The following is a 230,686-nucleotide window of genomic DNA, read 5'->3' on the forward strand; positions in this document are numbered from 1 at the left end:
GGTTCAGGAACAGGAACAAGAATTTAGTATTTGGGAGTCGGGAGATTATTACTTATCTTTTAAGATGTCTTCTAAGAGTGGAAAATTGTTAATTGAAGAATATGAACTTTATTGGTTAATTAGTTAATAATAGCGGAAACAGGGAACAAGCAATAGGCAATAATGTCTAAACTGTCTGTTTGTCTGGCTTTTACCCTCAGTTTATGTCCTAAACTATGGTTCTATTACTATATTCAGTATCGAGTTAGTCTAACACAACTGAATATGAGTGCGATCGCTTTGCTAAAAAAGTAAATCTTGTATTGCTTATTGAGCCGAAAAAGATTATTTTATAATCAAATTACTGGAATTAGCAATTAGCGATCGCTCTTCAATCGGATAATTTTGGATTTCAGATTTGGGATTGATTAGATGTGCTTTTTCTGGTTGTTCCAATTAAAGCTTTCGTTAAGAGTTTTTCTAGTTTAACTACTTTGAGTAGATATTCCCAATCTTCAGTCAGCTGTGAATTATCTAAATTTGCCAAACGGAGTTCGGCTATAGTTGTCAAAGCATCGTACCAAATGCCATTTTTTGCGTAAAGTGCTGCTTGCTGACGTGGCGAAGATTTCTTAATTTGTTCCTGTAATGATGCATCTAAATTTACGCGTTGCACCCAGCCTTCCACATAAGATGTTGCTGGTTGAGAATCACAAGCAACTTTAACATTAAAAAACCAATGATAAGGTTTGTTAGCTTCCAGAAGACTCTTTTGATTTTGTAATTGCACTCGTACAATTCCAGGTACTGGAGGTGCTGTGATATTTTGGCGATAAATTATTGTATCATTATCAGTTTTTAAAACAAACTCAATGGTTTGAATAGAAGATTTTTCATAAGGAATATAGAACCAAAAGCTAGGCTGTTCTCTACTAGTTAATCCCCACACTTCCGTGACGGTAAGTGTTTGATTTGCGCCTTGTTGCAATTGCTGTTCGTAGCTAGGTACAAGAGCAGTTAAAGGTACGCTAGATTGGGTGCACTGTCCCCGCGAAGCTCCTTCGCCTCGATTTCCAGGTGCGCCGCGATCGGCTGGTGGGGGAGGTGGATTAAAATTAATCGGGTTGGATTTTTCTGCTAATACTAAGGAAGTATTCAGGTAACTCATCAAAATGATGAATGTACTAATTGAAGTTAGCCGACGAAGAAATTGTTTCATCTGTTATTTTCCTAAGGTTTATTCATCTCTATTTTTAGTAATCACAACAACGCGTGCAGATTTCGACAAATTTAGATAATTCTTCATAAAATAAGTAGTAACAATAATAGCGATCGTGAAGCTAATAATCGGAGGAATCAGTGGTATCCAAATACTCCATTTAATTAAGAATATTAGGCTTATTCCGTAGAGGCTGGCAATTGCAATTCCAGTTACAATACTTAAATAAAATAGCCGTTCGATGTAGTAAACTAGTAAGCTGGCTATTAATGACCATGCTAAAATCCAGATAATTTCTTGCCAAATATACCAAGTTGACAAAAGCGATCGCTCATCAAGAACCGCACTCAACAATTGACTAATCATTTGTGCTTGCAACAAAACACCGGGTATTTTTTCAATAGCACCTTCCCTTGTGATGTAAGGTGTGGATGAATAATCTTGAAAGCTTTGGGCTGTTGTACCAATCAAAACAATTCTGTTTTGGATTGTGCCAGCGTTAACTTTTCCTGTTAGTACTTCTGTTAACGTTACCTGCGGTACAAATGTTTTTAGCGAACGGTGAGAACGGTAATTTAATAAAATTTGATGTCCCGAAGCATCAATTCCTTGGTAACCTCCTGTGTGTGCTGTTAGTGTTTTAAAAGTAGTTTCCCCCAGTTTCCAAGCACCATCTTTCGTAAATTGAAGAGAGATATTATCAGCAGCCAAGTAATGCAATGCTAATTGAACGCTGAAACTATACGTGGCTTTGCAAGGTGAAGAAGGGGGTGGGGTTAATGCTAGTAAATGGCGGCGGACAATGATATCAGGATCGAATACCAAATCGCTAAAACCCAAGCGTTCTTGCGATATTTCTGGAGGAGGTTTAATTCCGGGATGCTCGGATAGAGGATCGCTAACTCGGCAGACTGAAATTAAATGTTTGCTATTATACAAATATTTTTGGAGTTCTGGTAAGTCTGATTTAACAGGGCGATCGCGGTAAATATCTAATCCAATTGCTCGCGGTTGATAGGCTTCTAATTTTTTCAATAACTTCAATAAAGATTGATCCGAAAGAGAACCTTGAGGTTTTTCTTGAGACTGTGATTGCACATCTTCTTCAGTAATTGTCACAACTAACAACCGAGACTCAGGCTCTTCATCTGGGCGTAGTTCCTGCAATCGATCGAATGCTTGTAACTCCAATTTTTGCAGCATTCCCAGATATCGCCCGCTCACAACTAAACCACCAATTATTAAACTCATAAAGATGAGCCAAAGAAGATGAAATTTTGAGCGTTTGGCTTTGTTAGTTGAATTTTCAACAAAACTAGGAACTGAGGGAGATGGGGAGATGGGGAGATGGGGAGATGGGGAGACAAATCTTTCCCCTTGTCCTCTTCCCATCCCCAACTCATCCCAACTAGGCGGTATCTCTGCGAGATTTTGGTAAATCACTGGCAGCCAACTGGCACAGGGAAATTGTCCGTCTAATCCTTGCAGTCGTTCTCTGGCAATACGGACTGCGAGATAAAGAGATTGGCCTTGAGAATATGCTTGTAAGAAATGTTTAAGAAATGTTTGCGCCACCCGATCTGGAACTGGTTCGCGCATCACAATCAACTGGGGAATCTGCAAAGAAGCAAATTCCCTTGCTAATCCTAAGCCATCGCAGGAGTTAAAGATTGCTAACTTTAAACCGCGTTCGACGGCTTGCTTCAAAGCATACTTTAACTGACTAATTGTCAAACTCTCTGTTTGGTTAATATAAATTTGACCTGTTTCTCCTGTAGTGTGACTTGAACTATGTCCTGCAAAAAACAGAATATCCCAATTTTGTTGCCATAAATTATCTGTTAAATCTTCACAAGATGGCTCTACAAGAAAGTGAATGTTTGTATCGGGTAGCTGTTCTAAAAGTTGACGATCTGTAGCTATATCGACTCCATCACTGTCACCTAATAGTGCTAAAATTTTCACTTTTGTAGCCGATTTTGGCAAAAAGCTAACTTTATCATAGCTAGGGGCAGCTAAAGCGATTTCTGCATTTGGATAGCGTTCTATTAATTCCCAAAGATGCCAAGGAAGCTTTTGAAGTTGATAATCTTCAGTTTGTAAAATTACTCGAATTCGATCGGATTTCTGAAGTTTTTCGAGCCACTTCTCGCGAATGTCGCGAAAGGTTTCTGATTGCAGCCATTGATTCAAGCGATCGCGTAATTTTTGTGACGCTTGTAAACACTCTGCATCGGTTGAAATTACTTTCTGAAGTTTTGGTAGTCCTTTGGGACGAGCAGAGAAATCTAGATTCCGATAAATTCCTTGCCAACAATTAAAATTTAGCGGTAATTCTTCGTCTGGCGGCAGTTCTCCGATAACTTCAGTTTCAGCACGGCTATTTTCTTCTCCAATTTGGAGAGTAACTGGAAACCCAATCTCAAAGCTACCTTTACCAAATTTTAAAACTACCAATTTAGTCATTAGTCATTAGTCATTAGTCATTAGTCACTTGTGCTGAGCGGAGCCGTTGGTGCAGCCTCTTGTAGAGAAGTATTAGGCATTAGTCACTTGTGCTGAGCGTACCCCTGCGGGGAAGCAAGCTACGCGTAGCATCTCGTAGAGAAGTCGAAGTATTAGGCAATAGGCATTTGGCATTGGACAAATGACTAATGAAGGTCTTAATCATAAAATATGTAACTTTGGCACACATTAGATATCATCTGCAATTATTATATTTATGCAACAAACATAATTTTTTCTCAAGAATCTGACATAGACATAATGCACTCTACTATAAAGCCACACGGTTCAGCTAAGAAGATAATTAGGTTGGTTTGAGGCAAAATTTCAGGAAAGTGTCGGTAGAAGAAAGTATTTTAAATTTATTAGCTATTTTTATCAAATCAAATATTTTATGTATTCAAGACAACATATCATTGAAATTTTTTCCACATTTGTGCTATTCAAAGGTGATAATTTTGACCGTTGGGTTACTGATAGTAAACTGCGACGAAGTATGCAAAATTGTTTAAAACAATCTTCTTTGCAAGAGTCTGAAACCTTTTGGGCTATTTACTGGCATCGGATTTGGCAAACCCAGGCAAGCCCGATCGCTGTTGCTCACATAACAGCTTATTTGCAGGAAGTCTGTTATTGGGTTGCTAGAAAAATGAAGATGAATGTACTAAGTCAACATTCGATCGCCGACTTTTTTCAAACAGCGATCGCTCGCATTGACAAAGTTCTTAGAGGCTTTAACCCACAATTAAGTTCAAATTTGAAAATTTATGCTGAATTTACTTTTAGTAATTTAATCAAAGATTTGTTACGTCAGCAGCAAGAAGTTGATATTTGTAGCGATTGGGGATTGCTGCACAAAATCAGCCAAAAGCGATTAGTGGAATCTCTCAAACAAGGGGGTTATCCATCGCAAATTATCGCCCGTTATGTTCTGGCTTGGAATTGTTTCTTGCAAGTTTATGCCCCCAATAATGCTGGGACTGCTCACAAACTTACCAAACCAGATAATGCAACATTACAAGCGATCGCCAAGCTTTACAACTCTGAACGCCTGAGTCAGCCTTCTCATCCAGCCTGCACTCCAGAAAATGTGGAATCTTGGTTAATTGCTACTGCTAAAGCCGTGCGTTTCTATGAATATCCCGCCTCTGTTTCCATTGATGTCCCCGTACCCGGACAAGAAACAGGTGAATTGCTCGATCTCCTGACAAATGATTTTCAAGAATCGGTATTAGATGAAGCAATTCTTCAAGAAGAAAGAGACAATTTAACACAGCGAAGTAGCGAAATCAACCGAATTTTAAGCGATGCATTAGAAAAATTAGATACCGCAGCCCAAGCACTTCTGCAAACTTACTACAAGCAAGGATTGACTCAGCAAGATATTGCTTTACAGCTAGGAATTAAACAATATACAGTTTCTCGGCAATTAACTAAAATCAAAAAGACTTTACTAATGGAATTAGCGCAGTGGACCCAAAAAACACTGCATATTTCTGTGACATCTGACGTAATCGACAGTATGAGCAATTCTCTAGAAGAATGGTTGATTGCTCACTATCGCCCTATTATTCTCTCCTCGCCAGTGGAGTCTTGACAATGACTTTTGATGTATGCCCAATTCCAGAACAGCTGACTTTAGAAATTTCCCTATCATCTCAAACCCAGGAACCACCGGCTTTTTCTACATCCGGCGCACGCTGGCGAGCCTCTGTTAACCAAATGTGCTTAGATGCATTTTTACCTTGGTTGAGGGAGGAGCAATTTCCAAGTGCGAGACTTTCGACTAAAATAGCTGCACTGCCTAGCTTTTGGGAATTTGTGAATGGAAGTGCGATCGCTTGTGACGGATTACGATTGGTATTAATTCCCACAACAGCAATTGACACAGTAGAATTGCGCGTACCGCAGGAATGGGCGGACATTCCCAGTTGGGTTGCTGATTATTATATCGGAGTCCAAGTTAATCCTAATGGTGGCTGGGCGAGCGTTTGGGGATACACGACTCATCGGCAATTGAAAACCAAAGGTATTTATGATGGGAGCGATCGCACTTATTGTTTGGATGAGAATGACTTAATCAAAGACATTAATGGTTTGTCGATTACTAGTCAACTTTGTCCGGAGGAAATTTTACGTGCGGCGGTGACACCTTTACCAGAGTTACCTTTAGCGCAGGCAGAAAACTTATTAGAACGCCTGGGTAATTCTGAAATAGTTTTCCCCCGTTTAGCCATTCCCTTTGAACTGTGGGGAGCATTATTAGCACATGGTGGCTGGCGTCAGCAATTGTACGAACGCCGCCAAGGATTATCGCCACAGTGGTCAATTCAACAATGGTTGCAAACAGGAGTATCAAACTTAGCCCAACAACTTGGTTGGGGAATGACTAGGTTGCAATTAGCTCCTCGTGGCGTGCGGAGTCGAGAAAACCCAGAATCAAATGTATTGTCGCGACAGTTGGCGATCGCTGATTATACCTGCGAGTTGCGTGTATTTGCAACAGGTGATTTAACAGAGAATGTATGGCGCTTTGAATTGCAAAATGCCAATCCAGATGAAACCATTCCAGCAGGATTTAAACTTCGACTATTAAGCGAAGATTTGCAACCCTTTATTAATAATGAAGATACAGCAACACAAGCGAGCGATCGGCTTTATGTCGATGTAGAACTAGAGCCAGGAGAGGGGTTAGTATGGGAAATCGAACCAACACCAGAAGGCTACGATCGCGAAATTTTACGGTTTTAAACTTATACCAATTCAAAAAATCTTTGCAACATAATAATCGACTGTAGGGGCGTACAGATGTACGCCCCTACCCATATATGTGTGGTATTCTTATACCAATTCAAATAATGTTTGCGACACATCAATTATCCGTAAGGGCACAACATTGTTATGCCCCTACCCGTCTGTCGCATTCTTTTTTCAAATTGGTATTATTTTAAATTTGTATTAGCACCGAGCAGAACGGGGTATCATAAATTTTTGGTGTTCCGGGGTAAATATACCGCGAACCATGAGGTGAGAGTCTCCATCCAACATATCTGGTAATGCTTGGGCATCTGTGTTCAGATTCTGTGGATTAAAGTAGATAAAACAGGATTTGATATTGTCAGGTATTCTTTGTATCAACTCTTGTAGCGGGAATATTTGCGGTGCTACTAAATCATATAATTTAAGTTCGTTACTTTCGACGGACATACAGGCAATAGTGTCTAAATCTGGAAAGTAATACATAGGGATTGTAGCTTCATTAACTAGAAACAAAGCCTTTTCATTGACAACGCCAATAATATTTGACACAGGTGCGCGTGTTTCTAATAGCCGATGTAAAAGCTTCACGTCATCAATATTATTAATATCAAGCAAACGTAATCCATTAACGCCGCCTGGAGAGTTAATGTTAGTTATAAAACTGTGTTCTTGCACAAAACGAAACCCAAAGGGGTAGTACAATTCTGGTTTAGAAGTAGTTAATATTAAAGTTTTGTAGCGTTTGTCGCAATAATCTAATACTTCATTCATAATTTCGCGATAGTAACCACGTCTACGAAAATCAGGATGAGTACATACTGCGTGAACTCCACCAACTATTACATCTTCCCGCATTAATCGCATGGGAATTCCTAGTACTCCAACGTGGCTTATTAAACTACCGTCTTCATGGAAGCGTGCGAATGGCGTTGATGCATCTTCCCATGAGACGCCTAGTTTCCTAGCTTCTTCTGCATGGGAAGTAATTCCGGCTCCAGGAAATACAATTTCTAGTAAATTGAATAATTTAGAACTAAGGGCAGTGTCTTGTGAGAATGAACGTTGATAGCGATTCTGCATATATTTGATTAAATTCAAAAAATCTAGAATAATTATGCATTGCCGTTAATACTATTAATTTTCCTCATTCAGAAAACACAAACAAATCTATTGGCAATGCGATCGCATTTTGAATTATTCTCAACGAACTGATTTTAAATTTTCAGCTTTATCCACTAAGAAATCAGTGAAGATGCTCATAACTGTACGCTGACGCAATTTAATATTACCATTAATAGACATTCCTGATTGCAATGGGATTTGCCGTTGATTAATCAGTAACTTCTGTCCATTCAGGCGGACTTTTGCAGAAAAACGCCAGAAATTATAAACTTGGTCTGGGGGTAGAGCATCAGAACCAATTTCAATTAACTCACCTTTAATATCACCATACTCTTGAAAAGGAAACGAATCAATTCTCACATCTACTTGTTGTCCTTCTCGAACAAAACCAATGTCACGGTTGGTGATGAAAACTTTAGCAACTAAATTATCGCTAGGAACAATTTTGAGAATTGGCTCGCTGGAATTGACAACAAACCCTGCTGTTTTAGCTTTGAGTTCAAACACCGTCCCATTTACCGGAGCCGCAATTTTTTGATATTTCAGGGTTTGTTTTGCTTGAGTTAACTTGCTGTCAAGTTCTCCAATTTGACTATTAATTTCATAAATTCGTTTTTGATTTTCAATAATGACTTTAGTTATTTGACTGTCAATTTCCGCAATTCTTTTGTCGTTTTCTGTAATTTTAGCTAATAAATCTTCTTGAGATAGTGCCGCAGCATTCCGAAATTTTTCATTTGCTTGCACAACAGCTAATTGTAATCGCTGCTTTTCTTGAGTTAGCCGCATTACTTCTGCTTGTTTGACATTTACCTCTTGCTCTTGTTTGAGGATTTGCATTCTGGGGTATGCACCCGCTTTGTCTAAAGTTTTGAGATTTTGATAAATTTTGCGATTAATCGCCAGGACATCTTGGGCACTGTCTAATTGTGCTTGAGTTTGGAGTAATTGCTGTTGTGTTTGTTGCGTCTCCAACTTAGCCGCCATCAAGCGCGATTCTAATTCTTGCTGGCGATTTTTCAAGCGTAACTGTTGCTCTAAAGTAAGTTTGACTTGAGTATTACTGCCATTTAATTGTGCGCGATACAACTGATTTTCAGCAAAGACGGCAGCGCGATTTTTAGTTAATAAAGCTAGTTCTGGCTGAAGTTGCAAAAGAGCAGTTTGCTGTAGGACTTGCTGTTGTGAAACTTGTCCTTGTAGCTGCCGCCGATAGAAATCATTTTCTAGTTCTAAAGACTGTTTTGATTGTAACTGAGCAACGCGACTTTGTTTTAATGAAGTAAGTTCTGCCTCAGATGTTGTTTGTTCTAGGCTAATAAGTATTTCACCTTTTTTGACTTGCTGACCATCTTTAACTAAAATTTCTTTGACAACGCCGTTAACTGGAGCTTGAATTTCTTTAACTGCACCTTGCGGTTCTAATTTGCCAGTAGCGTGAACTGATTCTTCAATTTTGAATACTGATGCCCAAATTACTGTAAAGGCGCTAACTCCGATAATAGTCCAAGCGATCGCTCTTGACCAAGTAGGCGTTTGTTGTAAAAGAACTGGTCGATCGAATTTGTGTGGAATGTTCATAATTAAATGGGGATGGGGCATGGGGGGATTGGGCATGGGGCATAAGAATTAATAACCAATGCCCAATGACAAATGACAAATGACAAATGACTAATGACTAATGACAAATGACCAATGACTAAATCTGCGTTTCTTGTTGTTGATAAAGGCAGTAATAGTAACCTTTACGTGCCATTAGTTCTTCGTGAGTCCCTTGTTCGACGACGATACCTTTGTCCATCATTAGGATGACATCGGCATTGCGGATTGTGCTGAGGCGATGAGTGATGAAAAAGACTGTTTTTCCTTGGAAGGCTGTGGCTAAGTTGCGGCAAACTTGGGCTTCGGCGTTGTAGTCTAAGGCACTTGTAGCTTCATCCAGGATGAGTAATTGAGGATTTTGGAGGACGGTACGAGCGATCGCAATTCTTTGGCGTTGTCCTCCAGATAGTGCTGAACCCCGTTCTCCGACGAGGGTATTATAACCACTGGGCAAGTCCATAATAAAGTCGTGGGCAAATGCTACTTGAGCCGCAGCAATAATTTCTTCGTCGCTGGCTTCAGGACTTCCCAAGGCAATGTTTTCGCGGATTGTGCCATCAAATAATAAGGTATCTTGTAACACCATGCCAATTTGACGGCGGAGAGAATACAGTTCAACTTTGCTGATATCATAGCCATCAATCGAGATTTTGCCAGACTTGGGTTCGTAAAGTCGAGGTAGCAATTTTAGCAACGTACTTTTACCAGAACCGCTTTGTCCGACAATGCCAATAAAAGAGCCAGTGAGAAAATCTAAGTTAATATTGGATAGTTGCAATGGGCCGCGATCGCGGAAGCCGAAGCAGAGATTTTCATAGCGCACATGACCTTGAATGCTAGGCATGAGGATATTTTGCGCTTCTGTTTCTGTTTCTTGAGGAGTGTCTAAAATATCAGCAAGGCGTTGCAGAGATAAGGCTGTTTCTTGGAAATTTTGCCATAGTTGCATTAAGCGTAACAAGGGACTAGTTACATAACCTGCAAGGATGCGAAAAGCGATGAGTTGTCCGAGGGTGAGTTGTTGGTTGAGGACGAGATAAGCGCCTACCCACAGCACTAACATGCTAGAAAATTTATTGAGGAAACTGCTAACAGAAGTGGCTGTAGTTTGCGTAGAAACTGTTTTAAAACCGGCACTGATGTAACGAGCATAACGTTCTTGCCATTGCCAACGCGATCGCATTTCTAAATTTTGCGCCTTGACTGTCTGCATTCCTCCCATGACTTCTACTAAGTAAGATTGAGTCTGGGCATTGCGTTCGGCTTTTTCTTGTAATTGTCGCCGCATTACGGGCGATACTACAAAATTGAGCAAGCCAAACAATGGTACTGTTACCAATGCTACCAAGGTGAGAATTGGACTATAAAATGCCATCACCACAATGTAGACTACAGAAAACATTGCATCCATCACCACAGTTAAGGCTGTACCAGTCAAGAAAGAGCGGATATTTTCTAATTCATGAATGCGTGTTGCCAATTCCCCCACAGGATGACGCTCAAAATAAGATAATGGCAAACGCAACAGATGACTAATCACCTCTGAACCAAGGGACAGATCGATACGATTAGTTGTATCTGTAAATAAATGAGTGCGGACTGTGGTAAGTATGGCTTCAACTACGCCTACTACTAACAAAAATATCCCAAAAACTTCCAAAGTACCAGGACTATTACCGACCAATACTTTATCAATAATTGCTTGGGTAACTAAAGGATTTACCAAGCCAAAAATCTGAATTACAATCGAAGCCAACAACACTTCAATAAGTACTTTGCGATGGCGTTTGATTGCAGGTACAAACCAATTCAAACTAAACCGTGCCTTGGGAGTATTTTTAGTGGTTTGTAGTAGCAGTACTTCTCCTTCTTGTCCCCAGTTTTCCACAAAATCTCGCAGTTTGTAGCGCAACAATCCCATTTCTGGAACAGCAATCAGTAATTCTTGGTTACTATTTTGATAAACAATTGCAAAACTACCTTGCCAACTAATCATCAGCGGTAATTGCAAGCGACTGACAGCAACAGCAGGAACTTTCACCATCTGCGTTGTCAATCCCATCAATTCAGCGGCGGCTGCACAAAATTGCAGAGATATAGCACCTTTGTTTTCTTGTTGCTTTGTTAAAACTCGGCGCAATACATCTCGGCGCATGGGAATGTTAAAGTATTTGCTCAACATTTCAAAGCAAGCCAAAGAACCATCTAAAGGGCCTCTACCCCGGATATAAGGATATCTTTTCGGTTTAGCTAGAGCAGTTGATTCTTCAGCAATGGTAATTTCAGAAGCGTAGGGAATGTCTGCGGGTAAAATTGTTGTGGGTGTGGGTTCTTCTCCTAATAAAGATTTGGGTAAACCCACTAAACGCATATTTGTATGAAATTTAAATTTGGGATTTAAACTATCTAATTCTAAACGAGTCCCCACAGGAAAATTAGCATCAAAATTACTGCTGACTAACCATAAAAATTCTGCATCTAATTGATTGCGAACTACTTTGCGTGCAGGCAATGTTTGGATAACTGTGGCTTCAGTTGCAGCTTGAGCAAGCTTAACTAAATTTTTGCTGCCATCTGCGCGACGGCTGAGTTCTTTTGTTAGCAGTTCATATACTTCTAAAAGAGTAACATGATTTTGTAAGGCTTTAGTAAAAGCTGGCTCTTGCTTAAGTAATGTGAGAAAATCAGCAATGGGTAGATTGAATGCAATAACTTCAGTAGAAGCGATCGCAGTTTCACAAGCAATCCCCCGCACATGACTTAACCAACCTAATACTTCTCCTGATGACAGCAGTTTCAGTGTTACAGGATTTGGTTTATCAGCATTGTAGCCTAACAGTCTCGCTTGTCCTTGATAGATAATAGTAATTTGGGCAGGCATAGCTTCTTGAGTAACTATTACCTGTCCAATGCGATAGCGTAAAAATTGTACCTGACCTATCCAAGTTTCTAAAACGCTTTTTGGTAAGTGATTAAATGGGAATAAACTTGCAATTAATTCTTGGAGATTTAGTGTTGGGTTTGTCATGATTTTTAATAATAGATTTTGATTAACGAACCGCAAAGGGCGCAAAGAACGCAAAGAAGAAATTAGAGAATAATTTTGTGTAATTTGCAGATTTAGAGCTTATTTAAAAATTATTCTTTCTTGGCGCTCTTCTCTAACGAGACGCTTCGCGAAGGCGTCCTTGGCGGTTCGTTTCATTCTTCTTTATTCACTTAAAAAATTACTATGCAACTTCTTGTACCTGTGCAGATTTACTATTAACACCCATCCAAATTTTTTCTTCTAGCGACAATTGATTTAATTGCTGTTGGAACCAAGCTTCAAAATGTTCTTGCAGCAATCTTTGGCGCATAAAATCATCTAACTGTGCAGAAATTAGCTTTTCTACACGTACAATAACCCATGAATTTCCAAAAGCTACAGGTGGTTGAACTACACCGACTTGACTTGTATAAAGAAGTTGAGCAAAATTCGGAGTAATACTACCAAGTTCCACTGGGCCGATAATGCCATATTTATCAGCTTCCGAACCTTGAGAATATTCTCGTGCTGATTCCGCAAAGGAACATTCACCTTCTGTTATTCGGAAAAATAGCTCGTTAGCAATACTTTTGTTGTCAGTTTGAATTAAAGAATAAATAACTTTATCTAAATATATTTTGCGTTTGAGAAAGTAAGATTCTAGTTGATGTCCCCAAGTTATTTGTTTGAACTTTTCTACTCTCAGCTTTCGGGTTGCCAAAAGTTCTAATTGTTCTCGATTCAAACCACAACGCAAGCACCAATCTTGTATTTTTTCTTCGCTTGTCAAATCCCAATGCTGATAAAATTCATTTAGGGCATGAGATATTTCTACTTGCGTGCAGGTGATTGGTGCAATGGCTAATTCGATTATTTTCTGAGATATCAATTGCGGTATTAGGTTGTAGCCAGCTAAAAAAGGAATGATTTCTCTAGGTATATCGGCATAGCTTAACTCAAGCATTGCACCATTTATTTGTAAAACTTTACTCATATTTGTAGAAATATTTAATCCGTGCAGTTATAAAATTTAGAAATGCAGGCGGCATTAAGGTAAAGTTATCTACCGCTTGCAACGTTTGGATAATATTGAAAGCATTGCCCTACAATGCTTTCAATTAACACCTACTAATGCTAAGCAAAAGTGGTGGTGAAGTGGTCAAAATTCAAGCTATAGCCAGTGGTGCCACTAAATTGCTGGACTTGCAAGAAGTAGTTACCAGATAAGTTGATGTTGGAAATTAAATCAGCCGTAGTACCACCATTAGTAGAACGTGCAATTTCTTCGCCAGCGTCAACAATGCGATTGTTGTTCAAATCCTGAACCAGTCGGATATCAGCATCAGCTAGAAGTCCGCTGAGTCTAATGTTTACACCTTCAAAGAATCCTAGAGAAAAATGGTAAGTATCTGTGGTGTCTGCATCACTTATTGAACTAGAGCGAGTAACATCACGTGATAAATCACCAAGTTCAAATTCTTTAGGTAGAAGATTGCTAAAACCAGCTGTCGAGTTGGGTGTAGTTGCAGACACAGCCAAATCGTAAGTTACAGTGCCGGAACTACCAGGAGCAAAACGACGGACTTGAGCAAAATAAGTACCTGTACTTTCTCGATTATTGAGAGATTCATCTCTATTGCTAGAGTTAGTGGAAAAATCTACCAATTGGTCGCCGGAATCAAAGATACCGTTACCGTTGTCTCGAAAAAGGAATAACTCGGCATCGTCACCAGTGCTGATATCTGTTAGAGACAAATTAATGTTTTTAGTACCGCTAATTTGAAACTTAAAAACATCAGTGGGATCGGATGTAGTTAAACTGAAGTTGTTTCTCACAACAGGAGTAGTGCCGATTGTACCAAGATTAAATGTAGCCATTTTTTCCTTTAGTTAGGTTGTTGTTAGTAATGTGGTTAGTTAATACCAAATATTTAAAATAAAGCAACATATATACAAAATCAGGAACCTATTGCTGCATCATTTTTTTGAATTGAAAATTGGTATTAACATCTGCCACAATTATCAATACGTGTAAAACTAAAGTTTATGCAAGATGCAATATTTTTGATGTCTAAACTTACAGGAATTTTCAGGTATAACAAGAGCAAGAGGTAAAACCATTGCTTTGTAAATGTTTTAAGTTACAGCAGATTGCTACTTTGTGAGGTACAGATAATTGTAAGGGCACAATATATTGTGCCCCTACCCATGTACGCTTATTTGTATCAAGATTCAATCTATGCAGTGATAAAATTTAAAAATGCAAGCGGCATTCAGGTATGTATCTGTACCGCTTGCATGACTTAAATCTTCTTGAAAGCACTGCTGTACAGTGCTTTCAATTCCCTCAATCTAAGCTGTAACAAAGTCGAGGGAAGCAAACACATTAGTATTGTCTTGCACAACCGCAATCAGATCGCCGTTTTTGAAAATTTGCGTGTCTAATGCAGAACCACCAGACAAATTAATGCTCTTGTTTAATGTGTAACCAAAGACACTACCGTTAACTCGAATCTTGTCACCCTGACTGAAATCGAAATCAACAATTGTGGCAAAACTAGAGCCGGTCGAATTGAGGTAGAAGGAACGGGCTTTATCTCCGAGTACAAACGTGTCGGCTCCAGAACCGCCCCTGAGAGTGTCTAACTCATTTCCATTGACTCCATTAAAGCCTATGAGAATATCATTGCCGGTGCCACCACTGAGGGAGTCACTACCAGAGCCACCGAAAACGGTGTCATTGCCGGAGCTACCGAAAAGGGTGTCATTGCCTGCGCCACCACTAAGGTCGTCATTGTCCGCGCCACCGTTAATGAAGTCATTGCCAGCAGCACCGAGAATTATGTCATTGCCACCCCTACCGAAGATGATGTCGTTGCCCGAACCACCGTTAATAAGGTCAATGCCTAGTAGACCATCGATAAAGTCATTAGCTCCATCAGCAACGATGATGTCATTTCCATTGGTTTGTTGTCCTTGTATAATAGCCATAAGTATTTTCCTTGTTGAAGTTAGTTAATCCAGAACTTGAGAGCGATCGCAACAAGCTAAAGTGAAGACTGGTTAGTATGAGTATTTGAGAAACTCATGTTGTCTTCAGCAACTAGTTGCCACACTTATCCATACGTGAGCTACAGAAGTTGATGCACAGTAAATTTTGAATTGGACAAAATTAAATTTATTGATGGATAAAGGGAACTCTTAACAGGTTTCAAACCCAGCAACAGCCATGCGATCGCATTATCAGGCGATACTTGATGCCGGAGCGATCGCGTAAAATAGCTCTACTTGGGCAAAGCCTAAGTAGAGCAAGTGGCGTGGGGTTATATCTTAAATAGATAGATTATTTAATTACGTCTACAATTGCGTTAGCGTAGCCCATTGCGTCACTACGAATTGCAAATTGTTCGGTCAAAAGTTTTCTTACACCAACACAACATCTGTACTGATTGAGAAGCCAGCAGGTTTGTTTTCGACAGTTGCAAACAACTGTCCTTGGTAAGACAAACCACCAGTGATGTTGTTATAGCTGAACTGACTTAGGTTACTAGCACCAAAGCCAATTTTGCTGACTAAGACTTTATCTCCCTGTGCATATTGGAAATCTTTGATAATGTCTATGCCGTTGAGCTTAGACTCAAAATAGAATTTATCTGCGCCTAAACCCCCAGAGAGTACGTCATTCCCTTTACCACCAGCAAGATAGTCATTGCCAGCATCACCGTAGAGGCTGTCATTTCCATTGCCGCCATAAAGTGTGTCATTGCCGTCATTGCCATAGCCAACTAATGGCGTAGATGTGCCGCGACCATCGAGCAAGTCATTACCCGCACCGCCTGTAAACTGTACGCTTGCAATACTAGTGCCAGCCAAGCTGTTAACATCGAAGATGTCATCGCCACCTTGACCGTTGACTTCAAATTTTTCGGCAGTGTCTACAGTTAGGGTGAATGGCACCAAGTTCAAGCGGTCAAAGATGGCTCTACCTTGGGCATCTGCTTGCAAGCGGAAGGTATCACCAGCAGCGGCCGCACCATTGACTTCGATTACATCATAGCCAGCATTGCCACTCATTTTGTCGCTGCCATCGCCATTGTTCCAAATCAGCCTGTCGTTTCCGGCTCCACCAACGAAGATATCATTACCGCGATCGCCAATTATGGTATCGTTGCCATCACCACTTGATAACCAATCAATTCCATCACCACCACGTAACAAGTCGTTACCAGTATCGCCCGAAAGGCTGTCAGTTCCAGCGCCACCCTTGAGGGTGTCATTGCCATCGTTGCCATAACCAACTAACGGTGTAGTTGTATCAGCACCATCGAGCAAGTCATTACCCGCACCGCCTGTAAATTGCACGCTTGCAATGCTAGTGCCAGCCAAGCTGTTAACATCGAAGATGTCATCGCCACCTTGACCGTTGACTTCAAATTTTTCGGCAGTGTCTACAGTTAGGGTGAATGGCACCAAGTTCAAGCGGTCAAAGATGGCTCTACCTTGGGCATCTGCTTGCAAGCGGAAGGTATCCCCCGCAGCGGCTGCACCATTGACTTCGATGACATCGTAGCCAGCATTGCCACTCATTTTGTCGCTGCCATCGCCGTTGTTCCAAATCAACCTGTCGTTTCCGGCTCCACCAACGAAGATATCATTACCGCGATCGCCAATTATGGTATCGTTGCCATCACCACCTGATAGCCAATCAATTCCGTCACCACCACGTAACAAGTCGTTACCACCATCACCCCAAAGGCTGTCATTCCCAGCGGCACCATCTATAATATCGTTGCCTGCCAATCCAGAAATGCGATCGTCGCCATCAGTGCCTGTGAGGGTGGGGTAAAATATACCGTTTTGAATTGTGCCGTTGTCGTTGAAATTAGTACCAAATTTAGTAACCATGTGGATTTTTCCTTACGCTATGGAAACTTACACTTATCCATACGTGGGTTACTAAGGTCTATGCAGGGTAATTCCAATTCAAAATTCAAAATTACCCATCATATAGATTAGACGCTAAAACCCTTGCTTTACCGTTGTAGAGACGTTGCAGTGCAACGTCTCTACAGGGCGCTAATTCTACAAAATTGTGGGTTTACCAGGTTTACCAGACGCGACGCCAGTCGCTACAACGGGGGGAACCCCCGCAACGCGCTGGCTCATAAATCGCCGTCTCTACAAGTGTTTTGGTTGCATTGCATGGCGATGCAATTGAGTTATACCATTTCACTAAAATCCTGATACAAATTCTTTCCCCTCTGCTCCCCTGCTCCTCTGCTCCCCTGCCCCCTGTCTATTTTTAATTGGAAGTCCCTTGCGGGGCGATCGCCTAAAATAAAAACACGAGTGGAGATGAAAGCGATGGTTTCGCATATCGAATCTTCTGCACCTGCGGAGATTTTCTATCCAGAATCCGACGATCGGCCAATGGCAAATAATACAGAACATTTTGAAATTATTGTGCTGATTAAAGGTAATTTAGATCTTCTGTTTGCAGGCGATCCAAATGTTTTTGTCGCTGGCGATTTATTCTGGTATCCCATTGAGGGCAATAATAAGATTAAATTTGCACCCGATGTGATGGTTGCCATTGGTCGTCCAAAAGGTCGTCGCTCTTCTTATAAACAGTGGGAAGAAGGAAATCAACCGCCCCAAGTAGTGTTTGAAATCCTCTCGCCAGTCAACACATCAGTAGAAATGGCTCGGAAGTTGCTGTTCTACAATCAACACGGTGTAGAGGAATACTATATATACAATCCAGAAAATAATGAACTACAAGTTTGGTTACGCGGTGAATATGGTTTAGACTCAGTAGATTTTGGTCAAAAATGGGTTAGTCCACGGCTGCAAATTAATTTTGATGTCTCTGGCGAACACTGGCAACTTTCCTACCCAGATGGTCAACCTTTTATGACATTTGGGGAATTAATGGCAAAGTCTCAAGCTGCACAACAAGAAGCCCAAGCTGCACAACAACGATTGCAACAAGCAGTGCCTAGACTACTGAGTATGGGATTAAACCGAGAACAAGTAGCTGATGCTTTAGGATTGACTGTAGAAGATGTAGAAGCGATCGCGATGAATCTTTAATTTGAAAATAGTGTTTACTATTAACCACTATATGGAATAACATCGTCGAGTTTGAGTTGTAAGTCGGGAAACATTCTCTAAGATATATTTGATACTAGTATTTGTGCGATCGCCAACCAACTCGACACATTAGTTTATAAATCATCTCTAAGATCGTTTCTTAGATGGCTATAGTAGATCGATTGGCGGCATTCACTGGATAAATCAGCATAAATATAGGTATAGCGATCGCATTTTATATAGATAAGACGTTATAAACTTTTTGTAATTCCGGCTCAAAATTTTTTGAATATCCCCTAACACTTCAATTGCAGTGCTTTAAATATCTTCTGTGCCTCAAAATTTTTCTTAAGTGTCTTATCTGTCCTTGCATCTTGGGTTTATTACTGTCATCCTAAAATTATAATTTATAGTAATAATTCAGCACTCAGGAGCCAAAATAGTTGAAAAAGCAATGCTTGTAAGTAACTTGGCACAATAAAACTAAATTATGTTAAGAGAGAAAAATAAAGCTAGAATCCTTATTTATATTGCCTATTGCCTATTGCCTATTGCCTGATTCCAACGATAATTATTTACGCCGACTTGCTGAGAAAAAACTCCAAATCAACTGAGCTAGATAACTTAATTAATTCATGAACTTAACACTTTCAGAACAGTACGACTTTGTACCGCGCTTCTTTCGCCTGGGGATCGCTAATATTGTTTCCAATCTGATGATACCTCTAGCAGGTTTAATCAGCGTCGCTTTTTTGGGTCATTTGAAAGACATCGATGCTTTAGCGGGGGTTTCCATCGCTAATATCTTATTTGGCCTTGTCTATTTGATTCTTGAGTTCTTACGCATGGCAACCACTGGGTTAACGGCTCAAGCTGTTGGAGCAGATGACCAAGAGGCAGCGCTACTAGTAGGACTACGCAATGGCTTAATAGGCTTGGCATTGGGTATCGCTGTATTAATTTTGCAGTATCCTTTGCGAGAAATAGGTTTTTCGCTCTTGAGTGGTGATGCCGCTATCAAAGCTGCTGGTATTGAGTATTATAATGCTCGGATTTGGGGAGCGCCTGCTGTTTTACTCAACTTTGTTCTCGTCGGTTGGCTGCTGGGACGAGAGGAGAATGCTAAGGTTTTGGTAATTTCAATTATTGCTAACGCAGCCAATATAATTTTAGATTACGTGTTTATTATTCAGTGGGGTTGGAATAGTATGGGGGCTGGAGCATCTCAAGCATCTAGCCAATATTTAATGTTGGCGATCGGCATCATCTTAGCTAGTAAAAAACTTCAGTGGCAAGAAGTACGAGCAGTGATGCCACAACTGATGGATTTGTCAGCTTTGAAAAGGACTTTATCTCTCAATACAGATATCATGCTGAGAACTATTACTGAGGTGTCTATATATACATTTTTTAGTAATTTTACTGCCATGATGGGTACGATATTCTTTACCCAAAATGCTTTGTTGGGGCAGATAATACAACTCAATGTTTACTTAACTAATGGAATAGGATTTGCCACAGAAACATTAAGCGGAAACTTTAAAGGCAGTGCGTCAAAAGAGAAGTTTCTGCCTTTACTGAGAGCTTCAATTACAATTAGCTTGTTGATAGGACTCACTATAGCCACAATTTGTGTTTTATTTCCCCAAAAAGTTTTTGGAATATTAACCAACCACACTGAAATTACCGACACTATTGATACCTATGTTTGGGTCTTAATTTTCTTTCTTGCATTCAATTCAGTTTCCTCAATGCTAGAAGGATATTTCTTAGGTTTAGCGGAAGCCAAAATCGTTCGGAATGTCAGCTTTATCTCTGCTATTTTTGGATTTTTTCCATCAGCTCTAGTAGGTTGTTATTTACAAAACAAGCATATTTTGTTGCTCTCGCTCGTCTTATTAATGTTTACCAAAATGGTCGCAATGCTAATCTATTTACCAAAATCTTTGAATTTTGATGCTGATGTTGATTCGGTTTCTCTGACAGCCGTTGAAAATTAAAAGAGAATTCTGAAGGCTTTAATATCCAAGGGAATTAAGATTATTGGTTTTTCTCGTTTTCATAGGGTAGCGTAGCTGTGCTACCCTATTTTTGTAAGTGGGGAGCACTATCAGAAAATAGAAAAATTATAACAAGCTTGAATTGATAATTTTCACTTGATTCAAAGCTGAAAAAATAACGATAGTTTTTATAAATTTATTTGTTGATCGTATACTGATTGAGGTTTATGAAATTTTAGCTGAGATGAAAGAAGCGCCAGGGGCTGACATAATTATTCTCAACAGCCAGCAGCAAGTTTTACTTGTACTTCGAGATAATAAAAGCTCTATTCCTTTTCCCAACACTTGGGCACTACTGGGAGGATATATAGAGGAAAATGAATCAAAAGAAGCAGCTATTCGTAGAGAATTAGTTGAGGAAATGGAATTAGAGTTAGGTGAGATTAAATTCTTTAAGTCTTATTTTTGGCAAGAGTGTGACGAACACATTTTTTGGACTCAGTTGGATTTAGATATTTCCAAAATAACACTGCATGAAGGTCAAAAATTAGCATACTTTAGTCGAGAAGAAATCAAGCAACTGGAATTTGCGTCTCACTACGATGAAATTTTAGTTGAGTTTTTTGATTTCTTAGCAATGAATTTAGAGTTAAGTATGGGTTAAAGGTGATGACAAGCTCAGTTCAAGAAAATTTAAAAAATACACTGCCAACAGATATCGCTCAGGCATTAGAGCGTGCTTTGGATTATTTACCTGGAGGTAAAACAGCAAAAATAGAAAAACCCGAATCTGAAGGATTATTTAACCATATATTATTCATTACAATAGCAGGCGATCGCTACGTTTTTCGTGCTAGGCGAGATGTTACTACTGAAGCTGGTGATGCTTATATGCAGTATATGTATGAAGCTACTGGTTTTATTCAAAATGGCGGCTCATTTAAACTCAGAAATATTGCTGATGAAGTTGATTTTCTAAATCGCGCCTTAGCTGCTGGCTTACCAGTGCCGAAATTAATCCATGCAGCTGAAGATTGGATGCTAATTGAATATGTCACAGGCAAAACTCTATATGAATTTTTAGAAGCTGGAGAAGTAAAATTTTTGCCGAAGATTGTTCAGGAAATGAATTTAGCTCACAGACGCGGAATCATTTATGCCGATCGCTGGGGTGGTAATGAAATGATTGACGCCGAAGGAAACGTGCGGATGATCGATTTTGATATTGAATGGTTTTATCAAGGAGGTAATGATGGCACCCTTGAAGCATTAGAAATGGCATGGACTATTTTTAATGCCATGAGGGTGACAAGCAGGCGAGATGATTTATTAAAAATTGTGGAAACCGAAGTTTTACCATCATTAAAAGTATGGGGCTACGATCTCTGCAAGATGAAAAACTTTATTCAAGGTTTATGCAACTTTTATCTCGATCCCAATAAGCCAAGTAATACTTGGTCTTTCCCAACAAGTTTGTATGTTGCAATGCCTGAACCAGCAAATCGTTTGGTTGCGATGTTTGCTGAATAAGACGCGATAAATCGCCGTCTCTACAAAAATCAATCGGCGATTTGTCGCGTTTTTGAATCTATAATTTTCATCAAAAACCTTAGCGAACCGTATTGCAAACCAACCTAAAAATTGAAATCTGCTGTAATTTAAACCCCGCCCAGAATCATGGCGGGGTTTGACTTTATTTGAAGTTAATCTCTTTCATCACTTTCACGTTATAGTAACGAGAATCTGTGAGAGAATTGGGAATTTGATTAGCTTTAAATGCTGACGTTAAATCCTCGATCGCATCTTGGACTGTATGTGAAGGTACAAATCCCAATTCTTGCTTAATTTTCTCCGAGGAAATATGGTATGAACGCGTATCATTTGTGGGTGTAGTCACAATTTCTACAGAGTCTCCCACCACCTCACGAGTCATCTCTGCAATTTCGCTCACTGTATAATTTTCATATCCAACATTGAAAATTTTGCCATCGATCGCTTCATCCGGCCATTGTAGAGAGTTGAGATAAAACTGAACCATATCTTCAATATGAAGACTGGGGCGTTTATTGTCACCGCCAAAAACTGTAATTTTTTTGTTGTTGATAGCTTGGTTAGTAAAAATGTTGACTATTAAATCTAGTCGCTGGCGAGGAGAGTAACCGCATACTGTTGCAGGACGCACTATTAAAGTCACAAATCCTGGTTCTCGCTTGCTGAGTAATACTTCTTCGCATAAAGCCTTGTAACGAGAATAGTCTGTTAAAGGCATTAATGATAAATCTTCTGTGACATTTTCTGTTTCTTTGATGCCGTAAACGCTGGAGGAAGAAGCGTAGATAAACCGCTTGACTCCTGAATCTTTGGCGACATCTACCAAGTCAAAAAAGGCATCATAATTAATCGAACGCCCTAAATCTGGATCTAATTCAAAACTCGGATCGTTGGAAATACAAGCTAAATGAATCACTGCATCACATCCCGGCATGATTTTTTCCAGGAGTTGGCGATCGCGGATATCACCTTGAATTTCTTCTAAATTAGGATTATCTTTAACAGCAGCTAGTACATCTTTGCCATAAAGATACAAATCTACAACCTTAACTCGATATCCGGCTTGCAAAAGTTTAGGAACTAGGACAGACCCGACATAACCAGCACCGCCGGTGACTAAAACTTGTTTAATTGAACTCATAAATTAGCTCCTTGATAGTATTTTAAGGAAGAATTCTGAATTCTGATTCCTGAATTCTGTTTTCCTAAAACGTACAAATTGTTTTGGCAAATTTGAGTAAGCGTCCTTTCTCTACAGGCTTTTCGTTGCCTAAAATATTTGCCGCGATCGCACCTGCTAAATTTCCTAAAAACGATCCCAACGGCAGGGGTAAATTTAATTTGGCGCTCATACTAGCTAGAGCAAAAAAGGCATCTCCCGCACCTGTGGTATCTTTGACTTGTTGTGTCATCGCTGGGGTAATTTCCATCTCTCCGTTGGCTTGAATTGCCAAAGAACCCGCAGCGCCCAAAGTTAACCAACCTTGTTGCGCTCCTAGATGGTATTGCAAACGTTTTAATAACTCATCTCGATTTCCGTGGCGGTTAGAAAAGGCGAGACGAATTTCTTGCTCGTCTATACAAAAACTATCGGCTCGTTGATATTTACTAATCAAGTTGTAACCGTAATTGGCACTGTTTGTTTGACAATTCAAAGCGAGAAATGGTGCTTGGTTTTGAATTAATTCAATGGCCGATGCATCAATCAGTCCATGACCGTAATCTGCCAAAATTACTAAATCGCAATTTTTGAGTAATTTTTCCCAAGAATCTAAGAGTTTTTGGCGTTCTTGAGGTATTAATCCCTCTTCATTCATCGAGTTAATCGCAAATAGTTGCGTGTAACCCTTTGTTGCTCCCTGTTGTTCGATATAACGACGCTTGGTGACGGTGGAATAATTCTCTGCACACTGCAAATTCAGATGCAGCGAACCATTAACATGATTGGCAATTAAGCGATGGACATCTGGTTCGCTACCGATGGCGCTAGCTAGAGTGACAGACTTGGCAAAACTGGACAGATGGCGAGCGATCGCAAAAACTCCTCCCAAATGCTGTTCCTTTTTCACAAAGCGAGTCGAAGGCGCTCTACCTTTGGAAGTTAATCCTTGAACAGTACAGTGAACAAACTCATCAATAATGATATCGCCAAGAACTAAAACATTGAGATGCTGCATTGCATCGACAGCATCTGTAATCTGCTCAAAACTATACTGCTGACTAAAATCGCTGGCGTAATGTTTTAAGTCTGAAGGAAGAACATCAAGGTAATTATTAATTAACCGCGTTGAGCTAAAAGTAATTTCTTGGGTATAGCGAATGTCACCGCCATAAGCTCTAACTTGGGCAATTTCTTTCTCAATATTGTGGGTTACATCTTTTTCGGTCTGTGCGTATTCATCTCCCTTGCAATAAATATGCGGACGCACTTTTTCAATTACTTCTAAAGCTGTTACCGCCGGGGTTAGAATCACGTAATCAACACAAGCTAAAGCAGCTATGGAACTTACACGCAATTCATCAGAAAATATTGGTCTTCCGGGCCCTCGGTTAATATAGGGAGTTGCAGTTAAAGAAACTACTAACAAATCTCCCATTGCTTTGGCTGCTTGCAAGTGAGCAATGTGTCCGGGGTGCAACAAATCAAATACACCATTGCAGAGAACAATTTTGCGTCCCTGTTCTCGGTAGATAGCAAATACTTCTGCACAGGTTTCAAAGTCAAGACTTTTTTCAGTACCGATCGCTAGTTTCATGGAATCCTAAATTTTGCGGCAATTACATTCAGCTAATTTGTGTCAAAATTACACAAGTTTAAGATGCTTGAATTTCATGAAAACTCAGATAGTTATTTGCATCTCTACTAGGTAAAGCACCTTTAACTAAGCCATCTATTATGCAGTGACAGATACATAAATGCATGATTTCTGCAAAACCATAAGACATAGTTGGAACATAAAAATTTAGATGTCCCATTTGACGCAAAGGATTATTCGGTTGAAAGGCTGAAAGTGTAATTACATGACAATCCATTGCTATTGCTTGGCGAACACCTGCGAGGATGTTTTCTGATTGTCCAGAACTACTAATTGCAAATAAAATATCCCCAGATTGAGCAAATGTAGAGATTGGTTTGCTGAATACTTGTTCGTAACCAAAGTCATTACTAATGCAAGTGACTAAAGCACTATCGTTAAAAGCGATCGCCGGGATGTTTCCATTGCGCCAGAAGTCAATGGCTTGATGACTAGCTACAGTTGCACTCCCTCCATTTCCAATGAAAATAACTTTTCGCTGCTGTTGATGTTGCTGATTTACTAAATCAGCAGCTAGGTTAATCCCGTGAGAATTTGCAAATGATTTCCCTTGGCAATCTGTTACCTGAAATTTTTCTCCAAGATTAGCTAGTTGGCTAAAGTAATCAGTAGAAAAGGAGTATAGTTGCTGTACTGAAGGCATTAGATTTTACCTTGAATTACATTTTTGAGCAATTCTCTTCTATTTTCAGAAAAATAAAAAAGATTTTCTTATACTTAGTTCATTTTTTAATAAAAATTAAACTAATTTTTCACATGCAAATAATAAAATTAAAATTGTACCCATTTTTGAATTTACACAAATATTTAAGATTTTCAATTAATGGCAAATTATTTAAATATTATATTAATAACTACTTAGTTGACTGTGGATTTTTATTTGTTAAATTTTTATTTTTTCAATTAGACAAGTTAAATCTGATAGCCTGACAGAAAGCTTCTTTGACATCCCGAATTTTTCTGGATGAATTTCATTAGCTTTAATTCTATCTCACTTCCAAAAAAGCATTGGACATAACCATTTTTCAAAACTTAATAAGTCACACATATTTTCAATATTCATTACACTCATTAATTTTTCTAATGATACATTCTGAGTTTAGCGGTGTTTCCTGATGTGGTAAAGATTGACTTCCATATAATGTAGAAGTTTGGTTGTGAAGTCTACGGTGCTTGAGTATAAGAGCGTTTAAAAAATTAGTGTTTTAATACTATCTTATTTTTGCATTCAAAATGCAATAGCAAAATCGGACAGTTAAGCGGACAGTTAAGACAGTTAAGCGGACAGTTAAGACAGTTAAGACAGTTAAGGCAGTTAAAAAGAGGCATCGCATTGAAATTACCAAGAAACTTTATGTCATACAAAGTTTTTTTCTAAAATGTAAACAACTTGTAATAGCAATTGCCTTTGACAGATATTTGCAAACAGGTATAATGATGAATCAGAGCATAAAAACAAATTGAAAACTGATTATTTCGCAGCTTTCTGCACTAGTTGTTTAAATTAGATAAAGATTTTTCGCCCCTGTTTGCTGACTAAATTTGAGAATTGTTACTGAATTTAAATATTGATGTAAATAGAATCGGCAACGTCTTCATTCAGGAGTAATAGTGGCAAAATTTCTATTTGTGACCGACTTAGATCACACCTTAGTCGGTGACGATGTAGCTTTAAATAATTTAAATCAATGGCTACACGAGCAACGCCAAAATTACGGTACAGTTATTGCCTATACTACAGGGCGATCGCTACCTCTTTATCAACAATTAATTGCCCAAAAAGAACTCTTAGAACCCGATGTATTAATGCTAGCGGTTGGTACAGAAATATACTATCCAGGTAGCAGTAACCCCGATGATGAATGGCAAACTAAAATCTCCCAAGCTTGGAATCGAGAAATAATAGTAGAGGTAGCAAAACGGTTTCCTTGCCTTGTTCTCCAACCTCCCACAGAACAGACTGACTTCAAAGTTACCTATTACACCTGCCTAGATGGGTTATCTGTTACAGTTCCCCATTTAAAAGCAATTCTCCAGAATCAAGGCATAGCAGTGCAAATGGTAGATTCTTATGATGGCGGATTTTTAGATATATTGCCTGCGTTTGCGAATAAAGCTTCAGCGGCTATTTTTGTGCAACAACGTTTAGGCTTTACCGATGAACAAACTGTGATTTGTGGAGATTCAGGCAACGATTTGTCTATGTTTCAAAATATGCATTGTCCCGCCATTATCGTCGGTAATGCTCGGTTAGAAATATTAAACTGGCATGAAAATTCTCCACCAGGAAAACGCTATCTGGCAAAAGGTAATTTTGCAGCTGGAATTTTAGAAGGATTAGAATACTTCGGATTTTATAGAGGATAATTATGAAAACTATTGTTTATCAATCCTATCACGGGAGTGAAACACCAGCTTGGCTAGAAAAGTGTATGCAAACAGTCAAAGATTGGGCTGAATTGAAGGGCTTTGACTATCAAAGAGAAGACAATTTTTTCGACTATGTTCCAGATTGGTATATAGAGAAAGCCCAAGGAAAAATTAACGTCATTGCAGACCTCGCTAGGCTAGAAATAGCTAGAAAGTTTCTTGAAAAAGGATACGAAAAAACTATTTGGATGGATGCTGATATTGTAGTTTTCGATCCTGAAAAATTAACGATTGACACTACAGAAAATTATTTACTATGCCGTGAAGTCTGGCTAGATACAGCAGATAATATCAACTTACGAGAAGGCCCTTTATTCTGTATCAGCAAAGTCACTAACTCATTGGTCTATTTTGAGCAAAATAATAGTTTCTTGGATTTTTATATATATGCCTGTAAATCAATCATGAAAAATCAAACAGGCAGGTTGTCTAGGCTAGCTGTTAGCACAAAATTTTTAACTAATCTTGATGAAATTATGGAATTACCTGTTTTTCCAAATATCGGGCTTTTTAGTCCTATTCTCATGCATGGACTTATAGAAGAAGAAAAATCAATTATTCAGTTGTATGTAGAATCATTAAAATCACCTGTTTATGCTGCTAATTTATGTTTGTCTTTTAGAAATAAATCCTATAAAGGGATAATGGTGACAGATGAATTCTTTGAGCAAGTAATTGATAAATTGATACGTACTAAGGGACAAACGATTAATCGCTACTTTTCTCCCGCTATCTATAGTTTATAGACGATGGCTGCACTTCTTAACACAGCGAATGATAGCAATATGCTTTTATTTTTATGTTAGTTGAAGAAGAAAAGATGTAAGTAAATAAGTAGTGAATAATCCATTTTTTTTACCAATCATTTATGACACCCACTCGCAAAATAGCCGTAATTGGAAGTAATTCGTTTTCTGGTAGTGATTTTATTGATTTGCTATTGGAAGATGATAAAAATGAAGCGATAGGCATTAGCCGTTCTCCTGAAAAAAGTAAACTTTTCCTTCCTTATCTACAACATAACAACCCTCGATTTGAGTTTCATCAACTGGACTTAAACCGGGATATGGCGAAGATTCTCCAGGTACTAGATGATTTTGCACCTGAATACATTGTCAATTTTGCCGCACAGAGTGAAGTCGGCCCTAGCTGGGTTAATCCTGACCATTGGTATCAAACTAATACAGTGGCGTTGGCTCAATTAATTAATCACTTAAAAGACCAAAAATATCTACGTCGCTACGTTCATATATCTTCTCCAGAAGTATATGGAACTTGCCAAGGTATTGTCACCGAATCTGCTCCTTTAAATCCTTCTACACCTTACGCAGCCTCTAAAGCAGCCGCCGATTTACTGCTTTTCACCTATTATAAAAACTTCCAATTTCCATTAGTTATGGTTCGCTCTACCAATGTCTATGGAGCTTACCAACAACTATTTAAAATCATTCCTCGCTCGGTGATTTATCTGAAATTGGGTAAGACAATTCAACTGCATGGTGGCGGATACGCCAAAAAATCTTACATTCATATCCGCGATATTTCCAGAGGAGAACTCCTCATAATGGAACAAGGAAAAATTGGAGAGATTTATCATCTTTCACCCGACCAAGGTTACGCGGTGCGAGATGTAGTTCAAAACATTTGTGAAGTGATGAATTGCTCTTTTACAGACTCTACTGTGAGCGTAGCAGAACGGTTAGGTCAAGATGCAGCATATATAATTGATTCCACTAAAGCCAGAACTGAATTAGGCTGGTTCCCCCAAGTATATTTAAATGAAGGTATTACTGGAGTTGTCAATTGGGTGAATACTTATTGGGATGAAATTCAGCAACAGCCACTAGAATATATTCATCAACCGTAAAAGAAACTGGGGATTAGGTTTTCAATATAAAAATCAAAGTTTCAGCTTTATTCAAAGTTAGAATGAATGTTTTTCCAGTCCCCAGTACCCAATCCTAAAGCTGGAAATATTTCAACCACAATCATCAAGAAATCTATGCAGATTAATACACCTGATTGGGTCAAACATGCAGTTTTCTACCAAATATTTCCTGACCGCTTTGCTCGGAGTGTTCCAGCACACCAAAGTTGGCTACTGAATGTACCCTTGGAAGATTGGAATGCTCCGCCTACATTTAATGGTTATAAGGGAGGAAATCTTTGGGGAATAATTGAAAAACTAGATTATTTACAAGATTTAGGAATTAATGCAATTTATCTCAACCCCATTTTTACCTCTGCAAGTAATCATCGCTATCATACCCTTAATTACTATCAAGTAGATCCCTTATTAGGTGGCGAGGAAGCATTTACAAATCTCCTCAAAGAAGTTTACCGCCGTAATATTAAACTTGTCTTAGATGGCACTTTTAATCATGCCAGCAGGGGGTTTTATTTTTTCAATGATATTTTAGAAAATGGTCAAAATTCACCTTGGTTTGATTGGTTCAAAATTGAAGGTTGGCCGATCTCACCCTATGATGAATCTCTTCCTGCTAATTATGCTTCGTGGTGTGGTTTTCGTGCTTTACCAGAGTTGAATACCAATAATGCAGGAGTACGCGAATATATTATGCGCGTAGGCGAACATTGGATTCAACGCGGTGCAGATGGTTGGCGTTTAGATTCAGCAGATTACATTAAAACGCCTGGATTTTGGCAAGAGTTTCGCGACCGAGTAAAAGCAGTTAACCCCGAAGCATATATTGTTGGAGAAATTCCAATGGAGGCGACTGAGTGGTTAGATGGAACACAATTTGATGGCGTGTCGAGTCTGCCTTTTCTGAATGCTACCACTGCTTTTATTGTAGGCGATCGCCAAGTCAAAGGACATTTGGAATTCTATGCTCCCCCACCACCTTCTGATGCTGCTGAATATGGGGAAAAAATTAATCAATTGCTACAACTTTATCCTTGGGAAATTCAACTAACTCAACTTAACGGCATCAACAATCACGATACAGCTAGATTAATTGATGTTGCCGGTGGCGATCGCCCCAGTTTATATTTATCAACGTTACTATTATTAACTTTCCCCGGCGCACCTTATATATATTACGGCGATGAAGTTGGTTTGACTGGCGGTTACGATCCTGATTGTCGCAAAGGTTTTCCTAAAAAAGAAGAGTGGGATCGAGATATTCTAGAGTTTCATCGGCAATTAATTAAACTGCGTCTTTCTCATACAGCATTACGAATTGGGGAATATCAAACTTTATATGCCCAAGGACAAGTTTACATTTTTGCGCGGATATTAGAAACAGAAGTTTTAGTAATTGCGGTTAATGCTGGTAATGAAACTGCAAAAGTTAGTATTCAGCCTTCATTGTCATCGCAACCTCAACAAGTCTTATTCATCTATGGTTCTGGTGCAGCAAATTGGAGCGATGAACCAGTACAAGCAACTCTCAACTTTACACTTGCACCCCGCAGTGGATTAATTTTAGGCTAATTTTAATATGAACTCTAATCACTCATTACTATTAGCAACTGACCTAGATGGCACTTTTTTAGGTGGTTCTGAGCAAGAGCGATCGCAATTTTATCAATATATTCACCAACAGCGCGATCGCATTCTTTTAGTATATGTAACCGGTAGAGAACTTGACCGAGTTAGCGAACTATATGAAGACCCAAACATTCCCCAACCCGACTACATTATTGCTGATGTCGGAACCACAATCGTACATGGCGAAACCTTCAAGCCTATTTCTATTTTGCAAGACTGGGTAGCACAAACTTGGGGAAATGCTAACGAAAAAGTCAAAGCTTTATTAGCCAATGAACCCGGATTAAAATTACAGTCTGTTAATCCCGACTATCGTGTATCGTACTACTATGAACCGGAAACCTTGCAACCTCAAACCATTCAAAAAGTAATTGATGCTGGATTTGATACCATCCTTTCCCATGACATGAGATTAGACTACTATTATTTTGATGTCATGCCAAAAGGCGTTTCTAAAGGCCCAACCCTCCTAAGATTTTTGGCAGAAATGAATTTTAATTTTGATGACACAGTTACTTGTGGAGATACACTCAACGATTTCTCATTATTTGAGACAGGATTAAAAGGTATTGCTGTGGGAAATTCCGAACCCAGATTAGTTGAGAAAATTCAAACAATGGAGAACGTTTACTACAGTCCTTATCCTGGGGTGATGGGTATTTGGGATGGTCTCAAAAAGTACGGCAAAAATTAAAAATAGTTAAATAATTTCTGGGATTTTCCGGAATGTTAAAATCATCTCCTAATGTAAAGCAAGTATCTAGTATTATACGTGGCTATATGCCCGTATTAAATGGCTATCGTGGTATAGCTATTTTGTTAGTTTTTCTGCGTCATTGTATTTCCGAACCTGCTGCTGAACGCATTAACTTTGTAGAAAAATTTTACACAAAATTGATGTTTTTAGGTTGGTGTGGAGTTGATGCTTTTTTTGTTCTTTCTGGATTTCTGATTACAGGAATCCTCCTTGATAGCCGCGAAAAACCGAATTATTTCAAAAATTTCTATGCCAGACGAATGCTCAGAATATTTCCTGCTTACTATGTTTTCTTGAGCATTTTTTTAGGAATAATACATCCACTGATTCGGAGTTATGAATCTCTAAATCATATAGATAGTAGCCAAATTTGGTATTGGTTTTATCTACAAAACTGGTACATGATATTTCGAGGAGACTTTCTGATTGGCCCAATCAGCCACCTTTGGAGTTTAGCTATTGAGGAACAATTTTATCTTATCTGTCCGGCGTTGATTTATTTTTTGCCTCGCAGGCTCTTAGACTGGTTTTTTGGAACAGTCATTTTGTCTGCTGTCTTTTTTCGCAGTTGGTTGTTATTAACTCATCCTTTAACTGATAACCTTTTTAGTAGTATCTTTGTTAATCCTGTCTGTCGTGTGGATGCCCTAACGATAGGTTCTTTGATAGCCTTGTGGATGCGTTCAGATAGAATACTTCCTCGGTTATTATCGATTTCTCCAATACTTCTGATTGTGAGTGCTATTAGTTTGGGCATTATGGAAATCACTCAAGGAGGACTCGATATATTAAATCCAGTGCTTGAATCAATCGGCTTTTCTATACTAGCTATCTTCTTTGGTTCGCTGTTAATTTTGTCCGTCACACAATCAGAAAATAGCCTTTTGGTCAAATGTCTAAGTTGGTCGCCGCTACAAGGATTAGGTACTATTAGTTACGGGTTTTACATTTATCATTTTCCTATATTGTGGATGTTTTGTGACAGGATTTATGAATATATGGGTTACTCTTTTATCGTGGGACATTTAGCTACTGTGTTATTTTGTGGAGTGTTGACATTATCTGTCTCACTTGTCAGTTGGTATTGTTTAGAGCAACCTATCCTTCGTCTCAAGACTTATTTTTCATCAAACCCGGAAAATAACTTGAGTTCTAGTGTTAATGCTTGAAAAATGATTGCGACAATCCTAAATCTAAAATCCAAAATAAGATAAACTACAAAAATCAATGACTGTAACAAAACTCCGTTTTCCCATTGACTTAGATGCTTACAAACAGTTGAAATTAGACCCGACTAATTCAACTTTGACGAATGAACAGCGAGAAACGTTGAAGGCTAATATTCAACTTTGTCGAGATACTATTGTTTTCTTTACAGCCATAGCAGCAGCAAAAGGTGTAGGCGGCCATACAGGAGGAGCTTATGATACAGTTCCCGAAGTGATGATTTTAGATGCTTTCTTTCGGGGATCGGCAGAGAAATTTGTGCCGATTTTCTTTGACGAAGCAGGACACAGAGTCGCCACACAATATTTAATGGCTGCTTTACATGGCGATCTTGATGTGGAAGAATTGCTGCATTATCGAGAACCTTATTCTAAACTGCTTGCTCATCCAGAACGGGGACGCACTCCTGGGGTGAAATTTAGCGCCGGTAGATTAGGACATTTGTGGCCTTATGTGAATGGAGTTGCGATCGCCAATCCGCAAAAAGTAGTATTCTGTTTGGGATCGGATGGTTCCCAGCAAGAAGGAAATAACGCCGAAGCCGCACGTTTAGCCGTCGCCAAGAATCTCAATGTCAAATTAATTATTGACGATAACAATTCCACTTGTAGCGGCTATCCTTCAGATTATTTACCAGGCTACGATGTCAGTCAAACCTTAGCCGGACACGGACTAACTGTACTCGCTGGACAAGGCGAAGATTTGGATGATTTGTATAGTCGTCTGTGTCAAGCAGCTACCACAAACGGCCCGGTAGCAGTTGTGAATAAACGTCAGATGTGTCCTGGTATTGCTGGGGTAGAAGGTACGCCATTGGGTCATGATGCATTATCGCCTGATTTGGCGATCGCATATCTCGAAACTCGCGGACACACTCAAGCCGCTAATTATCTCAAAGCAATTGTTCCACTCAAAGCAAGCTACACCTTTACGGGTTCTAGCAGCAAAACTCGCCATATCTTCGATGCTACCGTTGTTTCAATTCTCAGTCGGATGACTCCAGCCGAACGCCAAGAAAAGGTAATGTGCATTGATAGTGATTTAGGAGAATCTTGCGGGATCAACAAAATTAGTCAAGCCTATCCAGAAATTTTCTATCACGGCGGCATCATGGAACGCGGAAACTTCGCGGCAGCGGCGGGGTTTGGCATGGAAAAGGGAAAACAGGGCATTTTCAGCACCTACAGCGCCTTTTTAGAAATGTGCATTTCCGAAATCACAATGGCCCGGCTGAATAAATCTAACGTTCTGTGCCAATTTTCCCACAGTGGCATAGATGAATTAGCAGACAACACCTGCCATTTTGGTCTGAATAACATGTTTGCAGACAACGGCTTAGACGATGGCTACGAAACCCGTCTTTATTACCCAGCCGATGGCGGACAAATGAAAGCTTGTGTCGAAACTATATTCCATCAACCTGGTTTAAGGTTTCTCTTTTCCAGCCGTTCCCCAGTCCCCGATATCCTCGATACTGAGGGCAAACCTTTGTTTGGAGAAAGCTATACCTTTGTTCCTGGCAAAGATGACGTGATACGCGAAGGTACAGCCGGCTACATCGTCAGTTTTGGCGAAGTACTTTATCGCGCCTTGAATGTAGTAGAAAACCTCAAGCAACAAGGCATCGATGTCGGCTTAATTAACAAGCCAACCCTAAATATGGTTGATGAAGAAATCATCGCAAAGATTGGTTCCACACCTTTTGTTTTGGTCGTGGAATCATTAAATCGCCGCACAGGTTTAGGAATTCGTTTTGGTTCCTGGTTACTAGAGAGAGGTTTCTCCCCTAAATATGCATACATGGGTACTCATCAAGAAGGATGTAGTGGAGTATGGGAACAATTACCGAATCAAGGTATTGATGCTATTGGGATTATGAACCAAGTCAAGAAACTTCTTGCTTAGATATTAGACTTCTTGCAAAAGTCTTTCTTTGCGTTCTCTTCTCTGCGCCTCTGCGCCTCTGCGTGAGAGAAAAAAATATTTATGCAAGAGGTCTATTGAGTATAGCAATCCTATTTAATTTGTGAACTTATTACGTTAGGCACGTTGACTGATGACTGTTATCAGTCAACAATTAGTCAAATGATAAAAGTAGCTTTCCTTGACCGCGACGGTGTTATCAATGTTGATTACGGCTATGTTTTTAAACGCGACCAGTTTGAATTTCTCGATGGTCTGTTTACCGTCTGTCGTCTATTGCACGATTTAAGTTATGAATTGATTGTAATTACTAATCAGTCAGGCATTGCTCGTGGTTATTATTCTGAACACGATTTTTTAGACCTAACTGTATGGATGTGCGAACAATTTAAAAAACAAGGTGTACCATTGCTTGATGTATTTTATTGCCCACATCATCCCGAAGCTGCCATATCTAATTACCGTCAAAACTGCCGATGTCGTAAACCATCCCCAGGAATGATTGAGCAAGCTTGTGAAAAATATCCAATAGACCTAGAAAACTCAATCTTGATTGGTGATAAAATATCTGATATGGAAGCTGCTAAAGCGGCGGCGATCGGTAAATTTTATTTACTTAGTCAAGAAATTGTTGAAGAACAATTAATAGTCTCAGCTCGGCTGGATAATTTACTCCAACTCAGGTATTTCATTTAAAAATAATTTATGCACCCACACCTATAAGATAAATATAGTAGGGTGCGTTAGGCTGAGCCGTAACGCACCACTAATTCTTCTACAGAAGGTGCGTTATTGAATTTCATAGAATTTCCATCAATTCCTACTAAAAAATAGCAAGATTACTTCGTTGCTGCAACTTCAACTCAGAAGGCTATAGTCAGATGAATAAAGCTTGGCGCTATTTACAAGAATTTTTGATATTTAAATTAATATATCCTGTTGTATTAAAATATATTAACGAACATCTCATCATCCTAACTGACGAGATGGAGAAAGACCGAAGGGAAAATAACATTCCCAAATTAGAAACAGAATATCAACAATTACCTATTCTTCGGTTGATTTATTCAATTTTATTTAATTATCTTCATCAAAATTTAATTTCCAGGATAGGTTTGCTCGAACAATCTCAAGCTGAGAATAATCTTTATCAATTAAACTATGAAGAAATTATTCAGATTAAACCAGCTATCAGCTATCAAGAAATTCCGGCTGCATTTAGAGAAAAAGAAGGTAAATTTGAATTCACTAATCCTTTTGCTGCGGTTGTCAAAAATATAGAATTATTTGGGATTCATGCTATTGGATTTACTGAAGATAAAAAAATTATCTTAGAAACAGCTTTAGATAGAGTAGATGTTTTAGAACATACGGCCATTTCCACACTCAGACAAGGTTTTAATTCTCAATATCTTACACCAGTAGCAAATTTAGAGCATATAGATTTAGCTTGTTCGCTAGTTAATTATTGGAGTCCTTTATATGCTCATTGGATATATGAGGCTTTAACTCGATTAGAAGTATTTGAATATTATTCTCAAAAAACAGGCAAAAAACCAAAATTAATTATCGATAAAAACCCTCCACCTTGGGAAACTCGTTCTCTCGAATTGATGGGTTATCGTCCAGAAGATTATATCGAATGGAATGGAGCTAGAGCGAAAATTAACGAATTAGTTGTTTGTTCTAAACGACGAGAAGGAGGACGTATTTCCATCAAAGCTTGTCACTGGATAAGAGAACGTATTTTGAGCAATGTCGATACTTATGCAAATCCAAACCTGTTTTTGAGTCCCAAGATTTTTATTTCCCGGAAAAAAGCCAATGCTCGGCGCATTCTGAACGAAGAAGAAGTAATAAATACTTTAGCTAAAATTGGTTTTGTTCCTTATGTGCTTGAAGATTTAGATTTTGCAGATCAAGTGAGATTATTTGCTCAAGCTGAATTTATTATTGCTCCTCATGGGGGTGGAGTCACAAATATTATTTTCTCCAAAAATTTAAGTTTAATTGAGCTTTTTGGTCAGAAAATTAGCCATTTTTATTACACAGTGGCTCAAGGGTTAGGATTTGATTATACTTGTATGTTTTGCGAATCAAAAAATGAAGATATTATTATTAATTGTAAAGATTTAAATAAAATAATTTATAGAATGGCCAAAGTGTAATAATTTTAGTTTTAAACTTGCAGTCAGCAGTGGATTAATCTTAGTTAAACTAATAAAAACAAAGCAAAATAACCTAAAAAATAGTTTATCGCTAAAGCAAATTTATGATTCAAAGCAGTTATTTTAAAAATATATCAGTTTCATTTAAACCATTAGTTATATTTTCTCTAAGCTTAATTTTTATGTTTTTTCTAATTTTATCTACTGGATTATTAAATACAGTTTTTCCCTATTCGGATACACCTCAAAACCATGATGAGACTAGTTTGAAATGGAAATATTTCACTGAGCATAAAGATGATTATGATATTCTTTTCTTAGGGGGAAGTGTTACACATTTTGGAGTTATTCCAAAATTATTTGATGAATTTATGCTAAAAGAAGGTAGCAATATAAAATCTTTTAATTTTGGTATTCAAGGTGCAAACGCATCGCAAGTTGATTTTTACTTACAAAAGATTCTGACTAGAAAGCCAGCAAATTTAAAGTGGATATTCATAGACTGTCCCTTTGATTTGTACATAGTTGAATTTCCTAGATCTCTTACAGATATTTATTGGCATACTCCTCAAAAAACGATAGAAAGTTTTCAATTAACTCTTGAAACTAATGAAAGCTGGAAAACGAAAGCTAAAAAAATATATGTTAATTTTCAAAGCTTTGTTTACCGATGGCTAGGTATTGCTAGGGTTTCTAATTGGTGGAATGAAAAAATATTAAGCTTAAGTTTAACAAAAGCAGACTCACTAGGTTCATTATCAGCAACATCTGAGGATAAACTTATCGAAGAATCTGGATATTATGCAATAGATTGGAGAGAAGATTTTGATAATTGGAAGAAAAGATTTTTTAACATTGAAAAATCTAATAAATATCAGAAAGACTTACAAGAAGAATTGGCAAAAATACAAAATCTCAGCCAAAAAAATATGTTATTGGCAGATCAAAATTCTCATTTTCAGGGAATAAAAATTGTTAAAAATATTCTTTCACGAATTGAACATCAAAATGAACATGGTTCACAAAAAATTGAGCCTATATTTGTTATTCCTCCAACTTTAGAAGCTAATTACAATAATTCTGCTATGATACAAGCATATAATTTAGGATATATTTCTACCTTATTTGCTTTTAATAAACCCAATATTTATACTAATTTATTTCAACTTGATAGAAGAGTCGATGCTGCACATCTAAATCACCAAGGATCTAAGGAATACACGTTGTCTCTAGCAAAAGAATTTTCTCAGCATCTTAAAAACCCGACAAAATTTTAATATTTATATTTATATATGGTATTTACAGAATTTCGTTTTCTCTTTTTCTTCCTTATCGTTTTCTGCATCTACTGGGGTTTACAGCAATCCAATCATCGTAAATTTTGGTTACTAATTTGTAGTTTTCTTTTTTATAGTGCTTGGGATTGGCGTTTTCTTTTCCTGTTATTGTTCTCGACAGTGATTGACTACTTTGTTGGTTTGATGATGTCTAGACCACAGCTTGATTCTTCAATAACAGGACAAGAAATTCAAAAAAGTAAAGCACTACAATACGGAGAAACGAAGAACAGATGGATAAATGTATTTTCTTGGAATGCACTGCTGAGTAAACCGCTAAATCGGCAGCAACGTCTAGGATGGTTGATAGTCAGCCTAGTTGCAAATCTAGGTTTATTAGGATTTTTTAAATATTATAATTTTTTTGCTGATTCTGCCTCACACTTATTAAATTTTTTAGGTTTACCTATTAGTATTAAATCCCTTCAAATCATTTTGCCAGTAGGGATTAGTTTTTACACATTTCAAACTCTAAGCTATTCGATTGATGCATATCTTGGTAAACTCAAACCTATTAGAAGTTTTTGGGATTTTGCTTTATTTGTAACTTTTTTCCCTCAACTGGTTGCAGGCCCTATTGTCCGTGCATCTACTTTTTTGCCTCAATTACTAACCCCAAAAAATCTAAACGATGTTGATGTTCGAGGGTTTTTAACACTATTTTTAGTGGGATATTTTAAAAAAGCTTGTATTTCGGATAATCTTTCTCCTCTAGTAGACCAATATTTTACAAACCCAGAAAATTATACCGCTTTAAGCTGTTGGATTGCTGTTGTCTCTTTCGCAGTACAAATATACTGCGACTTTTCTGGCTATTCAGATATGGCGATCGCTTGTGCAGGTTTACTGGGATACAAGCTACCTCTGAACTTTAATTTTCCCTACTTTTCCAGTAGTGTCACTGATTTGTGGCAACGTTGGCATATTACCCTCTACAGTTGGCTTCGAGATTATGTCTATTTTCCTTTGATGATCGCGCTAAGAAAAAGTCAACGAATAGAACTGGTTGCCTACGGAAATCTTTTCATTACGATGCTCCTATCAGGACTCTGGCATGGAGCAGCTTGGCATTTTGTAGTTTGGGGAGGATTGAATGGAATTGCTTTAGTTGTTCACAAACAATGGTCATTTTGGGTTGCTCCCTACAACTGGTTACTACCTCTAAGAAACATGATAGGTATCCCCCTCACTTTTTACTGGTTTTGTGCCTCTTCAATTTTGTTTCGGAGTAACGATTTAGCGACTGCTATGCAAGTGGGGAAATCCTTTATATTCTTAAATTCTCCTGGTTTTCAAAACTTAAACATCCAAGTTGCATGGATTTTTGTACCTTTAATCATAATGCACTGGGCAGCTTATAAACTTGAGGGAATTGATTGGTGGCGGAAAATTCCCAACTGGAGTTTTGCAGCTTTATTTGGAGTGTTAGTTTCAGTAATACTTCGGTTTGTAGCAATGAGTCCTCAACCCTTTGTCTACTTTCAGTTTTAGTTGAGTTTTCTGTTTGTCTTATTTACTACCACCAGCTGTTTAAAATTATATTTCCCAACTTTTGAAAATGTCGTTTTGTAATTCAGTTAAATTACTATGGAAATTGAGCAAAAGAATAACAACATATACAATCAAGATCCGAGCAGCGTAGATTGTGAAGTCAGTCTCAATGAATATTTGTTGAAAAGAGTTATATCTCCCAAAGCCTACGTTACAACTCCTGCGGAATATTGCACTAATTTTAAGATTAAAAAAGGAGAACTGTTGCTTGAGCTTTTTTATGCTAATAACCCAGGAAATATTCAAACTTGGGTTGAAGTATCTGGAGGAGCTAATGCTGATTTTGATTGGCATGGATTACAGGAAGATTGGTTAATATTATTGCAAGGCTCGCATAGTGTTGAAGTTATTGAGCTACCAAACATTGATTTAAAATCGGTATACGAAGATGTGATATATTTAAAATCAAAAAAAAAGCCTATTACGCTTGCTAGTCTTCAAGTTACTAACTATCGAAGTTACGAAGAACTTAAAGAAGCTGGGCTAACTAGAGTAATCGAATTATCGTCTTCACCAGAATTGAGCGTTAATAATATTCCGATTGTGGTTATTCCTCAGGGAGTTTTTCACTCTGCTATAACATCTAGTCGCTGCTTAATGCTGAACTTAGGAAAAAAATTTGGCATATCTAGTAATTACAGAGAGTATAGTAAGTTAGAATATCAAACGTATGCAAGATAAAGATCCTGAGTATAAATAAGAAATTGCGAGATAGCTTTTGTTAGTAATTAATTATAAACAACGTATACAATAAATACTTTTTATGGAAGCAAACATGGCGTATTTACTACAAGATTTATTAGAAATAAATGCAGTAAATTATTCAGATAAAGAAGCTGTAATTTATAAAAATCAAAGTATAAATTATCAACAGCTAGATAAAGTTTCTAATCAGTTAGCTCGTGTTCTTAATGATGCTGGAATAGGCAAAGGCGATCGCGTTGGTATTTGTCTAAACAAATCCATCGAAGCAGTAATAACTATTTACGGCATACTGAAAGCTGGCGCTGCCTATGTTCCTATAGATCCATTAGCTCCAGTTAAGCGCCTGAGATTCTTAATTGAAGATTGCGAACTAAAGGCTCTGGTGACTACTAGCCTAAAGCTTACCAAACTCTATGAAGATGTAATAGATAGTAATTTTTCTCAATATCTACAATGCGTCATTCTCGAAGATTTAGGTACGCAAGAAAGCGAAAGTGAGCTTTTCCCAACAAATATAGTTACATGGCAAGAGGTATTGCGATCGCCTGACTCTCCCTTATCGCCAACTGCTCTGATTGACCAAGATTTAGCTACTATCATGTACACTTCAGGTTCAACTGGCAAACCAAAAGGGGTAATGATTAGCCATCGAGCTTTACTGACTTCTGTTAACTGCTTTTATCGAGGTTTTGATGTCCAGCCTACCGATCGGATATCCGGTCTGTTTCCTATCTATTTTATCGGCTCAATTTTTGATATTTTTTTGCCGATTAAGGCAGGAGCAACTCTAATTTTAGTTCCCTCAGAACTCTCCGTTCTGCCAATAGAATTGAGCAAGTTTACAGAAAATCAACGAATTACAATCTGGTCTTCAGTATCATCTTTACTAACCCAACTTGTACTCCGGGGAAATTTAGACGAGTATAAATTTCCAGATTTAAGAATAATTATCTTTGGTGGCGAAATATTTCCTCAAAAATATCTTCATAATCTGATGAAGGCGATTCCCCAGGCTAAGTATTATCAGCTCTACGGTTCTACAGAAGCATTCCCTCGTACCTTTTATTTACTTGGAGATATTACTCCAGAAATGAAAAAAATTCCTATTGGGAAAGCATTCCCTAATATTGATTTATTTGTGGTTAATGAAGACAATCAAATTGTTAATCCTGGAGAAAGTGGCGAACTTTGTATGCGAGGGTCATCACTCATGAAAGGATACTGGAAAATGCTTGAAAAAACCAAAGAGGTTTTGGTTCCTTATGTACTTAATCCACACCTGGGTGAAGAAATTGTCTTCCGTACTGGCGATATAGTGAAACAAGATGCAGATGGCAATTATATTTATGTAGATCGTGGTGACTACCAAATTAAAAGTCGGGGATACCGTATTGAATTGGGAGAAATCGAGACTACGCTTTACAGCCATCCAGATATTGAAGAAGCAGTAGTTATTGCCATTCCCGACGAACAAATCAGCAATCGTATCGAGGCTATAGTTGTGGTCAAAGAAGAGAGTAATTTGAAACAACACGATTTGCAATATTTTTGTGCAGAGCGTCTTCCCAAATATATGATTCCTGAGAATATTGACTTTCGCCATACCTCTTTGCCTAAAACAGTTACAGGCAAAATTAACAGGAATTTACTACGCACAGAAGCTATTGAGAAAAATTTAAAACCATAGTGAGCTTTTTTTAGCATTTCATAGAAACCCCGATACGAATCATAAAAAGTGCCGCGTTCTAACTAAAAAATATATATTTGAATAAATTAAAAATACTTGAAAAATATTTCAACAAGGAGCTTAATAATTATGCCGACGAACAAGTACACCGAAGCGGAGATAGAAAAAATAATTAAAGAGCATATCGTTCAAAATTTTATGTACAATAGAACTGATATAAGTTTCTCAAATGAAATGCTTTTAATTGAAGCAGGAATTATTGACTCAATAAGCATTTTTAAGCTAGCTAGCTTTCTGGAAGAAAAGTTTGGTTTTACGTTAAATTCAAAAGAATTATTATTAGATAACTTTGAATCGGTTAATGCTATTAAGCATTTGGTTGTTCAAAAAGTAGTAAATTGATTTGGTTTATAGAATGACAAAAACTAGAAATAACGAACTGCAAAGGACGCATAGACACGAAGTGGCTTCCCGCAGGGTAGGGCACAAAGAAATAAGAGCAAGAGAGAGTTTTTGCGTAAGTCCTAATAAGGTTTTTGGGTATTTTAGCTGATTAACAAAATGTACTTTTTTTAACCTCTCACAGGTGCGCCAGTAGTAGCGTGGCAAGGCTAAAATGTTGCAATAAATTTTATTGTGGGATGGGTGTCCTCACCCGTCCGGGCGGGCAGGATGCCCACCCCACAAGAGTTTACTAATGCACTATTTTAAGCTTGCCACGCCAGTAGGGTGCGTTAGGCTGCGCCGTAACGCACCGCTAATTCTTCTACTTTAAAGGCAAATTGTGAACCATCAATAATAGTAACCTGCAAGACAAAAGGATATTTTAAATGAAGTACGGTGTTAACAGCTTTCTCTGGACAGTAGCATTTGACGAGTCGAACTTGGCGCTCCTGCCTGAATTAAAAGAACATGGCTATGATGGCATCGAAATTGCTCGTTTCCAGTTCGACGATTTCGATGCTGCTAAGATTGGTGCAGAAATCGAACGCAATGGTTTGGGATGCACTGTCTGTTCTGGGCTGATTGGAGAATTAAATTTGGTCAGTGGCGACAGTGCTGTGCGGCAGCAAACTCTCTCGTTTTTAAAGCAGGTTGTAGAGATAACTGCCGAATTAAGAGCAAACACACTCGGAGGGGCATTTTATTCGCCCATCCGCTACCTACCCAAACGCCGCCGCACCGTAGATGAGTGGCAGCGGGCGGTGGAGGAATTGCAGTCACTAGGAGACACCTTGGTAGAGTATGGAGTCACCTTGGCGGTAGAACCGATCAATCGCTTTGAAACTTACTTCCTCAACACGATCGCTGATGGGGTAGCACTGTGCGATGCTGTCAATCATCCCAACGTCGGTCTACTACTTGACATCTTCCACGCCAACATTGAAGAAAAGAACATTGCTACAGCAATCAAAAGCGCCGATCGCCATCTTAAACACCTACAGGTATGCGAGAACGATCGCGGCACCCCAGGCAGCGGTCATATAGCTTGGGACAGCATCTTTGCTGCACTTCGAGATATACAATACAACCACTGGATGGTAATCGAGAGCTTCGACTTCTCAAATCACGAGATTGTTACTGAGGCTCGTATCTGGCGAGATTTGGCATCAACACCGGAAGCGATCGCCTATGAAGGGCTAGCGTTTCTCAAACGAGATTAACACTTAATTGCACAAAAGCAGCATGACTAGCACAACAGAAAATGAAAAATTTATCATCCCAGATGTCTCAGATCGCCCATTACCCGAACTGATTTCTTTAAAGGAAAAGGTGGCTGTCGTCACTGGTGGATCGAAGGGCATTGGTTGGGGAATCTGCAAACGACTGGCAGAAGCGGGTGCCAACGTAGTGGTTGCTGGACATCATCAAGAGAGTTCCAATCAAGCAGCAGCAGAACTAACTAAGACATATAACAATCGAGCGATCGGCATAGCGGTAGATGTTAGCAACTCCGCTACTCTAAGTACCTTGGCTGAACGAACCATTTCTGAGTTTGGGCGACTCGATATCTGGGTGAATAACGCTGCCATCTTTCCCATTAAACCATTGCTAGAATTTTCCGATGAAGCTTGGCAAGAGGTGATTAATGTTGACTTGAATGGAGTGTTTTTTGGATCGCGCGAGGCAGCAAAGCGGATGATTGCGGCTGGTAATGGCGGGGTGATTATCAATCTCTCTTCCGTATTAGGCTACAAAGCTTGGCCAAAAATGAGTGCTTATGTCTGTGCCAAACATGGTATCGGTGGGTTGACTAAAAGTCTAGCTATTGAACTAGGCCAACATGGCATTCGGGTACTAGCGATCGCACCATCTGTGGTTAAAACTGCCTATATTAATTCAGCCGAATTTCAAGATAATTCTGGTGTAGATAGCGATGAAGTTGCAAAAGAGATACCGTTGGGTCGAGTTGGTGTTCCTGATGATATTGCTCGTGTCGCTTTGTTCTGCGCCAGCGACTTAGCAATCTATATGAGCGGTCATACTTTACTAGTTGATGCAGGATTAACCGCGTAGGCACCTGCACTATATCAAGTATTTCGTGAAATAGTATCAGGACGAGAAAAATAGAGAGTTTTTGTAGCTCTTAACATAGCAAAATTCACTTGCTAAACTCCTGTCGTAATCGTAGTTTATTCTTGCTAGGTATACAGAACGCTAAAACTTTAATAATTTTTAAATTCCCACAATCATCCTTACTGTTATCGGTTCATTATTTGAAGCAGATTGATCCTCTTTCAAATCATATGTATCTGGGTCTAAATAAGTACCAAATAACCGATCGAATATAGTTAAAGTATCACCTAAATTTTTCCCTCTCATATCGTAATGATGTATGCTGTGAAATCGGGGAGTAACATAAATCCACTCTACTATTTTCATCCAAGGTTGCCATTTGACATTGAGATGTATCCAATTATCTTGGAATGCCAGATGTGCCATTATTATCAACATGATTTCTGGGGGAATTTTTAATAATGGAAACCAGATAAATGAAATCCTATATAAAATCATACTAGTGAAGCTTACTCTTTGTGCAACTAGCCACCATACTGACGGACTTGAATGATGCCAATGATGGGTTAGCCAGAAAAACATATTTGAATGTTGTAGCCGATGGATTATATAATAAGTCAGTTCTCTTCCCAAATAAGCAGTAAGAAGTCTCACCCACAGAGGTAAAGATAAAAATCCTATAGATTCTATAATATTTGCCGGAAAAACAAATAAATTGAAAATAATTGCCGAAAGAAATAAATCACCAAAAAATCCATAAGGAACTGTTATAGATACTGTGCTAAGTTCCTTAAAAAACTCAGAATTGTATTCGATTTGGCGTAGCGGAGTTCGTCTTTCCCAAAGCCAAAGTATGCCACCAAAACTAAAAATCATTAACCAGTAGAGTAATATCGATTTCATTTCTATTCAATGTGAAAAGTTTTTACTAAATCATCAGAGTAGCACTTTTAATAGGTATTATCAACCAGAAAATTTAAATGTAAATATAAAAAATTACCAAACTAATTAATCTAGTTCGCAAGGCTAATTTATGATGTCGGCAAAAACCTGTGTGATGCCTAAAGAATTGTCCAATTATTCATTTTCTAATCTTAAACCAGTGCCAACTATATCTTTGGCTGGCTACGCCAGTGTTCTCATGATTGCAGAATGCGATCGAAAAATTAAATTTCACGGGAGAATAACAACTATCAAGCAGCAATTATACTCAAATCAGATATAATATTTGCAAAAAACTTTTGGCAAACAAATTACTAATTTTGCATGAACAATCAACTAAATTCTCCTAAACGTTGCTTAGTGACTGGTGCTGCTGGTTTTATTGGCTCTCACTTGTGCGATCGCCTACTCAAATTAGGTCATAGTGTCGTAGGATTGGATAATCTAATTACAGGCAGAACGACCAATTTAAAAGCAGCCGAAACCTATCCTGAATTTACATTTATTGAGCAAGATGTAGCTAACATTTCCTCAGACACTTTAACAAATATTGATTGGGTATTTCATTTAGCAGGATTAGCCGATTTAGTTCCTTCAATCCAAAATCCAGGGCAATATTATCATTCCAATCTGCATAGTACCTTTGTCCTTTTAGAAGCTTGTCGTCATGCTCAAATTGAGAAATTTATTTACACAGCTTCCTCCACCTGCTATGGTATTCCCGACCAATATCCCACACCGGAAACCTATCCCTGTCATCCCAAACATCCCTATGGTTTGACCAAATATTTAGGAGAACAACTAGTCATGCACTGGGCGCAAGTTTATCAACTTCCAGCCCTTTCTTTACGACTGTTTAATGTGTATGGGCCGCGATCGCGTACAACTGGGGCTTATGGTGCGGTGTTTGGCGTATTTCTCGCTCAGAAACTAGCCAGAAAACCCTTTACTGTGGTTGGAGATGGAACGCAAACGAGAGATTTTACCTTTGTCAGCGATGTCGTAGAAGCCTTTGTCAAAGCTGCGGAATCTGAGATCGCAGGCGAAATTATCAATATTGGTTCCGGTAAATCTGAAAGCGTCCTCACACTCGTAAAATTATTAGAAGGCCCAATCATTCATATTCCCAAACGGCCAGGAGAACCCGATTGTACTTGGGCAGACATTACCAAAGCTACTACACTTTTAAAATGGCAACCTCAAGTACCTTTGAGTCAAGGAGTAGCCGAGATGTTAGCCAACATTCAACTTTGGCAAGATGCTCCAGTGTGGACACCAGAAACAATTCAACAAGAGACAAAATCTTGGTTTGAGCATCTAGGGAAGGAAGCAGTATGACAAACTCAGCGATCGGACTTTACCAACAAGCAATCAAAGTACAAACCATTGGTAAATCTCTGTGTCAGATTACACCCCAAGTCCAAGCGATCGTTACAGAATCGGGAATTCAAGCAGGGCTTTGTAACCTTTTTATACGTCATACCTCAGCTAGTTTACTGATTCAGGAAAATGATGCCAAGCCCGATGTCGAAGCCTTTTTTGCCCAACTAGTACCAGAAACAGGTAAATATCTCCTCGCTGGAGAAGGTTTAGACGACATGCCCGCGCATATTCGATCTGCCCTCACCCATACCTCCGAACAAATTCCTGTTGCCCAAGGTCTTTTACAACTCGGTCGTTTACAAGATATCTATATCTGGGAACATCGTCAGTCTGGTTACACCCGTGAAGTCCTTATCAACATTTTGGGATATTAAAGTGCAGCAATTAACGATTAACCAAATTCCCTTCATCAACCTCAAAACTCAACACGCTTCCTTGAAGTCTGAGTTGCTGTCAGCAATTGGTGAAGTCCTCGATGACGGCAACTTTATTTTAGGCGAGCAAGTTGCAGAGTTTGAGCGTCAGTTTGCTCAATTGTGCGGCGTTCGTTATGCAGTGGGCGTTAATTCTGGGACAGATGCCTTAATTTTCGCACTCAAAGCCCTTGGTATTGGCTCTGGCGATGAAGTCATCACTGCGCCGAATTCCTTCGTGGCTTCAGCTAGCTGTATTCGCGTGCTTGGGGCAAAACCTGTATTCGTCGATGTCGGGGATGATTACAACATTGATGTGAGTCAAATTGCAACTGCGATTACTGCCAAAACGAAGGCGATTGTCCCAGTCCATCTTACAGGGCGACCTTGCGACATGGAGCCGATTTTAGCCATTGCCAAAGAAAAAGGAATCGCCGTTGTGGAAGATGCAGCGCAAGCAGTACTCGCACAATATCAAAATCAACCAGTGGGTTCTTTTGGCATAGTAGGCTGTTTTAGTTTACATCCCTTAAAAATTTTAAATGCTTGTGGGGATGGAGGGGTGCTAGTTACAAACGATCCCCAACTGTACGAACAGTTCAAAATTATGCGTAATATTGGCTTGCGTACCCGTGACGACTGTGTTTTATGGTCGCATAATTCCCGTTTAGATACCCTACAAGCAGCAATTCTTTTAGTTAAATTGCGCTACGTCCAAGAATGGACACAGCAGCGTCGGCAAAATGCTCGTTATTACCAAACTCAACTTGCTGGCATTCCTGAGATCGAAATACCCCTAGAGCGAGAGTGGGAAAAAAGCGTATATAGCAACTTTATCATTCAAGCAGAACGCCGCGATGAACTGCGTCAATTTTTAAGCGATCGCGGTATCGGCACTGCAATTCATTATCCAGTGCCAATTCACTTATCTACAGTAGGTAAAGAATTAGGCTATCCAGAAGGAAGTTTCCCTGTTACAGAAATGCAAGCACAGCGAATCCTCAGCTTACCTATTTATCAAGGATTAACCACTGAAGAACTCCATCAAGTCTGTGAAAACATTAAATTATTCTATCGATATTCCTAATACCTACACAGACGTTGCAGGATCGATTAATATTACTTTCTCATTAAAAAATTACCCATCTCCTCTTTTTCTCTGCGTTCTCTGCGCCTCTGCGGTTCGTAAAAAACGGTATTACGTTGCCAAGCAAGTAAACCAAATAAAAAAGCCGTTTCACAACCTAAAATCCAAAATCCAAATATGACCAATAACATTACTCCACCAAATATTGGCTGTGCAGCTTGGGGCTGGAGAGAGGTGGAAATACCAGAATATTTTCGCCAGATAAGCAACCAAGGCATCCGCTCAGTAGAAGTTAACGCTCACCCCCAAGCACCCAAACATCTTTTAAATGATGGTGACGATGAATCAGTCTCTAAAATAGCTACTTGGGCACAAGAAGCAGGTGTAGATATTATCTGTATAGCTGGACGAAATAATTTTACAATTCCAGAAGAAGCTGATTTAGAAAAAGAGATTCAAAGAGTAGAACGTTTCGTTGATATAGCACAACAACTAAGAGCAAAATTTGTCCGATTATTGTCTGGCGATCACAGAAACGATCATATTCTTGCTGATGTTTTCCCTCGGCTCCACTATGCCTTTAACCGCATTGGTGATTATGCCCAAGCAAGAGGTATTAAAATAACTATTGAAAATCATGGCGGCCCGACAGCAACAGGACAAAGAGTTGCCAGAATTATGGAAGGCATCAAAAGTCCTGCGGTTGGTGTAAACTACGATCCCGCTAACTTTTTGAACCAAGGAACCGATCCTTTGATGGCATTACGCTACATCCTTCCTTGGGTAAATTACAGTCATTGGAAAGATGTTAAATGGGCTAATGGTGGGCCTCAATTTTGTGCTTTTGGAGAAGGAGAAATTGTTTGGCAGCCAATTATCCAAGAACTATTAAATGCAGGTTACCAGGGATATTGGGTAGTTGAATATGAAGAACCATCAGATGTCGAACATGGAACCAAAGAAAGCGTAAATAACTTGTGTCAAATGTTAGGAATGTAAGAAATTAGAATTCAGAATTCAGAATTGAGGATTGAAGATTGATAATTATAAATAGTGTAAAACTACAGATGAATTTGATACAACCTCAACTCCTAACTCCCAACTCCTAACTATTTTTCATCAAAGGTTAGCAATTAAATGTCATTTTCTCTAGATGGACATGTTGCTTTAGTCACAGGAAGTTCTGCCGGTTTGGGAAAAGCGATCGCCCTAAAATTGGGACAAGCCGGTGCTAAGGTAGCAATCAACTACAACAACAACGAATCGCGGGCGAAACAAGCTTTGGCTGAACTAGAACAGCAAGGTTGCCAAGGAATTTTAGTGCGTGGGAATGTTACCGACGAAGCAGACGTGGCAGCTATTTATGAAGCGATCGCCACACAACTTGGCGCTGTAGATATTTTGGTATTGAATGCAACCGGAAACCAGCCCCAGATACCCTTTGAGGAGTATAGCTGGCAAGATTTCCAAACAATGCTTGACTTTTTTGTCAAGAGTCCCTATTTACTGACTCGTATTTGCTTACCCGTGATGAAGCAGAAACAATGGGGACGAATTATCAATATCAGTAGTGACGTTTGCTTTCGGGGGGTGAATAACTTTAGTGCTTACGTCACCGCTAAAAGTGGACAACTGGGATTCACACGCAGCATGGCGACGGAACTTGCACCCTTTGGAATCACAGTTAACGCCGTTGCTCCGGGGTGGATTCCTGTAGAACGCCATGAAAGTGTCCCTCAAGACAAAAAAGATGCTTACCAAGTAAGAATTCCTATGCAGCAATGGGGTACTCCACAGGATATTTCTGAAGCAGTGCTTTATTTTGCTAGTCAAGAATCCAAATTTGTCACAGGACAATATTTATGTATCAATGGTGGCTTTACGCTTATGTGAATATCCTTATATTTAATCAGACTACTTCCTTCCACCATAAGATTATCTATACTCTTCCTTTGCGTCCTTGGCGTCCTTCTCTTCTCTACGAGACCTAAGAGCGAACGAGACGCTTCGCGAAGGCGGTTCGTAAAATAAATAAAGTCAAGTTTTACGCAAATACGCCAAGAAAAGACATAACTTATACATATAGCGAAAATACTTAAAAGGAACTGGAAAACTTCATCTGTCGTATGCCTAAAGATACAAGCTTTTAGCAGTAGTTTATGTGATTCTCAATTGGGAAAAGTAATTATTTTTTAATCAGGGATTATGCCGCAATATTTTGGACAGCTGCACACAAGCGAGCCAGCTTGGTCAATTCTGGGAGCAGTAGAAGCAATACAACAAGACGATCGCCATATCTTATTAAAATGCGGCATTCCCTGTCTGAAGATTAGCATTTTAGCACCAAACTTAATTCGGGTACGGATGACGCCGACTGGCGAATTTTTACCCAGGCGATCGTGGGCAGTGGCACAGGCGGATGAAGAATGGTCTAAGGTGCCGTTTGAGGTACGAGAAAAAGCCGAGACTATAGAAATTACAACTGAGCAATTATCTATTGTTGTCTCCCGCGATCCTTGTCGTATCCAGTGCTTCGACTCAGCAGGACAGCCCTTTGCTGAGGATGCAGACATGGGGATGGGGTGGCGGACTGGTGCTATTGCTGGGTGGAAACGGATAGAAACCGACGAACATTTCTATGGTTTTGGCGAACCCACTGGCTTGTTAGATCAGCGATCGAAAGTGAGAACTAATTGGACAACTGATGCGATCGATTTTGGAATCTTGACAGACAGTATGTATCACGCGATTCCGTTTTTTATCGCCTTGCGTCCCGGTTTAGGCTACGGACTTTTTTTCAATACTACTTTTTGGAGCCGATTCGATCTAGGTGCCCAGCAGCCTGGAGTTTGGCGGATGGAAACTCAAGGAAGCGAACTAGATTACTACATCATTTATGGGCCGGAACCCGCAAAAATTATCCAGACTTACACCCAGCTAACTGGACGGATGCCCTTACCACCCCGATGGTCGTTAGGTTACCACCAGTGTCGCTGGAGTTATGAATCACAAGATATAGTACAGAAAGTGGCGCGGGAATTTCGGCAGCGGCAAATTCCCTGTGATGTTATCCATTTAGATATTGATTATATGAACGGCTACCGGGTTTTTACCTGGAGTCCCAAGCGATTTGCAAACCCTAAAGAATTAATCCAAAATCTCAAGGAAAATGGCTTTAAAGTAGCGACAATTGTCGAACCTGGGGTCAAGTACGATCCAGAAGCAGATTACAAAGTTTTCGATGAGGGATTCAAGAACGATTATTTTGTCCGTAAAACCAATGGCCAGCTATTTCACGGCTACGTTTGGCCTGACAAAGCTGTATTTCCTGATTACATACGGAAAGAAGTTCGAGATTGGTGGGGAGGTTTATTAAACAGCCTAACTGATATTGGTATTGCCGGTATCTGGAATGATATGAATGAACCCACCCTAGACGATCGCCCATTCGGTGACCCTGGTCGCAAAATTGACTTTCCCCTCGATGCAGCACAGGGTTCGGGTGATGAGAAAACTAACCACGCTGAAACCCATAATGTGTATGGGTTAATGATGGCACAGGCATCTTATGAGGCGGTTTTAAAATCCCGTCCCACAGAACGCACATTTTTCTTGACACGCTCAGGGTTTGCAGGCATTCAGCGTTGGTCAGCAGTATGGACGGGAGACAATCAATCTCTGTGGGAACACTTAGAAATGTCCATACCAATGCTGTGTAACTTGGGGTTGTCGGGCATTGCCTTTGTGGGTACAGATATTGGAGGGTTTGCGGGGAATGCCACACCGGAACTATTTACTCGTTGGATGCAGTTAGGAGTGCTTTACCCCTTCATGCGGGGACATTCAGCATTGACTACAGTACAGCATGAACCTTGGGCATTTGGCGATCGCGTTGAAAAAATTTGCCGTGAGTATATTGAACTCCGCTACCGACTACTACCGTATATCTACAGTCTTTTCTGGGAAGCTGCAACCACAGGCGCACCAATTCTGCGTCCCCTCCTCTATCATTTTCCCAACGATCCGCAGACTTTCAGCCTCGCAGACCAAGTAATGCTTGGTTCATCATTACTAGCAGCACCAATTTATCGTCCCGGCGTTCAATATCGTGCTGTATATTTGCCTGAAGGTCAGTGGTATGACTGGTGGAGTGGTGAGGCTTTCACAGGGCCAACCCACATCTTGGCACACGCACCACTTGAGCAAATGCCATTGTACGTCCGTGCTGGTTCAATTATTCCCACGATCCCAGTCATGCAATACGTAGATGAACGTCCCATAGACCAGATAAGGCTACGGATTTGGAAGGGTGTAGGTGAGTTTACCCTTTACGAAGATGACGGTCGCACATTTGAGTACAAAACAGGAGCCTTTTGCACAACAACTTATCGCGTTAATTCCCAAGAACAACGAACCATTGTTGAGATTGAAGCTAGAGAAGGTGATTTTTTACCTGCAAAGCGTGAAATCATCGTGGAGTTAGTCGGTGTTGGCGAACAAAGCTTTATTGATGATGGCGCTGCACATCAATTACAGTTTTCTACTTAGCTCAACCAAACAATTATTAATTTTTGGAAAAAGAATGTGACAGTTGGGTAGGGTAGGGGCACAACAATGTTCATACGTGTCAACTTAACGTGAAACCCTGATGAAAACGTGATGAGCGAGTTCTACTCACTTACCATCAAGATCCGCGTTACCCCATCCCGGTTTTGCTGGCGCAAAACCTCCCCTCCCTTTAGCAAGGGGAGGGGTTGGGGGTGGGGTAAAATGCCTGTGGGATAAGCGTTTGAGCTTAAGTTGACACCAATGAACATTGTTGTGCCCTTACTGTGACCCGTGACTTATTTGATGAGTGTTTTTAATACAGATAATATTCCTTTAGTGTACTCATTCTTTTCTATTCGAGAATGTAATTTTTTAGCTTCGCTTGTGGCATTTCCTACCAAATAACCATGTTCAACTGCTTGAAGCATTTCAATATCATTACCACTTTCGCCAAAAGCTATAGAGTTTTTATAGTTAATATTGGTCTGTTTTAAAATAAAATTAACTATATCTTTTTTACCTGTTCCTGAAGGTGTAAAATCCACATCACAGGAATTTTCGGGGTCTCCACATAAGGGATTACATTGGCTAATATTCACTGAAATGCCAGCCTTTTTAGCTAGATTTTTTATCTGCAATATTGCCTGTGAATCAATTTCGTTGTTTTGTTGATGGTAATAATAATTTTTTAAGAAACGAGAATCTTGTATTTGAGGTTGGGGTGTCAAATGAATATCATCTAATTTGAGGTTACTCACTAAATTGTTAACTAATTGTTCTGAAAATCCGGTTTCTTTGAGATTATTTTCCCATATTTTATCTTTTTCACCGTATTGTTTTTGATTGAAATACGTTAATTCAGTACCTAAACTACTGGCAATAAAATTAGGTAAGACTTTTAAATCATATTTATTTATTTTGGAGAATATTGAAGTTAAACTGCTGCCAGTCACCCAACCTAAAATAATTTGTTTTTCATAGCTTTGGTTTAATAAATATTCTTCTAGTTCATTGCGATCGCTTTTATGACATTCTTCGTTTTGGTGAGCTAGATAAGTTTCGTCAAAATCTGTAAAAACAACATATTTGGGTTTTGGAACATAAGGTAATAGCTTGGTATGATGTTCGTGAAATTTCATATTATTTATTCTTAGTGTCGGATGTTTGAATGCCAAGTAGAGCTTCTTTCCCTCATAGAAGAGGATGGAGAAACAATTTATTTTTTGGTTGGACAGTACAATTTTGACCCAAACTTACAAATTGGTGAAGAAGTTTCGATTAATTGTGATGTAGGAGGTGAACTATTTTACCTTAAAACCAAAGTTGTAGAACGCAAAAAAGAAATTTATCCTAAGGGTTCTCATTCACGAAAAGCAGATGAAAGTCTCTTTTTGCTAAGAATTTTCGTTGAAGCAGAAGACAGGGAGAAAATGCTGGCTATTCAAGAATTTTTAGAGCGTGTCTGCGAATTTACAACCAGAGGTGAATAGGTATTTTTTTCTTAGGGAGTGGCGACTGGGGAGTGTGGGGAGTGTGGGGAGAGAGGGGGGATGGGGGAGTGTGGGGAGTGTGGGGAGTGTGGGGAGTGTGGGGAGAGAGGGGGGATGGGGGAGTGTGGGGAGTGTGGGGAGTGTGGGGAGTGTGGGGAGTGTGGGGAGTGTGGGGAGTGTGGGGAGTGTGGGGAGTGTGGGGAGTGTGGGGAGAGAGGGGGGATGGGGGAGTGTGGGGAGAGAGGGGGGAAAGATTTTTTCACCATCCTCCCACACCTCCCACACCCCCCACACCTCTAATGCCCCATGCGCCATGCCCAATTCCTAAGCTATCGTCACATCTGGCGATAAGTAAACATCTTGAATGGCGTGAAATAGTTTGACGCCTTCTTCAAAGGGACGTTGGAATGTCTTGCGGCCAGAAATTAATCCGGAACCACCAGCGCGTTTGTTAATGACAGCGGTGCGAACTGCTTCGGCGAAGTCATTTTTGCCCGTTGCGCCGCCAGAATTAATCAGCCCGGCGCGTCCTGAGTAGCAATTGAGTACTTGGTAGCGAGCCAAGTCAATTGGGTGGTCGGTTGTTAATTCTGTGTAAACTCGTTCGTCGGTTTTGCCATAACTCTTACCAGTAGCTTTGGCAACTGCTCCATAACCGTTGTTGCATTCGGGTAACTTTTGTTTGATGATGTCGGCTTCAATGGTGACACCCAAATGATTTGCTTGTCCGGTGAGGTCGGCTGCAAGGTGATAATCTTTATCTTGTTTAAAAGCGTTGTTCCGCAAATAGCACCAGAGAATAGTTGCCATCCCTAATTCATGGGCGCGTTTAAAAGCTTTGCTGATTTCTTGAATTTGCCTGGTGGACTGGTCTGAGCCGAAGTAAATTGTTGCACCAACGGCCGCCGCGCCTAAATTCCAAGCTTGTTCGACATCAGCAAACAATACCTGGTCAAATTGATTGGGGAAGGTCAGCAATTCGTTGTGATTGATTTTGACAATAAAGGGGATTTTATGGGCATATTTTCGCGATACGATACCCAATACTCCCAAAGTGGTGGCAACAGCGTTACATTCTGCACCGATCGCTAACTTCACAATATTTTCGGGATCGAAGTAAATCGGATTCGGCGCAAAGGACGCAGCAGCGGAATGTTCGATGCCTTGGTCTACCGGCAGAATAGACAGGTAGCCTGTGTTTGCCAAACGACCAGTAGAATAAAGTAACTGAAGATTACGCAATACTTGAGGATTGCGATCGCTATTAATCCAAACTCGATCTATAAAATCCGGCCCCGGCAAATGCAATAAATCCTTAGAAACCTTTGCTTTGTAGGTAAGCAGGTCTTCTGCCTCTTTACCTAGCAATGACTCGATAGAATTAGTCTCTATGAGCGTCGTAGTCATAGCGTTTTCCTCAAAACTTGAGCAAATGACCTTGCCTTTAAGATAGCATTTTAGTCAGAATTCAGAATTCAGAACTCAGAATTCAGAATAGTTAAAGAATCCGAATAATACTTGATAAATAAATATAGCGATTGTACTATAGCAATTTTCTTTAAATTGTGAAAAATATCAGTAATGCATCTTAACCGCCATCAGTCATCAGTAAATAGTTATCAGTCAATAGTTAATTGTGCTAATAATCATAAATACAATCAATCAATGCCATGAGTAAGTTTCAAATCAATATCGATTTCAGCAATATAGATTTAGCTGCCTTGGAAACAGAAGAGGATTTTCAAAGAGAGGCAAAAATATTACTCCCAAAGGTACTAGTAAAACTAGGTGAAAATGTCGGTGAAAAGACGTGGGAAGAATTACAGCAAGGACTCAAAGGATCTGGAGGTAAACTCAAATCTTCTCAAAGCGAAAAACGTCGGTTTATTCAAGAAACAGGAAGAACTTATCAACGAAATGCCAGCAACAGGGAAAGGCAAGAGTTACAAATATATATAGTAGAGCAATTACGCCAGCATAAGCAGCAAACTCATCTTTGATTGGTCAAAGGGGTGGGGCAGGGGGGCAGGGGAAGCAGGGGGGGCAGGGGATGGATTCTTCCTCCGTGAATTTTGAATACTTCTCTACGAGAGGCTGCGCCAACGGCTACGCTCAGTACAAGTTTTGAATACTTCGACAAGCTCAGTACAAGTTTTGAATTGTTTGTCTCCCCTGCTTTCTGATTTCTTTTATCTTTCCAGTAGGTACAGACGCGATCGATCGTGTCTGTACGTACTCCCTAATCCTTAAGATCTTATAACTTTTTACCTTCGGTAGATGTGGCGATCGCCTTTTTCATCGGTTAATAACTTAATAGACCATTATGAATGGTATTCTATAAAATGTGTGGATTTCAATACCAAGTGTTAATACTACATTGGTAGTAAAAATAATGCTCAAGAAATCTATATGTCTAAAGGAACTACGCTTACTCGTTGTCGATGACGACCCTGATACGAGAAAGATACTTGCTACTTTGTTTAAACTAGAGGGATCGGAAGTTATGACAGTTGCTTCAGCCCCGGAGGCTTTGGAAGCAATGTTACATTTCAAGCCGAACATTTTGATCTGTGATATCTGTTTACCAGGTGAAGATGGCTATTCACTGCTGGAGAAAATTAGAATGCTGAACAAAGAACAAACGCAACCAGAAATTCCAGCGATCGCTCTGACAGCATTCGTTCATGAAGAAGACCGCACCTATGCATTGTTAGCAGGTTTTCAGAGCTATCTATATAAACCGGTTGACTTGAAGGAATTAGTTTTTTTAGTTAGTAATTTAATTGAGCCAGGCAGTAATTGTAATTAATCAGTACGACATACAGCGTATTGCAAGTAAATGAGGTACACTCCTCCCCAACCCACCCCTTAGCAAGTTTTCTCAATTTTGCCGTGAATTCAAGATTCTACATTTTAAATAGTAATTTTCATAACAGGGATAGAATCGCTGTTAGTTTAGATGTTGTACAATTCCTACAAATAAAATCTGGAAAGCGACTTGCCTAAATCGATTCACTCTACTCAACCACCACTCAAATTTATTCCCCAAAGCTTTAATCCATCGATACTCTACATTTTTCGATGGTTACTTCCAATAGCGCTACGATTCCGGACTCGACCTTGGTTGCCAGCTGGTATTGTCGGAATTGAAGCTGAGAATGTTGAAGTATTGGCTGAACTTTATCAACAATTCCAGGCTGGAAAGATTCGCTTTTTGTTGGCATTTCGCCATCCAGAGGTAGAAGATCCCCTCTGTATGCTGTATTTGCTTTCCTATATCGTGCCACAGTTCGCGCGTCAGAAAAATATCAAGCTGCAAGACCTCGTTCACAGCTATTTTCTTTACGATCGCGGTATGACGGTTTGGGCTGGAAAGTGGCTCGGTTGGTTGTTTTCACGCTTGGGAGGTGTGCCAGTTCATCGCGGTAGACGACTAGATCGCCAAGCTATTCAAACAGCACGGGACTTATTTGCTAATGGCAAATTCCCGATCGCAGTGGCACCAGAAGGCGGTACTAACGGTCATAGCGGCATTGTTAGTCCACTGGAACCCGGTGTTTCACAAATGGGGTTCTGGTGTGTAGAAGATTTACAAAAGGCCAACCGTTCTGAGACAGTTTTAATTGTGCCGATCGCCATTCAATATTCTTATGACCAGCCACCTTGGTCAAAATTGGATTGGTTATTGAGTAAATTAGAAGCTGATAGTGGTTTACCTGCGATAGAAATTACTCAAGGCGATCGTGAAGAAATTTATTATCAACGCATCTTTCGTCTTGGTGAATATCTAATTACAGAAATGGAGGAATTTTACCGCCGTTTCTATCATCAAGATATCCCTAAAAGCGTTTCAAATGATGAATCTGCAAGTCAAAATCAGGTATTAATTGACAGACTCCATCGCTTATTAGATAAGTCTTTAGCAGTTGCCGAGCAATATTTTGGAGTTCAAGCACAAGGAAATTTCATTGACCGTTGTCGGCGTTTGGAAGAAGCTGGTTGGAATTATATTTACCGCGAAGATTTGCCAGATATTGATAATTTACCACCCTTCAAACGCGGTTTAGCAGACTGGATTGCCCAAGAAGCAGATTTGCGAATGCGGCATATGCGGATAGTAGAAAGTTTTGTTGCAGTTAGCGCTACTTATATTAAAGAAAAACCGACAGCAGAAAAGTTTGCCGAAACAGCTTTGCTAATTTTTGATATGCTTTCTCGAATTAAAGATACCACACTTCCAGGACGACCTCGGTTAGGTTTGCGGCGGGCAAAAATCACCGTGGGAGAACCGATTTCAGTAACTGAACGTTGGGAAAAAAGTAAAGGCGATCGCCACGCCACCAGGCAAGCCGCAAGCCAATTAACTAAAGATTTGCAAACTGCTTTAGAGAAGATGATTTATTAATTAATTAAACAATGTATTTATAAGACGCGATTCATCGCCTCTCTACAACAATCAATTCTGGCGTTGCATAAATGCGGGATGATTTTTCTCACGCAGAGGCGCAGAGACGCAGAGAGGATAAGGAGTTTTAAATTTCAATACGTACAATTTCATCCCTAGATTCAGCAACACCTCAATTCTTTGTAGAGACGGCGATTTATCGCGTCTCTTGTCTTCACCCCACATTCCGCAGGTGAGATCGTAAATGCAGTATTTTGGAAAATGATGTAAATGCTGCATTTTGGAAGCATGACAGCTTCACCATTGGATATTAGAGTACAAGATATCGATCGCTGCGGTATAGTCGCAGGCATATGCGATCCAATGTTTTATGTCGAGGCTGCCAAAGCGATCGCTCTTGGTAAGATCCGATGTTCTTGAATTTGAATTCTGGCGTGCAGTGTTTCTGGGGTATCATCCGGCAACACTGGTACTGCGGCTTGCATTAATATAGGGCCGCTGTCCATTTCTAAACAAGCGATATGTACGGTACAGCCAGTGATTTTTACCCCAGATGCTAAAGCTTGTTCTACAGCATTAATTCCTTTAAAACTAGGCAATAAACTTGGATGTATATTGATAATTTTGTTAGGAAAAGCATCAATAAATACTGATGTCAGCAGTCGCATCCAGCCCGCCAAAATCACCCATTCGACATCATACTGCCGTAATGTCTCCACAATTTTCTCATCAAACTTTTCCCGGCTTTTGTAGTCGCGGTGATTTAACAACACAGCTTCTACTCCTCGATTCGCTGCTTTGACTGCTGCTTTCGCAGTGGGATTATTATAAATCAAAACCTGAATTTTGCCATTTAGTTGTCCATCTTCGATCGCTTGGGCAACTACATCAAAATTACTGCCATTTCCAGAAGCCATAACTCCGAGTTTTAAAGGAGTGTCTTGTCGGCAGACATTGTTAACGCTGGGAGAAACCAAGCTAGGGGTACAATCAGGGCAAAGAGTCATAACAGCAAAAAGGGAAAATTATAAATGCCAAAAACATATAGTAAGTCTTGGTTGGATAATGATACAGCGGCTGCTTGGATTTTTCTCACACCAGCACTGATTTTACTAAGCGTTTTTATCATTTGGCCCATAGCCTATTTGTTTTACCTCAGTTTCACCGCTGGCAGTTTTACTTCAAAGGGTATTTATTGGATAGGTTTAAAAAACTATTGGCGCTTGTTATTGAACTCTGACTTCTGGCAAGTTATTGGTAACACCATTTATTTTACTGTTGCCAGCATCATTCCGAGTTTAATTATCCCCTTGGGATTAGCAGTGTTATTAAATCGCTCCTTGGCTTTGCGGGGAATTTTGCGGAGTGCTTATTTTTTACCATCAATTATTTCTCTTGTGGCTTCTGGCTTGGGATTTCGCTGGCTGTTTCAAACGACGGGGCCAGTGAACGGACTTTTAGATTTTTTTAGTATTCCAACCGTACCTTGGCTAGCAGATACATTTTGGGCAATGCCAGTACTAATTTTAATGAGTATTTGGAAACAAATCGGCTTCAATATGGTGGTATTTTTAGCTGGGTTGCAAGCAATTCCCCCCAGCCGTTACGAAGCAGCAGATTTAGACGGTGCAGATGCTTGGCAACAATTTTGGCATATTACATTACCCGGATTGCGTCCCACCATTATATTTGTCACAATCACCACCGCGATTTTTACATTGCGGAGTTTTGAACAAGTTTATGTAATGACTGGTGGCGGCCCCTTAAATTCCACTAATTTGCTAGTTTATTACATTTATCAAGAAGCCTTTGCTCAATTTGATTTTGGTTATGCCGCCGCCGCCGCAACGGTATTGTTAGCAGTAACTTTAGTACTAGTGTATTTACAATTACAAACTTGGGGAGAGGAATAAGAATGTTGAAGCTACCAGAATTACTCAAAATTCTAGACTGATAGAAATTCTGAATTCTAACGTATGAATATTTCCTGACTTATGTCAGCATATTTTGTTTTAAAAAATACTTTTAGAGCGTATTTTCAGGTTGTTGAGGATTTTTTCGGAATTTCTTCTTGATTACCGATCGCTTTTATCGACCTTTGAGGTGTACTCTCAATATACACTAACTCTCGCGATCGCCTTTTGAGATAAGTTACACCCAGAGGTGAATACCATGAAAAATTATGCTGACAAGCAGGAATCGATCTTAAATCAAATCACAAATAAATGTTTTGGGCGTCACAATTTCAGTGGATATGATTTGAGTGAAATTGACCTGAAAGGACTAGATTTAAGTGGATTTAACTTCATAGGAGCAGATTTGCGTGGTACTAATCTATCTGGTTCTATACTCACTCGTGCTAATTTAAGTGGCGCAAATTTGATGGAAGCTAATTTATACGAAGCGAATTTGTATGAAGCCTCTTTATGCGAAGCTAATTTAATTAATGCCGACTTAAGGCAAGCAAATTTGTGTGGAAGTTTTTTATGGCGAGTGAAATTAATAAATAGTAACCTTTGGGGTACTTCCTTATGTGCTGCGGATTTAAGTGAAGCAGACCTAACTGAAGCCACATTAATTGAAACATCCCTAATTGAAGCTAATTTAGTGAGAGCAAATCTCACTAAAGCAAAGTTATGTGGAGCAATATTGCTAGAAACTAATTTAACTGAAGCTAATTTAACTAGTGCAGACTTGACATGGGCAAACTTAACTAAAACAAACTTGAGTAAAGCAAACCTTTACCAAACAAACCTGATTTATGCAAAATTACGAGATACGATCATGCCTGATGGCACAATTCAAGAACCTCAGATAATAATTAGTTATTAGTCATTAGTCATTAGTTTTTATCCGTGTCCCAGCATCTCCCTCATCTCCTCATGCCCAATGACTAAAACTCACGTCGTGAGAAGATAAAAATAGCGATCGCCAACAACATAGCACTGTAGAGTAAGGCATAACCGACATTGGTAATCAGTGCCGCTGTATCAGGTAGTGCTTGCAAACCATAAACAGCGTCGTTTTTCAAATCCAATCGAGATAAATCTGGCAAAATAAGAAACAAACCTTGAGTTAAACGTTCTATCCCCAGGTTGCGACTAAGCCGGCCAAGTTGTACCAAATCTTGGGTAATATTCCCCATTAAATACACAGCAAATGTCAAAATAGTCGCCACCAGCGAAGCTGTAAAAACACCAAAAGCAATAGCCGTAGCAGTCATTAATGACAACTGCAAAAACAAGAAAATTGCCGCAATTAAAATACTCTCTGTTGGGTGAGCAATATTACCAAATTGTAAAAATAACAGATAAATTGCTGTCATCGTAGCTATCAGCACAGCTAGCACTGCGGATAACCCCAAATACTTTCCGACAATAATTTCACTACGGCTAACAGGTTTGGCAATTAATACTAAGACAGTACGTTTTTCAATTTCTTTATTAACTAGCCCCGTACCAACAAATATCGTGACAATTAACCCGATCGCATTCATCGCCGCCATGCCAAAATCTAAAAATATTTTGTCTTCCGTAGCAGCTGAAAATTCAGGAAGAGTACCAAAAGCGACGGCGAGTATTAACGCATAAAAACCAATAATATATAGGATGCGATCGCGTATCACTTCCTGAAACACATTCTTAGCAAGTACAAAAATTTTGGTTGTCATTAGTTATTAGTCATTCAGTCATTAGTCATTGGTCATTAGTCATTAGTCATTTCTCCCCCCATCTCCCCACCTCCCCACCTCCCCCACTCTTCACTGCTGCGGAGGCGGCGAACCAGCGATAAATTTATTCAAGCGATCGCATTCAATTTCTCCAACTGTGATTTTATCCCCCGATTTAATAGTTGCTGCAACTGGTTCAATTCGGCAAGATTTCTTTAAGTAATATCCCCGTGGATTAGAACTCGGCCCTATCCAGATACTTAGTAAATCTAATATATACCCAGACTTAGTATTAGATACACGTGGTTCAACACGCCATAATTCTTTCTCTTCATATTTTCCCAGGTTTTTTTCAATTACTCCCCTACCCAAGTTTCCTACTCGCACTTTTGCATCTAACAACCATTTTTCCACTTCCGACCAAGGTGTTTGGGCTATTTGTTCTTCTACTATTGGTTGAAGTTTATTTAAAATTAAAATTCCATTTGGTGGCGCCTTAGCCGGTTGTTCATTTCTGACAACAAAGGTACTTGTTTTAAAAGTATCTGCCTGCAAGCTGGGATATTCTTCTAACCAATTATCTACTACAAAATAAAACTGTAGCCAGCAGCTTAATAGCATACTACTGGCTACTAAAATTATGATTCTTTGGCGGTCTTCTGGCTTAGGAATTTGAGCTTTAGCATCTGTATCACTTCCTTCAATAAATTCTGGTATTGCCGTAATTAGTGCTGAAATTGTCGGCCAAAAAACAATCGTTGTTGGTGTAACTACATCCTTTTGACTTCCAAATGCAAAAACACTAACTAAAAATCCAGTGATTACTGCTCCCACTGGCATAAAAGTACCAGGAACCCTCAAAGGATCTTGTGTTGTATACCAAGCTGTACCAGAAATTAAAAACAGCCAACCAAAAAACGCAATTATATCTTTTATATAACCTATAGCAAAATATGAAATTATCCAAGAAAAAACGCTTAGATATATAAATGTTTGCCAAGAATAAGCTTTCGGCGGAACTAATACTTTTCTAATCCCTGCGTAAAGCCCTTCAACAAATTTGAAAACTCCAAATAAATCTTTAAGTAGCGTATTCATATTTCTCCCTACACCTAATAAATCGCTGGCTTTCCTATGAATAGAGCATTTTTTCCTACTTTGAGCGAAGCAGTAAAATAGCAGTTATGACGCTATAGCTCAGAGAATTTGCTATTAATACAGTAGTAACTACGCTGGTATTTTGCAATTTAAGACTGCTAAAACCGCGCCATTTTTGTCTTTGAAATACTTGAACTTCCTCTTCTTTTTTCGCAAATGGTTCCTTGATTAGAGATAACAGTAACAGCCTCAAAAGTAGAAATTTAACTATAAAAGTAGCAAAGAAAATTATAAAAGCAGTTAAAATTAGTAGAGTCTGGGTACCTGGTGATTTAAAATTGTTAAATAACAGATAATTAATTAATTCTGATTTAACCTGTATTGGCAACAATGGTTCGGAAGCAAAAAAGACAGACCAACCAATAACACTAGAAAATAGATTAATAGAAATGGCATAAAAAGTGCTAGTTTTTTTATCAAATTTTAGGCGTTTGTGTAAAACATACGCTTCGATGGGGATGGCAATCAGTACAAATAAAAAGTCAAACAGAATTCCACCAAAGGGAAAAATCCTCGGAAGCATCCAATTTTCAAGCATAAAAAGTCAATGGTAAGGGTTAACTGTAGAGAGTATAACCGGGATAGTGATGGTGATGGGGGAAATTATTTCATTAGTGGAAAGTAGAGAGGCAGGGGGAGGGACAAGGGGGACAAGGGAGACAAGGAGAATAATTCTTAACTCCTCAGTCAACAGTCATGGGTCAACAGTCAAGACGCCAATACTGAGCGATCGCTAAGTTTGCAATACTTAATATTTGAAACACTAATAATTCGTTTATCATGCAATTGTGATTTCCAGTACATCTTTTTTTGTGTGTATTCTGTAAACTGTATCTGCTGAGTCAAATTACTATAAAAATTTATGGTATATCGCGAGCACAGACAGTCGCAGACATCGCCAAGGAGGAGCATCCCTAGTTCTGCTGTGGTATCAACCTAACGTAACAGTTTTGCGATCTCATTCCTTGTAGATCGATTTAGTAATACCAATTTGAAAAACGATTGCCACAGATGGATAGCCAAAAGCGCTTGCTACCAAATGTTTGACAATCTAGAAATCAAAATGGTATGAGCTTCTGCAAGCAATTTTTGGTTGTTGCCAAAGCATTCCATCGTTAGATTCAGTGTCTTTTCATATCTGCTTTAGACATCCCTGACGCAGACATGAAAACTCATTGGGTATATACAAATCAGCGATACCGACCGTAGAGCTAGCGCTAAGGGACTAGTAAAAAAACAGTAAAACATTATGAACAAAACACGTAAGTTTCGTTTAGGTGCATTTATTCAAGCAACCGGACATCATGTTTCAGCTTGGCGGCATCCCGATTCACAAGCAGACGCTGGTTTGAATTTCGAGCATTATAAGGAAATTACTCAGACTGCCCAACGTGGTTTATTCGATGCAGTTTTTTTAGCAGACAGTCCAGGAGTCTGGGGTGGCGCTCCAGAAACCCAGAAACGCAATGGAAAACTTGCCCATTTCGAGCCGATTACTTTGTTCTCGGCTTTATCCTCCGTCACCCAAAACATCGGCTTTATCGCTACTGCCTCGACTACCTATGAAGAACCCTACACCCTAGCACGTAAGTTTGCCTCTTTGGACTATTTGAGTAAAGGTCGGGCAGGCTGGAATGTAGTCACCACAGGCAATGAAAATGCCGCTCTGAATTTCGGCCACGACCAACATCCAGAACACAGCTTGCGTTACGAACGTGCCGAAGAGTTCGTGGAAGTAGTAAAAGGATTGTGGGATAGCTGGGAAGACGACGCCTTCATCCGTGACAAAGAATCTGGTGTCTATTTCGACCCTGACAAACTCCATATACTAAATCACAAAGGCAAACATTTTTCTGTCAAAGGCCCTTTGAACGTCGGTCGTCCGCCCCAAGGCTACCCAGTAATCGTGCAGGCTGGAGCTTCAGAAGCCGGACGTGACTTGGCTGCGCGTACTGCCGAAGTCATCTTTACAGCTAATCAAACCTTAGCTGATGCCCAAGAATTTTATGCTGATGTCAAAGGTCGGTTAGCGAAATACGGACGTTCCCCAGACGATCTGAAAATAATGCCTGGTGCTTTTCCGATTATTGGCCGGACTGAAGCAGAAGCTCAAGAAAAGTATGAATTCCTCCAATCCTTGATTCACCCAGATGTTGCCTGGGGTATTTTGAAAAACTATTACAAAGGTGTTGATTTATCGAAATATTCTCTAGATGATGTTGCTCCCGAACTACCTAGCGACACCAACACCAACAAGAGTCGTCTCAAACTAGTTAAGGATCTAGCTACTCGTGGCACTCTGACACTGCGCCAGTTGTATCTTTCCCTGGCCACCGCCAGAGGTCATCGCACCATCCTTGGTACCCCCGAAACCATTGCCGACCAGCTAGAAGAATGGTTTAACAACGGTGCGGCAGATGGCTTTAATATCATGCCGCCAATACTACCTACAGGATTAGATGATTTCGTTAACCTAGTCATTCCTGTTCTCCAAAAACGCGGATTATTTCGTACTGAATACGAAGGCACTACCTTGCGTGAAAACCTGGGATTGGCTCGGCCGAGCAATCGTTTTGCTGTCAAACAAGCGGATGAAAGATTAGTGCTGGCATAAAGGAATTTTTCACAGATGCTTGAGCCACATCTTTTAAAGCGAAATTTCTGTAGATCCCCACCTTCAGAGGTAGGGAGCAGGCGGGCGGGGGGACAAGGAGACAAGGAGAGGCAGGGGAAAAGGTTAAAGGTTAAAGGGAAAAGGAATAAATTTAATCTTTCCCCTTACCCTTTCCCCATGCCCAATGACCAATGACAAATGACAAATGACCAATTGTAATTTTTGGAAGAAAAAATCATGACTGAATATAGCCGATTAAAGACTTCACAATCTGCTGCAATCAGAGCGACTCTTGATTATCCGATAATCGATACTGACGTTCATACCAATGATTTCACGCCAGCTTTTGAGGATTACATCGCTAATTATGGCGGTGCAAAACTCGTGGATGAGTTACGCAAGGCGGAAGCTTCGCGTCTCAACTCCAAGAGCAATGGTAAAGATTGGTATCAACAAACTCCCGAAGAACGTCAACGCAACCGCACAATTCGATCGCCTTGGTGGGCAAGAGTCACTCGCAACACGCTGGATCTTGCTACTTACACCCTGCCAGCATTGCTCTACGAGCGTCAAGCCGAACAAGGGTCAGACTATTCGGTATTGTTTCCCAACAATGTTTTAGCACCAGCTGGCGCAAGCCCAGAAAACCGTCAAGCACTGCAACGGGCAGTGAATCACTATCATGCTGATATCTACCGGAAATATAGCGATCGCCTGACGGTGGTAGCTGGTATCCCCATGAGTAATCCTCAAGAAGCAATTGAGGAGCTTGAATTTGCAGTAAAAACGCTGGGTTTAAAGGTAGCAAATATTCCTGGTGGCGTGAAACGGCCGATTAAGGCGATCGCTGAAAAATACCCAGCGGATCAATTCCCTGAAATCGCCAAGTATGCTTCCTACATCGACTTTTACGGATTGGATAGCGAATATGACTACGATCCATTCTGGGCTAAGGCGGTCGAACTAGGTGTACCCATTACTACCCACTACGGCAGTCAGGGTTGGACTGGACGCTCCTCCATCAGTAACTACATGAACAACCACATCGGCCACTTCGCCGATGGCTCCCAAGCATTTGCCAAAGCATTGTTCTTCGGTGGCGTCACCAAACGATTCCCACAATTGCGCGTGGGTATGTTAGAAGGTGGTGCAGACTGGGGTGCCCACGTCTACATTCATTTAGTAGATCGCTTCTCCAAGCGCAGTCTCAAAGGACTGGAAAACTACAATCCAGAACTGACAAATGCTGATGAATTGTTCGAGTTGTTTGAACGTTTCGGCGGCGAAATTACTCAAGGCCATTCCCTGAGCAAAGAAGAACTCACCAAGACTGTACTGGGTTCTTCATTCAGCCGTCATAGCCGCCAGCCAGTTGGTAGCGAACTCAACGATTTTGGCGCAGCAGGAATTGAAACAATAGAAGACATCCGCGATCGGTGGGTGAACAGCTTCTTCTTCGGTTCCGAGTCCGACGACCGCACCATCGCCGCCGCATTCAACGACAAAGCCAATCCCTTGAATGTGAAAATCAACGCCATCTATTCCTCCGATGTTGGTCACTGGGATGTACCCGATCTCACCTCCCCCTTGGCTGAAAGCTGGGATTTGGTCAGAGAAGGCGTGATTACCGAAGCTGACTTCAAGTCTTATGTATTCGCTAATCCTTACAAGTTCTATACCCAAGCCAACCCCGACTTCTTCAAGGGGACAGCGATCGAATCTCTTGTATCTCCACAAGTTGATAAGAATCTTGTAATCGCTTAAAGGCTACAAGATCCCCGACTGGAAGAAGTCGGGGATCTGACCACCAAACATAGAAAGGAATTACAACTATGTCTATCGAACACCGCTCTGGTTTATTGCCTTATCTATTTGCGCCCGCCTCTGAGGATACCAATAAACCTGCACCCTTGGTATTGTTTTTGCATGGGGCACGCGATCGCGGGAACGATCTAAATGTGCTGGTGAAATGGGGTTTACCTCGTTTTGTGAATGAATCAAGCTCCTTACCTTACTTCTTTTTAGCGCCCCAACTTCCTGAAGGGCAGACTTGGGTAGAGCGAGAATCAGATGTAATTGCTTTATTAGATAATCTTATCGCCTCACGGTCTATCGATCCGTCCCGTGTCATCATATCTGGGTTCAGCTTAGGTACGGCTGGGGCATGGCACATCGCTGCTTCTCATCCTGGTCGGTTCGCTGGTCTGGTAGCAGTATCCGGTCGCGTTCCCAAAACTTTAGAAGCCAGCCAGCTAGCTGCACTCAAGGAAATTCCTATCCAAATATTCCAAGGTGGCAAGGATGAAAAACTGCCAATTGAGGATACACAGCAGATTGTGGATACCTTGCGCGGTCTAGGCGGAACAGTAGATTTTACTGTACTACCCGAAGGCGATCATTTTATTGCTGATGAAGTGTATGGCAACCCAAAATTGCAAGAGTGGTTGGTTTCGCAAACCCGTCGCGCTTCTGTAGCCGTCTGATTGAGAATTGGTTACTGGGGACTGGGAACTGGGCGAGGGGCAGACAGCCCAATACCCAGTCGCCAGTCGCCAATCCCCAATCCCTTTTACTCAACAACAAACACTATGACCATACCAACTACTAAACTCGGTAAAACTGGATTGACTGTTTCCCGTCTTTGTCTCGGTACAATGACCTTTGGATTGCAGACAGAGGAAGAAATTTCCAGGCAGATCCTTGACACCGCGGCTGATGCTGGAATCAACTTTTTGGATACAGCCGATGTTTATCCGCTTGGGGGTGGTCTTGCTACTGCTGGTACCACCGAAGAAATTGTTGGGCGCTGGTTGAAAGGGAAGCGCGAACATTTTATTCTGGCTACCAAATGTGTGGGTCAGGTAGGCCCTGCGCCTTGGGATCGAGGTGCTTCCCGGAAACACATTTTAGATGCGATCGATGCTTCTCTAAGACGATTGCAAACTGATTATATTGACTTGTATCAATTGCACTCTGACGACGCCTCAACCCCCCTTGATGAAACTTTAGAAGCATTGGATACGGTAGTTCGTGCTGGTAAGGCACGCTATATCGGGGTTTCTAACTTCTTAGCTTATCGGCTCAGCCGTGCTTTGGGTCGTGCTGAGGTGCGTAATTTAACTCGCTTCGTATCGATTCAGCCCCGCTATAACCTATTGTTCCGGGAAATTGAGCGAGAACTATTGCCCTTAGCGAAAGAAGAAGGATTGGGTGTAATTCCGTACAATCCCTTAGCAGGTGGTTTGCTTACAGGCAAACACAGTCTTGCTCAAGGCCCCACCGCAGGTACGCGTTTCACCTTGGGTGCAGCCGCAGAACGTTATCAAGAACGTTACTGGCGCGATCGCGAGTTTAATACTGTAGAAGAATTACGCACAGTGGCCGAGTTTGCAGGATTATCGCTGACTACCTTAGCGGTAGCTTGGGTTTTAGCTAATCCGATTATCACCGCCCCGATTGTTGGTGCTAGCCGCCCAGAACAACTTGCTGACACTCTCAAGGCTGTGGAAGTAAAACTCGATGACAATTTAAAACAAAAATTAGATGACCTCACGGCCGAATATCGCAGGGGAGATTCTCTGCGTTAGCGACGGGAGAGATGGGGAGATGGGGTGATGGGGTGATGAGGAGATGGGGAGTTTGGAGGGAAAGATTTCTTCCCACACCTCCCACACCTCCCACACTTCCTGCTTGCCCCATGCCCAAATTTAAAATTTTAAATGGTATTAGCTTATGATTAAACGTCGTCGTTTTCTCAATGTTGCTACATCAGGCATATCTGGTTTTTCTCTGGCCTATCTGTTAGGAAGTTGCAGCCAACAAACCCAACAAAATATATTAAATAGCGCAGCTGGTAGTTCGAGTTCCCTTGGTATCAAAAGCAAGGTTCTCCGTATGGGGTATCAGAGTGCAGGGGATCTTGTGAGAAATCGGAAAGTATTAGAGAAACGCTTGGAGCCGCTGGGAATTAAAGTCGAATGGGCACAATTTGTCCAAGGCCCCCAACTTATGGAAGGAATGGCTGCGGGAAGAGTTGATGTGGGATCGGTGGGAGAAACGCCGCCAATTTTTGCCCAAGTTGCTGGGTCAGATTTGGTTTATGTTGTGGGTACGCAAAGAAATAAAAGAACAGGGAAAAGTAGTGTTATTGCCGTACCTCCAGATTCTCCGCTGAAAAAATTTGAGGAGATTAAAGGGCAAGAAGTTTATTTTCAAAAAGGCTCGGCATCGCACTATTTTATTCTTAGAGCTTTGCAGTCAATTGGCTTGACCATCAAAGATATTAAAATCAAAAGTATACCGACTATTGAGGCGCGAGCTGCTTTTATCGAAGGTAAAATTCCTGTTTGGATGACAGGAGATCCGCATTATGCGATCGCCGAAAAGATGGGTCGAATTCGCGTTCTCAGAGATTCTGTTGGGCTAGATTCTCCTGGTGGTTATTATATTGCTGACAGGAAGTTTGCCGAACAAAATCCTGGTTTACTAAAAATTCTCATCGAGGAACTTCATGGTCTTGATAAATGGGCAGAGGCAAATCGAGATGAAGTCAAAAAATTGATGATTAGCGAACAAAAATTAGATGAGGACGTAGCCGCAAGGGTGATGTCACGTCGTACTTTTGTCGGACGCAGAGGACTGAGTGAAGCACTGATCGCAGAACAACAACGCGTAGCAGATTTGTTCTTTCAAGAGGGTGTCATACCAAAGAAAATTAACATTCGGGATGCGTTACTTCCACCTGATTTATATGCTGCAATTACACCCGCTGAAATTATGGTTTAGAAACTACAGACTAGTAGTTATTGAGTACTCTATTTAACGCCAGAGGGCGGCTAAAGAAGCCGTCCTATTTTTGTTTGAGAGAACGGTTTGCTAGTACGAGAACAACTTTTATGACAAAAAAGGTCAGAATTTCTAAATCTTTTCAACGTGCTGCCGATGCACCAAATTTACCTAATACTCCATTCAGGTTCATTTGTTATTTCGTTAACCAGTTCCGCTGGTGGTATTTAGCAATGGTAATCCTGGAGGCAACACACGCAACCTGCGGTATTATGCTGCCCTATGCTATTGGCGAGATTATCCGGAGCGTGACGCGAACGACTGGCGACAGCAAGTCTATTTTTGATGCTGTCAGCCAACCACTGATGTTGTTCACTGCTTTGAGTGTGGGTGAAGTGATATTCGGGCGATCGGCTGGACTTTTGCAGACTATTCTCCATCCCATCCACCGACAGCACATAGTCCGCTCCCTATATGCCTATTTGCAACACCATTCCCATCGCTACTTAAGTAGTAGTTTTGCTGGGGCATTGGCACATCGCATCGGCGAAACTTCTCTGGGTGTTACCCAGACGATGCAAATGCTGATTACTGAATTTATGTCTGTAATTATCGTGTATATTGTATCCGCGATTTTACTGTACCGTGCCTATCCTCCCCTTGCTGCATTCGTGGGCGTGTGGGCAGTTCTCTTCATCAGTATTTCGTTCTGGCTGGCAACTCGCTGCCGAATTTACTCCCGGAGAGCCGCAGCTGCAAGAAGCGATACAACTGGGATCATTGTAGATGGGGTGACAAATCTCAGCAGTAGCCGCTTGTTTGCTCGTTTGGATTTTGAACGACGCTATTTGAATGAGCAATTAAAGTACGAAATTAAAGAGGTGAGAAAGTCTAACTGGTACTCGGAGAGAATTCGCTGGTTTCAGTTCATCTCAGCAGCCATTCTGAAAATCGGGACTTTGTATTACTCGCTTTCCCTTTGGAGTCAAGGGTTAATTGCTACTGCTGACTTCGTTGTGGCAACTAGTTTGTCACTGTTGATCATCAGTGAAGCCCGTAATTTGAGCCGACGGTTTTTAGAATTCTTTGAACATATCGGCAATGTCGCCAATGGCGTCTCCGTAATTGTTCAACCCCATGAGTTAATCGATCGCGATAAAGCGATCGCTCATCCCATCACCCAAGGTAAAATCGAATTCCGGCAAATTTATTTCAGTTATTCGGCTGGCAAACAAGTCTTTGAAAACCTTTCCATCACCATCCAACCAGGCGAACGTGTCGGCTTGGTGGGCTTTTCCGGCTCTGGAAAATCTACTTTTGTGAATTTAATTTTGCGCCTTTTTGACCCACAATCAGGGCAAATTCTCATTGATGGAGTCGATATTCGAGATATGACTCAGAATGCCCTACACGCTCAGATCGGCTTAATTCCCCAAGATCCATCTCTGTTCCATCGCACATTAATAGAAAATATTCGTTACGGACGCATAGATGCAACCGACGAGGAAGTGATTGAGGCAGCACGAAAAGCCTATGCTCACGATTTTATCGCCCAAATGAAGGAGGGTTATAATTCTTTGGTGGGCGAACGCGGTGTTAAATTGTCTGGAGGACAGAGACAGCGAATCGCGATCGCACGCGTAATCCTCAAAAACGCGCCGATTCTAATCCTGGATGAAGCCACCTCTAGTCTCGATTCCATCACCGAAAAAGCCATCCAAGATACCCTAGACTCAGCAATGGACGGCAAAACCGTGATTGTGGTAGCTCATCGTCTCTCTACCATTGCCCATCTAGACAGAATTTTGGTCTTCGACCAAGGTCGAATTATCGAAGATGGTAATCACGCCAAACTCCTCGCACGGCGCGGCGCTTACTACAGACTATGGAAAATGCAGGCGGGTGGATTCTTGCCTGTAGAAGTCAGTAAGTAGGGCATGGGGAGCAGGGGAGCAGAGGAGCAGGGGAGAGTTGTTGTACAAGTTCTTTCTCTTTTGCCCCTCTGCCCCTCCGCACCTCTGCCCCTCTGCTTCTTCCCGATGCCCACAGAAGTAAAAACTGCTATATTATAGCTTTTCGAGAAATGACAAGGAACGGCATCGGTATTCGCACGGCGCAAGTGCGTCAGGAACGGCTTGTTGGTCAAATTCATGTCTATGATGGTGCAGGGAAAGGTAAGTCCCAGGCGGCTTTGGGGGTGGTTTTGCGCTCGATTGGGTTGGGAATTAATACACCTACTAATTCCAACCGAGTTTTACTGCTGCGGTTTTTAAAGGGGCCTGAGCGTGATTATGATGAAGATGGGGCGATCGCAGCTTTGCAACGTGGCTTTCCCCATTTAATTGACCAGGTTCGGACTGGCAGAGCCGAATTTTTTGGCCCCGAAGAAATTACTGCTTTTGACAGAGAGGAAGCGGCGCGGGGTTGGGATGTGGCCAAAGGTGCGATCGCCAGCGGTTTATATTCAGTTGTGGTTTTGGATGAAATTAACCCTGTACTGGATTTGGGTTTGCTACCAGTGGATGAAGTGGTAAGGACGCTAAAATCTAAACCCCAAGAGTTGGAAATCATTGCTACCGGACGCGCTGCACCACAAAAGTTGCTCGATATTGCAGATTTGCACTCAGAAATGAAACCCCACCACCACCCAACTGCTAAAGCACTTTTACTTAATGGAATTGAAATTTATACTGGTGCTGGTAAAGGTAAATCTACGAGTGCTTTAGGTAAAGCCTTGCAGGCAATTGGTAGAGGGATCAATCATCCAGGATCTACACGTGTATTAATTATGCAGTGGCTCAAAGGCGGCAGTGGTTATACGGAAGATGCGGCGATCGCCGCTTTGCAGCAGTCATATCCAGAAGTGGTGGATCATCAGCGTTGCGGTCGAGATGCAATTGTTTGGCGCAATTCCCGGCAAGAATTAGACTACGTAGAAGCCGAAAGAGGTTGGGAAATTGCTAAAGTTGCGATCGCTTCTGGGTTGTACAAAACAATTATTCTCGACGAACTCAATCCCACAGTTGACCTGGAACTACTCCCCGTTGAACCCATTGTCCAAGCTTTGCTCCGCAAACCCCGCGACACTGAAATTATTATCACTGGCCGCTGTCAAAATCAACCAACATACTTTGATTTAGCTAGCGTTCATTCAGAGGTTTACTGCCACAAACACTATGCAAATCAAGGCGTAGAACTCAAACGGGGAGTAGATTTTTAAATTAAGTATGGGGCGGAGGGGCAGACGGGAAAGACTGCTGCAATTTCTCCTCTGCTCTCCATTTCCGCGTAACACACCCTGCAATAATTTTATTTTTACTTTATAAATAGCCTCTAACAGCCACAAATATTCCGTATATTCACCCGATTTTGTACGTAAGTAGGGGCTTTTCGGTATATTTATCGCTGGTATCTAGAAACTTTCGGCATAACATCCAAATTAGGATATTAAACCGAAATTTTCTGAATATTATATGGAACAACACCTAAAAACTTAAAGATTATTCATCCAAAGCATAAAAAAGCTATTTTGGCTGGATTGAACGCTATATATTTTTTCATAAGAAGCTCCAGTCAAAGGATATTGTAAGTCATGAAATCAAAGTAGTTTTAACAGATTTGGCAGCTAACAAACAAGTTGCTACATCTATTCAAAATCGACCTTTAAACTCTAAACCAGCAAGATTTAAGGAAAGTTTATAGTCGTTTTATTTGCCCAAAGAATAGCTTTCTAGTTCTTAATTCTTAACTTTTTATTTGCACATGATATACAAACCCCATCAACAAAAGCTGTTGAAATCGATCGCACTATTTTTAATTGCAATATTTCTGCAATTTTTGTTTTACATCCCGACACCAGTCTTATCGCAAAATTCCAATAGCTGTAGCAGTATTACAGTTCCTCTGACACCTGAAGAACAAACCTATGCTCGTGCTGCTTGGCAGTATTTTGTGAAAAATTATCAGCCAGCAACGGGATTTACCAATTCTACTGGGGGTTATCCTTCTGGTACGCTTTGGGATATGGGGAATTACCTGATGGCGTTGAATGCTGCACGCTGGTTGAATCTCACTGACCAAGCAGACTTTGATACTCGCCTGAATAAGTTTTTAACGACTCTTAGCAGCCTAAAGTTATTTGAGGATGCCTTACCCAATAAAGTCTATAACGCAGCCACGGGACAAATGGTTGATTATGGCAACAATCCCATTGAACGGGGTATTGGCTGGTCTGCTTTGGATGTCGGTAGAATTCTGGCTGCGTTTGACGTGATTCGCAGCTGTCATCCCCAATATAATGATTGGCTCAAGGGCATTGTAACAAAATGGCAGGTGGCACGATCGCTCAAAGACGAACAACTTTTTGGTGCTACTGTTCTTGGTGACAACAAAACGTTACTGGTGCAAGAAGGACGACTCGGCTACGAAGAATACGGCGCTAGAGGTTATCAACTTTGGGGTTTCTCTGCACCGAAAGCGATTGCTTTTGAGCCGTTTAAGTTAGTGGAAATTAATGGCGTGCAAATTCCCGTTGATACGCGTGATTTTCAAAGCACTAATGCCAATAATTACGTTGTGAGTGAGTCTTATATTCTTGATGGTATTGAATTTGGCTTGCAAGGTCAGTTAGCTGATTTTGCTGCTAGAGTCTTAGATGTGCAAAAACGACGTTACGATACTACAGGTCAGTTGACTGCGGTTACAGAAGACAATATTGACCAAGCACCTTATTTTCTCTACAACACTGTCTACGCCAACGGTACAAACTGGGCAACAATTACTGACGCTAATCAGCCTTATCCACAATTCCGCAGTATCAGTACCAAAGCTGCTTTTGGTTGGCGCTATCTGTTTCCAGATAATCCCTATGCCCAAAAAGTTTTTGATGCTGTCAAGGATCTCCGCAGTCCTGATGATAGTGGTTATTATGCTGGGATCTATGAAGAATCAAAGCAACCAAATAAAGCTTTGACAGGTAATACTAATGGTCTAATTTTGGAGATTTTATACTACAAAGCTAGGGGAAATCGCCCTTTAATTGCCTCTGCCTCTGGTTCTGCAAGTGTTTCCACTACTAAACCAACTGAAAATGCGACACCCTCAAATCAAACGAATTCTACTGTCACAACTCCTACCGCAAATCAAGCCAATTCTACTGTTACGATTCCTACGCCAAATCAATCAAATTCTACTCTCACAACTCCTACCTCAAGCCCTGCGGATACTTCTAAAATCACAGATGTGGCTGTTGCACCGATTCCACCAGTGGAAAGTCCGCAAGCATCATCCAATCTCAAACTAAAAAGACCGCTAACGCTTATTGAAAAACGCTATGCAGAGGCAGCTTGGCGATATTTTCAAGCAAATTATCATGCTAAGAATGGGCTAATTGACGATCGCAGTGATTTCAAAGGTGCTACTCTCTGGGGGTTAGGCGATTATCTGGCTGCCCTCCATGCGGCGCGATCGCTCGATATAATTGACCCCAAAGAATTTGACGGACGTACCCGACATTTATTGGCAGCCTTGACAAAGTTACCTTTATTTGCTGGCGAGTTACCGAGTCGGGGCTACGATACTAGAACGCTGCAATCGGTAGATTATGGTGGAAATCCCATTGCAGAAGGAAATGGTTGGTCGGCTTTAGATTTAGGCAGGATGCTGGCAGCACTTTATAATTTGAAAACCTGTCATCCAGAATACACGGCTGCGGTAGATAAAATTGTGCTGGATTGGTCATACTTGCGTGTGGTACGAGAAGGTATTCTTTCGAGTGCGAGTGTTAGCAAAGAGGAAGATGGGCGATATCTTACTCGCGTCAACCCTGAAACCCGCTTAGGCTATGAAGAATATGCCGCTCGTGCTTTTCAATTATGGGGGTTTAATGTTGAGGGTTCTGCTGTTGGTGGTGAATATCAAACAGCCTCAGTAGAGGGAGTGAAAGTACCAATCCAACGCCGCCGCACAGATACTAACTCGAAAAACCAATACACAGTTAGCAATCCTTTCTTACTCTATGCTTTGGAATTTGGCCTAGATCCACAAATGCGATCGCTTTTTGAGCCGATTTTCCAAGCGCAAGCCGAACGTTATCGTCGTACCGGCGCTCTGACAGCCTCAGCTACTACCCTAATCGATCGCAAGCCTTACACTGTCCACAGTACAATTACTGGGCAAGGCGATGCTTGGGTAGCTTTAGGAGATGACAGCCAACCCGTACCCAAGGGACGATTGGTAAGTACAGCAGTAGCTTTTGCTTATCATGCGTTGCTTCCAGAAAACAAGTATAGTCAAGAATTACTACAAGCAACGACTGATTTATACAATCCATCGGCTGGATTTTATGAAGGCTTCTATGAAGCCACGGGTAAAACGGCAATTGGTTTCACTAGCAGCACCAACAGTATGATTTTGCAATCCTTGTTGTACAAAGTGATGAATGGACAACCTCTAATTCGTCCGACTACCACCATGAAGTCTCCTTGGTGGGTCGCAGTAACTAAGGGTAATTCTGGGCGAGGTTTACCCAACACCGCAATCCAACGAACCAAGTTAATTTCTGATGGTTCTGGAAGTTACTGGGCTTCAACAACCAAAGATACTTCATTAGTAACTCGTACAAAAGTCACAGAATAAATTGCATATTCTTCCGTAGCGGTAATTCATCAATTACCGCTACTTTCGTTATCTTTTGCGTAAGCCGTGATTGTTAATAACTAGTTGTATTTGGGAATACTTGTACATGAGTGAATGTAGTCATATCACGTCCGCCTAATCACTAGACCTCTTGCATAAATAATTTTTTGTCGGGCTACGCCCCACTTTTCTACGAGACGCTACGCGTAGCTTGCTTCTCCGTAAAAGTACGCTAACACCCAAAGAAGAGGAATTTTGCAATAAGTCTACTTATCAAAAAACTCTTTTTCCGACACATGGATAGCTAAAAGCGATTATTTCTAACTATTTCACAATCCAAAATATTACTAAGATGACATCAGTTTCTATTATTGATAACTCCGCAAACTTTTCTGGTAACAGCCGTTCGTTACTCAAAAAAAGAACGCTGTTATTTCGCTATTTGGCAGAAATCAATTTAATTTTTGGTATCTGGTATTTGCAATGGCGCATCACTCATTCAATTAATTTCGATGCGCTTTGGATTTCTATCCCGTTGCTAGTAGCAGAAATTTATAGCTACTTCGGTGGGGTAATGTTTGTAATTGGGTTGTGGCGGCCTTTAGTTAGACAAATTAAATCTCTTGACCAGATGACCCCATCGATACCTAGATCTGACTGGCCAACAGTGGATGTGTTTATAACGTGCTACAACGAGCCGCCGGAAATTGTAGAAGAAACTGCTAAAGCTGCTTTAGCAATGGATTACCCGCCAACCAAGTTACGTGTTTATGTGCTAGATGATGGTAACTCAGCTGATATGCGAGCAATGACCGAAAGATTGTGTATTGAGGATTTACAGTCATCACAACTACAGCAGGAAGCAGAAAGAATTGATGCAGAACACTGTTGTTTATTGGAACGCTTGAAGCAACTGGAAAATCTCACACCCAACACCCAAGCCGCCGAAGAATGGTTGCAAGCATCAGAGGGAAACGAGTTCGCTAGCGAATTTGTGAAGAGTTTGCGACAGTTTATTCTTTGGTTACCTCCACAGCATCAAAGTATGGCAGAACGCCTGGTTACCGAACGCAAAGCCTTAGAAGAAGCTATTCGCAAAAAAGAACTAGAATTAGTTGAACTGGCTCGTTTTCGCTACATTGCTCGTCCTAAGCCAGCTGGTGTACCCCACCACGCTAAAGCAGGTAACCTCAATTACGCAATTTTTTCTGGCGAAACTTCTGGAGAGTTTATTCTCACCCTAGATGCTGACCATATCCCCAAACCACAATTTATTAAGCGAGTTCTGCCTTATTTCTACACTTATAATCTTTTCACGGGGAAATATGACCATAATCAAATTGCTTTTGTCCAGACCCGTCAGGATTTTTACAACATTCCTTCGGGCGATCCTTTTGGACATCGAGCAAATTTATTTTATGGGCCGCTCCAACAAGGTAAAGATGGCATGAATGCTGCTTTTTATACAGGCACAAATGCACTTTTGAGACGAGAAGCACTCATTAGTGTAGGGCTGCAATATTTCGCTGATGAATTTGCCAAAGATGAAAAACGTTTAAATGAATTTCAATTAATTGGTGGCGTATCCAGCAACAGTATTACAGAAGATATGAATACAGCAATGCGTCTACATGGTGCTGGATGGAAATCTATTTATCATCATGAATTGCTAGCAGAAGGTTTAGCACCAGATGACCTTAGTTCTACTCTTAAACAAAGGCTGCGCTGGGCACAAGGAACTATTCAAGTGCTGCTGAGAGAAAATCCATTAACAAAACCAGGGCTGAGTTTTTGGCAGAGGTTACATTATTTTAAAACCATGTATAGCTATTTTTCTGGTTTTGCAACTCTGGTTTTTATTTCTTGTCCAATTATCTATTTTTTCACGGATATTATTCCAGTTAAAACCTACGGGCCGGACTTTGCCATACACTTTTTCCCAGCTTTTATTATTAACCGCTTGACTTTCCTTGCTGCCACTTGGGGAATTCCGGCTGGAGAAGTTTGGCGTTCCGAACAATATGCGATCGCTCTATTTCCCTTATTAATCCAAGCGGTATGGAGTGTATTCACCGGACAAAAACTCAATTTCCAAGTAACGCCTAAACAACGACAATCTGGCATTTATATCCGGCTAGTTTGGCCGCAGATTGTTGTTTTTATCTTGACTGTTCTAGGAATACTATGGAGCCTTTATCGGTTCGCGATCGGGCATTTGAATTATCCTGAAGTTCACTTACTCAATGGTGCATGGGCTATTTATAACTTGTTACTTTTGTCAGCCATCATCCGCGCATCTGTTTGGCAACCTCCAAAAGAAGCGTAAGGAGACAAGGGAGACAAGGGAGACAAGGGAGACAAGGTAGCAATTTCTCCCTCTTGTCTCCTCGTCTTCCCATAGCCAATGACTAATGACTAATGACAAACTCTAAAATAGCTATGAACAATCATTTAGACTGTAACAACTTTGGGCAACGAACTGTGTTAACAATTTATGCTCATGCTGATGATGAAGTTTTACCTGCTGCCGGTACTCTGAGTCTGATGTCTAAAGCAGGGTGGAATGTTCGTTGCTTAATTTTGACTGATGGTAGTCTTTCTAGTTCATCTGTTAAGGGTACGCGTCATCAAGAAGCAGATGCAGCTGGGAAAATCATCGGCGCAAATTACGAATTTTATGCACTTGAAGAGTGTAATTTTTCAACACAAGCAGTGATTAAAGTTACTGAAGAAGCTATTGGGAATTGGCATCCGGATTTGATTATTACTCACGCACCACAACCTGAAAAATATGGACATAGAGATCATGAAGTGTGTGCGATCGCAGTTTCTAATGTTGCTACCCGCAAAAACATACCTTTGTGGTATTCAGCACCGCCTGTTTTTTTACGTGGTTTTGAACCGAATTTTTTTGTCGATATAACTTCTGTGATTGAGGAAAAAATTGCAGCTATTGGTTGTTATGAATCAGAAGCAAATAAAGCATTTATGCAACTAGATGCCATACTTATTTTGTCTCGATTTTGGGCGCGGGAATTAGGGCAAAAAGATGGATATTTTGAAGCTTTTGAAATTTCTCGGCAATGGGTTGACGCTAGCTTTTTTAGCGCGATCGCCAATATTAATAAACAAGTAATTAAATGAAGTTTTTTAAACTAATCTGTTTAAATATTGCAGTATAATTATTAGCTTGTTGGAGAAATAATTTTTTATAAAAAACATACCTCACGAACAGATTTCAATTTTTATATATTTTAAAAATATTTAATCTAAAAAACATGGAGATTTTAATCTTTCATAACACTTTTGCCTGTTGGCTACTTTCAGATATAAATAAAAAAATCTGACTGCTATATATAAACAAAAATATTTTTGTACCTATTGCAGTTTTGATTAAATCGATGCCAAAATAATAAGATATTTCAAACAAATTATTGGAGAATTAATCCATGAATAAAAGTGTAGCTGTACTAGAATTTTCTGGAATTTTAGATGGTATTAAAGGTAATGAATTGCGTCGTGAAGTTAGTAATCATGTAGATAATGGAACAAATGTTCTATTGTTAGATTTAAAAAATGTAAAGTTTATTGATAGTTCTGGTTTAGGCGCTTTAGTATCAGCAATGCAAATGGTACGAAAAACCGATGGACAACTTTTTGTCTGTTCGATAAACGATCAAGTCAAGATGTTATTTGAACTGACTAAGATGGATAGAATTTTTAAAGTTTTTGCCGATCGAGAGGAATTCAATCGCCAAGTAGTAGCAACGCAAAATTGAATATAGTAATATGCTTTCTTTTGCAATTTATTTGCTTCCATTAATGGCATAGTAAATGTAAAATCAACCTCTTCAAGTTGAGAGCAATTTTTTTACGTAATCCAAAGGGTTTATATATCCAGGTTTGAGGATATTAACCAAAGTTAACTTTTACTACAGATAAATCATCATCAAGATTATCTTGAGCATTGAAGCTGAGAATATTAGCTAATAATTGATTGAGGTTACAGATATCTGTTTGGCTACATTTAGTTAGTAAGTTAATGAAAGCATCAAGACCTAAAATTTTGCCATCTGGCTGATTAATTTCATAAGCTCCATCACTAAAAATATATAAAGTACTGTTTTCTTTGACTTCAAAAACAGCATTTTGAAATTCAACATCAGGTAAAAAGCCAATTGGTAAATCTAAAGAAGTTAGCTGCTGAATTTGGATATTCGCCGTAGAGGTACTAGACAAAAGTAAAGCGGGTGGATGTCCGGCGCTGGCATAAATGAGTTGGCGTTTGAGGCGGTGATAAACTCCATACCAAATTGTGAAGTATTTATCACCGTGTTTCCTCATTTGGAAAGCGTGATTGAGAGCTTTTAGGACTTCACTAGGTTGACAAAAGTTGGTGTTTGGTAGAGATTGCGATCGCAGCACATTCAGCACCGATACAGATAATAGTGCAGAACCTACTCCATGTCCCGATACATCCAACAAATAAATCGCCAAACGCTCGTCATCGAGCCAATTATGGCCAAAGCAATCACCGCCTAGCTGTGCTGAAGGAATAAACAAATTTTCTGTAGTTACTGTTCCTACGAGGGGTAAGGGTAGAAGCGATCGCACATAATCAGCTGCTTGAGCCAATTCTGTTTCTAAAATTTGCTTTTGGGTTCGTAAATCCTGATTGAGTTTTTCCAAAGCTTGCTTTTTACTTTGTAAATCCTGATTCAGCTGATGTAACCTTAATCCTGCTCTCACTCTTGCTTTCAATTCATTCATCTCTATTGGTTTAGAGATAAACTCATCTGCTCCAGCATCAAGTCCCTTTACTCTATCATCTTCCTCTCCTCTAGCTGCTCCCCTAGCAGTCAATAAAATAAAAAACGTAGTCGCCAATTCTGGAGCCGATTTGATTCGCCGACAGACTTCTAGTCCATCTACCTGGGACATCATCCAATCACAAATAATCAAAGCAGGATGCAGCAGTTGTGCTTGTGTAATTCCTTCTTCACCATTACTAGCTACGGTAACATCATAACCCTGCTTTTTGAGCGTGCTTTTGAGTACTGCTCGGACTGTAGGATCGTCATCAATAACTAAAATTTTAAACATAAATTATATTTTGATAATTGCGATGGAAAATAAATAGCTGATTTAATTTAAATTATATGAAATTTTATTTGTAATGTATAGTGAAAATACTCAAATTAAATAAACTAATTAGCGAATAAGATAATTTAAAAATATTTGATTGTCTAAGAATGAATAAAAAAATATATCTGAAAGTAAACACAGATCTGACGGCTTCCTCTGAAGTTTTATCTTGGTTTGAGCAAATGAACGAACCAAGCCTTCCCGATAAACAAATTTGGTGGCAATGTCAAACACTTTTGATGGAGGGGTTTACTAACATTGTGGAACATGCCCACAAAAATTTACCCATTGAAACTCCAATTGAGATGGAAGCTGTGCGTTTAAATGAGTATATAGAAATTCGCATTTGGTCTCAGGGCAAATGCTTTGATTTGGAGAAACAATTGCGGCAAACATCAGAATTTGAAGATAATGACCAAGAGCGGGGACGCGGTTTAAAAATCATGTCTGCTATTGCCGACAAGTTTAGTTATGAGCGGACAATAGATAATCGTTACTGCTTATTTATAAGTAAGTATTATTAATAATATGTTATTTATTGGTCATCCTACAATTTTGGACGATGCGGCGAGACTCTATATTTTACAAACTTTTTCAACAATCTCCCACTTTACTATTCGAGCTATTGAGAAATTATCCAATTAATGCAGATAGTTATCGATTTGATTCGGTGGCTGTTAAAGAACCCAAATTTGAAATAGATGGGGTATTTTTACCGCCAGAAAATGCAGGCGCAGGAGTAGTATATTTCTGCGAGGTGCAGTTTCAAAAGGATGAACAACTGTATGAAAGAGTATTTGCCGAATCATCCTTATATTTTTACCGCAACCGTGCAAGATTTAGTGATTGGCAAACAGTAATCATTTATCCATCGCGCAGTATTGAACAAAGTGATATTCATCCTCATCGTGGATTGCTTAACAGCACTCAAGTACATCGAGTGTATTTAGATGAATTGGGAGACATTCGCCAACTACCTATATGGGTAGCATTGATGGTATTAACCACAGTAGAGTCAGAACAAGCACCAGAAGAAGCCAGGTATTTGTTAAGTAGAACTCGTCAAGAAGTTCCATCTGGGTCAAGTGACGGCATAATAGATATGATAACGACGATAATGGTTTACAAATTTGAACAATTAAGTCGAGTGGAGGTAGAGTCTATGCTAGGGATAACACTCAAAGAAACCAGAGTTTATAGAGAAATCAAAGAAGAAGGACGCGAAGAAGGACGTGAAGAAGGACGCGAACAAGCAACAATTAATGTTATTATTCGACAGTTGACTAAGCGGTTTGGAGAACTCTCCCAAGAAATGCGTTCCTCAATTTTTGGTTTACCGTTGCCTGTTCTTGAAGATTTGAGCGAAGCATTGTTAGATTTTACTAGTGTGGATGATATACAGGCTTGGCTGTCTGCACGATAATTAAAGCTTCTATTTCGTCATTAAAAACTCTTCGATGCGTTTAACAAACTCTTCTAACTCTGAGATTAAATTATTAGTACCTCGACGTTCTTGGTTATGAGCTAGTTGTTCTAATTTTTCTGCTGCTTGATGCATAGTTGTAACTCCTATATTGCCACTAGCGCCTTTAATTTGATGGGCTTCGCGTGCAAGTTGCTGGAAGTCGAAAGCAGCGATCGCCATTTTTATTATCTCTATCCGAGCTTGAATATCTTCCACAAATATTTGCAGTAATTCTATTTCAAATTCTGGGTTATCTTCTGAGAGTTGATGCAAGCGTTCCCAATCAATTGGTAGGTCAATTAAACCCACATCTGTTGCTTTCGCTTTAAAAATTATATCTGCCCAACGTTCTAGCACGGCTGCCAAATCTTCCTTCAAAACTGGCTTGCTTAAATAGTCATCCATGCCTGCATCTATACACATTTGTTTATCTTCTTTCATGGCATTAGCTGTCATTGCAATTACCACAGGACGACGACCGCTTGCAAAGCGGCTTTCTTGCCAACGATGAATTTCTTTTGTAGTTTCTAAACCATCAAGAATTGGCATTTGGCAATCCATCAAAATTAAATCGTAAGGAATTTTTTCTAATACCTCCAACGCTTCTTGACCATTATTAGCAACATCGGCGCTGTAGCCTAAGCTTGCGAGTTGTTTCAAAGCAATTTTTTGATTAACTAGATTATCTTCAGTTAAAAGTATTCTTAATTGAAAAGAATCTGGAACAGAAAAATCTGTGTTGTTTTCGTAATTTTCCATTCCTGGCTCCTGAATTCTGAATTTAGAATTCTCAATGCGAGTTGCTGGACTTGGGGTTTCCCCAATACCTTTCGGGTTTGGCAGTTTCCCTACCGTTGCGGGAAGCCGCTTTGCGTCTACGATGGAAACCGCCAAGATGGAGGCTGCTTCACTGCACTGGCTCCTTTTAACTTGTGACTGTTCTAAAATTACAGAAGCCGTAATTGTAAAGTAAAATACACTGCCTACATTCAACTGACTTTCAACCCAAATTCTGCCACCCATTAATTCACACAGTTGCTTGCAGATGGCAAGGCCTAAACCGGTACCACCATACTCTCTAGTAATGGACGAGTTAACTTGACTGAAGGCTTTAAATAAACGTTCAACGCGATCGTGGGGAATTCCAATGCCTGTATCTTTAATACTAAACTCAATTTCGCAAATATTTCTAGCAGAATAATTATTATTACTTTGATTGCGGATGATAACTGAAATTTCTATGCTTCCAGCGTTGGTAAATTTAATAGCATTACTGAGTAAATTAATCAAAATTTGCCGCAGTCTGGTAATATCTCCGATAATGAGAGTAGGAAATTGATGATTATCTATAAATGTAAGCTGTAAACCTTTTTCTTGAGCTTTATGTGTCAGTAAATCAACAGCTTGGTTAATGCAATCTTGCAAAACAAAAGGTTGCTCCTCTAATTCTAAATTGCCTGATTGGATTTTAGAAAAATCAAGGAAATCGTTAATAATTGTCAGTAATGAATTTCCACTTGTGTAAATAATTTCAACAAACTTTTGTTGTTCAACAGTCAATCCACTATCTAACAACAGGCTTGCCATACCAGTTACCGATGCGATCGGAGTCCGAACTTCATGGCTAATCATTGCTAAGAATTGCTGTTTAGCAAGTTCTACCTGTTTTCGTTCGGTCAGATCTCGCAAAATGTAAACATAACCTTGAAAATGTTCAATTTCTGTTTGAATTCTTGAGTATGAAAAATCTACTGCAATGGTTTTACCACTTTTGGTATGACAAACGGTTTCTACCTCTTTGCCTAAATGATTTCTATCCTGATTTGGGAATATACTAAGATTTTCGATTTTATTCAAAACCTTGGTAATAGGTTGACCGATAAGTTCTGTTTCATCATATTCCAATAAAACTTGTGCCGCTGGATTCGATTTTTTTATATTTCCTGACAGCGTTGTTACCAATAACGCGTCTGGCATTGATATTATAATCTGGTCAATATATTGTTTAGAAGCCTTTAAGTTACGTAGCAAAAGATTTGCTTCATTTGCGCCTTGAAATAGAGATTGCTCAAGCAACATCCTTTCGGTGACATTTTGCACAAGAATGATTAGCGAATTGCTGAAATTCTCTTGTTGTATATTTTTAGTAATACAAATATCAATATATAAAGGAGAAGCGTTATCTGGCGATCGCTTAATTCCTTTTAATTCAAAACTATTTTGCTGTCCCTGGTGAATCGCATCAAAAATATCTTCAAGTCCCTCTAATTCTGGAAACACAATCCGAACATCACTACCTCGCTTTACTTCATCGGGAATATCGGTCAAATGATTTGCCGTCAGTGATATCTCAAGAATTTTACAGCTTTCATCAATTATTAAATATTCAATTCCATATATAGATAATATATTACGCGAAAATGAGTTCATTTGTTTAAATTAAATGAGTGGCTAAAGTTTGAAATATTTCATTAACATTATTGCCAGTTTTAGCAGAAGTTATATAAGTGTCTAATATATGAGCTTGATTACTGAATTGATAAATTTTACGGATGTTCTCTAAATATTCTGGCGCTATCATATCTGATTTGTTCAGTGCAACAACAATATAGCTTTGAGGATTAACAGCTAAAAAAGTCTGAATATGCTCCTGGAGATGATTCAGGGTTTCTGGTTGTGTTACATCACCAACAATTACAGCACCTTTAGAACCTTGGAAATAATTTTGAGCAACTGTCTTAAATTTGTTACTACCTTCAATATCCCAAATTAACAGTTGTAAATTTTGCTCATTTGCTAGGCTTTTATTATAAAAATTCACGAATTTACGAGAAATTTTTACTCCTACAGTTGAAAGATATTCATCACTGAATTTAGATTCAACAAATTGACGAATTAGGCTAGTTTTGCCAACACCAAAATCACCAAATAAGCAGATTTTTCTAGAAATTGTACACATAGTTGATAATCACAGTTAGTTAAAACTTAAATTTGTTTATCGGTTCTATAACGACACAGCGGCTCAACCATAAGGGGTGAGTGACATCAATTCCTGGCGGTAAATTCGTTCTGCCAATAATCTGTAGACGAGATGGTTCGATACCTAATTTAATCAATGCTTGTTGTACAGCTTTTGCTCGCAGAAATGCCAATTTTTGAGATGTGTTTTGACTACTAGGCTCATAACTATAACCAATGATTTTTAAATGCTGATTTGGGTGTTGATTGAGAAAAAGTTTGACTTGTTTAACTTTTTGTTCTAAATCAGCTTTCATTAGACTTGCTGAGTCGGGTTGAAAGTAAAATCGTACTTCAATCTGTAGAGGTTCTATTCGCACTGCGCTAGAAACAGATTTTACACCTGGAATTTGCTCGAATGCACGAGTAATAGTTCGAGCATCTTCAATACGGTTAACGGTACCTTCGACAGATACTTTACCAGCAATATATTGACTAGAAATAGTTATACCTTCTGTTTGATTTAAAACTTCTGTGACTCGTATAACTTCAGCAGCAGCTAATACAGGATCTGCTGGTACTTCAACTAACAAAATTTGATTATCAATCAACCAATTAGGAGAGGTTAGTTTGACGATTTGTTCAGCTTTCTGGCGAAGAAGTTGATTAGGTAATTGTCCAGTTAATTTTAATTTATTGTGTTCTACCTGCACTGTTAACCGATATACGGCTAATTCGGGAGTAGAAGCTAGAGCTAGCAAAGTTTGGTTTTCAATTGAACGTATCACTCCGCTACGGTATTGCCAAAAACCGAAAGTAATAAAAATACTGCTAATAATTGTTAAACTGAAGATTAGTAACGGTGAAAATCGCTTTTTTTGATTTTTATTCTGAATATTGAAATCTTGAAGTTTTTTTATTAATATATGAACTTCACTAGGAATAGTTTCTAAATCTCCATCAAATTTTTCAATTAAATCGCCATATTTTTTAACTATTTTGCTGAATGTCTGTCGCATTTTATTGAGAAAATTTTTGCTTGGTTCTCCTTGAATTACAAGAGCTAAATAACAGTAGCCTGCAACTTCTAAAATTATTTTTGATGTCCCGTATGCAATTGTATCTAATTCAGTTATACTTCCAGATTGATTGATGCAATCATTGGCAAAGCTGCGAATTGCAGTCAGCATACCTGCTACCATTTCAGCTTCAAGCTGTTGGGCATCAGAGCGCTGAATATTTGAGATGATTAAACCAGATGCTTTATGAATTAAGAAAATAGCTTGAATTTCAAATGGCAAAGCTTCTTTAAGAATTAATTCTGCTTCAGAAACTCCCTGTAATTTGGCACGAATTTTACGTTTAATTCCTTCAACACTGAGGGTTTCTTCGACTTGTCGGTTAATGGCACGGATTGTCTCTGCCATATATTTGGCTATGGTACTGCCAATAATTGGGTAGAGTGCATCTACAACAATATTTTGTTCAATTTCAATTTGCTTTTTAATAGCTCGTCCCATTGCTGGAGCGATCGCATCTGAAACTTCCTGCGGTGCAACAATCACCTGCTGCGAAATTGCTAAAGGAACAGCAGGCGCGATCGCCTCACTGATACTAGTTCTATCCTGTTCGGTACGGCTACGAATAGTGCGATCGATAATAGGAGCAATTATCTCTATAATTTCTTCTTTTGAATCTGCAATTTTCAGTTTTAAAAGCTCAGAAATCGATGGCAATAGTAATTTTATTAACTTTTGTGGTTCGTAGATTTGATGTTCTAAATTAATAATTTTTTCTTCTAATATTTTGAGAATTATTTTTAATTCTTCTAATTCATCTCCAATCAATATTTGCTGCAATTTTTGGAATGCATCTTCGGAATTATTTGTAATTTCCTCAAAATCGATATATGTTTCAAGAGATTTTTCTAACTCCTCTTCAATAATTTGCGGTGAAATAGCTACATTGGTAAGAGAATTAAAATTAGACTCTAAATAAGCTTCACATACTTCCAATGGAACTGGAGTAAGTTGTAAAAATTCACCTTCTTCTATACAAAATTCATGAGTATTATTAGTTTCTAATGGTGACAAAGAAAAAGATCGCTCAGGTGATTCGATAATTTTGAGTTCGACGAGTAAATGCACTAAATTGTCAAGCTGTACAGCTTCTTCTTCTTTTAATTCAACAGATTGAGAAATCGAATTTTCCACCTGAGTCATATCAGTAAATCTCATCTTTAAAAGTGCAAAGTGGGTCATTGGGTATGGGGCAAACAGGGCATGGGAAAAGGGTAAGGGGAAAAGGGGAAAGATAAAATTTATTCCTTTTCCCTTTTCCCTTTAACCTTTTCCCCTACTTCCCCATCACCCATCCCCCTCATTTCCTACTGTGATTAAGAATGTAATTCTGCCGTACCGTTGGACTGAGTTAACACTTTTGACAACTTTGTAGTCTCTAAAAGCGGTACAGCAGTATAATCGTTGCTACGTTCATCCGCTGCTTCTCGCAACTGGGGAATGAATTCAGTTTCTTTCAGACGCATTCCTAAGGCAAACAAAGTTTCAGCCATATCGTCTTTAGAAACCTTGGTGTTTGTCAACTGTGAAAAACGGCGATCTATTTCTTCTAAAATTAGATCCCGTAATGCGGTAACATCATCTTGTAATTGGACTTTAGTTTGAAAGATTTCATCCCGAATAGAGGTAGTTTGGCTATCTAAGGCATCATCAAGAGACTGAACGCTGCTAGAGAATTTTTTATTGAATCGATCTACTTGTTGGCGTAAATCAAAAGTTTCTTCTTGAGTTGTAATGTTGACTGACTTCAGCTTTTTTTCCACCGTCTCAAACCCTGCTTTGAGTTCGGCTGAAAAATTGGACTTGAGTTGCTCAATATGCGATCGCGTTTGTTGTTGCAACAAAGAAATATCGGACTCTAGCTTACTAAATCTATTTTCATAGTCTCTTAGCTGTGTACCAAAAATAATATCGCGGATCTGATCGATATTACCTAGCCGTTCTCTTACATCATCTCTACTCATCTGATTCATTAGCAAAACCTCAGAACTTATTTTGAGGACATTAAATTTATTATTCCCATTAGTCATTAGTTATTAGTCATTAGCCTTTTGCTAATGTTCCATACTTCGGTTTCTCTACCAGACCCTAGGCGAAGGCTTAGTACAAGTGCCCAATGATTATTGATTATTGGCTAAAAACTCTTGGATGCGTTTAACAAACTCTTCTAACTCTGAGATTAAGTTATTAGTACCTCGACGTTCTTGGTTATGAGCTAGTTGTTCTAATTTTTCTGCTGCGTGATGCATAGTTGTAATTCCCATATTGGCACTAGCGCCTTTAATTTGATGGGCTTCGCGTGCAAGTTGGTCGAAGTCGAAAGCAGCGATCGCAATTTTTACGATCTCTATCCGAGCTTGAATATCTTCCACAAATATTTGCAGTAATTCTATTTCAAATTCTGGATTATTTTCTGAAAGTTGATGCAAGCGTTCCCAATCAATTGGTAGCTCTACTAAACCAACATTTGTTGTCGCTATCTTCTCTTCGCAGTCAAAAGTTTGTCTTGGCAATATTAGCATTGACCAACGGTCTAAAGCTGCGGCTAATTTTTCCTTTATTACTGGCTTGCTCAAATAGTCATCCATACCTGCATCTATACACATTTGTTGGTCTTCTTTCATGGCATTAGCTGTCATCGCAATCACCACAGGACGATGACCACTTGCAAAGTTATTTTCTTGCCAACGATGAATTTCTTTTGTAGTTTCTAAACCATCAAGAACTGGCATTTGGCAGTCCATCAAAATTAAATCGTAGGGAATTTTTTCTAATAGCTGTAAAACTTCTTGACCATTACCGGCAACATCAGCACTGTAGCCAAGACTTTGTAGTTGTTTTAAAGCTACTTTCTGATTTACTAAATTATCCTCTGCGAGGAGAATTCTTAATTTAGGAAAGTTAGAAGTTGGGAGAGGAGATTCAACTACACGAGGCCAAGGGGACACGGGGAATGTACTAAAAAAATTCTCTGCATCTGGCATTTTTCGCGTCCCGGTGTCTTCTTCTTTTGTTTCTAAAATAGTGACGATCGCATCAAAAAGTCGAGACGGCTTAACAGGTTTAACTAAATAAGCGGCAAATCCGATTTTTAGCGCTCGTTGGATTTCATCGCGTTGATTAGTAGAGGTAAGCATAACCAAAGGTAAATGTGCGATCGCTGGATCTGCTTTAATTTGCTCTCCCAAAGTCATGCCATCTATTTCTGGCATCTGCATATCAATCACAACAATGTCATACAAACTTTTGTGCTTGGCAGCTTCTTGAATAGCTTTGAGGGCAATAGTAGCGGAAGCAGCTCGATCTACTACCATCCCCCAGCGAGTGGCTTGATACTGGATGATTTTACGATTTGTAGGGTTATCATCAACTACTAATAAGCGCCGATTAATTAGAACACTGGGATCGTGTTTTGAAGAAATAGGATGAAGTTGCTTGGGGAAAGTTATTTCAAACCAAAACTTAGAACCTTTGCCTACCGAACTTTCTACGCCAATTTCTCCTCCCATCAAGGTCACTAGTTGTTTGCAGATGGCTAATCCCAAACCCGTACCGCCATACTTGCGGGTGGTGGAAGCGTCTACTTGGGTAAATGGGGTAAACAGTTTGCATTGGTCTTCAGAATTAATGCCAAGACCGGTATCTGTAATGCCAAAATTAATAGTAGCTGTATTGAAAGTTTGCGATCGCACTTCTACTCTTACTATCACCTCTCCACTGCTGGTGAATTTGATGGCGTTGCTAATTAAATTCATCAGAATTTGCCGCAAACGACCAGCATCACCTTGCAGATAGATGGGGACGTTGGGATAAATTAAGGCTGCAATTTCTAATCCTTTTTTATGGGCTGTGGGTGCCAATAATTCCAACACCTCTTCCACACAGGTAGATAAGTCAAAATCTAAAGTTTCCAATACCATTTCCCCAGCCTCAAGTTTGGACAAATCCAAAATTTCGTTAATTAGGCTTAACAACGCATCTCCACTAATACGAATTGTTTCGATAAAATCCCGTTGCTCTGCATTGAGGGGAGTTTCTAACATTAAACCAGTCATCCCCAATACAGCGTTCATGGGGGTACGGATTTCGTGGCTCATGTTGGCTAAAAAAGCGCTTTTGGTTTTAGAAGCTAATTCAGCTTCGTGACGCGCAACTTCGAGTTCTCGTCGCTGCTGAGTTTCTGCATCTAACATATGAGCTTGGGCTAAGGCGATACCTACTTGATCGGCTATTTGGCGCAAAAGATGAGTTTCAAAACTAGACCATTGACGAGAACTACCGCACTGATGAACAATCAGCAAACCGCAGAGTTCTTCTTTGGCAAGAATGGGCACAACTAAATGAGATTTGACTCCAAATTGTTGGAGTAATTCTATGTGATTTTTTTGGACTTCACCCAGATCTAAATCTAGAAGCCCCAAATTTTGTTTTTGACGATACTGTTGTAGATAATACTGTTGTAAATATTCTCCTCGAAAGTAACTTTCTGTGAGCTTTTTCTCTTTGATTGTCAACCAGCCAGAAACTACTGCTTCGACGATGGTACTTCTAGATCCATCCGGCAAAGGCTGATAAATTAAGACTCGATCGCTATGGAGAATTTTTTGTACTTCCGTAACAGCAATTTGGAGAATTTCTTTAATTTGCAAAGACTGGCGAATCTTTAAGGTAATTTCAGTAAATAATTGCGATCGCAAGTTTTGGCGTTGCAGTTCTTCTTCTGCCTGTTTGCGCTCAATAAACTGCCCGACTTGCTCGCCAATGGAATTCATGACTTTTGTCAAATCTGAGTCGGGTTGCTGGATTTCATGGCTAAAGCAAGTAATCACACCAAGGATTTTTTTACTATCACGAATCGGAAAACCGAAAGCTCCGTGCAATTCGGCTTTGGCAGCGATTTTCAAGCGCACAAAATCGCGATCTTTAGCGACATCAGTAATCCAAACAGGTTGACCGCTAGCCCAAACACGACCAGGCAGCCCCATTCCTGGCGCAAACGTAGTCTGCCGACTTACTAGTTCAAATTCCTGCATTTCTAATGATGTTTTATACCAGTTATCGAACAAAGCTAGTATATTCACTTGCCGATCTACCATCCAAATTTCACTCAAAGTCCATCCCAAACTTTCGCAGATACCTTGTAATATTTGCTGCATGGCTTCCTTGATGGTAGTAGACTCTGCTAAGACACGGGTTGTAGCATATTGGGTTTTGAGATGCTGTTCTGCTCGTTTGCGGTCGGTAATATCAATACCCGTGGCAACAATGTATTCAACGCGGCCTTCATAGTCTTGCAAAATAGTGTTAGTCCATGTAATTAACCGCCGACTACCACCTTTGATAATCCAATAACTTTCGTATTGTTTTGAGCCTTCACTAGTCCGCAGTTGTTCAAAAACTGCTTTCACCGGCTCTACTTGTTCTGGAAGTAGAAATAGGTTCCAGAAATGCCTACCTCTGACTTCATCAAATGAGTAACCAGTTGTTTGCTCGCAAGCTTGATTGAAGCGAACAATTTGCCCTTGTGGGTCGAGAACTATTACTAAAGCAGTAGCTGTATCAAGAACTGCTGAAATAAAATTGCGTTCTTTGTTCAGCGTCTCTTCTGTGAATTTACGTTCCCTACCCTCACGATAAATAAAGTAGTAAACTATAGCCAGAATCAGGAAACTTAAGCAAATAGCGATCGCCTGCATCAAAATCGTATTGCTAACACTGGTTTTAGTTAGTTTTAAATCCTGCTGAAGCTGTTGTTGTTCCTCGTTTTCCATTTGAAGAATGATATTGCGAATATCATTCATGAGGTAATTTCCTTCGTCTGTTTTGATAACCTCTAATGCAGCATCTAATCCTTGACGCTGGCGCAAGTCGATAGTTTTTTTGAGTTCATTCACTTTTGCTACTATCAGCGGTTCAAGAATGTCGAGTTGTCTGACTTGTTGAGGATCGCTGGCTGTTAATTTTCTTAATTGCTGAATTTCTGGAGTAACTTTGACAACTGCTGTTTGATATGGTTCTAAATACGCATCGTTGCGAGTAAGTATATATCCGCGTTGTCCCGTTTCAGCATCTTTAATATGAGAAAGAAGTTCTTGCAAACTATTAATTGTCACTTGAGTGTTGAGCAAACTTTTACTCGTATTAATCAACACTTCAGAACTTTGATATGAGAGCGTAGCAATCAGGACTAAAATAGCCAACGCCAACCCAAATCCTTGGGCAATTCTTGTTAAAAATTGTTTGCGTACCTTCTGTGCTTGTTTGCGTTTATCACTCGCCAAAACCAAACTTGCTAAGGTGCGCCGCATTTCTAGTTGCTTGATTACTTGGCGGCCTAGCATTCGTAATGCTTCAATTTGTTCTGGAGAGAGGTTTCTGGGTACGCGGTCAATTACACAAAGCGTTCCTAATGCATATCCTTCGGCATTTGTCAATGGCACACCAGCATAAAACTGCACGTGAGGATCGGAGGTAACTAGGGGGTTTGTGGCGAACCTTTCGTCATTTGTGGCATCAGGAACAACAAAAACCTCAGGTTGGAGAATTGCATGGGCGCAGAAAGCCAGATCTCTGGGAGTTTGTATGGCATCCAAGCCAACTTTTGACTTGAACCACTGGCGATCGCGATCGACTAAACTGATTAAAGCAATAGGAGTTCCACAAATATATGAAGCTAGACGAGTTAGGTCGTCAAAAGCAGCTTCCGAAGGAGTATCGAGGATTCTATATTGTAAAAGAGATTCAATTCGGTGTCTTTCGTTCTCAGGTAATGGTGCTTTCATCATTCAGGAGTCAGAATTCAGAATTCAGAATTCAGTAGTTAGAAGTTGGGAGTTAGGAGTTAAGAGTTAGGAGTTAGGAGTTTGGAGCTAGGAGTTAAAAAACTTTGATAGTCAAATTTTATAATTTGAAGAAGATGAAAAAATCAAAAATCTATAGCACACGTAATTTTATATTTATTCTGAATTCTGACTTCTGAATTCTGAGTTCTGAATTCTGACTTCTGAATTCTGACTTCTCAAAATTTGACACGCAATTGTCCTGTAAAAGAGTTTCCTCCGTAAGCGCTTTCTCCTGTATCTTGATTGCGGACATTACTGAAGCTATAGCCCAAGTCTGCTTCAATATTCGGTGATAGCTTTACTGTACAGCGTGTTTGATAGGTATTGGCATTATCGAATTCACCTTTAAGTCGCTGTCGTCCCAAGTTGGCAGCTAGGCGACAGCGTAAGAATTTAGCAATATCTCCTTCCCAAGCTAATTCAGCGTTGTAAACTAGGAAATCTGGTGGTGAAAAATAGCCACTCGTGCCTTCTAAATCGCGATCGTAACTCCAAGTAAATAAGTTAGCTGCTAAAGAAAATTGCCCTAATTTCCGCTCTAACCTACTAAAAGTTTGTACTTCAGAATTACCATCGTTGTAGTTACCCAAACGTAAAGAAGAAAACAAACTGGTGTTTCGATCTATTTGCCAGAATAAATCCGGCCCAAATCGCCAACTACTAATTTCGTTTTCTAAAGTTCGGGCATTGGATTTATAAGGTCCTTGTTCTAAATTACCTGATAATACTAATAGCGATCGCAGTTGCCCTGATGGCGAAACTCGCGCTGGCAAAATCGGAACTTCCACCTTAGCATTGAGATTTATAGCTGCCGGTAAACGGTCGAACACATCAACTCCGGCTGCTGTTTGTAGCGTGACTTGTCCAATTTTCCCCTGCCATCCAACTTGCAATGGAAAATTGCTAACTGATTCAACACCGCGTTGCTCGAAGAAATTAAAACCTGTCTTAAAAAAAATTTTATTGCCATTTCTCAATCGAAACTGAAGCGTTGGCTCAATGAATAAATTTGTTTGCCCAAAGTTGTCTGTGTTGTAACGATAGTTCGTATCAATACTTTCTAAAACTGCATTTGGCGTTGCTGGTTCGGTGGAAGTTGTTGGAGGGCTTGAATTCTCTGGGGGTTTCGGCTTTGGTGGGGGTGGCGGTAGTCGCAAATCGGGATTGAAGTTTTCAGGTGCCGCAATCAAAAATCGATACGGCAAAGGTTTTGAAAGTTCTAAGTAATACTGATTTGTATTTAATGGGGAAGATAAGAGAGAGTTGGTATTTTCATGTAGTTGGGCTGCTTGTAACTTAACTTCACATAATGCCCAAATACCTACGCTCAATATGACTCCCAATTGAATCTGTAAGTAACCCAAAATATACTTAGTAAAAGTATATTGATAAATAAAGAAATAACGTCTAAAACTATCTGCCATCAGCCGATACTGTAGGTGTATATCAATGAAAAACTAGCTGCCAAAAAATTTTCTGGCTGCTAGTTTGTGTATTCTGCTTGGATTATGATGCCCACAATATATGCTGATTACAGCGATTTTCCCATGAGAGGTTTACGGAACTTTTTCAAAAATCAAACTCAGGTAAGGAATATTATTTTAGGACTTATACATTGCCAGAAAATACCAAATATGGATGTTTGAAAAACCACATTCTTTCGTAGGGCACAGCAGTGCCCCTACACCCAGGGTTTATTTACCATCAAAGAATGATTAATAAAAGCCTGAAACTACCTATGCATATAAATGCACACCATGATTAATTTGTACAGTGCGTAAGTCCTAAATTTATCGGGGACTGGGGGATCTGAGTACGTAAGTTCTAGTTTGAAGAAAGTAGGTACAGACGGGATTAATCGCGTCTGTACGTATTAGTAGTATAAAAAATGTTTTAAGTTTAAAGCTGGGGAAAATACTGATTTTGCTGAGATTATGCCCTAGACGAATGCTTTAAAAGAGACTCACAAATAAGAACTTTAATCTGCTGTCAACAGCTGGAGTGGTTGTTTAAATCCTCAAAATAATTTATATTCAAGCTATTTTATTAGTATATAATGAGGGATTGTGTCGAATTAAAGCTAGACAATGCCTAAACTCAAGACTCGTAAAGCAGCAGCAAAGCGATTCCGTGCCACCGGCAGCGGCAAAATCGTCCGTCGCAAAGCTTTCAAAAACCACCTTTTAGAACACAAAACTTCCAACAAAAAGCGTAACCTGTCCAAGACAACACTTGTACACGAACGCGATGAAGATAACGTGCGCTTGATGCTCCCATATTTGTAAGTCCTTCAGGAATTAAGTTATGACACGGGTAAAACGCGGTAACGTAGCTCGCAAACGCCGCAATAAAATTCTCAAACTAGCTAAAGGTTTTCGCGGTTCCCACTCGACTTTGTTTAGAACTGCCAACCAACAAGTAATGAAGGCGCTACGGAGTGCCTACCGCGATCGCAAAAAGAAAAAGCGCGATTTTCGTCGCCTCTGGATTACGCGCATCAACGCTGCTGCAAGGCTACACGGCTTGAGCTACAGCCAGTTGATCGGAAATTTGAAAAAAGCTGATGTCCAACTAAATCGCAAGATGTTGGCGCAACTCGCAGTACTCGATCCTGCAAGCTTCGGCAAAGTTGCTGAATTAGCCAATCAAGCTAAAAGATAAGGTGGTAACGGATGAATAACCGATGTAACAGATGGCAAGAAATTACTCGGTTACATCTGGTATTATCCGCTACTATTATTCTGATTTGCTGCTTTTGTGTCGGCACAAGATTAATCGCTTCTGCTGCCGAAATCCCAGAAATACAGCGACGGGGTTATATAACTGTTGCAGTTAAAGATAACTTGCGTCCTTTGGCATTCAAAGACGATAGCAGCAATTTGCAAGGCTTAGAAATCGACTTGGCACAGCAATTGGCAATTGACTTGCTAGGTAAAAAAGATGCTGTCAAATTTCAACCCGTAGCGAATCGCGATCGCTTGTCTGTAGTTGTAGACAAGAAAGTTGATTTAGCGATCGCTAGGGTAACGGCAACTGCTTCACGGGCCCGCGTAGTTAATTTAAGCGTTCCCTACTACTTAGATAGCACTGTATTAATTACAAAAGATGCTTCTGTAGAGCAGTTAAAGGATTTGGCAAAACAAAAAATTGCCGTACTCAATAACTCCAGTACAATTGCCAGAGTACGGTACTATTTGCCAAACGCTGAGTTAGTAGGAGTGAATTCTTACCAAGAAGCGCGAGAGCAAATAGAGAACAATTCCGTCGTCGCCTTTGCCGCAGATGCTAGCGTTCTGAGCGGTTGGGTGCAACAATATCCGCAATATCGATTATTAGCAACCAAGCTATCAACTGAACCCTTGTCTGTGGTGATGCCCAAAGGATTGCAGTACGATGAATTAAGACGACGAGTCAATGAAGCGATCGCTCGTTACATAGCAGAAGGTTGGCTCGAACAACGCCTTAAATATTGGGGTTTACCATAAGTTAGTCATTAGTCATTGGTCATTAGTATTTACAAAGGACAAATGACATAGAACAAAGGACAATATAGATACAGAAGCAACTTTTAATATTTGTATTTGCAGGCAATGGATAATAATCTAGCCGTAATTTATCTCTCAATTTTGGTAGGTTTGCTCACATTTACAGTTGTGGGTGTATTTCGCCAAATTTTCAAAACTCGCAAGATTGAAAGCTCTTTTTCTAAGTTACGGAAGAAATTAGAGAAAGAAAAGGGCACGACTCAAGAATATTACGAATTAGGGAGTATTTATTCTGAAAAAAAATTATATTCCCAGGCGATCGCATTATTCCAAAAAGCTCTGAAAACTGCTCAAGAAGAGGGAGAAGAAAATACTGCTCCTATTTACAATGGACTAGGTTATGCTTACTTTATTCAAGAGCAATATGACCTAGCAATTCGTCAGTATAAAGAAGCTCTCAAATTTAAACCAGATTATGTGACAGCGTTGAATAATCTCGGTCACGCCTATGAGAAGAAAAAATTAAATACTCAAGCATTACAAACTTATGAGGAAGCACTCAAATTTGCTCCCAATAACTCTATTGCTAAACGCCGTGCTGAATCCTTACGTCGTTTAGTTTCTGCGTAATTGCTGAGGCGTTAAATAATTTTGGATTTTAGAAGCTTCTAATTGCAGGAGGCAGGAGACAGGGGGCAAGGGGCAGGGACTAAAGTTGCTGGGTATAAAGCCCAGTTTAAAAGATGAATTGTATCGAGACCCGTAGCGCGAGATACAAAGTGTCTACAGCCTAAGTCCCACGTTTTAAAACGTTGGTTCCTCCTGCCTTTTGAAGGTTTAGTACCTCCCAAAAGAATAGGAGAACTAAGAATCACTGCAAAAAGAAGCTAAAAAAGTTTAGAAACAGCACTGCTGAATTGCTCGTAAGGAGAAACTCCTACGATAGTTTTTACTAACTCAGCATCTTTGAAAATTAAAACTGCTGGAATACTGCGAAGACCAAATTTTTTGAACAGCGGTTTGTTGTTATCCACGTCTACTTTCACGACTTTGGCGCGACCTTTGTATTCTTGGGCGAGTTGCTCCATTAACGGGGCGATTAGGCGACAAGGGCCACACCAAGTAGCGGTAAAGTCAACTACAATAACTTTTTCTTCAGTTAAAAGAGTCTGAAATCCACTTTCTTGAATATAAGAAACTAAATCAGTGTTAGTAGACATTTTTGAATTCCTCACCTATTAAACTAAAATTTCAAAAAAATAATTTTCGCGACATTATAGCCAACGAATATTCAAGATTTTACCTACAAAGTGAGCCAAAAAGTTTCATTGATAATAGGCTTCTTCTTTGTGTTGTAAATGAAAAAATGCTTGCTCTTCTCTTGGAGCCAAAATTGTGTAGCAAAAAGGCTCAAGCAAAAGTGCCTGAGCCGCTAATACATCAAGTTAATGAATTAAACTAACTTGTTAGTTCAAATAGCTAAATTAGTGAAGCTTAGTAACGGTTGCGTCCACCGTAATTGCCACGGTTGCCACCACCAAATGAACCTCCTCTATCTTCCTTGGGCTTGGCTTTATTTACTTTTAAGCCTCGTCCCATCCACTCGGCTCCATCAAGAGCTTCAATAGCAGCATTTTCTTCTGCATCTGAACCCATTTCCACAAAACCAAAGCCGCGTACACGACCTGTTTCACGGTCAGTAGGTAACTGAACGCGCTTTACAGAACCATATTCTGCAAACACAGCATTTAGACTATCTTCTGTAACCTCGTAAGAAAGATTGCCTACATAAACTGACATAGATTGTCTCCGAAATTGTAAATGTGTAGAGATTTAGATTTCGGAGAAAAGTTTGTAAATACCAAAAACAAAAAGCCTGTCAATACTAAAAACAAAAGCTGTTAACCGAATTAATTCTCACCTCTTATTATTACATAGAAATCTACTTTTAGGTGAAGATGGGAAAAAATAATATTAGCTGACTAATTCAATTAAAGCGTCCCCCTGAAACCTGATTACGCATGAGACTAAGCAACCGCGGTAATGTTCAGTTGTGAATACTGAAAGTGTGATATTAGTTCGATCTAGATCTAAAATTTGTTTCACCTTACAGATTTGGCGTTTGTTCTTACAGTATGCAAGAATGCGATCGCCAGCTTTGACATCCAACGCTTTAATTTTCAATTTCTACTCACTGCTACAATTATTGAGCTAAACCATTATATTTGTTGGGGTTTTTTCACCTTCTTTTGGTTTCTATGTAACCACAACAAGAATTGAAATACTTAAGCTTAATCTATACACTAAGACACACTTAAGCTACGTCTACGATGGCCTTAGCTCTATTAACTTTTAGGCTATAAGGCATCCATTCATTACCTCTTAATCCATTAATTGCTGCTACTTCTTCGGTATCTGTGTCCATTTCTACAACGGCAAATCCTCTGCGATCGCCTGATTTTTGGTTTGTAGATACTAGTATCCTTTTAACAGACCCATACATTAAAAAGACTTGTCTGATATCCTCATCTTCAATTTCATGGGATAAATTACCAATATAAACTGACATAGAATATCTCCCAATTCGCAGAATGTAGAGATTTAGATTTGGAGAGGCATCTCTATAGTCACTTGACCAAAAATATTTCTCAATAATTTAATAGTAACATGGTTTTAAATTTGTTATTATATACTACAAATGCTAATAATTTTTCTTTATATTTCTTTGTATTTCTTTATATTTTTACTAATATTTGACATCGATTTTGGTTGTCAGACAATCCAGTTCTTCTGAAGTTGAATGATGGTGTTCGCAAGGCCATCGCTTTTCAAGTTTGGTTAGATAGCGATTGCATTTATAACCCAAAAATTGCGATGGGACATGAAAAATCTATAACTAGAAGGCAGAAGCCTGCTATTTACAAGATATTGAAGCCTCAAAAACTTGGCGGTTTATCTTAAAGCCCTTTAAAACCAAGATTTCCCACTGATGTATATCTAATTCAATATTTTTGCTGAAGTCTCCCTAATGTCTCGATGCCATCGTCCATCTTCGCCGAGTCCAGGAATTTCGTTAATTCCTAAGCTTTTTCTCAAAGCTAAATACGATTTTCCTTCTTCCGTAATCTCAAAATACTTTTTTAAATCTCCTTCTCCCTGTTGTTCAACCTTTTCAATACCTTTGCCTACAAAATTATTAATAAATCCCATAGCTCGAAGATGCTTCAGTTCCCTTGCTAAATCCTCGTCAAATTTAAAGTTAAATTCTTCTGGAGAATTAAGTTTAATCAGATGCTTCAGTTCATTACCATCAATCAGATATCTAACTAGAAATTGCAATGTTGCTGATTGTTGCTCCTGAAGTAAGTCAATGCGTTTTTGTTGTGTATTCAGTTCGGCGATTTGCTCATCTTGCAACTTATTGATATCGTCCCAAACTTGTTGCTTGAGTCTCCTTAGTGCAATCCCCGTACCCGAAATTGAGATATCATCAATGCTATCTAGCAAACCTGAGTTAAACAGCAAAATTAAACTAAATATAATAACTTCCGTATTTCCAATTCTACGGTTTTCTTGAGGAGTTGGATTAGGAGTAAGTACGATAAAGAGTAAATACAATAATCCGGCAATAGACGCTATCTTTAGCAACCACCAGTTCATATTTCGCTTAGGCTTTTCTTTGTCTAAACTACTGGTGAGTTCTGGTGGTGACAATCGCTGTTCTAAAGTGCGATCGGATTTGTTCAAAGCTAGCTTTTTGAGCGTTTCTAGCTCTTTGTTACTCATTTCGTTTTGCTGGTGGGATAGAAAGCGAAAAATGCTGTTTTACTCGACTAATAAATCGTTTTTCAGGTAAATGACGTACACGGGTAGGGGCGCACAGCTGTGCGCCCCTACGATAACCTGTACCTCACCAAGCTGCAATCTGCTGTAAATCGTTTTAAGCAACTCATGAACTTCTATTAAACTCAGTTGACAAAGGGCGAATTATGTTTTTGCAATTGCAAATTATTTTGCTCTTTTAACGTTTTGAACTCAATAGCATCATGGCTACAAAACAGACGCACGTCATTATTGTGAGCTAGCGATAACGCACGCAACTTTTGTTGATTATCAAGTCTGGCTCTGCGGTCTACCTCCATCATCCACTGATAGGCACGCAGACCTGGCGTACAATGGCGTTGAGCAGAGCCGATTTCGTGACGATAAAAATAAGCATCCCCCGCATGTAAAAGCCAGCCTGCCGATGTTTGGATGGCGATACCTGCATGACCTTGGGTGTGACCAGCTAGGGGTACGAGCAGAATTTCAGGCGGTAGTCCTTCAAGGTTGCGTACTGCTTTAAAATCGAACCAAGGTTCGCCCCCTGCCTCATAAAACTTCCAGCGTTTTACCTCATCCCACTGAGACTGACGATAGCGTCGGCTTTGAATAAAACCACGGCGGTGTTGCGCCGCTTCCATCTCAGCCTGCATTACATGGACAGTTGCTTCAGGAAAATCTTCCAAACCCCCTGCATGATCGAAATCAAGGTGGGTCAGCACAATATGACGCACGTCGCGTTTAGAATATCCGAGTTGCTCAATTTGAGCAAGCGCAGTGTATTTTCGATCGAACTGGATGCCATTGAAATAAATGAAAAACTGGCTCAATCGTGATGATGGTGCTTGAATATCACGCTCACCAAAGCCAGTATCAATTAATACTAAGCCTTGTTGTGTCTCTATGAGCAGACAATGGCAAACAAGATGGGCTGCTAGACCGCGGCTAAACCCATCAAAGAGTGCCCCACCAATTGGACACATACAGCCGCAATTAAGATGATGAATGTGCATGAATAATTTTTTTTAGCACTAGAGTTTTAGCACTAGAGCAATCCTAACAAGTTCTTTTAGGCTGTTAGTCCTCCATTAGTTGAGAAATTATCCAATTTTAAATATTAGTCTCTAGATTGATGACTATTCAGGCGATCGTAGCGAACTTGCGGTTTAGAACCTCGACAAAATTAAAAATTTGGTCGCTCTCCCAACACGAGGGGTCACCAATCCCCTTCTTAATAAAACATAAAATCCCTCTGCCTTCTGCCTCCTGCCTTCTCAATCATTCAGGTATTAAAGTAGTGCTGAGAGTGACCCAACAATCGCTGCTCAAAGCGTCTCGCATTGCTGTTTCATTACTAAAAGTGCGTTGCAAAAGCCGTCCTTCGTAGACTAACTTGATTTTATTTTGTTTAAATGGCCACGGAGAAATAGTTACTGTTTGATGATATTCTATATCTTCTGTTAGAGTTAGTTTTAATGTAGTTGTGCCATTGCTTGTTGGTACTCGATCGATATGTTGTTCGCCAATTTTACCTATACATAAAATTAGAGAAAGAGCATCCCATGTCGCTACTAATTTTTGATTGCGTTCAATTACCTCTGGAATTACATAAGATGTGTAGTATTCATCTTTTTGCAGAATATCAATAAGTTGTTTTTGAAAAGCATACTCGTTATTTAAAAAATTTTGCACGAGTTGAGTAGATTTGGCTGAGTTTTGCCAACTTGTGAATCTTTCATATAATCCCGTTCCGTGAAGTGAAACAAGTAGCGTTACGTATCTACCTAAAGTAAATGCTAGCTGTTTTGCACCCGACCAAATGTCTATATGTACTTCTGTTGGAAGTTCTGTGAATTTATAAGGATAGCCTGTTTGAGAATTAAGCGTAGGTTTTTGTTCCCATAGCAGCCAACCAATGTCATGCTGTTGTGCGCCAAGACAAACTTGTTCTTTGGGAGTAAATTCACCAAATAGTTCGTTTCCCCAAGCTTGTGCTAATTGCCCCGAAAGCCATGCATGATGCGGTTGAGTAATGCAAATCAGTCCAGACTTGGATAAGCGATGCAGCATGAGTTTAAATTTGAATCTATTCCTTGTCTTTTCAAATTACACAAAATTAAAGCTGATTTGCTATTACCTAAAGGTTAAATTCTTTAGCTTAGCGATTTGTGGCGATCGCTATTTGAAATTAACCGCACAATCAATTAATAAAGCCAGGTAAAGCTTTAAATTTGCGGTTTTTCGTTAAAAATAATCCAGTGGAGATTAAGGGTCATCACAATTTCCACTAATTCATTAAAAACAACTGGTTTAACTATGTAAGCATTTACACCTATATCATAAACATTATTGATGTCGGCATACTCCTTAGAAGAGGTGAGGACTACGACTGGTAAGCGCTTGAGTTTAGGTTGTTCGCGTAACCACATCAAAACCTCAATTCCAGATCTGCGGGGTAGTTTGAGATCGAGCAAGATTAGTACAGGCAAGGGATAACGGGTGCGATCGCCATAAGGTTCCTGTCCAGACAGATACATCACTGCTGCATCGCCATCATTTACAACCTGAACTGGATTTAAAATGTTAGCCTTGCGGAGCGCTCGTTGCAGCAGAAGCACATCTTTGTGATTATCCTCTACAACCAGAATAGTGTCTTGCTCTTTACTCATGAAATTTTTGTTTTTAAAGGCAGTTCCATTAACAATTCAAAATTCAAAATCACGCATTAAAGACACTTAGAGTTGGGGATTTAAACCCCAACTCAACTGATATTACGTGTAATGGTTGGGGTCTTAAACCCTTGATGTTACGATAAAACAATTCTCATCGGCAACCATGAAAATGGTACTAGGACTGAGAGTTGTAAATGACGAGTTAGGAGCTATTATTTTCCCTTATGCTCCCGAACCGTAACTATTTATAGCATTTCTCGATAAGCGTGAAGTACAAGGTAGGGGGCGCAAAGCTTTTATTAGTATCAACTTAAGCTCAAACGCTTATTCCACATCGGTTTTACTCCACCCCCACCCCCTCCCCGATGCCTTGGGGAGGGGCGATTTTGGCTTTAGACAAAATCGGGGTGGGGTAACGATTTAAATCAATTATAGGTTATAGGTAAATCTAACCAAAATCGACTTCCCTGTCCAAGTTGGGATTCTACACCAACTTGCCCGCCCATGCGTTCGACTCCTTTGCGGACAATTGCTAAGCCAATACCGCTACCAGGATAAATTTCATAGCTGTGTAGACGTTCAAAAACATTGAAAATGCGTTTTTGATATCTTTCCTCAATACCAATGCCATTGTCTTGCACCCATAAGCGAACAAATCCATTATGTTTCTGCGTCCATATCCGTAACAGAGGTTGGACTCCTGGTGCAACAAATTTAATTGCATTGGTTAGCAAATTAGTAATTACTTGTATCAAAATAGTAGAGTTTGCTATAACTTCAGCTAAAGGTTCTTCAATTTCTACTCTCGCCTGTCGGTGTGTTAATTCTAGTTCTAGCTGTCTGAGTGTTTGTCTCATCAATAAAGATAAGTTAATAGCTTGTAATGGCATTTCAGTATGGGTGAGGCGACTGTATTCAAGTAGATCTTGAACAAGCCTGTCTGCTTGCTGTGTGCTTGCAATAATGCGTTGCAAGTAGTTTTGTTTGTTCTTTAGATCGGATTGGCTTTCCTGGTTTTCTAGGAGGATTGAACTAAACGCTTGGATAGCACGTAATGGTTCTCGCAGATCGTGGGAAATCGAATAACTAAATGCTTCTAAATCTTGATTAGCCATTGCTAATAGCTGATTTGTCTGTACTAAATCTCGATTTGCTACTTCTAATTCACTAGTGCGCTCCCTGACTCGCTCCTCCAATCTTAAGTTGAGTTGCTGAATTTCGATTTCAGCATGTTTGCGAAATGTAATATCTTCTATTAAGCCATCTAATACTTGTTGTCCCTGAACTGTATTTAGAGCTATGCTTAACTCTACCCAGATTTGCCTTCCATCTGCTCGTTGCAATTGAATCTCTTGTTCTTGATGTTGAGGTGGTGGCAGTTCTTGGAGTATTGAGTAATATTCAGGGATATTCAATAGATTTGCCCCTGAAGCTTGTGATAATGAATCCAGCCCTAACAATTCCAAAAACGCTGGATTACACTCAATAAAATTTCCATCTGGGTAAGTACGAAATATACCTACCTTTAGTTGGTTGAGCAAACCTTGGAGACGAATTTCAAGTAACGTAGCTTTTTGTTTGATTTGCTTTCGTTCTAGTGCAATTCGCACAGTAGTAGGTATGCGAATGTAACGGTTGGGTAATTTGAGAACATAATCATCTAGCCCAGATTTCATTGCCTCTACAGCAATTTCTTCGCTACCTGTGTTAGTAAACATAATTACTGGGCAGTTGGGATATTGCTGCTTAATAGTGTGTAAAACTTCTATCCCAGTACTCCAGCCTAGTTGATAGTCGGTAATCGCTAAATCGAATTCACCTGCTGCGACTGCACCAGCAAAACCAGCAGCTTCGCGAATTTCTTGAGCCTGAATTTGCGGAAATTCTCGCCTCAGTTCTCGTATCACTAAGGCGCGATCGCCTGGATTGTCATCAATTATCAGAATGCGGAGTACTTGCGTCATCACTATCATTGCTATGAAAAACGGCTTTTGGCAAAGCAATCCAAAAGCGACTACCGGCACCTAATTGCGATTCTACCCCAGCTCGACCGTTCATTCGCTCTACTCCTTTACGGACGATGGCTAAACCAATACCAGTACCTGGATAGGTTTCAACGCCATGCAGCCGTTCAAAGACGCGAAAAATGCGCTCTTGATGTTCTGGCGCAATGCCGATGCCGTTGTCCAATACAGATAATTGTATCCAGTTTTGCTGTTCTGCCGCATAGATTTGGATTCTTGGCTGTATTCCAGGCTGCACAAATTTCATTGCATTACCGATCAAATTGATTACTACCTGGACGAGTGTAGAGCGGTGAGCGATCGCTGGCGGCAATGGTTTTGCTACTGTAATTTGGGCTTGCTTTTCCTGTAGTTCTGTGCTTAGTTGTTTTAAAGCGTCTTCGACAACACTAGTTAAATCAACTTTTTGCATTTGAATTTGGGCGCGACTGAGACGGCTGTATGCCAGCAGATCGGCGATGAGGGTGTCCATTTGTACTGCACCCTCTGTAATATATTGAATGTATTCTTGCCCAGCTGAGTCGAGTTTGTCTGTGTAGTCTTCTTGCAATGCTTGAGCAAAGCCTTGCATAGTACGTAATGGTGCGCGTAAGTCGTGGGATATTGTGTAAGTGAAAGCTTCTAGCTCTTGATTTGTTTCTTGCAACTGTGCGGTACGTTCAGCAACACGTTTTTCTAGTTCATTGGCGTAAGTTTGAATTTGTTCGCGTAGGAGAGATTGTTGGATAGCGATCGCCAACTGAGCCGTAACTTCATAAGCAATATTGTGTGCTTCTCGATCGAAAGCATCAACAACAGTTGTAGATAAATTCATTTCGCCAAATAGTTTTTCTTCGACAAACATAGGAATACAAAGGCTAGAACGTATTCCTTGAGAACGTAACTCTACTAAAATCGGCGGACAGAATTGTGCTGTTACCAAATCGGCTATATAGCGAATGCTTTGTAACTCGCTTGCGTTAGCTGCAAAGTCAGTCAATGGCATTTGAGCGCCAATGAGAGATTGTAATTCTTTGTCAGTAATGCTGCCAGCGATAATTCTGCTTGTGCATGTTTCAAAATCAAACACAGCTGCAAATCCTTGCTGGTAAGGTAAAATTTCACGCATTTTACTAAGAGCATTACTAATTAAAGATTCAATGGATTCAGCTCTTAAAATTGCTCTGTCAATATTATGCAAAGCAGCAAGTCGTTGAGCAGCACGTTGAGCCTGTTGTGCCTGCTGTTCTGCGATTGTCAGCGCAGTTTGATAATTTTGAGAAACTTGTAAAACTTGTCGCCAAATAAAGTAAGCTAAAAAACTACCAATTACTATTGCTAAACCAATACTGGTGAAAATAACTTGCTGTGTTGTTACTTGCACCGCTTGAGTACGCTGAGTGCGTAGTTGCTCCTCAGTGCCGATAAAATTAGCGATTTCGTTTCGTATTCTGTCCGTGATGCGTTTGCGAAGCTGAAATCCTGCTAAAGTTTCAGTTTCACCACGTTCTTTACGGGCGATCGCTTGGGAAATTTCACGATTCCAATTTGTCTGTTGGACTCGAATTAGCTTTAAACGTTGAGTCTGTGTAGGATTATCTGAAACTAAATTCGCTAGTTTTTCAAAAACAGTATTAATTTGAGAATTAGATTGTTCGTAAGGCTGAAGAAATTCACGATTTCCTGTAAGTTGATAACCGCGGACTCCGGTTTCCAAATCCACTAACAGTTTTTGAGTCAGATAAGCTTGAGCAATTACTTGGTCAGTATGTTCGACCCAATTCATTACCGAAAGCAGGCGAGTGATTTGCCAAATTGAAATTCCTGACAATGACAACAATAATATAATTGGTAGACCAATCGTACTGAAAATTTTACGTCTAAATACACTTTGAGCAATGTTTAGCATGTTGGCAGTTCAGATAATGTAGTTTTTTTTAATAGATAAACATTTTAATTTTTGAATTTAGTTTATATAGAAAAATTTAGTTTATTTGAATATTTAATAGTTAAATAATTGCGGTAATTCATTAGCTAGTATGCCAAAACTGCGATGTCAATACAAAAACCCTGATTATTGGCAGTATCATGAAGAGGTACAAATCGATCCTAGCCAATTAGGATTAGTAAAAAACATAAAGCAGTTTCTTTTGAGCGATCGCCCTTGAGTATGACTATGTGGGAACAACCGCCGTTAGGGTTCTTCCCCAAATCAAAGCTAGAGTTTTTTGCTAAAGCTGTAAATACAAATATTTGTTTTGAAAAGAATGATACGGGTAACGTTAGTGCAACGATCGTTAACCAAGCAGGTGTCACAAGTTTAAGACAACCAGCCGATGCAAGCATTAGGGGAGAAAAACAAAAAAGGTGATTTTGTCAATGCAACTTTTTGAGCATCGATTTATCTCTTAACCTAACTGGCAATTGTTATATCTTATTCCCTACAAGCAACAGAGGAAATGCGATCGCCCCCTTGCTTAGCTTAAGTTATATTAGACTTTATAACTGAATAGTTAAATAAATATGTAAACAAAAATTTACATAAATAAGAGTAATTACTTTAATTAGTTGTCAATATAGGTTAATAAATATTTCTTTTTTTATATCGAATTGTGTCAGATAGGCGATAAAATGCCCACTGGGCAAGCATTTTCTGATAAAAAACTCATATTGCCCAATAAAAACGAAGTTAACTGTGGTTTCATCAGCTGCTTTTAACTTCTAGTAGAGAACACGCATCAAAGGAGCCGAGGAAGCATGTTCACCCACGTCAAGTCCACCATTAGACATATTGCGCCTGATAACTTACGCGGACGTAATTTAATCAAGGTGGTCTATGTCGTGCTTGAGTCCCAGTACCAGAGTGCATTGTCACAAGCGGTGCGGGCGATTAACGCTAGCAACGAAGAACTGGCGATTGAAATCAGCGGTTACTTAATTGAGGAACTCCGAGATCCAGAGAACTATAAGGAGTTCCAAAGGGATATGGAGAGTGCCAATATATTTATCGCCTCCCTGATTTTTATCGAAGACTTAGCACAGAAAGTAGTAACAGCAGTAGAACCACATCGCGATCGCCTGGATGTTGCCGTTGTCTTTCCCTCGATGCCAGAGGTTATGCGCCTGAGTAAAATGGGCAGCTTTTCCCTGGCGCAGTTGGGTCAGTCAAAAAGTGCGATCGCCCAATTCATGCGGAAACGCAAAGAAAAATCCGGTGCGGGATTCCAAGATGGGATGCTCAAGCTTTTGCGAACGCTACCGCAAGTGCTGAAGTTCCTGCCAATGGACAAAGCACAGGACGCCCGAAATTTCATGCTCAGCTTTCAGTATTGGTTAGGTGGTTCTCCAGAAAACCTGGAAAACTTCTTGCTGATGCTAGCTGATAAATATGTATTTAAAGGTTTAGAGAAACAAAATGTAACACCTCGTACATATCAAGAGCCAGTGGTTTATCCCGATATGGGGATTTGGCACCCCTTGGCTCCCAGTATGTTTGAGGATGTGAGAGAGTACCTCAATTGGTACACAGCCCGTAAGGATATCTCTAAAGATCTCAAAGATCCCCTAGCTCCCTGTATTGGTTTGGTATTGCAACGCACTCACCTAGTTACAGGAGATGACGCTCATTATGTAGCAATGGTGCAGGAGTTGGAAGCACTAGGCGCACGGGTATTACCGGTGTTTGCTGGTGGTTTGGATTTCTCCAAGCCTGTGGATGCCTACTTCTACGAACCGACCACCAATATACAGTTAGTAGATGCGGTGATATCGCTGACTGGTTTCGCCTTAGTGGGTGGCCCGGCTAGACAAGACCATCCCAAGGCGATTGAATCGCTCAAACGCTTAAATCGTCCTTACATGGTGGCGTTGCCCTTAGTGTTCCAAACCACAGAAGAGTGGATGGATAGCGATTTGGGCTTGCACCCGATTCAAGTAGCTTTACAAATTGCCATTCCCGAATTAGATGGGGCAATTGAGCCGATTATCTTATCAGGTAGAGATGGGGCAACAGGAAAAGCGATCGCTCTTCAAGACCGTATGGAAGCCGTAGCCCAACGCGCATTAAAATGGGCTAACCTCCGCCGCAAACCCAAGCTAGATAAAAAAGTCGCCATCACCGTTTTCAGCTTCCCGCCAGATAAAGGCAACGTGGGAACCGCCGCTTACTTAGATGTGTTCGGTTCCATCTACGAAGTGATGAAAGCCCTAAAAAATAACGGCTACGACCTTCCAGAGTTGCCAGAATCAGCCGAAGCACTGATGCAAGAAGTCATCCACGACGCCCAAGCACAGTACGCCAGCCCGGAACTGAACATCGCCTACAAAATGTCAGTGCCAGAATATGAGGCACTCACCCCCTATTCGCAACGCCTCGAAGAAAATTGGGGCCCACCTCCCGGACATCTCAACAGCGACGGGCAAAACCTGTTGATTTATGGTAAGCATTTCGGTAACGTCTTCATCGGCGTGCAACCCACCTTTGGTTACGAAGGCGACCCAATGCGGCTGTTGTTCTCCCGTTCCGCTAGTCCCCATCACGGTTTTGCTGCTTACTACACCTACTTAGAGCAAGTTTGGCAAGCTGACGCCGTGCTGCACTTTGGCACTCACGGTTCCTTAGAATTCATGCCAGGTAAGCAAATGGGCATGTCTGGAGAATGTTATCCAGATAACTTAATTGGTTCCATACCCAACCTGTATTATTACGCAGCCAATAACCCTAGCGAAGCGACAATTGCCAAACGTCGGGGTTATGCCGAAACAATTTCTTACTTGACACCGCCAGCAGAAAATGCTGGTTTGTATAAAGGTTTGAAGGAACTCAGCGAATTAATTGCTTCCTACCAAACCTTAAAAGATACTGGACGCGGTATTCCCATTGTCAACTCCATCATGGACAAATGCCGCATCGTCAACTTGGATAAGGATATTAACCTGCCAGAAACCGATGCCAAAGAGATGAGCGCGGATGAACGGGATAATATTGTTGGTATCGTCTACCGCAAGTTGATGGAAATTGAGTCTCGGTTGTTGCCTTGTGGGTTGCACGTCATTGGTAAACCGCCAAGTGCAGAAGAAGCCGTAGCAACTCTAGTTAACATCGCCAACCTAGATCGTCCCGAAGAAGAAATTGTCAGCTTGCCTAGAATTATCGCTAACAGCATCGGGCGCAATATTGACGATATCTACCAAAATAGCGACAAAGGCATTTTAGAAGATGTCCAGCTATTGCAAGACATCACCTTAGCCACCCGTGAAGCAGTTAGCGCCCTTGTTCAAGAGAAAACCGATGCTGAAGGTCGAGTTTCTCTGGTTTCCAGGTTGAATTTCTTCAACATGGGCAAAAAAGAACCTTGGGTAGAAGCATTGCATAAAGCAGGCTATCCCAAAGTTGACACCGCCACACTAAAACCCCTGTTTGAGTATTTAGAATTCTGCCTCCAGCAAGTTTGTGCAGATAACGAACTGGGAGCATTACTCAAAGGCTTAGAAGGCGAGTACGTCCTACCAGGCCCTGGCGGCGATCCCATCCGCAACCCGGATGTTTTGCCTACGGGTAAAAATATTCACGCCTTAGATCCGCAATCCATCCCAACAACAGCAGCAGTCCAATCAGCCAAAATCGTCGTAGATAGACTTTTGGCGCGTAACAAGTCCGAAAACGGTGGAAAATGGCCAGAAACCATCGCCTGTGTCCTTTGGGGAACCGATAACATTAAAACTTACGGTGAATCCCTAGCACAAATTATGTGGATGGTGGGCGTGCGTCCGGTTCCCGATGCCTTGGGACGGGTGAACAAGTTGGAATTGATACCGCTAGAAGAGTTGGGACGCCCCAGAATCGATGTCGTAATCAACTGTTCTGGTGTATTCCGCGACTTGTTCATCAACCAAATGAACCTGCTAGACCAAGGCGTGAAGATGGCGGCCGAGGCAGATGAACCCTTGGAAATGAACTTTGTTCGCAAACACGCTTTGCAACAAGCCGAAGAAATGGGGGTTAACTTGCGTCAAGCAGCAACCCGCGTTTTCTCCAACGCTTCCGGTTCCTACTCGTCAAATATTAACTTGGCAGTGGAAAATAGCACTTGGGAAAGCGAAGCCGAGTTGCAAGAAATGTATCTCAATCGGAAATCTTTCGCCTTTAATTCCGATAATCCTGGGATAATGGACGAATCGCGGAAGATTTTTGAAAGTACATTGAAAACTGCTGATGCAACTTTCCAAAATCTGGATTCCTCCGAAATCAGCTTGACGGATGTTTCTCACTACTTCGACTCCGATCCCACCAAATTAGTCGCAAGTCTGCGTGGCGATGGTAAAACACCAGCATCTTATATTGCAGACACGACCACAGCCAACGCACAGGTGCGGACATTATCAGAAACCGTGCGCTTGGATGCGCGTACCAAATTATTAAATCCCAAGTGGTACGAGGGGATGTTGTCTCACGGCTACGAAGGTGTGCGCGAACTCTCCAAACGATTGGTAAATACAATGGGTTGGAGTGCGACAGCCGGCGCTGTGGATAATTGGATTTACGAAGATACTAACGAAACCTTCATCAAAGATGAAGAAATGCAGAAACGGTTGATGAACCTTAATCCCCATTCTTTTCGCAAGGTTGTATCAACTTTGTTGGAAGTAAATGGACGCGGTTATTGGGAGACTAGCGAGGAGAATTTAGATCGCCTACGCGAGTTGTACCAAGAAGTTGAAGACCGGATTGAAGGGATTGAGTAGGTTTATACATAACTAATAAGCCAGGAGGCACGGTATTACCGTGCCTTCGGCATTTGTCTGACTTTTCACGACAAAATATAAGTTAGTGTTAGGTTATCTGTAGGACAATACTTCGAGATAATCAGTAATTTTTCAGTACTTAATGTTGTGGGCTATCTTAGTATACATTAGCTACTCTTAGTTGTTAGCTAGGTGTATCAGGTTTGACTATCTGAACTAGATAAAAAAAGCCCAAAGACATGAAACCCAAAGATAAAACTTCGCAACCCAGTACCCCAAGTCGTGAATCAGCATTAGCAGTTATAGCAAATCTGCGAAGACAGTATGGTGATAAAGGTTCTAATCTCTGCGGGGAAAACGAGGCTAAAACTCGTCTTTTAATCATTGATCAGATTCTTGAATCTTTAGGATGGAGTAAAGAAGAATTTAATCCAGAACATCCAGTAAAACACGTTGGATTCACAGACTATTTAATAACGGCAGATGGTATTCCACGATTTATCGTAGAAGCAAAACGCATTGGACAAACGTTCATACGCCCACAAACAGGGCTAAAGAAAACGATTTACCAACTCAGTTATATCCGCACCTCCTTTGGCCCTTCAGTTGGTGAAGTGATTAACCAAGCTGAAGGTTATGCAAAAGAAACTGGAGTGCCATATTCTGTGATTACCAATGGTGCTGAATGGATAGTCATGCAAGCAATTCCAAATCGGAATAAAAGTATCAATGATTTGCAATGTTTTTATTTTGGCAACTTATTATCAAACGTATCGCACTTCGATCTGTTTTGGGATCTCCTTTCTGAACCTTGTGTAGTTAACAATTCCCTCGAAGAGCATTTTTCTGAACTTAATTCTCTTCCTTCAGATTTTTGTGGTATTCCTAACTCAAAACTTCCTGAAATTAAATGGTCGCGATCTAATGATACCGAGAAATATATACGAGAATTCTACGATCACTTCTTTGGGGAGATTGTTGATCCAGGTCGTAGAGTGATGCTCAAACAATGCTTCGTTACAAATCCAAAACTAGACCAGTATCAAGGAGAGTTAAAACGTACCCTTCAAGACACATCCCCAATTTATATTCCAGAGGCTACCGATATTTCACCTGATTATGATAATCCAAATTTTTTACCTACTGAATCAGGTGATAGAAAAGGACGAGTAGTTTTAATTGCAGGTTCTGTTGGATGTGGAAAATCTACCTTTATTAATAAAGTTTTGATTGAAGCACATCAAAAAAGTAAAAATAAATTTAATTATTTAATTATTGACTTAATTAATGAATTCGATGGTACACCGGAGAGCATAAATGAATATCTGTGGCAACAAATCAATAAGAAATGGAAAAAGTTGCGTCCAGAAGCTTACGAACACGAAAGTCTTCGGACAATTTTTGGTAGAGAGTTGCAAAATTTGCGGAGAGGTTCATATGCCAAAGTTTTTGAGCAAGACTCACAGCTTTTAGCTGTTAAAGAAGCTGAACTATTAGAGCAGCTTTCTGACTCACCTAGTGAATTCTTAGAGAAAAGTTGGAGATATTATGCCAGTCAGAATAAAAAAGGTGTAGTAGTTTTTCTAGACAATATTGATCGAACCTCAGATAGATATCAAAGAATAGCCTATACATTTGCTCACAAGCTTGCTAGTCAGACCGGATCAACAGTAATTATTACGATGCGCGAAGGAACTTATTTTCGAGGTAGAGAGTTTGGATTCCTTGATGTGCGCTCAGATGATATTGTCTATCATCTTCAAACACCTGATCTAGTACAAGTACTTTCTAAACGTATTGAATATGTGGAAAATTTAGAAACACCAAAAGAATCAAGCAAGAAAGATCATCGTTTAGCTCGTTGGCGTAATCAACCTAACTGGCAAGAATTGTATAAGTTTTATTTGAAATATACGCAAGTAATTAAATTAACTTTTCTAACATCTAGTACAGCTAATCAATCTCTTAATTTACTTTCAGCAGTTTCATGGCATAATGTTCGCTATTTTCTTGATATTCTTCGCGATCTTCATTTAACACTAGGTAGTGAACCAGAAGCTTGGTCAGTCTCTTATATAATTTCGGCCTTGCTATCAGGTAATAGCATCAGTGGAGGTAAATCTGTTTTACCAAACTTATACTATCCAGTATTTCCAAGTTATCCATGTTATTTCCTAAAGCTTAGATTACTACTTAGGTTACTTTATGGAAGACATAGCTCAGAATCACGGCGTGGAACAACCCTAAAAGAAATTCTAAATTTCACACGAATGTATGCCTACCATGAGAGATGGACACGGCTTGCAATTAGGGAAATGGTACGTGAGCGGCTTTTAGAGTGTATGGAAATACCTTCGGAAGCTGATTTCACAAAAAACTATGAATTGGAAGAATCTCACTCTTTTCGTACCTCTCCACTTACTGTTGTTATGCTCAAGCAAGTTTATCTTGATAATATTTATCTTTCAATGATAGGACGTGAACTACCTTTTCATAAAAGCAAAGCTTTTGATAAATTTATTGATGCAGTTCGAGATGTAATTACTATTGTTTCAGAAGAATCACTCAATAAAACTGGTGTAGATCTTTTATCAGAAACTGAAGCGAATAGTATTGTGGCACGTTATCTAGTTGAATCTTTTGAAGAAGAGAAGCCTATTGGCGATGTTTTAATGCACTTCCCTGAAGTTGCTACAACTGAGGAAAAGCTTAGAGATATGATAACTAAACTGCTCAGGGTTGCAGGCGTAGCTTTACCAAATAGACTCCCTGAAACTGTTAGTGAAATTATTTCTATAAAGGGACAAGAAGCACAAGCATTTCAACTCTCCTTGTTTGAAGATTTTGAAAAACCTAAAATCTTACAAGAGACAAATAGTATACAAGTTCCACATGAGTTAGCTGATATCCAAGCAGCACCACGGAGTTTAGCACCAAAAATTTTTTGGGCACTTGTAGAACTGAGAGCAAGAGGAAAAAAACAAGTTACTGGCTCAGAAATCGCCAATATAATTAACCAGTATCTTGTGGATGATATTAATAAAGTAGAACCCACTAATATTTCAAAAGCTTTGCGAGGCAAGGCTTTACAATCTCAATCCTGGTTGAAAACTGACCAAATTGCACCCCGCAAGAAACTCTATGGACTTTCAGATAACTGGCGTAGCTATTGGGAACAAACTTTCAATGAGCAATCACCTACACTAGACTAATTTATTGGAGTTGGACTGTAATCGCTAAGCTTACAAATTGAGTTGATACCAAAAGTTAGCTGATGTTGAGTATTTTTTACGAGGTTATCTGGTGAGCTAGCAGTGTATTTGCAGGTTCGCAAAATTGAGAATTTAATGTTTACATAGAGCGATCGCACTCACTCTTCCCCAAGAAGCGATCGCCTACAGTGCAATCATAGAATTAGCGATCGCTATTTTAGGCATCAAAGCATAAAATCAAAGCATGACCATTGATAAAACAGATATGCTAAAAACGCTTTGGGCTACTGTTCGACAAGGAAAAATCGAACTGCTGGAGTCAGCCGAATTACCGGAAGGTACAAGAGTGTTAGTGACTCTGCTTCCTGATGATGAAACTGAATTTTGGCTTCAAGCCAGTCAAACATCACTCTCATCAGTTTGGGATAACCCTGAGGATGATGTCTATGCCCAATTACTCTAAAAATGACATCATTTTGGTTAAGTATCCCTTTTCAGATTTGTCCATTTCAAAAGTTAGACCTGCTGTTGTAGTCAGTGCGCCACACGTTTCTCAAGACATCCTAATCACGCCTTTGACGAGCAAAACTGGGGCATTACTAGAAGGTGAGTTTGTCTTGTCTGAGTGGTCAGCAGCAGGACTAAACGTGCCTACAGCAGTGAAGAGAGGTTTATACACAGTACATCAAAACTTGGTTGTAAAAGCGATCGGCAAGTTAGCTGATGCTGATGCTGAACTGCTAGAAAAATCTTTAAGAGGTTGGCTGGGGTTGTAATACAAGTCAGTAGCCGAGTATTTCTGCGATCGCACCCACTCTTTCATAACAAGCGATGTCTAACGAGAAGCTGCTGTCTAAGTCTACATTGCAATTATAAAAATAGCGATCGCTTTTGGGAATGTCTGAAGTCCACAGACCTAGATATCGCTCACTTTTTCAAAATAAGCGATGTCTAAGGCTGCCTACGCCTACGCATTTGCGATTTCGGGCACTACATTTGCGATTTCGGACACTACATTTGCGACTTTGGGCACTACATTTGCGACTTTGGGCACTACATTTGCGACTTTGGGCACTACATTTGCGACTTTGGACACTACATTTGCGACTTCGGACACTAAATTTGCGACTTCGGACACTAAATTTGCGACTTTGGGTACTACATTTGCGATTTTGGCGACAGCATTTGCGATTTTGGCGATCGCGATCGCATCAGAGAGTGTGTTTATACCATAACAACGAGCAGAAATAAAAATATAAATGAGTAAAAATACAGAAAAGCTATCAATTTTAACCCTTAATTAAATCCCCAAAACTACTCTTATCAAGCAGAAAGACATTCCACTATTTTGAAACAGAACTATTAAAAAAATATCTCTTATGTCTCTACAAACTCGCGGTTCTGCTGCTTTGGACAAAGCCCAACGTCGTCTCGCGCTGCTTAAATCCATTAATGAAAATTTAGATTTAGGACATGGATTATCAATTGAAGCTTACAGTCGCTACATTGATGATACGCGTGCTACGCTAGAAGCCCATAATACGCTTTTGTCTAATCTTGATGAATCTCGTAAGACGATGGATCGGAAAGACAAAGGGCTTTCGGAACTATCTGAGAGGATGCTTAGTGCAATCGCAAGTATCTACGGCAGAAATAGTATAGAGTATTTAAAAGCAGGTGGTTCTAGTCGAAAGGTAAGTAAAAGTAAAAAATCTATTACACAAGTTCCTTCAGTTGTAGCGGTTCCCAGTAGTGAACCCATCCAAATAGCAACTAACGGCAAAGGTAGCTTGAGTGATGTTTAACGGCAATTAGTTGTGAGTTTGAATAGCTATTAAATATATTCAACTTACCAGTCTATCCAACACTAACACTGTTAACCCTGGCAAAGATGGCAACCGCGAATCATTTGTCAAAAAAAATGATGCACCTCCATGAACAGCGGTAGCCATTTGAATAGCATCTAAAGAATGCAAGTTATATACAGCCCTTAATTGTGCAGCTACTTCAGCAATATCTGGATAAATTTGTAGAGTTCTCAAACTTTCTTCATCGTCGAATAAAATCTCACGATATTGTTCAGCTAGGGCTATATCTCCGCGTCGCAAAGGATAAACTAGTACTTCTAGCAAAGTCACAACAGAGGTTACAATCCTAAACTCACCGCGAAACATGGCCTCAAAGAAATTGTCAGTTATCTCTAAATAAGTAGGATTTTCCTCAATAAAGTAAATCAGTGGTGCAGTATCTAACCCTACAATTTGTCCTTGCAATTGTTCTATCCATTGCATTTGCCACGTTCCTGATTAACATATTCTTGAGCGTCAATACCTTTCCAAATTTCTTTACCCAATCCACGCAATTCCAAGATGCTACGTTTTGGTTTAGCTGTTACTCGGTGACGAACAGCTGATATTAAATCCTCTATCAGTCGCAGTTGCTCCTCAGGGCTAAGGCTTTGAGCTTGTTGTAGTACTTCTTGATACTTAGACATTAATATTAACCTTATACTTTTTTTATTCTAAGTTAAATATACACAATACAGAGAAAAATTCTATATTTCTCTAAAAAGCGATCGCTATGGCGGGCTGCGGCTACGCCAAAAATTTCGCTTCTATTTTTATGTAGTAATATTTAAATAAGTATAAACTTTATAGTACAAATTATTCAATGGATGCTTTAACAATTAACTTCGCTCCTGTTATTCAAATTACAGATGAGCAATTTTTCCAACTATGTCAAATAAACGAATTAATCAGATTTGAACGCAATGCTGATGGCACAATAGTAATAATGCCTCTTGTTGGAGGCTTAACCAGCATCCGGAATGCTAATTTAACTGCTCAACTTGGTAATTGGAATCGTGATGCGCTGGGTGTGGCTTTTGGTTCTTCCACTGGCTTTACTTTACCAAATGGTGCAGTCCGTTCGCCTGACTTGTCTTGGTTAAAGCGTGACATCTGGGATAATTTGACTCAAGAGCAAAAAGAAAAATTTGCCCCGGTATGTCCTGATTTTGTATTAGAATTGCGTTCTGATTCTGATTGTTTGCAAAGGTTACAAAATAAAATGCGAGAGTATCGAGATAATGGTGCTAAATTAGGTTGGTTAATTGATTTAAAAACTCACAAAGTAGAAATTTATCGCCTCAACCAAAAGGTTGAAGTCCTAGAATCTCCAGCTAGTTTATCAGGAGAAGATGTATTACCTGGATTTATACTTAATCTTGAAGCTATCTGGTAAAATTTCATCAATTATGATTACTACAAAATTAGGCATAAAGTTTATTAACCTATACGGCGCTTGATATTTGCTTAATTTTAGAATATACACTTGTGTATAGGTGAATTTTTCCTAGACATCGTTCTATATTAGACTTCTTGCTTTTATTGGGAAAAAGGGTAAGAGTAAAGGGGAAAGCGGCTCATAAAAACCCTTTTCCCTTTAACCTTTTTCCTTTCCCCCCCTCTTGCAAAAGTAACTTTTGCAAGAGGTCTATTGCCCAAATAGGACTCGTTTTTTCTCGGTGCTAACAAATTTTTCAAAAAATATGAGACTATAGAAATATTCAGATAGTCAGAAAAACGTGAGTCAGCAAGATAAAATCTTAGAAAAAATCCTCTCTGGGACTTCTGATACAGACATCCCTTTTGCCCAATTGTGGCAACTCTTATACAAACTAGGCTTTGATGAACGTATTCGTGGCGATCATCGTATTTTTGTTAAAGATGGTGTTGAGGAAATATTAAATTTACAACACAAAAAAGGAAAAGCCAAAATCTATCAAGTTAAACAAGTTCGTGCAGTAATTCTTAAATATCAGCTAGGAAGTAAAAATGACCTTTCGCTATGAAGTTATTCTCTACTGGAGTAGAGAAAATGACGCTTTTATTGCCGAAGTACCTGAATTACCAGGCTGTGCTGCTGATGGGGAGAGTTATCAAGAAGCTCTGTATAATGTAGAAATCGTGATGCAGGAGTGGATAGAAACAGCTAAGGATTTAGGCCGCCCAATTCCCGATCCTAGACCCCGTTCTATGTACATCTAATAACATCTAATAATATTTTGGATTCTAGTTTTTGCGAAAAGTCATGATATCAAAATTTTTGTAGAGACTAGCAATTGCTAATCTCTACATCTGGGTGCTGTTTATTCAAGAATATTGAAATTAAATAAGTAACTAGACATAATTAAATCTAAAATACAAAAGTTTAAAACCCCGATAAAAACTGGCTTTTCTCTCCTGCCTGGTCACTGAGCGTAGTCGTACCCCTACGGGGAAGCAAGCTAGCAAGAGCGTCTCGTAGAGAAGTGCTGCCTCCTTCCTCCTTCCTTCTACTTCTCACATTGATTAATATGCAGTCCCATAATAACTAAGTCTCGTTCAAGGCCGTCAAGTTCTCCAACTTTAGGCAAATATCCCCACTGTTGAAACCCAAATGCTCTAAATAACTTTAAACTCGGTTGGTTGTGGGCAAAAATGAAGCAGACCAAATTTTTTAAACCCAACCTATAACTTTCCTGAATTGCTTGTGCTAAAAGTTGTTTTCCTAAGCCACGCTGATGAAAGTCAGGTGCTATGTAAATACTAATTTCAGCAGTCGCATTATAAGCAGGACGCCCATAAAAGGATTGGAAACTCAGCCAACCAGCAATTACTCCTTCTACTTCGATTACCCAAAGTGGCCGGTGTGAAGGCGATCGCGCCCTGAACCAAGCAAGCCGACTTTCCACAGATACCGGCTCTAAATCAGCAGTTGCCACGCGGCTGGGAATTGCAGCATTGTAAATTGCCACAATTGTGGCTAAGTCTGTTTCGATCGCATGGCGAATTTTCATTGCTAAGGTCTTGGAGAAAATCTAAGCGAAAATTTTCAAAAATCATACAGCGTTATCGCAGAGAAAAGGCAATAGGCTTGACAATCTTTTTATGTCCAGGTTTTAACGTTCGGTTTATGTCCTAACTTACCTGCTATGACAGTAGCAATTATACGGTTTCTAAGGTAATTCTTACAGATGCTTCATCAAGCAGGGCTTTCCCGATTAATTCAATATTTACTTAAAAGTGATAAAAATTACAATTTATCTAGTTAGTGTTTTACGTATAACAGAGAAACTTTATAATTTCTCACTCGCAAATTCTAAGTTTTTATTTCTCATGACTAATTTAGCATTCATTCTAGAGAGACAGTTGTTTTTCTTATCTTATAAAAAATCGACTTTTTTATCTAAAAATATATATTTCTTGTGATGTAGAGATAATTTTATTTTTGAAATTACTTATCAATTCTAGTATAGCATAGCTATTTATTGCATATATGCATCAAACGATACAATATTGGTTAATTGAATAGCAGAATTTACAAAAGCTTTTGCTAAGCCAGTATACATGTAAACATATAAAGGTTTGTATAAACAATTAAATTCATCAACATGTAATTTGATTGCTTATATACATATACAGATATAGCAATTTTATTTGATTTGCTCTCCATCGATCGGCTCAGATCCCGACTTATTCAAGAGGTCGGGGATCTTTTTGTTCTTAACTCATTTAGGATTGCTATAGATACAACTTGTATCTACAGCTAAAGATAGAGGTTAGTAATATTAAATTTGCTTAACATAGAATTAAGGCAACATTTATAGTCTTTATTGAACGAGTAAATAAAATTTTTAAATAAATTTATTATGCCTATTAATTGTTTTCAAAACGAGCGGAAATCTCATCCAGATAATCTAGAAAATATGAATAGCGATCGTAAAAATACATTTATAGAAGTTGATATCGCTATTTTAATAGATAAAATAAAAAATGGAATTTGGCTATTTGGAATTCCGTCTTGGCTTTTTGGGATAACTGACAGAAGCTTCGCTGCATTTACCGATGGTTATGTATCGACTGTAGAAATTTTTCAACTGTTTACAGCTTCTTTCTTTTTTTTCAGTTGGTTATATCTCAAACCAGAAGAAAGCTTTACTAGTAATGATTTCTCCCCTAATCAATATCAAGAATATCTCTATCGCATCCAAGCGGAAAAGTTAAAAATTAAAAGGCTACACATGATTAGCCAGGAGTATATTTTACCTTTTCCTTACGTTTGCCAAATTTATCACTTGTTGAGCTTAAAGCATTTAGAAACAATTCATAAATTTAGCTTAAATAACCTAAAAATTTTAAGTATCAGCCACTTTGAACCCACAGATATCGGTGGAATCATCAAATTCCAAACAATATTAGATTCGCCAGCTAATCCTTTAAGAATTTGGCGGCAGCCAATTGTAGAAGTAGACTTAATATTGCATACTCCATACACTGTCGAACTGAGTATTCCAGTCTACAATGACAAAAGAATAATTGTTATTTTTCATGCCTTTCCATTAAGTGACTCGGAACATCAGTTGTTCATAGATATTTATAGCGACTTAGAGTGGCCAAAGCCATTATTGCAAATAATATTACATTTTGCTTCTTGTTTGACCCTCTTTGAAGACTTGCCTTATTTACAAGCTCTAGCTGAGAGAAATATAGAGCGTTTACTCCATTCACATCGAATTTCAAATCACGAAACTGGGTTGCTGTTTAAAAGATTTGTTGAGCTATATGGTTCGAGTGGAGAAGGAACGAAATTAATTGCAGGGAGGGAAAATAGTTAGGAGTGAGGAGTGAGGAGTTAAAAGTTAGTAACTCCTAACTCCTAACTCCCAACTCCTAACTCCTAACTCTTAACTCCTAACTTTATTTTCTAAGCGCGTGCTAATAATGGCGCAGCAGCTAGTAAGGTTTTGGTATAGGGGTGTTGAGGATTAGCAAAAATCTTTTTCGTTTCACCGAGTTCAACAATTTTACCGCCGTTCATCACGGCAATGCGATCGCACAAAAATCTGGCTAACCAAAGATCGTGAGTGATGAACAGATAAGTTAACTCAAATTCTTCTTTTAATTGCAACATTAAATCTAGCACTTGTGACTGCACGCTGGCGTCTAACATACTCACCGGTTCATCGCAAATTATCAGTTTCGGGCGAGTAATCAAAGCACGAGCGATCGCGACTCTTTGTTGTTGTCCTCCAGACAAATCTGACGGATAACGTTCATAATACACGTGGGGCGGTGTTAAGCCAACTTTTTCTAACATCCACAAAACTTGTTCTTTTGCTTTTACAGAATCGGCAAGATTGTGAATAAATAAAGGATCGGCTATACTTTGTCCCACCGTCATCGCTGGATTGAGACAAGCATGGGGATCTTGAAACACCATTTGTATTTGTCGCCGTGAAGCACGAATTTCTTGAGGCGAGAGTTTAGTTAAATCCTGTCCTAAAAATTCAACTTTACCAGCCGTGGGACGAATTAGTTGCAAAATTGTCCGTGATAATGTGCTTTTTCCGCAACCTGATTCCCCAACTAAGCCAAGTATTTCTTTGGGATAAAGATCCAGGTTAATACCATCTACTGCTTTAATTGTCTCTGAATGTCTGTTAAACAGTCTTTCAATAAAATTAGGTTCTATAGTGTAATATTGTTTGAGGTCAGTAACACTCAAAATCGGCGATTTTTCTTTTATCTTCCCTAATTCCTTTTCTTCCCCACTCCCTATTCCCGATTCCCCACTCCCTATTTCATCCACTGATTGAATATGTAAAGCTGCTTTGAGGAGCGATTGCGTGTATTCGTGTTGCGGTTGTCTAAATACAGCTTGCGTCGAACCCATTTCCACCATTTTACCGCGGTACATGACGCCAATGCGATCGCAATACTCAGCTACCATTGCTAAATCGTGAGAAATCAGCAGCAATCCCATGTTTTCTTCACTGCACAGCCGAGTTAATTCCTGTAATATCTGCGCGGAAACGGTAACATCTAAACTTGTGGTGGGTTCATCTGCAACAATAAACTTGGGATTGAGAAGTAAAGCTAAAGCGATAGCTACCCGTTGTCGCATTCCGCCGCTAAATTCATGAGGATACTGATTCCAACGGCTTGCGGGAATATTTACCTTTGCCAATGTCGCAAGTGCTTTTTCTTTGGCTTGCGCTGCTGATAATTCTGGTGAGTGCGCTTGTAAAGTTTCCAGACAATGCTTACCAATAGTCATCAGCGGATCGAGGCGCGTCATCGGATCTTGAAAAATTAAAGCGATCGCTTCACCGCGAAATTTCCGTAGCTGGTTAGGCGTTAAATCAAATACTGACTGTCCCTGAAATGTCACCCGTCCCTCAACGCGACTAGAAGCCGGTAGTAAGCGCATAACTGCGCGTCCGATAGTTGACTTACCGCAACCCGACTCTCCCACCAATCCCATTTTTTCACCGCGTTGCAGGGTGAAAGATACATCATCAACCGCCCAGCTTGGTGCTTCTTCACTTCGTTGAGGATAGGCAACTCGTAGATTTTTGATACAGAATAAGGCTTCACTCATACTTATTTATTACCCTGGGCTAGCAGCTGGGATAATTTTAAATTTTAGATAGTTTAACAGATTATTTTTAGACCTTACCTCATGTGAATATCTTTAAGGGACTTTACACAGCAATCTTGCTCAGGCAGATAGAACGCCTTTGGTGATTTACCGGAGTCTTTATTATTAGCACACCCAAAACCCTTACAGAAAGTTTCGTATACTGAATTAAATTTTACTTTGAGATTTGATTTTGCATTACTATTCTCACAGATATATTTAGATAATCATTATTAGTTTAAAGAAAATTTTTGACATAATAATGGATTTTAAGTCCAAAAAAATTACATATTATTCGGTTAGTTAAAACGCTTTATCATATAATTAATTTATATTTTTAAAAAACAAATCAAAATAATGGCTAAAATTATAATTTCTACTTTGTTTGATAGTGAAATTAAAAGATTTTTTCACAATCTGACGGCAGGACAATTAGAAACTATACTCGGAGGCATTTATCCTTATAATTTTCATATAGTTAATACCACTGACACCGTAACAATCAGTTCCCCAGGAGGAGATAATACATATGAAGCGGTTAACCATTCAGTTAGCTACCATGATAATAAAATTAATACCGTAGACTATTCAAGGACTATTTATAATAATTTTGTTTAGTATTGATATAGCGTTTACCTGTTAAGTGAGGTAAAGAAATTTTTGTTTTTAAACGCAAAGGGGAGGCAGCGCGTTGCGGAGCGAGTGTGGTCTTGGGGGTTTCCCCCATGAACAACTCGCGTTGGGGTTCCCCCCGTTGTAGCGACTGCCGTCGCGCAAAGTCAAGCGCAGAGTTACACACAGAGAAGTTGCCAGGAGGGTTTTCCTGCAAGCAAACTTCGGTGGGGTTGTCTAATTTAGAGAGTGAATTATTCAGTACCTCACCAAATTAGAAAACGCTATCAGTGGCTGTAGTGCAAAAGTTTATTTAGCTAATTTTTGAGAACCTCGTATGCCAAATATATAAATTTTATTAGAAAAAGTAATAGGGAATAGACAATTAATCTTTCCCTATTGTCTACATCCTATTTGCCAAGAATCAGTAAATCCATGAATCAAATAGGAGTTATATACTAATTACGCTCGGTTGTGCCTTGGTCAGTTTCCATTAGACGTGAAATCAACACATCTGGTTTTCTACTGATCGTTGACTTAATTTTATCAACTGCAATGACTTCACTGATTTTTACAACCATTTCCCAAAGAGTATCTTCCTCTGTCTCTTTGTTGTAAGTTCTATGTTTAAACCACAACAAATCATCCCAAACTCCGATAATTGTAGCAAAATACCATTTTTCTCGTATCAGTATCCAAATTTCTTGTTCTAAGTGCGTCTGTAGGAGAGATTTCACGATGCTTGAGATTATAAAAAATATTGTGCTACATATTAAGTAAGTATTAATGTCTTTAACAACAGTAAAAATACTGTGATTTTTTTGTATAATCAGTATTAAGAAAAATTAACAATTTATTAAGCAAATGCTCATTGAAACTACGATTTAGCAGATATTTCGGATAATAATTTTCTTACGTTGGTAAATCTTACCAGTATAATATAGAACTTTTACCTTTAGTATCGGATGCTACAGACAATCAGCCTATCAAAAGGCGTCGGCAAAACCTATTACTTCTAGGAATAAGATGAAAGACGCCTTAACTCCGTTGACTGTTGGCTGTTGACGGTTAACAGTCAACAGTCACCTGAGTTGCAAATTCCATTAACGATCGCTAACAGTCACAGCTACCTTGGCATGTTTGTTAACATAGTCCACAAACAGTTGCTTCAATCGAGGACTAACACCAGCGTGTTCAAAGAACCCAAAGCCTACATTTCGAGCTTTTGATAAGATTTGCTCTGGGGTTAATCCTTCTTTAATCGCGATACTCAATAGTGCAATTCCAGTCGATCGCATCCCTGCTGCACAATGCACAACTGCTGGTTTGGGAATTTGTTCGAGTGCTGTCAGTATTTTGGTAATTAATTCTTCATTTAGCGCTTCTAATTTGAGTGGTACATTCGCATAGTGCAGCCCTAATGCTTCCGCCACCCCTTGCTCATCGTGGGAGAATCCCAACTCATCGGGCGATCGCAGATTTAAAATCGACTTAAAACCTTCTTGTCTGGCTTGCTCGAGCTGTTTCGGTATAACTTGTCCTGTGGTTGTCAAGTTTTCGTTAATTTGTATCGCGTTAATCACATTCACTCCTTTTAACTTTTCAATTCAATTTCTTGCAGCTTGATAAATGCTCTAAAAAGCAAGCTTTGAGAAGATATTTAGATAAACACAACAAAATACCGCAAATTTCAGAATTAATGGCTCGATCGTTTCTGAATTCACCTTTTGGGTTGATTATTTTATTGCTGTAACTATAATATACGGTTTGTCGGTAGGTTTAGTGTGGATTAAAATATATTATATATTTTAACGATAAATTTAACGTAGTTTATATTTTGAGCCGACTTGATATTCTCAAAGGCATGTCACCTAAATGCCAGTCTTAAAACGATGAGTGTCAATAAAATATCTCTTCGACCTGCTGAGGAAAAAGATGGATGGGCGCTGAGTGCAATTCATATTGCTGCTATCAAAGCTCTACCAACAACTTTTTATACAAAAAAAGAACTTTTAGCTTGGCGAAATAACCTGAACCAGCCTGATGCTGCAAATATCTTAAAAAATATGAAATTGGAATCTTTGTGGGTTGCGGTGGAGGGAGATATTGTTATAGGTTTTGCCAGTTTCGTTGTTGATGAACTGATTGGGTTATACGTCCATCCTAAATATCAAGGTCAAGGGATTGGGCGTGCTTTAGTTGAACATTTTTGCCATCGAGCAAGCGATCGCGGTATAGATAAGGTAATTACAACTGCGAGCCTTTATGCAGAAGGATTTTATTTAAGACTGGGATTTACTGCCATCCAAAGAACGCCTCATTATTTAAGAAATGGGCTATTTGTTCCAGTTACCAAGATGAGTAAAATATTAACTATAGGTGAGTAAATTTTGGAAAATCAGTTGTTAAAAATGCAAAATCAGATCGACCAATCTATAGGTTTTATTTTATTAACACACACAAAACCTCTACAAATTTACAGACTGATAAATACTTTAAACAGAATGTTCAATTATCCTGTAATTGTGTGTCATCATGATTTTGATAAATGCGAACTATCTGTAGATGCTCTGTCAAAAAATGTTTTACTTGTACGCCCTCACATTAAGACAGAGTGGGCAGGATTTGGTCTCGTAGAGGCTACAATACAGTCACTTCAATTGATGTACAAAACTATAAATCCACCAGATTGGTTTGTATTACTCAGTGGAGCAGATTATCCCATCAAAAGTGCAAAGCAAATATTGGACGAACTAGCCTCAAATCCATACGATGCTTATATTCAGTACGAACAAATCACATACGATATTTATAAACAGGATTTACAACCGAATATGCTATGGTTGAAAAACTCCTATCAACGATATTGTACAAAGTCATTTTCTTTTCATTACTCAAAAAAATACTTTAGTCAACTAAATTTAGAAATCCGCTTAGAACATCCTTTTTTAACAAAACTTTTTCTTCCTTTTTCTAAAAAACTTGCTTGTTTCAGTGGCAGTCAATGGTTTTGTGCAAATCGCAAAGCTGCTGAGTACATTATCAATTTTCACAGTCAGAAAAATCCTGTAACTTTGTACTACGAGAAACTGAAGTATACTGACGAGTCATATTTTCAGACTATACTTGCTAATGCACCTGACCTGAGGCTAAAAAACGATCGCCGACGCTATATTGATTGGTCAACTGGAGGCCCTCATCCAAAAATATTGCTAATGGAAGATTTATCTAATCTGCTTGTATCATCTGCTCATTTTGCTCGAAAATTTGACATTGATATAGATAGCAATATTCTCGATGAACTCGATCGCATTACATCCTAGTAACAATGGCAATCCTATTAAAGTCGTGAAAAATATCATTGGTGGCTGTTAACAGTTGACAGTCAACAGCTAACTGTCAACCGTTAACTGTCAATCGTCAACAGCTTGTATGAAAAATTTCACAAATCCTTATTATCAATGCACTTCAACTCTAGGAAATATATCACAGTCTATCGGCTCACCAGGTTTTTTGGTTTTGAATGAATCAAATTCTGGTAAATCAATTCCTTCCAAAGGTTTGAAAGGCCACGCTTTCGGACGCTGATAATAAGTAACATCATCACCAGTCCAATTCGTCACTACTGCGCGTCGTTGTCTAGAAGATATGTTAGTTACTGAATGATGAATTGTCAGAAAATGATGAATCAAGCAATCTCCAGGTTCCATATTCCAAGAGAGTAATTCGTAGGCTTCTGGCTCTACAAACCAGGAAGGATTCGATCCTTCGCGTAACTCTTTACCCCAACGATGAGATCCTTTAATATACTCTAATCGGCCATTTTTTTCGTTAGCAGGATCTAGAGGCAGCCAAATTTTACAACACTGCCAGCCTTGTATGGGCCAGTAAGGTAAGTCGTTATGCCATCCAACACGGCTATTGACTTTCGGTTTCTTCACAAAAAAACCATCAGCTAAAAAGTTCAATTTTTCCGTTTTTAAAACTTGAGCCGCCAGCCTTGCTAATGGTGATTCAAAAACCAAAGCACGGAAATCAGCATCAACAAGCCATAAGCTACTAGCATGTTCCACACGGCCTTCTGGTCTTGGTGCATTCTTGTCCTCCAAAGGGCCGGGGATTGATATATTCTTGTCAACTGCTGTTCGCATCCGTTCTACCCAGATGTCATCCACAGCATTTTTGACGCAGATAACGCCATCTCGTTCAAAAGCTTCAACTTGTTGAGGACTAATTTTTTGTGTGTCTACCTTCAGCATTTTGTCTTTTTTCAGATTTTGAAATTAAACTATTTTGTTTGGCTCAGAACTGCTAAATGCATATCACCCGATTTCAGTAACAATCTCAAGAATTCACTTTACTAAAATCGAGTTTTTTACTATCTAACAAGAAAGCTTTTTCAGTATAAAGTAGATATTCATTTAGTAATTCTTTCTGGAGATGGACTATTTTTTAACAACCGCAGTTAAATAATTTCACTCTTACTACCGAGATCCTTTTTAATAATTAGTGGTATCAGTGACGCTAGCCGTAAAATCCCAGACACAATGAAGACTTCGGCTATGCCGAAAGAGCCAGCAAATTGAGCGATAAAGCCGCCGAGAGTTGCTCCTAAAGCACCACTGACTCCAGCAATAGCAGCTGCGATCGCAAAATAGATAGACTGATTTTTTAGCGGTGCAATTTCTATCTGGAGATTGTTGTTACACAAATCAACTCCTCCCCAATTGGCGCCAATAAAAATGTGTAATAAAGGCAACCACAACCACAAATCCAAAGGGCTAGAACCAATCCGCAGCCATAACCAAGGTATAACTGCAATCAGAGTTCCTGTAGAAATTAGAATCCAACGATTACCAATTTTATCTGATAATTTTCCCCAAACAATTAACATCAGCATGTGTGCGCCAGCTCGTAAGCTGTTGTAGAAAGTTACCCAGCTGACATCCAAATTCAGGGTATCTAGTAAATAGAGGTTAAAAAATGGGGCACTGAGGTTAACAGCAAATGTCCAACAGCCGAAATAAAGCAGAAACACCAAATAATTAGAGTTTTTTTGAATGCTGCTAATTAAATCGTTGTCTGTTGTCAGTATTTGTGGGAAAGAAATTGCGCCAGATGTCTCGCTAAGTTGGTTTGGTGACGAGTCTGCCTGAATCTTGCTAGTTTGAGATGAGCTAGCATAATAAGTATTTTGTAATTGGGGATTCATATCTACCTGGAAATACTGACACCCCAAACTCACAATTCCAAAGAAAATGCCTACTAACAAAATCACTCCATAACCTTGGATGCTTCCCCCATACCAATGTGATATGGCTAAACCTGCTAAGGGTAAGCCAACTAACTCTGTGAGGTTGGCAAGACTATTGCGTAGTCCGAAATATCTACCTCGCAACTGTCGTGGGACTAACATTGCTATCCAACTCAAGCATGATGCAATTGCTAATCCTCCTAAAAAATGAGTGCATAGGAGAATCGAGAGCGACAAGATCGCCAATTGATTGGAATCCAACCATCCCCAGCTAAAGCTAGCAATGCCAATTACTAAAATTAGCCACAATAATCGCGCAACTCCGTGTGTCCGCAGTGAATACTGAAAGCGGCTGGTGCTACGTTCGGACAAGTAAGCACCTACGGGCTGAAACAGATGCGCCAACATGGGGATAGAAGATACCAGCCCAAAAACCACCGGACTGGCATCCAACTCCACTAAAAAATTACCTAACAAAACTGCGCCAGTGGCAATGGAGAAAAGTGCTGCAAAAATCGCATCGCCAGTGGAAGCCCTCAAACTAGTGCGAATCGCATCTTTAGAAATACGGTTTGGTGTTGAGGTCGGAACAAGTGTTGTTGATGGCGCAGCAATTTCAGCAATTTCTACAGTAATAGGTGTGCCTATTTCAGCCGGAACAAAATCCATAAATGTATTACTTCAAAAAATGATAGGGAAACACCCCAATTAGAGAGTATCTATAAAATCCATAAAAAGGGAAGGGAAAGGCGATCGCTTAAAAGCAAGAATTTCTCATCAATCAGACTAAAGTTATACGTATAAATACTCACTATAAAAATTCTTTCTTTTCAAACAAGAAACCACTTGCTTTAAACCTTTATTGGGTACGTGCGATACCTGAAGCGGATAAGGACAAAGAATCAAACCAGTAAACAGCTATGTAAGGATATCTTAGTACAAAAAGGTTTGAAATTTGATTGTTCGTAGGTCGAACTGAGTAATTTTACCCTTTCTTTGAGCTAGAAATAAAACGTAAATGTCTGTGCAATTTAAGATAGTCAGCGTCAAAAAAAAAGTTCTATGAAGACAAGTAAATACGGATAATGTATTTACCAAGGTAACTACAAGTTTTTAAGTAGCGATCGCGGTAAAACTCTATTAAAACCAAGGAATATTCATGGTGTTCGAGTTACAAGGAAAGAGCAAATCACAAAATCAATGTTTTAAATTTTACTATATGTCTGCACTTAATTTTTCGTTACATAGTTGTTAATTTTACCACTGACTCTCCTGATATGAATGATGTAGTATCGTTTCGCTAGCCAAAGATTAACTTTTTAAATCAAGCCTCAAATCGTCAAATCCTCAAAATCTAGTTTTTTTTGTTTCAAATCTACCTTTGGTGTAGGTGCAAATTTTAAAAAATCGTGTTACGTTAACTAATGTAAACAAGTGTCTAAGCTTTCTAAGCAAGTAAAATTACTCTCTTAGCTTGCTTTTAAACCGTTATTCAGCTACTAAAAGTCCGTAAACCTTGAGGCTAGACATAGAAGTGACAGTCTGATAATCTGATAAAATCAATGAAGTTTTGTTGCGTAAATTTGCGATCCCTTTAAGGTTCAGCGAAGACTTAAGGCCTTTTGCTGTGCTGGTGAAATGACACTAGATGCACTTCATCTCTGGTGCTGTAGTTTATCATTTCCAAATCTGCAATCCAACAAAATTTCATTCAGATTTACGGGTTTTTTCACACGAATCGCAAGCAATTTACTTGCTTGCGACATAATATCGCAAGTTAAGTCACTCTCAAAGAGGAGTGCTTAAACTTGCGATCCCATCAGCATTAAAGTAACAATTTCTTTCACCTAGAGGCAAAATTTGTGAGCATTGTTCAAACAAAACTCCAAGCTACCGAAAACAAATTTCATGTAGAAGCTTATGAAAAGATTGAATATGAATTAGTTTATGTAGATGGGGTTTTTGATATTGCTAATCCAGAACTTGCAGAGATATATAGAAGTTTTGGCAGATGCTTGGCTGTTATTGATACCAATGTCTACAATTTTTACGGTACTCAGATTGAGAAATATTTCCGGTATTACGGCCTCGAACTGAGAATTTTTGCTTTGACTATTACCGAACCGAACAAATCTATCCAAACCTTTGAGAAGATTATAGATGCGTTCGCAGACTTCAAATTAGTACGAAAAGAGCCGGTATTAGTCATCGGTGGTGGTTTAATTACAGACGTTGTAGGTTTTGCTTGCTCTACCTATCGTCGTAGTAGTAATTACATTCGGATTCCGACTTCTTTGATTGGTTTGATTGATGCTAGCGTCGCTATCAAGGTAGCACTCAATCATCGCAAGCTGAAAAATCGTTTGGGTGCTTATCATGCTTCCCAAAAAGTTTTATTAGACTTTTCTCTGTTGGGGACATTACCGACAGATCAAGTGCGTAATGGGATGGCAGAATTAGTCAAAATTGCTGTAGTTGCTCATGGTGATGTGTTTGAGTGGTTAGAAAAGTATGGCAAAGAACTACTTGACACTCACTTTGGCAATCTTGATGCAACTCCAGAGATTAAAGAAATCGCTCACCGTCTGACTTACGAAGCCATCAAAAAAATGTTGGAGTTAGAAGTACCTAACCTCCACGAACTAGATTTAGATAGAGCAATTGCTTACGGACATACTTGGAGTCCGACTTTAGAACTCGCACCACGCATACCGATGTTTCACGGTCATGCAGTGAGTATCGATATGGCCTTATCTGCAACCATCGCAGCTAATAGAGGCTACATCACAACAGAAGAACGCGATCGCATTTTAGGATTAATCAGCGATTTGGGTCTAGCTCTCGACCATCCTTTAATGGATGAAGAACTATTGTGGGACGCTACCGAGTCTATCACTCTGACACGAGATGGTTTGTTGAGAGCTGCGATGCCAAGACCAATTGGTACTTGCTTCTATATGAATGATTTGACAAGGGAAGAATTGGCACAAGGTTTAGCTGACCACAAACAGCTTTGCGTTAACTATCCTCGTGGTGGCGAAGGTGTGGATATGTACCCCGTTTATCAGACAGAACTAGTCGGGAGTGCCATATAATGTCCACCACAATTGCCAAGCCCACAGCTAGACCAGTCACACCGGTAGGGATTTTAGCAAAGAAGCTAGAAGCTATTGTCCAAAAGATTAACCAACGCACAGATTTACCTGGGGATTTAGTCGATAACATCACTCAAGCATGGCAGTTGGCAGCTGGTTTAGATCCTTACTTGGAAGAATATACAACCTCTGAATCGCCAGCTTTAACTGCACTTGCCGAAAAAACATCAACAGAAGCATGGCAAGAACACTTTAGTGAAGGCACAACAGTACGACCTCTAGAACAAGAGATGCTATCCGGCCATGTAGAAGGACAAACCCTGAAAATGTTTGTTCATATGACCAAGGCTAAAAGAATACTCGAAATAGGGATGTTCACGGGTTATTCTGCACTGGCAATGGCAGAAGCATTACCTCCAGATGGAGTATTAGTTGCTTGCGAAGTAGATCCTTTTGCCGCAGAAGTTGGACAAGCAGCCTTCGATAAATCTCCTGACGGCAAAAAAATCCGCGTGGAATTAGGCCCAGCTTTGGAAACCTTAAATAAGTTGGTGGAAGCTGGAGAATCCTTTGACATGGTGTTTATCGACGCAGATAAAAAGGAGTACATAACCTACTTCCAAACATTGCTAGATACTAATTTGCTAGCACCGTCAGGATTTATTTGTGTAGATAACACGCTGCTGCAAGGAGAGGTCTATTTACCCACACAACAACGCACTGCTAATGGTGAAGCGATCGCTCAATTTAATCGTGCCGTAGCACTCGAAAAGCGCGTAGAACAGGTAATATTGCCACTACGAGATGGCTTGACAATTATCCGCAGAACTGCGTGATTGAGTATGGCACAATCTATTTCCGTTTCTTCTTCACCTGCTATCCCGTCTTTTCCTTCAGAGACAAAAATAGCCGTAATTATCCAAAATCTTTTGACTTTGGCGTTGTTATTATTAGCACTGCCAATTAATGCCGCGATCGTTTTAGTAACTTTGTTGTGGCATACTATCTCGCGTCCTTTCCAGCAGCCAGCCACGAAAGCAGCAAACCCCAAAAACATCCTGATTAGTGGCGGCAAAATGACCAAAGCTTTACAGCTAGCGCGGTCATGCGCTGCTGCTGGACACAGAGTGGTACTGATAGAAACCCACAAATATTGGTTATCTGGTCATCGATTTTCCCAAGCCGCAGACAAGTTTTATACTGTTCCTGCGCCCCAAGAAAACCCAGAACGCTATACTCAGGCTTTGATAGACATCATCAAACAAGAAAATATCGATGTCTACATTCCTGTCACCAGTCCATTGGGTAGCTATTACGACTCCCTCGCCAAGCCATTGCTGTCAGAGTACTGTGAAGTATTTCACTTTGACATAGATATTACGGAGAAATTGGATGATAAATTTGCCTTTGCCGAAACAGCGCGATCGCTTGGTTTATCAGTACCTAAATCTTTCAAAATTACCTCTGCCGAACAAGTTCTAAATTTCGACTTTTCCCAGGAATCTCGCAAATATATCCTCAAGAGCATTCCTTACGATTCAGTACGACGTTTAGACTTAACTAAGCTTCCCTGCGCCACTCCAGAAGAAACAGCTGCATTCGTCAGAAGCTTGCCAATCAGCCCAGACAAGCCTTGGATTATGCAAGAATTTATTCCTGGAAAGGAATTTTGTACCCATAGCACCGTCCGGGATGGCGAATTACGATTGCATTGCTGCTGTGAATCTTCAGCTTTTCAAGTCAACTATGAAAACGTTGAAAATCCTCAAATTAGGGAATGGGTGAGGCATTTTGTCAAGGAACTGAAACTTACAGGACAGGTTTCCTTTGACTTCATTCAGGCTGAGGATGGTAGAGTTTACGCCATTGAGTGTAATCCTCGCACGCACTCTGCAATTACGACTTTCTACGACCATCCCCAAGTTGCCCAAGCTTACCTCGATCGCGAACCGATGGCTGAAACATTACAGCCATTGCCAAGTAGTAAACCAACTTATTGGACTTATCACGAAGTTTGGCGTTTGACTGGCATTCGTTCTTTGACACAATTGAAAAAATGGATTGCAAATATTTGGCGGGGAACTGATGCAATTTACAAACCAGATGACCCGTTACCATTTTTAATGGTGCATCATTGGCAAATTCCTTTACTCTTACTCAAGAATCTACGTCAGCTTAAAGGCTGGACGCGCATAGATTTCAACATCGGTAAATTGGTGGAATTGGGGGGAGATTAGTATCACGCTCCAGGCGCAGAGTCACAGAGAAAGAGGTAATATCATGTCCGCTTGATTGCTTGTTAAACCTGAAGAACCCCACCCCTTAATCCCCTCCCCGCAAGCGGGGAGGGGAGACAAAGCACAGCTTTGGCGGGGTGGGGTGCAATCAGTGTGGGAATCATAACTAATTAACCGGACATGATATAAGAAGGGATCAAAACTCCTCATTCTCTCTGCGCCTGGAGCGACTCTGCGCGAACAACCTTTTATTACATTAGGAACATGAATCATGCCAGCACTTCGTATCCTTCATTTAGTTGGCTCTGCACAGAATGATTTTTACTGCGATTTGTCACGCCTTTACGGCCAAGACTGTTTGGCAGCAATGGCAGAGCTGCCTTACGACTCTGCGATCGCATACATCACACCCGATCGCCAATGGCGATTTCCTCGCTCTCTGAGTCGAGAAGATATTGCTCAGGCTCAACCGATGGCTGTGTCTGAAGCCATAGAGTTTATTGCAGCACAAAACATTGACATCGTGTTACCACAAATGTTTTGTATCCCTGGAATGACTTACTACCGCGCTTTATTCGACTTGCTGGAAATTCCTTACATAGGCAATACTCCGGATCTCATGGCAATAACGGCTCACAAAGCCAGAACTAAAGCAATTGTGGAAGCCGCAGGGGTAAAAGTGCCTCGCGGAGAAGTGCTGCGTCGGGGAGATGTTCCGACAATTACACCTCCAGTAGTTATTAAACCTGTAAGTTCGGACAACTCTTTAGGGGTAACTTTAGTCAAAGATGCTGCCGAGTATGAAGCGGCGCTGGAGAAAGCATTTGAACATGCAGATGAAGCGATCGTAGAAACATTCATCGAAGGTCGAGAAGTCAGATGCGGCATCCTTGTTAAAGATGGGGAGTTAATCGGTTTACCTCTTGAAGAGTATTTGGTAGACTCTCAGGAAAAACCCATCCGCACCTATGCCGATAAACTCAAAAAAACAGATGATGGTAACTTGGGTTTCGCCGCAAAAGGTAATAACAAATCTTGGATTTTAGACCCTAATGACCCGATTACCCAAAAGGTTCAGGAAGTGGCTAAGAAATGTCATCAGGCTTTGGGTTGCCGCCACTACAGTTTATTTGACTTTCGCATCGATTCACAGGGACAACCTTGGTTTTTAGAAGCTGGGTTGTATTGTTCTTTTGCCCCCAAAAGCGTGATTTCCTCTATGGCAAAAGCAGTAGGAATCTCTTTAAATGAGTTATTAACGATCGCGATCGATGAAACGTTGGGCAGTAATAAATATAGCGATCGCATCTCAGTTGTGGAAATTAACGAACCTTCAAAAACCCCAAGAAAAGAAAGAGAGCTTTCACAAATGATTTAGGACTGGTATACAATTTGGATGAGAGGTTGTTTTAAAAGTGTTTTGCTGTGATTTTAATCGCATTATTACCCCCCTTAATCTCCCCTTATAAAGGGGGGAAACAAGGAAAATCTGGTTCCCTCCCTTTTACAAGGGGAGGGTTAGGGAGGGGTAAAAAATATTTGATAGATTAATCATGACTTTTCAAACATCGTTTGAGGTTGGGTAATTTTAGAAATATTTTTGATAGACCACTATTAAACGTTAACTGTTGAGTGTTAAGTTTAATTTGATTATGCAAATTGAATATTTTTCAGATCTTTAACAGGGAACAGAGAAACCACACTGAAAAATTTTTTTGAGCGCGGCTTCAAACGCCACAACTAAAGTCTGTCACTGCTGCTCTGTGTTTCCTACCCCAAAGAAGCTGATAACTAAAATTTGCGTCAGTTCCAAATTATTGGACAATTGACACTGGACTGTTGACTTTTCACTAAAAATGGCTTCTCTGGAAAATCAAATCATTTTAATTACTGGCGCTAGTAGTGGTATTGGTACTGCTTGTGCCAAAATTTTTGCTGGTACGGGTGCAAAACTCATCTTAGCGGCACGGCGGTTAGAACGTTTGCAGCAACTTGCAGATACTCTGGGCCAAGATTTTAATACTGAAGTTCATTTGTTAGAGCTAGATGTACGCGATCGCTCTGCTGTAGAATCTGCCATCTCTAATCTACCCCCCTCTTGGTCTGACATCGATATTTTGATTAATAATGCCGGTTTGAGTCGCGGTTTAGATAAGTTACATGAGGGTAGTTTTACAGATTGGGAAGAGATGATTGATACTAACATTAAAGGTTTACTTTATCTCTCCCGTTATGTCGTTCCTGGAATGGTCAGCCGCGGTCGCGGTCATGTGGTAAATTTAGGCTCCATTGCCGGACATCAAACTTATCCTGGAGGGAATGTATACTGTGCTACTAAAGCTGCGGTGAGAGCAATTTCTGAAGGCTTAAAACAAGATTTGTTAGGTACTCCTGTACGCGTAACTTCCGTTGACCCTGGGATGGTAGAAACGGAATTTAGCCAGGTGCGGTTTCACGGCAATACTCAACGTGCCAATCAAGTTTATCAGGGACTTACGCCGCTGACTCCAGATGATGTGGCTGATGTGATATTTTTCTGCGTGACGCGATCGCCCCATGTCAATATTAATGAAGTTGTGCTGATGCCGATTGACCAAGCCAGCGCTACCTTAGTTAATCGACGCACTTAGGAATTAAGAGATAAGAAATATACCCCGATGAGATGGGGGAGCAGGGGAGAAAAACCGCAACTAACTTCAAGCTAACGTCACTGAGCAGAGTGAAAAGCTTTTGGATGGCAAGCACATTCAGGGTAAGCTCATGATTAAGGTAGTAAACTTGCTGTTTCAGGAATTGCGTAAAATTCCTCTGACGTAAGCTAATGTTAAAACCCTTCATTTGTATGAAGGGTTTTAAACTTTCAGTTACCCTGAAAATAAATATATAAAAGAGCAATTTTCAAATGACCATTTACTTTTATAAGGCTTGGCAGCCTTATGGCTGTTTTTCTAACTTTTCTTTCCACGGGATTCACGTCCAAGGTATTTACTGGCCAACGGTTGAGCACTATTATCAAGCACAAAAGTTTGTTGGTAGTACGGATGCAGTAATTATACCTTTCATTCATGCCGCTACCACGCCCGAAGAAGCTGCTGCTTTGGGAAGATGTAGTACTCGTCAACTACGTCGAGATTGGGATTTAGTCAAAACTCAAGTGATGCGAGAAGCTGTACTCAAAAAGTTTCTCACCCATGCTGATATTAGAGAAGTTCTCTTGAGGACAGGCGATGAAATGTTGGTTGAAAACTCGCCAACCGATTATTTTTGGGGATGTGGCGCTAATAAAACCGGTCAAAACCATCTAGGTAAAATTCTCATCAGCGTTCGTGAAGAAATCCGAAAATTGCTATCTTTAACGGTAATTCACGAATAATTTAATTAAAAAAGTTACATTCAACATAAAATCAGCAATTAAACGGGGAATAGTCAAATTCCCCAGTCAAAAATTTTTCAACAAATCACTGATGCTGAACTATTTAGTTGCGAAAAATCTTGATTAATCGGCTTAATGGGGATAATTATTCCAAAAATATTGTTAATTTCAAGCAATTAATCAGCTATTAAGTTAAGTAAAATTACTGAAATAGTTTAATGGCTGAGAATATAAAATTAATAAGTGTCAATGATTAAAAATTTCTTAACTATAAGCTTAAGAGGATATTTGTAAAGACTATGTAGTACATTAAGCCTTTTAAAATTTTCCTAAATCAATTATAAGAAGAGGAATTCTGATAATTGCGAAATTGAACCCATTTGTAAAAATATCAGCAACAATCTTACACGAAAATCAACGTATTCATAGCAAAAATTTCATGAAATGGGATAAAAATCAAGGAACTGTAATTTGAAAATTTTCATCAAAGACAACTATAAAAAACTTTTTTAAAATTCAGTCATAGTGTATATAAACGATGACATTTACCGATAAAACACACTGGTTGCAGCAAAGCTTAGACAAAGAAAGTTTACTGCATCGGATGACTAAACAGATCAGGCGATCGCTCGATCTTCAAGAGATATTAACGGCTACTGTTGCCGAAGTACGGTCGTTTTTGGGTACAGATAGGGTCACGGTGTATCGGTTTAATGTTGATGGTAGCGGTGAAGTAATAGCTGAATCTATTTATGAGCAGCGTCTACCATCTTTATTGGGGTTACGCTTTCCAGTCCATGATATTCCACAAGAAGCTAGAGAGATGTTTCTGCTAGCAGGACAACGTTCGATTGTAGATGTAGCTAATGGGAAAATTGGGCTATCACCTCTACACTCAAAAGAAACTAGCGAACGTCTAAAAACTAATATTTACTATCGGCAAGTAGACCCTTGCCATATTGAATATTTAAAAGCAATGGGCGTGCAATCTTCGTTAGTAGTGCCAATTTTACATTATGACTTGAAAGAAGAATCGGCAAAACCCCAATTGTGGGGATTGTTGGTATCTCATCACACCCAAGAACGAAGGATTTTGAAGCGAGAACTGAGATTAGTGCAGCAAGTTGCCGATCAAGTAGCGATCGCCATTGCTCAAAGTCGCCTATTCACTGAAGCGATCGCCCAGCAGCAACGAGAAGCTACTATTAACCGAGTAACCACACTATTACATAAACTGCCAACAATCCAATTACAGGGGGCATTAGAAGAAGCGATCGCTGCCTTCGCTGGCGTAGGTGGCAGGCTTTACATTGAAGAGAGTAAAGAACTATATACCTGGGGCGAACAACCTAAACTACCATTCGAGCTAGAAAATAGCATCATCGAACAGCATCCCATGTGGCAAAACTGGATGGCTGAGTGTAAACCAGGTAATATTTGGGCAACCACTGACCTTTATAAAGAAGTGCGTTTGCGAGTTTTAGCTTTAGGGTTCCGTTCCACTTCAATTCGGGGACTGATGGCGATTCCCCTACATTACCGCGAAAAATTTATTGGTGTATTAAGCATTTTTCGCTCGGAATTTGACACAGAAATTTTGTGGGCGGGACGGTGCGAAGATAATCAGCGGCTATTATTACCGAAACTTTCCTTTGAAGTTTGGCGAGAAGAAAAAAAGGGGCAAGCACCTGAGTGGAAGGCAGAAGACATTTCATTAGCTCAAGCGTTGTACGATCATTTTTCAATGGCAATTCAGCAGCAGCAAATGTACAAACAAGTACAAGCCCTGAATTCCAACCTAGAAGTGCGGGTGCAAGAGCAAACTGCTGAACTAGAAAAATCATTACTATTCACCAAAGTACTCAAACAAGTCACAGACCACATCCGCAGTACATTAGACTTGCAGACAACCCTCCAGACTATCGTTCGGGAAGTGCGATCGCTGCTGAATTCAGACCGGGTGCTGATTTTCCAAATCCAAACCAAATCGGTGATTGTGGAAGAAATTAATGGCAACTGGCAGTCAGTTTTGGGAGTGGAAGCACCAGGAGAATGCTTTCCCGATGAATTTGTTAATTTATACTTCCAAGGTAGGGTACGGGCTGTTGACAATATATCAGCGGTTTCTTTGAGTGCCTGTCATCGAGATTATTTGCAAAATCTCCAAGTGCAAGCCAACTTAATTGTTCCCATCAACATAGGTATGCAAGTATGGGGATTACTGATTGCCCATCAGTGCGATGCTCCCAGAAATTGGCAGGATGCGGAAATTGATTTATTGCAACAGCTAGGAGATCAGGCTGCGATCGCCATTCAACAAGCACAACTCTACGAACAAACTTGTAGTGCCGAAGCTGAAGCCAGGAATCAAGCTGTACAGTTAGAACAAACTCTGCATCAACTCCAAGAAACACAGACAAAATTGATTCACACTGAAAAAATGTCTGCCTTAGGACAGTTGGTAGCAGGTATCGCCCACGAAATTAATAACCCCGTTAACTTTATCTACGGTAACCTCTGCCATGCCAGCGACTATACCGAACAATTACTAGAAATTTTACGGCTTTACCAGCTACATTATCCCAACCCTCATAGTGAAATTCGGGCTGCTATCGAAGCGATCGATTTTGATTTTTTGGTAGAAGATCTGCCAAAAATCATGGAGTCAATGCAAGTAGGAAGCGATCGCATCCGTTCAATAGTGCTGTCGCTACGCAATTTTTCTCGCTTGGATGAATCTGAAAACAAGCGCGTCGATCTGCACGAAGGTATTGACAACACTTTATTAATTTTACGACACCGCCTCAAAGGAAATTCTGAATTTCCAGCCATTGAAGTCATCAAAGACTATGGCAAAATCCCACGAGTGGAATGCTATGCCGGACAAATGAATCAAGTATTCATGAATATTATCAGCAATGCTATAGATGCTTTGGGAATGGGCAATGGGAAGTGGGGAGTGGGGAAATGGGAAGATGAGGAGATCGGGGTATGGGAAGACGAGGAGATGGAGAAATGGGGGGATAAGCGAAACTACCCCCATCATCCCACCTCCTCCTATCCCCAATGCCCAATTCCCGCTGTCCACATTTCCACTAAAGTTTCAGCTGACAACTCTCGTGTGTTGATTCGTATTAGTGACAATGGGCCTGGAATGACTCAAGAAGTGAAAAAGCGAATATTCGATCCGTTTTATACTACCAAACCTGTGGGTAAAGGCACAGGGCTGGGATTGGCAATCAGCTATCAAATTATTGTCGAAAAACATGCCGGAATAATGGAGTGCATTTCAGAACCAGGCAAAGGTACAGAGTTCTGGATTGAGATTCCCGTTAAACCGCCGGGGACAATTAATAGTCAGCCCTAGCTTGGGAAGTAAGGGAGATGGGGAGACAAGGAGATAGCTCAACAGTCAACATTCGCTGTTTTGCCCATACGCAATATTACAAAATGTTAGTTTCAAGGCTTAAAAATTTACTTAACCTGAGTTCGGGTTAAAGGTAAGAAGGTAAAAGCCAGTCTAGTTGAAGGCTAGGTTTCTTGGGTTGATGACAATAAGCGATTAATCCGCAAAGAACGTTAACGCAAAAATTAACTGGGCTTCGGTGTCTAGAATGCTCAATCTGAGAAATGTTTTTGAGTTGATCGTTAATGGTCTCAATAATTGAGCGTTTACGCGACAAAAGCTTGTCATGAAGACGCATCAGCTTATTTTTCATGTTACGGCGGGGTTTGGCAAAAAATTGGATTCCGAACTCTTTCAAAAGTTGAGAAGCAAGTTTTTCGGAAACATAGCCGCGATCGCCAAAGATTTTTCCAAAAAGACCACTCAGTAAATCAGGAACTGGTTTCCGGTCGTCAATATTACCAGGAGTGATAGCTACATTTAAGAGTTGGCCAAACTCATTGACGACAAGATGAAGTTTAAAACCAAAAAACCAATCCACAGAAGTCTTGCCACGATTAGCTAAATCTTTAAACACCCGATGACGCGAAATCCGACGATTATGGCAGACTTTCAGACTTGTTGAATCGATAAAACCGATACCCGTACAAGCTCCAAAACAATGCTTCAGATAGACGCACAAAGGTATTAAGGTGGATGGTATCCATTCGATAAATCTTTGATAACTCGGAAGATTTGGAAACGCATCACTCCAATATTTTTTTACTTGATTCAAATAAAAATATTTGAAATTTCGGTAGTGGTTCTGATGAAATGCAATCAGTATCGTCATCATCTCGCTCAAACATAGTCCTTTTGCCCGATTACGCTTTATTGCTCCACTAATTAATAGCTTTTTGTGCCATTGCGCTTCAAACCCTTGACAGAAATCATCTACATGGCAAAACAAAGCTTCTAAACTAAACATAGGACAGGTTGCTGGATTTAACGCTATTTTCAGCTTATTACCTGTCCCTTTCTTTATCCCGAACTCAGGTTACTTAGCAATTAGTCTATTCATCCAAAAGGTTGATGATAAATTTATTAACAATAGACTATAGAATCCTATATGATTTATGAGAATTCGCGGTGTTTAGATCCCCGATTTCTCAACGCTGACGAGTTTCGACTCCGTTCAACTCTCGACTATGAAGTTGGTTGAGCGTACCCCTCCGGGGAAGCAAGCTACGCGTAGCGTCTCGTTGGCGTAGCCTCTCGTAGAGAAGAGAAGTCGAAACCAACGGCTAGGGTAAATTCATTAATGGAATTCGCCTTACCCTATATTAATTTAAGTAAAAAAATACTTAAAAAGTAAAGTTTAGTTGCAAAAAAAGTTAGTTTCATCCACTAGTGCTAATCTAATAGTTGAAGCTAATAAAAAGCTTCCCTGGCAGATACAACAGCTGCATGATGGAATGTAGTAAGAGGTAAAAGACGCTGTTTAATTCACATCTGTCTCGTCAAAACACGGCAACACCCAACGCGAAAACTCATATTTCCTCAAAGTGGAAAATTAGGGGGCGCTGGAACTGATTTTCATTACTTGTTTACAAAGTGATGAGAATTAGTACATCCCTGGTTAGAATAAACAAGGAGAGGAAATGTTGAAGCGAGTAGATGGTTGGGTGTTGTTGTATTTAAAAAGAAATCAGAATAATGACTCCTCTGGGTGTAAGCTGAATACGAAGTTAAATAGCGAGAAATAGTTAAAATAGCGCCTTATGTCAATTATTGCGCTCAGAGCATGGTATTTACAGGATTATGAGCCGATTCCAGAATTGGAAAAGCGCCCACCAGACATTCGCCTAAGTAAAAAAAGCCTGCTGAGATCGGCATTGCGAGCGGACTTTTTAGAGGAAAGCGACGAAATTAAAAAATCAATTTGGTTTGGGCGCTATCTGGAAGGGGAAGATATTGAATTTTATATTGAGGGTAGTGGCGGCTATCGCGTAGCTAACATTGACTTGATTAGTCACGAAATTTATTTTACTAAACAAGCCCTGTTAGCTCAGTTAGAACCAACTATTTTTTTCTCCTACCAAACTGAGTATGCCGCAGCAAGCGATGTTCTCAGAGAAGAACTGCGAAAAACTTTGGAGAAATTAAACTTGCGATCGCGCCTTCCTTTAACATTAGTAGAATCCTCTCGCCCCAGCGATGCCACTTTCCGAATTAATCGCACTATGATGCGGAAAATCCGTAAGAGTTTGTTATTTATCGCTGATACCACACCGATTACTAGTGTTGATGTTAAAGAAAACCTCCAACTAATTCCCAGCCCCAATGTCTGTATTGAAATTGGTTATGCCATCCAAAGTAAGCGGTCTGAACAGATTCTACTAGCACAAATGCAACGCCCAAATTTTGAAGGACAAGTTCCCTTTGACTTACCCACACAACAAATTTTACAATTTCAAGACATCAAAGAACTGAATAAAATTCTGACGCGAACAATTGAAAATCAGCTAGCACGATTCAAGTTGTTTTTTTGAACTAGATATTGAAGATGAATCATCCGTCAGAATTTAGAATTCAGAATCAATTAGTAGGAGATGCAAAGCCGCCATTTATACCATTTCTTTGTGAGGCTGCGCCAAACCCTTTTAACTTCTTTCTTTGTGTTCTTCTCTGACGAGACGCTGCGCGAATGCGTCCTTTGCGGTAGCCTGCGGCAAGCCGCTCCGCGTCTACGTTTTTCTTTCTTGTACTTATGGTTTAGCAGATTTTCATACAGAATTGGTATTAGAAGCACCACCAAATTGAGAATTTGGTGGTGGGGAAGTCTTAAACGCAACCTATTCATCCAGCAGCAGTACAGAATTCATGCTGAATTCTAACGACTGACGCCTTTATTCTATTTCTCCAAATATAGACAGTTCTGGCCATCTTCCAGATCCTGGCTGTTAGAGCTAAAATAATGGTCAATTACAGTTCTAATCAAGCTAGCTTCGACTATTCCGGTTTACTGTCTATAGTAGATGCTGGCTTTTTCTTGATAACTCTACTCAGAAAACCCATTACTAATAGTCCAGCAATTGCGCCAGGTTCAGGAATCGCAGTTGCTGTCAACTGGCCTCCAAGATCCAATCTACAGTCTGGGAATGTGTCGCATACTTCCGGAGAAAGATCGTCTTTTAAGAAAATTTTAGCCGTTGGCAATCCTTGTTCGGCATTTAGGTAAGTATAAAAATCTAACCCTGTCACATCTGTTGCAAAGTCAATTCCCAAATCAAAACCATTCGGCGTGTCAAAGTTGCCTGTTTGTAGAACAGTCTTTGTAACTGTATCAAAATTGAAATTGAAACTACTATCGACTTCGGGAAAATCGTATTGGAAATTTTGCAATAAAGTTCCTTGAGGATTGAAGAAAGAAATAGCAAAATCAGTTAATTGTTCCTTAGTGACAATGCTTCCTAGAAAACTATCGTCATAGCTGAACTTTCCCTTAGCTGAATAACCTTTATCTCCTAGCCAATTAAGCTCAAAAGAAGCAGCATCAGCACTCTGTATGTTGATGAAAGTAGCCATAGAACTGAAGGCAGCAACAGCTACAGTAGCTTTGATTTGGTTATGAATGCTTTTCATTTTCTTGACAATAGCAATAGATTTTGATGTTGTGATAGTTTTTGTTTGACTGTGCAATTTTAGATTTGAAATTTGAGATTTTAGATGAAAAATTATTTCCCTAATCTTGCAAATAAGCAAGATACATGCGCCGTCCCTAGCGGTACGAAAAAATCCTTTTATCCCCAATTTTAAATCCTGAAGCCTCTATTGAGAGTGGTTGAAACCAATCTAAAAGACGCTCTTGGACTTGCTAACAGTAGACTATGGGGAATCAAAAATCTAAGATTGATTCACCTGAGTAAGGTCTAAAACACCTTTGGGCAGATTGTATCATTAGATTAAATCTAATCCATATACTTTAGGTTTTTCTTTGTCATAGAAGCCTAAAAATCTGATATTTTTTGTTTTAAATAATTCTTTAACTTCTCTTAACTAAAGGTTCTTTCATTTCAAAAATTCATCATTTTGTAAATTAATAAAAGGAGTATTAAAACTAATAATCCCAAATTAAATTAAGCATTACCTCGGCTTAATCGAAGTCGAATAATTTCTTGTCAGCATTTTTAAGTAGCCAAAAAATTTTTATGAAATTATCTCGGCGTCGATTCTTTACATTAGCGGGCACAAGTGCTGCTGGCACTTTGCTAGCCTCTCCTTTAGAAAGTCTTATTGCTAGACAAGCCAATGGTCACCCTGTATTTGGAAAAGGTTACGGGCCGCTTGTACCAGATCCCAATGGCTTATTAGATTTACCAGTTGGATTTAAGTATCGCACTTTCTCTCTAACAGGCGACCTGATGAACGATGGTACTAAAGTTCCGGGTGGCCATGATGGTATGGCGGCTTTCCCCGGTCCTAGAGGTACAGTTATTTTAGTTCGCAATCACGAACTTAGTCCTACTTCTGATACAAAAGCCGAAGGGCCGCGTCCTTACGACCCATTTTGTAAAGGTGGTACGACCAACTTAGTTATTGGAAGCGATCGCAAGCTAATCAAACATTTTACTTCTTTAAGTGGAACTTACCGTAACTGTGCGGGGGGACGAACTCCTTGGGGTTCATGGATTAGTTGTGAAGAGAACACCACTACTCCAAATTCGTTTCCGGTAGGCAATAGCAACTACGTCTCGAAATTCCACGGCTATAACTTTGAAGTTCCAGCTAGCACCACCACTCCTGTGAAGCCTGAACCCCTAATAGCTATGGGAAGATTTAACCATGAAGCTGTGGCGGTAGATCCCAAAACAGGAATTGTCTATGAAACTGAAGATAAGGGAGATAGTCTTTTCTACCGTTTTATCCCCAAAGTACCTGGTAAGTTAAAGGAAGGCGGTACTCTCCAGGCTTTGAAAATTAAAGATATCTATCAAGCACAAACATTTACGAATTTCCCCAAACGCAAGCCCTTTAAGGTAGAGTGGGTAACTATTACAGAGCCAAATCCAGTTGAAGATACTGTAAGAGTTGAGGGTTTTGCAAAAGGAGCAGCCCAGTTTGCCCGCGGTGAAGGTATCTGGTATGGTAACGGTGAATTTTACTTTTGCTGCACCAGTGGTGGTGCTTTAGGGCTTGGTCAAGTCTGGCGGTATATTCCAGCAAAAGAGACAATTGAACTGTTCGTTGAGTCTACATCTGCTGCCGAACTGGAAAATCCAGATAATATAGTTGTCTCACCTTATGGCGATCTCATCCTGTGTGAAGATGGAGATGACGAGCAGTTCTTAGTAGGTGTTACTCCCAAAGGCGAACTCTATCAATTCGCCCGTAATGCTTTGAATACCAACGAGTTCGCTGGTGCTTGCTTCTCACCTGATGGTAAAACTTTATTCGTTAACGTCCAAACTCCGGGGATTACTTTCGCAATTTGGGGCCCTTGGAAAAAGTCATAGAGGTTAAGATTAGCAGCAATTCTATTTGAGTTGTGAAATTATTTGTGAAGGCAGGTAATAGGCAATGATTTAGGAGTGCGACTATATTGATACTGTGCCAAGGGTTGTTGAGGATATTACCCTTGATTCGGTAAAATCATTGCCTAACAAGGCTTAAGAGCTTTTTAGTACAAACGCATCAATCAAGTAGGGTAGCACAGCTGTGCTACCCTACAACAATTTAATTTTCAAGTATTGACCAAGCCGTAGGGGCACAGGATTGCTGTATCCTGACATATAGATGTAGTTTAAATCTACTGTAAGTGTGTAGAGCTAGCCCGTCGTAGACATAACCTGTAGCGGAAAGTTGTTGGAAGGCGATCGCCAAAATTAATATTACACAGTTATTTGCAGATGGAACAAGTAATTGAAACTCTCAAACAAGATTTACCGACACTTTTTGAAAAAGATATTTCCTATGACATTTATACACAGGACATCTATTTTAAAGACCCGGTGAATACATTCAAATATAAATTTAATTATCGAATTATATTTTGGACTTTGCGATTTCACGCTAGACTATTTTTTACCCAAATTTACTTTGATGTACATGATATAAAACAGTCTGCTGAAGATACTATTTTAGTAAATTGGACAGTGCGGGGAGTGTTGCGCGTTCCCTGGAAAGCTCCTTTGCTTTTTAATGGTTATTCAACTTATAAACTCAACAAAGATAATTTGATATACGAGCATATTGACACTTGGGATAGAAAGCCAGGAGAAATTTTAAAACAATTTTGGCAAAAGGGAGAAACAGATAAAAATGCCTCAACAATAAATTAATACATGTCATCAGTCGAAAAAAGCTACGAGAATACTGCAAAGAACATACTGACTGCTATGAAGTACTTGATGACTGGTACAGAACTGCTAGTCAAGCAATCTGTGGGAATTTGCTAGAAGTTCAAACCCTTTATCTCACAGATGAAGCAGTGTACATGCTTTTGCTGCCGCAGATCCGGGTTTCCTTTTCGCGCTAGACGTTTTGTACTCATGATGTATCACTAAGAACATCTTGTTTGATGTTCTTAGATTACATCTTATTGTTCCTTCAAGCTTAAGTTGACACCAATGAGCACTGCTAAAGCCCCTACACCCAGGTTCTATTTATCATCAAAGAATGATTAATAAAAGCCTGAAACGACCTATGCATAGAAACGCACACCATGATTAATTTGTACAGTGCGTAAGTCCTAGAATTTATGAAGAAAGAGAAAGGAGAAAGGAAACCCCTGCTCTTCAAAGCCCTTGTCATGACCAACATCTTTTAAAGTGGAATTGGGGTGTAATAAAGTCAGAGTATGAAGTTAGAAAATTTCACAGACCTCAATGCTTGGGCAGTTGAGCAGGATGAACGCATGAGCATTTCATGAAAATTTTTCAAGAGATAGGGAGAACAATTTCAAATTCAGTTCCCTCGTTGGGCTGAGAGCGCACAGTTAAACTGCCGCGATGTTGTTGGATAATGGAGTAGCAGACAAATAACCCCAAACCTTGACCGCGGCCAACGGGTTTTGTGGTGAAAAACGGTTCAAAAATCCGCTCTTGCAGACTCACAGGAATCGTACTATCTGTATTGGCGATCGCAATTCGTAACCATTCACCATCTATCATTCCAGTACGAATCCGAATTTCTGGGCGTTCGCTGTGGGGATTATCTCGAATCGCATCAATGGCATTGTTAATAATATTCAGGAAGACTTGATTCAATTGACTGGGATAGCAAGTGACCAGAGGTAGATTGCCATACTCCTTGATGACGCGCACTTCGGGTTGATTTTCAGAACCTGGCAGGCGATGTTGCAAAATTAATAGCGTGCTTTCAATACCACTATGTAAATCTACAGCTTTGATTTCAGCTTCATCTAAGCGAACAAAGTTGCGTAAACTCTGGACAATTTGACTGATGCGATGGCTACCAACCTTCATAGATTCTAAGATTTGATTGGCATCCTCAAACAGAAAATCGAGATCGATTTCTTCTCGCTTATCTTGAATAACTTGACTAGGTTGGGGATATTCCTGCTCGTAAAGCATGAGCAAACTCATCATGTCTGCGACATAACTTTCTGTATGGACGAGATTACCCTTGATAAAATTAACTGGATTGTTAATTTCGTGAGCAACACCAGCTACCAATTGGCCGAGGGATGACATTTTCTCGCTATGAATTAATTGTCCTTGAGTTTGCTGCAATTTTTTCAAGGCTTGCTCTAAATCTTGGGCTTTTTGGTTGAGAGCTTGGGTTTTGTGTTCTACCTCCGCTTTTAGGGTCTGAGAATAGTTTTCGGTTTGTTGGTACAGACGCGCATTTTCCACAGAGATGGCGGCTTGGCTAGTGAGGAGTTGGAGAATCTCGATGCGATCGCTGGTAAAAGCACCTAAAGTTAAGTTGTTCTCTAGGTATAAAATACCGATAAGTTTTCCTTGGCGGCTAATTGGCGTACACAAAACTGATTTAGGCTGGCGAGCGATAATGTAGCGATCGCTGGCAAATTGCACTGCTGTACTCAAATCTTCAAACACAGCCGTATCTTGAGTTCTTGCTACTGCATAAATCAAACTTTGGGGAATTTCTGGGTATTGCTCCAGGGGAATTTTTAAGGTTGTTACCAATTCTCGATCGGCTTGCGCTACAACTAACCATTGTTCCTCTTGGCGAAGAACTAAATGGCCTATTTGTGCGCCAGCATTGGCGATGGTAATCTGCATCAAGCTTGCCAATAGTTTCTCTAATTCAATTTCTTGAGAGATGGCTTGTGCGGCTTTCATCACCGCTTGCAAATCTAAGTATACATTTTGATTGCTAGAGCTTTTAGTTACACCTTTAATCAAAGTTGAGGGGATAGTTGTCGCAGATGTGATGGCAAGATTGGGCGATTGGAGAATCACTGTTAGTAGTTGCGGATATTGTTCTTCTAAATGGGCGACTTTCGCCTTTGCACCCCAATGAGCGTAACAGTAGTAGGCTTGTTGTATATAGTCTGTGGCCGCGTTCTCTTTGCCCCAACTCAGGAAGAATTTGGCAGCGAGTTCGCTGGCTAAAGCTTCTTCTTGGATATAGCCGTTTTCTTTTGCCCCCTGAATGGCTTTGTCATAGTAGATCTTTGCGTCTACATGACCCAAAATTCTTGCCCGCTCTGCTTCAACTAAATCGTATTTGTGTTGATGATTGGCGGGAGCGTGGAACGCCCACTGACTCATCAATTTCTGGTTTTCTGCAACTTTTTCTAGTGCCGATTGTTGCTCTGTCTCATTGCCATTTGAACAGGCAGCCAACAGAGCCAGGGAGTAGTAGAAATTATGTTCTGCAAACTGCAAAAAGCCAACCATGTTTTGGCGGTATTTTTCGGCTTCTTGAGCATGAATGAGTGCCTGCCGATAGTCCTTAAAGATGAATAGAAGAATGGTCTTTGCCAGATGGAGTAGAAATAGGAGAGTTCCGTTTTGAGTTCCCAGTAAAATTGGCAGCATTTTCTCCTCGTCGAAACTCTCCCCAACGAGTATTAGCGGATCTTCTGCTGCTCCCATCAAATTCAACACGAGCTGACGACAAATCTGCCCGAAGTAAATTTGATATTCTTGTTTGAATTTCAACAACAAATCGATATAGTTTTGCTGTTGCTGATTCACCTGCTCCAGTGCTTCACCGACGAAGAAAAGATAGTTACAGTATGAGGTAGCATTGTAGCACGCATACTCTACATCACCGACTTCTAATCCAACCTGAATCGCTTGACGCAGGGGAGCGATGGTTTTGCGAGCGGGTTCCCGCCAGTGCCGCACAAACACATCAAAAATGTTAGCTACTTTAGCATGTAATTTCCTGTCATTGAAGCGCTCCAGCAATTTTAATCCTAATTGTCCAAACCGGTAGCCTCTGGCAATTCCGGTTGGGCTACTACATAAAACCAGACCGTAAAAGGTGTAGCCAAATGCCGAAAATGCCGAATTGCCAAATTGAATCGATAAATTGACTAGGGTGTAAGCAATGGCTGGTAACAGATCTGGTTTAGCGTTGAGGCTGGGAGTCACCATTGCGATGGTAATTCGCATGGCTGCTAACTTGTGCCGATCGAGCATCTCTGGCAGGTTAATTAAATCCTCGATCGCTAACTCCACTGGTGGTTCTTTAAACAGCGGTTCGCCCAAGAACTCCAGCACTCGCAGACAGATGTCGATTGCTGCCAGCATTTGATTCTGAGCAATGTAGAAATAAATTCTGATTTCATACATCTTCACCTTTTGCAGCAAATCCTGGGCGTGCTGAAGAACAATTTCTGAAAGCCTTTCTGCCTGCTCGAAATGGGCAGTCAAGTACTCAATTTCAGCAGCTTCTGTATAAAGGGCAAGGGTCAGGTCGTAATCATCTTCCCAAGCGTTTTCTGGAAGCAGTGCTAGCCCTGCTGTGAAGTATTTACTTGCCGTTTCGTAGGCGGTTGCAGCCTTGGCTTTTTGTCCTGCTTGCAGGTTCAGTTGAGCCAGTTCCTTCCGTTGACCTAAATCCAATTCTTGCAGCTTGGGAATTTCGTCACCATTTTCTGCATTCAACAATCCAAGAGAACTTTTTTGAGATGTCAATTTCAGACCGTAATTCAATTGATTGACAATTTCAAAAAGTTTCCCTTCGCGCTCTGCTTCAGGCGTATTTGCCCACAGTTGTTGCCCGATTTTGAAGTGGGTAGACTGTTTTTGCTCTTCTGGAATCAGGCCGTAGGCAGCTTGTTGGACGCGATCGTGCAAGAATTTATAAGGAACGGCAATCTCACCACCGCGATCGATGTTGTCTGAGTTATTTGATTGGAAGAACTTGTAGGTTTCGCTAATGGGGAGAATCAGCCCTTCTTGTAACGCCGTCCACAGGTTGGTCGCCATATCAATAATTGATTGTTCGGAAACCATTGCCAAGGTCTTCAAATCAAATTGGCTGCCAATACAAGCCGCAAGTTTCAAAACCTCCTGTGTCTGGACTGGAAGTTTCTGTAACTGCAATGCCATAAACTCTACCACTCCATCGGTCAATGCCAACTGCCGCACCGAAGCTAGGTCGCATTGCCAGTAACCCAGTTCAGGCTGGAACTGAATGCAATCCTCTTCGTGCAGTGCTTTGAGAAACTGCGTTGTAAAAAAGGGATTGCCTTTAGTTTTTTGATATACCAATTGCGTCAGGGGTTGAGCCAGTTCGTGGGGACAACTTAAGGTATCTGCCACCAACTGATTCACCGTTATTTCCGCCAAGGGTTGCAGGGCGATGGTATTGACGGTAGCTTGGGTTTGCTGAATCTGCTCCAGCGTCAGTATCAAGGGATGAGTCGGAAAAACTTCATTATCTCGATAAGCGCCCAGAATGAGTAAATATCCAGAACTGGCTTCACCGATTAATAATTGCAGCAAATTCAGAGAAGCCGAATCTGCCCATTGCAAGTCATCTAAAAACATCACTAAGGGATGCTCAGGGGTGGTGAAAACCTGGATAAATTTCTGAAAGAGCAAATTGAAACGATTTTGGACAGCACTACCAGATAGTTCCGGGACTGGGGGCTGTTGACCGATAATTAGCTCTAGTTCCGGAATCACATCAACAATTGCTTGTCCGTTTTCACCCACAGCGGCCAAAATTTTCGCTTTCCATTGGGCCAATTGGACATTACTCTCACTTAGCAGTTGTCCCATCAAATCGCGAAAGGCTTGCATCAAGGCACTGAAGGGAATATTACGCTGCAACTGATCGTATTTGCCTTTGATGAAATAACCGCGTTGTCTGACAATCGGTTTATGGACTTCATTGATTGCCGCAGTTTTACCAATCCCGGAAAATCCTGCTACTAGCATGATTTCTGAACTGCCATTAGCGACGCGCTCAAAAGCTTTGAGCAAGGTTGCAACTTCTGTTTCTCGCCCATAGAGTTTTTCGGGGATAATGAAGCGATCGCACACATCACGCTGCCCCAAGGCAAAGGTTTCTATTCTACCCGTTGCTTTCCATTGATTGAGACAGCATTCTAAGTCATGCTTCAAACCCAAGGCGCTCTGATACCGATCTTCGGCATTTTTCGCCATTAACTTCAATACTATCTCTGAGAGGATCGCGGGAATTTCTGGATTAACGATGTGTGGGGGGAGTGGCAGCTTGGCTAAATGACAGTGTACTAATTCCATTGGGTCATTGGACTCAAACGGTAATTTTCCTGTCAAAAGTTCGTACAATGTCACCCCTAAAGCATAGAAATCACTGCGATAATCAATGGCGCGATTCATTCGTCCGGTTTGCTCTGGGGAAAGATAGGCAAGGGTTCCTTCCAACACATTGGGATTTTGGATTTCTTGGGTTTCGCGGGGGAGGAGGGAGGCTATGCTGAAGTCAATCAGCTTGACTTGTTGCGATTCTGGATGAATCAGAATGTTAGCGGGTTTGATATCTTTGTGGATGACTCGATGCTGGCAGACATCATGGAGTATATCGGCAATTTGTCGGGCAATTTCTAAGATTTCCTGTAAAGAGAGGGAATATTTTTGCGTATAACTCCGTAGGGAAATGCCACCAAAGTCTTCCATCACCAAAGCATAGCTGTTACCGTAAGGTTCTAGGCTGTAGGGATGGGTTATGCCAGGAATGTTAAGATTTTTGGTAATTGTATACTGGTTACGAAACTGTAATAATTCGTTAAAGGTGGGGTAGTCTTGCTGTAACAGTTTAATCACCACTGGACGCTGACTTGACTCCTCCACTCCTCGATAAACTATTGTCTGAGAACCTGAATAGAGTTGCTCAACAATGGTATAACCGGGGAGATGGGGCAATGAATTGGAGTACGAAATTGCTGCCAGTGTCATAGTCTAAAATTAAAATGTCTAGAACAAGTTTACAAATTTAATATTTCCCAAGAATTTGGCAGACTAAACATTCCGTAAACTGTTGACATAATTAAGTTAGCCGCGGCTAGGCAAAAATGCTGCCAGATAAAATTAGGTAGCCACGACTGAAATCCAAAGAGTCTATAAGTTACAACACTGACCCAGCAACGATGAGTAGTGCTGTATAGACAAAGTGTTGTTTTTAATCTGCATTTTTTACAACACTTATGTCCTTTGTTTAATTTGTACAGCCCTTGCAAATTGGCTAAATGCAAGGGCTGTAATTTTTTACTGGTTACATAAAAAACGTTTCACTTACTAGTCCGATGTCATCAAAAAAACAAACGAATTGTTAGCTATCAAATAACATTGGTATTTGGGGTCGAATGCCGCGTTTACGTAACTTAGTACGTTGTTCTTTAGAGTCGTAGCCAATATCTGCAGCCAATACCTTGAGTCGCTTGCGTGGTCTACCGCGCTTAACGTCGTTTTAATTTTACTTTGTCTAATAGGGGTAGTACCTGTTCTCTCTCGTTCCCGTTGGCTGGAGTTGTAGAGTTAGAAAGTGGCATTCCATTCCCCTCAGTAAGCGTGTGTCTTAATATACCCTTTCCTTTTCCACCATAGGCAACTTCTTCACCTCCGCCTTTCCCAGGGGGAAAAAGACCCTCCTTTACTTTTTTTCAAAACTTATTTTTGCATTTTATAAACCATCTTACTTAATTCTTCACAATTTACTATAATATCTCCATTTTTAACTTCACATAACATACAAGCGTAATTAAATCCTAAACCCTCAGATACTGCATAAAAGAAATGACTAATTTTTTTTGGACCGAAGAGTTCAATTACACTTAAGTTTTGGCTAAAGAGAATATTTGTTAATCCGCTTCCATGAGGAGAAATAATAAATTTAGCTTGAGTAAATACTTTCACTTGTTCTGAAAAATCTAAATCTTCAATAACATAAGGTACAAAATCCATTTTAGCCAAAGTATTTATCACTTCTTCTTCATTTAATATACGTCGAGCATTTGTTTTTTTCCGAGAAAGAAAGATATATGGACTATAAATAGCATCAGAACTCGTAGAATTATCTATGTTACTAAGAATACGTTCTTTTAACCAATGACAAGCTTTAACAGAAGTGCGTCCATCTTCCCGGCGGTTAGAACAAATCACTAATTCGTTAACTTTAGCTCTATATCCATTCCATTGGATACAGTCTTCTGGGCGATAACCCATCAATTCCAAAGTACGGTATTTCCACGCTGGAGAGTTTTTATCAATGATTAATTTTGGCTTTCTACCTGTCTTTTGAGAATAATATTCCAAAGCTTCTAATCGAGTTAAGCCTTCATATATCCAATGACCATATAAATGACTCCAACAATTAACCAGTGAACAAGCTAAATCAATATAGTTTGAATCAGCTATGGGTGTAATATATTGAAAATTAAAACCTTGCTTGAATGTGGTAATGGCACTGTATTCTAAACAGTCTACTCTGTTCATAGAGGTTTCTAAAATAATTTTTTTATCTTCAGTAAATCCAAAGGCATGAATTCCAAATAATTCGACATCTTTAACAATCGCAGCAAAAGGATCGGTGAATTTAAAAAATCCCTCTTTCGGTTTTAATACACTCAATATTTCTTCGTGACAGATAACTGGGGCCAGGTTAACACTTTCATCATAAAGCAATTGATAAAGTTGATTTTCCTCTTTAGACTTTTCTATCAACTCCGCTCTATCAATGAAGTTGTGACGTAGGTAATTAAATAAAATTAAATGGATAAATTTGAGAAAGGGTAATTGTTGATATTCTTCCTCTAAATTAGGAAAATCATTTTGTCTTTTGAGTTGCTCCATTGACTCAGTGACAATCAGTAGATTTTTATAAATAAATTTTAACAATACAGGATATATCAGTTTAAAAATCAGAAAGTATTGAAAAATACGCAAAGTTGGAGTCATTTACCTGCAAGCCTTTGAAAATTTAATTAACGTAATTGCTAGTTGGGAATGGGTTTTGTGTAATTGCCAATAAAAGAGTAAAAACTGGATAATTTTTAGCTATTTTAGCTACTTGTTTGTTATTCAAATTATCAAAAATATCAACATTATCAAAAATATCAACCATAAAAAGTTAGTCACTGCCACTCTTGAACGAGGATGTTGCAATGTTGCTATTTTTTTACATCAAAACTCAAAATTTTCTTCAGTTAGCAAGCAGTCAACAATACTATTACATTACAACATTTTATTCATTTATTTTGATGTTTTGCATCATTATACATATTTAATAACATCTAACTAATATATTTAAAATTACGATTCCTTACTTATTTGTTAATTTATGTAATGCAACTTTAATGTCAGTAAATTAGTTTAACTATTTTTGCGATCCCTGCCTGTATTTTTCTTCTTAACTGTCTTAACTGTCTTAACTGTCTCAATTTGCTATTGCATTTTTATTAGAAAAGCTAGAAAATATTAATATCCTGATTTGAGATGCCTTGACATTCAAGCACCAAAAATATTACATTTACCAAAACCTCAATAGCTACAAGTGCAAATAACGGTACTTGAATCAATGATTGCAACATGTCTTTTATGAATGCAAATTGTTGCGTCTGAAGAAGAAATTTAGCTGACGCATTTTTATAATTGGTTTAGTACAAAAATTTACCATTTGTAAATAAATATAAACATGTTTGATATTTAAATTAATATCAAACATGTTTATGTGGTTGTAAAAGCAGTAAATATCTCAATACAGAAATAGATAAACTATTGAATCAGCTGATGAAGAAAATATATTGTAATAAATGCTTTATATTTTTTGTATTGTCAAAATAAAAAAAATAGTATATATAATAAATTGTGTAATCAATAATTTACCACTGCATCATAGATGGCTTGATTACAAAAGCCTTTTCTTAGCGAAAATATCGGCACAGGTCATTATTAATTTTCTCATCAACAAAAATTTGTATTAGCAATAAATGCTCAATGATGACCCTAAATAGTTAACGTTCTTTGCATCTAATCAAGGCAAATTTCTTCTATTTTGTCTAAAAATTACCACCTAGTAAGGTATTAAATCACTATGTCTCTAACTGAACTAATTACACAGTTTCTTCATCAAGCAAAGCAAGAAGATCAAAATCTTTTTCCATTCATTGCTAATAAAGAAACATTTAACAGTAAAAAAGATTCAGTCTATTATTCAGGTCCCTATTGGAATGAAAAGGAAATTGAAGCAATTTTTTATACTGTTCTTAAAGGCAAATGGTTATCTTCTGGTGATTCAGTTAATAAGTTTGAAAGGGAGTTTTCTAAAAAGTTTAATAAAGATTATTCTGTGATGGTTAACTCTGGTAGTTCTGCAAACCTTGTAATGATTGCTGCACTTAAAAAATATTTTGGTTGGCAAGATGGAGATGAGATTATTGTTTCTTGTGTGGGTTTTCCTACTACAATAAATCCCATTATTCAAAATAACCTAAAACCAGTGTTTGTAGATATCGATTGGGATGATCTCAACTGGGATATTAATGAGATTGAGAAAAAGATTACTTCCAGAACCAAAGCAGTGTTTTCTTCTCCAGTTTTGGGAAATGTCTATGACCTTAAGAGACTTATTCAAATCTGTTCTGATTTTGGTCTTGAGATAATTGCTGACAACTGTGATAGCCTTGGGAGTAAGTGGAACGATCGATATCTAACTGATTTTGCAGTTGCAGCTTCTTGTTCTTTCTATCCAGCACATCACATCACTACAATTGAAGGTGGTATGGTTTCCTCTAATATCAAAGAAATTGTAGATGTTGCCAGAAGTTTTGCTTGGTGGGGTCGCGGCTGTTATTGTGTTGGGCAACAAAACCTTCTTCCCAATGGAGTTTGTGGAAAAAGATTTGATACTTGGATTCCTGGATACGAGGAAATAGTCGATCACAAGTATGTATTTACTAATATTGGATATAATTTAAAACCAACCGATTTTCAAGGAGCAATTGGTTCTGTTCAACTTGAGAAGTTTGATGAAGTTCACACAAAAAGACGAGCTAATAAACAAAAAATAGATTCTATTTTTCAAAAGATTCGGGGTGTCAGAACTATTAATGAACTACCAGAATCGGAAACAAGTTGGTTTGGTGTTCCATTAATTTGTGAATCTGCTGAGAAAAAAAGAAATTTAGTACAACATCTAGAAACCAATAGAGTTCAAACTAGAAACTATTTTGCAGGGAATATTTTGATGCATCCAGCATATAAAGATGTTGATGATTATACAAAGTATCAAAATGCTAATAAAGTTCTAGATCGAGTTTTCTTTGTTGGATGTTCTCCTACAATTACCGTTCAAATGATTAATTATATTGAAGAGGTAGTTGATAAGTTTATTATCAAGGAGACTATTAACTTAAGCCGGACACTTAGCCTAAGCGGCACAAGTGCGACATTATAGCCGCATGGTGGGTATACCGAAACCAATGCGCGGTGTATCAAACAAAGGATTCTCCAAAACAACCAAATAACGTGCCATTCTATTAAGGCTTTCAGAGTAGGGGCGGGTTTACAAATATCTTCACGCTTGTCAAATGAGGATATTCATCAACCCGCCACTACTAAATTTTTTTATCAAAAGAAATAAAAGCTTTTCGCGGCGCACAGCGCTATGAAAAAGCGAAAAACGCGGTGATATCAAGTTCGGCTAATTACTTACGATACGGCATGGGGTGGGTATCCTAGTTGCCTTGAATACAAAGGACGGCTGGGGAAATTTATACCACAAGAGAATTTAAGATATTTTTTAGAATAGAAATGCCTTCATATGTTCTTCAAAAAAAAGAAATGTTTGTGAAGGAAGCTCAACTAGGCTTAACTGTCTTAACTGTCCTTGCATTTTCTAAGCAATTACAACATCATATAAATATGACACTCAAACAAGCCCACAGTAAATTAACAGACCAATATCAAGTTCAGTTTTATGCAACATAAAAAGCGTAACAGCCGATTATACTATTGAAAAATACGGAGGTTTTTTTCGTAAATATGTTTTTTGGTACAATCTCTAGAGGTTGTTTGAAAAGTATCAATAATTTTGATTAGGGGCAAATTTTCAGTATAGTCAACATTAAACAAAGCTAAAATTAACAGATTGTTCGCTTACTACTACATTGCACTTACCATTCCCCTAAACTGAAAATTTCAGTATTCAAGACTACTTTTCAAATATCCCCTAAAAGTTTTGTCAACTAATTTCAACCAACAAAGCTAAAGTACTTAATTAATTTCATGAACTTAACACTTTCAGAACAGTACGACTTCGTACCTCGTTTCTATCGTCTTGCGTTTGTCAATATTGTCTCCAATCTGATGATCCCGCTTGCGGGTTTAATCAGTCTGGCTTTTTTGGGTCATTTGACACAAATCGATGCCTTGGCAGGTGTTGCCATAGCTAACATTTTATTTAACCTCGTCTATTTGACTCTGGAATTTTTACGTATGGCAACCACCGGCTTGACAGCTCAAGCTGTTGGAGCAGATGACCAAGAGGCTGTACTGCTGGTGGGATTACGCAATGGCTTAATCGCTTTGGTATTGGGGATTTTGCTGTTAATTTTGCAGTATCCGCTGCGAGAGATCAGTTTTTCACTATTAAGTGGTGATTTCGATGTCAAAGTAGCAGGAATAGAATATTATAATGCCCGCATTTGGGGAGCGCCTGCTGTTTTACTTAATTTCGTTCTCCTCGGTTGGCTACTGGGACGAGAGCAAAGTAGTCAAGTTTTGATACTGTCAATTATTGGCAATGCAGCCAATGTAATTTTAGATTATCTCTTCATTGTTCAGTTTGGTTGGAATAGTATGGGGGCTGGGGCATCTCAAGCATCTAGCCAATATTTAATGTTGATTATTGGGCTTATCTTCGCTAGCCAAAAATTCAAGTGGGAAGAAATACGAGCAGCCATTTCAAAAGTTTTAGATTTGTCGGCTTTGAAAGAAACTTTGCTTCTTAACAGAGATATATTTATTAGAACTTTAACTGAGTTAACAGTCTATACATTTTTTAGTAATTTAAGTGCCACGATGGGTACGATAATCTTTACCCAAAATTCTTTAATAACGCAAATCTCAACTATGAGTGTCTACCTAACTAATGGACTGGGATTTGCCACAGAAACCTTGAGCGGAAACTATAAAGGTCAAGAATCAAAAGACAAATTTATACCTTTACTTAGAGTTTCTGTAACCAGCAGCTTGATAGTAGGTTTGAGTGTGTCTGCAATTTGCACTTTATTCCCTCGAACCGTTTTTAGCATATTAACCAACCATACAGAAATTACTGATACCATTAATACTTATAGTTGGTGGTTGTTCTTCGTGCTTGCCTTCGCTTCAGTTTCCTCAATGTTGGAAGGTTATTTCTTAGGTTTAGCAGAAGGGGAAGTTGTTCGTAACGTCAGCTTAATTTCTGCTGCTTTAGAATTTCTGCCCTCAGTTATGGCGGTGTGGTATTTTCATAATAATCATATTGTGTGGCTATCACTGTCATTGTTCCTATTCTTCAAGACGGTTGTACTGCTGGTTTATCTACCAAAATCTTTACAAAAATCTTTGAGTACCGAGGTTGAAGTTGAGCCGGTTTCTTTAACTGCTGTTGAAAATTAAATTTGCTTAACTGAGAATTTGCATCATTCTCAATTCACCTCAAGGTGGGCAATGCTATAACGTAAATATCAGGGATTAATTACACTAAAAGCATTGCCTACCCTACAAATATTAACCGATCTTGAAAATTAAATTTGCTTGCTTAATTTGGACGGTAATATAGTGGCTTTTTTTCACTAATCTACCGCCCTTTTTTGATATTTAAGCTAAACATAAAAAAAGTAATAAGATTTTCTTGCTTGCAGATCCTTATCTTATAATAACTAAAGTCTATTAACCAACTATTACAATGAGAGAACCCCCCGGAGCGGACATAATTATTCTCAACAGTCAGCAGCAAGTTTTACTTGTACTTCGTGATAACAAAAGCTCTATTCCTTTTCCTAATACTTGGGCGCTTTTAGGAGGATATTTAGAAGAAAATGAAACTCCAGAAGTAGCTATTCGCAGAGAACTAGTTGAGGAATTGGAAATAGAACTAGGCGAAGTTAATTTCTTTAAGTCTTATTTTTGGCAAGAGTGTGACGAACACATTTTTTGGACTCGCCTTGATTTAGATATTTCCCAAATACACCTACAAGAAGGTCAGAAATTAGCATACTTTAATCGAGAAGAATTGACTCAACTTGAATTTGCTTCTCATTACGATCAAATACTCTTGGAATTTTTTGAAGTATTAGCCGTTAATGTCTAATTGAGCGTGGATAAAAAATCATGCAAAATACAATTGAAGAAAATATCAAGGATACATTACCAGCAAATATTGCTCAGCATTTAGAGCGTGCTTTGGATTATTTACCTGGAGGTAAAACTGCAAAAATAGAAAAAACCAAAACAGAAGGTTCATTCAATCATATCTTATATATTACAACAGCAACAGAACGCTACGTTTTTCGTGCCAGACGTGAAAGTTCTGCTGAAGAAATAGAAGCTTATATGAGGTATATGTATGAATTTACTGGCTTTATAGCAAATGGTGGTTCATTTAAAATTAGAAATATTGCTGAGGAAATAGATTTTCTCAAACGTGCATTGGCTGTTGATTTACCAGTTCCTCAATTAATTTATGCAGAAAAAGATTGGATGCTAATTGAATTTGTTCAAGGCAAACCTTTGTTGCAATTTCTAGAAGATGGAGTAGTAGAAGTTCTGCCGAAGGTATTGCGAGAAATTCATTTAGCTCACAGTCGAGGAATTATTTACGCCGACCGCTGGAGTGGTAATGAAATGATCGACTCCCAAGGAAATGTGCGGATGATTGATTTTGATATTGAATGGTTTTATCCAACAGATAATGATGGAACTCTGGAAGCATTAGAAATGGCATGGACTATTTTTAATGCGATGAGAGTAACAAGCAAGCGAGATGATTTACTAAAAATAGTCGAAACTGATGTTGTACCATCACTAAAAGCCTGGGGCTATCAATTTTCTAAAATTAGAAAGTTTAGTGAAGGTTTAACCAACTTTTATCTTAATCCCAATAAGCCAAGTAATGAATGGTCTTTATCAACAGATTTATATATTGCAATGGCTGAACCGGCAAATCGTTTAGTGGCTATGTTTGCTGAAGCTGCTTAAAACTCTGTACCTCACCCCAACCCTAATCACTTCCCCGCTAAGAAACACAGGGAGTAGGGAGTAGGGAGTGGGGAGTAGGGGTTTGAAAGTGTTTCTTTCATATTTTGCGCTTCGCGACAACACACCCTGCTTAGGCTAGGACATGATATTAGTTGAAGTTAAGATGCTTCATGACTTTAACGTTATAGTACTTGATATCTGTTAAAGCATCGGAAATTTGATTGGCTTGAAATGCTGCTGCTAAATCTTCGATCGCTTCTTTGATGGTATGTGCAGGTACAAATCCCAACTCTTGCTTTATTTTCTCTGATGAAATATGGTATGAGCGCAAGTCATCAGTGGGTGTAGTGACAATTTCTACAGCTTCCCCTACTACCTGACGAGTCATATCTGCAATTTCCATCAATGTGTGGTTTTCATAACCAGCATTGAAGATTTTACCGTCGATCGCGGCATCCGGCCATTGCAGAGATTTAATATAAAGGTCGGTCATATCCTGAATATGAATATTGGGGCGCTTTTGCTGACCGCCAAAAACTGTAATCTTTTTATTGTGAATCGCTTGGGTGGCGAGGATATTGACTACTAAATCTAATCGCTGGCGGGGAGAATAACCACAGACTGTGGCTGGACGTAACACTAAAGTGACAAATCCTGGTTCTCGCTTACTCAGCAATACTTCTTCACATAAAGCTTTGTAACGAGAATAGTCTGTTAACGGCATTAGCGGTAGGTCTTCTGTGACATTTTCTGTCTCTTTAATGCCGTAAACACTGGAGGAAGATGCATAGATAAACCGCTTGACTCCTGCATCTTTTGACACATCCACCAAGTCAAAGAAGGCATCATAATTAATTGAACGACCTAAATCTGGGTCTAATTCAAAACTCGGATCGTTGGAGATGCAAGCTAGATGAATCACTGCATCGCACCCAGGTATGACTTTTTCGAGGAGATGGCGATCGCGGATATCGCCTTCAATTTCTTCTAGATGAGGATGGCCTTTAACAGCAGCGAGTACATCTTTGCCATAAAGATACAGGTCTAGGACTTTGACTTGATATCCCGCCGAAAGCAGCTTGGGAACTAACACAGCCCCCACATAGCCAGCACCACCAGTAACTAAAACTTGTTTAATTGAACTCATTGATTCAGTTCCTTGCGAGTTTTTTAGAATGTGCTAATTGTTTTGGCGAACTTCAACAAACGTCCTTTTTCCACAGGCTTTTCATTTCCTAGCAAGCGATCGCAAATACTCCTCCTAAATGCTGTTCTTTTTTGACAAAGCGAGTCGAAGGCGCTCTGCCTTTGGAAGTCAAACCTTGAACAGTACAATGGGCAAATTCATCAATAATGATATCGCCAAGTACTAAAACATTGAGTTGCTGCATAGAATCTACAGCATCTCTAATTTGAGCAAAATTATATTGCTGACTAAATTCGCTGGCGTAACGTTTTAATTCTGGAGAAACAACATCAAGGTAATTATTAATTAACCGAGTTGAGCTAAAAGTAATTTCTTGGGTATAGCGAATGTCACCACCATAAGCTCTGACTTGGGCGATTTCTTTATCAATATTGTGGGTGACATCTTTGTCTGTTTGTGCATATTCGTCTCCCTTGCAGTAAATATGGGGACGCACTTTTTCAATTACTTCTAAAGCTGTTACTGCCGGGGTTAAAATCACATAATCAACACATGCTAAAGCAGCTATTGAATTTAAACGCAATTCATCATTAAATATTGGTCTTCCTGGGCCGCGATTAATGTATGGAGTAGCAGTTAAAGAAACCACTAACAAATCTCCCATTGCTTTAGCTGCTTGCAAGTGAGCAATGTGTCCAGGGTGCAGTAAATCAAATACTCCATTACAGAGAATGATTTTTTGTCCCTGTTGTCGGTAGATAGCAAACACCTCGCTACAAGTCTCAAAATCAAGGCTCTTTTCGCTATTTATTGCTAATTTCATTTAGTCTTTATGCACATCAAGTTTACTAGTTAAGGTCGTCATTTGTCATTTGTCATTTTTCATTGGTAATACGTAATGATACTTGACATTTAATTAGTTTTTTGAACCATAAACTTAATAATGAGCTACGCCGACATCCTCACTAGGAAAAGCTCCTGTAATCAAGCCATCTATGATGCAGTGACAAATACATAAATGCATGATTTCTGCAAACCCATAGGACATAGTTGGAACGTAGAAATTCAGATGTCCTAATTGACGCAAGGGGTTATGAGGTTGAAAGGCTGATAAAGTAATTACATGACAGTTCATTTCGATTGCTTGACGCACACCAGCAAGAATGTTTGCTGATTCTCCAGAACTGCTAATTGCAAATAAAATATCTCCAGATTGGGCAAATGTAGAAATTGGCTTGCTAAAAACTTGTTCGTAGCCAAAATCATTGCTAATGCAGGTAACTAAGGCGCTGTCATTGAAAGCGATCGCGGGAATGTTACCATTGCGCCAGTAGTCAATCGCCTGATGACTAGCTACAGTTGCACTTCCTCCATTACCAATAAAAATAACTTTTTTCTGCCGCTGATTTTGCTGGCTTACTAAATTAGCAGCTAAATTAATGCCTTCAGAAATTGAAAAATATTGGCCTTGATAATTTGTAACTTGAAATTTTTCTCCCAGGTTAGCTAGTTGGCTAAAGTATTCCGTGGAAAATGAATATAGTTGTTGCTGTACTGTCGGCATTGATTCTAGATATTAGTAATTACACTTTTCCATATATACTACTTTTCATATTTCTACAATACGAAAAATTATAAAATTATTATTACAACATCAATTTTTCCTTAACTAGACATTAAATTACTTAACTATTCTTAGAGATAGATATTTTGATTTCCAAAACTCAGATAATCTACTGCTATTACATCCAAAAAACTATTTATTATTAATAAATATTATTTTAGCTATCAATAATATTTATAGCTATCCCGAACTAGTATAATTTTTTTTAAATGGTATAGTTAAAAAAATAAATGTATTAGCCAAACCTTTCCTTTAGTAAGCGCGATTTGTGTCGTTCATTAAAAGTCATGTTGCAAACATTGAATTAAATTAACATTATTTACATTTGTAACTCTTGAGGTTTTGGTAGATGCATTATTTTTGGTGGTTGGGCATCAAGGCTTCTCAAATTACTATTTTCATATCATCTTACTTTTGTGATGAAAATGCAACAGCAAAATCAGACAGTTAAGTAGACAGTTAAGACATTTAGGACAGTTAAGACAGTTAAGAGCTAAAAACAGGCAGGAATCGTAAAAAGAGTTAAATGATTTTACCTAATTTGATTTTGTGTTACATTAGTTAATTAAATATCAAAGTTTGTAATTTTAATTGTGCTTAATAGATGATATTAAACATATAGAATGATGCTGACTATCAAAACAAACTGAGAAAATGTTGTCATGTAGCAGTATTGTCTACTGCTTTATATAATTGAAGAAATTTTGAGTATTGATGTAAATAAAATCGGCAACATCCTCATTCAGGAGTAACAGTGGCTAAATTTTTATTTGTAACCGACTTGGATCACACCCTCGTCGGTGATGATTTAGCATTGCAGAAATTAAATCAATGGTTAAGCGAACAGCGTCAAAACTATGGTACTGTGATTGCTTACACAACAGGGCGATCGCTTCCCCTTTATCAACAACTAATTGCCCAAAAAGAACTATTAGAACCTGATATATTAATGTTGGCTATTGGTACAGAAATTTATTACCCAGGCAGTGACGCACCTGATTCTGAATGGACAGCTAAAATTTCTCCAGGTTGGCATAGAGAAAAAGTAGTAGAAATAGCCAAGCGGTTTCCTTGTTTTGTTCTCCAACCTCCCCTAGAACAGACTTCGTTCAAAGTTAGCTATTACACCTCCTTAGATGGTTTAGCTGTTACACTTCCTCCATTAAAGTCAATGGCTAAAAATCAAGGCTTGGCAGTCCAAATGCTAGATTGTTACGGTGGTAAATTTTTAGACATATTGCCTGAGCCAGCTAATAAAGCTTCAGCTGCTATTTATGTGCAACAACGTTTAGGTTTTACTGATGAGCAAACTATTATTTGCGGAGATTCGAGTAACGATTTATCCATGTTTGAAAACATGCTTTGTCCGGCCATTATTGTTGGTAATGCCCAAAAAGAAGTATTAGCATGGCATGAAAAAGCCCCACTAGGAAAACGTTATTTGGCAAAAAATCATTTTGCAGCTGGAATTTTAGAAGGATTAGAGTATTTTGGATTTTACAGAGGATAGTTGAGATGGAAACTATTGTTTATCAATCTTATTGCGGAGATGAAACACCGGCTTGGCTGGAAAAGTGTATGCAGACAGTCAAAGATTGGTCTGAATTGAAGGGCTTTGACTACCAAAGAGAAGACAATTTTTTCGACTATGTTCCAGATTGATATATAGAGAAAGCCCAAGAAAAAATTAACGTCTAGGAATCCATTTTTTTACCAATCTTTTACCAATCATTTATGACACCCACTCGCAAAATAGCCGTAATTGGTAGTAATTCATTTTCAGGTAGTGACTTTATTGATTTGTTATTGGAAGATGAGAAAAATGAGGTAATCGGCATTATCCGTTCTGCTGAAAAAAGTAAACTTTTCCTTCCTTGTTAAAATATTTTCCCAGCCCTCAATCCCAAAGCTGGAAATTTTACCCACAATCATCAAGAAAATTATGCCGTTTAAAACACCTGATTGGGTCAAACACGCCATCTTCTATCAAATATTTCCTGACCGCTTTGCAAGAAGTGTTCCACCAAATCAAAATTGGTTATTGAATGTACCATTAGAAGATTGGAATGCTCCTCCAACGGTTCAAGGTTATAAGGGAGGAAATCTTTGGGGAGTGATTGACAATCTTGATTATTTGCAAGATTTAGGTATTAATGCAATATACATTAATCCCATTTTTAGCTCTGCAAGTAATCATCGTTATCATACCCTTGATTACTATCAAGTTGACCCTTTATTAGGAGGTGATGAAGCCTTTGCAAGTCTCCTGAAAGAAGTTCATGGCCGTAATATTAAACTAGTTTTAGATGGCACTTTTAATCATGCCAGTAGGGGATTTTATTTTTTCAACGATATTTTAGAAAATGGCCCCCATTCTCCTTGGGTAGATTGGTTTAAAATTCTAGGCTGGCCTCTTGCACCTTATGATGGATCTCGCCCTGCTAATTATGCTTCATGGTGCGATCATCGGGCTTTACCAGAGTTCAATACTAATGACCCAGGAGCGCGAGAATATATTATGCGTGTGGGTGAACATTGGATTAAACTTGGTGCAGATGGTTGGCGTTTAGATTCGGCTGATTACATCAAAACTCCTGGATTTTGGCAAGAATTTCGTGACCGAATTAAAGCAATAAATCCCGAAGCATATATTGTCGGGGAAATTCCATTGGAGGCGAATGAATGGTTAGATGGTACACAATTTGATGGTGTGTCAAGTCTGCCTTTTTTACTCGCTACCACTTCTTTTATTGTAGGCGATCGCTTAGTCAAGGGTCATTTCAAAGAATATCCATCACCACCTACTATAGATGCTGCTGGATATGCAGAACAAATTAATCAATTGTTGCAACTTTATGATTGGGAAATTCAGTTAAGCCAACTCAACGGTTTCAACAATCATGATACAGCAAGGTTAATAGATGTTGCAGGAGGCGATCGCGCCAGTTTATATTTATCAACGCTGCTACTATTTACTTTTCCTGGCGCACCTTGCATATATTACGGCGATGAAATCGGTTTAACTGGTGGTTACGATCCTGACTGTCGTAAAGCTTTTCCTTCCCCAGAAGTATGGGATCGAGAAACTTTAGAATATCACCGTCAATTAATTAGACTACGCCATACTCACGCAGCATTGCAAATTGGTGATTATCAAACTTTATATGCTCAAGGACAAGTTTACATTTTTGCGCGGATATTAGAAGCAGAAATATTAATAATCGCTATTAATGCTGGTGATGAAACAGCAAAAGTTAGTATTCAGCCTTCATTGTCATCGCAACCTCAGCAAGTGTTATTTACCTATAATTCTGGTAACGCAAATTGGAGTAATGAAGCAACACAAACAAGTCTGAATTTTACACTTGCACCCCGCAGTGGATTAATTTTAGGCTAATTTTATGATGAAATCTAACCACTCATTACTGTTAGCAACAGACTTAGATGGCACTTTTTTAGGTGGTTCTGAACAAGAACGATCGCAATTTTATCAATATATTCACGAACAGCGCGATCGCATACTTTTAATTTATGTCACAGGTAGAGAACTTTACAGAATTAGCCAACTATTCCACGAAGAACCAAACATACCCAAACATAAATAGTTTCAAGTATGAACACTGATTTTGATCGCACTACCTGTCTAGTAAAATCTGATTTTAATATTCTGGGCAATTAAAATAGGGGCTTTATACTATATGGGGAAAAGTTTTAACTTTAATTCCTTTTCTGTTCCCCTTCCCCTTTTCCCTTCTCCTTCCCCTTTTCCTTAAATGTTCAAATCATCTCCTAATGTCAAGGAAGTATCTAATACTATACGTGGCTATATGCCCGTATTGAATGGCTATCGTGGCGTTGCTATTTTGTTAGTTTTTCTGCGTCATTGTATTTCCGAACCTGCTGCTGAACACGTTAACTTTGTAGAAAGTTTTTACATAAAATTGATGAGTTTAGGTTGGTTTGGGGTAGATGCTTTTTTTGTGCTTTCTGGGTTTTTGATTACAGGAATCCTCCTTGATAGCCGCGAAAAACCGAATTATTTCCAAAATTTCTATGCCAGACGAATACTCAGAATATTTCCTGTTTACTATGTTTTCTTGAGCATTTTTTTAGGTATAATACATCCCCTAATTCGGAGTTATGAATCTCCCAATCATCTAGATAGTAGCCAAATTTGGTATTGGTTTTACCTCGAAAACTGGTACTTTATCTTTCAACAAGACTTTCTGATTGGGCCACTCAACCATTTTTGGAGTTTAGCCCTTGAAGAAGAATTTTATTTTATCTCTCCAGCGCTGATTTATTTTTTGCCTTCGAGACTGTTAAGCTGGTTTTTTGGTACAGTCATTTTGTCCGCGGCTTTTTTTCGCTGTTGGTTGTTATTGACCCATCCCTTAACTGATAACCTTTTTAATAGTATTTACTTTAATCCTGTCTGTCGTGTGGATGCTCTAGCGATGGGTTCTTTGATAGCTTTGTGGATGCGTTCAGATAAAATACTTCCTCGGCTATTATCTATTTCGCCAAAAATCCTGTTTGTAACTGGCATTAGTTTGGGCATTATAGAAATTTTTTCAGTAGGACTTGATACATTAAATCCAGTGCTGCTTTCATTCGGCTTTTCTCTAATAGCTATTTTCTTTGCTTCACTGTTAATATTGTCCATCACACAATCAGAAAGTAGTCTTTTAGTCAAATGTTTAAATTGGTCGCCCCTACAACAACTGGGTACTATTAGCTACGGTTTTTACATTTATCATTTTCCTATATTGTGGATGTTGTGCGACAGAATTTATGAATACGTTGGTCACTCTTTTATTGTGGGACATTTAGCTACTTTTTTCTTTTGTGGACTGTTGACTTTATCTGTCTCCCTTGTGAGTTGGTATTGTTTAGAGCAGCCTATTCTTCGTCTTAAGAAATATTTTCCAACAAACCAGGAAAAGAACTTTACTTCTAGTATTAATGCTTGAAAAATAATTACAACAATCCCAAATCTCAAATTAAAAATAGTATAAGGAAATAAAAATCATGACTGTAGCAACCCTCCGCTTTCCCATTGACATCGATGCTTACAAACCGTTGAAGTTAGACCCGACTAATTCAACTTTGACGAATGAACAGCGAGAAATTCTCAAGGCGAATATTCAACTTTGTCGAGATACTAAGTAGAAGGACTAAATTAAACCTAACTTGAGATTACCGGGTTTCGACTTCGCTCAACCCTCGTCTTCTCAAAGGTCGAGCATTGAGCGCAGTCGAAATGCGTCTTCTAAATAATTGTGTCCACTTACTTATTGCAATCTTGGCGGTTTCCATCGTTAGCGCAGCGTTAGCGAGCCTGCGAGCGTCTTGCAAAGTGGCGAACCCGAAGGGCGAATTATATCATGTCCGTTCAAATAAACGTCATTGCGACCGAAGGGAAGCAATCCCAACCAAAAACTCTGCGATTGCTTCGTTTCACTTTGTTCCACTCGCAATAGACTAATTAAGGGTGATATGACGGACATGGTATTAATCGACTACTAGCCCTTGTGCCAAGCGAACAATCTAAAGCCGCCGCTAGCTTCCAAATACTGACCAGTCACCCAGCGGCCATCAGGAGAAGCGAGAAACGCTGCTACATCAGCAATGTCTTCAGGTTCACCGACGCGACCGAGGGCTGTAACACTTTTCACAAAGCTTTGCGAGTCTGGGCGATGTAGCCAACTAGCATTTATATCGGTATCTGTGACACCAGGAGCCAAAGAGTTGACAGTGATATTACGTGAGCCTAATTTTGCGGCAAGTACTAAACTTAAAGTGTTAATTGCTCCTTTTGTCAAACAGTAGGCAGCAACGTTGTCGGGGAAAGCGATTCGGGTGACGACAGAAGAAATATTAATGATGCGACCGCCATCTCGTAGGCGAGGTAACGCTTGCTGTATCAAAAAGAATGGTGCTTTAACATTCACAGCAAACACCTGGTCAAATATTTCCTCAGTCGTTTCTTCAAAACTGGTACCAGCACGGGGACAAATACCAGCATTGTTGACCAGAATATCAAAGTTTATAGAACCTGTGCGCTCTTTAAGAGCGATGTCAAGCGATTCATAAAGAAGATGTACACCGTTGAGGGTATCTAATTCTGCTTCAATTGTGAAGGCTGAACCGCCATTAGCCTTAATCTCGCTAACGACGGCTTCAGCAGCAGAACTGTCATGTCCATAGTGAACAGCAACCAAGGCACCTTCTTTTGCCAAACGAATAGCGATCGCTTTTCCAATTCCTCGATTCGCACCAGTTACTAAAGCAACTTTGTTTTCAATAGTTTTATTCATATCAGCTTCTTATAATTAATCTGCGAAGTTCTTGTAAAAGCAGTATTAAATACAATTTACTGCTTGCATATTTTTGCATCCTTATAGACGCAATACTGCTGTAATCTTTTGCATTTAATAACCGAAATTATCCCAATTAACTAGGGTAAACACTCTTGAAATTACTATATGCTATATACCTGCAAATTTGATTTTTTGTCTAAAAACCATATTTTTAAATACATTTTTTTGAAAATATTTGCAAACATTAAAATAAGTAAAACTAATACAACAGTATCGCCCCTCCCCTTAGTAAGGGGCTACGGTGTACACACAAGTTTTAAAATTTGTACCTAGCTTGAGTAGGGTGTGTTGTCGCGAAGCGCAACGCACCATCAATAATTTTCGGTGCGTTAGGACAACAGTCCATAACGCACCCTACAATTTATGCAACGCTAGAAATTACCATTATCATATGGGTGGCAATAAGTCTGCCGGCGCATATACATCGCGGTAGAAGGTTAGTTGTTCGCTCTTGTAATTTACCACTGTGGCTGTGAATGATAACGAAGATGCCCTCATGCAACTCGATTGGTATGCTACACGTTGGTTAATTGAGGTGAGGAGTATCACAAGTGTCTCAAAACTGCTTGTGCTGTGGAAAACGTCAATTGGAGTCAGCTTCATCATTAGTTTTATTACTCGGCTTTTTTGCGCTCCGTTTCAGTCAGATTATTACAGTTACGCCAACTTAGTCGCAGCAATCCTCAGCTCAAGGCATACGAGTATGTGCCTTCAATGATGTTAAAGGTCTTAGTTGCTCGTCTTGGGTTGACAAATCCTGAGTTGACTGTGGGTGAGTTCTTTTTAGCGATCGCTCCTTTAGGTGGTTTCCTTGGTCGCAAATCAGATGGTCTGCCCGGTTGGCAGACCCTATGGCGAGGCTGGTTGCGATTACAGGATATGTGTTGGGCTGCCGATTTTATCACTCAGTCACTTTAAAAGATGTTGGTAATGACAAGGGATTAAAGGGAGGGGTTGGGGGTGGGTTAAAACGATTGTGGGGCAAAATTCTAGCTTAAGTTGACACCAATGATAGCTGTAAAGCCCCTACGATAACCTGTACCTCACGCCTGCTGCAATACTGCTATATCTCTTCCTTTGCGGTTCGTTAAAAAAATTTAGATATTCTTTGAGGGCGAAGGGAGTAATTACCCGAACACGATATCGCTGGCTTTATCATAGGCGATTATCCGAACATGATATTACAGGGTCTTTGCTCTAAAGCCTTATGAAAACATCCCCTATATCTCATTGGCATCAAGAAAACCTTGCTACACTGATTCAAGCTACTGGCTATATTCGTCAATATCTAGAAAATAAGCTTGAAAATAAAGCCCCACAGCCCCTCCCTGCGGAAACAATATTACCTACATCCGCTTTAGCGAATTTATGTCGCCTCTTCTACCTCACTGAATTTGAACGGGATATTCTTCTTTTGTGCACTGCCCTGGAGATTGACCCCACCCTTGCCCAATTATGTGCCAAACTCCAGGGAAATCCGCAACTAAATTATCCTACCCTTGCCTTAGCTTTAACCACCTTTCCCCAAGCCAGTTGGTCTGTGCTTTCTCCCCAAAATCCTTTACAATCGTGGAAATTAATTGAAATTGGTACAGGCTTTACCCTTACCCAAGCCCCCCTCCGCATCAATCCACGAATTCTCAGTTATCTAGTTGGAGAAGCAGCTTTCGACGAGCAATTAATGGGTTTTGTCCATCCGCTTCCCCTTCACCTTGAGCAAATACCCTTGGCTCCCTCTCAGGAAAAGATTGTAGAACAATTAGTTGCTATCTGGTCTGAGCTTTCCTCCTCTTCTCCCACCTTGCAACTATGTGGTGGGGAAATAACCGCTAAATATGCCATAGCCAAAACTGCATCTATTCGCCTTGGCTATAATCTGCATGTTATGTCTGCGGCGGTGCTTACCCAATCGCCTAACGAAATTTACCAAATCAAACAACGTTGGGAAAGGGAAGCTTTATTAAATAATAGTCTGCTGTTACTTGAGTGTGATGATATTTTCCCGAACGAACCGAAACCTGCTTTCACTGTTTCCCAATTTGTGGAAGATCTGCAAACACCTGTGATTATTTCTAGCGGGCAACGACTACACACTAAACACAATCATCTCATTACCTTTGATGTGCCCCAACTAAGCTATCAAGAACAAGCAGGAATTTGGGCAACCCATCTTGGCATCCAAAGCAAGGAATTCAATGGAGAGATTAGCAAGTTAGTATCTCAATTTAACCTCAGCAATGCCACCATTCAAGCAGCCTGTCTCCAATTCAAACTTCAAAAAGCACATCCCGATACTTCTGACACTCCCGGCGCCAACTTATGGGATTTCTGCCGCCATCAAGCCCGTCCTGGTATCGATGGTTTAGCCCAACGCATAGATACATCCGCTACTTGGGATGACTTAGTGTTACCGGAACAACAACGTCAGGTACTCGCAGATATCGCCACTCAGCTCCGACAACGTGCGAAAGTTTACCAAGAATGGGGTTTTGCTGGCAAAGGTAGCCGCGGTTTAGGGATTAGCGCCCTATTCCACGGGGAAAGCGGAACTGGTAAAACTATGGCAGCAGAGGTATTAGCAAATCAATTTCGTCTCGATCTTTACCGCATTGACCTAAGTGCTGTAGTGAGTAAATATATCGGTGAAACAGAAAAGAATTTGGAACGCATATTCACAGCAGCCGAAACCGGAGGAATAATCTTGCTATTTGATGAAGCAGATTCTCTATTTGGCAAACGTACAGAAGTCCAAGATAGTCGCGATCGCCATGCCAATGTAGAAGTATCTTATTTACTCCAGCGTATGGAAGCATATCAAGGTTTGGCTATTCTGACTACAAATTTAAAAAATGCTTTAGATTCTGCTTTTTTGCGCCGCATCCGCTTTATGGTTGCTTTTCCATTCCCTGAAGCCTCCTCGCGTACCGAAATTTGGCAGCGCATTTTCCCATCTCAAACACCCACCCAAGGTTTAGACTACGAAAAATTAGGACAACTCAAGGTTGCTGGCGGTAATATCCGCAATGTTGCCATGAATGCCGCTTTTTTCGCAGCCGATACGGATGAACCGGTGATGATGAAACACATCCTGCAAGCCGCACAACGGGAGTATCTCAAATTGAAAAGATTATTAAATGATGAGGAAACTAAAGGATGGATCTAGTTTTATCGCCACAATTGTAGATACTAAATTGGTATGTAGTAATTTGGTTTTTAGTTGGCGATCGCTAGAAGTAAGATTAATAATTTGGCGTTGTTGATCATATGTATGATTTGTAGTGTCAATATACGCTGTTTTAAGCGCTTGTAATAAGAGTTTTCAAATCACACAGATCGCTTAACCATTTTCATCCCTAAATTCAACAACGTCAATAATTTCAAAATATATTTTTAAGTAAGTAGAAAATGTAAAGATATATTTTGTGTTGAACTTGACAGACAATGTTGTTGTTATACTCACGACTATTGTTTCAGTAGTAAATAGTCAAAAAAATACGAGTTATTTCTTTTACTAAATCAGAGCCGATTTATAAAGTAAACCTTAAATTGTAGGTTGCGTTAAGCTGTGCTGTAACGCACTGATAAATATGGTGTTCTGCGGGGAATTCTCACTTTATCAAACTGCTAAATCCTCGCACAATCAGAACACAATGGCAATTGTGATGCCTGGGTTGGGCTACGTCAACAGAGGAAACCTCTGCTTATCTTGCCTCTCCTACTTAATATTTACTTTATAAATAGACTCTTAGCTCCTAATTAGTTATCAAAACTGTTTTTGGTAGCTAACTATTTTCATATTCTAGGAATAACGTGTTGGTTTGAATAGGAAAAATTAATTATTATTGCTTATGATAGAGCATGTCCTTTCATTCCTTAAAGAACAACTCAACAGCTACATCCGAGTAAAAACCGGAGCGCAGGACTTTGAGGTAGTATTTGTTCAGGAACGAAATCAGAAAGACGTTTCCTTCCAAAATGATGCCATTACTACCTTGCTAGTCAACGTAGAAGAAGACTATACTTTTCGTTCTGGAGCAGCCTATGAACGGATGCCTACTCAAGGTGGTAACCCGCCAAAAAGCCCTAATATTTACCTCAATTTATATGTTTTATTTGCTGCAAATTTTAATGATTACAGGCAATCTTTACAATTTCTGTCTCTAATTATCAAATTTTTTCAAAGTCATAGGTTATTCAATCAGCACAACTCTCCAACGCTGAATTCTGAAATAGAAAAATTAACTCTCGAACTTGTTAATTTGTCTTTTACAGAACAAAGAGAGGTTTGGGCTGGTTTGGGAATGTCTTACATACCTTCAGCCATTTATAAAATCAGAATGGTTGTCTTTACAGATGCTGATACGGTAGAAGTTGGCTCTGATATAGCTGATAACGTAGTTCTGACTTCAAATATCTAAACTTTTCCTAAAAAAATAATACATATCGTCTAGATTATGCATTATAAACAACTATTTGAATTGAGGATTATTCACGAATATTATCGAGATAAAATATGTCCTGACTTCAGTATTGAACCAACAAGTCAATGTCATAAAATACTTAGCGGTCATCATCTGATTGTCAAAAATCAAGTTAACGGAATAGTGGTAATTGCACCAGTAGATTCAGAAAGCAAGCCTTGGATAGAACTTGCTGACAATTTACAATTTAGTTTCATATTAAAACTCAACAATCAAGAATTTATAGATTTTACAAAAACTGAGTGGAAACCTGTTAATAATATTATTTATAATTTTAGTAATAAAAACTTTACTAATATTGAAGTATCAGAATTAGAAAAAACTCGAACTACATTGTCTGATAGAAAATTGCCCAAAGGACAAAATATTTTTGGCATTGTCGATATTTATAATCACTTCTCTATATCTCAATTTTTGAATCAAGAGATTGAATATAAAATTACTTTTCAAGCCAAAAAACAACAATGGCATTATTATTTGCTTGCTGATAATGAAACTAATGGCGATGAATTCTTGATTAAAGATAAAGATACAAGTAGGGAAACAGAAATTAAATTTACCAGATTTACAAGCGCGAAAGCTGAAAAAACAGACCCTATATTTTCGCTTCTTAAACAACAATTTCCTCAAGCTCAACAATATCTCTTCATATCTGACTCAGAAATTCCTTGTCAGGAAGCAGGGATAAAAAATATTCAACTTTTAAAGAAGAAAAACAGTGAAAGCAGCAATCCAACTGTCTGGATAGAACATTTACCTAACCCGCCTAATTATAATGGAATCCAAGTCATTAATGCCCTTAAATATCTATAAAAATTGAAAAACAAGGATTGAAACATGGTAACTTATAAAACTCCCAACGTTTATGTTGAAGAAATTTCAATATTTCCCCCCTCAGTCGCCGATGTATCTACAGCGATTCCTGCTTTTATCGGTTACACAGAAAAAGCTCAAAAATACGATGAAGATTTAACTCAACAACCAACTCGCATTAGTTCGCTCCTTGAGTATGAAACTTTCTTTGGAAAAGCTCAAGCATCTAATTTTGAGGTGACAACTGATGCAGGTGTAATTAGTAGCATTAGCACTCCTGAACTCAAATATTTAATGTATTATGCCTTGCGCCTGTATTTTGATAATGGTGGAGGTAGTTGTTATATAGTTTCGGTGGGACAATATGGCGCAGAACCTCTGAAAAAAGCTGATTTTGACGCAGGTTTATCAGCTTTAGAAAAAGAAGATGAACCTACCTTAATACTACTGACTGATGCAGTGAATTTAAGCGAAATCGATTATTATGGGCTTTGTCAGCAAGCTTTGAAGCAATGCAATAAATTAAAAGATAGATTTGCTATTTTCGATATTTTGGAAGAGAAAAAAGATAAAACAGGCGGAGTTAATAAATTCCGAGATGCTATTGGTACAGAAACAGACGAATTAAAGTATGGCGCAGCTTATTATCCCTACTTACAAACCTCACTTAACTACTATTACACCGATGATTCTGTAACTATCAAGGCAGTTGGAGACACTGCTGATGCACAAAATGAAAAGTTGACTGATAGCAAAACGCAAAGAACCGATCTCTACAACAAAATTCAGACAGAGATAGGTAAAAAGCGAGTTGTATTACCTCCAAGCGCTGCTGTCGCAGGAGTATATGCCAGAGTAGATAGGGACAAGGGAGTTTGGAAAGCACCTGCTAATGTTAGCTTGGCATCGGTACTTGCTCCTACAGTTAAAATTAGCAATGAAGAACAAGAAAATCTCAACATAGATCCTACCGCAGGTAAATCTATCAATGCTATTCGCAGTTTTACCGGAAAAGGAACCTTAATTTGGGGTGCAAGAACTTTAGCTGGTAATGACAATGAATGGCGCTATATACCTGTGCGCCGACTGTTCAATCTTATTGAAGAATCAATTCAAAAAGCCACTGCATTTGTTGTTTTTGAGTCCAATAATGCTATCACCTGGCTAAAAGTGAAATCTCTCATTGAAAGTTATTTAGAGGGATTATGGCGACAAGGTGCGCTGGCTGGTACAACACCAGAACAAGCTTATTTTGTGAATATTGGACTCGGTAAAAGCATGACCGCGCAGGATATTTTAGAAGGACGCATGATTGTAGAAATTGGTCTTGCAGCAGTTCGTCCGGCTGAGTTTATTATTCTAAAATTCTCCCATAAGTTACAGCAAGCATAGAGAAATTCAGGGACTTACCAATAAAAAAATATTCCATTGCTTTGATGGAAAGGGAACAGGAGGCAAGGGAGAGAAAGAAAAATATTATCGAAGTAAATTGGATAATTTATTTTCTCTAATACCAATTCTCCATAAACTTGCACTCTTCTAATTATCTCTCTCTTCCTTGGCGTACTTGGCGGTAGCCTGCGGCAAGCTGCTGCGCGTCTACGTTTTTTAATATTAAACGCATCTTCACGGAGAAATGGTATAAGTCCCCTAAAAGAACTAACAACACTTAAATTAAGGATAAAGAAATCATGTCAACCTCAGCAGAAGATATCAAAAATAATTATCCGATTCCTGTCTTTTATTATCGAGTTACCATAGATGGAGATGATTCCCACGCTTTCTCAGAAGTATCGGGATTAAGCATTGAATATGAAACCATAACTTATAGAGATGGCATGAGTTATAAAGATGGAGCAAAGCACATGCCAGGATTAAGCACTCCTGTTAGCTTAAGCCTAAAAAAAGGCATAGTCAGAAAAGACAGTTATTTATTTAACTGGATTACTACTGTGAAATTGAACACTGTAGCCAAACGCGATATTCGCATTGACTTATTAGACGAGACAGGTACAGCAGTTGTCTCTTGGACAGCTATAAATGCTTTTCCGAAGAAACTAGATGCACCGTCATTTAATGCGACTAGTAATGAAGTTGCTATTGAAAGTTTAGATCTAATGGCTAACGATCTTAAGATTGACTATCCTGGATAATTATTCGTTTTTATTTTTTCCCTTGACTTTTGCAAAAATTCTAGTGCAATGGCAGATAAATTTCCTATTCCGGAACTTACTTTGACAGAAAATCCCCCCGTTGGATTTTATTTTATGGTTGTCTTTTTCATTGCCGGAATTGTGCCTAATCCGTTAGATATTCGCTTTCAAAAAGTATCGGGAATTTCTGCCGAAATAGAAACAACAGACATTCGCGAAGGTGGTGAGAATATATTCAGACATCGTTTGCCTACTCATGTCACTTATAATAATCTGGTTTTAGAAAGAGGAATGGTGATTGGCTCCCCTCTGAATGCAGAGTTTAATATTGCCATGAGTTCCATGAGATTTACACCCAGCAATGTCTTAGTTATGTTGCTAAATGAAAATAGTATTCCTCTTTTTAGTTGGTTATTTAAAAGAGCTTATCCTGTGAAATGGAGAATATCCGATCTAGATGCTAGCGCCAATGCAATAGTTATAGATACGATGGAATTAGCCTACGCAAGATTTCAAAGTGTGAGTATTTAGCTATGCCCGTAGAAATTAAAGAATTAATTATTCGTGCCAACATTGTTGATAGTAATAATACTAATCATCAATCTGCAATTGAAGGCAATTATGACCAAAAACAAGAAATAATTGCTGCTTGTGTGGCACAAGTACTAAAAATCTTGGAGCGGAAGCAAGAAAGATAAGGGAAACATATGCTTAAAAACCCTTTTAAACTAGAAAAACTGAAGATTTGTGTTTATGGAAATAGACTTCGGATTGGTTTACCACAAGAAACCTTTGAAGCTATGTTTAATCCGGAATCTTATTCTTTAACATACGAGAATGTTTATCAATCTTATCAAGGGATTAATACTAGTGGGCGCACTGCCAAATATTCTCTAAGCAAACCGCAAAAATTATCCCTCAAGTTGATTTTAGATGACACAGGGGTAGCAGATTATGGGCTTTCTGGGTTTGCGGCTGCTGCATTCCTTGGTAAGCTGAAAGGAACGAAAGATATTTACAAACAAGTAAATCGCTTTCTGGAGTTAACTACTTATATGGATGGCAAAAGCCATGAACCTAAATTTCTCAAAATTGAATGGGGAGACTTAATTTTTGATTGCCGTCTGGAATCTGTTAATGTTAACTATACGCTTTTCAACCGCAGCGGACAACCGATAAGGGCTGAGTTAGATACAGTTTTTATCGGTGATATCCAAGATTCAAAGCGGATTAAACAAGAAAATAAAAACTCGCCAGATTTATCTCACTCTAGAACTATCAAAGGTGGAGATAAATTACCTGTGATGGCTCAAGAAATATACGGTAATTCTGCTTATTACATTCAGCTTGCTCGTGCTAATAATCTTAATAACTTCAGAAAGTTAAAACCAGGAATAAATATAAAGTTACCGCCAGTTAAAGAAATATAAAAACAATGAGTGGTGTTGTCACAGTAACAATTTTGAATGATGGGTCAACAATGAACCCTGAATATAACGTCATGTCAATTGACATTATCAAAGAGGTGAATAAAATACCCATAGCTCAAATAATTTTATTAGATGGCGACGCCACAAAACGAGAGTTTGCTATTAGTAACACAGATTTTTTTAAACCTGGTAATAATATCGAAATCAAGCTCCGCTATGAAGGCGATCGCCAAAACGAAGCTACAGTTTTTGCAGGTATTGTAGTTAAACATTCTCTGCAATCAGATCTATATGGTTCTCTGCTAACTATTGACTTAAAAGATGCAGCATTTAAACTAACTCATCAAAGAAAAAGCGCTGTGTTTCGAGAGATGGCAGACAACGAAATTATCAACAAAATTATTGAAGCTTGGGGATTGGAAATTACATCTATTGCTGCAACTGAACCAAAGCATAAAGAAATGGTGCAATATTACTGCACTGACTGGGATTTTATTTTATCTCGTGCGGATGTAAATGGTCACTGGGTTTTAGCTGATGATGGTAAAATTACTGTAGGAAAGCCTAATCTCAAGGGGTTACCAAAACATACCTTTGAATACGGTATCAGTGATATTTATGAATTTGAAATGTCAGCTGATATTCGCCATCAATATGCATCGGTAGAAAGTACGGCTTGGGATGTTAAAACACAAAGTATATCTCCACCTCAAAAAGCTAAAAACGTTTCTCTTAGTCAAGGTAATTTAAAAGCAGAAGAATTAGCAAAAGCTATTGGTGCAGACAAATATCAATTAATTGGCTCAGGACAATTAGACGAACAAGAAAGACAAATTTGGGCTGATGCCAAGTTACTTAAAAGTCGTTTGTCAATGTTCAATGGTCGTCTTAAAGTTCCTGGTTTTGCTGATATTAAACCAGGAGAGGTGATGGAAATTGCTGGTATCAGCAAACGCTTCAATGGCAAAACATTAGTGACAGCGATTCGACATCAAGTTAACGAACAAGGCTGGCAGACAGACATACAATTTGGTTTATCTGCTGATTTTTTTGCTCAACAAAATCATAATATTATTGATATTCCAGCAGCAGGGTTAGTTCCGGCAATTCATGGTTTACAAATTGGCATTGTTGATAATTATCAAGACGATCGCGATAAACAATTTAGGGTAAAAGTCAGAATTCCTTCAATTGAAAAAGATGGTATTATTTGGGCTAGATTAGCTTCTTTAGATGCTGGCGATGAAAGAGGGATTTTCTTTAGACCAGAATTAGGCGATGAAGTAATTCTCGGCTTTATCAATGACGATCCTCGACAAGCCATAATTTTAGGTGCAGTGCATAGCGAGAAAAATGCTTTACCCCCTGGTTTTGCAGTAACGCAGGAAAATAATAAAAAAGGGATTGTTACCAAAAAATCACTAAAAATACTTTTGGATGATGAAAACAAGTTAATTGAACTTAGTACACCGAAAGGCAATATTTTGAAGTTATCTGAGGAGGGCAAAGGTATTAATCTAACTGATGAAAATGGTAATGCTATAACTATGGACGATCGAGGGTTTAAAATTGAATCAACTAAAGACATTGCGATTCAAGGTAAAAATATAACTATTAAAGGTACAGAAATTCATATAAATTAATAAATTTATTAATTTAATAACATATAAATTATGGAAACAAATAATTCTTTTTTAGGAACGGGATGGAGTTTTCCCCCTACATTTAATCAGGATACTGGAACAGTGGAAATGGTATCAGATGAGGAAGATATTTTTCAAAGTTTAGAAATTATTCTCTCAACTCGTCCAGCAGAAAGAATTATGCAGCCTGATTTTGGTTGCGAATTAAGTCAGTTTGTCTTTGAAGAGATTAGTCAAGGTTTAATTACTGGTATTAAAGGGACGATTTCTGATGCTCTTTTGTACCATGAACCGCGTATTGATGTAGAGGAAATTAATATTGATGAAAGTGAACCAGGTTTATTACTAATAAATGTTATTTATCGCGTGCGTGTGACTAATTCTCGATTTAATCTGGTTTATCCTTTTTATATTAATGAAGCTCAAACGGTTTGATGCTATCTCGATAAATTGGGGGAATTTTAGATAAAACAGACTTGAAAATAAAAAAGGCATTACATATGGCAAATCTTGGTAAGCAACAAGTCTCATCAAAGCAAAAACCCAAATTAGTTCAGAAAAAGAGCGTTGTTGAGCAAGGCAATTTTCCTGAGACAGTGCCCAATGTTACAGCAGCGACAGCTACAACCGATTTATCTGACTACCACGAACCGGAGTCAGGGGAAATGATAGCCAATGTAATGCGATCGCACTTAACCCCAAACTCTACATCAACTGCCACTTTGGCAGATAATAACCAATTATTAGCACTAAAACGTCAAGATAGTGAAGGTAATTTTTCTCCGACAAATCAGCTAAAAGCAGCACCTCGAATCAGCTTACCAACGGCTGAGGTAGTTCAAACAAAGCTGACCATAGGCGAACCCAATGACCGTTACGAACAGGAAGCGAACAGGGTCGCAACATCGGTGGTACGGCAAATAAATCTTCCTTCTGGGACTCAAGGTGAAGTGGTGCAGGGAAAGGAAAAGGAAGGGCATGGACTGAGGAAGAAGCCGCAGTTAATGGTGCAGCGTCAGGAAGCCATAGGTGGGGGCGAGGCATCAACGGAGTTGGCATCTGCTATTAACAGTGCCAAGGGAAGCGGACAACCTTTGGATGCCGGACTACAGCAGTCAATGGGGCAAGCGATGGGGGCGGATTTTAGTGGGGTGAGCGTACATACGAATAAACAGTCAGACCAGTTGAATCAATCGATTCAGGCGAAAGCCTTTACGACGGAGCAGGATGTATTCTTTCGGCAGGGGGCTTATGAGCCAGGGAGTCGGGAGGGGCAAGAGTTGATTGCCCATGAGTTGACCCATGTGGTGCAGCAAAATGGGGAAGCGGTGCAGCGAAAATCAGAAGCTAGTTCTATGACAACCCAGATTTCGACAATTGGAAGCCAAAACCAGGAATCTGTACAGAGGGAAATTGTTGGCAACATAGCTAAAGATAAAGGACAGTTTCAAAAAGGAATTGAACCCTATAAAAAACTAAAGTTCTCTGAAGTACAATCATGGCTCAAGAAAGCTCACGAACACAAAACAAAGTTCAGCACTTATGAAGAGATTGTCATAGCTTTGTGGCCAGATGAAGAATGCGCCACCAAGGCACGTGAGGCGCTGGAGGCAAAGAAAAAACAAGAAGAACAAGAGCGGATAAAACGAGAGAATAAAGCTTGGTATGACACAGAGTATCCCGGTAACGAGCTTGGAACATACTACAGAGGGGAAAGTGACAACAAAGCAGTAGACCGAGGAGGGTATACAGCACGCGAGCCGTTGACTGTGGAAGAAGCCAGAAAAGAGGTTCGGCGTTGGTTTGGGACGGGAGGTATTCCTTTTTCAGAACACGTTGCTTGGATTAGAAAGAATGAAACATTGAATGGCAAGAGAACCTTAATAGCCACTGGTAATGATAAAGGCTGTATGGGATATGGAGTAGGAGGAGATCGATATGTTAGGCAAATAAAAATAGATGGTCTAAAAGAAATACCTGGCTCCGAGATCACTGAAGACATTTTAGGCGTGCCATTGACAGCATCGAAAGAGATGAAACCAACGTTGGTAATCAATGCAGATACGGTAGAGGAGGCGACGGTGATAGCAGTGAAAGGGGTTGGTGGTGATATGTCTGGAGAAACAACTTTTTTCACTACTATTCCATTAGCAAAAACGAAGCTCATCTATAAAGGCAATAAAGACGATACTACCCAGGTGGTAGGGTGGTTGTACGGGCCGGATGCAATTCCAGATGCGAATAAATGGTCATGAATACAAACAAGCAAATTAAAGATCGGATTTTTCGGGATGGTGTTAGTCAACGCGATCGCTTGCTCAGAGAATTGGAACCAGATTATGTTGCAGTCGATGAGCGCGATACATCAGATTTGCTAGCTTTTGTGCAAGAATATGCTACAAAACTCAACTATTTTGATGAGTCTAATGCTATAAAGGGTGATTGGTCGCCTTTCTTTGCGGGAGATGTAAAGCAAATGGTTGCTTACATTAATAACCCGGAAAGCTTTGCCGATGATGAATCGACACTCAGACAATTATCTCAACCTCATTTAGTTTTATTATTTACGTTTTTACAATTATTACGTTATCCGCAGCAACAGTTTAAAGCACTGACTCAAAGATATCTTGATTTTTACTATCAAGAGGTACTGAAGTTAACGACAAAAGCGGAAGTTGCAGACAAAATCAATGTAATTTTTGAGTTGGTGCAAGGAGAAGATACACATCTAATTAAACAGGGTACTTTGCTGAATGCAGGTCAAGATAGTCAAGGTATTAATCTGAATTATGCTACTGATGAAGATATCATTGTTAATCGAGCTACTGTAGCGAGTGTTAAAACTTTATTTGTAGAAAAAAAATACATCACCTTAGAAGACATTCATCTCCAAGATAACAGAAGCAATCGCAGTTTTGAAAATATGCTGCGATGGGCAATCGGTAACCCTAATCAAGGAGATAGATTGCCTGATTTTAATGGCGAAAAAGTTGATATTAATTATCTCAAAAAATATATTTATCAACCCCTTAAAAATACTAAACAAATATCTCAGGAAGCAAAAAAATATGTTGAAATCAACCTATTTTTTGATACCACAGAAAGTTTTCAATATTGTTTTGATATACACGATCGCCAAATAACTCAGGAGAATCCAGATCTCAAAAGACCTAGTGAATTAGAATGGCAAGAGGTTTATAAAATAATAGAAAAAGCCTACAGAAAAAAAATTACTTTCGCTAGGCGTAATACTTTAAAGGAAGAACGAGAAAAATCAGGCTTCGATGGAATGATGAAATTGGCTCTCGGTAGTCCTAATCCTGGCGACGCATTACCAGAAATGCCGAATAATTATCATACCCTCGTTGAGATATTTGATAATCTTACCCAAGAGCCAGTTATTAAATATATTAAAGAACAACTTTATATGAGTGTGGAGGATTTCCGAAAGATTATGGAAATCCAAGCTACTACAGTAAATCCTAATTGGGAAGAAGTTTATCGTCTCGTAGAAAAAGCACAAACTAAGAAAAGAAATTTTATTTATCCCCCCATTGGCAGAACCGAAATTAAAAATATTTATCCTAATTCTCCAGTTGATGTAAAAGAGGGACAAGTAGCTAAACTCCAACGGTTTAATACTTTCGGAAATATTACTCAAACTTCACAAAATTCTCTCGGTTTTGCACTCACTTCACCTATATTTTTCTTGTCAGAAGGTACGCGTACTATTACCCTTACCTTTGCATCTTCTGGAAAGACGTTGAATCGAGATGTTTTTCAACAGATGATAAGTAGTAAGATTCAACCTTTTGAGATTTCTTTAAGTAGTGGAAAGCAATGGATACAGCTTAAATCATTTAAGTATGAAATTGGCGATTTTATTTTAGAAGATCCAGTTAAATCTTATAATATTTCGCAGATAAATTTGGGTGCGATCGCTCCGGAAAATCGGATCTTTACAAGTGTGTCTTTGGCGGCTGCTAATGATACATTTGATTCTAGCAATGTCGGGCAAATTCTTGTTTGGAATGACGGTAGAATCTTTGAAATTACAGAAATAGTAAATAGTAAACAAGCTAACATTCAGCAAATTGATAAGGGGATATTTTCTCAAGAATTTATTAGCAATGACAAGGTTAAATTATATAAACCTTCTGCCATCTATTTCAACAGTTTACAATTTCAATTAACCATTGATGCCAGTTTACCTGCTATTTTGCCACCAAAAGCAGAGGAATCAACTGATTTGATGGCTAGTCCCTATCCTGCGATCAAAATTCTGTTGAATCAAATATCAGAATTAGACAATTATCAAAAAAAAGTTATTTGTTACCAGCAATTGCGATCGGTACTTTTAAAAAAAGTAAATATACAAATTCAAGTTGAAAATGTTCGGGCTTTACAATTGCGGAATGATAACACAGTCCTGAATAGGAAAACTCCTTTTCAACCCTTTGGTAATACTCCTAAAGCGGGTTCCAGCTTTTACTTCGCCAATAGAGAAATTAGTTACAAGAAATTAGATAGTCTTTCCATACATATTGAGTGGATGGGACTTCCTAAAAACTTTGGAGAATACTACAAGGCTTATTCGGATACTGGGGTAATTACGAAAGTTGCTAATAATAGCTTTCAAGCAAGTTTAAAAATTCTCAATAATAGAAGCTGGGTAGACATTGAAAATGATAAACCTATTTTCTCTGAGAATGGGAACAATTTAAGTAATTCAATTCATCTCAAGTATCAAAAATTTAATATTCCTGGCTACGATCTCAACACTTCGACTATAGAAATTGCCACAGACGATCCTTTTGAGCAAAGTAGATACTTCAAACTGGAATTAGAAAGTCCTGATTTTGCACACGATTTATATCCGATAGTATTAAATAAAGTTGCTTTAGCAACGGATGATAAGAAAAATCTGACAGTTTACCCTCCCTACACCCCTCAAATTAAAGCTATCTCCCTCGACTATACCGCTTCAGTAGAAATTGACTTGCAAGCGCATTCAACCAATGATGAATCGAGCCAAATCTTTCATCTTCATCCCTTTGGCTATGCAGATATCCAAGCCTTTAATCAAGATAACTCAACAAATAACCAATATTATCTCCTACCTCAATATCAAGAAGAAGGCAGTTTATATATAGGTATCCGCAATTTGCAACCACCACAAAATGTTTCCATTCTCTTCCAAATGATAGCAGGAAGTGGCAATGGCGAACTAACTCCGCCACAAATTTGCTGGAGTTATTTGACTGGTAATAATTGGCGAGAATTTCAAGACACAGAGATACTTTTTGATAGTACCAACGGATTAGTAGATCCGGGGATTATCCGCTTGAGTATCCCAGACAAAGCTACCAATAACCATCAATTATTACCCAGTGGATTGCATTGGTTACAAGCCACTGTTAAGGAAAATACCACCGCTATTCCTGATACTTTAGACATCAAAACTCAGGCAGTTAGGGCTACTTTTGTTAATCAAGGGAACGCAGCCGAACATTTCAGTAAACCCCTGGCAGCTAATTCTATTCAAGCATTTGTGACGCGAGATCCTGCCATCAAAACAGTACAACAACCATATACATCTTTTGGTGGGAAACCCAAAGAAGATAACCGCGCTTTTACTATGCGGGTGAGTGAAAGACTGCGCCATAAACAAAGAGCAATAACTCCTTGGGATTACGAACGTTTGGTACTGGAACATTTTCCCCAAATTTATAAAGTTAAATGTATCACTTCTGCTGCTGGTTCCAATAATCCGGCTGCTGCAAAGGTAACAGTGGTGGTAATTCCCGATATTTCTAATACTGCGCCATTCTTTCCCCTCGAACCCAAAGCACCTTTGTATTTGCTCAAGGAAATTGAGGCATATTTGCAAAAATATACTTCACCTTTTGTGCAAATTGTGGTTAAAAATCCCGGCTACGAACGCATTAAATACAGAGTGGGTATTCGTTTTCGCCACGGATACGAACAGGGTTACTATCTCAATCAACTTAACGAAGATATTAAACGCTTTTTGTCTCCTTGGGCATATGAAGAACAAGCTGACATTACCTTTGGAAGTTCAATTCACAGTTCCTCACTCATTTATTTTATTGAGAACAGGCCTTATGTGGATTATGTTGCCAATCTGAAATTAATTGAGCAAATTGGGATCAAAGCTGGTTCTCAAGGTAAATCAGATACTTATTATCGGGTGAATCAATCTAACCTGGCCCAAGTGCAACATCCAGATTCAATTTTGGTTTCTGCACCCGAACATATTATCGATTTAATTGGCACAGAAAATTATGATGAGGAAAACTTTGAAGGTATTGGTTACATGATTGTCGGTATTGATTTTATTGTTAGTTAAAAGGAGTAAAGATCGTGACTCAAAAAAGTAGAAGTGAACTGCAAGGATTATTCAAAACTGGAACAAAGCCTTCTCAACAGGATTTTGCCGATTTCATCGAATCTACTCTCAATATTAAAGATGATGGCATAGAAAAGCCGTCTGGGCCAGATACTCCCCTCAAGATTACGGCGCAGGGTACTGATGAGAAATTAATAGATTTTTATGCAGGTGAGACAAAAACCTGGAGTTTCGATCAAAAGCCTGATAAGGACAAAATAGGTTTAAATATCTCTAATTCTGGAGGTAGTAAGCTTTTTATTACCAGCAGTACTGGGAATGTGGGAATTGGGACGACGACTCCAGGAGCGAAGTTAGAAGTTAATGGCGATTTAAAAGTTAGCGGTGCAATTACGGGGGAAATCGATACAGCAAATATTAATTCTGGAATATTAGCTGTCGAGCGTATTCCTAACTTATCAGCGGACAAAATTACTTCTGGGATATTAAGCGTTGAGCGTATTCCTAATTTATCAGCGGACAAAATTACTTCTGGGATATTAAGCGTTGACCGCATTCCTAACTTATCAACTAATAAAATCGCTTCTGGGATATTAGCTGTTGAGCGTATTCCTAATTTATCTGCTGATAAAATTAGTTCTGGGATATTAACTGTTGAGCGTATTCCTAATTTATCATCTGACAAAATTAGTTCTGGGATATTCACTGTTGATCGCATTCCTAACTTATCATCTGACAAAATTACTTCTGGAATATTAAGCGTTGACCGCATTCCTAACTTATCATCTGACAAAATTACTTCTGGGATATTAGCTGTTGAGCGTATTCCTAACTTATCAGCCGATAAAATTACTTCTGGTACTATTTCAGGAATTTTATCAATAACAGGTAGTCTCCTGGTTCAAATCAATGGTCAAACTACCGACACTAGCTTGAAATTGGAACATAATGGTTCTAACTTTATTGTACGCCCTTTCAGTGCTGGAGGAAATTCATCTGTTATTGAGAATACGGGTGGTGGTTCCCTAATAGTTAACCCTAGTGGTGGTAATTTAGGAATTGGAACAACAAGTCCAGGTGCAAAGCTAGATGTTAATGGCAGTTTAAAAGCAACTAGTCTAAAACTCACAACAAAACTAATTTCATTTAAAAAATATAGCAATCTTGGCGATAATATTAATTACAAAACTGACTATCCCACGTCTCAATGGATTTGTAGCATTGCCGGATTTTACTCAGGCCCTGGTGATATCAATGAGGGAGCTGTTGCCGACATTATTCAGGTTTATACTTATCCTAACTCCGATGGTTGGTGGTATATTAGGGCAGATTTTTTGACTCACAACAAGGCTGAAAACTGGACGATTTGGCTAATGGCGATTAATCGAGACATAGCAGAAGCAGCCAACTCTCTGTAAGCAACACCAGTTTTAATTTTTAGTATTAACTAAACTGTATTTAGTTAATACCAGCAACAATAAACTTAAAGCAATGAGACAACAACTAGAAAACCGCCTTCAACAACTTAAAGCTGAATTTGCCTCAGGACAAAAAGTCCTCTCAGATTTAGAAGCCAAACAAATCAATGTCCGAGAAACTTTACTCCGTATACAAGGAGCTATTCAGGTATTAGAAGAAGAGTTAAGCAAAAATAATGGTGCTGTAACTGAAAGAGAAAAAGTAGAACTTTTAGAAACAGAGTAAATGGGAGTTAAATCACTAGCCATAACTACAAAATCACCATGACTGAACACCTCACTATCTCCAGCACTCTCCCCGAACATCCTGGGATGAATTTTGCCTTATTGCGACAAGAAGGCATAAAGTACATTGAACGCTTAGCAGGAAAATTATGGACAGATTACAACACCCACGATCCTGGTATTACTATCCTAGAACAACTCTGCTATGCCATCACAGATTTAAGCTATCGGCTTGACTTCGAGATGAAAGATTTACTTGCACCTTCTCCTAGAGAAAGAACTGGAGATAATAGGAAACAGTTTTTTACAGCCAGAGAAATTCTGACTGTTAATCCCCTCACAATCAATGATTATCGCAAACTATTAATTGACATTGATGGTGTTAAAAATGCTTGGTTAGAACCCATTAAGAATTCACAACCTCCCATTTATTATGATTCTATTCTTCATACATTAACTTTTAAAGCTTCTGATTTCACAGAAGAAGTAAATTTGAATGGTCTTTATCGGGTAATGATTGAAAAAGAAAAAAATATATCTGATGAGGCCAGTTTCATAGCAAAAATAACAACAAAGCTTAATCAACATCGCAATCTCTGTGAGGATTTTGCCTCAATTCAAATATTACCCATTGAAGAAATTACTATCAAAGCGGAAATAGATGTAGAAGAAGGCTTTGATGTCAATGAATTAATGGCAAAGATATATTTTGGGTTAGAAAATTTTATTTCTCCTAACTTAAAATTTTTTAGTTTAAAAGAACTGCTAGATCTAGGTAAAATTCCTGAAGCGATTTTTGATGGTTTTCCTCTTGAACATGGCTTTATCGATAACGAACAACTTGATAGTTTTGCTAAGAAATATGAAGTTCATATTTCTGATTTGATTAAAATTATTTTAGATATTTCAGGAATAATAACAGTTAGAAATATTACTATTTCAAGCAACAATTCATCTGAATCGGAAGAATGGGCGTTAGCATTAGATCCTAATTTTACACCCCAACTCAAAGATATCGATCGTTTAACAAGTAATATTAGTTTTTATAAAGGACAAATTCCCTGCAATTTGAACCTGGCTAAAGCTAAAAGCTATCTAGAATTATTACAACAGCAAAATACAAAATCAATATCAACTACACAAATAACAGATATTCCCGTCCCGCTGGGACAATATAGAGAATTATCTGACTATGAATCAATCCAAAATGATTTTCCTGTTAATTACGGTATTGGAGAATTAGGTTTACCAGGTTCTGCATCTCCTCAACGCAAAGCTCAAGCTAAGCAACTGCAAGCTTATTTAATGTTTTTCGATCGAATTTTAGCTAACTATTTTGCTCAATTAGAACATACGAAAGAGCTATTTTCTTTCCAAAATAATAAGAAGACAACTTACTTTTCTCAGGATATTTGCACGTTTCCCGGCGCATCTGAAATCTTAAAGGTTGATAAAAATTCATCAGTAGATGAATGGCATAACATTGATTTAGAAAGAAAAAATCGTTTTTTGAATCATTTAATAGCACAGTATTGTGAAAAATTTACAGATTATTCCTTACTTTTATATAACTCAATCCTAGAAGAAAAACTAATTAATAATAAAGTTACTTTTTTACAAAACTATCCTCAAATTAGTGCTGGAAGGGGTAAAGCATTTAATTACGCTGACTCCAGTGAAGTTTGGGATACAGACAATGTATCGGGATTAAAACAAAGAATTTGCAGCTTACTTGGAATCCCCTACAAGCGACGAACTTTAGCTCTCTCCAATGAATCGAATGAAATAGCAGGATTTCATATAGTCGAACATATTTTACTTCGTCCTTACAGCAGTCAAAATTCAGATCGCAACCCTAATTTTTTAAATTTTGGTCATCAAATTTCGGAATTTAAGTCAAGTACAATTCCAAACAAAATACTAACTTGCATTTCTAAGCAACACGGACTTTCTGAAAACGAACAAATAGAAATATTTGACACAGATAATTACAATGGAATTTATTTTGTTACCAATGTTCAGCAAGATACCTTTGATATAGAAATAGAAACTGGATTTGTAAAATCAGAAGAAGGACAGTGGGTACAAGTAGATCGACCCCTAGATCCTTACTCTTTTCAACTCAGTTTTGTATTCCCTGACTGGCAGTTTCAAAATGAAAACTTTAAAAAGCTAATTTATAAAATTATTAGTGCAGAGGTTCCCGCACATATAACTCCTTACTTTCATTGGTTCGATAAATCAAAAATGCAAGATTTTGAAAGATATTATACTCATTGGCTGAATACAATTGTAGACAAAAATGCCACACCTGAAAATCTTAAGAATACGAGTAATAACCTGATTAAAGTTTTGGAAATCGCTAGTGTTGATACTAGAGAGTTTAATGTTCTGGGTTATATGACTATCGGCACAGATTTTGTAGTGAGTTGATGAAAAGTTTTGCAAGTGAACCAACAACGACATTCAATCAAAAAACAAATTATAGAAATTAATTTTAGTTCGCAGGCTGGTGCTTTTGAACTGCAAAATGAAGTAAGTAGAATATATCGCCATAAACTTATTCCAATTATTGATAATTTGTTGAGTCAGTTCAGCAGTTCAGAGATAATATATAAGATTAATACTTTAGAAATTAATTTAGGAAATATTGATATTAATAATATAGAGCAGGAATTAATTGATAAAGTTACACAAAAATTTGAGCAACAATTACTAAAAGAAATTGGCGTATCAACTTATATTTGTTCAGCACAAACACAATCAGATACTAACTTACATGAATCTTCAATATTGCTACCTGGCATAGAAGCTTTGTCTGATGAAACAGGTAGAGGCAGGGATAAAAATACAAGAGAAAATCAAGTTAGCTCTATGGATGCAACTTGGGATAAAAGTTCGTTCAATAAAATTGAAATACTAGAAACTGCCGATATAGAAGCCTCACAATTAAATATTTTTAGCTACTTTATCCAAACAGGTATGCTACCTTGGTGGAGTGAAAAATTAAGCAAACAACAGATAGAAGAATGTTGCGATCGCCTCATAACAAATTCACCAAATAAAATTAAATATCTTATCGAGCAAAATTTTAAAGATACAAACCAACTGCAACGCATTATTTACCAATTTTCTGATTCAATACTGCTAAGAATAGTAGAATTATTCACTGCGGATGCTGATTTAGTCGAGTTTATCGCAGATTATAATGCAGATACAAAGCTTATTTTTAAACGGCTAGAGCAAACTAAAAATATTCCAGAAGCAAAATTGAGATTGGATAAATGGCAGGGAATATTTTTCAGTTTTTCTTCAGATAGTAATACTAAACTAAATAAACTTAGGTTAACCCAAGCAAATTTATTACATATTACCACTACCAATGGAATTAATTATTCTGATTTTTTAAATAGTATTGTTGCCCAAATAAACTATTTAAGCAAAGAAGGTAACTGCTTCAAAAGTACGCTTGACAAAATTATAACAGAAATCAAATCTACTAGCAAAGAGACACAATTTTTTAGACAAGATAAACAAGCAAATCTCCTATTAAGCGAATTGCAGCAACTAAGTGTAAACACCCCGATATCAGTGCAATATACACAGCAAATAAATCAACTTAAAAACGAGCTAAAAATATTACTAAATGAAATAAAAAATTCTGCTACAAACCAGACAACACGCCTAAATCAACTTTCACAAATTACTCAAACTCTTAAAACTAAAATCCAACAAGAGACAAATTATCAGCAATCTCCACTTATAAATGCTGTTAATACTTTTAGTCAATCTGATGAAATCTATATTTACAATGCAGGGTTAATTTTACTATGGCCATTTTTAAATCGTTTTTTAGTCAAAATAGGATTAGTAGCAAATAATCTTTTTATTAACAAAATGTCTGCTGAACGAGCATCTCTTTTACTCCAGTATTTAGTTGAGGATTCCACAGAGTCATCCGAACATATTCTTCCCCTAAACAAAATACTTTGCGGCATAGATTTATTAGAAGCACTAAACACCAATTTAGAAATCGCTACGGAGGAACAAGCAGAATGTGAAAATTTGTTATCTGCTGTGATTCAAAATTGGTCTATTTTGAAAAATACATCTATAGAAGGATTTAGGAAAGCTTTTTTACATAGAAACGGGATTTTGAGAGTTCATAATAATGGCTGGCTGCTACAGGTTGAACGTGAAACTTACGATATTTTATTAGATAGAATTCCTTGGAGTATACAGGTTATCAAACTGCCGTGGATGGATAGTATTTTATACGTAGAATGGTAGTCATACAAATTTTTCATGAAGATACAATGCACTCAATTTTTTGATTACAAACCGCCTTCGCGAAGCGTCTCGAAGAGAAGTACGCCAAGTACGCCAAGGAAGAGAATAGACCTCTTGCAAAAGTGCTTTTTGCACTATTGTGGGAAAAGGGACTCATGTTAAAGGGGAAAGGGAAAATACCAAACCTTTCCCCTTTTTCCCTTCCCCTTTTCCCGGCTTCTGCAAGAAGTCTAATAATTATTAACTGCAATTTTATAGAGTTTTGGTATCAGTTAGCAAACTCAATCAAAATGAACGTATTACCGTACAATACCTTTACGATTTCGACATCCGCTCCGCTGTCTGTAGTTTTGCAACGGCTAAATGCAAAAGTTGAGCCTACTAAAGCATTCAGATTTTCTACAAAACACTCGCCTTATCAAGGAAGCATTTCTGAAGAAGGCTTTCAAATACGGCGTATAATTCACTACCGCAATTCTTTTTTACCAATGATTAAAGGACGCTTTGAAGTAGAATCGCATCAAACAATAATTCATATAGAAATGAGCGTACATCCTTTTGTTATGACATTTTTAGGATTCTGGTTTTTCTGCTGGTATGGTGCGATCGCTCCCATAATATTAACAAGTGCTATGCCTAAGCATATGGTTCCGGTATTTGTAGGGATGCCTATACTGATGCTAATCATCTTTTGGCTAGCTTTTTGGTTAGAAGCCAATCGCAGCCGCACTGAATTGACTCAAATTATTCAAGGACAAGTATAGTTAAGCGTTCCTATTTGCTGTTAGCCCTTGTGCAGGATAGAGTAGAATGCCGCGATCGATGTATCAAATATTTTTTATTCCTCCTAACCCTCCCCTTTACAAGGCTACGGTGTACAACAATTAAATTTGATAAGATGCAGTCAAAGCCACTGCTAGAGCATCAGCAGCATCGTCCGGTTTCGGAATCTCATCTAAATCCAACTCCCGCGCCACGGCTTCTTGTACTTCAGACTTATCGGCATTGCCATATCCTGTTAAAGCTTGTTTAATTTGAGCAGGAGTAAATTCTACATAGGGGAGTCGGCGCTGCCCCAACACTAACATGACTACGCCCCGCGCCTGTGCAACCAGGATAGTGCTTGACATACGATAGAAGAATAGTTTTTCGATCGCCACTAAATCTGGTTGAAATTCCTCGATTACGGTGTGTAAGTCATCAAATAAGGTGCATAGGCGCTGTGCCATTTCAACATCCGCTGATGTTTTGATTACCCCAAAATCCAGCATATTTACTGTAGTTTGTTGCATCTTGTTGGGGATTTGCGTGCAGGTAATTGCCCCAAATCCTAAAATTGCCAGTCCTGGATCTAATCCTAAAATTCGTTTTTCCATTAAATTCACTCTTACCAAGTCAAAGATATTGTTTAACTGGGAACACTGGCAATCTTGAGACTTGCTTGTTAGTCTAATGGGATTGAAAAATATAATAGTTTCACGCCTAGTGTTTGAAACCAAGTGGTGTAGATTTTCTGTTAATTATTAGTTTGTAGCACTGCTGTGAATCTAGGTATGTCAATTGGTTTTCTCCGACAAGCCCTCAACGCCCTGCGAAAGCAGTCGCCCTCTCGTACTTCCTATCGCGTTAACCAGTGGTTCAAATGGTTATCGCCTGGATTATCGATTAAACGTTGGTTGTTAATCAGTGTTGGAGGTGTACTACTAGCAATTTTGGGGTTAGCTATTTGGATTAAGCTTACCCCAATTTTTTGGTTGTTCGAGTTGGTTAGGAGTTTTCTGGGAGTAATCACCGAGATCTTACCTAACTATGTCAGCGGCCCTTTGGTGCTGCTTGGTGGGTTGCTGTTACTGCTTTGGGGGCAAACTCGCACCGTAGGCTCAATTACTAAGGTATTAAGAACTGATGATGAAGAGGAACTGATTGATGTTTTGCTGGCGCATCGTCGATTGTACCGAGGGCCGAAAATAGTAGTGATTGGCGGCGGTACGGGACTTTCTACGTTATTGAGGGGATTAAAAACTTACAGCGCTAATATTACTGCCATTGTGACTGTAGCTGATGATGGCGGATCTTCTGGGCGATTGCGCCAGGAATTTGGCGTACTACCACCAGGGGATATTCGCAATTGTTTAGCAGCCCTAGCAGATGAAGAAAAGCTATTAACAGAATTATTTCAATACCGCTTTCGTGCTGGAGATGGGTTAACAGGCCATAGTTTTGGCAATTTATTTTTAACGGCTATGAGTGATATTACTGGAGATTTGGAACGTGCAGTTGCAGCCAGTTCCAAAGTGCTAGCAGTGCGGGGACAAGTACTACCAGCAACTCTCAGTGATGTTCGCCTTTGGGCAGAATTAGCTGATGGGCGCCGCATTGAAGGAGAGTCTAATATTCCTAAAGCTGCTGGAAAAATTATCAAAATTGGTTGTATTCCAGCTAATCCCCCAGCGATACCAGCAGTTATTAAGGCACTTAAAGAAGCAGATTACATTATTATTGGCCCGGGTAGCCTTTATACTAGCTTGATTCCTAATTTATTAGTACCAGAAATTGCCGATGCGATCGCCAAAGCAAAGGTTCCCCGTATATATATCTGCAATATAATGACTCAACCAGGAGAAACTGAAGGATATACTGTTGCAGATCACATCCGAGCCATTGATGCTGCTTGTCAGCAAAGACAGCTATTTGATGCCGTACTAATACAGAAAAAATCCCCCTCCGAACAATCACTCATCCGCTACGCCCAACAAAATTCCCATCCCGTTTTCCTAGATAGAGAAGCCGTAATCGAGTTAGGACGGCGAATTGTCCCAGCTAATGTTTTATATGAAGATGAAACAGGTATTGTACGCCACAATCCCCAGAAACTAGCACGCGTGTTATTACGGTGGTACGGTAGAGCTAATCAGGGAAGATAAGTATGGGGCATGGGGCATGGGGCATTGGTTATTAGCAAAGGACTAATGACTAATGACAAATGACTAATGACTAATGACTAATTATGAAAATTTCTCTTGCAAATACAGAAGCAACACTAGGTTTAGGTATTACTCTCGGCGAATCCTTACCTCCTGGGAGTGTCATTTTACTAGAAGGTGATTTAGGTGCTGGCAAAACTACCCTAGTTCAAGGTATTGGCAAGGGTTTGGGAATTACTGAACCGATTGTCAGTCCCACTTTCACTTTGATTAATGAGTACACCGAAGGACGCCTCCCCCTTTACCATCTAGATTTATATCGCCTAGAACCGCAAGAAGTTCTAAGTCTAAATTTAGAGAGTTACTGGGAAGGTGTTGAGGTAACACCAGGAATTGTGGCTATTGAATGGGCAGAACGAATGCCCTACAAACCAGATAGTTATTTAAGCATAAGTTTGACACATCGAGAGGAAGGCGATGTCTGCCTTGAAAAGTTTGGTTCGGAGGAAACCTCCGCTCCACGCCAGTTGCTTTCCGACGCAGAGCGACAGGAACGCACTGGCTCAACTTTTCGCTACGACGGGCTACGCCAGGTAGAAATTACATCTTTCGATTGTGCCATTGACAAAATTATTGCTGTCATTTATGGCAGTAGGACTCACGCAAAATATAACGAAAGTAGCGGTAATTCATGAATTACCGCTACGCAAGAATAAGCCTTTTGGTCACATCTTGCGTAAGTCCTGGTAGTAATACCGATTCAAAAAATGTTTGCGACAGATATCCCAATACGGTTCGGTCGCAAGCGGGGTAAAGGGGAAGGGGCAGGGGGAAAGGGTTTAATACCATTTCACTAAAATCCTGATACAAATTCTTTCCCCTCTGCTCCTCTGCTCCCCTGCTCCTCTGCTCCTCTGCTTGCCTAAATGTATCAACCTTAAAGTGAAACGGTATTACCCTTTTCCCTTTCCCCTTTCCCCAACCTCACAAGCGCATTTTTGGGTTGGCAGACTACTAGGCAGGAAGCCAGGTGTGTAACCAACTATCTCGGCGCTTTGCAAAGTCGTAAAGCAAATCTGGCCGTTTCTCGCGCAAGCACCAGAGGGCTTCATGTTGGGGCATCGCAGTGCTGGCTAGGCCTTTGAGAATTGCCATTTGGCGTTGCCAAGTGGCTCGATCTTCGACGGGTTCCATAAAGCGGGCGGGTACTTTTTGCCCAGCTAATAGTGTGTCATAGGAGTGATCGTCAGAAAAAAAGTCTGGAGGATGTAGTGTATAAAACAGGGAATTTCGGTAAGAGAGGGGGGCCCGCTCAGTAAATAACGCTAATCGCTCTATTGCGCCAGAGATATCTGTATCCCTGTTGGCTGCTTGCCAAAAGGGAGTAGAGAGACGGTGATTGAACTTGTAATGAATTCCGAGAAACCAACGCAGGGCATCCCAACGATCGCTCATTTTGCGGTTGAGTACGGATTTAATTCCCTCATCCCGCTTTGATGCTGGAAAGTTAGTAAGTAAAAGTTCTAATTCCAAAACGATGGTGTGGATGGCTGTCGATTCTAACGGTTCAACAAAGGCATAGGAATTACCGATCGCCACAACGTTGCCTTTCCAAAAATGCTCGTGTCGCCCGGAACGAAATTTCACAACCCAAGGGTCGCCCATCCCCGGATTTTTAGCACGCATTTCCTCTAAAGCTTGGTCATCGCTACAAAATGCTGAAGAAAATACGTAACCTCGATGATCGGCATCTTCAAAGGGAATATTCCAACACCAGCCATTATTCATGGTTTCGGCTAGGGTGTAAGGTTTAACTGTACCATTATGGGGAACTGTAGCAGCGATCGCGCGATCGGTGGCGAGGGTATCTTGGTAACTCACGAATTTTGAGCCAAGTTTCTCTAGCAACAACGAACGGAAACCCGAACAATCGATATACAAATCGTAACTTAGCTTCCGCCCATCCTCGGTAATTAGATGGGTAATGGTTTCACCATCGGCAGATATCTGAGCATCAGAAATTTGCACGTCGATATGTTCTATCCCGGCGGCCATCGCTTCTTCTTGGAGGTAACGAACGAACCGCTGATTATCGAGGTGATACGCCCAGCGAATTTGGTGGAGTAGAGACAACGGAGTACCATCGCCGCGATCGAAAATCGGAACGCGATCGCCACTCATCAGCATTGCCCCCAATGACTGATTGTTCAGCGTTGAATCATAGATGAGAGATTCTAGCAAGCGTCCGCGCTGAAATGGAAACGTAAATTCATAATCATCGGGCAGTCCCCACTGAAACTTAATCCCCAACTTCCACGTAGGACGAACTCGCTGATAAAAATCAACGATATCTAGCCCTAAAAACCGGGGACTATGGAGAAACTTAACGAGTTCTGGAGTAGTCGCCTCGCCCACGCCAATCACCGGAATGGCACTCGATTCTAGCAAAGTCACTTTGATGTCTGGTCTGAAAGCGCGAAAGGCTAAAGCTGTAAGATAACCAGCTGTGCCGCCCCCCAAAATGCCCACGGTTCGGTAAGCATCGGAGGCTGGGGGGATTTCTGCCTTGGGTGAAACTGGCCAGATCCGCCCAATTTCTTCAGCCGCAGCAGCGATCGCGTTTCGTTCTATAACTCCCAACGGTTCATCTAGTCGCGGGGCGCACTCGTGGCACTTACTACTAGGGAGAAGCCGCTTAATGGTGTCTTTCCCCTGCTGTGTAATTTTCAAAACGTTGGTTGCCCGAATTGGCGTTAAGGTCGGCCCTAAAAGCGAAATGGCTTCTTCAAGACAAGCCTGGGCTACAGAGGATAAAATTTGGCTATCCGCCTTGGCAACGATTGGGGTTGAAAGTTGCGGCCAAATATCTTCAAATACCGCTGGCAACCCTTCTAAAGCAATGACTCGACAGCCAAAACAAGCGGTTGCACCTCGAATAACCGTTGGGCCGATGAGTGCTGTTTCCTGGGAAGCGGTGACAAATAAACATGGAGTGCCACTGGCTAGCGCCGACTTATTGACATCCAACAGTGCCTGAAATGGTATGCCTTCCAAAGCACAAACAACAAAGTCGAATTCTTGAAAGAGTTGAGATAAGCCAGAAATACTAACAGAGTCTAAACTATCTTGGTATGCTGTCGGGGTTAATGAGGACAGATATGTTGAAGTGCCGTTGACGAGTATCCGTTGTTGCTGAATGGTGCGAAACTCAGGGGTTTGACAGGATGCAAAATTCTTCAGGTAAAAAGCGCGACGATTATCAAAACCTGCGGCAGCAAAGGCTCGATCCAGAGTATCAAGTAATCGGTGATTGCCTAGTAAAGCGATCGCCTTTTGACCTGCTTGCTTAGAGGCTATGGGCAACTCCCAGCGATGATTTTGGGGTGCGGCTTGAGTTACTACCTCTTCAATAATATTGAGCTTACTTAAAGCCGAGACAATCTCATTTAAGTAATTGCGTAGGCGTAGCCCGTCGTAGACATCGCCAAAATCTGCAAGTTCGGCATAAATTCCTTCAAGGGGACGAACTCCATCAATCAGCGCCAACAGTCGGCGGATAATGTTGGGCTGAATGCCTTCGAGGACGAACGCTTCGCTGTCCACCCAACTACAAACCTCACCCGCTTCGCTGAGGATTAAATGGGCATTGGGATTAATTCGAGGCACTTGGGGAATGTTATCTATGAAGTCAGCCATTGACATTTTCTTTCTTTAACAACCTGAATTGCCTGGGGGATTGGTAAGGCGTTAGCACAATTTTTGATGAAATAGTTTTTGACTTGTCGCCAATTATCTAAATCCAAGCTGTCATTGTTGCTTTGATACTTTGTGGCAACCTGTTGACCCATAAGCAAATTTAGATAACCGTTATATCCAAAAACACTATTTTTACGAAGTAGAATTTGACCAATTGGCGATGGGCCATTGTTTTGAAAAAAGTCCACTACTGCTTCGGCATCACCAATATCAGTTTTTTGCCAGCACTGTCGCCAGAATTCTGATTCTACTCGGCGATTGAACTTAAAGTGAATCGATAAAAAGTCACGAATATCATCCCATTTTTCGGCGATCGCTCGATTCGCTAAATTAATTAATCCTGGGCTTGGCTGCTGGTCTGAATCAATCAACACATCGCACACACATTTAATGGTTTCGCCAATCATGTGTAATCCTGTTGATTCTAGCGGTTCGACAAAACCCGATGCGTTGCCAACGGCAACGACATTTGTCACCCAAAATCGTTGATGTCGCCCTGACTTGAACCTAATAAGATTATGCTCATCGCTCATCAAGGGATTTTTAAGTTTCATCTCTTGTAGAGCATCATCATCGCTGATAAAAGCAGATGAATATACATAGCCACGGTTCACTCTATCTTGCAAATCAATTTGCCAACACCAGCCACTTTGCATGGTTTCGGCAGTTGTAAAGGGCTGGATTCCATCATCTCGCATCCATGTACCTGTGACGGCAGAATCGCAAAATAAGCTGCTAGAAAAACTGCAAAATGGTTCTTGCAGAGTTTCTCCTAACAAGGTGGAGCGAAAACCAGAACAATCAACAAATAGATCGCCAGCCAATGTTGTGCTGTCATTAAATAGCAGTTGGCGAATGTAGCCATTTTCTCCGACTTCAATATTTACAACAGTTTTATCAATAATTTTGATGTCAAGTTCTGCCGCTCTTCTTTCTAAGTAAGCAACGAAACTTGTATTTTCAATATGGTATCCAAAGCGTTCATCAACAACAAAATCGCCATTCTCTCTTTGGAAGCAAGGGGACTTATTCTGCTCCATCAACACTGAATAAATACTCGATTCTGTAGTTGAATCAAGACAATAATAGGCAGTACTTTTACTCAGAACGCTGAGTTTATCTGCCAGATGAGTTACAAAAGGATAGTTGAAGTGAGACTGAGTTGAATCCCCCCAAATAAACTTAATTCCTAGTTTCCAAATAGGTTGTGTTTCTTCATAAAATTGCTCTCGATTTAATCCCAAGTACTTATGAAGAAACCAAGGTATCCAGGCGGTAGTCGCTTCACCCACCCCAATAACGGGAACGCTTGTGGAATGGACTACGACCACATTCAACCAGGGTATCTTCACCTTCAAGGCTAAGGCAGAGAGAAAACCAGCACTACCTCCGCCCAAAACTACGACATTATGTATTGTTTTTTCCACATCTATGAAACTGTCTATCAGTAATGTTCTGTACTCTAGTATGCAAGCTTCATGGAATTTGGAAATTATTTGCTACCAATCTTAGCAATCGATCCTTTGCTTCTTAACTTCCTTAAAGATTTTCCCCTTCTACTGTTCAAATCAGCTAGGATTTTCTGACAGTACCAACAACGGAAACAATTCTCATGCGTGTCACTATCTGTGGTCATGCTGCTTTATACATTGAAACTCTCGATCAACGCATCCTGCTCGATCCATGCTTCTCGGATACACTTGTCGGGGGTACACTTACTTACCATCCCGGTCGGGTATTTGAGTTAGACAAACTACCAAACTTGACAGCTTTGGTGGTGACTCACGGACATTTCGATCACTTTCATTTGGAAAGTCTCCAGAAGTTACCGCGCCAACTGCCTGTAATTACTGCGGATGAACCGGCACTGGTCGAACAGCTGCAAAAGATCGGATTCTCAAAAATCATAATCTGTCAGCCTTGGCAAGCGATCGCCCTGGGAGAAACTCACTTGCTCCCCACTCCTTCAGACCACGAAGAACCAGAGTTTGGGCTGTTAGTTCGAGATGCAACTGGCACATTCTGGCACATGGCAGATGCAGAAGTGACGGCGGAAATTGGAGAACGAATTACGCAAGAATACGGCGCTATTGATTTAATTTCAACCAAGTATCAGCCAGTAGTACGTGCCAGTATGGGCTATTTGCACGGCATGGGAGCAACATTCGATCGCCAAGGGGTAGTTAGTTGGCTGGAAGCGGCATGTGCCTGCAACCCGACTTTGGTGTTCCCTTACGCTTCAGGTCTGTGCTTTAGCGATCGGCACAGCTGGTTTAACCGCTATGCTTTTCCTTTAAGTTCAGAGGAAACAGTTCGCTTGTTGCAACGTCGGCTTGGTTCCCCAGAGCGAGCCAAAACCGTGCGTCCCGGCGATGTCATTGAGCTTCAAGCTGGGCAACCCCCGCAACGACACGAACAGTCAGCTGATTTCGTTAGAGAAAAGCCATCTCCTGAGTTGCGCTGGGAACCAATCGATATCAGCACCCTCACAGGATTGTCTACACCAGAAGAACGGCGTACCTTGCAACAAAAGCTATATGTATTCCTAGCAGGGCCGTTGGTTTCCTGGCTCAAAAATCAAGTCAAACAAACTCACAGCAGTTGGACTAGTTTCCCTGCCGAGGAGGTTGTTTGGCAGTTGGTGGTTCATGCTGGAGATGGAGAACGGCTAAACTATGCCATTGATTTTCGTTCGCAGGATTTTTCTGTGTTCCCAGGCGAGCATCCAGAAGCAAACTTTTTTACCCACGTCGCCGGACAAGCTCTTGACGATGTGATGGCGGGCAAAATGCCGGGACTAATTTTTTGGCTGGCGGGTGAGGCTCGTAGTTATGAAAAGGTCATTTCTATACGCAATGGGCGTTTCGAGTGTCCAAAGTGGCCAAAGACACCCGAAGATTTCCCCTCAGACCCACTCACTTACTATCTCCGTCATTTTGGGACTAGCGAAACTTCTCTCGTTCGCGCCGATGACCAGTCTGAGAAAGCACCATCACCAAAAAGCGCCGATGATATTCAGATTCTCACCCGTTTAGGGGAAAACGAAGCAGTGATGAACAAAAAAGTTCTACTGGCTTATTTGGCAGTTCAAGAAGCAGAACGCTTGGGGTTGAAGATTTCTGATATGGAAATTCAAACAATGTCCGACTCTTTTCGAGAGCAGTTTGATTTGCTCGATAGCGAAGATACAGAGCAATGGTTAAAGGAAGCAGGCTTGAGTCTTGAGGGATACTCAGCCGTGATGCGAGATTTCACCGCAGTCCTAAAGTTGGAGGAACATTACACTAGGGTAATTGAGCCACTGCTCGCCAATCATCGGCGCGTCGCTACAGCTAGATATGCCCGCTCCCGCCGCAATATCAACGACTGATGAACGATCCCAGAAAACAATTTCAGCTTGCCCCTGTTGGTATCTTGCGGGCTGCTGCTTGGCCGATTGAGAATATTCAAAGTTTTGGGAATCAAGAACTTGCCCGCCTAGCGTTGGCAGCAAGCCGGACAAACGATGCTCATATCTGGAAGCAATACACAACAGCTTATCAGCAGGTGTATGAAGACGAGCGCGATCGCCTTTGGCAGATGACCGCAGCAGATTCATGGTTTATGAAAGCGTTGCTGTTGTCTAATCCGTCACTCGTTACGGAGGTAAAGCGCGGGCTGCCACAAAGACAGGGAAAACGCACTAAAAAAATTCGGCATCTGGAGACGGCGCTGTATCGTTATCTAGCGCGGGCTGCGGGACGAACAACACCATACGGTTTATGGGCTGGTGTGAGTTTAGTCGAGTTTGCCAAGACGGAACGACACGAGTCGGCTGCGGCTGAGTATTCATTTACACCCGATCTCCGTCCTTTTCAAAGGATATTGCGATCGCTAGCTCAACGCTCAATTTATCGTGAAAATGCAACTTGGCGATTAAATCCCACCTTGAGACGACAAGCAGATGGTTCCTGGCTCTTTTGGGGTCGCACTCCACAAGGGTTAGTCGAGCAGCGTGAGATTGAATTCCAAGAAGTCGCAGACATTTTATTGGAAGAACTGACCAAACTGGATTTGGGAACATTAGACGAACTAGCCAAAACAGTAGCAGCCTCACCTCGCTGGAACCATGCAGCAAAAATACAAGATATTTTGAATATCTTCATTGATGGCGGTGTGCTTTTAGGCGGACTAGACTTACCCCATCGCTTTGAGAGTCCTTGGGAAGCCTTAACAGTGGTGGCAGACAAGCTAATTGAGCCAGATCGGTGTCTCTGGAACAGCACTATCCAACAACTGCATCGCCTTTGCGATAATCTTGCGGCAAAACTTGAGGTAATATCTCTGGATGCACTTGCGGATTCTCTGCAACAAGCAAAGACTTATATTCAACAACTCGCTCAAGCCCTTGGTGTTTCCCTCGTCCAATTATCTGAGCCAGTGTTGCACTGCGATTTGGGGCTACCGTTTCGGATTGCCATCGATGAGGCGCAGCAAAACGTTTTGTTGCAAACACTCGCAGATTATGAATGCTGCTGGATTCAGGGTGCAAGTCCAGCCTCGGCAATGCGGATGGCGTTCCGCGAACGGCTCAAACAAGAATTTGAGGCGGGTGTTGCACTTGGGGATCTTAAATCTACCCTGGTTTCCGAAATGAGAACGGCTCATAGCCACCCTGAAGTTGTGAGTCGGTTAGAGGCATGGGAGCGATCGCTGTTGCAAAATAAAGATGTAGTCCTTCTCGAAACCAGCAGCAATACGCCATCTCTGTCTACAGCTCCTTTCGGTTGCTTGTTCGCGGGTCTATTTGAGTCTTTTCAACTGGTAGTTCACGGAATTAGTGACGATCCGGTGCGAATCTTTGCTCGGTTTAAAGACTTACTCAATGAAAATAATTTATTGCATTCTTGGTTTCAAGAAAAGCTTGACTGTTTGGCAAGCCAACATCAAATTCAAATCGCAGAACTAAAAAGTCCCTTTGAGTCAAATCCAAATGTACTGGCTCGTCCCCATTTCAACCTTCTTCCCATTGAGTTATGGGGGGCGAGTCAAGATACTCCATCCCTAGCCGATGCAGAAATCTTTCTAGACCCCTCAACACAACTGCCTTTTTTAAAACTGCATTCCCTCCCCAACCCGGTAGCAGTTTTCTGGTTTTCCTTGGCTGCGGTTAATGCCCGTGACCCCATCTCCGAACAATTACTTTGGACTAGCTTTCAAGATAATCCGACGGCGATTTTTCGTGCTGCCACCCTGCCGATGCAGATTGAACTGACTCAACCTCGTTTCACTCCTCGCATTCAGCTGCCAAAACAAGCGATATTACGCCCTCGGAGGACAGTTTTGAGCGGGCAAATCTTAGCAGAACTCGCCACGTTACCTGCAATAGAGCGATTCGCCAGGTGGCAGCAATTAGCTTTTGAGTATAGCTGGCCGATGCTGCTCAATCTACAAATAGAGGGCAAGCATTCACTGATTCTGCATCGAGATAGCCCTTTAGCCCTTGAGTCCTTTTTCAAAAAAGACCTGCAAAAACAAACCCGATGGCTGATTGTAGAAGAGTTAGTCAATCAATCTTGGCTAGTCGATCCAAAAGGACAGCATTACATGGCAGAACTGGCCTTACCCTTTGCCCGTACTGAACATGGCTGGTCGTTGCGTACAGGAAATAGCTCAATATGATACGCCGAAGATTAAGCAGCACCATTGGATTCCAACTCATCTACCAAGACGAAACCCAGTTTGGTAGCGCCATAACCGGACAATGCGATACTCTCATCCGTCGCTACTGCGCCAGCATCGCAGCACACCGCCATCAATATGGGCTTGCAGATGTGGTGGCTCATTCGCGGGAATTACTGGCAGCGACAATGGTTAGTGGCGGTCTTGCAGATTTGTATCAGCGTCCTGGCGTGCTTTTGGAAAATTGGCTTTATCCCGATACCAAAGCCGTTAAACCTGTTGCCCTTCAGTTGGAAAGTAATACTGGCGAAAGTATCGTCGTTCTAGAATTATCACCCCATCTCCTATCCGATTTGGCTTTGTATTTAGGAGAATGGCAACAAGGAAGTACAGCTCCGACTGCGATTATTGCCCGCGAGTTATGGAACGTGTTGAGTGACTATGGCGCACTGGTTGACTTCAATGAACTATCCGTCAAGCCACAACTCGGCCATGCTACCTTTGTTGGTCACTCAACCCTGCGGCTCAGTGATGGCAACTCTAGTATTCTCTTCGATCCATTTTTGTTGCCCAAGTCTGAGGTTTATCCGCCAAACTACCAACCTCTGAGCTTAGAGGAAATGGGACAACCCAATGCTCTATTCATCACCCACTCTCACCCCGATCATTTTGATTTAGGAACCTTGCTGCGACTTGGTGCAAACGTGCCAATCTTCGTTCCCGAAGTCAAGCGAGAATCTGTGTTGGCGATCGATATGGCATTGCGGCTGCGTCAGCTTGGGTTCAAGAATATTCACACACTTGGCTGGTTTAAGGAAAAGCAAATTGACGGGATGCGAGTTATTGCCTTACCCTTCTATGGAGAACAGCCAACGGTTGCTGAAGCGTTGCATCCAGATATTCGCAATGAAGGTAACACCTACCTCGTCGAGTACTGCGATCGCCGTGTTGCACTGACAGCAGACTCAGGAACTGACTGCCTGGGAGATGTCAAAAAACTGGCAGCCGCAGCCTTAGAGCGTTATGGTTCCCTTGATACATTATTTGGAGGATATCGAGGTTTTGGACTGTATCCGATTCAATATCTCTTTTCATCAGTCGCTCGCTATCTTCCTTTTGTACCGGAGAAAAGCTGGCAAGTCCGCCAAAAAATGATGTGCGATGCCGATGATTTAATTGATGTAGCGGAAATCTGGAATGCCAAACGAATTGTACCCTACTCCGATGGCGGCGCTCCGTGGTATTGGCAGCGCGGTCTTGGCCCTTGCCTTGATGGATCGCAAGCACACATTATGGCTGTCGATCCAACCCCAGAGCATGTTTGCCAGGTAGCGACTGTGCGCTCTGGAACCCGCAAAGATGGAGCGATCGCTTCTCCTGTCTCGATTTGCTTGCTTCGCCCTGGAGATGCTCTTGCCTTTGCTCAAGAGGATACGCAAGTAGTTCAAAACCAACCTTGGCCATATCTTAACCCGAACAAACACAGGAAAAAAAAGGATTCTTAAACACTGGAAAAGTTATCTTTTAGCCAACAATTGCTGCTTTAATCTGCTGACAAATTTTCACCCAAGCTTGATTCTCTTGTGCAGGGCTTAGACTTTCTAAAGGTTTATTTGGAGGGTGCGCTGATTGATACTTTTCAATTTCTGTTTCTTCATAGCCGCTATAAGTCAAAGGTATCCAAATAATCGTTAGTCCTTCAGCTTCAGCCGCATCTAATAATGGCGGTAACTCATTATCAGCAATAAAATCTGATGCTAAAAAATCGGGGCTAACTAACAATACTGCCACTTTTGCGGCTGCTAAAGCTTTTTCAATTTCTTCGCGCCACTTTGCACCAGGTTGAATTTTTGTATCGTCCCAGGTAACAAAAGTTTGGTTGCGAATCATTGGTTTAAGTTGCTTCTGAAGTTTGGTAAGCCACTGTTGATCTTGATGACTATAGCTGATGAAAACTTGATTTCTAGTTATAGGATCGGACATAGGGATTTGGGGATTGTTTGAAGTCAATAAAACATCATCAATCAGTCTTTTTACATCTACCATACGAAAGCTATTTTGGCACTGAATTTTGTCATTAAGCGCATCTAGAGATTTGTACAACACATCTCGGCTATAAAAATGAGGCGTCTGACTATCATTACAGCTTTCACAGTTACAAGAAACAAGTGTTTTATATTGCAGACGCTCGTAATATTTATGGATTTTTTCTAATTTATGAATAATAACTGCTAGCAGTTATTTCTTGCGTTTTCCTGCTATCGAATTTTGATTTCTCGTTGATAGTAATATTCAATCACTTCAGTGCAGGTTTGGTCTTTAGCAAGAACAACGCCTGTTTTCCAAACGAGGGTTTGTTGTTCAATTAAACAATGCATTTCGACGATAAAGCGAGTAATAATAACTTTCGGCATGAAGTCGTATTTATACCGTAAAATTAAGTTATCAGATTCATCCCAAATGAAATCAGATTGATTGGCAGAGAGTAATTGAGGTGCAATATAACTTCCAGAACGATTAGGAATTTCGTAACACAGTTTAAATTTCATCATTAGCCGCAATAATTCTGCGTGCATATCAGCATATTTGTCTTCATATCAAATATTGGCTTAATCACTGCGGTTAAATTGACCCAAGTTTTGAATGACTTGTGGATTATCTAATACTTTGTAAACGGCATCTGTACCCCAACTAGGTTGAAGTATCACGGTTTTTCTTAACAAGTCATCATCTTGGAAATGAAGACATACACCTAAATCATATAGATAGCCACTGAGTTGGAGTTTATCTTCCCGTTTAGTAAAACCATGAAATTGCACCTTTTATCCTCGAAATTGCACCTTTGGTCTTCATCGTTCAACTTCTGAACTGGAAACTTGCATTTGAAAACGCAAATTGTAGAGTAAAAACAGCGAGTGCCAAACTTATGAAATCGGAAGCTGTACGTTGGAAAACGAAGTGTCGAGTAAAAAAAGGTTGGCGCAGCTTGCCGCAGGTATCGCCTGTTGTTGAGAATGCGATCGCCAGTAATTTTCCTGCATTGTATATTTACAGAAACCAACGCTCCCAGTTAGATATAGAGCTGCTTATATTAGATTTGCCGATCGCAACTAGCCCTAAAACAACGATGTCTCCAACAGGCTACACCTAAATTCAAAAATCAAACAAAATTACTCTATATGCCTTACGACATTACTATGTGTCCGGGAGAAAACTGCCCGATTAAACAAAATTGTTACCGTTTCACAGCTGAAATTCTCGGTCGTCAGGATTTTTTTGGAAACGCTCCCTATAATTTCACAACTAATTCCTGCCAAGATTTTATTAGTAATCGCCCAGATGAAAATAAAATCCGTTTTAGAGCTTATGAAATCTGGCAACAAAGCGGCTATCCAAATGGCAAGTCTCTAGAACATTGGCTGCAAGCTGAAAAGGAATTGATTCAAAATTTATAGCAGGCAATAGGCAAAGAAAGTCTCTTGATGCTGGGGTTTTAAGTAGAAGGACTAAATTAAACCTAACTTGAAATTACCGGGTTTCGACTCCCTTCTGGAGCGAGACGCTACGCGTAGCTTGCTTAAGAGTAGGGGTACGACTCCGCTCAGGGCAAGTCGCTCAACCCTCTTTTAGTCGGGCTACAGAGCATTGAGCGGAGTCGAAATGCGTCTTATAAATAATTGTGTCCATCTACTTACGAGCTGTTTATGTCGTAAACTATGCTTCAAGTGCCATAATTCTATCAAAACACGATTCAGGAGCATCTTTAGCTTCACTCCTGAATACTGAATTCTAACTTCTGAATTCTGACTTCTGAATTCTGACTTCTGAATTCTGATTTTTCAAGTCCGTCCAACCAGACTAGCCACCACTGTCGCTAATTCAGCTGGCTCAACAGGTTTCGGCAAATGCAGCTGATAACCTTCTTGTATCGCTCGCATCCTGTCTTCAGCACTTGCATAAGCTGTCAGTGCGGCTGCGGGAATATTTCCTCCTTGTTCTGGAGGTTGCGATCGCAGTTTGCGAATCAATGAGTAACCATCCTCTTGAGGCATACCGATGTCGCTAACTAATACGTCTGGTTTCCACTCTCGAATTACTTGGAATGCTTCTGGAACTGATGCTACTGCTCGAACTTCTGCTTGGTACTGTTCGAGTACTGCGATCGCAAATTCACGGCTATCAATTTGGTCATCTACAACCAGTACCCGCACGCCAAGGAGGGAGGGGGGCGCAGGAGCGCAGGCGCACAAACCCACACCACAGGGGTTGAGGGGCGGACTCTTCAGAAGTGGTAACTTGACTGTAAATGTTGCGCCTTGTTGTTCGCCGGGACTCTCTGCATAGATGGTACCACCATGTAATTCTACTAAATGACGCACGATCGCTAATCCTAGTCCCAATCCTCCATAGGTTCTGGTGCTAGAACTATCAGCTTGCCGAAAACGTTCAAAGACGTAAGGGAGAAAATCAGCACTGATGCCGATACCTGTATCAATTACTTGAATTTGGGCATATTTGTCGGTTGGCTGTTGTTCTAAACTGGGGGTTTGCCCAAGTGATTTGATGTCACTAACTACAGACAATTGCACTTCTACTCGTCCGCCTGCGGGTGTGAATTTGATCGCATTGGATAGCAAATTCCAGATAATTTGCTGCAAGCGATCGAAATCACCGGAAACTATAAATATTGAATCTTCGGCTTTGAAGTTGCCGTTTGGATGTTGATGATTGAGAAATTCTGCTTCTTTTGATGCAGTTTCTGAAGAAGAAACGACGGAAAATCTCAAATCGATTTCCTTAGATTGAGCGGCTAAACTAACAGTTTCTATGCTCGACTCAATTATCGACACCAAATTACAACTACGAACATTGAGGCGTAATTTGCCTCTGTTCATCCGCGATATATCCAGCAAGTCTTCAATTAGCTGGGTTTGCGCCTTAGCGTTGCGCTCAATTGTCTCCATTCCTTTAGTGATTTGGGTTTCGCTGAGCTTGCTGCGTTGCAATAGTTGTGCCCAGCCAAGAATAGCATTCAGGGGCGATCGCAACTCGTGGGATAATATGCCCAGAAACTCATCTTTCATCCGGTTAGCTTGTTGCAATTGCTCTGTTTGCTGTTGCAAAGATGCAATTAAACTCGCTCTTTCCATTGCGATCGCTATCTGATCGCACACTGCCTGCATCATTCCCTTTTGATTTTCGGTGAAGCTGAGGCGAGTCCGGCTACCAAAGGAAAGAGTACCCAAAAGCCGTCCCTGTGCCATTAACGGATAACAATAATAAGCACTAATCCCTAAAGAACGAATTAAATCTGTTTTCGGGTCATTTGATTGCTGCACATTCTCTACAGGTATGGGGCGGCGTTGCTGGGCTACAGTCCCACAAACCGCCTGACCAAATGCCAACCACTCAATTTCCTTTGCCAATTCTGGAGAAATGCCACCGTAAGACTCCAACCGCATTAATTGAGAGTTATCCTCAACCAAATAGTTGAAGTAAACATCTAAACCTATTTGCTCTTTTAATTTTCCGAAGAAACTATCGATGAGTACCACCGGTTGCTGGCTCGATAGCAAGTCGTTAGCTGTTTCAAAAAGTAACTTTAGCCTTTGGTAACCTATGGAAAGCGCCTTTTCTGCCTGCTTGAGGTTGCTAACATCTTGAAACACCAAAACACAGATTGCTGGATGGCCGTGCATTGCTGGCAAGGTATCGGCAAATATCAGTAGAGAACGCACCCCAGAGCTAGTATGCCAGTCCACCTCCAACCCATTGAGGCGTTCGCCAAGGGCCACCCGCACTCCTGGCATTTGCTCGTTGGGAATGCGATTTCCTGCCGCATCCGTATAGTGGTAAACTGTGTGATATTCTGCTGCTGGTACGCCCTTAGGAAATTCGCCTCCAGCTAATTCATTAGCAGAGCGATTGGCGAAGATTACCCGTGCTGTTCCTGGTTCAATAAACAACATCGGTCTTGGCATCAGATTTAACACATCTTCCAGCCATTTTTGCTGATTGCGGAGTACTTCTTCTGCCTGCTTGCGTTCTGTAATATCCAAAAATACACCAACACACCCTCTCGTCTTCCCGTCTTCGTCAAACAAAGGTGCAACACGCTCTAAAAGGTTGACTATTTTTCCGTTTTCATGTACTATATCTAACTCAAAATCTAAAACTTCGACGCCATGAGCAGCAGAGTACTGCATGGGAAGTTCTTCCGGTGACAATTCCCTTCCCTGGCGGTAAACTTTAAAGTTAGTCGGTTTTTCACCTAAGGGAGCGCTCAGGGAAGCATTTGCATTTGGCGATATGTCCAACTGCTTAGCAAAAGCAGGGTTGACCTTGATACTTTGGCATTCTGGATCTTCAGCAATGCCAATACCAATGGGAATTACATCCAGCAAAGTTTGTAATTCAGCGATTCGGCGTTGTAGATCCTTATTTAATTGTAAAATTTGTTCCTTGGCCTGTTTTTGTTCGCTGATGTTGCGAGTCACAGTGGCCAGAGCAATTGGTTGACCGGTGCTATTCTCTGTAACGGTGAAGATGTTGTAATCAACTGGTATCGCTTGGCCTGTTTGCAGATGTCGGAAGCGGAATTCTCCCTGCCAACGCCCTTGCGATCGCACAGTCGGCAGTATACGCTCTTGAAAATAATCTTTGTCTTCGGGCATGACGTAATCTAATACAGCCTTTTGCTTCACCTCTTCTAAGCTTGCAAGCCCTACTAACTTTTGACCTGCATCATTTATATAGAGTAATTGCCCCTCAAGTGTGGCGATACCAATAAAGTCGGAGCTATTTTCTACCAACGATACTAACTTTTGTTGTTCTGCTTCTGCTTGCTTGCGTTCGCTCAAATCGAGGATAAACGCTACTGACTCGTCCCGTTTTTCTCCCAACAGCACGAAACCAACTAAAACCGGAATTCGGCTACCATCTTTGCGAATGTATTCTTTCTTGTATGGCGTACAAGCACCTTTAGAGTTTTTCTTTGCTTCGGCGATACCTTGTTGGTCTAAATACAGATCCTCTGGGGGTGTGATTTCTTCCCAACTCAACCGCCCTGTCGCCAGATCTTCGCGCGTGTAACCAATTATCCTCAGATATTCGTCATTTGCTTGGTAGATACCGCCATAAATGTCGGCAAAGACAATGCCGATAACGTTAGCATCGACAAAGCTTGCTAGTTTATCTTCGTAGGCTCTGAGCGCTTCTTGGGCGCACAGACGTAGATTATCGGAGATATCGCGCTGATGGCTGAGGTTTTCAATAACCCTCGCACTTTGCCAAATCAAAACCGTAAAAATTACAATCAGGACGATGGCAAAGACTGATACTGCAAAAGCTGGGTCGTATTGTTCTGCGCGTTGACCTTCAACAATTACCCACCCTAATATAAAAGGTACTGCGATCGCCGCAACTAATAACCGACGTGCAAGTAAGCCACCATAGTTATCGCTTGTTACTACTCTCATTAACCCCTGTTCTGGCCGCGCCCACAAAATACCTATACCTAGTATGTTGAACAACAGCGCTGTGTGTAACGCCATTGATGTTGTATAGGGAGCGAGTCCATAGAGAACTTTAACTTTGTAGGCATAGCCCATCAGCGCTTGAAAAGAAATCAAAGTAGCTATCAAAGCCATAATTTGGGCATACCAATAACTGCGGTGATTTCTTTGATAAATCAGAAACTGTAAAGCTACACTGACCAGTATAAAATTCACTACTGTGTTTACCCCCATTCGCCCCGGATGTGATGTCGCCAAACTGGCCGGTGAATCACGAAACACGAGTTCATCAATACCAAAATTCCAGCCGAACAGATATTGGCAGAGTGTGAGTACAGAAATTGTGGTAACCGCAATTGCACAAACTTTGCCAACTAGAAGGCTAGGGAAGTGCAGGTAATTTTTAACTGTTCTTTCCCCCGTTGTTTTTGTTCTCCTTCCTATTAAAAACAGCCACAGCGACATCCCAGACAGTACAAAGCACAGCGCTGTGTTAAATTTCATTGTCGCCAAGCTACCCGGAAAACCCTGCTTGAGAACATCAATACCCAGCCACCAACCAACTAGTACTAAACTACCAACCAAAACGGGTATCGCACTTGCGATTTTTGCCACAAATGAATTTGCTGGAATTTGAAATATATCTTGCAGTTGCAAGCGGTTAACGTTTAACATTGAGTCTCTCTAACCGCATCTATCTAGCGTCATAAATTACCGTATTTCTTACGGACTAATCATTTATGTCCATTGTATTTTATGCTACTCCTTTAGTTGTTCTTCATCTACCCCTATGCATATTTTTTCTGGCACAATTTAGAGTAAGAAATAAAGGTGCTTCAAAAATCAAGCTTTTTCAGGATCTCCCAATAGAAAGTGATGTTACCTACCATTGTCTTAAAAGCGCAGTCAAGTAACACAAAAAATTCTACGATCGCTTCACACCTTGAAGGTGTCCAAAGTTTCTTTTGAACTTCAATTTACCCTAATTTTTAGCTTGTCTAAACCCCTAAGTTTTCTCCAAGAGATCGGAAATGGCAAGAGCAACTAAATTTTCAAGGCATCGGCTAAACTATAGCACCATCAAAAAAACCGTTCGTACTGGCAATAATACTCAGTCAGGTTTTTCAGATGCTATTCATTAGTTTAATCTCCTACTTGTAGCTGGACGATATTGAGTCAGATAATTACAGCATAATTTAATTTTTTTAATAATATATTTTTTTCAAATTTTCATCTTCAATAAAGTATATTTTTCTGTCTGTCATCGTGGAGATGCAATATTTAAAAATAATAATCTAAACTTAAACAATAATAGGGTGGGATATAAACTTTAACTACATTTTTGACAAGAGTTAAAGATATACATAACTACAAGCGAAACAGGAAAAGTATCAAAATATTTGTTGTTATTTGTCAGTTTTGATTTTCCTGTCACCCTTAGCGCGATCGAGCTATTTCTAGCAGATAAATTAGGTCTGAGACTCTACAAAAAAATGCAAAACGACTCTGGCAAAACTATTTCTATTTGGATGACAAGCGCAAAAGTTCCAGAACAAACCGCGCTTACAGAAAATATTTATGCAGATGTGTGCGTCGTGGGTGCTGGCATAGCCGGGATGTCAACTGCTTATATTTTAACCCGCCAAGGAAAGTCTGTAGTCGTGCTAGATGATGGCCTGATTGGTGGCGGCCAAACTGCGCGGACAACAGCACACCTATCAAATGTGCTAACCGAACGTTACTACGAACTTGAGCAAATACACGGAAAAGAAGGTGCAAAACTTATTGCTCAAAGTCATACAACGGCTATTAATACTATAGAAGCGATCGCTACCCAAGAAAATATTAACTGCGATTTTGAGCGGCTTGATGGCTATTTGTTTCCACCTGATGCAAACTCATTGGATGAAATTCAGCAAGAGTTAGAAGCTGCACATAGAGTCGGACTCACTAATGTAGAAATGCTTCAAAAAGCACCATTAACTAATTTTGATACAGGAGTATGTCTACGCTTTCCCCAACAAGGGCAATTCGACCCCCTGAAGTATCTCGCCGGACTTGCAGAAGCCATTCAACGTCGTGGCGGTCGAATTTTTACTAAAAGCCACGTAGAAAAAATCAAAGGTGGTTTCCCCGCACGCGTTGAAACCAGCAACGGTCAAGCTGTCACAGCCGACGCTGTGGTAGTAGCAACCAATTCGCCCATTAGTAATTTAGCTACTATGCACTTTAAGCAAGCTCCATACATGACTTTTGTCATCGGTCTGAAAGTGCCTCGCAATTCAGTTTACAAAGCCCTTTATTGGGATACCCTCGACCCTTACCACTACGTAAGATTACAGAAATTGAACGAGCAGTATGATATTTTAATAGTTGGCGGTGAAGACCATAAAACTGGACAAGCAGACGACGCCAATGCTCGGTATGCCAAACTCCAGACATGGACGCAAGAACGTTTTCCGATGGTAGAGGAAGTTTTATTTCGTTGGTCGGGTCAGGTAATGAATTCTGATGATGGTATTGCTTACATAGGCAAAAATCCCTTTGACGAACAAAACGTTTACATCGTCACGGGTGATACAGGCATAGGCATGACCCACGGCACAATTGCAGGTATACTGTTAACTGATTTGATTTTAGGACGAAAAAATACCTGGACAGAGCTTTATGACCCGTCGCGCGTGAGAACTGGCGGATTAGGTGATTTTATCTCTGAAAATCTCAACGTTGCTAGCCAATATTTAAATTGGGTAACACCAGGAGATGTTGATTCTGTGGAAAAAATCACCCCTGGTACGGGTGCAGTAGTGCGGCGTGGTTTGACAAAAGTCGCAGCTTATCGAGACGAAAACGGCACGCTACACCAACATTCGGCAATCTGTACTCACCTCAATTGTATCGTCGCCTGGAATTCCTCAGAAAAGACCTGGGATTGTCCCTGTCACGGTTCGCGGTTTGATACTTACGGAAAAGTAATTAATGGCCCAGCGATTAATGGGTTGGCATCAGTGGAAGACGAGTAAAAAGTTACATTAAATATTCACGAATGTTTTCCTAAGTGGGATATTTTCCCACCTTTTTTATTTTTATTGAATAAATATACGTTACTATTTAGTAATAAAAATAACTTATAAGCAGCGATCGCTTCAGTATGCATCTAATTTAGTCCACCATAACTCTTTGGCAAATTAACGCTTGCATTTAAAAATATACAAAATTGCTATTATTAGTATTAACAGTTGTAATTATATATACAAAATTTTAGTAATTAAATTAACGCAGATTTAGGGTAATTTAACCTCTAGACATGAATCTTCGCAATAAAAATTGTTTTTGCGAACAATCAAACACTCAGTATATTTGAGTTTGTGTAGCTAATTTTGGTTGGTATATACTGGTTAATTTATAAGCTTATTTTATCATTAATTACTAGTTGTGAGTTTTTATCTACTGATATCATTTATGATTAAAGAATACATCTGTTACAAAATCTCCAGTGCGATCGCAACACTTATAAGTCCGATAATTTTTGAAATTAAATACTTCCGATGCCTTCAATCGGTAGCGTCAAGTAATTGTTTTTGCTATTTTATCTGTATTAAGCAATACAGTTTTTTTGATAATTTACTTGTAGATAATTATAAATAAAACTAATTAATTTCCAGGAGAGATAATGTTAAGCCTGATGCCAGAATATAGTACTCGTTTTTTATGCTGACGCCACTGCATATCTAATTGAGAAAAATAAACGAGTAAGTTGAGGTATCAAAGCTGTATAAATACAAAAAACTTTTGTAGCTATTCTCACCTAATCTTTTAGTGCTTAGGATGATTGTTTATATTTAGGCTAAAAACTTCATGATGTCTATATAGAAATACACCTGAACCTTTTTTGCAACCAAAAGCCTATATACTAGACTAGACTTTGATAAATTTGAGAGTTTTGTTAATTGCAACACCAAAAACTATTAATTTTCAGATGAAATACTAGCGTATCTTATAGTCTATAGTTTTTAAAGTTTAGTCAAAACTATATCCAGTATCATCAAAAAACTGCAAACTTCATGTGGTGTAAAAATCAAGCGGGGAGTGATAACATGAATTTACGTAGAGATGCTCTGCAAATCCTTAAAGAAACTAGCCGAACTTTTTATATTCCAATTAGTCTTTTACCGCCAGGATTGCAAGAAGCAGTAGCATCAGCATATTTGTGTATGCGTGCTATTGATGAAATTGAAGATCATCGAGAACTAGACAACCCTACAAAAGCAAAACTCTTACGCGCAATCAGTTTGACACTACAGGCGGGAGTTGATGGCTTCGCGCTAGACGCTTTCAAAGCAGGATTTAGTGAATATGAGAATTCCTTAGAAGAAGTTACTCTCAGGGTTCGAGAATGGTCGCTGCTAGCACCTGAAACCATTGCACCTAGAATTTGGGATGCCACTGCTGCAATGGCAGACCGGATGGCTTACTGGGCAGAAATCAACTGGAAAATTTACACCGAATCTGATTTAGACCGTTATACCTTTGCGGTTGCAGGTGCAGTGGGATTATTACTTTCGGACTTATGGACTTGGTACGATGGAACACAAACAAATCGTACCCAAGCCATTGGGTTTGGCCGGGGTTTACAAGCAGTTAATATCCTGCGTAATCATACTGAAGATCTCAGACGTGGAGTAGACTTTTTTCCAGAAGGTTGGAATGCAGCTAACATGCAAGAGTATGCGCGGCGCAATCTAGGCTTGGCAGAAGCTTACACCAAAAATCTTCCCACAGGCCCAGCCTTAGACTTTTGCCAAATTCCCTTGACCTTAGCACATGGAACCCTTGATGCCCTGGCGAATGGTAAAGAAAAACTCAGTCGCAGTGATGTTTTAGCACTTCTCGAACAGCTGATTGGTGTCAATATGAAAGCTAGCTAATAGTTTCTTCAACTAATAAAGTCGATCCTAAATTGTCTCCAATACGGGCATCCAAGCTCCTACAGGATTTTCTGTAGGGGAGCCAGTGACGGGTACGTAGCAGAGCCAGTTCGGTCTTGGGGTTTCCCCAAGTCGAGTAACTGGCGTGTTTTCCCACAGCAAGTGGTTTTGGCACTCCCCTCCAGCACCTAATATGGTATGCATCTAGCTAAAGACCGCTCTTTAATATATTAAAAGGCATAGGATAGGGAAGCTTTCCCAATTTCTGTACAGATGTTGGAAAAATAAATAATTAAGGACGCATGATGTAATACATCTCCGGCAAAGCAGTGGTACAGATAGGATTGTGTGAAATTATACATTCTAAAATAGAAATATAAATTAGTATAAAGTCATTCAAGTATCATGCAAGAATGTAGGTATAATAAATGATTTGGTTTTGGCGATCGCTGTACGTAATCTTATTTAAACTTTAGAAACTCTTCAAAGGATTTCCAGCAAAAATTACCTGGCAAGTGTTGATTGAGATCTAAATAATTAAAGGAGAGTATAAAAACTCCCTATGATTCTTCGTGCAGCGAGTTGACAGTGCATGAGCTACTGCTTAAATCCTACCTGTCGCAATCCAGAAAATTTGGTAAATAGCCAAAGGTGTCAGTCTTGTGGCTCGCTACTACTGTTGCGCGATCGCTATCAAGTAGTCAAGCCATTAGGCCAAGGTGGCTTTGGAGCAACCTTTTTAGCCCAGGATCGAGTCTTACCAGGAGAACCTAGTTGTGTAATCAAGCAACTACGCCCCTCTAGCAACTCCCCACATGTTTTACAGATGTCCAGAGAACTTTTTGAGCGAGAAGCCAAAACTCTGGGTAAGATTGGCAATCATCCCCAAGTACCACGGCTGCTGGACTATTTTGAAGAATATGAACAATTCTACTTAGTTCAAGAATATATCAGTGGTGATACCTTGCAGGAAGAGGTCAAACTCAACGGTGTGTTAACCGAAACTGGAGTCAAGCAATTCTTGAGTGAGATTTTGCCATTGCTGCAATACATCCACGAGCAAAAGGTAATTCACCGAGATATCAAGCCAGCTAACTTAATTCGCCGCAGTCAAGATGCCAGAATGGTACTCATTGACTTTGGCGCCGTCAAAAATCAAGTTACCCAAGGTGCGGCGAGTCAATCGGGACAGACCGCCTTAACTGCTTATGCTATCGGTACTCCTGGTTTTGCACCTCCAGAACAAATGGCAATGCGTCCAGTCTACGCTAGTGATATTTACGCACTGGGGGTGACATGTATTTATTTGCTAACTAGTAAAACTCCTAAAGATTTAGATTACAATCCCACAACTGGTGAGATGATGTGGGAACAGCTGGTGCAAGTGAGCGACCACTTGACCAACGTATTACGGAGAATGTTAGAGGTATCAGTACGCAATCGTTATCAGTCAGCAGCAGACGTTCTCAGAGCCTTAGAGATAGAACCATACTTAGACAGTTTAGCACAGGGGTTGCTGACTAAATCTCCGGATGCTGGAGTTAAAGGGCAAACATACAACCGTATGGAAGATTCTGCTGTTTTATGTAGCAATCCTTCTGTGGCTGTTACTAGCGCAGGAGTAGCACAGGTAGCAGCAGCAATTCGCGCTAGACGAGCCAAGGCTGAAGCTGCTGGAATCGGCAAATCAACGACTTTCGCTAACAGCAACAGTAATGGTTCCCAAATTCCAAATTCTAAAGTCGAGCGCAAGTTAGATACCCAAAGTTTACTAACAGCTTACATCAAAGGAAGACGGGATTTTGCCTTACACAACTTAAGTTTGCTAAACCTGCAAGGTGCTGACTTATCGGGAACAAATTTTCATTCCGCTCAATTACAAAAAACCAATCTCCAGGGAGCTAATCTTCACAACAGTGACTTTGGCAGAGCCAGTCTCACTAGAGCTAATCTCAAAGACGCTAATTTGAGCAAAGCATACTTTAACCATACCGATCTAGAAGGGGCAGACCTACGAGGGGCAGACCTTAGCCATGCTTATCTCACCAATGCTAACCTCCGAGGAGCTAATTTATGTGGCGCCAATCTCACAAATGCCAAAATTTCTGATGAACAGCTAGCACTAGCAAAAACTAATTGGATGACCGTGCGTCCCAATGGCAAACGAGGCTTATTGTGATTTGAAAGTTCGCATTTACACGGAAGTTAGGTACTTCCAATTAAAGAAATTTTTGCGATCGCATCTAATCTTTACAAAACTTTCTTTAACTCAACGGTATTTCTTTATTAGTCGCACAAGTGCTGTGAGAAAATTTCTACAGTACTTTACAAGTACGTAAAATACACATTTTAATTTCATAAATTTTGTGGCATTGCCTGTCGGCTCTTGTCTTCCTCATTTAGATGAAATATGCTGGAAATTATACTTAGAAATGGAATATTTTCACGTATTTATAACGTCAAATTTTTGAATATTATTATTGCGTACAAATACGGGGAGTTTTTAGTAATCTTTATGAAATCTTTATAGATTTGATCTGTTAAAAACAATAAAAGATTATTTACAATAAAAAATAAACCATCACATAATTTTTTATAAAGATTGCGATAATTTTTATAGCTATAAACAACAGGGAATTTAATATCTAAAATTTGTCAAATTTAACTTTCGTAAGCCAGTCAAATTCTGAGATGGCAGCGGAAATTAAAAAAGCAATTATCTCTGATTGTAGGCTGAAGCAGAATATTCACCCCCGAAATCAGGTCATACAAGGTTTATATATGATGGCTGACTTTGCACAAACGGAAATAGAACGGAGATTAACTTTATATCAAGTATTTCTCAAATTGTACGAACACCACAACGGCCTCCTAGACGAGATTCTTCAGCTAGAAAACGTATATCAACCGTCGTTGAAGAAGGTGAAAACATATTATGTAAACGGGATAGTCGATACTACTGCCGTTTATTTGATGACTAATTTATGTGACAATCAGACCGAAAGTTTACGACAACCACAGCGGATCTGGATAATAGGTCGTGGTCGCAACAGTGGCATTTGCATTCCTGATAGTTATATGTCTCGTCGCCACGCTGCGATTCAACATATTGAGTCTGAAGGCTTCTATTTGATTGATTTTAACAGTACCAATGGCTCATTTGTGAATGAGAAACGTGCTCTTGAACCGATCAAACTCAAAGATGGCGATCGCATTCGTTTAGGTAGCCTGAGTTTTAATTTTTTTGTCGAGGATAAGTGCCGCGTTCTACCAACTGTAGCAATGGAGTTATTGATGCAGCTGATGAATCGTAAGAGTGAAAGCAAAGCAGAAATACTGACTTATCCTCGCGATCGACCAAAAATTTTAATTGACCGCCCAAATGATAATTTAGAGATTTTCAGAAATTCCGGAGTAGCTGATAAAATTGACCATTGGTATGAAAACTTCAGTTCAGAACAGAAATCAGAAATTTTAGACCGCCTTTTTAGCAGACAAAAACCGTATAATCCCAGCTAAAAAATTGAAAAGCAAACAGCAAGGGTAACGTATTACTATTGTGAAAAAGGTGCCTTATGAAGAGACATAAGGCACCATATAATTAAAAATTGCGCTATAGCTCAATTTTGTATGCATTTATATTTAGAGACGCTGCAATTGCAGCGTCTCTACAAGAATTTTGATATCATGCAGAATTGTTTTCATACATGAAATCATCAAAGCCAAAATTGCTTATTCTTCTTCCTCTAATTCGATTTCATCTTCATCTTCATCTTCATTGGACTTTGATACAGAGTTAGCAGAAACAACAGCACCTTTATCTAGCTTTTCCCGTACCAGTTGTTTAATTTGTTCGGCAAATTCTGGCTTTTCTTCTAGATACTTAATGGCGTTGTCTCGTCCTTGAGAAATGTTATCGCCGTTGTAGCTGTACCAAGCTCCTTTGCGAATAATGATGCCAGTTTCTTCTGCCAGATCCACGAGGCAACCCAAGATAGAAACACCTTTACCAAAAATAATGTCAAATTCCGCAACTCTAAAAGGTGGCGCTACTTTATTTTTGGCAACTTTGACTTTGACGCGGTTACCAAATTCATCTGTACCTTTTTTCAAGGTTTGAATCCGACGAATATCCAAGCGCACAGAAGCATAAAACTTCAATGCATTACCACCAGTTGTGGTTTCTGGACTTCCGTAAGTAACACCGATTTTTTGCCGCAACTGGTTGATGAAAATCACTGTGCAACCAGATTTACCAATATTTCCAGTAATTTTACGTAGGGCTTGGCTCATCAACCTCGCTTGGAGACCAACGTGAGCATCACCCATATCGCCTTCAATTTCAGCGCGGGGAACTAATGCTGCTACCGAGTCAATAACTACAATATCAACCGCAGCAGAACGAACCAGTTGATCGACAATTTCCAAAGCGGCTTCTCCTGTATCAGGTTGGGAAACCAGCAAATTGTCAATATCTACACCCAATGCCGCAGCGTAGGTGGGGTCAAGGGCATGTTCGGCATCAACAAACGCAGCAATGCCACCTTCTTTTTGCACTTCGGCGAGCGCATGTAACGCTACTGTGGTTTTACCAGAACTTTCGGGCCCATAAATCTCAATTACCCGCCCCTTAGGTAAACCGCCTCCCAATGCCAAATCCAAGGTCAGCGCCCCACTGGAAATTGTCTCCACCCGCATCCGGGTAGCATCTCCCAGGCGCATGATTGCTCCTTTACCGAAGCTGCGCTCAATCTGGTTGAGTACTATATTTAACGCTTTTTGCTTGCCAGAAGTATCGGTATTGATAGCCATTAGAGCCTCTAAGTATATGGATTTTCAGGAGTGTGGGTTTAGATGTTGAGTAGAACAGATATACTATTTTAAACCAGAAAATTCTGGAATAGGACTTATTAAGTTAAAAATCAACTGTGACAAGATCGTAACTCGATCGCCATCTGATTAGGGTAGTCCTGCACAATGATACCAACTTGTATCCAGAGATAGCTGCTTTTGGGTAGGTAAGTCAGGGATTTTCAAACAAAATTATTTAAACAACTAACTGATTTTATCGACTGTACATAGCTTAGGCTGCTTTGTCTTGGAGAGAAAAGGCTAGTTACTATCATGGTAAGATCGAGCGTTCGTCAAATCCCCTGGCCCTCAACAAAAGCGGCGATCGCCTCCGACATTGATAAGTTTAGTAAAGTTACTATTATCATTGAATCCAGGCAGTTGGCATCAAGATAGTGTACTGATAAACTAGTAATATATTTTACATCAATATATTGAGCAAACGTGAATAAATCACAGAGTATTAAGCTGCTTGAAAATGAGGGATGGACAAAAGCAGATGCTATGCGTGCATTGGAAGTAATTGACTTTAGTACCAATCCTGATGAGATTACGATTCGCAGAGCTATTTCGCTTTTTGCTGGTTCTGAGCTAATTAAGCGTCAGCGCCTTCAAGCTGCTCAGAAAGGTTTGGTCACAAAGAAAAGCAATGAGATCGAAAAAAATAATCAGGAATATGCTGCCAAAATTGAAAAGCTAAAAAAATATCAAAAACAAGAAAATGAAAAATATGAAACTGAAATTCAAAATTTATCTGACACAAACAAAGTGTTAGAAATGAAATTAAAAGGTATAAATGTTCAAAATAGTGAGTTAATACACGCAAATGAAGAACTAAAAAAAGACAATAAAGCATTAAAAAATTTAATAGACGAAATTAGGCTCAAATTAGCTATGAGTACCAAAAAGCTTCTTCAGTATGATGATAGTGAAATTCGTCAAGCTTTAATTATTATGTTCAAATCAACACTAGGCTGATTAACTGGATTTATGACTTACAACAAGAAATTTTTTCAGGGTATGAATTATCGCGAACTTCAACGTACTAACTCGAAGAATCGAACTCAGCTTCATCAAAAAGACAAAGTTTGGCTAAAAGAAAATCTTTATAAAAATGTTGGATGGATTAATGTTATTAATCTTTATCAAAAAATCGAAGATTTTTTATTAAAATATCCTCTTGCAGAGTTAACACTTGAGGAATTATTCTTAGAAGCCGACCGTATTGGAAATAAATATCTGACAAGTCAAGAAATACAACACTTCCATCAAAATTTATCTAGAGAAGTTAATGAGATTGCTGAAGAAATTGATAAGCAGTTTCCGGATACAGAAGTAGAATTTATTGATTTTAGTAAAAACGCCAGTAAAAGATATTGGAATCAAGCGAATTAAAAATCATTTAGAAAATTTAAATTTTAGCCAAATATGGTAGATTTTAAAGATAAAGACTTGAGAGACTTATTTAGGCTGGCAAATAAAATTGGTAATAAACGATATCACAAACTAACTCCTCAAGATTTTGAAAATTACAGGAAATTTGATTACTGGCGCTATATTAATGGTGATTATGAATGTGGCACAACCCAAGAAAGTAAAGATTGGGTCAAAGCAAATTCAAACTGGCACTGTCCAATTTGTGGGTATCACTACTCTGATAAAGGTGGTAAGACAATAGATCACAAATTACCTCGATCGCAATATCCCTGGTTATCAATAGAATTCAAAAATTTATGGGTTATTTGCCAGGTTTGTAACCAAGAAAAAAGTGAGATGCATTGGTACGAGTATGAACACTATATATTTGTTCGCTATCCCGACCTTTATCTTTCTGTAAAAGCTGCACGTCCTAGCTCGTTACTCCAATCTTTAAAAGATTAAACCCTTAACGCTGTTTATCAAATCTTACGGCGATCGCATTATAATTCTTATATTTTAGTAGAGGTTATTTTAGTCGATAAACGCAATGATGATGTCTAGAAAAGATTGAAGCGTTTACTGCGATGAACTTTGATTCTGACTAAAAATGCTAGAATCGGCACAGCACAAATGCTTTCAGGCATCTTTGATGACTTTCGACCTTCCCAACTCTCTCATTCTCGATACGGCACTTTCGGTATCTGGTTTAACCGACTATATCCGCTTGCTGTTAGAGCAAGATGAACAATTGCGGCAAGTTTGGGTAACTGGCGAAGTTTCCAGTGCTAACCACCATCGCAGTGGGTTATTTTTCACTTTGCAAGATACGGATGGCACCGCAGGAATTAAGTGTGTGGTGTGGAATAGTCAATTGGCAAAACTCGCCCAGATACCTGTTGCTGGCGAGCAGATAATTATTTTGGGCAGTATTCGCCTGTATCCGCAACGGGGAGAGTATCAGTTATCAGTTTGGCAGGCTTTACCTGCTGGTGTTGGTTTACAGGCGCTACGCTATCAACAACTCAAAAATCGCTTGCTGGCTGAGGGGTTATTCGATCGCCAAAGAAAGCGATCGCTCCCCATCCATCCCCAAACCATCGCCGTCGTCACTTCACCAACTGCGGCAGCTTGGGGCGATATTCAAAAAACTCTCAAACAAAGGTATCCAGGTTTACACGTTTTATTTTCTCCTGCCACAGTACAAGGCGAACAAGCACCAGAATCCATAGTCAAAGCAATTGAACGAGTAGACTGGGATGGTCGCGCCGAAGTGCTAATTTTGTCGCGTGGTGGCGGCGCGGTTGAGGAATTGGCTTGCTTTAATGATGAACGAGTGGTGAGAGCTGTTGCTAGTTGTTCGATTCCTGTAATTACTGGTATTGGTCATCAAAGAGATGAATCTTTGGTAGATTTAGTTGCAGATGTCTGCGTGCATACACCAACGGCAGCAGCAGAAACAGTTGTACCCGCAATTGCAGAGTTGTATGCCGAGCATCGGCAGCGAGTTCTGGCTTTGCATGAAGTCATGCATGACTTTGGGGAAAATGCTGAGAATAAACTGCAAGCACTACGAAACCGTTTGCGACGTTTGCGGTTAGATCGGCAACTAGAACAAGAGGCACAGAAGCTAGTTTGGAAGCGTCGGCAATTGGTACAAGCAACGATCGCGCGATCGCAGCAAGCAAAGCAACATTTAGAATTGTTGCGGCAAAAGTTGGCAACTCTCGACCCGAAAGCTGTGTTGCAGCGTGGTTATGCAGTGGTGAGACAAGAAAATGGAGCGATCGCTCGTACTGCGGCTGAGTTAGAAGTGGGGCAAAATTTATCGATTCAGTTGGGACAGGGTGAGGTTATAGTGAAAGTTACAGAAGTAAAAAAGTAGTTTAGATATATAGCGACTTACAACAGATTACTGTCAGGAATGGATCGCTCGATTTTGTAAACAATGCCAAAAATCGATCGCAGGTGTAATCACAGAGATAGCTAGAAACCAGATTTAGATATATGCGATCGCCAAAACAACAAATGCGATCGCCAAAATAACAAATGCGATCGCCAAAATCATAAAGGCTGGCTCGCTATGTTTTGATAGCTGTGCGAGTGTCAATAAATCAGCTATTGTTCAACTGCTCAACAAAGGCTTGATGTTCAGCTGAATTTAGCCCTGTTTGCAACACTGCTAAAACCTGTTGCATATTGTCATTAACTAATGCTGAGACATCCAGCCATAATCCAGGAAACACGAGACTTTCAATTATGCCTGAGGCATTTGGTGTCAATATTACGTATTCACCATCTTGCAAGCTGAACCAACTTATAGTTTGCTCAAAAACCTGCCAAACAATATATTCTAAGATGCCATTACGACGATAGGCGCGTTTTTTATCATACAAATCTTTAGTAGCACTGCTAGCGGCGACTTCTGCGACTAATTCTGGCGCACCTTCCACGTAACCATCACTACCCAGATGAGATTTTCCACCACAAGTTGTGTCGATTAACAAAATGGCATCAGGTTGGGGTTCATTGTCTAAATCTAGCCGCACAGTTGGATTATCACCTAGTCTGACACCAGGCGTGGCTACTTTATAAGACCACAACCAGCCCATTAAATTCGCATGTGGTTCAGCATGTGGTTGAAAGCGCAAAGGTGATGACACGTAAACGACTCCTTCAATTAATTCGGCTTTCTTGAGGTTGGGCATGGCATTGTAGCGACGCTCAAATTCTCTTCGAGTTAAGCGATCGCCACTCTCAAGAGGCGGAATGTAGGAGGGAGAATGGATTGGAGTCGGATGTTGTGGAGAGGTGTTGACCACGAAAAGCAGGCGTAGAGGTGATTAAGTTGATTGTATCGTAATGCATTTTGAGGAGAGAGAAGATAAGGGCGATCGCATTGGGGCTAAAATACTCACAAGATTTGTTGAATCAATTGGGGCAGGGTGGAGTTAAAGTGAAGGTTGTGGAAATAAACTAACTGCCAAAAATTGAATGGTTAAACGCAAGAGTACTTCTAGTTCTGATTCGATGGAAGGTTGGAATTATGAAGCGAAGGTTATTGAAATAGAGGGAATTATCGCTCGTATTGAGGCGGGTGAGTTGGAATTGGAAGAGGTTTTTGACCAATTTGGCAAGGCTGTTGAATATTTGCGCCAGTGCGAAGGTTTTTTGCAGCAGCGACAGCAACAAGTGGATTTGTTGATTGAAACTTTGAGCGACGAGTAACTAAAATATCTGCTCTAACTTATTTTTAGGAAGCTGGTTTCATGCATAAATACTCGGTATAAACGGGTGTCAAATAAGTTACTTCTAAAATTTTTAATCCAGATCGTGTCAACATTTCTTCAACAATCCAGGTAAAAGTGCTGTGTTCTTCCCGCACATGCATTTCAAAGTCTTGAGTTGTCCAACCCTGGCCTTCAGGTTTTGCCACCTGTTTAATCCATTCATCGA

The 230,686-nt window shown here is 39.8% G+C and carries 183 protein-coding genes and 2 pseudogenes (2 of these 185 cut by a window edge); 121 read left to right on the top strand and 64 right to left on the bottom strand.

Annotated features, from left to right (window positions below; all coding sequences use genetic code 11):
• A protein-coding gene (locus NSTC745_RS22705) for a hypothetical protein (protein ID WP_096539613.1) crosses the window boundary here: on the top strand, positions 1–127 show its final stretch. Its footprint begins 251 nt before the window's first position; 127 of the gene's 378 nt are visible here — the last part of the coding sequence; the start codon falls outside the window, past its left edge; it ends in the stop codon at positions 125–127.
• 35 nt (positions 128–162) lie between these two features.
• On the top strand, positions 163–294 hold the full coding sequence (locus tag NSTC745_RS22710) for a hypothetical protein (protein WP_445632968.1): 132 nt from the start codon (positions 163–165) through the stop codon (positions 292–294).
• Positions 295–391: 97 nt separating this feature from the next.
• On the opposite strand, the gene NSTC745_RS22715 is transcribed toward NSTC745_RS22710, so the two are convergent.
• Entirely contained in the window at positions 392–1,198 is an 807-nt protein-coding gene (locus tag NSTC745_RS22715) for a DUF928 domain-containing protein (protein WP_445632969.1), read from the bottom strand.
• A gap of 18 nt (positions 1,199–1,216) precedes the next feature.
• Complete coding sequence (locus tag NSTC745_RS22720) at positions 1,217–3,664, bottom strand: CHASE2 domain-containing protein (RefSeq protein WP_445632970.1); 2,448 nt, start codon at positions 3,662–3,664, stop codon at positions 1,217–1,219.
• A 433-nt stretch (positions 3,665–4,097) separates the two neighbouring features.
• On the opposite strand from NSTC745_RS22720, the gene NSTC745_RS22725 reads away from it, so the two are divergent.
• Positions 4,098–5,300: a sigma-70 family RNA polymerase sigma factor gene (locus tag NSTC745_RS22725; RefSeq protein WP_445632971.1), complete on the top strand. Its 1,203-nt coding sequence runs from the start codon at positions 4,098–4,100 to the stop codon at positions 5,298–5,300.
• 2 nt (positions 5,301–5,302) lie between these two features.
• Positions 5,303–6,454, top strand: coding sequence for a DUF1822 family protein (locus NSTC745_RS22730; protein ID WP_445632972.1), 1,152 nt, complete (start codon positions 5,303–5,305; stop codon positions 6,452–6,454).
• Between the two features lie 207 nt (positions 6,455–6,661).
• Here the strand turns inward: NSTC745_RS22730 and NSTC745_RS22735 are convergent, their stop codons facing one another.
• The 7 genes from NSTC745_RS22735 to NSTC745_RS22765 form a co-directional block, all read right to left on the bottom strand.
• A complete protein-coding gene (locus NSTC745_RS22735) occupies positions 6,662–7,543 on the bottom strand; it encodes a GNAT family N-acetyltransferase (protein WP_445632973.1) in 882 nt (293 codons plus the stop codon).
• Between the two features lie 120 nt (positions 7,544–7,663).
• Positions 7,664–9,166, bottom strand: coding sequence for an HlyD family efflux transporter periplasmic adaptor subunit (locus NSTC745_RS22740; protein WP_445632974.1), 1,503 nt, complete (start codon positions 9,164–9,166; stop codon positions 7,664–7,666).
• Positions 9,167–9,284: 118 nt separating this feature from the next.
• Positions 9,285–12,215, bottom strand: a complete 2,931-nt coding sequence (locus NSTC745_RS22745; protein WP_445632975.1) for a peptidase domain-containing ABC transporter — start codon at positions 12,213–12,215, stop codon at positions 9,285–9,287.
• A gap of 202 nt (positions 12,216–12,417) precedes the next feature.
• Positions 12,418–13,209, bottom strand: coding sequence for a peptidylprolyl isomerase (locus tag NSTC745_RS22750; RefSeq protein WP_445632976.1), 792 nt, complete (start codon positions 13,207–13,209; stop codon positions 12,418–12,420).
• 140 nt (positions 13,210–13,349) lie between these two features.
• Entirely contained in the window at positions 13,350–14,093 is a 744-nt protein-coding gene (locus tag NSTC745_RS22755; protein ID WP_445632977.1) for a PPC domain-containing protein, read from the bottom strand.
• 474 nt (positions 14,094–14,567) lie between these two features.
• A complete protein-coding gene (locus tag NSTC745_RS22760) occupies positions 14,568–15,206 on the bottom strand; it encodes a calcium-binding protein (protein ID WP_445632978.1) in 639 nt (212 codons plus the stop codon).
• Positions 15,207–15,638: 432 nt separating this feature from the next.
• Positions 15,639–17,120, bottom strand: a complete 1,482-nt coding sequence (locus NSTC745_RS22765; RefSeq protein ID WP_445632979.1) for a calcium-binding protein — start codon at positions 17,118–17,120, stop codon at positions 15,639–15,641.
• Between the two features lie 459 nt (positions 17,121–17,579).
• On the opposite strand from NSTC745_RS22765, the gene NSTC745_RS22770 reads away from it, so the two are divergent.
• The 4 genes from NSTC745_RS22770 to NSTC745_RS22785 all read left to right on the top strand — a co-directional run bounded on the left by NSTC745_RS22770 (position 17,580) and on the right by NSTC745_RS22785 (position 21,838).
• A complete protein-coding gene (locus NSTC745_RS22770; protein ID WP_445632980.1) occupies positions 17,580–18,308 on the top strand; it encodes a Uma2 family endonuclease in 729 nt (242 codons plus the stop codon).
• A 635-nt stretch (positions 18,309–18,943) separates the two neighbouring features.
• Entirely contained in the window at positions 18,944–20,308 is a 1,365-nt protein-coding gene (gntT, locus tag NSTC745_RS22775; protein WP_445632981.1) for a guanitoxin biosynthesis MATE family efflux transporter GntT, read from the top strand.
• 244 nt (positions 20,309–20,552) lie between these two features.
• A complete protein-coding gene (locus NSTC745_RS22780) occupies positions 20,553–20,972 on the top strand; it encodes an NUDIX hydrolase (RefSeq protein ID WP_445632982.1) in 420 nt (139 codons plus the stop codon).
• A 5-nt stretch (positions 20,973–20,977) separates the two neighbouring features.
• Positions 20,978–21,838 (top strand): hypothetical protein, encoded by an 861-nt coding sequence (locus tag NSTC745_RS22785; RefSeq protein WP_445632983.1) that lies wholly within the window; start codon positions 20,978–20,980, stop codon positions 21,836–21,838.
• Positions 21,839–22,001: 163 nt separating this feature from the next.
• Here the strand turns inward: NSTC745_RS22785 and NSTC745_RS22790 are convergent, their stop codons facing one another.
• The 3 genes from NSTC745_RS22790 to NSTC745_RS22800 all read right to left on the bottom strand — a co-directional run bounded on the left by NSTC745_RS22790 (position 22,002) and on the right by NSTC745_RS22800 (position 25,318).
• Positions 22,002–23,000, bottom strand: coding sequence for an NAD-dependent epimerase/dehydratase family protein (locus NSTC745_RS22790; RefSeq protein WP_445632984.1), 999 nt, complete (start codon positions 22,998–23,000; stop codon positions 22,002–22,004).
• 64 nt (positions 23,001–23,064) lie between these two features.
• Positions 23,065–24,615: a PfkB family carbohydrate kinase gene (locus tag NSTC745_RS22795; RefSeq protein ID WP_445632985.1), complete on the bottom strand. Its 1,551-nt coding sequence runs from the start codon at positions 24,613–24,615 to the stop codon at positions 23,065–23,067.
• 58 nt (positions 24,616–24,673) lie between these two features.
• Positions 24,674–25,318, bottom strand: coding sequence for an SIS domain-containing protein (locus NSTC745_RS22800; protein ID WP_445632986.1), 645 nt, complete (start codon positions 25,316–25,318; stop codon positions 24,674–24,676).
• 986 nt (positions 25,319–26,304) lie between these two features.
• Between NSTC745_RS22800 and NSTC745_RS22805 the strand changes: the two genes are divergently transcribed.
• The 16 genes from NSTC745_RS22805 (at position 26,305) to NSTC745_RS22880 (ending at position 44,491) form a co-directional block, all read left to right on the top strand.
• Complete coding sequence (locus NSTC745_RS22805; protein ID WP_445632987.1) at positions 26,305–27,042, top strand: sucrose-phosphate phosphatase; 738 nt, start codon at positions 26,305–26,307, stop codon at positions 27,040–27,042.
• Between the two features lie 2 nt (positions 27,043–27,044).
• Positions 27,045–27,851, top strand: a complete 807-nt coding sequence (locus NSTC745_RS22810; RefSeq protein ID WP_445632988.1) for a hypothetical protein — start codon at positions 27,045–27,047, stop codon at positions 27,849–27,851.
• Between the two features lie 122 nt (positions 27,852–27,973).
• On the top strand, positions 27,974–28,972 hold the full coding sequence (locus tag NSTC745_RS22815; RefSeq protein ID WP_445632989.1) for a GDP-mannose 4,6-dehydratase: 999 nt from the start codon (positions 27,974–27,976) through the stop codon (positions 28,970–28,972).
• Between the two features lie 135 nt (positions 28,973–29,107).
• Positions 29,108–30,562 carry a glycoside hydrolase family 13 protein gene (locus NSTC745_RS22820; protein ID WP_445638667.1) on the top strand — a complete coding sequence of 485 codons (1,455 nt, stop codon included), beginning with the start codon at positions 29,108–29,110 and terminating at the stop codon, positions 30,560–30,562.
• A gap of 7 nt (positions 30,563–30,569) precedes the next feature.
• Positions 30,570–31,313: an HAD-IIB family hydrolase gene (locus NSTC745_RS22825; protein ID WP_445632990.1), complete on the top strand. Its 744-nt coding sequence runs from the start codon at positions 30,570–30,572 to the stop codon at positions 31,311–31,313.
• Between the two features lie 32 nt (positions 31,314–31,345).
• Positions 31,346–32,545, top strand: coding sequence for an acyltransferase family protein (locus NSTC745_RS22830; RefSeq protein WP_445632991.1), 1,200 nt, complete (start codon positions 31,346–31,348; stop codon positions 32,543–32,545).
• A 58-nt stretch (positions 32,546–32,603) separates the two neighbouring features.
• A complete protein-coding gene (locus NSTC745_RS22835) occupies positions 32,604–34,508 on the top strand; it encodes a transketolase C-terminal domain-containing protein (RefSeq protein ID WP_445632992.1) in 1,905 nt (634 codons plus the stop codon).
• Positions 34,509–34,688: 180 nt separating this feature from the next.
• A complete protein-coding gene (gmhB, locus tag NSTC745_RS22840) occupies positions 34,689–35,222 on the top strand; it encodes a D-glycero-beta-D-manno-heptose 1,7-bisphosphate 7-phosphatase (protein ID WP_445632993.1) in 534 nt (177 codons plus the stop codon).
• A 185-nt stretch (positions 35,223–35,407) separates the two neighbouring features.
• A complete protein-coding gene (locus tag NSTC745_RS22845) occupies positions 35,408–36,694 on the top strand; it encodes a glycosyltransferase family 61 protein (protein WP_445632994.1) in 1,287 nt (428 codons plus the stop codon).
• 104 nt (positions 36,695–36,798) lie between these two features.
• Positions 36,799–37,971, top strand: a complete 1,173-nt coding sequence (locus tag NSTC745_RS22850) for a hypothetical protein (RefSeq protein ID WP_445632995.1) — start codon at positions 36,799–36,801, stop codon at positions 37,969–37,971.
• Between the two features lie 180 nt (positions 37,972–38,151).
• Positions 38,152–39,522: an MBOAT family O-acyltransferase gene (locus NSTC745_RS22855; protein ID WP_445632996.1), complete on the top strand. Its 1,371-nt coding sequence runs from the start codon at positions 38,152–38,154 to the stop codon at positions 39,520–39,522.
• Between the two features lie 96 nt (positions 39,523–39,618).
• Positions 39,619–40,263, top strand: a complete 645-nt coding sequence (locus NSTC745_RS22860) for a hypothetical protein (RefSeq protein WP_445632997.1) — start codon at positions 39,619–39,621, stop codon at positions 40,261–40,263.
• A gap of 94 nt (positions 40,264–40,357) precedes the next feature.
• The gene (locus tag NSTC745_RS22865; RefSeq protein ID WP_445632998.1) at positions 40,358–41,974 is read left to right on the top strand and encodes an amino acid adenylation domain-containing protein; all 1,617 of its coding nucleotides are present in this window, start codon (positions 40,358–40,360) and stop codon (positions 41,972–41,974) included.
• Positions 41,975–42,103: 129 nt separating this feature from the next.
• Positions 42,104–42,376: an acyl carrier protein gene (locus NSTC745_RS22870; protein WP_445632999.1), complete on the top strand. Its 273-nt coding sequence runs from the start codon at positions 42,104–42,106 to the stop codon at positions 42,374–42,376.
• Positions 42,377–42,804: 428 nt separating this feature from the next.
• On the top strand, positions 42,805–43,638 hold the full coding sequence (locus NSTC745_RS22875; RefSeq protein ID WP_445633000.1) for a sugar phosphate isomerase/epimerase family protein: 834 nt from the start codon (positions 42,805–42,807) through the stop codon (positions 43,636–43,638).
• Between the two features lie 22 nt (positions 43,639–43,660).
• Positions 43,661–44,491 (top strand): SDR family NAD(P)-dependent oxidoreductase, encoded by an 831-nt coding sequence (locus NSTC745_RS22880; protein ID WP_445633001.1) that lies wholly within the window; start codon positions 43,661–43,663, stop codon positions 44,489–44,491.
• Between the two features lie 159 nt (positions 44,492–44,650).
• Here NSTC745_RS22880 and NSTC745_RS22885 read toward each other — a convergent pair whose 3' ends face one another.
• Positions 44,651–45,394: a sterol desaturase family protein gene (locus NSTC745_RS22885; RefSeq protein ID WP_445633002.1), complete on the bottom strand. Its 744-nt coding sequence runs from the start codon at positions 45,392–45,394 to the stop codon at positions 44,651–44,653.
• Positions 45,395–45,757: 363 nt separating this feature from the next.
• Between NSTC745_RS22885 and NSTC745_RS22890 the strand changes: the two genes are divergently transcribed.
• The 6 genes from NSTC745_RS22890 (at position 45,758) to NSTC745_RS22915 (ending at position 52,864) form a co-directional block, all read left to right on the top strand.
• Entirely contained in the window at positions 45,758–46,771 is a 1,014-nt protein-coding gene (locus tag NSTC745_RS22890; protein WP_445633003.1) for an SDR family oxidoreductase, read from the top strand.
• Complete coding sequence (locus NSTC745_RS22895) at positions 46,768–47,190, top strand: secondary thiamine-phosphate synthase enzyme YjbQ (RefSeq protein WP_445633004.1); 423 nt, start codon at positions 46,768–46,770, stop codon at positions 47,188–47,190. Before NSTC745_RS22890 ends, NSTC745_RS22895 begins: the two co-directional genes overlap by 4 nt.
• A 1-nt stretch (position 47,191) precedes the next feature.
• Entirely contained in the window at positions 47,192–48,316 is a 1,125-nt protein-coding gene (locus NSTC745_RS22900; protein ID WP_445633005.1) for a DegT/DnrJ/EryC1/StrS family aminotransferase, read from the top strand.
• Positions 48,317–48,493: 177 nt separating this feature from the next.
• On the top strand, positions 48,494–49,315 hold the full coding sequence (locus tag NSTC745_RS22905) for a sugar phosphate isomerase/epimerase family protein (protein WP_445633006.1): 822 nt from the start codon (positions 48,494–48,496) through the stop codon (positions 49,313–49,315).
• 138 nt (positions 49,316–49,453) lie between these two features.
• Positions 49,454–50,209 carry an SDR family NAD(P)-dependent oxidoreductase gene (locus NSTC745_RS22910; protein ID WP_445633007.1) on the top strand — a complete coding sequence of 252 codons (756 nt, stop codon included), beginning with the start codon at positions 49,454–49,456 and terminating at the stop codon, positions 50,207–50,209.
• Positions 50,210–50,521: 312 nt separating this feature from the next.
• The gene (locus tag NSTC745_RS22915; RefSeq protein ID WP_445633008.1) at positions 50,522–52,864 is read left to right on the top strand and encodes a glycoside hydrolase family 31 protein; all 2,343 of its coding nucleotides are present in this window, start codon (positions 50,522–50,524) and stop codon (positions 52,862–52,864) included.
• 296 nt (positions 52,865–53,160) lie between these two features.
• Here NSTC745_RS22915 and NSTC745_RS22920 read toward each other — a convergent pair whose 3' ends face one another.
• Positions 53,161–54,003, bottom strand: a complete 843-nt coding sequence (locus tag NSTC745_RS22920) for an HAD-IIB family hydrolase (protein WP_445633009.1) — start codon at positions 54,001–54,003, stop codon at positions 53,161–53,163.
• Between the two features lie 21 nt (positions 54,004–54,024).
• Between NSTC745_RS22920 and NSTC745_RS22925 the strand changes: the two genes are divergently transcribed.
• Positions 54,025–54,354, top strand: a complete 330-nt coding sequence (locus NSTC745_RS22925; RefSeq protein WP_445633010.1) for a hypothetical protein — start codon at positions 54,025–54,027, stop codon at positions 54,352–54,354.
• A gap of 324 nt (positions 54,355–54,678) precedes the next feature.
• Here the strand turns inward: NSTC745_RS22925 and NSTC745_RS22930 are convergent, their stop codons facing one another.
• The gene (locus NSTC745_RS22930) at positions 54,679–55,761 is read right to left on the bottom strand and encodes a class I fructose-bisphosphate aldolase (RefSeq protein WP_445633011.1); all 1,083 of its coding nucleotides are present in this window, start codon (positions 55,759–55,761) and stop codon (positions 54,679–54,681) included.
• Positions 55,762–56,024: 263 nt separating this feature from the next.
• Here NSTC745_RS22930 and NSTC745_RS22935 point away from each other — a divergent pair, with 263 nt between their 5' ends.
• From NSTC745_RS22935 to NSTC745_RS22945, 3 genes are all read left to right on the top strand, one after another.
• On the top strand, positions 56,025–56,354 hold the full coding sequence (locus tag NSTC745_RS22935; RefSeq protein ID WP_445633012.1) for a hypothetical protein: 330 nt from the start codon (positions 56,025–56,027) through the stop codon (positions 56,352–56,354).
• A gap of 392 nt (positions 56,355–56,746) precedes the next feature.
• On the top strand, positions 56,747–57,163 hold the full coding sequence (locus NSTC745_RS22940) for a response regulator (protein ID WP_445633013.1): 417 nt from the start codon (positions 56,747–56,749) through the stop codon (positions 57,161–57,163).
• Between the two features lie 189 nt (positions 57,164–57,352).
• On the top strand, positions 57,353–58,759 hold the full coding sequence (locus NSTC745_RS22945; RefSeq protein WP_445633014.1) for a lysophospholipid acyltransferase family protein: 1,407 nt from the start codon (positions 57,353–57,355) through the stop codon (positions 58,757–58,759).
• A 368-nt stretch (positions 58,760–59,127) separates the two neighbouring features.
• On the opposite strand, the gene purN is transcribed toward NSTC745_RS22945, so the two are convergent.
• On the bottom strand, positions 59,128–59,766 hold the full coding sequence (gene purN / locus NSTC745_RS22950) for a phosphoribosylglycinamide formyltransferase (RefSeq protein WP_445633015.1): 639 nt from the start codon (positions 59,764–59,766) through the stop codon (positions 59,128–59,130).
• 24 nt (positions 59,767–59,790) lie between these two features.
• On the opposite strand from purN, the gene NSTC745_RS22955 reads away from it, so the two are divergent.
• Positions 59,791–60,672 (top strand): carbohydrate ABC transporter permease, encoded by an 882-nt coding sequence (locus tag NSTC745_RS22955; RefSeq protein ID WP_445633016.1) that lies wholly within the window; start codon positions 59,791–59,793, stop codon positions 60,670–60,672.
• Positions 60,673–60,931: 259 nt separating this feature from the next.
• Positions 60,932–61,591, top strand: coding sequence for a pentapeptide repeat-containing protein (locus NSTC745_RS22960; RefSeq protein WP_445633017.1), 660 nt, complete (start codon positions 60,932–60,934; stop codon positions 61,589–61,591).
• A gap of 61 nt (positions 61,592–61,652) precedes the next feature.
• Here NSTC745_RS22960 and NSTC745_RS22965 read toward each other — a convergent pair whose 3' ends face one another.
• The 3 genes from NSTC745_RS22965 to fraC form a co-directional block, all read right to left on the bottom strand.
• Positions 61,653–62,429, bottom strand: coding sequence for an ABC transporter permease (locus NSTC745_RS22965; RefSeq protein ID WP_445633018.1), 777 nt, complete (start codon positions 62,427–62,429; stop codon positions 61,653–61,655).
• A 90-nt stretch (positions 62,430–62,519) separates the two neighbouring features.
• On the bottom strand, positions 62,520–63,527 hold the full coding sequence (gene fraD / locus NSTC745_RS22970) for a septal junction protein FraD (RefSeq protein ID WP_445633019.1): 1,008 nt from the start codon (positions 63,525–63,527) through the stop codon (positions 62,520–62,522).
• 55 nt (positions 63,528–63,582) lie between these two features.
• Positions 63,583–64,125, bottom strand: a complete 543-nt coding sequence (gene fraC, locus NSTC745_RS22975) for a filament integrity protein FraC (protein ID WP_445633020.1) — start codon at positions 64,123–64,125, stop codon at positions 63,583–63,585.
• Between the two features lie 711 nt (positions 64,126–64,836).
• On the opposite strand from fraC, the gene NSTC745_RS22980 reads away from it, so the two are divergent.
• The 11 genes from NSTC745_RS22980 (at position 64,837) to NSTC745_RS23030 (ending at position 81,401) form a co-directional block, all read left to right on the top strand.
• Positions 64,837–66,201: an LLM class flavin-dependent oxidoreductase gene (locus tag NSTC745_RS22980; protein WP_445633021.1), complete on the top strand. Its 1,365-nt coding sequence runs from the start codon at positions 64,837–64,839 to the stop codon at positions 66,199–66,201.
• A 237-nt stretch (positions 66,202–66,438) separates the two neighbouring features.
• Positions 66,439–67,965 (top strand): amidohydrolase family protein, encoded by a 1,527-nt coding sequence (locus NSTC745_RS22985; RefSeq protein WP_445633022.1) that lies wholly within the window; start codon positions 66,439–66,441, stop codon positions 67,963–67,965.
• A 68-nt stretch (positions 67,966–68,033) separates the two neighbouring features.
• Positions 68,034–68,684 (top strand): carboxylesterase family protein, encoded by a 651-nt coding sequence (locus tag NSTC745_RS22990; RefSeq protein WP_445633023.1) that lies wholly within the window; start codon positions 68,034–68,036, stop codon positions 68,682–68,684.
• 105 nt (positions 68,685–68,789) lie between these two features.
• The gene (locus NSTC745_RS22995) at positions 68,790–69,788 is read left to right on the top strand and encodes an aldo/keto reductase (RefSeq protein ID WP_445633024.1); all 999 of its coding nucleotides are present in this window, start codon (positions 68,790–68,792) and stop codon (positions 69,786–69,788) included.
• Between the two features lie 145 nt (positions 69,789–69,933).
• A complete protein-coding gene (locus tag NSTC745_RS23000) occupies positions 69,934–70,986 on the top strand; it encodes an aliphatic sulfonate ABC transporter substrate-binding protein (protein ID WP_445633025.1) in 1,053 nt (350 codons plus the stop codon).
• A gap of 110 nt (positions 70,987–71,096) precedes the next feature.
• Positions 71,097–72,920 (top strand): ABC transporter ATP-binding protein, encoded by a 1,824-nt coding sequence (locus NSTC745_RS23005; RefSeq protein ID WP_445633026.1) that lies wholly within the window; start codon positions 71,097–71,099, stop codon positions 72,918–72,920.
• A gap of 149 nt (positions 72,921–73,069) precedes the next feature.
• Positions 73,070–74,206, top strand: a complete 1,137-nt coding sequence (locus NSTC745_RS23010) for a cob(I)yrinic acid a,c-diamide adenosyltransferase (protein WP_445633027.1) — start codon at positions 73,070–73,072, stop codon at positions 74,204–74,206.
• A 542-nt stretch (positions 74,207–74,748) separates the two neighbouring features.
• The gene (locus NSTC745_RS23015; protein ID WP_445633028.1) at positions 74,749–77,622 is read left to right on the top strand and encodes a DUF3131 domain-containing protein; all 2,874 of its coding nucleotides are present in this window, start codon (positions 74,749–74,751) and stop codon (positions 77,620–77,622) included.
• A 352-nt stretch (positions 77,623–77,974) separates the two neighbouring features.
• A complete protein-coding gene (locus tag NSTC745_RS23020; protein WP_445633029.1) occupies positions 77,975–79,948 on the top strand; it encodes a glycosyltransferase in 1,974 nt (657 codons plus the stop codon).
• Between the two features lie 92 nt (positions 79,949–80,040).
• Positions 80,041–80,766 carry a PIG-L deacetylase family protein gene (locus tag NSTC745_RS23025; RefSeq protein WP_445633030.1) on the top strand — a complete coding sequence of 242 codons (726 nt, stop codon included), beginning with the start codon at positions 80,041–80,043 and terminating at the stop codon, positions 80,764–80,766.
• Positions 80,767–81,071: 305 nt separating this feature from the next.
• Entirely contained in the window at positions 81,072–81,401 is a 330-nt protein-coding gene (locus NSTC745_RS23030) for an STAS domain-containing protein (protein ID WP_445633031.1), read from the top strand.
• Positions 81,402–81,534: 133 nt separating this feature from the next.
• On the opposite strand, the gene NSTC745_RS23035 is transcribed toward NSTC745_RS23030, so the two are convergent.
• Entirely contained in the window at positions 81,535–82,725 is a 1,191-nt protein-coding gene (locus NSTC745_RS23035) for a PP2C family protein-serine/threonine phosphatase (protein WP_445633032.1), read from the bottom strand.
• A 149-nt stretch (positions 82,726–82,874) separates the two neighbouring features.
• On the opposite strand from NSTC745_RS23035, the gene NSTC745_RS23040 reads away from it, so the two are divergent.
• Both NSTC745_RS23040 and NSTC745_RS23045 read left to right on the top strand, forming a co-directional pair.
• Positions 82,875–83,291, top strand: a complete 417-nt coding sequence (locus tag NSTC745_RS23040) for an ATP-binding protein (protein ID WP_445633033.1) — start codon at positions 82,875–82,877, stop codon at positions 83,289–83,291.
• 38 nt (positions 83,292–83,329) lie between these two features.
• The gene (locus NSTC745_RS23045) at positions 83,330–84,190 is read left to right on the top strand and encodes an Rpn family recombination-promoting nuclease/putative transposase (protein ID WP_445633034.1); all 861 of its coding nucleotides are present in this window, start codon (positions 83,330–83,332) and stop codon (positions 84,188–84,190) included.
• Positions 84,191–84,199: 9 nt separating this feature from the next.
• Here NSTC745_RS23045 and NSTC745_RS23050 read toward each other — a convergent pair whose 3' ends face one another.
• The 6 genes from NSTC745_RS23050 to NSTC745_RS23075 form a co-directional block, all read right to left on the bottom strand.
• Positions 84,200–86,662 carry an ATP-binding protein gene (locus tag NSTC745_RS23050; RefSeq protein WP_445633035.1) on the bottom strand — a complete coding sequence of 821 codons (2,463 nt, stop codon included), beginning with the start codon at positions 86,660–86,662 and terminating at the stop codon, positions 84,200–84,202.
• Between the two features lie 4 nt (positions 86,663–86,666).
• Complete coding sequence (locus tag NSTC745_RS23055; RefSeq protein ID WP_445633036.1) at positions 86,667–87,191, bottom strand: Rab family GTPase; 525 nt, start codon at positions 87,189–87,191, stop codon at positions 86,667–86,669.
• 19 nt (positions 87,192–87,210) lie between these two features.
• A complete protein-coding gene (locus NSTC745_RS23060) occupies positions 87,211–89,412 on the bottom strand; it encodes a BON domain-containing protein (RefSeq protein WP_445633037.1) in 2,202 nt (733 codons plus the stop codon).
• 173 nt (positions 89,413–89,585) lie between these two features.
• Positions 89,586–90,242, bottom strand: coding sequence for a hypothetical protein (locus NSTC745_RS23065; protein WP_445633038.1), 657 nt, complete (start codon positions 90,240–90,242; stop codon positions 89,586–89,588).
• A gap of 147 nt (positions 90,243–90,389) precedes the next feature.
• Positions 90,390–95,051, bottom strand: a complete 4,662-nt coding sequence (locus NSTC745_RS23070; protein ID WP_445638668.1) for a response regulator — start codon at positions 95,049–95,051, stop codon at positions 90,390–90,392.
• A gap of 236 nt (positions 95,052–95,287) precedes the next feature.
• Complete coding sequence (locus NSTC745_RS23075) at positions 95,288–96,535, bottom strand: hypothetical protein (protein ID WP_445633039.1); 1,248 nt, start codon at positions 96,533–96,535, stop codon at positions 95,288–95,290.
• Positions 96,536–97,198: 663 nt separating this feature from the next.
• Between NSTC745_RS23075 and rpmI the strand changes: the two genes are divergently transcribed.
• The 4 genes from rpmI (at position 97,199) to NSTC745_RS23095 (ending at position 99,226) form a co-directional block, all read left to right on the top strand.
• On the top strand, positions 97,199–97,396 hold the full coding sequence (gene rpmI / locus NSTC745_RS23080; RefSeq protein WP_190957215.1) for a 50S ribosomal protein L35: 198 nt from the start codon (positions 97,199–97,201) through the stop codon (positions 97,394–97,396).
• 19 nt (positions 97,397–97,415) lie between these two features.
• A complete protein-coding gene (rplT, locus tag NSTC745_RS23085; RefSeq protein ID WP_096541725.1) occupies positions 97,416–97,772 on the top strand; it encodes a 50S ribosomal protein L20 in 357 nt (118 codons plus the stop codon).
• Positions 97,773–97,783: 11 nt separating this feature from the next.
• A complete protein-coding gene (locus NSTC745_RS23090) occupies positions 97,784–98,596 on the top strand; it encodes a transporter substrate-binding domain-containing protein (protein ID WP_445633040.1) in 813 nt (270 codons plus the stop codon).
• A gap of 105 nt (positions 98,597–98,701) precedes the next feature.
• On the top strand, positions 98,702–99,226 hold the full coding sequence (locus tag NSTC745_RS23095) for a tetratricopeptide repeat protein (RefSeq protein ID WP_445633041.1): 525 nt from the start codon (positions 98,702–98,704) through the stop codon (positions 99,224–99,226).
• 257 nt (positions 99,227–99,483) lie between these two features.
• Here the strand turns inward: NSTC745_RS23095 and trxA are convergent, their stop codons facing one another.
• From trxA to NSTC745_RS23140, 9 genes are all read right to left on the bottom strand, one after another.
• Positions 99,484–99,816 carry a thioredoxin gene (gene trxA / locus NSTC745_RS23100; RefSeq protein WP_445633042.1) on the bottom strand — a complete coding sequence of 111 codons (333 nt, stop codon included), beginning with the start codon at positions 99,814–99,816 and terminating at the stop codon, positions 99,484–99,486.
• A 274-nt stretch (positions 99,817–100,090) separates the two neighbouring features.
• Positions 100,091–100,396 carry an RNA recognition motif domain-containing protein gene (locus NSTC745_RS23105; RefSeq protein ID WP_445633043.1) on the bottom strand — a complete coding sequence of 102 codons (306 nt, stop codon included), beginning with the start codon at positions 100,394–100,396 and terminating at the stop codon, positions 100,091–100,093.
• Between the two features lie 514 nt (positions 100,397–100,910).
• A complete protein-coding gene (locus NSTC745_RS23110) occupies positions 100,911–101,165 on the bottom strand; it encodes an RNA recognition motif domain-containing protein (RefSeq protein WP_445633044.1) in 255 nt (84 codons plus the stop codon).
• A gap of 428 nt (positions 101,166–101,593) precedes the next feature.
• Positions 101,594–102,382 carry a hypothetical protein gene (locus NSTC745_RS23115; RefSeq protein ID WP_445633045.1) on the bottom strand — a complete coding sequence of 263 codons (789 nt, stop codon included), beginning with the start codon at positions 102,380–102,382 and terminating at the stop codon, positions 101,594–101,596.
• A 182-nt stretch (positions 102,383–102,564) separates the two neighbouring features.
• On the bottom strand, positions 102,565–103,401 hold the full coding sequence (locus tag NSTC745_RS23120; protein ID WP_445633046.1) for an MBL fold metallo-hydrolase: 837 nt from the start codon (positions 103,399–103,401) through the stop codon (positions 102,565–102,567).
• A gap of 295 nt (positions 103,402–103,696) precedes the next feature.
• On the bottom strand, positions 103,697–104,488 hold the full coding sequence (locus tag NSTC745_RS23125) for a DUF3891 family protein (RefSeq protein ID WP_445633047.1): 792 nt from the start codon (positions 104,486–104,488) through the stop codon (positions 103,697–103,699).
• A gap of 155 nt (positions 104,489–104,643) precedes the next feature.
• Complete coding sequence (locus NSTC745_RS23130) at positions 104,644–105,087, bottom strand: response regulator (RefSeq protein ID WP_445633048.1); 444 nt, start codon at positions 105,085–105,087, stop codon at positions 104,644–104,646.
• 428 nt (positions 105,088–105,515) lie between these two features.
• Positions 105,516–107,054 carry a sensor histidine kinase gene (locus NSTC745_RS23135; RefSeq protein WP_445633049.1) on the bottom strand — a complete coding sequence of 513 codons (1,539 nt, stop codon included), beginning with the start codon at positions 107,052–107,054 and terminating at the stop codon, positions 105,516–105,518.
• Complete coding sequence (locus tag NSTC745_RS23140; protein WP_445633050.1) at positions 107,023–109,002, bottom strand: CHASE3 domain-containing protein; 1,980 nt, start codon at positions 109,000–109,002, stop codon at positions 107,023–107,025. Before NSTC745_RS23140 ends, NSTC745_RS23135 begins: the two co-directional genes overlap by 32 nt.
• Positions 109,003–109,269: 267 nt before the next feature.
• Here NSTC745_RS23140 and NSTC745_RS23145 point away from each other — a divergent pair, with 267 nt between their 5' ends.
• The 7 genes from NSTC745_RS23145 to NSTC745_RS23175 all read left to right on the top strand — a co-directional run bounded on the left by NSTC745_RS23145 (position 109,270) and on the right by NSTC745_RS23175 (position 118,854).
• The gene (locus NSTC745_RS23145) at positions 109,270–109,464 is read left to right on the top strand and encodes a hypothetical protein (protein ID WP_445633051.1); all 195 of its coding nucleotides are present in this window, start codon (positions 109,270–109,272) and stop codon (positions 109,462–109,464) included.
• A 386-nt stretch (positions 109,465–109,850) separates the two neighbouring features.
• The gene (locus NSTC745_RS23150; RefSeq protein WP_445633052.1) at positions 109,851–113,837 is read left to right on the top strand and encodes a magnesium chelatase subunit H; all 3,987 of its coding nucleotides are present in this window, start codon (positions 109,851–109,853) and stop codon (positions 113,835–113,837) included.
• A gap of 239 nt (positions 113,838–114,076) precedes the next feature.
• The gene (locus tag NSTC745_RS23155; RefSeq protein ID WP_445633053.1) at positions 114,077–117,049 is read left to right on the top strand and encodes a P-loop NTPase fold protein; all 2,973 of its coding nucleotides are present in this window, start codon (positions 114,077–114,079) and stop codon (positions 117,047–117,049) included.
• Positions 117,050–117,293: 244 nt separating this feature from the next.
• Complete coding sequence (locus tag NSTC745_RS23160; protein WP_445633054.1) at positions 117,294–117,512, top strand: hypothetical protein; 219 nt, start codon at positions 117,294–117,296, stop codon at positions 117,510–117,512.
• A complete protein-coding gene (locus NSTC745_RS23165) occupies positions 117,496–117,825 on the top strand; it encodes a type II toxin-antitoxin system PemK/MazF family toxin (protein WP_445633055.1) in 330 nt (109 codons plus the stop codon). The genes NSTC745_RS23160 and NSTC745_RS23165 overlap by 17 nt, the downstream gene beginning before the upstream one ends.
• Positions 117,826–117,996: 171 nt before the next feature.
• The gene (locus NSTC745_RS23170) at positions 117,997–118,284 is read left to right on the top strand and encodes a hypothetical protein (RefSeq protein ID WP_445633056.1); all 288 of its coding nucleotides are present in this window, start codon (positions 117,997–117,999) and stop codon (positions 118,282–118,284) included.
• A 144-nt stretch (positions 118,285–118,428) separates the two neighbouring features.
• Positions 118,429–118,854, top strand: coding sequence for a hypothetical protein (locus NSTC745_RS23175; RefSeq protein ID WP_445633057.1), 426 nt, complete (start codon positions 118,429–118,431; stop codon positions 118,852–118,854).
• Between the two features lie 39 nt (positions 118,855–118,893).
• On the opposite strand, the gene NSTC745_RS23180 is transcribed toward NSTC745_RS23175, so the two are convergent.
• Both NSTC745_RS23180 and NSTC745_RS23185 read right to left on the bottom strand, forming a co-directional pair.
• Positions 118,894–119,340 carry a type II toxin-antitoxin system VapC family toxin gene (locus tag NSTC745_RS23180; RefSeq protein WP_445633058.1) on the bottom strand — a complete coding sequence of 149 codons (447 nt, stop codon included), beginning with the start codon at positions 119,338–119,340 and terminating at the stop codon, positions 118,894–118,896.
• A complete protein-coding gene (locus NSTC745_RS23185) occupies positions 119,328–119,543 on the bottom strand; it encodes a hypothetical protein (protein WP_445633059.1) in 216 nt (71 codons plus the stop codon). The genes NSTC745_RS23180 and NSTC745_RS23185 overlap by 13 nt, the downstream gene beginning before the upstream one ends.
• A 176-nt stretch (positions 119,544–119,719) precedes the next feature.
• Here NSTC745_RS23185 and NSTC745_RS23190 point away from each other — a divergent pair, with 176 nt between their 5' ends.
• The 3 genes from NSTC745_RS23190 to NSTC745_RS23200 all read left to right on the top strand — a co-directional run bounded on the left by NSTC745_RS23190 (position 119,720) and on the right by NSTC745_RS23200 (position 121,098).
• Positions 119,720–120,292: a Uma2 family endonuclease gene (locus tag NSTC745_RS23190; RefSeq protein ID WP_445633060.1), complete on the top strand. Its 573-nt coding sequence runs from the start codon at positions 119,720–119,722 to the stop codon at positions 120,290–120,292.
• A 343-nt stretch (positions 120,293–120,635) separates the two neighbouring features.
• Entirely contained in the window at positions 120,636–120,902 is a 267-nt protein-coding gene (locus NSTC745_RS23195) for a type II toxin-antitoxin system HicA family toxin (protein WP_414568851.1), read from the top strand.
• Positions 120,886–121,098, top strand: coding sequence for a type II toxin-antitoxin system HicB family antitoxin (locus NSTC745_RS23200; RefSeq protein WP_096541752.1), 213 nt, complete (start codon positions 120,886–120,888; stop codon positions 121,096–121,098). Before NSTC745_RS23195 ends, NSTC745_RS23200 begins: the two co-directional genes overlap by 17 nt.
• A gap of 287 nt (positions 121,099–121,385) precedes the next feature.
• Here NSTC745_RS23200 and NSTC745_RS23205 read toward each other — a convergent pair whose 3' ends face one another.
• Positions 121,386–121,889: a GNAT family N-acetyltransferase gene (locus tag NSTC745_RS23205; protein ID WP_445633061.1), complete on the bottom strand. Its 504-nt coding sequence runs from the start codon at positions 121,887–121,889 to the stop codon at positions 121,386–121,388.
• 909 nt (positions 121,890–122,798) lie between these two features.
• Between NSTC745_RS23205 and NSTC745_RS23210 the strand changes: the two genes are divergently transcribed.
• A complete protein-coding gene (locus NSTC745_RS23210) occupies positions 122,799–123,707 on the top strand; it encodes a hypothetical protein (RefSeq protein ID WP_445638669.1) in 909 nt (302 codons plus the stop codon).
• A gap of 89 nt (positions 123,708–123,796) precedes the next feature.
• On the opposite strand, the gene NSTC745_RS23215 is transcribed toward NSTC745_RS23210, so the two are convergent.
• From NSTC745_RS23215 to NSTC745_RS23225, 3 genes are all read right to left on the bottom strand, one after another.
• The gene (locus NSTC745_RS23215) at positions 123,797–125,473 is read right to left on the bottom strand and encodes a dipeptide ABC transporter ATP-binding protein (RefSeq protein WP_445633062.1); all 1,677 of its coding nucleotides are present in this window, start codon (positions 125,471–125,473) and stop codon (positions 123,797–123,799) included.
• Positions 125,474–126,582: 1,109 nt separating this feature from the next.
• A complete protein-coding gene (locus NSTC745_RS23220) occupies positions 126,583–126,861 on the bottom strand; it encodes a hypothetical protein (RefSeq protein WP_096541766.1) in 279 nt (92 codons plus the stop codon).
• Between the two features lie 366 nt (positions 126,862–127,227).
• Positions 127,228–127,707: a beta-lactamase hydrolase domain-containing protein gene (locus tag NSTC745_RS23225; RefSeq protein WP_096542510.1), complete on the bottom strand. Its 480-nt coding sequence runs from the start codon at positions 127,705–127,707 to the stop codon at positions 127,228–127,230.
• Between the two features lie 309 nt (positions 127,708–128,016).
• Between NSTC745_RS23225 and NSTC745_RS23230 the strand changes: the two genes are divergently transcribed.
• Positions 128,017–128,511 carry a GNAT family N-acetyltransferase gene (locus NSTC745_RS23230; protein ID WP_445633063.1) on the top strand — a complete coding sequence of 165 codons (495 nt, stop codon included), beginning with the start codon at positions 128,017–128,019 and terminating at the stop codon, positions 128,509–128,511.
• Between the two features lie 24 nt (positions 128,512–128,535).
• Positions 128,536–129,447 carry a beta-1,6-N-acetylglucosaminyltransferase gene (locus NSTC745_RS23235; protein ID WP_445633064.1) on the top strand — a complete coding sequence of 304 codons (912 nt, stop codon included), beginning with the start codon at positions 128,536–128,538 and terminating at the stop codon, positions 129,445–129,447.
• 135 nt (positions 129,448–129,582) lie between these two features.
• Here the strand turns inward: NSTC745_RS23235 and NSTC745_RS23240 are convergent, their stop codons facing one another.
• A complete protein-coding gene (locus NSTC745_RS23240) occupies positions 129,583–130,383 on the bottom strand; it encodes a phytanoyl-CoA dioxygenase family protein (protein WP_445633065.1) in 801 nt (266 codons plus the stop codon).
• 206 nt (positions 130,384–130,589) lie between these two features.
• Positions 130,590–132,047 carry an MFS transporter gene (locus tag NSTC745_RS23245; protein WP_445633066.1) on the bottom strand — a complete coding sequence of 486 codons (1,458 nt, stop codon included), beginning with the start codon at positions 132,045–132,047 and terminating at the stop codon, positions 130,590–130,592.
• Between the two features lie 1,193 nt (positions 132,048–133,240).
• On the opposite strand from NSTC745_RS23245, the gene NSTC745_RS23250 reads away from it, so the two are divergent.
• The 7 genes from NSTC745_RS23250 to NSTC745_RS23280 all read left to right on the top strand — a co-directional run bounded on the left by NSTC745_RS23250 (position 133,241) and on the right by NSTC745_RS23280 (position 143,450).
• The gene (locus tag NSTC745_RS23250) at positions 133,241–134,473 is read left to right on the top strand and encodes a sedoheptulose 7-phosphate cyclase (protein ID WP_445633067.1); all 1,233 of its coding nucleotides are present in this window, start codon (positions 133,241–133,243) and stop codon (positions 134,471–134,473) included.
• A complete protein-coding gene (locus NSTC745_RS23255) occupies positions 134,473–135,309 on the top strand; it encodes an O-methyltransferase (RefSeq protein WP_445633068.1) in 837 nt (278 codons plus the stop codon). Before NSTC745_RS23250 ends, NSTC745_RS23255 begins: the two co-directional genes overlap by 1 nt.
• A gap of 6 nt (positions 135,310–135,315) precedes the next feature.
• On the top strand, positions 135,316–136,710 hold the full coding sequence (locus tag NSTC745_RS23260; protein ID WP_445633069.1) for an ATP-grasp domain-containing protein: 1,395 nt from the start codon (positions 135,316–135,318) through the stop codon (positions 136,708–136,710).
• 271 nt (positions 136,711–136,981) lie between these two features.
• Positions 136,982–138,088 (top strand): D-alanine--D-alanine ligase family protein, encoded by a 1,107-nt coding sequence (locus NSTC745_RS23265; protein ID WP_445633070.1) that lies wholly within the window; start codon positions 136,982–136,984, stop codon positions 138,086–138,088.
• A 478-nt stretch (positions 138,089–138,566) separates the two neighbouring features.
• Positions 138,567–139,340 (top strand): SDR family oxidoreductase, encoded by a 774-nt coding sequence (locus NSTC745_RS23270; protein WP_445633071.1) that lies wholly within the window; start codon positions 138,567–138,569, stop codon positions 139,338–139,340.
• Between the two features lie 272 nt (positions 139,341–139,612).
• Positions 139,613–140,083, top strand: coding sequence for an NADAR family protein (locus NSTC745_RS23275; RefSeq protein ID WP_445633072.1), 471 nt, complete (start codon positions 139,613–139,615; stop codon positions 140,081–140,083).
• Between the two features lie 538 nt (positions 140,084–140,621).
• Positions 140,622–143,450, top strand: a complete 2,829-nt coding sequence (locus NSTC745_RS23280; protein WP_445633073.1) for a GAF domain-containing sensor histidine kinase — start codon at positions 140,622–140,624, stop codon at positions 143,448–143,450.
• A gap of 127 nt (positions 143,451–143,577) precedes the next feature.
• Here NSTC745_RS23280 and NSTC745_RS23285 read toward each other — a convergent pair whose 3' ends face one another.
• Entirely contained in the window at positions 143,578–144,456 is an 879-nt protein-coding gene (locus NSTC745_RS23285; protein WP_445633074.1) for an IS982 family transposase, read from the bottom strand.
• 793 nt (positions 144,457–145,249) lie between these two features.
• On the opposite strand from NSTC745_RS23285, the gene NSTC745_RS23290 reads away from it, so the two are divergent.
• Positions 145,250–146,020, top strand: coding sequence for a hypothetical protein (locus tag NSTC745_RS23290; RefSeq protein WP_445633075.1), 771 nt, complete (start codon positions 145,250–145,252; stop codon positions 146,018–146,020).
• 460 nt (positions 146,021–146,480) lie between these two features.
• On the opposite strand, the gene NSTC745_RS23295 is transcribed toward NSTC745_RS23290, so the two are convergent.
• Positions 146,481–147,281, bottom strand: coding sequence for a PEP-CTERM sorting domain-containing protein (locus NSTC745_RS23295; RefSeq protein ID WP_445633076.1), 801 nt, complete (start codon positions 147,279–147,281; stop codon positions 146,481–146,483).
• Between the two features lie 398 nt (positions 147,282–147,679).
• On the opposite strand from NSTC745_RS23295, the gene NSTC745_RS23300 reads away from it, so the two are divergent.
• Both NSTC745_RS23300 and NSTC745_RS23305 read left to right on the top strand, forming a co-directional pair.
• Complete coding sequence (locus NSTC745_RS23300) at positions 147,680–148,984, top strand: alkaline phosphatase PhoX (protein WP_445633077.1); 1,305 nt, start codon at positions 147,680–147,682, stop codon at positions 148,982–148,984.
• 393 nt (positions 148,985–149,377) lie between these two features.
• Positions 149,378–149,809, top strand: coding sequence for a DUF2358 domain-containing protein (locus tag NSTC745_RS23305; RefSeq protein WP_445633078.1), 432 nt, complete (start codon positions 149,378–149,380; stop codon positions 149,807–149,809).
• A gap of 597 nt (positions 149,810–150,406) precedes the next feature.
• Here NSTC745_RS23305 and NSTC745_RS23310 read toward each other — a convergent pair.
• Positions 150,407–155,860 (bottom strand): trifunctional serine/threonine-protein kinase/ATP-binding protein/sensor histidine kinase, encoded by a 5,454-nt coding sequence (locus tag NSTC745_RS23310; protein ID WP_445633079.1) that lies wholly within the window; start codon positions 155,858–155,860, stop codon positions 150,407–150,409.
• Positions 155,861–156,571: 711 nt separating this feature from the next.
• Positions 156,572–157,858, bottom strand: coding sequence for a glycosyltransferase family 61 protein (locus tag NSTC745_RS23315; RefSeq protein WP_445633080.1), 1,287 nt, complete (start codon positions 157,856–157,858; stop codon positions 156,572–156,574).
• A gap of 1,135 nt (positions 157,859–158,993) precedes the next feature.
• Between NSTC745_RS23315 and NSTC745_RS23320 the strand changes: the two genes are divergently transcribed.
• From NSTC745_RS23320 to NSTC745_RS23335, 4 genes are all read left to right on the top strand, one after another.
• Positions 158,994–160,355 carry an aminotransferase class V-fold PLP-dependent enzyme gene (locus NSTC745_RS23320; RefSeq protein WP_445633081.1) on the top strand — a complete coding sequence of 454 codons (1,362 nt, stop codon included), beginning with the start codon at positions 158,994–158,996 and terminating at the stop codon, positions 160,353–160,355.
• Positions 160,356–161,185: 830 nt separating this feature from the next.
• Positions 161,186–162,562 (top strand): guanitoxin biosynthesis MATE family efflux transporter GntT, encoded by a 1,377-nt coding sequence (gntT, locus tag NSTC745_RS23325; RefSeq protein ID WP_445633082.1) that lies wholly within the window; start codon positions 161,186–161,188, stop codon positions 162,560–162,562.
• 289 nt (positions 162,563–162,851) lie between these two features.
• The gene (locus NSTC745_RS23330; RefSeq protein ID WP_445633083.1) at positions 162,852–163,256 is read left to right on the top strand and encodes an NUDIX hydrolase; all 405 of its coding nucleotides are present in this window, start codon (positions 162,852–162,854) and stop codon (positions 163,254–163,256) included.
• Between the two features lie 20 nt (positions 163,257–163,276).
• On the top strand, positions 163,277–164,143 hold the full coding sequence (locus NSTC745_RS23335) for an RIO1 family regulatory kinase/ATPase domain-containing protein (RefSeq protein ID WP_445633084.1): 867 nt from the start codon (positions 163,277–163,279) through the stop codon (positions 164,141–164,143).
• 148 nt (positions 164,144–164,291) lie between these two features.
• On the opposite strand, the gene NSTC745_RS23340 is transcribed toward NSTC745_RS23335, so the two are convergent.
• The 3 genes from NSTC745_RS23340 to NSTC745_RS23350 all read right to left on the bottom strand — a co-directional run bounded on the left by NSTC745_RS23340 (position 164,292) and on the right by NSTC745_RS23350 (position 166,854).
• Positions 164,292–165,290: an NAD-dependent epimerase/dehydratase family protein gene (locus NSTC745_RS23340; protein WP_445633085.1), complete on the bottom strand. Its 999-nt coding sequence runs from the start codon at positions 165,288–165,290 to the stop codon at positions 164,292–164,294.
• An 88-nt stretch (positions 165,291–165,378) separates the two neighbouring features.
• Positions 165,379–166,113, bottom strand: a complete 735-nt coding sequence (locus NSTC745_RS23345) for an adenylyltransferase/cytidyltransferase family protein (RefSeq protein ID WP_445633086.1) — start codon at positions 166,111–166,113, stop codon at positions 165,379–165,381.
• Between the two features lie 114 nt (positions 166,114–166,227).
• Positions 166,228–166,854 carry an SIS domain-containing protein gene (locus NSTC745_RS23350; RefSeq protein ID WP_445633087.1) on the bottom strand — a complete coding sequence of 209 codons (627 nt, stop codon included), beginning with the start codon at positions 166,852–166,854 and terminating at the stop codon, positions 166,228–166,230.
• 814 nt (positions 166,855–167,668) lie between these two features.
• Between NSTC745_RS23350 and NSTC745_RS23355 the strand changes: the two genes are divergently transcribed.
• The 7 genes from NSTC745_RS23355 to NSTC745_RS23385 all read left to right on the top strand — a co-directional run bounded on the left by NSTC745_RS23355 (position 167,669) and on the right by NSTC745_RS23385 (position 172,086).
• Positions 167,669–168,424: a sucrose-phosphate phosphatase gene (locus NSTC745_RS23355; protein ID WP_445633088.1), complete on the top strand. Its 756-nt coding sequence runs from the start codon at positions 167,669–167,671 to the stop codon at positions 168,422–168,424.
• A gap of 5 nt (positions 168,425–168,429) precedes the next feature.
• A complete protein-coding gene (locus tag NSTC745_RS23360) occupies positions 168,430–168,576 on the top strand; it encodes a hypothetical protein (protein ID WP_445633089.1) in 147 nt (48 codons plus the stop codon).
• Positions 168,577–168,648: 72 nt separating this feature from the next.
• The gene (locus NSTC745_RS23365; RefSeq protein WP_445633090.1) at positions 168,649–168,795 is read left to right on the top strand and encodes a hypothetical protein; all 147 of its coding nucleotides are present in this window, start codon (positions 168,649–168,651) and stop codon (positions 168,793–168,795) included.
• A 61-nt stretch (positions 168,796–168,856) separates the two neighbouring features.
• A complete protein-coding gene (locus NSTC745_RS23370) occupies positions 168,857–170,311 on the top strand; it encodes a glycoside hydrolase family 13 protein (protein WP_445633091.1) in 1,455 nt (484 codons plus the stop codon).
• Positions 170,312–170,315: 4 nt separating this feature from the next.
• Positions 170,316–170,519: an HAD family hydrolase gene (locus NSTC745_RS23375; protein WP_445633092.1), complete on the top strand. Its 204-nt coding sequence runs from the start codon at positions 170,316–170,318 to the stop codon at positions 170,517–170,519.
• Between the two features lie 168 nt (positions 170,520–170,687).
• Complete coding sequence (locus NSTC745_RS23380; RefSeq protein ID WP_445633093.1) at positions 170,688–171,887, top strand: acyltransferase family protein; 1,200 nt, start codon at positions 170,688–170,690, stop codon at positions 171,885–171,887.
• 58 nt (positions 171,888–171,945) lie between these two features.
• A complete protein-coding gene (locus tag NSTC745_RS23385; protein ID WP_445638780.1) occupies positions 171,946–172,086 on the top strand; it encodes a hypothetical protein in 141 nt (46 codons plus the stop codon).
• 353 nt (positions 172,087–172,439) lie between these two features.
• On the opposite strand, the gene NSTC745_RS23390 is transcribed toward NSTC745_RS23385, so the two are convergent.
• Together NSTC745_RS23390 and NSTC745_RS23395 are read right to left on the bottom strand one after the other, a co-directional pair.
• Complete coding sequence (locus NSTC745_RS23390; protein ID WP_445633094.1) at positions 172,440–173,234, bottom strand: SDR family oxidoreductase; 795 nt, start codon at positions 173,232–173,234, stop codon at positions 172,440–172,442.
• Positions 173,235–173,684: 450 nt separating this feature from the next.
• The gene (locus NSTC745_RS23395) at positions 173,685–173,903 is read right to left on the bottom strand and encodes a hypothetical protein (protein WP_445633095.1); all 219 of its coding nucleotides are present in this window, start codon (positions 173,901–173,903) and stop codon (positions 173,685–173,687) included.
• 108 nt (positions 173,904–174,011) lie between these two features.
• Between NSTC745_RS23395 and NSTC745_RS23400 the strand changes: the two genes are divergently transcribed.
• The 18 genes from NSTC745_RS23400 (at position 174,012) to NSTC745_RS23485 (ending at position 196,944) form a co-directional block, all read left to right on the top strand.
• A complete protein-coding gene (locus NSTC745_RS23400) occupies positions 174,012–174,215 on the top strand; it encodes a hypothetical protein (protein ID WP_445633096.1) in 204 nt (67 codons plus the stop codon).
• Between the two features lie 289 nt (positions 174,216–174,504).
• The gene (locus NSTC745_RS23405; protein ID WP_445633097.1) at positions 174,505–176,460 is read left to right on the top strand and encodes an ATP-binding protein; all 1,956 of its coding nucleotides are present in this window, start codon (positions 174,505–174,507) and stop codon (positions 176,458–176,460) included.
• Between the two features lie 685 nt (positions 176,461–177,145).
• Entirely contained in the window at positions 177,146–177,715 is a 570-nt protein-coding gene (locus tag NSTC745_RS23410) for a DUF4255 domain-containing protein (RefSeq protein WP_445633098.1), read from the top strand.
• 36 nt (positions 177,716–177,751) lie between these two features.
• Positions 177,752–178,591, top strand: a complete 840-nt coding sequence (locus tag NSTC745_RS23415; protein WP_445633099.1) for a hypothetical protein — start codon at positions 177,752–177,754, stop codon at positions 178,589–178,591.
• Positions 178,592–178,615: 24 nt separating this feature from the next.
• On the top strand, positions 178,616–179,983 hold the full coding sequence (locus NSTC745_RS23420) for a phage tail sheath family protein (protein WP_445633100.1): 1,368 nt from the start codon (positions 178,616–178,618) through the stop codon (positions 179,981–179,983).
• 299 nt (positions 179,984–180,282) lie between these two features.
• A complete protein-coding gene (locus NSTC745_RS23425; RefSeq protein ID WP_445633101.1) occupies positions 180,283–180,744 on the top strand; it encodes a phage tail protein in 462 nt (153 codons plus the stop codon).
• A 48-nt stretch (positions 180,745–180,792) separates the two neighbouring features.
• Positions 180,793–181,275, top strand: a complete 483-nt coding sequence (locus tag NSTC745_RS23430; protein ID WP_445633102.1) for a phage tail protein — start codon at positions 180,793–180,795, stop codon at positions 181,273–181,275.
• Positions 181,276–181,277: 2 nt separating this feature from the next.
• A complete protein-coding gene (locus NSTC745_RS23435) occupies positions 181,278–181,442 on the top strand; it encodes a DUF5908 family protein (protein WP_445633103.1) in 165 nt (54 codons plus the stop codon).
• Positions 181,443–181,451: 9 nt separating this feature from the next.
• On the top strand, positions 181,452–182,174 hold the full coding sequence (locus NSTC745_RS23440) for a CIS tube protein (RefSeq protein ID WP_445633104.1): 723 nt from the start codon (positions 181,452–181,454) through the stop codon (positions 182,172–182,174).
• Positions 182,175–182,179: 5 nt separating this feature from the next.
• Complete coding sequence (vgrG, locus tag NSTC745_RS23445) at positions 182,180–183,817, top strand: type VI secretion system tip protein VgrG (protein WP_445633105.1); 1,638 nt, start codon at positions 182,180–182,182, stop codon at positions 183,815–183,817.
• A gap of 30 nt (positions 183,818–183,847) precedes the next feature.
• Positions 183,848–184,252, top strand: a complete 405-nt coding sequence (locus NSTC745_RS23450) for a GPW/gp25 family protein (RefSeq protein WP_445633106.1) — start codon at positions 183,848–183,850, stop codon at positions 184,250–184,252.
• 65 nt (positions 184,253–184,317) lie between these two features.
• Positions 184,318–186,072 (top strand): eCIS core domain-containing protein, encoded by a 1,755-nt coding sequence (locus tag NSTC745_RS23455; protein ID WP_445633107.1) that lies wholly within the window; start codon positions 184,318–184,320, stop codon positions 186,070–186,072.
• Complete coding sequence (locus NSTC745_RS23460) at positions 186,069–190,187, top strand: hypothetical protein (RefSeq protein WP_445633108.1); 4,119 nt, start codon at positions 186,069–186,071, stop codon at positions 190,185–190,187. Before NSTC745_RS23455 ends, NSTC745_RS23460 begins: the two co-directional genes overlap by 4 nt.
• Positions 190,188–190,201: 14 nt before the next feature.
• The gene (locus NSTC745_RS23465; protein WP_445633109.1) at positions 190,202–191,605 is read left to right on the top strand and encodes a hypothetical protein; all 1,404 of its coding nucleotides are present in this window, start codon (positions 190,202–190,204) and stop codon (positions 191,603–191,605) included.
• Between the two features lie 73 nt (positions 191,606–191,678).
• Positions 191,679–191,891 carry a hypothetical protein gene (locus NSTC745_RS23470; protein ID WP_096541925.1) on the top strand — a complete coding sequence of 71 codons (213 nt, stop codon included), beginning with the start codon at positions 191,679–191,681 and terminating at the stop codon, positions 191,889–191,891.
• An 86-nt stretch (positions 191,892–191,977) separates the two neighbouring features.
• Positions 191,978–194,323, top strand: a complete 2,346-nt coding sequence (locus NSTC745_RS23475) for a hypothetical protein (protein ID WP_445633110.1) — start codon at positions 191,978–191,980, stop codon at positions 194,321–194,323.
• A gap of 15 nt (positions 194,324–194,338) precedes the next feature.
• A complete protein-coding gene (locus tag NSTC745_RS23480) occupies positions 194,339–196,180 on the top strand; it encodes a contractile injection system tape measure protein (protein WP_445633111.1) in 1,842 nt (613 codons plus the stop codon).
• A 290-nt stretch (positions 196,181–196,470) separates the two neighbouring features.
• Positions 196,471–196,944 carry a hypothetical protein gene (locus NSTC745_RS23485; protein ID WP_445633112.1) on the top strand — a complete coding sequence of 158 codons (474 nt, stop codon included), beginning with the start codon at positions 196,471–196,473 and terminating at the stop codon, positions 196,942–196,944.
• Positions 196,945–197,064: 120 nt separating this feature from the next.
• On the opposite strand, the gene ruvC is transcribed toward NSTC745_RS23485, so the two are convergent.
• On the bottom strand, positions 197,065–197,556 hold the full coding sequence (gene ruvC, locus NSTC745_RS23490; RefSeq protein ID WP_445633113.1) for a crossover junction endodeoxyribonuclease RuvC: 492 nt from the start codon (positions 197,554–197,556) through the stop codon (positions 197,065–197,067).
• 177 nt (positions 197,557–197,733) lie between these two features.
• Between ruvC and NSTC745_RS23495 the strand changes: the two genes are divergently transcribed.
• Positions 197,734–199,104: a gluconeogenesis factor YvcK family protein gene (locus tag NSTC745_RS23495; protein ID WP_445633114.1), complete on the top strand. Its 1,371-nt coding sequence runs from the start codon at positions 197,734–197,736 to the stop codon at positions 199,102–199,104.
• Between the two features lie 83 nt (positions 199,105–199,187).
• A pseudogene (gene tsaE / locus NSTC745_RS23500) lies at positions 199,188–199,580 on the top strand (tRNA (adenosine(37)-N6)-threonylcarbamoyltransferase complex ATPase subunit type 1 TsaE); the annotation flags it as partial.
• Between the two features lie 538 nt (positions 199,581–200,118).
• On the opposite strand, the gene NSTC745_RS23505 reads toward tsaE, so the two are convergent.
• A complete protein-coding gene (locus tag NSTC745_RS23505) occupies positions 200,119–202,800 on the bottom strand; it encodes a tryptophan 7-halogenase (protein WP_445633115.1) in 2,682 nt (893 codons plus the stop codon).
• Positions 202,785–204,287, bottom strand: coding sequence for a tryptophan halogenase family protein (locus tag NSTC745_RS23510; RefSeq protein ID WP_445633116.1), 1,503 nt, complete (start codon positions 204,285–204,287; stop codon positions 202,785–202,787). The genes NSTC745_RS23505 and NSTC745_RS23510 overlap by 16 nt, the downstream gene beginning before the upstream one ends.
• 185 nt (positions 204,288–204,472) lie before the next feature.
• Between NSTC745_RS23510 and NSTC745_RS23515 the strand changes: the two genes are divergently transcribed.
• Genes NSTC745_RS23515 through NSTC745_RS23525 form a run of 3 tightly spaced genes read left to right on the top strand, consistent with a single transcriptional unit; the run spans position 204,473 to position 210,026 of the window.
• Positions 204,473–206,230: an MBL fold metallo-hydrolase gene (locus NSTC745_RS23515; protein ID WP_445633117.1), complete on the top strand. Its 1,758-nt coding sequence runs from the start codon at positions 204,473–204,475 to the stop codon at positions 206,228–206,230.
• Positions 206,230–208,521, top strand: coding sequence for a lantibiotic dehydratase (locus tag NSTC745_RS23520; protein WP_445633118.1), 2,292 nt, complete (start codon positions 206,230–206,232; stop codon positions 208,519–208,521). The genes NSTC745_RS23515 and NSTC745_RS23520 overlap by 1 nt, the downstream gene beginning before the upstream one ends.
• Positions 208,518–210,026 (top strand): MBL fold metallo-hydrolase, encoded by a 1,509-nt coding sequence (locus tag NSTC745_RS23525; RefSeq protein WP_445633119.1) that lies wholly within the window; start codon positions 208,518–208,520, stop codon positions 210,024–210,026. Before NSTC745_RS23520 ends, NSTC745_RS23525 begins: the two co-directional genes overlap by 4 nt.
• A 19-nt stretch (positions 210,027–210,045) precedes the next feature.
• Here the strand turns inward: NSTC745_RS23525 and NSTC745_RS23530 are convergent, their stop codons facing one another.
• From NSTC745_RS23530 to NSTC745_RS23545, 4 genes and pseudogenes are all read right to left on the bottom strand, one after another.
• Positions 210,046–210,567, bottom strand: coding sequence for a TIR domain-containing protein (locus NSTC745_RS23530; protein ID WP_445633120.1), 522 nt, complete (start codon positions 210,565–210,567; stop codon positions 210,046–210,048).
• A 30-nt stretch (positions 210,568–210,597) separates the two neighbouring features.
• A pseudogene (locus NSTC745_RS23535) lies at positions 210,598–210,759 on the bottom strand (hypothetical protein); the annotation flags it as partial.
• 20 nt (positions 210,760–210,779) lie between these two features.
• Positions 210,780–211,097, bottom strand: a complete 318-nt coding sequence (locus tag NSTC745_RS23540) for a hypothetical protein (protein WP_445633121.1) — start codon at positions 211,095–211,097, stop codon at positions 210,780–210,782.
• Between the two features lie 33 nt (positions 211,098–211,130).
• Positions 211,131–211,340: a COR domain-containing protein gene (locus tag NSTC745_RS23545; protein WP_445633122.1), complete on the bottom strand. Its 210-nt coding sequence runs from the start codon at positions 211,338–211,340 to the stop codon at positions 211,131–211,133.
• A 107-nt stretch (positions 211,341–211,447) separates the two neighbouring features.
• On the opposite strand from NSTC745_RS23545, the gene NSTC745_RS23550 reads away from it, so the two are divergent.
• On the top strand, positions 211,448–211,672 hold the full coding sequence (locus NSTC745_RS23550) for a hypothetical protein (RefSeq protein ID WP_445633123.1): 225 nt from the start codon (positions 211,448–211,450) through the stop codon (positions 211,670–211,672).
• 28 nt (positions 211,673–211,700) lie between these two features.
• Positions 211,701–211,976: a DUF2934 domain-containing protein gene (locus tag NSTC745_RS23555; RefSeq protein WP_445633124.1), complete on the top strand. Its 276-nt coding sequence runs from the start codon at positions 211,701–211,703 to the stop codon at positions 211,974–211,976.
• Between the two features lie 384 nt (positions 211,977–212,360).
• Here the strand turns inward: NSTC745_RS23555 and NSTC745_RS23560 are convergent, their stop codons facing one another.
• Positions 212,361–216,710, bottom strand: a complete 4,350-nt coding sequence (locus NSTC745_RS23560; RefSeq protein WP_445633125.1) for a PAS domain S-box protein — start codon at positions 216,708–216,710, stop codon at positions 212,361–212,363.
• Between the two features lie 725 nt (positions 216,711–217,435).
• Here NSTC745_RS23560 and NSTC745_RS23565 point away from each other — a divergent pair.
• Together NSTC745_RS23565 and NSTC745_RS23570 are read left to right on the top strand one after the other, a co-directional pair.
• Positions 217,436–219,058, top strand: a complete 1,623-nt coding sequence (locus tag NSTC745_RS23565; RefSeq protein WP_445633126.1) for an FAD-dependent oxidoreductase — start codon at positions 217,436–217,438, stop codon at positions 219,056–219,058.
• A gap of 1,074 nt (positions 219,059–220,132) precedes the next feature.
• Positions 220,133–220,963, top strand: coding sequence for a squalene/phytoene synthase family protein (locus NSTC745_RS23570; protein ID WP_096539556.1), 831 nt, complete (start codon positions 220,133–220,135; stop codon positions 220,961–220,963).
• 27 nt (positions 220,964–220,990) lie between these two features.
• On the opposite strand, the gene NSTC745_RS23575 is transcribed toward NSTC745_RS23570, so the two are convergent.
• Positions 220,991–221,167 (bottom strand): hypothetical protein, encoded by a 177-nt coding sequence (locus tag NSTC745_RS23575; RefSeq protein ID WP_445633127.1) that lies wholly within the window; start codon positions 221,165–221,167, stop codon positions 220,991–220,993.
• Between the two features lie 388 nt (positions 221,168–221,555).
• Between NSTC745_RS23575 and NSTC745_RS23580 the strand changes: the two genes are divergently transcribed.
• Both NSTC745_RS23580 and NSTC745_RS23585 read left to right on the top strand, forming a co-directional pair.
• A complete protein-coding gene (locus NSTC745_RS23580) occupies positions 221,556–223,142 on the top strand; it encodes a protein kinase domain-containing protein (protein WP_445633128.1) in 1,587 nt (528 codons plus the stop codon).
• A gap of 512 nt (positions 223,143–223,654) precedes the next feature.
• Entirely contained in the window at positions 223,655–224,482 is an 828-nt protein-coding gene (locus NSTC745_RS23585; RefSeq protein WP_445633129.1) for an FHA domain-containing protein, read from the top strand.
• Between the two features lie 213 nt (positions 224,483–224,695).
• On the opposite strand, the gene recA is transcribed toward NSTC745_RS23585, so the two are convergent.
• A complete protein-coding gene (gene recA, locus NSTC745_RS23590; RefSeq protein WP_096538734.1) occupies positions 224,696–225,775 on the bottom strand; it encodes a recombinase RecA in 1,080 nt (359 codons plus the stop codon).
• A gap of 483 nt (positions 225,776–226,258) precedes the next feature.
• On the opposite strand from recA, the gene NSTC745_RS23595 reads away from it, so the two are divergent.
• The 4 genes from NSTC745_RS23595 (at position 226,259) to xseA (ending at position 229,115) form a co-directional block, all read left to right on the top strand.
• Positions 226,259–226,792, top strand: coding sequence for a hypothetical protein (locus NSTC745_RS23595; protein WP_445633130.1), 534 nt, complete (start codon positions 226,259–226,261; stop codon positions 226,790–226,792).
• A 12-nt stretch (positions 226,793–226,804) separates the two neighbouring features.
• A complete protein-coding gene (locus NSTC745_RS23600; protein WP_445633131.1) occupies positions 226,805–227,209 on the top strand; it encodes a hypothetical protein in 405 nt (134 codons plus the stop codon).
• Between the two features lie 33 nt (positions 227,210–227,242).
• The gene (locus NSTC745_RS23605; RefSeq protein WP_445633132.1) at positions 227,243–227,695 is read left to right on the top strand and encodes an HNH endonuclease; all 453 of its coding nucleotides are present in this window, start codon (positions 227,243–227,245) and stop codon (positions 227,693–227,695) included.
• 187 nt (positions 227,696–227,882) lie between these two features.
• Entirely contained in the window at positions 227,883–229,115 is a 1,233-nt protein-coding gene (xseA, locus tag NSTC745_RS23610) for an exodeoxyribonuclease VII large subunit (RefSeq protein ID WP_445633133.1), read from the top strand.
• Between the two features lie 229 nt (positions 229,116–229,344).
• Here xseA and NSTC745_RS23615 read toward each other — a convergent pair whose 3' ends face one another.
• Positions 229,345–230,052 (bottom strand): Uma2 family endonuclease, encoded by a 708-nt coding sequence (locus NSTC745_RS23615; protein WP_445633134.1) that lies wholly within the window; start codon positions 230,050–230,052, stop codon positions 229,345–229,347.
• 172 nt (positions 230,053–230,224) lie between these two features.
• On the opposite strand from NSTC745_RS23615, the gene xseB reads away from it, so the two are divergent.
• A complete protein-coding gene (gene xseB, locus NSTC745_RS23620) occupies positions 230,225–230,458 on the top strand; it encodes an exodeoxyribonuclease VII small subunit (protein ID WP_445633135.1) in 234 nt (77 codons plus the stop codon).
• Positions 230,459–230,483: 25 nt separating this feature from the next.
• Here the strand turns inward: xseB and NSTC745_RS23625 are convergent, their stop codons facing one another.
• On the bottom strand, positions 230,484–230,686 hold the 3' end of the coding sequence (locus NSTC745_RS23625; protein ID WP_445633136.1) for a class I SAM-dependent methyltransferase. The gene runs 508 nt beyond the window's last position; the window shows 203 of its 711 coding nt (coding positions 509–711); its start codon lies off the right edge, out of view; it ends in the stop codon at positions 230,484–230,486.

The organism is Nostoc sp. DSM 114161 (genome assembly GCF_052692665.1).

What these genes read in the sequence shown, in the direction of transcription:
- NSTC745_RS22710 (WP_445632968.1), top strand. Translation starts at nt 163, where the DNA reads ATGTCTAAACTGTCTGTTTGTCTGGCTTTTACCCTCAGTTTATGTCCT.
- NSTC745_RS22715 (WP_445632969.1), bottom strand. Translation starts at nt 1,198, where the DNA reads ATGAAACAATTTCTTCGTCGGCTAACTTCAATTAGTACATTCATCATT.
- NSTC745_RS22720 (WP_445632970.1), bottom strand. Translation starts at nt 3,664, where the DNA reads ATGACTAAATTGGTAGTTTTAAAATTTGGTAAAGGTAGCTTTGAGATT.
- NSTC745_RS22725 (WP_445632971.1), top strand. Translation starts at nt 4,098, where the DNA reads ATGTATTCAAGACAACATATCATTGAAATTTTTTCCACATTTGTGCTA.
- NSTC745_RS22730 (WP_445632972.1), top strand. Translation starts at nt 5,303, where the DNA reads ATGACTTTTGATGTATGCCCAATTCCAGAACAGCTGACTTTAGAAATT.
- NSTC745_RS22735 (WP_445632973.1), bottom strand. Translation starts at nt 7,543, where the DNA reads ATGCAGAATCGCTATCAACGTTCATTCTCACAAGACACTGCCCTTAGT.
- NSTC745_RS22740 (WP_445632974.1), bottom strand. Translation starts at nt 9,166, where the DNA reads ATGAACATTCCACACAAATTCGATCGACCAGTTCTTTTACAACAAACG.
- NSTC745_RS22745 (WP_445632975.1), bottom strand. Translation starts at nt 12,215, where the DNA reads ATGACAAACCCAACACTAAATCTCCAAGAATTAATTGCAAGTTTATTC.
- NSTC745_RS22750 (WP_445632976.1), bottom strand. Translation starts at nt 13,209, where the DNA reads ATGAGTAAAGTTTTACAAATAAATGGTGCAATGCTTGAGTTAAGCTAT.
- NSTC745_RS22755 (WP_445632977.1), bottom strand. Translation starts at nt 14,093, where the DNA reads ATGGCTACATTTAATCTTGGTACAATCGGCACTACTCCTGTTGTGAGA.
- NSTC745_RS22760 (WP_445632978.1), bottom strand. Translation starts at nt 15,206, where the DNA reads ATGGCTATTATACAAGGACAACAAACCAATGGAAATGACATCATCGTT.
- NSTC745_RS22765 (WP_445632979.1), bottom strand. Translation starts at nt 17,120, where the DNA reads ATGGTTACTAAATTTGGTACTAATTTCAACGACAACGGCACAATTCAA.
- NSTC745_RS22770 (WP_445632980.1), top strand. Translation starts at nt 17,580, where the DNA reads ATGGTTTCGCATATCGAATCTTCTGCACCTGCGGAGATTTTCTATCCA.
- gntT (WP_445632981.1), top strand. Translation starts at nt 18,944, where the DNA reads ATGAACTTAACACTTTCAGAACAGTACGACTTTGTACCGCGCTTCTTT.
- NSTC745_RS22780 (WP_445632982.1), top strand. Translation starts at nt 20,553, where the DNA reads ATGAAAGAAGCGCCAGGGGCTGACATAATTATTCTCAACAGCCAGCAG.
- NSTC745_RS22785 (WP_445632983.1), top strand. Translation starts at nt 20,978, where the DNA reads ATGACAAGCTCAGTTCAAGAAAATTTAAAAAATACACTGCCAACAGAT.
- NSTC745_RS22790 (WP_445632984.1), bottom strand. Translation starts at nt 23,000, where the DNA reads ATGAGTTCAATTAAACAAGTTTTAGTCACCGGCGGTGCTGGTTATGTC.
- NSTC745_RS22795 (WP_445632985.1), bottom strand. Translation starts at nt 24,615, where the DNA reads ATGAAACTAGCGATCGGTACTGAAAAAAGTCTTGACTTTGAAACCTGT.
- NSTC745_RS22800 (WP_445632986.1), bottom strand. Translation starts at nt 25,318, where the DNA reads ATGCCTTCAGTACAGCAACTATACTCCTTTTCTACTGATTACTTTAGC.
- NSTC745_RS22810 (WP_445632988.1), top strand. Translation starts at nt 27,045, where the DNA reads ATGAAAACTATTGTTTATCAATCCTATCACGGGAGTGAAACACCAGCT.
- NSTC745_RS22815 (WP_445632989.1), top strand. Translation starts at nt 27,974, where the DNA reads ATGACACCCACTCGCAAAATAGCCGTAATTGGAAGTAATTCGTTTTCT.
- NSTC745_RS22820 (WP_445638667.1), top strand. Translation starts at nt 29,108, where the DNA reads ATGCAGATTAATACACCTGATTGGGTCAAACATGCAGTTTTCTACCAA.
- NSTC745_RS22825 (WP_445632990.1), top strand. Translation starts at nt 30,570, where the DNA reads ATGAACTCTAATCACTCATTACTATTAGCAACTGACCTAGATGGCACT.
- NSTC745_RS22830 (WP_445632991.1), top strand. Translation starts at nt 31,346, where the DNA reads ATGTTAAAATCATCTCCTAATGTAAAGCAAGTATCTAGTATTATACGT.
- NSTC745_RS22835 (WP_445632992.1), top strand. Translation starts at nt 32,604, where the DNA reads ATGACTGTAACAAAACTCCGTTTTCCCATTGACTTAGATGCTTACAAA.
- gmhB (WP_445632993.1), top strand. Translation starts at nt 34,689, where the DNA reads ATGATAAAAGTAGCTTTCCTTGACCGCGACGGTGTTATCAATGTTGAT.
- NSTC745_RS22845 (WP_445632994.1), top strand. Translation starts at nt 35,408, where the DNA reads ATGAATAAAGCTTGGCGCTATTTACAAGAATTTTTGATATTTAAATTA.
- NSTC745_RS22850 (WP_445632995.1), top strand. Translation starts at nt 36,799, where the DNA reads ATGATTCAAAGCAGTTATTTTAAAAATATATCAGTTTCATTTAAACCA.
- NSTC745_RS22860 (WP_445632997.1), top strand. Translation starts at nt 39,619, where the DNA reads ATGGAAATTGAGCAAAAGAATAACAACATATACAATCAAGATCCGAGC.
- NSTC745_RS22865 (WP_445632998.1), top strand. Translation starts at nt 40,358, where the DNA reads ATGGCGTATTTACTACAAGATTTATTAGAAATAAATGCAGTAAATTAT.
- NSTC745_RS22870 (WP_445632999.1), top strand. Translation starts at nt 42,104, where the DNA reads ATGCCGACGAACAAGTACACCGAAGCGGAGATAGAAAAAATAATTAAA.
- NSTC745_RS22875 (WP_445633000.1), top strand. Translation starts at nt 42,805, where the DNA reads ATGAAGTACGGTGTTAACAGCTTTCTCTGGACAGTAGCATTTGACGAG.
- NSTC745_RS22880 (WP_445633001.1), top strand. Translation starts at nt 43,661, where the DNA reads ATGACTAGCACAACAGAAAATGAAAAATTTATCATCCCAGATGTCTCA.
- NSTC745_RS22885 (WP_445633002.1), bottom strand. Translation starts at nt 45,394, where the DNA reads ATGAAATCGATATTACTCTACTGGTTAATGATTTTTAGTTTTGGTGGC.
- NSTC745_RS22890 (WP_445633003.1), top strand. Translation starts at nt 45,758, where the DNA reads ATGAACAATCAACTAAATTCTCCTAAACGTTGCTTAGTGACTGGTGCT.
- NSTC745_RS22895 (WP_445633004.1), top strand. Translation starts at nt 46,768, where the DNA reads ATGACAAACTCAGCGATCGGACTTTACCAACAAGCAATCAAAGTACAA.
- NSTC745_RS22905 (WP_445633006.1), top strand. Translation starts at nt 48,494, where the DNA reads ATGACCAATAACATTACTCCACCAAATATTGGCTGTGCAGCTTGGGGC.
- NSTC745_RS22910 (WP_445633007.1), top strand. Translation starts at nt 49,454, where the DNA reads ATGTCATTTTCTCTAGATGGACATGTTGCTTTAGTCACAGGAAGTTCT.
- NSTC745_RS22915 (WP_445633008.1), top strand. Translation starts at nt 50,522, where the DNA reads ATGCCGCAATATTTTGGACAGCTGCACACAAGCGAGCCAGCTTGGTCA.
- NSTC745_RS22920 (WP_445633009.1), bottom strand. Translation starts at nt 54,003, where the DNA reads ATGAAATTTCACGAACATCATACCAAGCTATTACCTTATGTTCCAAAA.
- NSTC745_RS22925 (WP_445633010.1), top strand. Translation starts at nt 54,025, where the DNA reads ATGTTTGAATGCCAAGTAGAGCTTCTTTCCCTCATAGAAGAGGATGGA.
- NSTC745_RS22930 (WP_445633011.1), bottom strand. Translation starts at nt 55,761, where the DNA reads ATGACTACGACGCTCATAGAGACTAATTCTATCGAGTCATTGCTAGGT.
- NSTC745_RS22935 (WP_445633012.1), top strand. Translation starts at nt 56,025, where the DNA reads ATGAGTAAGTTTCAAATCAATATCGATTTCAGCAATATAGATTTAGCT.
- NSTC745_RS22940 (WP_445633013.1), top strand. Translation starts at nt 56,747, where the DNA reads ATGCTCAAGAAATCTATATGTCTAAAGGAACTACGCTTACTCGTTGTC.
- purN (WP_445633015.1), bottom strand. Translation starts at nt 59,766, where the DNA reads ATGACTCTTTGCCCTGATTGTACCCCTAGCTTGGTTTCTCCCAGCGTT.
- NSTC745_RS22955 (WP_445633016.1), top strand. Translation starts at nt 59,791, where the DNA reads ATGCCAAAAACATATAGTAAGTCTTGGTTGGATAATGATACAGCGGCT.
- NSTC745_RS22960 (WP_445633017.1), top strand. Translation starts at nt 60,932, where the DNA reads ATGAAAAATTATGCTGACAAGCAGGAATCGATCTTAAATCAAATCACA.
- NSTC745_RS22965 (WP_445633018.1), bottom strand. Translation starts at nt 62,429, where the DNA reads ATGACAACCAAAATTTTTGTACTTGCTAAGAATGTGTTTCAGGAAGTG.
- fraD (WP_445633019.1), bottom strand. Translation starts at nt 63,527, where the DNA reads ATGAATACGCTACTTAAAGATTTATTTGGAGTTTTCAAATTTGTTGAA.
- fraC (WP_445633020.1), bottom strand. Translation starts at nt 64,125, where the DNA reads ATGCTTGAAAATTGGATGCTTCCGAGGATTTTTCCCTTTGGTGGAATT.
- NSTC745_RS22980 (WP_445633021.1), top strand. Translation starts at nt 64,837, where the DNA reads ATGAACAAAACACGTAAGTTTCGTTTAGGTGCATTTATTCAAGCAACC.
- NSTC745_RS22985 (WP_445633022.1), top strand. Translation starts at nt 66,439, where the DNA reads ATGACTGAATATAGCCGATTAAAGACTTCACAATCTGCTGCAATCAGA.
- NSTC745_RS22990 (WP_445633023.1), top strand. Translation starts at nt 68,034, where the DNA reads ATGTCTATCGAACACCGCTCTGGTTTATTGCCTTATCTATTTGCGCCC.
- NSTC745_RS22995 (WP_445633024.1), top strand. Translation starts at nt 68,790, where the DNA reads ATGACCATACCAACTACTAAACTCGGTAAAACTGGATTGACTGTTTCC.
- NSTC745_RS23000 (WP_445633025.1), top strand. Translation starts at nt 69,934, where the DNA reads ATGATTAAACGTCGTCGTTTTCTCAATGTTGCTACATCAGGCATATCT.
- NSTC745_RS23005 (WP_445633026.1), top strand. Translation starts at nt 71,097, where the DNA reads ATGACAAAAAAGGTCAGAATTTCTAAATCTTTTCAACGTGCTGCCGAT.
- NSTC745_RS23010 (WP_445633027.1), top strand. Translation starts at nt 73,070, where the DNA reads ATGACAAGGAACGGCATCGGTATTCGCACGGCGCAAGTGCGTCAGGAA.
- NSTC745_RS23015 (WP_445633028.1), top strand. Translation starts at nt 74,749, where the DNA reads ATGATATACAAACCCCATCAACAAAAGCTGTTGAAATCGATCGCACTA.
- NSTC745_RS23020 (WP_445633029.1), top strand. Translation starts at nt 77,975, where the DNA reads ATGACATCAGTTTCTATTATTGATAACTCCGCAAACTTTTCTGGTAAC.
- NSTC745_RS23025 (WP_445633030.1), top strand. Translation starts at nt 80,041, where the DNA reads ATGACAAACTCTAAAATAGCTATGAACAATCATTTAGACTGTAACAAC.
- NSTC745_RS23030 (WP_445633031.1), top strand. Translation starts at nt 81,072, where the DNA reads ATGAATAAAAGTGTAGCTGTACTAGAATTTTCTGGAATTTTAGATGGT.
- NSTC745_RS23035 (WP_445633032.1), bottom strand. Translation starts at nt 82,725, where the DNA reads ATGTTTAAAATTTTAGTTATTGATGACGATCCTACAGTCCGAGCAGTA.
- NSTC745_RS23040 (WP_445633033.1), top strand. Translation starts at nt 82,875, where the DNA reads ATGAATAAAAAAATATATCTGAAAGTAAACACAGATCTGACGGCTTCC.
- NSTC745_RS23045 (WP_445633034.1), top strand. Translation starts at nt 83,330, where the DNA reads ATGCGGCGAGACTCTATATTTTACAAACTTTTTCAACAATCTCCCACT.
- NSTC745_RS23050 (WP_445633035.1), bottom strand. Translation starts at nt 86,662, where the DNA reads ATGAACTCATTTTCGCGTAATATATTATCTATATATGGAATTGAATAT.
- NSTC745_RS23055 (WP_445633036.1), bottom strand. Translation starts at nt 87,191, where the DNA reads ATGTGTACAATTTCTAGAAAAATCTGCTTATTTGGTGATTTTGGTGTT.
- NSTC745_RS23060 (WP_445633037.1), bottom strand. Translation starts at nt 89,412, where the DNA reads ATGACTCAGGTGGAAAATTCGATTTCTCAATCTGTTGAATTAAAAGAA.
- NSTC745_RS23065 (WP_445633038.1), bottom strand. Translation starts at nt 90,242, where the DNA reads ATGAATCAGATGAGTAGAGATGATGTAAGAGAACGGCTAGGTAATATC.
- NSTC745_RS23070 (WP_445638668.1), bottom strand. Translation starts at nt 95,051, where the DNA reads ATGAAAGCACCATTACCTGAGAACGAAAGACACCGAATTGAATCTCTT.
- NSTC745_RS23075 (WP_445633039.1), bottom strand. Translation starts at nt 96,535, where the DNA reads ATGGCAGATAGTTTTAGACGTTATTTCTTTATTTATCAATATACTTTT.
- rpmI (WP_190957215.1), top strand. Translation starts at nt 97,199, where the DNA reads ATGCCTAAACTCAAGACTCGTAAAGCAGCAGCAAAGCGATTCCGTGCC.
- rplT (WP_096541725.1), top strand. Translation starts at nt 97,416, where the DNA reads ATGACACGGGTAAAACGCGGTAACGTAGCTCGCAAACGCCGCAATAAA.
- NSTC745_RS23090 (WP_445633040.1), top strand. Translation starts at nt 97,784, where the DNA reads ATGAATAACCGATGTAACAGATGGCAAGAAATTACTCGGTTACATCTG.
- NSTC745_RS23095 (WP_445633041.1), top strand. Translation starts at nt 98,702, where the DNA reads ATGGATAATAATCTAGCCGTAATTTATCTCTCAATTTTGGTAGGTTTG.
- trxA (WP_445633042.1), bottom strand. Translation starts at nt 99,816, where the DNA reads ATGTCTACTAACACTGATTTAGTTTCTTATATTCAAGAAAGTGGATTT.
- NSTC745_RS23105 (WP_445633043.1), bottom strand. Translation starts at nt 100,396, where the DNA reads ATGTCAGTTTATGTAGGCAATCTTTCTTACGAGGTTACAGAAGATAGT.
- NSTC745_RS23110 (WP_445633044.1), bottom strand. Translation starts at nt 101,165, where the DNA reads ATGTCAGTTTATATTGGTAATTTATCCCATGAAATTGAAGATGAGGAT.
- NSTC745_RS23115 (WP_445633045.1), bottom strand. Translation starts at nt 102,382, where the DNA reads ATGAGTAACAAAGAGCTAGAAACGCTCAAAAAGCTAGCTTTGAACAAA.
- NSTC745_RS23120 (WP_445633046.1), bottom strand. Translation starts at nt 103,401, where the DNA reads ATGTGTCCAATTGGTGGGGCACTCTTTGATGGGTTTAGCCGCGGTCTA.
- NSTC745_RS23125 (WP_445633047.1), bottom strand. Translation starts at nt 104,488, where the DNA reads ATGCTGCATCGCTTATCCAAGTCTGGACTGATTTGCATTACTCAACCG.
- NSTC745_RS23130 (WP_445633048.1), bottom strand. Translation starts at nt 105,087, where the DNA reads ATGAGTAAAGAGCAAGACACTATTCTGGTTGTAGAGGATAATCACAAA.
- NSTC745_RS23135 (WP_445633049.1), bottom strand. Translation starts at nt 107,054, where the DNA reads ATGACGCAAGTACTCCGCATTCTGATAATTGATGACAATCCAGGCGAT.
- NSTC745_RS23140 (WP_445633050.1), bottom strand. Translation starts at nt 109,002, where the DNA reads ATGCTAAACATTGCTCAAAGTGTATTTAGACGTAAAATTTTCAGTACG.
- NSTC745_RS23145 (WP_445633051.1), top strand. Translation starts at nt 109,270, where the DNA reads ATGTGGGAACAACCGCCGTTAGGGTTCTTCCCCAAATCAAAGCTAGAG.
- NSTC745_RS23150 (WP_445633052.1), top strand. Translation starts at nt 109,851, where the DNA reads ATGTTCACCCACGTCAAGTCCACCATTAGACATATTGCGCCTGATAAC.
- NSTC745_RS23155 (WP_445633053.1), top strand. Translation starts at nt 114,077, where the DNA reads ATGAAACCCAAAGATAAAACTTCGCAACCCAGTACCCCAAGTCGTGAA.
- NSTC745_RS23160 (WP_445633054.1), top strand. Translation starts at nt 117,294, where the DNA reads ATGACCATTGATAAAACAGATATGCTAAAAACGCTTTGGGCTACTGTT.
- NSTC745_RS23165 (WP_445633055.1), top strand. Translation starts at nt 117,496, where the DNA reads ATGCCCAATTACTCTAAAAATGACATCATTTTGGTTAAGTATCCCTTT.
- NSTC745_RS23170 (WP_445633056.1), top strand. Translation starts at nt 117,997, where the DNA reads ATGTCTAAGGCTGCCTACGCCTACGCATTTGCGATTTCGGGCACTACA.
- NSTC745_RS23175 (WP_445633057.1), top strand. Translation starts at nt 118,429, where the DNA reads ATGTCTCTACAAACTCGCGGTTCTGCTGCTTTGGACAAAGCCCAACGT.
- NSTC745_RS23180 (WP_445633058.1), bottom strand. Translation starts at nt 119,340, where the DNA reads ATGCAATGGATAGAACAATTGCAAGGACAAATTGTAGGGTTAGATACT.
- NSTC745_RS23185 (WP_445633059.1), bottom strand. Translation starts at nt 119,543, where the DNA reads ATGTCTAAGTATCAAGAAGTACTACAACAAGCTCAAAGCCTTAGCCCT.
- NSTC745_RS23190 (WP_445633060.1), top strand. Translation starts at nt 119,720, where the DNA reads ATGGATGCTTTAACAATTAACTTCGCTCCTGTTATTCAAATTACAGAT.
- NSTC745_RS23200 (WP_096541752.1), top strand. Translation starts at nt 120,886, where the DNA reads ATGACCTTTCGCTATGAAGTTATTCTCTACTGGAGTAGAGAAAATGAC.
- NSTC745_RS23205 (WP_445633061.1), bottom strand. Translation starts at nt 121,889, where the DNA reads ATGAAAATTCGCCATGCGATCGAAACAGACTTAGCCACAATTGTGGCA.
- NSTC745_RS23210 (WP_445638669.1), top strand. Translation starts at nt 122,799, where the DNA reads ATGAATAGCGATCGTAAAAATACATTTATAGAAGTTGATATCGCTATT.
- NSTC745_RS23215 (WP_445633062.1), bottom strand. Translation starts at nt 125,473, where the DNA reads ATGAGTGAAGCCTTATTCTGTATCAAAAATCTACGAGTTGCCTATCCT.
- NSTC745_RS23230 (WP_445633063.1), top strand. Translation starts at nt 128,017, where the DNA reads ATGAGTGTCAATAAAATATCTCTTCGACCTGCTGAGGAAAAAGATGGA.
- NSTC745_RS23235 (WP_445633064.1), top strand. Translation starts at nt 128,536, where the DNA reads ATGCAAAATCAGATCGACCAATCTATAGGTTTTATTTTATTAACACAC.
- NSTC745_RS23240 (WP_445633065.1), bottom strand. Translation starts at nt 130,383, where the DNA reads ATGCTGAAGGTAGACACACAAAAAATTAGTCCTCAACAAGTTGAAGCT.
- NSTC745_RS23245 (WP_445633066.1), bottom strand. Translation starts at nt 132,047, where the DNA reads ATGGATTTTGTTCCGGCTGAAATAGGCACACCTATTACTGTAGAAATT.
- NSTC745_RS23255 (WP_445633068.1), top strand. Translation starts at nt 134,473, where the DNA reads ATGTCCACCACAATTGCCAAGCCCACAGCTAGACCAGTCACACCGGTA.
- NSTC745_RS23260 (WP_445633069.1), top strand. Translation starts at nt 135,316, where the DNA reads ATGGCACAATCTATTTCCGTTTCTTCTTCACCTGCTATCCCGTCTTTT.
- NSTC745_RS23265 (WP_445633070.1), top strand. Translation starts at nt 136,982, where the DNA reads ATGCCAGCACTTCGTATCCTTCATTTAGTTGGCTCTGCACAGAATGAT.
- NSTC745_RS23270 (WP_445633071.1), top strand. Translation starts at nt 138,567, where the DNA reads ATGGCTTCTCTGGAAAATCAAATCATTTTAATTACTGGCGCTAGTAGT.
- NSTC745_RS23275 (WP_445633072.1), top strand. Translation starts at nt 139,613, where the DNA reads ATGACCATTTACTTTTATAAGGCTTGGCAGCCTTATGGCTGTTTTTCT.
- NSTC745_RS23280 (WP_445633073.1), top strand. Translation starts at nt 140,622, where the DNA reads ATGACATTTACCGATAAAACACACTGGTTGCAGCAAAGCTTAGACAAA.
- NSTC745_RS23285 (WP_445633074.1), bottom strand. Translation starts at nt 144,456, where the DNA reads ATGTTTAGTTTAGAAGCTTTGTTTTGCCATGTAGATGATTTCTGTCAA.
- NSTC745_RS23290 (WP_445633075.1), top strand. Translation starts at nt 145,250, where the DNA reads ATGTCAATTATTGCGCTCAGAGCATGGTATTTACAGGATTATGAGCCG.
- NSTC745_RS23300 (WP_445633077.1), top strand. Translation starts at nt 147,680, where the DNA reads ATGAAATTATCTCGGCGTCGATTCTTTACATTAGCGGGCACAAGTGCT.
- NSTC745_RS23305 (WP_445633078.1), top strand. Translation starts at nt 149,378, where the DNA reads ATGGAACAAGTAATTGAAACTCTCAAACAAGATTTACCGACACTTTTT.
- NSTC745_RS23310 (WP_445633079.1), bottom strand. Translation starts at nt 155,860, where the DNA reads ATGACACTGGCAGCAATTTCGTACTCCAATTCATTGCCCCATCTCCCC.
- NSTC745_RS23315 (WP_445633080.1), bottom strand. Translation starts at nt 157,858, where the DNA reads ATGACTCCAACTTTGCGTATTTTTCAATACTTTCTGATTTTTAAACTG.
- NSTC745_RS23320 (WP_445633081.1), top strand. Translation starts at nt 158,994, where the DNA reads ATGTCTCTAACTGAACTAATTACACAGTTTCTTCATCAAGCAAAGCAA.
- gntT (WP_445633082.1), top strand. Translation starts at nt 161,186, where the DNA reads ATGAACTTAACACTTTCAGAACAGTACGACTTCGTACCTCGTTTCTAT.
- NSTC745_RS23330 (WP_445633083.1), top strand. Translation starts at nt 162,852, where the DNA reads ATGAGAGAACCCCCCGGAGCGGACATAATTATTCTCAACAGTCAGCAG.
- NSTC745_RS23335 (WP_445633084.1), top strand. Translation starts at nt 163,277, where the DNA reads ATGCAAAATACAATTGAAGAAAATATCAAGGATACATTACCAGCAAAT.
- NSTC745_RS23340 (WP_445633085.1), bottom strand. Translation starts at nt 165,290, where the DNA reads ATGAGTTCAATTAAACAAGTTTTAGTTACTGGTGGTGCTGGCTATGTG.
- NSTC745_RS23345 (WP_445633086.1), bottom strand. Translation starts at nt 166,113, where the DNA reads ATGAAATTAGCAATAAATAGCGAAAAGAGCCTTGATTTTGAGACTTGT.
- NSTC745_RS23350 (WP_445633087.1), bottom strand. Translation starts at nt 166,854, where the DNA reads ATGCCGACAGTACAGCAACAACTATATTCATTTTCCACGGAATACTTT.
- NSTC745_RS23360 (WP_445633089.1), top strand. Translation starts at nt 168,430, where the DNA reads ATGGAAACTATTGTTTATCAATCTTATTGCGGAGATGAAACACCGGCT.
- NSTC745_RS23365 (WP_445633090.1), top strand. Translation starts at nt 168,649, where the DNA reads ATGACACCCACTCGCAAAATAGCCGTAATTGGTAGTAATTCATTTTCA.
- NSTC745_RS23370 (WP_445633091.1), top strand. Translation starts at nt 168,857, where the DNA reads ATGCCGTTTAAAACACCTGATTGGGTCAAACACGCCATCTTCTATCAA.
- NSTC745_RS23375 (WP_445633092.1), top strand. Translation starts at nt 170,316, where the DNA reads ATGATGAAATCTAACCACTCATTACTGTTAGCAACAGACTTAGATGGC.
- NSTC745_RS23380 (WP_445633093.1), top strand. Translation starts at nt 170,688, where the DNA reads ATGTTCAAATCATCTCCTAATGTCAAGGAAGTATCTAATACTATACGT.
- NSTC745_RS23385 (WP_445638780.1), top strand. Translation starts at nt 171,946, where the DNA reads ATGACTGTAGCAACCCTCCGCTTTCCCATTGACATCGATGCTTACAAA.
- NSTC745_RS23390 (WP_445633094.1), bottom strand. Translation starts at nt 173,234, where the DNA reads ATGAATAAAACTATTGAAAACAAAGTTGCTTTAGTAACTGGTGCGAAT.
- NSTC745_RS23395 (WP_445633095.1), bottom strand. Translation starts at nt 173,903, where the DNA reads ATGATGAAGCTGACTCCAATTGACGTTTTCCACAGCACAAGCAGTTTT.
- NSTC745_RS23400 (WP_445633096.1), top strand. Translation starts at nt 174,012, where the DNA reads ATGATGTTAAAGGTCTTAGTTGCTCGTCTTGGGTTGACAAATCCTGAG.
- NSTC745_RS23405 (WP_445633097.1), top strand. Translation starts at nt 174,505, where the DNA reads ATGAAAACATCCCCTATATCTCATTGGCATCAAGAAAACCTTGCTACA.
- NSTC745_RS23410 (WP_445633098.1), top strand. Translation starts at nt 177,146, where the DNA reads ATGATAGAGCATGTCCTTTCATTCCTTAAAGAACAACTCAACAGCTAC.
- NSTC745_RS23415 (WP_445633099.1), top strand. Translation starts at nt 177,752, where the DNA reads ATGCATTATAAACAACTATTTGAATTGAGGATTATTCACGAATATTAT.
- NSTC745_RS23420 (WP_445633100.1), top strand. Translation starts at nt 178,616, where the DNA reads ATGGTAACTTATAAAACTCCCAACGTTTATGTTGAAGAAATTTCAATA.
- NSTC745_RS23425 (WP_445633101.1), top strand. Translation starts at nt 180,283, where the DNA reads ATGTCAACCTCAGCAGAAGATATCAAAAATAATTATCCGATTCCTGTC.
- NSTC745_RS23430 (WP_445633102.1), top strand. Translation starts at nt 180,793, where the DNA reads ATGGCAGATAAATTTCCTATTCCGGAACTTACTTTGACAGAAAATCCC.
- NSTC745_RS23435 (WP_445633103.1), top strand. Translation starts at nt 181,278, where the DNA reads ATGCCCGTAGAAATTAAAGAATTAATTATTCGTGCCAACATTGTTGAT.
- NSTC745_RS23440 (WP_445633104.1), top strand. Translation starts at nt 181,452, where the DNA reads ATGCTTAAAAACCCTTTTAAACTAGAAAAACTGAAGATTTGTGTTTAT.
- vgrG (WP_445633105.1), top strand. Translation starts at nt 182,180, where the DNA reads ATGAGTGGTGTTGTCACAGTAACAATTTTGAATGATGGGTCAACAATG.
- NSTC745_RS23450 (WP_445633106.1), top strand. Translation starts at nt 183,848, where the DNA reads ATGGAAACAAATAATTCTTTTTTAGGAACGGGATGGAGTTTTCCCCCT.
- NSTC745_RS23455 (WP_445633107.1), top strand. Translation starts at nt 184,318, where the DNA reads ATGGCAAATCTTGGTAAGCAACAAGTCTCATCAAAGCAAAAACCCAAA.
- NSTC745_RS23460 (WP_445633108.1), top strand. Translation starts at nt 186,069, where the DNA reads ATGAATACAAACAAGCAAATTAAAGATCGGATTTTTCGGGATGGTGTT.
- NSTC745_RS23470 (WP_096541925.1), top strand. Translation starts at nt 191,679, where the DNA reads ATGAGACAACAACTAGAAAACCGCCTTCAACAACTTAAAGCTGAATTT.
- NSTC745_RS23475 (WP_445633110.1), top strand. Translation starts at nt 191,978, where the DNA reads ATGAATTTTGCCTTATTGCGACAAGAAGGCATAAAGTACATTGAACGC.
- NSTC745_RS23485 (WP_445633112.1), top strand. Translation starts at nt 196,471, where the DNA reads ATGAACGTATTACCGTACAATACCTTTACGATTTCGACATCCGCTCCG.
- ruvC (WP_445633113.1), bottom strand. Translation starts at nt 197,556, where the DNA reads ATGGAAAAACGAATTTTAGGATTAGATCCAGGACTGGCAATTTTAGGA.
- NSTC745_RS23495 (WP_445633114.1), top strand. Translation starts at nt 197,734, where the DNA reads ATGTCAATTGGTTTTCTCCGACAAGCCCTCAACGCCCTGCGAAAGCAG.
- NSTC745_RS23505 (WP_445633115.1), bottom strand. Translation starts at nt 202,800, where the DNA reads ATGGCTGACTTCATAGATAACATTCCCCAAGTGCCTCGAATTAATCCC.
- NSTC745_RS23515 (WP_445633117.1), top strand. Translation starts at nt 204,473, where the DNA reads ATGCGTGTCACTATCTGTGGTCATGCTGCTTTATACATTGAAACTCTC.
- NSTC745_RS23520 (WP_445633118.1), top strand. Translation starts at nt 206,230, where the DNA reads ATGAACGATCCCAGAAAACAATTTCAGCTTGCCCCTGTTGGTATCTTG.
- NSTC745_RS23525 (WP_445633119.1), top strand. Translation starts at nt 208,518, where the DNA reads ATGATACGCCGAAGATTAAGCAGCACCATTGGATTCCAACTCATCTAC.
- NSTC745_RS23530 (WP_445633120.1), bottom strand. Translation starts at nt 210,567, where the DNA reads ATGGTAGATGTAAAAAGACTGATTGATGATGTTTTATTGACTTCAAAC.
- NSTC745_RS23540 (WP_445633121.1), bottom strand. Translation starts at nt 211,097, where the DNA reads ATGCACGCAGAATTATTGCGGCTAATGATGAAATTTAAACTGTGTTAC.
- NSTC745_RS23550 (WP_445633123.1), top strand. Translation starts at nt 211,448, where the DNA reads ATGAAATCGGAAGCTGTACGTTGGAAAACGAAGTGTCGAGTAAAAAAA.
- NSTC745_RS23555 (WP_445633124.1), top strand. Translation starts at nt 211,701, where the DNA reads ATGCCTTACGACATTACTATGTGTCCGGGAGAAAACTGCCCGATTAAA.
- NSTC745_RS23560 (WP_445633125.1), bottom strand. Translation starts at nt 216,710, where the DNA reads ATGTTAAACGTTAACCGCTTGCAACTGCAAGATATATTTCAAATTCCA.
- NSTC745_RS23570 (WP_096539556.1), top strand. Translation starts at nt 220,133, where the DNA reads ATGAATTTACGTAGAGATGCTCTGCAAATCCTTAAAGAAACTAGCCGA.
- NSTC745_RS23575 (WP_445633127.1), bottom strand. Translation starts at nt 221,167, where the DNA reads ATGCATACCATATTAGGTGCTGGAGGGGAGTGCCAAAACCACTTGCTG.
- NSTC745_RS23580 (WP_445633128.1), top strand. Translation starts at nt 221,556, where the DNA reads ATGAGCTACTGCTTAAATCCTACCTGTCGCAATCCAGAAAATTTGGTA.
- NSTC745_RS23585 (WP_445633129.1), top strand. Translation starts at nt 223,655, where the DNA reads ATGGCAGCGGAAATTAAAAAAGCAATTATCTCTGATTGTAGGCTGAAG.
- recA (WP_096538734.1), bottom strand. Translation starts at nt 225,775, where the DNA reads ATGGCTATCAATACCGATACTTCTGGCAAGCAAAAAGCGTTAAATATA.
- NSTC745_RS23600 (WP_445633131.1), top strand. Translation starts at nt 226,805, where the DNA reads ATGACTTACAACAAGAAATTTTTTCAGGGTATGAATTATCGCGAACTT.
- NSTC745_RS23605 (WP_445633132.1), top strand. Translation starts at nt 227,243, where the DNA reads ATGGTAGATTTTAAAGATAAAGACTTGAGAGACTTATTTAGGCTGGCA.
- xseA (WP_445633133.1), top strand. Translation starts at nt 227,883, where the DNA reads ATGACTTTCGACCTTCCCAACTCTCTCATTCTCGATACGGCACTTTCG.
- xseB (WP_445633135.1), top strand. Translation starts at nt 230,225, where the DNA reads ATGGTTAAACGCAAGAGTACTTCTAGTTCTGATTCGATGGAAGGTTGG.